General features: G+C 73.0%; 194 protein-coding genes, 3 tRNA genes, 1 pseudogene and 1 riboswitch (1 of these 199 running past the window's edge). Of the genes and pseudogenes, 119 read left to right on the top strand and 79 right to left on the bottom strand.

The window, feature by feature from the left end; translation table 11 throughout:
* Both ACFVS6_RS10395 and ACFVS6_RS10390 read right to left on the bottom strand, forming a co-directional pair.
* Positions 1–1,466, bottom strand: partial view of an ABC-F family ATP-binding cassette domain-containing protein gene (locus ACFVS6_RS10395; RefSeq protein ID WP_389702453.1) — the 5' portion only. The gene continues 175 nt to the left of window position 1, outside the view; 1,466 of the gene's 1,641 nt are visible here — the first part of the coding sequence; its start codon is at positions 1,464–1,466; its stop codon lies off the left edge, out of view.
* Between the two features lie 185 nt (positions 1,467–1,651).
* Entirely contained in the window at positions 1,652–2,068 is a 417-nt protein-coding gene (locus ACFVS6_RS10390) for an SsgA family sporulation/cell division regulator (protein ID WP_389702451.1), read from the bottom strand.
* A 343-nt stretch (positions 2,069–2,411) separates the two neighbouring features.
* Here ACFVS6_RS10390 and ACFVS6_RS10385 point away from each other — a divergent pair, with 343 nt between their 5' ends.
* Positions 2,412–3,482 carry a WD40/YVTN/BNR-like repeat-containing protein gene (locus ACFVS6_RS10385; RefSeq protein ID WP_389702450.1) on the top strand — a complete coding sequence of 357 codons (1,071 nt, stop codon included), beginning with the start codon at positions 2,412–2,414 and terminating at the stop codon, positions 3,480–3,482.
* Positions 3,483–3,509: 27 nt separating this feature from the next.
* Here the strand turns inward: ACFVS6_RS10385 and ACFVS6_RS10380 are convergent, their stop codons facing one another.
* Together ACFVS6_RS10380 and ACFVS6_RS10375 are read right to left on the bottom strand one after the other, a co-directional pair.
* Positions 3,510–3,998, bottom strand: a complete 489-nt coding sequence (locus tag ACFVS6_RS10380; protein ID WP_389702449.1) for a GNAT family N-acetyltransferase — start codon at positions 3,996–3,998, stop codon at positions 3,510–3,512.
* A gap of 240 nt (positions 3,999–4,238) precedes the next feature.
* Positions 4,239–4,538, bottom strand: coding sequence for a YciI family protein (locus ACFVS6_RS10375; protein ID WP_389702448.1), 300 nt, complete (start codon positions 4,536–4,538; stop codon positions 4,239–4,241).
* 26 nt (positions 4,539–4,564) lie between these two features.
* Here ACFVS6_RS10375 and ACFVS6_RS10370 point away from each other — a divergent pair, with 26 nt between their 5' ends.
* Complete coding sequence (locus tag ACFVS6_RS10370; protein WP_389702446.1) at positions 4,565–5,245, top strand: endonuclease V; 681 nt, start codon at positions 4,565–4,567, stop codon at positions 5,243–5,245.
* A gap of 142 nt (positions 5,246–5,387) precedes the next feature.
* On the opposite strand, the gene ACFVS6_RS10365 is transcribed toward ACFVS6_RS10370, so the two are convergent.
* Entirely contained in the window at positions 5,388–6,587 is a 1,200-nt protein-coding gene (locus ACFVS6_RS10365) for a saccharopine dehydrogenase family protein (protein WP_389702445.1), read from the bottom strand.
* 96 nt (positions 6,588–6,683) lie between these two features.
* On the opposite strand from ACFVS6_RS10365, the gene ACFVS6_RS10360 reads away from it, so the two are divergent.
* From ACFVS6_RS10360 to ACFVS6_RS10335, 6 genes are all read left to right on the top strand, one after another.
* Positions 6,684–7,091, top strand: a complete 408-nt coding sequence (locus ACFVS6_RS10360; RefSeq protein WP_389702443.1) for an MmcQ/YjbR family DNA-binding protein — start codon at positions 6,684–6,686, stop codon at positions 7,089–7,091.
* A 211-nt stretch (positions 7,092–7,302) separates the two neighbouring features.
* Entirely contained in the window at positions 7,303–8,400 is a 1,098-nt protein-coding gene (locus ACFVS6_RS10355) for a CaiB/BaiF CoA transferase family protein (RefSeq protein WP_389702441.1), read from the top strand.
* A complete protein-coding gene (locus tag ACFVS6_RS10350) occupies positions 8,400–9,425 on the top strand; it encodes an LLM class F420-dependent oxidoreductase (protein ID WP_389702439.1) in 1,026 nt (341 codons plus the stop codon). The genes ACFVS6_RS10355 and ACFVS6_RS10350 overlap by 1 nt, the downstream gene beginning before the upstream one ends.
* An 11-nt stretch (positions 9,426–9,436) precedes the next feature.
* Positions 9,437–10,579 carry an acyl-CoA dehydrogenase family protein gene (locus tag ACFVS6_RS10345; RefSeq protein ID WP_389702438.1) on the top strand — a complete coding sequence of 381 codons (1,143 nt, stop codon included), beginning with the start codon at positions 9,437–9,439 and terminating at the stop codon, positions 10,577–10,579.
* A gap of 73 nt (positions 10,580–10,652) precedes the next feature.
* Entirely contained in the window at positions 10,653–11,867 is a 1,215-nt protein-coding gene (locus ACFVS6_RS10340) for an acetyl-CoA C-acetyltransferase (RefSeq protein WP_389702436.1), read from the top strand.
* 50 nt (positions 11,868–11,917) lie between these two features.
* Positions 11,918–14,089: a 3-hydroxyacyl-CoA dehydrogenase NAD-binding domain-containing protein gene (locus ACFVS6_RS10335; RefSeq protein ID WP_389702435.1), complete on the top strand. Its 2,172-nt coding sequence runs from the start codon at positions 11,918–11,920 to the stop codon at positions 14,087–14,089.
* A 68-nt stretch (positions 14,090–14,157) separates the two neighbouring features.
* Here the strand turns inward: ACFVS6_RS10335 and ACFVS6_RS10330 are convergent, their stop codons facing one another.
* Together ACFVS6_RS10330 and ACFVS6_RS10325 are read right to left on the bottom strand one after the other, a co-directional pair.
* A complete protein-coding gene (locus tag ACFVS6_RS10330) occupies positions 14,158–14,802 on the bottom strand; it encodes a 1,4-alpha-glucan branching protein (protein ID WP_389702434.1) in 645 nt (214 codons plus the stop codon).
* A gap of 47 nt (positions 14,803–14,849) precedes the next feature.
* Positions 14,850–15,578 carry a MerR family transcriptional regulator gene (locus ACFVS6_RS10325; RefSeq protein WP_389702432.1) on the bottom strand — a complete coding sequence of 243 codons (729 nt, stop codon included), beginning with the start codon at positions 15,576–15,578 and terminating at the stop codon, positions 14,850–14,852.
* Positions 15,579–15,663: 85 nt separating this feature from the next.
* Between ACFVS6_RS10325 and ACFVS6_RS10320 the strand changes: the two genes are divergently transcribed.
* The 4 genes from ACFVS6_RS10320 to ACFVS6_RS10305 all read left to right on the top strand — a co-directional run bounded on the left by ACFVS6_RS10320 (position 15,664) and on the right by ACFVS6_RS10305 (position 22,719).
* A complete protein-coding gene (locus tag ACFVS6_RS10320) occupies positions 15,664–17,484 on the top strand; it encodes an AMP-dependent synthetase/ligase (protein ID WP_389702431.1) in 1,821 nt (606 codons plus the stop codon).
* 111 nt (positions 17,485–17,595) lie between these two features.
* Positions 17,596–19,275: an aspartate-alanine antiporter gene (aspT, locus tag ACFVS6_RS10315; protein ID WP_389702429.1), complete on the top strand. Its 1,680-nt coding sequence runs from the start codon at positions 17,596–17,598 to the stop codon at positions 19,273–19,275.
* A gap of 28 nt (positions 19,276–19,303) precedes the next feature.
* Positions 19,304–21,007: an aspartate-alanine antiporter gene (aspT, locus tag ACFVS6_RS10310; protein WP_389702428.1), complete on the top strand. Its 1,704-nt coding sequence runs from the start codon at positions 19,304–19,306 to the stop codon at positions 21,005–21,007.
* Positions 21,008–21,063: 56 nt separating this feature from the next.
* Entirely contained in the window at positions 21,064–22,719 is a 1,656-nt protein-coding gene (locus ACFVS6_RS10305) for a bifunctional aspartate transaminase/aspartate 4-decarboxylase (RefSeq protein WP_389702426.1), read from the top strand.
* Positions 22,720–22,946: 227 nt separating this feature from the next.
* On the opposite strand, the gene sph is transcribed toward ACFVS6_RS10305, so the two are convergent.
* A complete protein-coding gene (sph, locus tag ACFVS6_RS10300) occupies positions 22,947–23,936 on the bottom strand; it encodes a sphingomyelin phosphodiesterase (protein WP_389702425.1) in 990 nt (329 codons plus the stop codon).
* Positions 23,937–24,076: 140 nt separating this feature from the next.
* On the opposite strand from sph, the gene ACFVS6_RS10295 reads away from it, so the two are divergent.
* Positions 24,077–24,973, top strand: a complete 897-nt coding sequence (locus ACFVS6_RS10295) for an oxygenase MpaB family protein (RefSeq protein ID WP_389702423.1) — start codon at positions 24,077–24,079, stop codon at positions 24,971–24,973.
* Positions 24,974–25,009: 36 nt separating this feature from the next.
* Here the strand turns inward: ACFVS6_RS10295 and ACFVS6_RS10290 are convergent, their stop codons facing one another.
* Positions 25,010–26,548: a M1 family metallopeptidase gene (locus tag ACFVS6_RS10290; protein ID WP_389702422.1), complete on the bottom strand. Its 1,539-nt coding sequence runs from the start codon at positions 26,546–26,548 to the stop codon at positions 25,010–25,012.
* A 404-nt stretch (positions 26,549–26,952) separates the two neighbouring features.
* Here ACFVS6_RS10290 and ACFVS6_RS10285 point away from each other — a divergent pair, with 404 nt between their 5' ends.
* The 6 genes from ACFVS6_RS10285 (at position 26,953) to ACFVS6_RS10260 (ending at position 33,742) form a co-directional block, all read left to right on the top strand.
* Positions 26,953–27,816 (top strand): hypothetical protein, encoded by an 864-nt coding sequence (locus ACFVS6_RS10285; RefSeq protein WP_389702420.1) that lies wholly within the window; start codon positions 26,953–26,955, stop codon positions 27,814–27,816.
* A gap of 78 nt (positions 27,817–27,894) precedes the next feature.
* The gene (locus ACFVS6_RS10280) at positions 27,895–30,387 is read left to right on the top strand and encodes a Tex family protein (RefSeq protein ID WP_389702418.1); all 2,493 of its coding nucleotides are present in this window, start codon (positions 27,895–27,897) and stop codon (positions 30,385–30,387) included.
* Between the two features lie 284 nt (positions 30,388–30,671).
* On the top strand, positions 30,672–31,178 hold the full coding sequence (locus ACFVS6_RS10275) for a hypothetical protein (protein ID WP_389702416.1): 507 nt from the start codon (positions 30,672–30,674) through the stop codon (positions 31,176–31,178).
* Positions 31,168–32,382, top strand: coding sequence for an MAB_1171c family putative transporter (locus ACFVS6_RS10270; RefSeq protein ID WP_389702414.1), 1,215 nt, complete (start codon positions 31,168–31,170; stop codon positions 32,380–32,382). Before ACFVS6_RS10275 ends, ACFVS6_RS10270 begins: the two co-directional genes overlap by 11 nt.
* A 14-nt stretch (positions 32,383–32,396) precedes the next feature.
* The gene (locus ACFVS6_RS10265; RefSeq protein ID WP_389702412.1) at positions 32,397–33,176 is read left to right on the top strand and encodes an SDR family NAD(P)-dependent oxidoreductase; all 780 of its coding nucleotides are present in this window, start codon (positions 32,397–32,399) and stop codon (positions 33,174–33,176) included.
* Positions 33,173–33,742 carry a hypothetical protein gene (locus tag ACFVS6_RS10260; protein WP_389702410.1) on the top strand — a complete coding sequence of 190 codons (570 nt, stop codon included), beginning with the start codon at positions 33,173–33,175 and terminating at the stop codon, positions 33,740–33,742. The genes ACFVS6_RS10265 and ACFVS6_RS10260 overlap by 4 nt, the downstream gene beginning before the upstream one ends.
* Here ACFVS6_RS10260 and ACFVS6_RS10255 read toward each other — a convergent pair.
* Both ACFVS6_RS10255 and ACFVS6_RS10250 read right to left on the bottom strand, forming a co-directional pair.
* Positions 33,729–35,366: an ABC-F family ATP-binding cassette domain-containing protein gene (locus tag ACFVS6_RS10255; protein ID WP_389702408.1), complete on the bottom strand. Its 1,638-nt coding sequence runs from the start codon at positions 35,364–35,366 to the stop codon at positions 33,729–33,731. The genes ACFVS6_RS10260 and ACFVS6_RS10255 overlap by 14 nt on opposite strands.
* A 33-nt stretch (positions 35,367–35,399) precedes the next feature.
* On the bottom strand, positions 35,400–36,662 hold the full coding sequence (locus tag ACFVS6_RS10250; RefSeq protein WP_389702524.1) for an SLC13 family permease: 1,263 nt from the start codon (positions 36,660–36,662) through the stop codon (positions 35,400–35,402).
* 551 nt (positions 36,663–37,213) lie between these two features.
* Here ACFVS6_RS10250 and ACFVS6_RS10245 point away from each other — a divergent pair.
* A complete protein-coding gene (locus tag ACFVS6_RS10245) occupies positions 37,214–37,849 on the top strand; it encodes a DJ-1/PfpI family protein (protein WP_389702406.1) in 636 nt (211 codons plus the stop codon).
* Here ACFVS6_RS10245 and ACFVS6_RS10240 read toward each other — a convergent pair.
* On the bottom strand, positions 37,827–38,585 hold the full coding sequence (locus tag ACFVS6_RS10240; RefSeq protein WP_389702405.1) for an enoyl-CoA hydratase/isomerase family protein: 759 nt from the start codon (positions 38,583–38,585) through the stop codon (positions 37,827–37,829). The genes ACFVS6_RS10245 and ACFVS6_RS10240 overlap by 23 nt on opposite strands.
* Positions 38,586–38,696: 111 nt before the next feature.
* Between ACFVS6_RS10240 and ACFVS6_RS10235 the strand changes: the two genes are divergently transcribed.
* Both ACFVS6_RS10235 and ACFVS6_RS10230 read left to right on the top strand, forming a co-directional pair.
* Positions 38,697–39,365, top strand: coding sequence for an HdeD family acid-resistance protein (locus tag ACFVS6_RS10235; protein ID WP_389702403.1), 669 nt, complete (start codon positions 38,697–38,699; stop codon positions 39,363–39,365).
* A 130-nt stretch (positions 39,366–39,495) separates the two neighbouring features.
* Positions 39,496–39,993 (top strand): ATP-binding protein, encoded by a 498-nt coding sequence (locus ACFVS6_RS10230; protein ID WP_389702402.1) that lies wholly within the window; start codon positions 39,496–39,498, stop codon positions 39,991–39,993.
* Positions 39,994–40,102: 109 nt separating this feature from the next.
* Here ACFVS6_RS10230 and idi read toward each other — a convergent pair whose 3' ends face one another.
* Positions 40,103–40,702: an isopentenyl-diphosphate Delta-isomerase gene (gene idi / locus ACFVS6_RS10225; protein ID WP_389702401.1), complete on the bottom strand. Its 600-nt coding sequence runs from the start codon at positions 40,700–40,702 to the stop codon at positions 40,103–40,105.
* 142 nt (positions 40,703–40,844) lie between these two features.
* Positions 40,845–42,083 carry a GNAT family N-acetyltransferase gene (locus tag ACFVS6_RS10220; RefSeq protein ID WP_389702522.1) on the bottom strand — a complete coding sequence of 413 codons (1,239 nt, stop codon included), beginning with the start codon at positions 42,081–42,083 and terminating at the stop codon, positions 40,845–40,847.
* Positions 42,084–42,518: 435 nt separating this feature from the next.
* Here ACFVS6_RS10220 and ACFVS6_RS10215 point away from each other — a divergent pair, with 435 nt between their 5' ends.
* From ACFVS6_RS10215 to ACFVS6_RS10145, 15 genes are all read left to right on the top strand, one after another.
* Positions 42,519–44,297, top strand: a complete 1,779-nt coding sequence (locus ACFVS6_RS10215) for a DUF5941 domain-containing protein (RefSeq protein ID WP_389702520.1) — start codon at positions 42,519–42,521, stop codon at positions 44,295–44,297.
* A complete protein-coding gene (locus tag ACFVS6_RS10210; protein WP_389702399.1) occupies positions 44,294–45,046 on the top strand; it encodes a sugar phosphate nucleotidyltransferase in 753 nt (250 codons plus the stop codon). The genes ACFVS6_RS10215 and ACFVS6_RS10210 overlap by 4 nt, the downstream gene beginning before the upstream one ends.
* Positions 45,034–46,095 (top strand): iron-containing alcohol dehydrogenase family protein, encoded by a 1,062-nt coding sequence (locus tag ACFVS6_RS10205; protein WP_281207692.1) that lies wholly within the window; start codon positions 45,034–45,036, stop codon positions 46,093–46,095. Before ACFVS6_RS10210 ends, ACFVS6_RS10205 begins: the two co-directional genes overlap by 13 nt.
* Positions 46,073–46,852, top strand: a complete 780-nt coding sequence (locus ACFVS6_RS10200) for a CDP-alcohol phosphatidyltransferase family protein (RefSeq protein WP_389702398.1) — start codon at positions 46,073–46,075, stop codon at positions 46,850–46,852. Before ACFVS6_RS10205 ends, ACFVS6_RS10200 begins: the two co-directional genes overlap by 23 nt.
* Positions 46,853–46,887: 35 nt before the next feature.
* On the top strand, positions 46,888–47,742 hold the full coding sequence (locus ACFVS6_RS10195; RefSeq protein ID WP_389702518.1) for a glycosyltransferase family 2 protein: 855 nt from the start codon (positions 46,888–46,890) through the stop codon (positions 47,740–47,742).
* 96 nt (positions 47,743–47,838) lie between these two features.
* Entirely contained in the window at positions 47,839–48,768 is a 930-nt protein-coding gene (locus ACFVS6_RS10190; protein ID WP_389702396.1) for an ABC transporter permease, read from the top strand.
* Positions 48,761–49,546, top strand: a complete 786-nt coding sequence (locus ACFVS6_RS10185; protein ID WP_389702395.1) for an ABC transporter ATP-binding protein — start codon at positions 48,761–48,763, stop codon at positions 49,544–49,546. Before ACFVS6_RS10190 ends, ACFVS6_RS10185 begins: the two co-directional genes overlap by 8 nt.
* 409 nt (positions 49,547–49,955) lie before the next feature.
* Positions 49,956–50,885, top strand: a complete 930-nt coding sequence (gene hpnC, locus ACFVS6_RS10180; protein ID WP_389702516.1) for a squalene synthase HpnC — start codon at positions 49,956–49,958, stop codon at positions 50,883–50,885.
* On the top strand, positions 50,882–51,844 hold the full coding sequence (hpnD, locus tag ACFVS6_RS10175; RefSeq protein ID WP_389702393.1) for a presqualene diphosphate synthase HpnD: 963 nt from the start codon (positions 50,882–50,884) through the stop codon (positions 51,842–51,844). The genes hpnC and hpnD overlap by 4 nt, the downstream gene beginning before the upstream one ends.
* Positions 51,845–51,983: 139 nt before the next feature.
* Complete coding sequence (gene hpnE, locus ACFVS6_RS10170) at positions 51,984–53,375, top strand: hydroxysqualene dehydroxylase HpnE (protein WP_389702391.1); 1,392 nt, start codon at positions 51,984–51,986, stop codon at positions 53,373–53,375.
* A 68-nt stretch (positions 53,376–53,443) separates the two neighbouring features.
* Positions 53,444–54,544 (top strand): polyprenyl synthetase family protein, encoded by a 1,101-nt coding sequence (locus ACFVS6_RS10165; RefSeq protein ID WP_385577832.1) that lies wholly within the window; start codon positions 53,444–53,446, stop codon positions 54,542–54,544.
* Positions 54,545–54,666: 122 nt separating this feature from the next.
* Positions 54,667–56,739: a squalene--hopene cyclase gene (gene shc / locus ACFVS6_RS10160; RefSeq protein ID WP_389702389.1), complete on the top strand. Its 2,073-nt coding sequence runs from the start codon at positions 54,667–54,669 to the stop codon at positions 56,737–56,739.
* Positions 56,739–57,404, top strand: coding sequence for a 1-hydroxy-2-methyl-2-butenyl 4-diphosphate reductase (locus ACFVS6_RS10155; RefSeq protein WP_389702387.1), 666 nt, complete (start codon positions 56,739–56,741; stop codon positions 57,402–57,404). Before shc ends, ACFVS6_RS10155 begins: the two co-directional genes overlap by 1 nt.
* A gap of 5 nt (positions 57,405–57,409) precedes the next feature.
* Positions 57,410–58,441, top strand: a complete 1,032-nt coding sequence (gene hpnH / locus ACFVS6_RS10150; protein ID WP_389702385.1) for an adenosyl-hopene transferase HpnH — start codon at positions 57,410–57,412, stop codon at positions 58,439–58,441.
* Entirely contained in the window at positions 58,438–59,841 is a 1,404-nt protein-coding gene (locus tag ACFVS6_RS10145) for an aspartate aminotransferase family protein (protein WP_389702383.1), read from the top strand. The genes hpnH and ACFVS6_RS10145 overlap by 4 nt, the downstream gene beginning before the upstream one ends.
* A gap of 27 nt (positions 59,842–59,868) precedes the next feature.
* Here ACFVS6_RS10145 and ACFVS6_RS10140 read toward each other — a convergent pair whose 3' ends face one another.
* Positions 59,869–60,690: a tyrosine-protein phosphatase gene (locus tag ACFVS6_RS10140; protein WP_389702382.1), complete on the bottom strand. Its 822-nt coding sequence runs from the start codon at positions 60,688–60,690 to the stop codon at positions 59,869–59,871.
* A gap of 318 nt (positions 60,691–61,008) precedes the next feature.
* A riboswitch (cyclic di-AMP (ydaO/yuaA leader) is annotated at positions 61,009–61,175 on the top strand.
* A 4-nt stretch (positions 61,176–61,179) separates the two neighbouring features.
* Here ACFVS6_RS10140 and ACFVS6_RS10135 point away from each other — a divergent pair.
* From ACFVS6_RS10135 to ACFVS6_RS10100, 8 genes are all read left to right on the top strand, one after another.
* The gene (locus tag ACFVS6_RS10135) at positions 61,180–62,220 is read left to right on the top strand and encodes a peptidoglycan DD-metalloendopeptidase family protein (RefSeq protein ID WP_389702380.1); all 1,041 of its coding nucleotides are present in this window, start codon (positions 61,180–61,182) and stop codon (positions 62,218–62,220) included.
* A 162-nt stretch (positions 62,221–62,382) separates the two neighbouring features.
* The gene (locus ACFVS6_RS10130) at positions 62,383–63,168 is read left to right on the top strand and encodes an SGNH/GDSL hydrolase family protein (protein ID WP_389702378.1); all 786 of its coding nucleotides are present in this window, start codon (positions 62,383–62,385) and stop codon (positions 63,166–63,168) included.
* Positions 63,169–63,306: 138 nt separating this feature from the next.
* Entirely contained in the window at positions 63,307–64,560 is a 1,254-nt protein-coding gene (locus ACFVS6_RS10125; RefSeq protein WP_389702377.1) for an MBL fold metallo-hydrolase, read from the top strand.
* A gap of 861 nt (positions 64,561–65,421) precedes the next feature.
* On the top strand, positions 65,422–67,155 hold the full coding sequence (locus ACFVS6_RS10120; protein WP_389702375.1) for a sensor histidine kinase: 1,734 nt from the start codon (positions 65,422–65,424) through the stop codon (positions 67,153–67,155).
* 47 nt (positions 67,156–67,202) lie between these two features.
* Complete coding sequence (locus ACFVS6_RS10115; RefSeq protein WP_389702514.1) at positions 67,203–67,634, top strand: roadblock/LC7 domain-containing protein; 432 nt, start codon at positions 67,203–67,205, stop codon at positions 67,632–67,634.
* Positions 67,631–68,056, top strand: coding sequence for a DUF742 domain-containing protein (locus ACFVS6_RS10110; protein WP_389702373.1), 426 nt, complete (start codon positions 67,631–67,633; stop codon positions 68,054–68,056). Before ACFVS6_RS10115 ends, ACFVS6_RS10110 begins: the two co-directional genes overlap by 4 nt.
* Before the next feature lie 124 nt (positions 68,057–68,180).
* Positions 68,181–68,726, top strand: a complete 546-nt coding sequence (locus ACFVS6_RS10105) for a GAF domain-containing protein (RefSeq protein ID WP_389702512.1) — start codon at positions 68,181–68,183, stop codon at positions 68,724–68,726.
* A gap of 126 nt (positions 68,727–68,852) precedes the next feature.
* Complete coding sequence (locus ACFVS6_RS10100; protein WP_389702371.1) at positions 68,853–69,209, top strand: MmcQ/YjbR family DNA-binding protein; 357 nt, start codon at positions 68,853–68,855, stop codon at positions 69,207–69,209.
* A gap of 20 nt (positions 69,210–69,229) precedes the next feature.
* Here ACFVS6_RS10100 and ACFVS6_RS10095 read toward each other — a convergent pair whose 3' ends face one another.
* Both ACFVS6_RS10095 and ACFVS6_RS10090 read right to left on the bottom strand, forming a co-directional pair.
* Entirely contained in the window at positions 69,230–70,126 is an 897-nt protein-coding gene (locus ACFVS6_RS10095; RefSeq protein ID WP_389702370.1) for a transketolase family protein, read from the bottom strand.
* Between the two features lie 13 nt (positions 70,127–70,139).
* Positions 70,140–70,841 carry a transketolase gene (locus ACFVS6_RS10090; protein ID WP_389702368.1) on the bottom strand — a complete coding sequence of 234 codons (702 nt, stop codon included), beginning with the start codon at positions 70,839–70,841 and terminating at the stop codon, positions 70,140–70,142.
* A 161-nt stretch (positions 70,842–71,002) separates the two neighbouring features.
* Between ACFVS6_RS10090 and ACFVS6_RS10085 the strand changes: the two genes are divergently transcribed.
* Positions 71,003–71,076, top strand: a tRNA-Pro gene (locus ACFVS6_RS10085).
* Positions 71,077–71,258: 182 nt separating this feature from the next.
* Complete coding sequence (locus tag ACFVS6_RS10080; protein ID WP_389702366.1) at positions 71,259–72,614, top strand: DNA cytosine methyltransferase; 1,356 nt, start codon at positions 71,259–71,261, stop codon at positions 72,612–72,614.
* On the opposite strand, the gene ACFVS6_RS10075 is transcribed toward ACFVS6_RS10080, so the two are convergent.
* The 3 genes from ACFVS6_RS10075 to ACFVS6_RS10065 are packed head-to-tail and all read right to left on the bottom strand — an operon-like array spanning position 72,557 to position 76,583.
* Positions 72,557–73,441: a DUF6339 family protein gene (locus ACFVS6_RS10075; RefSeq protein ID WP_389702364.1), complete on the bottom strand. Its 885-nt coding sequence runs from the start codon at positions 73,439–73,441 to the stop codon at positions 72,557–72,559. The two genes, ACFVS6_RS10080 and ACFVS6_RS10075, sit on opposite strands and share 58 nt — an antisense overlap.
* Positions 73,438–74,442 (bottom strand): hypothetical protein, encoded by a 1,005-nt coding sequence (locus tag ACFVS6_RS10070; protein ID WP_389702362.1) that lies wholly within the window; start codon positions 74,440–74,442, stop codon positions 73,438–73,440. Before ACFVS6_RS10070 ends, ACFVS6_RS10075 begins: the two co-directional genes overlap by 4 nt.
* Positions 74,439–76,583 (bottom strand): helix-turn-helix domain-containing protein, encoded by a 2,145-nt coding sequence (locus ACFVS6_RS10065; RefSeq protein WP_389702360.1) that lies wholly within the window; start codon positions 76,581–76,583, stop codon positions 74,439–74,441. Before ACFVS6_RS10065 ends, ACFVS6_RS10070 begins: the two co-directional genes overlap by 4 nt.
* A gap of 461 nt (positions 76,584–77,044) precedes the next feature.
* On the opposite strand from ACFVS6_RS10065, the gene ACFVS6_RS10060 reads away from it, so the two are divergent.
* The 4 genes from ACFVS6_RS10060 to drmB are packed head-to-tail and all read left to right on the top strand — an operon-like array spanning position 77,045 to position 88,846.
* Entirely contained in the window at positions 77,045–81,811 is a 4,767-nt protein-coding gene (locus ACFVS6_RS10060; protein ID WP_389702358.1) for a DEAD/DEAH box helicase, read from the top strand.
* Positions 81,808–83,718 carry a UvrD-helicase domain-containing protein gene (locus ACFVS6_RS10055; RefSeq protein WP_389702356.1) on the top strand — a complete coding sequence of 637 codons (1,911 nt, stop codon included), beginning with the start codon at positions 81,808–81,810 and terminating at the stop codon, positions 83,716–83,718. The genes ACFVS6_RS10060 and ACFVS6_RS10055 overlap by 4 nt, the downstream gene beginning before the upstream one ends.
* 2 nt (positions 83,719–83,720) lie before the next feature.
* Positions 83,721–86,984 (top strand): helicase-related protein, encoded by a 3,264-nt coding sequence (locus ACFVS6_RS10050; RefSeq protein WP_389702355.1) that lies wholly within the window; start codon positions 83,721–83,723, stop codon positions 86,982–86,984.
* The gene (gene drmB / locus ACFVS6_RS10045) at positions 86,981–88,846 is read left to right on the top strand and encodes a DrmB family protein (RefSeq protein WP_389702353.1); all 1,866 of its coding nucleotides are present in this window, start codon (positions 86,981–86,983) and stop codon (positions 88,844–88,846) included. The genes ACFVS6_RS10050 and drmB overlap by 4 nt, the downstream gene beginning before the upstream one ends.
* Before the next feature lie 53 nt (positions 88,847–88,899).
* On the opposite strand, the gene ACFVS6_RS10040 is transcribed toward drmB, so the two are convergent.
* From ACFVS6_RS10040 to ACFVS6_RS10020, 5 genes are all read right to left on the bottom strand, one after another.
* The gene (locus ACFVS6_RS10040; RefSeq protein WP_389702352.1) at positions 88,900–90,147 is read right to left on the bottom strand and encodes a methyltransferase domain-containing protein; all 1,248 of its coding nucleotides are present in this window, start codon (positions 90,145–90,147) and stop codon (positions 88,900–88,902) included.
* Positions 90,148–90,438: 291 nt separating this feature from the next.
* Positions 90,439–91,086, bottom strand: a complete 648-nt coding sequence (locus tag ACFVS6_RS10035; protein WP_389702351.1) for a DUF305 domain-containing protein — start codon at positions 91,084–91,086, stop codon at positions 90,439–90,441.
* A gap of 154 nt (positions 91,087–91,240) precedes the next feature.
* Entirely contained in the window at positions 91,241–91,681 is a 441-nt protein-coding gene (locus ACFVS6_RS10030; RefSeq protein WP_389702349.1) for a DUF6153 family protein, read from the bottom strand.
* Positions 91,682–91,742: 61 nt separating this feature from the next.
* Positions 91,743–92,825: an NUDIX domain-containing protein gene (locus tag ACFVS6_RS10025; RefSeq protein WP_389702347.1), complete on the bottom strand. Its 1,083-nt coding sequence runs from the start codon at positions 92,823–92,825 to the stop codon at positions 91,743–91,745.
* A 242-nt stretch (positions 92,826–93,067) separates the two neighbouring features.
* A complete protein-coding gene (locus ACFVS6_RS10020; RefSeq protein ID WP_389702345.1) occupies positions 93,068–93,694 on the bottom strand; it encodes a LysE/ArgO family amino acid transporter in 627 nt (208 codons plus the stop codon).
* Positions 93,695–93,763: 69 nt separating this feature from the next.
* Between ACFVS6_RS10020 and ACFVS6_RS10015 the strand changes: the two genes are divergently transcribed.
* The 3 genes from ACFVS6_RS10015 to corA all read left to right on the top strand — a co-directional run bounded on the left by ACFVS6_RS10015 (position 93,764) and on the right by corA (position 96,316).
* Positions 93,764–94,693: a LysR family transcriptional regulator ArgP gene (locus ACFVS6_RS10015; protein ID WP_389702511.1), complete on the top strand. Its 930-nt coding sequence runs from the start codon at positions 93,764–93,766 to the stop codon at positions 94,691–94,693.
* 22 nt (positions 94,694–94,715) lie between these two features.
* Complete coding sequence (locus ACFVS6_RS10010) at positions 94,716–95,108, top strand: molybdopterin-binding protein (protein WP_389702344.1); 393 nt, start codon at positions 94,716–94,718, stop codon at positions 95,106–95,108.
* 125 nt (positions 95,109–95,233) lie between these two features.
* The gene (gene corA / locus ACFVS6_RS10005; protein ID WP_389702342.1) at positions 95,234–96,316 is read left to right on the top strand and encodes a magnesium/cobalt transporter CorA; all 1,083 of its coding nucleotides are present in this window, start codon (positions 95,234–95,236) and stop codon (positions 96,314–96,316) included.
* 75 nt (positions 96,317–96,391) lie between these two features.
* Here corA and ACFVS6_RS10000 read toward each other — a convergent pair whose 3' ends face one another.
* Complete coding sequence (locus tag ACFVS6_RS10000; protein ID WP_389702340.1) at positions 96,392–97,111, bottom strand: anti-sigma factor domain-containing protein; 720 nt, start codon at positions 97,109–97,111, stop codon at positions 96,392–96,394.
* Positions 97,108–97,695 carry a sigma-70 family RNA polymerase sigma factor gene (locus tag ACFVS6_RS09995; protein WP_389702338.1) on the bottom strand — a complete coding sequence of 196 codons (588 nt, stop codon included), beginning with the start codon at positions 97,693–97,695 and terminating at the stop codon, positions 97,108–97,110. The genes ACFVS6_RS10000 and ACFVS6_RS09995 overlap by 4 nt, the downstream gene beginning before the upstream one ends.
* A 246-nt stretch (positions 97,696–97,941) precedes the next feature.
* Between ACFVS6_RS09995 and ACFVS6_RS09990 the strand changes: the two genes are divergently transcribed.
* The 4 genes from ACFVS6_RS09990 to ACFVS6_RS09975 all read left to right on the top strand — a co-directional run bounded on the left by ACFVS6_RS09990 (position 97,942) and on the right by ACFVS6_RS09975 (position 102,480).
* On the top strand, positions 97,942–98,763 hold the full coding sequence (locus ACFVS6_RS09990; RefSeq protein WP_389702509.1) for a chitosanase: 822 nt from the start codon (positions 97,942–97,944) through the stop codon (positions 98,761–98,763).
* Between the two features lie 190 nt (positions 98,764–98,953).
* On the top strand, positions 98,954–99,307 hold the full coding sequence (locus ACFVS6_RS09985) for a DUF805 domain-containing protein (RefSeq protein ID WP_389702336.1): 354 nt from the start codon (positions 98,954–98,956) through the stop codon (positions 99,305–99,307).
* Positions 99,308–99,574: 267 nt separating this feature from the next.
* Positions 99,575–101,794, top strand: coding sequence for an NADP-dependent isocitrate dehydrogenase (locus ACFVS6_RS09980; RefSeq protein WP_389702334.1), 2,220 nt, complete (start codon positions 99,575–99,577; stop codon positions 101,792–101,794).
* Between the two features lie 140 nt (positions 101,795–101,934).
* Entirely contained in the window at positions 101,935–102,480 is a 546-nt protein-coding gene (locus ACFVS6_RS09975) for a GNAT family N-acetyltransferase (RefSeq protein WP_389702332.1), read from the top strand.
* A 127-nt stretch (positions 102,481–102,607) separates the two neighbouring features.
* On the opposite strand, the gene ACFVS6_RS09970 is transcribed toward ACFVS6_RS09975, so the two are convergent.
* The 4 genes from ACFVS6_RS09970 to ACFVS6_RS09955 form a co-directional block, all read right to left on the bottom strand.
* A complete protein-coding gene (locus tag ACFVS6_RS09970) occupies positions 102,608–103,252 on the bottom strand; it encodes a DUF4937 domain-containing protein (RefSeq protein WP_389702507.1) in 645 nt (214 codons plus the stop codon).
* 105 nt (positions 103,253–103,357) lie between these two features.
* Complete coding sequence (locus ACFVS6_RS09965; RefSeq protein WP_389702330.1) at positions 103,358–104,284, bottom strand: formylglycine-generating enzyme family protein; 927 nt, start codon at positions 104,282–104,284, stop codon at positions 103,358–103,360.
* 194 nt (positions 104,285–104,478) lie between these two features.
* Complete coding sequence (locus tag ACFVS6_RS09960; protein WP_389702328.1) at positions 104,479–105,897, bottom strand: sulfatase; 1,419 nt, start codon at positions 105,895–105,897, stop codon at positions 104,479–104,481.
* Between the two features lie 236 nt (positions 105,898–106,133).
* The gene (locus tag ACFVS6_RS09955) at positions 106,134–106,670 is read right to left on the bottom strand and encodes a hypothetical protein (RefSeq protein ID WP_389702326.1); all 537 of its coding nucleotides are present in this window, start codon (positions 106,668–106,670) and stop codon (positions 106,134–106,136) included.
* A gap of 544 nt (positions 106,671–107,214) precedes the next feature.
* On the opposite strand from ACFVS6_RS09955, the gene ACFVS6_RS09950 reads away from it, so the two are divergent.
* Together ACFVS6_RS09950 and ACFVS6_RS09945 are read left to right on the top strand one after the other, a co-directional pair.
* Positions 107,215–108,942, top strand: coding sequence for an endo-1,3-alpha-glucanase family glycosylhydrolase (locus tag ACFVS6_RS09950; RefSeq protein ID WP_389702325.1), 1,728 nt, complete (start codon positions 107,215–107,217; stop codon positions 108,940–108,942).
* A 147-nt stretch (positions 108,943–109,089) separates the two neighbouring features.
* Positions 109,090–110,238, top strand: a complete 1,149-nt coding sequence (locus tag ACFVS6_RS09945) for an aminotransferase class V-fold PLP-dependent enzyme (protein ID WP_389702323.1) — start codon at positions 109,090–109,092, stop codon at positions 110,236–110,238.
* Here ACFVS6_RS09945 and cobF read toward each other — a convergent pair.
* On the bottom strand, positions 110,225–110,977 hold the full coding sequence (gene cobF / locus ACFVS6_RS09940; protein WP_389702321.1) for a precorrin-6A synthase (deacetylating): 753 nt from the start codon (positions 110,975–110,977) through the stop codon (positions 110,225–110,227). The genes ACFVS6_RS09945 and cobF overlap by 14 nt on opposite strands.
* An 18-nt stretch (positions 110,978–110,995) precedes the next feature.
* On the opposite strand from cobF, the gene ACFVS6_RS09935 reads away from it, so the two are divergent.
* From ACFVS6_RS09935 to ACFVS6_RS09920, 4 genes are read left to right on the top strand one after another with little or no spacing between them, the layout of a single operon-like run.
* Positions 110,996–111,751: a (Fe-S)-binding protein gene (locus ACFVS6_RS09935; RefSeq protein ID WP_389702320.1), complete on the top strand. Its 756-nt coding sequence runs from the start codon at positions 110,996–110,998 to the stop codon at positions 111,749–111,751.
* The gene (locus ACFVS6_RS09930) at positions 111,748–113,262 is read left to right on the top strand and encodes a lactate utilization protein B (protein WP_389702318.1); all 1,515 of its coding nucleotides are present in this window, start codon (positions 111,748–111,750) and stop codon (positions 113,260–113,262) included. Before ACFVS6_RS09935 ends, ACFVS6_RS09930 begins: the two co-directional genes overlap by 4 nt.
* Positions 113,259–113,879: a lactate utilization protein C gene (locus ACFVS6_RS09925; RefSeq protein WP_389702316.1), complete on the top strand. Its 621-nt coding sequence runs from the start codon at positions 113,259–113,261 to the stop codon at positions 113,877–113,879. Before ACFVS6_RS09930 ends, ACFVS6_RS09925 begins: the two co-directional genes overlap by 4 nt.
* A 5-nt stretch (positions 113,880–113,884) precedes the next feature.
* Entirely contained in the window at positions 113,885–114,280 is a 396-nt protein-coding gene (locus ACFVS6_RS09920) for a VOC family protein (protein WP_389702314.1), read from the top strand.
* Here ACFVS6_RS09920 and ACFVS6_RS09915 read toward each other — a convergent pair.
* On the bottom strand, positions 114,257–114,736 hold the full coding sequence (locus ACFVS6_RS09915) for a DUF309 domain-containing protein (protein ID WP_389702313.1): 480 nt from the start codon (positions 114,734–114,736) through the stop codon (positions 114,257–114,259). The two genes, ACFVS6_RS09920 and ACFVS6_RS09915, sit on opposite strands and share 24 nt — an antisense overlap.
* A 109-nt stretch (positions 114,737–114,845) precedes the next feature.
* Here ACFVS6_RS09915 and ACFVS6_RS09910 point away from each other — a divergent pair.
* Both ACFVS6_RS09910 and ACFVS6_RS09905 read left to right on the top strand, forming a co-directional pair.
* Positions 114,846–114,919: transfer RNA gene (locus tag ACFVS6_RS09910), tRNA-Pro, on the top strand.
* Between the two features lie 327 nt (positions 114,920–115,246).
* Positions 115,247–116,545 carry a phosphatase PAP2 family protein gene (locus ACFVS6_RS09905; protein ID WP_389702506.1) on the top strand — a complete coding sequence of 433 codons (1,299 nt, stop codon included), beginning with the start codon at positions 115,247–115,249 and terminating at the stop codon, positions 116,543–116,545.
* 1 nt (position 116,546) lies between these two features.
* On the opposite strand, the gene ACFVS6_RS09900 is transcribed toward ACFVS6_RS09905, so the two are convergent.
* The 3 genes from ACFVS6_RS09900 to ACFVS6_RS09890 all read right to left on the bottom strand — a co-directional run bounded on the left by ACFVS6_RS09900 (position 116,547) and on the right by ACFVS6_RS09890 (position 119,492).
* Complete coding sequence (locus ACFVS6_RS09900; RefSeq protein WP_389702311.1) at positions 116,547–117,461, bottom strand: DUF4436 domain-containing protein; 915 nt, start codon at positions 117,459–117,461, stop codon at positions 116,547–116,549.
* A 66-nt stretch (positions 117,462–117,527) separates the two neighbouring features.
* Complete coding sequence (locus ACFVS6_RS09895; protein ID WP_389702309.1) at positions 117,528–118,697, bottom strand: agmatine deiminase family protein; 1,170 nt, start codon at positions 118,695–118,697, stop codon at positions 117,528–117,530.
* Between the two features lie 180 nt (positions 118,698–118,877).
* A complete protein-coding gene (locus ACFVS6_RS09890) occupies positions 118,878–119,492 on the bottom strand; it encodes a TetR/AcrR family transcriptional regulator (RefSeq protein ID WP_389702308.1) in 615 nt (204 codons plus the stop codon).
* Positions 119,493–119,606: 114 nt separating this feature from the next.
* Here ACFVS6_RS09890 and ACFVS6_RS09885 point away from each other — a divergent pair, with 114 nt between their 5' ends.
* The 10 genes from ACFVS6_RS09885 (at position 119,607) to ACFVS6_RS09840 (ending at position 130,487) form a co-directional block, all read left to right on the top strand.
* Positions 119,607–121,295 (top strand): serine/threonine-protein kinase, encoded by a 1,689-nt coding sequence (locus ACFVS6_RS09885; RefSeq protein WP_389702306.1) that lies wholly within the window; start codon positions 119,607–119,609, stop codon positions 121,293–121,295.
* A gap of 115 nt (positions 121,296–121,410) precedes the next feature.
* Entirely contained in the window at positions 121,411–122,580 is a 1,170-nt protein-coding gene (locus tag ACFVS6_RS09880; RefSeq protein WP_389702304.1) for an agmatine deiminase family protein, read from the top strand.
* 206 nt (positions 122,581–122,786) lie between these two features.
* Positions 122,787–123,368 (top strand): TetR/AcrR family transcriptional regulator, encoded by a 582-nt coding sequence (locus tag ACFVS6_RS09875; RefSeq protein ID WP_389702302.1) that lies wholly within the window; start codon positions 122,787–122,789, stop codon positions 123,366–123,368.
* 379 nt (positions 123,369–123,747) lie between these two features.
* A complete protein-coding gene (locus ACFVS6_RS09870) occupies positions 123,748–123,993 on the top strand; it encodes a hypothetical protein (protein ID WP_389702300.1) in 246 nt (81 codons plus the stop codon).
* A gap of 98 nt (positions 123,994–124,091) precedes the next feature.
* Positions 124,092–125,126 (top strand): agmatine/peptidylarginine deiminase, encoded by a 1,035-nt coding sequence (locus ACFVS6_RS09865; protein WP_389702299.1) that lies wholly within the window; start codon positions 124,092–124,094, stop codon positions 125,124–125,126.
* An 86-nt stretch (positions 125,127–125,212) separates the two neighbouring features.
* Positions 125,213–126,883 carry an ABC transporter substrate-binding protein gene (locus tag ACFVS6_RS09860; RefSeq protein ID WP_389702297.1) on the top strand — a complete coding sequence of 557 codons (1,671 nt, stop codon included), beginning with the start codon at positions 125,213–125,215 and terminating at the stop codon, positions 126,881–126,883.
* Positions 126,880–127,839, top strand: a complete 960-nt coding sequence (locus tag ACFVS6_RS09855) for an ABC transporter permease (RefSeq protein ID WP_389702295.1) — start codon at positions 126,880–126,882, stop codon at positions 127,837–127,839. The genes ACFVS6_RS09860 and ACFVS6_RS09855 overlap by 4 nt, the downstream gene beginning before the upstream one ends.
* Complete coding sequence (locus ACFVS6_RS09850; protein WP_389702293.1) at positions 127,836–128,690, top strand: ABC transporter permease; 855 nt, start codon at positions 127,836–127,838, stop codon at positions 128,688–128,690. The genes ACFVS6_RS09855 and ACFVS6_RS09850 overlap by 4 nt, the downstream gene beginning before the upstream one ends.
* Positions 128,687–129,694: an ABC transporter ATP-binding protein gene (locus ACFVS6_RS09845; RefSeq protein ID WP_389702292.1), complete on the top strand. Its 1,008-nt coding sequence runs from the start codon at positions 128,687–128,689 to the stop codon at positions 129,692–129,694. Before ACFVS6_RS09850 ends, ACFVS6_RS09845 begins: the two co-directional genes overlap by 4 nt.
* Complete coding sequence (locus ACFVS6_RS09840; RefSeq protein ID WP_389702291.1) at positions 129,684–130,487, top strand: ABC transporter ATP-binding protein; 804 nt, start codon at positions 129,684–129,686, stop codon at positions 130,485–130,487. Before ACFVS6_RS09845 ends, ACFVS6_RS09840 begins: the two co-directional genes overlap by 11 nt.
* 45 nt (positions 130,488–130,532) lie before the next feature.
* Here the strand turns inward: ACFVS6_RS09840 and ACFVS6_RS09835 are convergent, their stop codons facing one another.
* Positions 130,533–131,168, bottom strand: coding sequence for a TetR/AcrR family transcriptional regulator (locus ACFVS6_RS09835; RefSeq protein ID WP_389702289.1), 636 nt, complete (start codon positions 131,166–131,168; stop codon positions 130,533–130,535).
* Between the two features lie 155 nt (positions 131,169–131,323).
* On the opposite strand from ACFVS6_RS09835, the gene ACFVS6_RS09830 reads away from it, so the two are divergent.
* The 6 genes from ACFVS6_RS09830 (at position 131,324) to ACFVS6_RS09805 (ending at position 137,186) form a co-directional block, all read left to right on the top strand.
* Positions 131,324–132,481, top strand: coding sequence for an agmatine/peptidylarginine deiminase (locus ACFVS6_RS09830; protein WP_389702287.1), 1,158 nt, complete (start codon positions 131,324–131,326; stop codon positions 132,479–132,481).
* Between the two features lie 218 nt (positions 132,482–132,699).
* Positions 132,700–133,887, top strand: coding sequence for an MAB_1171c family putative transporter (locus ACFVS6_RS09825; RefSeq protein WP_389702285.1), 1,188 nt, complete (start codon positions 132,700–132,702; stop codon positions 133,885–133,887).
* Between the two features lie 302 nt (positions 133,888–134,189).
* Positions 134,190–134,642, top strand: coding sequence for an XRE family transcriptional regulator (locus tag ACFVS6_RS09820; protein WP_389702284.1), 453 nt, complete (start codon positions 134,190–134,192; stop codon positions 134,640–134,642).
* Between the two features lie 203 nt (positions 134,643–134,845).
* Positions 134,846–135,208: an STAS domain-containing protein gene (locus ACFVS6_RS09815; RefSeq protein ID WP_389702282.1), complete on the top strand. Its 363-nt coding sequence runs from the start codon at positions 134,846–134,848 to the stop codon at positions 135,206–135,208.
* A gap of 54 nt (positions 135,209–135,262) precedes the next feature.
* Entirely contained in the window at positions 135,263–135,733 is a 471-nt protein-coding gene (locus tag ACFVS6_RS09810; protein WP_389702280.1) for an ATP-binding protein, read from the top strand.
* 403 nt (positions 135,734–136,136) lie between these two features.
* Positions 136,137–137,186, top strand: coding sequence for an enoyl-CoA hydratase/isomerase family protein (locus ACFVS6_RS09805; RefSeq protein WP_389702279.1), 1,050 nt, complete (start codon positions 136,137–136,139; stop codon positions 137,184–137,186).
* 7 nt (positions 137,187–137,193) lie between these two features.
* Here ACFVS6_RS09805 and ACFVS6_RS09800 read toward each other — a convergent pair whose 3' ends face one another.
* Positions 137,194–137,934 carry a TetR/AcrR family transcriptional regulator gene (locus tag ACFVS6_RS09800; RefSeq protein WP_389702277.1) on the bottom strand — a complete coding sequence of 247 codons (741 nt, stop codon included), beginning with the start codon at positions 137,932–137,934 and terminating at the stop codon, positions 137,194–137,196.
* Positions 137,935–138,073: 139 nt separating this feature from the next.
* The gene (locus tag ACFVS6_RS09795) at positions 138,074–140,341 is read right to left on the bottom strand and encodes an ATP-binding cassette domain-containing protein (RefSeq protein ID WP_389702275.1); all 2,268 of its coding nucleotides are present in this window, start codon (positions 140,339–140,341) and stop codon (positions 138,074–138,076) included.
* A gap of 116 nt (positions 140,342–140,457) precedes the next feature.
* Here ACFVS6_RS09795 and ACFVS6_RS09790 point away from each other — a divergent pair, with 116 nt between their 5' ends.
* Positions 140,458–141,216 carry a TetR/AcrR family transcriptional regulator gene (locus ACFVS6_RS09790; protein ID WP_389702273.1) on the top strand — a complete coding sequence of 253 codons (759 nt, stop codon included), beginning with the start codon at positions 140,458–140,460 and terminating at the stop codon, positions 141,214–141,216.
* Positions 141,217–141,256: 40 nt separating this feature from the next.
* Here the strand turns inward: ACFVS6_RS09790 and ACFVS6_RS09785 are convergent, their stop codons facing one another.
* A complete protein-coding gene (locus ACFVS6_RS09785) occupies positions 141,257–142,180 on the bottom strand; it encodes an SDR family oxidoreductase (RefSeq protein WP_389702272.1) in 924 nt (307 codons plus the stop codon).
* A gap of 132 nt (positions 142,181–142,312) precedes the next feature.
* Here ACFVS6_RS09785 and ACFVS6_RS09780 point away from each other — a divergent pair, with 132 nt between their 5' ends.
* Positions 142,313–143,581 carry a cytochrome P450 gene (locus tag ACFVS6_RS09780; RefSeq protein ID WP_389702505.1) on the top strand — a complete coding sequence of 423 codons (1,269 nt, stop codon included), beginning with the start codon at positions 142,313–142,315 and terminating at the stop codon, positions 143,579–143,581.
* A gap of 158 nt (positions 143,582–143,739) precedes the next feature.
* Here the strand turns inward: ACFVS6_RS09780 and ACFVS6_RS09775 are convergent, their stop codons facing one another.
* From ACFVS6_RS09775 to ACFVS6_RS09760, 4 genes are all read right to left on the bottom strand, one after another.
* Positions 143,740–144,519 carry an anti-sigma factor domain-containing protein gene (locus ACFVS6_RS09775; protein WP_389702271.1) on the bottom strand — a complete coding sequence of 260 codons (780 nt, stop codon included), beginning with the start codon at positions 144,517–144,519 and terminating at the stop codon, positions 143,740–143,742.
* A complete protein-coding gene (gene sigK / locus ACFVS6_RS09770) occupies positions 144,519–145,088 on the bottom strand; it encodes an ECF RNA polymerase sigma factor SigK (protein ID WP_389702269.1) in 570 nt (189 codons plus the stop codon). Before sigK ends, ACFVS6_RS09775 begins: the two co-directional genes overlap by 1 nt.
* A complete protein-coding gene (locus tag ACFVS6_RS09765; RefSeq protein ID WP_389702268.1) occupies positions 145,081–145,311 on the bottom strand; it encodes a hypothetical protein in 231 nt (76 codons plus the stop codon). Before ACFVS6_RS09765 ends, sigK begins: the two co-directional genes overlap by 8 nt.
* Before the next feature lie 298 nt (positions 145,312–145,609).
* The gene (locus tag ACFVS6_RS09760) at positions 145,610–147,316 is read right to left on the bottom strand and encodes a ricin-type beta-trefoil lectin domain protein (RefSeq protein ID WP_389702267.1); all 1,707 of its coding nucleotides are present in this window, start codon (positions 147,314–147,316) and stop codon (positions 145,610–145,612) included.
* Between the two features lie 181 nt (positions 147,317–147,497).
* Between ACFVS6_RS09760 and ACFVS6_RS09755 the strand changes: the two genes are divergently transcribed.
* Together ACFVS6_RS09755 and ACFVS6_RS09750 are read left to right on the top strand one after the other, a co-directional pair.
* A complete protein-coding gene (locus ACFVS6_RS09755) occupies positions 147,498–148,148 on the top strand; it encodes a TetR/AcrR family transcriptional regulator (protein WP_389702265.1) in 651 nt (216 codons plus the stop codon).
* A gap of 74 nt (positions 148,149–148,222) precedes the next feature.
* On the top strand, positions 148,223–149,167 hold the full coding sequence (locus ACFVS6_RS09750) for a serine/threonine dehydratase (protein ID WP_389702263.1): 945 nt from the start codon (positions 148,223–148,225) through the stop codon (positions 149,165–149,167).
* An 18-nt stretch (positions 149,168–149,185) separates the two neighbouring features.
* On the opposite strand, the gene ACFVS6_RS09745 is transcribed toward ACFVS6_RS09750, so the two are convergent.
* Entirely contained in the window at positions 149,186–149,629 is a 444-nt protein-coding gene (locus ACFVS6_RS09745) for a universal stress protein (RefSeq protein WP_389702262.1), read from the bottom strand.
* A gap of 202 nt (positions 149,630–149,831) precedes the next feature.
* On the opposite strand from ACFVS6_RS09745, the gene ACFVS6_RS09740 reads away from it, so the two are divergent.
* On the top strand, positions 149,832–150,191 hold the full coding sequence (locus ACFVS6_RS09740; protein WP_389702260.1) for a hypothetical protein: 360 nt from the start codon (positions 149,832–149,834) through the stop codon (positions 150,189–150,191).
* 100 nt (positions 150,192–150,291) lie between these two features.
* On the opposite strand, the gene ACFVS6_RS09735 is transcribed toward ACFVS6_RS09740, so the two are convergent.
* Positions 150,292–152,613 (bottom strand): hypothetical protein, encoded by a 2,322-nt coding sequence (locus ACFVS6_RS09735; RefSeq protein ID WP_389702258.1) that lies wholly within the window; start codon positions 152,611–152,613, stop codon positions 150,292–150,294.
* A tRNA-Ala gene (locus ACFVS6_RS09730) sits at positions 152,613–152,687 on the bottom strand. Before ACFVS6_RS09730 ends, ACFVS6_RS09735 begins: the two co-directional genes overlap by 1 nt.
* A gap of 427 nt (positions 152,688–153,114) precedes the next feature.
* Between ACFVS6_RS09730 and ACFVS6_RS09725 the strand changes: the two genes are divergently transcribed.
* The 4 genes from ACFVS6_RS09725 to ACFVS6_RS09710 all read left to right on the top strand — a co-directional run bounded on the left by ACFVS6_RS09725 (position 153,115) and on the right by ACFVS6_RS09710 (position 159,380).
* Complete coding sequence (locus ACFVS6_RS09725; protein WP_389702256.1) at positions 153,115–154,455, top strand: ABC transporter substrate-binding protein; 1,341 nt, start codon at positions 153,115–153,117, stop codon at positions 154,453–154,455.
* Between the two features lie 59 nt (positions 154,456–154,514).
* Positions 154,515–155,390 carry a carbohydrate ABC transporter permease gene (locus tag ACFVS6_RS09720; protein ID WP_389702504.1) on the top strand — a complete coding sequence of 292 codons (876 nt, stop codon included), beginning with the start codon at positions 154,515–154,517 and terminating at the stop codon, positions 155,388–155,390.
* A complete protein-coding gene (locus ACFVS6_RS09715; RefSeq protein WP_389702255.1) occupies positions 155,387–156,235 on the top strand; it encodes a carbohydrate ABC transporter permease in 849 nt (282 codons plus the stop codon). The genes ACFVS6_RS09720 and ACFVS6_RS09715 overlap by 4 nt, the downstream gene beginning before the upstream one ends.
* A gap of 121 nt (positions 156,236–156,356) precedes the next feature.
* Positions 156,357–159,380, top strand: coding sequence for an alpha-mannosidase (locus tag ACFVS6_RS09710; protein ID WP_389702253.1), 3,024 nt, complete (start codon positions 156,357–156,359; stop codon positions 159,378–159,380).
* A gap of 19 nt (positions 159,381–159,399) precedes the next feature.
* On the opposite strand, the gene ACFVS6_RS09705 is transcribed toward ACFVS6_RS09710, so the two are convergent.
* Positions 159,400–160,851 (bottom strand): alpha/beta fold hydrolase, encoded by a 1,452-nt coding sequence (locus ACFVS6_RS09705; RefSeq protein WP_389702251.1) that lies wholly within the window; start codon positions 160,849–160,851, stop codon positions 159,400–159,402.
* A 170-nt stretch (positions 160,852–161,021) separates the two neighbouring features.
* On the opposite strand from ACFVS6_RS09705, the gene ACFVS6_RS09700 reads away from it, so the two are divergent.
* Entirely contained in the window at positions 161,022–163,046 is a 2,025-nt protein-coding gene (locus tag ACFVS6_RS09700; RefSeq protein ID WP_389702250.1) for an FAD-dependent oxidoreductase, read from the top strand.
* 62 nt (positions 163,047–163,108) lie between these two features.
* Positions 163,109–163,522 (top strand): PaaI family thioesterase, encoded by a 414-nt coding sequence (locus tag ACFVS6_RS09695; RefSeq protein WP_389702248.1) that lies wholly within the window; start codon positions 163,109–163,111, stop codon positions 163,520–163,522.
* Positions 163,523–163,550: 28 nt separating this feature from the next.
* On the opposite strand, the gene ACFVS6_RS09690 is transcribed toward ACFVS6_RS09695, so the two are convergent.
* The gene (locus ACFVS6_RS09690) at positions 163,551–164,483 is read right to left on the bottom strand and encodes an SDR family oxidoreductase (RefSeq protein WP_389702247.1); all 933 of its coding nucleotides are present in this window, start codon (positions 164,481–164,483) and stop codon (positions 163,551–163,553) included.
* 108 nt (positions 164,484–164,591) lie between these two features.
* Between ACFVS6_RS09690 and ACFVS6_RS09685 the strand changes: the two genes are divergently transcribed.
* Complete coding sequence (locus tag ACFVS6_RS09685; RefSeq protein WP_389702502.1) at positions 164,592–165,284, top strand: TetR/AcrR family transcriptional regulator; 693 nt, start codon at positions 164,592–164,594, stop codon at positions 165,282–165,284.
* A gap of 90 nt (positions 165,285–165,374) precedes the next feature.
* Positions 165,375–165,830 (top strand): SRPBCC family protein, encoded by a 456-nt coding sequence (locus tag ACFVS6_RS09680; protein ID WP_389702246.1) that lies wholly within the window; start codon positions 165,375–165,377, stop codon positions 165,828–165,830.
* A gap of 121 nt (positions 165,831–165,951) precedes the next feature.
* On the opposite strand, the gene ACFVS6_RS09675 is transcribed toward ACFVS6_RS09680, so the two are convergent.
* The 19 genes from ACFVS6_RS09675 to ACFVS6_RS09585 all read right to left on the bottom strand — a co-directional run bounded on the left by ACFVS6_RS09675 (position 165,952) and on the right by ACFVS6_RS09585 (position 186,369).
* Positions 165,952–167,592 carry an alpha/beta fold hydrolase gene (locus ACFVS6_RS09675; RefSeq protein WP_389702245.1) on the bottom strand — a complete coding sequence of 547 codons (1,641 nt, stop codon included), beginning with the start codon at positions 167,590–167,592 and terminating at the stop codon, positions 165,952–165,954.
* 347 nt (positions 167,593–167,939) lie between these two features.
* On the bottom strand, positions 167,940–168,623 hold the full coding sequence (locus ACFVS6_RS09670; RefSeq protein ID WP_389702243.1) for a GAP family protein: 684 nt from the start codon (positions 168,621–168,623) through the stop codon (positions 167,940–167,942).
* Between the two features lie 43 nt (positions 168,624–168,666).
* Complete coding sequence (locus ACFVS6_RS09665; protein ID WP_389702241.1) at positions 168,667–169,731, bottom strand: Gfo/Idh/MocA family protein; 1,065 nt, start codon at positions 169,729–169,731, stop codon at positions 168,667–168,669.
* A 33-nt stretch (positions 169,732–169,764) separates the two neighbouring features.
* Positions 169,765–170,877 (bottom strand): Gfo/Idh/MocA family oxidoreductase, encoded by a 1,113-nt coding sequence (locus ACFVS6_RS09660; RefSeq protein WP_389702240.1) that lies wholly within the window; start codon positions 170,875–170,877, stop codon positions 169,765–169,767.
* Between the two features lie 215 nt (positions 170,878–171,092).
* Entirely contained in the window at positions 171,093–172,214 is a 1,122-nt protein-coding gene (gene hypE / locus ACFVS6_RS09655; RefSeq protein WP_389702238.1) for a hydrogenase expression/formation protein HypE, read from the bottom strand.
* Positions 172,207–173,367 carry a hydrogenase formation protein HypD gene (gene hypD / locus ACFVS6_RS09650; RefSeq protein WP_389702236.1) on the bottom strand — a complete coding sequence of 387 codons (1,161 nt, stop codon included), beginning with the start codon at positions 173,365–173,367 and terminating at the stop codon, positions 172,207–172,209. Before hypD ends, hypE begins: the two co-directional genes overlap by 8 nt.
* The gene (locus ACFVS6_RS09645) at positions 173,364–173,720 is read right to left on the bottom strand and encodes a HypC/HybG/HupF family hydrogenase formation chaperone (RefSeq protein WP_389702234.1); all 357 of its coding nucleotides are present in this window, start codon (positions 173,718–173,720) and stop codon (positions 173,364–173,366) included. The genes hypD and ACFVS6_RS09645 overlap by 4 nt, the downstream gene beginning before the upstream one ends.
* On the bottom strand, positions 173,689–176,091 hold the full coding sequence (gene hypF, locus ACFVS6_RS09640) for a carbamoyltransferase HypF (protein ID WP_389702233.1): 2,403 nt from the start codon (positions 176,089–176,091) through the stop codon (positions 173,689–173,691). The genes ACFVS6_RS09645 and hypF overlap by 32 nt, the downstream gene beginning before the upstream one ends.
* Complete coding sequence (gene hypB, locus ACFVS6_RS09635; RefSeq protein ID WP_389702232.1) at positions 176,091–176,924, bottom strand: hydrogenase nickel incorporation protein HypB; 834 nt, start codon at positions 176,922–176,924, stop codon at positions 176,091–176,093. Before hypB ends, hypF begins: the two co-directional genes overlap by 1 nt.
* A 3-nt stretch (positions 176,925–176,927) precedes the next feature.
* Positions 176,928–177,329 (bottom strand): hydrogenase maturation nickel metallochaperone HypA, encoded by a 402-nt coding sequence (locus ACFVS6_RS09630; protein WP_389702230.1) that lies wholly within the window; start codon positions 177,327–177,329, stop codon positions 176,928–176,930.
* Between the two features lie 129 nt (positions 177,330–177,458).
* Positions 177,459–177,563, bottom strand: a complete 105-nt coding sequence (locus ACFVS6_RS09625; protein WP_385579298.1) for a DUF6893 family small protein — start codon at positions 177,561–177,563, stop codon at positions 177,459–177,461.
* A complete protein-coding gene (locus ACFVS6_RS09620) occupies positions 177,560–178,111 on the bottom strand; it encodes a hydrogenase maturation protease (RefSeq protein ID WP_389702228.1) in 552 nt (183 codons plus the stop codon). Before ACFVS6_RS09620 ends, ACFVS6_RS09625 begins: the two co-directional genes overlap by 4 nt.
* Entirely contained in the window at positions 178,108–179,544 is a 1,437-nt protein-coding gene (locus tag ACFVS6_RS09615; RefSeq protein ID WP_389702500.1) for a hypothetical protein, read from the bottom strand. Before ACFVS6_RS09615 ends, ACFVS6_RS09620 begins: the two co-directional genes overlap by 4 nt.
* Positions 179,545–179,579: 35 nt before the next feature.
* Entirely contained in the window at positions 179,580–180,320 is a 741-nt protein-coding gene (locus tag ACFVS6_RS09610; protein WP_389702226.1) for a DUF6084 family protein, read from the bottom strand.
* Positions 180,317–180,988 carry a DUF5947 family protein gene (locus tag ACFVS6_RS09605; protein ID WP_389702224.1) on the bottom strand — a complete coding sequence of 224 codons (672 nt, stop codon included), beginning with the start codon at positions 180,986–180,988 and terminating at the stop codon, positions 180,317–180,319. The genes ACFVS6_RS09610 and ACFVS6_RS09605 overlap by 4 nt, the downstream gene beginning before the upstream one ends.
* A complete protein-coding gene (locus ACFVS6_RS09600) occupies positions 180,985–181,557 on the bottom strand; it encodes a hypothetical protein (protein WP_389702223.1) in 573 nt (190 codons plus the stop codon). Before ACFVS6_RS09600 ends, ACFVS6_RS09605 begins: the two co-directional genes overlap by 4 nt.
* Positions 181,554–183,338: a nickel-dependent hydrogenase large subunit gene (locus ACFVS6_RS09595; protein WP_389702221.1), complete on the bottom strand. Its 1,785-nt coding sequence runs from the start codon at positions 183,336–183,338 to the stop codon at positions 181,554–181,556. The genes ACFVS6_RS09600 and ACFVS6_RS09595 overlap by 4 nt, the downstream gene beginning before the upstream one ends.
* 63 nt (positions 183,339–183,401) lie before the next feature.
* Positions 183,402–184,457: a hydrogenase expression protein HypE gene (locus ACFVS6_RS09590; RefSeq protein ID WP_389702219.1), complete on the bottom strand. Its 1,056-nt coding sequence runs from the start codon at positions 184,455–184,457 to the stop codon at positions 183,402–183,404.
* A gap of 88 nt (positions 184,458–184,545) precedes the next feature.
* Positions 184,546–186,369: a hydrogenase maturation protein gene (locus ACFVS6_RS09585; protein WP_389702217.1), complete on the bottom strand. Its 1,824-nt coding sequence runs from the start codon at positions 186,367–186,369 to the stop codon at positions 184,546–184,548.
* A gap of 260 nt (positions 186,370–186,629) precedes the next feature.
* On the opposite strand from ACFVS6_RS09585, the gene ACFVS6_RS09580 reads away from it, so the two are divergent.
* The 4 genes from ACFVS6_RS09580 (at position 186,630) to ACFVS6_RS09565 (ending at position 193,636) form a co-directional block, all read left to right on the top strand.
* Positions 186,630–187,139 (top strand): hypothetical protein, encoded by a 510-nt coding sequence (locus ACFVS6_RS09580; RefSeq protein WP_389702215.1) that lies wholly within the window; start codon positions 186,630–186,632, stop codon positions 187,137–187,139.
* A 117-nt stretch (positions 187,140–187,256) separates the two neighbouring features.
* On the top strand, positions 187,257–187,718 hold the full coding sequence (locus ACFVS6_RS09575; RefSeq protein ID WP_389702214.1) for a hypothetical protein: 462 nt from the start codon (positions 187,257–187,259) through the stop codon (positions 187,716–187,718).
* Between the two features lie 125 nt (positions 187,719–187,843).
* Positions 187,844–190,321, top strand: a complete 2,478-nt coding sequence (locus ACFVS6_RS09570) for a tetratricopeptide repeat protein (RefSeq protein ID WP_389702212.1) — start codon at positions 187,844–187,846, stop codon at positions 190,319–190,321.
* An 84-nt stretch (positions 190,322–190,405) separates the two neighbouring features.
* Positions 190,406–193,636 carry a CHAT domain-containing protein gene (locus tag ACFVS6_RS09565; protein ID WP_389702210.1) on the top strand — a complete coding sequence of 1,077 codons (3,231 nt, stop codon included), beginning with the start codon at positions 190,406–190,408 and terminating at the stop codon, positions 193,634–193,636.
* Positions 193,637–193,659: 23 nt separating this feature from the next.
* Here the strand turns inward: ACFVS6_RS09565 and ACFVS6_RS09560 are convergent, their stop codons facing one another.
* Positions 193,660–195,411: a CATRA conflict system CASPASE/TPR repeat-associated protein gene (locus ACFVS6_RS09560; RefSeq protein WP_389702208.1), complete on the bottom strand. Its 1,752-nt coding sequence runs from the start codon at positions 195,409–195,411 to the stop codon at positions 193,660–193,662.
* The gene (locus ACFVS6_RS09555) at positions 195,404–197,149 is read right to left on the bottom strand and encodes a CATRA system-associated protein (protein WP_389702206.1); all 1,746 of its coding nucleotides are present in this window, start codon (positions 197,147–197,149) and stop codon (positions 195,404–195,406) included. Before ACFVS6_RS09555 ends, ACFVS6_RS09560 begins: the two co-directional genes overlap by 8 nt.
* Before the next feature lie 448 nt (positions 197,150–197,597).
* Between ACFVS6_RS09555 and ACFVS6_RS09550 the strand changes: the two genes are divergently transcribed.
* The 8 genes from ACFVS6_RS09550 to ACFVS6_RS09515 all read left to right on the top strand — a co-directional run bounded on the left by ACFVS6_RS09550 (position 197,598) and on the right by ACFVS6_RS09515 (position 206,348).
* Positions 197,598–198,449, top strand: a complete 852-nt coding sequence (locus ACFVS6_RS09550; RefSeq protein ID WP_389702205.1) for a hypothetical protein — start codon at positions 197,598–197,600, stop codon at positions 198,447–198,449.
* Complete coding sequence (gene grrM, locus ACFVS6_RS09545; protein ID WP_389702203.1) at positions 198,446–199,585, top strand: cyclophane-forming radical SAM/SPASM peptide maturase GrrM/OscB; 1,140 nt, start codon at positions 198,446–198,448, stop codon at positions 199,583–199,585. Before ACFVS6_RS09550 ends, grrM begins: the two co-directional genes overlap by 4 nt.
* On the top strand, positions 199,582–201,186 hold the full coding sequence (locus ACFVS6_RS09540) for an asparagine synthase-related protein (RefSeq protein WP_389702201.1): 1,605 nt from the start codon (positions 199,582–199,584) through the stop codon (positions 201,184–201,186). The genes grrM and ACFVS6_RS09540 overlap by 4 nt, the downstream gene beginning before the upstream one ends.
* Before the next feature lie 122 nt (positions 201,187–201,308).
* On the top strand, positions 201,309–202,907 hold the full coding sequence (locus tag ACFVS6_RS09535; RefSeq protein ID WP_389702200.1) for an oleate hydratase: 1,599 nt from the start codon (positions 201,309–201,311) through the stop codon (positions 202,905–202,907).
* Between the two features lie 145 nt (positions 202,908–203,052).
* Entirely contained in the window at positions 203,053–203,472 is a 420-nt protein-coding gene (gene panD / locus ACFVS6_RS09530; RefSeq protein ID WP_389702198.1) for an aspartate 1-decarboxylase, read from the top strand.
* A gap of 14 nt (positions 203,473–203,486) precedes the next feature.
* Positions 203,487–203,828: a GNAT family N-acetyltransferase gene (locus ACFVS6_RS09525; RefSeq protein ID WP_389702196.1), complete on the top strand. Its 342-nt coding sequence runs from the start codon at positions 203,487–203,489 to the stop codon at positions 203,826–203,828.
* Positions 203,822–204,439 (top strand): arylsulfatase, encoded by a 618-nt coding sequence (locus ACFVS6_RS09520; protein WP_389702195.1) that lies wholly within the window; start codon positions 203,822–203,824, stop codon positions 204,437–204,439. Before ACFVS6_RS09525 ends, ACFVS6_RS09520 begins: the two co-directional genes overlap by 7 nt.
* 547 nt (positions 204,440–204,986) lie before the next feature.
* Complete coding sequence (locus ACFVS6_RS09515) at positions 204,987–206,348, top strand: transglycosylase family protein (RefSeq protein WP_389702193.1); 1,362 nt, start codon at positions 204,987–204,989, stop codon at positions 206,346–206,348.
* Positions 206,349–206,459: 111 nt separating this feature from the next.
* On the opposite strand, the pseudogene ACFVS6_RS09510 reads toward ACFVS6_RS09515, so the two are convergent.
* Positions 206,460–207,185, bottom strand: a pseudogene (locus ACFVS6_RS09510) (DMT family transporter); the annotation flags it as partial.
* Between the two features lie 390 nt (positions 207,186–207,575).
* Here ACFVS6_RS09510 and ACFVS6_RS09505 point away from each other — a divergent pair.
* Entirely contained in the window at positions 207,576–209,039 is a 1,464-nt protein-coding gene (locus ACFVS6_RS09505) for an SDR family NAD(P)-dependent oxidoreductase (protein WP_389702191.1), read from the top strand.
* A gap of 67 nt (positions 209,040–209,106) precedes the next feature.
* Here the strand turns inward: ACFVS6_RS09505 and ACFVS6_RS09500 are convergent, their stop codons facing one another.
* On the bottom strand, positions 209,107–209,433 hold the full coding sequence (locus tag ACFVS6_RS09500) for a hypothetical protein (RefSeq protein ID WP_389702499.1): 327 nt from the start codon (positions 209,431–209,433) through the stop codon (positions 209,107–209,109).
* A gap of 339 nt (positions 209,434–209,772) precedes the next feature.
* Here ACFVS6_RS09500 and ACFVS6_RS09495 point away from each other — a divergent pair, with 339 nt between their 5' ends.
* Both ACFVS6_RS09495 and ACFVS6_RS09490 read left to right on the top strand, forming a co-directional pair.
* The gene (locus ACFVS6_RS09495) at positions 209,773–209,943 is read left to right on the top strand and encodes a hypothetical protein (RefSeq protein ID WP_389702189.1); all 171 of its coding nucleotides are present in this window, start codon (positions 209,773–209,775) and stop codon (positions 209,941–209,943) included.
* Positions 209,944–210,098: 155 nt separating this feature from the next.
* Positions 210,099–211,091, top strand: coding sequence for an NAD-dependent epimerase/dehydratase family protein (locus ACFVS6_RS09490; protein WP_389702188.1), 993 nt, complete (start codon positions 210,099–210,101; stop codon positions 211,089–211,091).
* Here the strand turns inward: ACFVS6_RS09490 and ACFVS6_RS09485 are convergent.
* The 3 genes from ACFVS6_RS09485 to ACFVS6_RS09475 are packed head-to-tail and all read right to left on the bottom strand — an operon-like array spanning position 211,077 to position 213,992.
* Positions 211,077–212,516 (bottom strand): lipase maturation factor family protein, encoded by a 1,440-nt coding sequence (locus tag ACFVS6_RS09485; RefSeq protein WP_389702186.1) that lies wholly within the window; start codon positions 212,514–212,516, stop codon positions 211,077–211,079. The two genes, ACFVS6_RS09490 and ACFVS6_RS09485, sit on opposite strands and share 15 nt — an antisense overlap.
* 11 nt (positions 212,517–212,527) lie before the next feature.
* On the bottom strand, positions 212,528–213,058 hold the full coding sequence (locus ACFVS6_RS09480) for a DUF1990 family protein (protein ID WP_389702184.1): 531 nt from the start codon (positions 213,056–213,058) through the stop codon (positions 212,528–212,530).
* Positions 213,059–213,086: 28 nt separating this feature from the next.
* On the bottom strand, positions 213,087–213,992 hold the full coding sequence (locus ACFVS6_RS09475; RefSeq protein ID WP_389702182.1) for a YndJ family protein: 906 nt from the start codon (positions 213,990–213,992) through the stop codon (positions 213,087–213,089).
* Between the two features lie 175 nt (positions 213,993–214,167).
* Here ACFVS6_RS09475 and ACFVS6_RS09470 point away from each other — a divergent pair, with 175 nt between their 5' ends.
* Genes ACFVS6_RS09470 through ACFVS6_RS09450 form a run of 5 tightly spaced genes read left to right on the top strand, consistent with a single transcriptional unit; the run spans position 214,168 to position 219,890 of the window.
* The gene (locus tag ACFVS6_RS09470) at positions 214,168–216,063 is read left to right on the top strand and encodes a DUF6777 domain-containing protein (RefSeq protein ID WP_389702180.1); all 1,896 of its coding nucleotides are present in this window, start codon (positions 214,168–214,170) and stop codon (positions 216,061–216,063) included.
* A 7-nt stretch (positions 216,064–216,070) separates the two neighbouring features.
* Complete coding sequence (locus ACFVS6_RS09465) at positions 216,071–218,134, top strand: SpoIIE family protein phosphatase (RefSeq protein WP_389702497.1); 2,064 nt, start codon at positions 216,071–216,073, stop codon at positions 218,132–218,134.
* Positions 218,135–218,194: 60 nt separating this feature from the next.
* On the top strand, positions 218,195–218,563 hold the full coding sequence (locus tag ACFVS6_RS09460; RefSeq protein WP_389702178.1) for a hypothetical protein: 369 nt from the start codon (positions 218,195–218,197) through the stop codon (positions 218,561–218,563).
* Between the two features lie 59 nt (positions 218,564–218,622).
* Positions 218,623–219,483 carry an Fpg/Nei family DNA glycosylase gene (locus ACFVS6_RS09455; protein ID WP_389702176.1) on the top strand — a complete coding sequence of 287 codons (861 nt, stop codon included), beginning with the start codon at positions 218,623–218,625 and terminating at the stop codon, positions 219,481–219,483.
* Positions 219,484–219,509: 26 nt separating this feature from the next.
* Positions 219,510–219,890, top strand: a complete 381-nt coding sequence (locus tag ACFVS6_RS09450; protein WP_389702174.1) for a hypothetical protein — start codon at positions 219,510–219,512, stop codon at positions 219,888–219,890.
* Positions 219,891–219,994: 104 nt separating this feature from the next.
* On the opposite strand, the gene ACFVS6_RS09445 is transcribed toward ACFVS6_RS09450, so the two are convergent.
* Positions 219,995–220,459, bottom strand: a complete 465-nt coding sequence (locus ACFVS6_RS09445; RefSeq protein WP_389702495.1) for a hypothetical protein — start codon at positions 220,457–220,459, stop codon at positions 219,995–219,997.
* A gap of 263 nt (positions 220,460–220,722) precedes the next feature.
* On the bottom strand, positions 220,723–221,256 hold the full coding sequence (locus ACFVS6_RS09440; RefSeq protein WP_389702172.1) for a sigma-70 family RNA polymerase sigma factor: 534 nt from the start codon (positions 221,254–221,256) through the stop codon (positions 220,723–220,725).
* Positions 221,257–221,557: 301 nt separating this feature from the next.
* Between ACFVS6_RS09440 and ACFVS6_RS09435 the strand changes: the two genes are divergently transcribed.
* Positions 221,558–222,772, top strand: a complete 1,215-nt coding sequence (locus tag ACFVS6_RS09435) for a CapA family protein (RefSeq protein ID WP_389702170.1) — start codon at positions 221,558–221,560, stop codon at positions 222,770–222,772.
* A 122-nt stretch (positions 222,773–222,894) separates the two neighbouring features.
* Here the strand turns inward: ACFVS6_RS09435 and ACFVS6_RS09430 are convergent, their stop codons facing one another.
* Entirely contained in the window at positions 222,895–223,356 is a 462-nt protein-coding gene (locus ACFVS6_RS09430; protein ID WP_389702168.1) for a universal stress protein, read from the bottom strand.
* 123 nt (positions 223,357–223,479) lie between these two features.
* Here ACFVS6_RS09430 and lysX point away from each other — a divergent pair, with 123 nt between their 5' ends.
* Positions 223,480–226,791, top strand: a complete 3,312-nt coding sequence (gene lysX, locus ACFVS6_RS09425; RefSeq protein ID WP_389702166.1) for a bifunctional lysylphosphatidylglycerol synthetase/lysine--tRNA ligase LysX — start codon at positions 223,480–223,482, stop codon at positions 226,789–226,791.
* A gap of 70 nt (positions 226,792–226,861) precedes the next feature.
* Positions 226,862–227,743: a polysaccharide deacetylase family protein gene (locus ACFVS6_RS09420; RefSeq protein ID WP_389702164.1), complete on the top strand. Its 882-nt coding sequence runs from the start codon at positions 226,862–226,864 to the stop codon at positions 227,741–227,743.
* Between the two features lie 116 nt (positions 227,744–227,859).
* On the opposite strand, the gene ACFVS6_RS09415 is transcribed toward ACFVS6_RS09420, so the two are convergent.
* On the bottom strand, positions 227,860–228,525 hold the full coding sequence (locus ACFVS6_RS09415) for a class F sortase (RefSeq protein WP_389702162.1): 666 nt from the start codon (positions 228,523–228,525) through the stop codon (positions 227,860–227,862).
* Between the two features lie 353 nt (positions 228,526–228,878).
* Between ACFVS6_RS09415 and ACFVS6_RS09410 the strand changes: the two genes are divergently transcribed.
* Complete coding sequence (locus tag ACFVS6_RS09410) at positions 228,879–229,379, top strand: hypothetical protein (protein WP_389702160.1); 501 nt, start codon at positions 228,879–228,881, stop codon at positions 229,377–229,379.
* Positions 229,380–229,555: the final 176 nt, after the last annotated feature.

The following is a 229,555-nucleotide window of genomic DNA, read 5'->3' as shown; positions in this document are numbered from 1 at the left end:
AGGTCCAGGTTGTTCGTCGGTTCGTCCAGCATCAGCAGCTGGGGAGCCGGCTCCGCCAGCAGCAGGGCGGCGAGGGCCGCCCGGAAGCGTTCGCCGCCCGACAGGGTGCCCGCTTCCCTGTCCGCGCGGCCTCCTCGGAAGAGGAAGTGCGCGAGCCGTGCCCGGATCACGTTGTTCGTGGCGTGCGGGGCGAACCGCGCCACGTTCTCCGCGACCGTCCTGCCGTCGTCCAGCACGTCGAGGCGCTGCGGCAGGTACCGCGTCGGGACGTGCGTGACCGCCTCCCCGGAGGAGGGCGGGGCGAGCCCCGCGATCGTCCGCAGCAACGTGGTCTTGCCGGACCCGTTGCCGCCGACCAGGGCGATCCGCTCCGGCCCGCGCAGCTCCCACGTGCCGCTCACGCGAGCCCCGTGCGGTAGGTGCAGATCCGTCATGGTCAGCACCCGGCGCCCGGGCGGGACCTGGGTGGCGGGCAGCTCGATCCGGATCTCGGCGTCGTCGCGCACCGCCTCCACGGCCTGGTCCAACCGCTCCTTGGCCTCGGTCAGTTTCTCCGTGTGCATGATGCGGTGCTTGCCGGCCGATTCCTGGGCGGCCCGCTTGCGGGCACCCATGACGATCTTCGGCTCGCGCTTGTTGTCGTACATCTTCTGGCCGTACCGCTTGCGTCGGGCCAACTTCATCTGGGCTTCGGAGAGTTCGCGCTTCTGGCGCTGTACGTCGCCCTCCGCGACCCGGACCATCCGCTCGGCGGCCTCCTGCTCGGCGGCCAGCAACGCCTCGTAGTCCGTGAAGTTGCCTCCGTACCAACGGACTTCGCCCTCCCGCAGGTCGGCGATCTGGTCGACCCGGTCCAGCAGCTCACGGTCGTGGCTGACCAGCACCATCACCCCGGTCCACGATTCGACGGCCGCGTAGAGGCGACGTCGGGCCCGCAGGTCCAGGTTGTTGGTCGGTTCGTCGAGGAGCAGGACGTCGGGGCGGGCGAGCAGCAGGGCGGCCAGCCGCAGCAGGACGCCTTCGCCGCCGGACAGTTCACCGACGGTTCGGTCCAGGCCGATCCGTGCGAGACCGAGCTGGTCGAGGGTCGCCAGAGCGCGTTCCTCGACGTCCCAGTCGTCGCCGACCGCGGCGAAGTTCGCCTCGGTGGCCTCACCCGCCTCGATGGCGTGGAGTGCGGTGCGGGTGTCGCGGATGCCGAGGACCTCGTCCACCCGGGCCCCGGTGTCGAGGGTGACGTCCTGCGGGAGGTATCCGACCGACCCGGCGACGGAGATCTGGCCGGCGGCGACTCGCAGTTCACCCGCGATCAGCTTCAACAGGGTTGATTTGCCGCATCCGTTGAGGCCGATCAGGCCGGTGCGGCCGGGGCCGACGGTCCAGTGGAATCCGTCGAGGACGGGGGTTCCGTCGGGCCATTCGAAGGAGAGGTCGGAACAGGTGACATGGGTAGGGGCATGACTCATGGAGGCCTCCAGGTTGCGTGGATGGTGCGTGCAACGCGGGGAGACAGCCGACTGTCACGTGGTCGTGTCGGTGGTCGGTGTCTCGGACCTCAGATGAGCAACGTCCTACTCCGTTTCGGCGGCAATGGGGCGCTCACGACGCTACGGACGGCCGCCGCCGCCCGCAACCGAATAAGGAGCGGGGGTCAGCGGGAACCGCGCATCAGCTCGGCCAGGCCGTGGTCCATGTCCAGGTAGTGGTGCTCCAGACCCAACGGGACGAGTGCGGCGGCGCGGTCCAGGAACCGCTGGAGTTCGGCCGTCACCATCAGGACGATCGCCACCCCCTCGGCCGCGTGGAACTCGATGGTCGTCCGGTCCCCGTCGTACGGACGCACCCGGACGTCGCCGCTGCCCGACGGCTGCCGGACACCGGCCGCCAGCAACTCGCGGGCGAAGGTCCACGAGACCTCGACGCCCTCCAGGGTGGCGAGCGCGGGGAAGGCCATGCGGACGGCGAAGGGATCGGCCCGGTCGTAGCAGAGGGTGACGGGCACGGTCTCGACCTTCGGCGCGGTGGCGATCAGTCGGGCCTGCACGGCCTGCTCGATGACAGTGATCAAGGCTCGCTCCCTTGCGGCGGATCTGCTGCCGGACTGTGGGGTGGAGTCCGGCAACCGGATAGACGCCGGAATCGGCACATCCGTGCATGCGGGATGACGTGAGCTGTGTCACCGATTGGCCGGAACTCGCCCGTGTGATCGCACAGAGTGACGGCGGGTGGACGATGCGCCAAGGACCGGTGGTCGGACCGCCGGACCCCGGGGCCCCGGATTAAGTCCTGTTCCCGCTCACTCCACAGGACCAAGGTCGCCCGGAAGTGCCACGGACGGCCCAGTGAGGCGCCCTGGACGGAGATCGCGGGGTGCGTTAGCTTCCGGCGCCATGAGACTTCTGGGAGTTGGCATGTGCGCGGCAGCCCTGTTGGTGGGGTCGGTGGCCGCCCCGGTACAGGCGGACACCGGCGCCCCGGCGTCCGCCGGAACGGGCTTACGGGGCCTCGGCTGGTCCGTGAAGGCCACCGACAAGGACTCCCGCTTCCGGGGCCTGGCCGCTGTCGACCGGAGCACCGCCTGGGTCGCCGGCTCGAAGGGCGTGGTGCTGCGCACGGTCGACGGCGGCCGCACCTGGCGAGACGTGTCGCCGCCCGGGGCCGTCGCCGAGGGCTTGGAGCTGCGCGACATCGAGGCCTTCGACGCCCGCCGGGCGGTCGCCCTGTCCATCGGGGAGGGCGAGGCGTCCAGGGTGCTGCGGACCGAGGACGGCGGAGCCACCTGGACCGAGGCCTTCCGCAACCCCGATCCGCGGGCCTTCTACGACTGCCTGACCTTCTTCGACTCCCGCCACGGCCTGGCCATGAGCGACCCGGTGGACGGCAAGTTCCGGATCCTGGCCACCGATGACGGCGGCCGCAACTGGCGGGTCCTGCCGGACACCGGAATGCCGGCCGCGCTCCCCGGCGAGGCCGGGTTCGCGGCGAGCGGCCAGTGCCTGGTCTCCTCCGGCCCGCGCGACGTCTGGCTGGCCACCGGCGGCGGTGCGACGGCCCGCGTACTGCACTCCGCCGACCGCGGCCGGACCTGGCGGGCCGCCGACGCCACGGTTCCCGCGGGGGACCCCGCGCGCGGGGTCTTCGCCCTCGCCTTCCGCGACCGTACGACGGGCCTCGCCGTCGGCGGCGACTACCGCACCGGCCAGGCCTCCCCGCAGGCCGCCGCCCGCTCCGCCGACGGGGGCCGCGGCTGGCGCCAGGCCGCGACGCCGCCGCCCGGCTACCGGTCGGGCGTCACCTGGTACCCGTACGGGCGGTCCACCGCCCTCGCGGTCGGCCCCACCGGAACGGACGTCACCACCGACGCGGGCCGCACCTGGCGGGCGCTCGACACCGGCTCCTTCGACACCGTCGACTGCGCGTCCGACGGCGGCTGCTGGGCGGCGGGGGAGAAGGGACGGGCGGCCCGGCTGGAGCGGCACTGAGGTTCCCGCACCCCGCCCGCGGGCCGATCAGGACGTCGGGGCCGGGGGACCGTTGAACAGGTCCATGCCGGGATAACGGGCGGCGGTGAAGCCGGCGGCCTGGTAGACGGGTTCCCCGTCGGAGCTGGCGTGCAACTGGACGTGGTCGATGCCCAGCCCGTCCAACCAGGTGACCAGGGCGTCGACGATCCGCCGACCGTGGCCGCGCCCGCGGGCGGCCGCGTCCGTGACGATGCCGTCGAGGTAACCCCGCCGGCCGTCGGGCCGCCGGGGGCCGGGCAGGTGGTACGTGACCCAGGCCATGCCGGTGGCGAGCAACGGTTCTCCGGGCGCACCGCCGACGACCAGGCAGTGCACGTCGGGGCGGCCGGTGAGCCGCTCGCGGAACCAGTCCGCGGCCACCTCACGCCACGGCGCGTCGTCGGGGCCCGGATCCACTCCGAGCGAGTCGAGCGCGACGGCGCGCAGGCGTATCAGCTCGGGGATGTCGGCCGGGTCGGCGGCGCGGGGTCGCATGAGGGTGCTCCAGGGTTCTCGTGCCGGGCCGGGCGCGGCCGGGACGTGCGGCGCCCGGTCGGTCCGGGCGGGGCGGCGGCCGGCCGTGCGCCGCACGGCCGGGGGAGGCGGTGCGGGGGAGTGGCGGACGGTGTCACGCGGGATCCGGTGGCGGCCCGTGGCCCGGCCGGGGCCCCGGACCGCCCATCCGCGCCGGCCGGCGCGGGTCGGAGTCCGCCCGCGGGTTCCTCGCGGCAGCGGTCAGGGCGCCGGGTTCTCGCGGACCGTGGAGAGGTCCGCCGAGGTCCTCGTGGCGAGGAACTCGGTGATCCGGTAGGCGCAGACGCCGGAGACCGCGAAGGGGTCCCCGGACGCGATCTCCTCGATCTCGGCGCGCGAGACGCCGCCGGCCAGGATGACGCCGCCGTCGCGCGGCACCTTGCGGCCGGAGGCGAGGAAGACGCCGGCCGCGTAGTGGCCGTCCAACCAGGCGACGTGCGCGTCCATCTGCTCCTCGACGGCTTCGACGGGGGCGGTGTAGGTGAGCTCCATGACGAACATGATCGCCAGGCTACTCTCGGACCATCATGACGACTGTGAAGACCCCCGCCGACGAGGCCGAGGCCCGGGCGATACAGGACGAACTGCGCCACCAGGTCGTGCTCACCGAGACCGGCCCGCCACCCGGCGCGGGCCTGGTCGCCGGAGTCGACGTCGCCTACGACGACGCGCGCGACCTCGTCGCGGCCGCGGCCGTCGTCCTGGACGCCGCCACCCTCGCGGTCGTGGCCGAGTCCACCGCCGTCGGGCACGTCAGCTTCCCCTACGTACCCGGACTCCTCGCGTTCCGTGAACTGCCCACCGTGCTCGCCGCGCTGGAGTCCCTTCCCGTCACGCCCGACCTCGTGGTCTGCGACGGCTACGGGCTCGCCCACCCGCGGGGCTTCGGCCTCGCCTGCCACCTCGGCGTGGTCACCGGGCTGCCCAGCATGGGCGTCGCCAAGAACCCCTTCACCTTCACCTACGAGGAGCCGGGCGCCCGGCGCTCCGACGCCGCCCCGCTGCTGGCGGCCGACGGGGCCGTGGTCGGCCGGGCCCTGCGCACCCAGGACGGGATCAAGCCGGTCTACGTGTCCGTCGGGCACCGGATCACGCTGGACAACGCCTGCGCCCACGCCCTGGCGCTGAGCCCCCGCTTCCGGATCCCCGAGACCACCCGGCACGCCGACTCGCTGTGCCGCCGCGCCCTGCGCGACGCGACCGGCTGACGGGTCGACCGGCCGGCCCGATCGCTGCGACCGCCCGACCGCCCGACCGCCGCACCCGGCGGGGCCCGACGCCGCGCCGGGCCGCCGCGGCGCTGACGGTCGGCCGGGGGCCGGTCCACGCCCGGCCCCCGCCCCGACCGGCTCAGTCCTCCGCCGCCACCCGGAAGCGGATGCCCGCCTTCTGCAGCCGGTCCAGCAGGGCGTCGCCCATCGCCACCGTCGTGGTCAGCTGACCGGCGGCGTCCGGCAGGGCGTCGTGGGCCAGGCACAGCGCGGACTCGGCCAGCATCTTCGCCGTCTCCCCGTAGCCCGGGTCGCCGCCGGAGACCTCGGTGAACACCCGCCGTCCCCCGCCCTCCCCGACGAAGCGGACGGTGAACCAACTGCGCGCCCGCCGCTCCGCGTCCGGGCCGCTGCCCGGCTCCCAGCGGCCCATCAGCCACCTGCGGGCCGCCGGGACCTGCGCCAGCGCCGCCACCGCGCCCACTGCGGCCGTACCGCCGACCGCGACCGGCAGGTGCCGCACCGCTGCGAAGTGCCGGTAGCGGAAGTCCGGCCCGTAGCGCGCCAGCGCGGCCGCCGACCGGGCCACGACCGCCGGGTCGAGGGTGGGCAGCGGCAACGCCCAGGAACCGGTCTCCCGACTGAACCGGGGGGCGCCCACGGGCCCCCGTACGCGGCGCCCCGGCAGCCGGGGCTCGTGCAGCCGGCGGGCCCGGGCCGCGGCCAGGGTCTGCGGGCCCCGGCCCAACGCGGTCAGCGCGGAGGCCAGGGTGCCGCCGGAGAACAGGGCGTTGGAGCGGACGAAGCCGTCCACCCGCAGCGGCACGCCCTCGGGCAGCCGGTTCACGGTGAACCAGGCCCCGAGGTCGGCGGGAATCGAGTCGAAGCCGCAGGCGTGCACCAGCCGCGCCCCCGTTTCCCGGGCCCGCGCGTCGTGGGCCACGTACATCCGGTCGACGAACTCCGGCTCACCGGTGAGGTCGACGTAGTCGGTGCCCGCCTCGGCGCACGCCTCGACCAGCTCCGCCCCGTACCAGACGTACGGGCCCACGGTTGTGGCCAGCACCCTGGTGGAGGCGGCCAGTTCGTGCAGGGCCGCGCCGTCCGAGGCGTCCGCCCGCAGCAGCGGCAGGTCCGCGCAGGCCGGGTTCAGGGCGGCGAGCCGCTCGCGCAGCCGCTCCAGCTTGCCGAGGTCGCGCCCGGCGAGGGCCCACCGGCAGCCGGTCGGGGCGTGCACGGCGAGGTACTCGGCGGTCAGGGCCCCCACGAAGCCGGTCGCGCCGAAGAGTACGACGTCGTGGGCCCGTTGTGGACGGTCGTTCGGGACGTGCTCGTTCATGAACCGCTCCTCCCAGCTGGTATCGGTGGCTGAGGCTAGCGTGGGAACCGACTGTCCGTACGAGCAGGTGTGACCTGCGGTAAGTGGGAGGCGTCGATGAGGGCTGCGGTGCGCAGGTGGGAGGCGGTGCGGGAGTTCGCGCTGGGGCTGCCGGAGGCCGTGGAGGAGCACCCGTGGGGCCCCGAGGACGCGGTGGTGAAGGTCAACAGGAAGATCTTCGTCTTCCTGGGGAACGCGGACGGACCCCAGGCTCCCGGCGTGTCCGTGAAGCTCAAGGACGAGGCGCTGCACGGCCATGCGATGACGGCCCCGGGGGCGGAGCCCACGGGGTACGGGCTCGGCCGGGCCGGCTGGGTCTCCGTGCCGCTCGGGGAGAAGGGGGCGCCGACGGCCGAGGTGCTGTGCGAGTGGGTGGAGGAGAGCTACCGGACGGTCGCGCTCAAGCGACACGTGAAGGAGCTGGACGCGCGGATCGCGGAACGGGCCGGAGGCCAAAACGACTAAGCGCTTGCTCTTGTGCTGAGTGGAACACGTTCCTAGCATCGCTGGTGTTACATCGGTTGTGTCACACACTCGCACCAGGGACGCTGGGGGCTCGATGGCAGTGACGGGGTCAGGAACGGAACCGGGCGCGGTACCGGGCGCGGGCCCGGCCGCGGAGCCCGCGGCAGGGCCAGGGGTCGGTCCGGCCGCCGTCGGCGGCCCGCTCGCGGGCGTGCGCGTCGTCGAACTGGCGGGCATCGGCCCGGGCCCGTTCGCCGCCATGCTCCTCGCCGACCTGGGCGCGGACGTGGTCCGGGTGGACCGGCCCGGAGGCGGCGGCCTCGCGGTCGACCCGGCGTACGACGTCACCAACCGCAACAAGCGGTCCGTGCTGATCGACCTGAAGTCCGAGGACGGCCCCGCCCGGGTGCTCGACCTGGTCGAGCGCGCCGACGTGCTGATCGAGGGGTTCCGCCCCGGGGTCGCCGAGCGGCTCGGGGTCGGCCCCGCCGACTGCCACGCCCGCAACCCGGCGCTGGTCTACGGTCGGATGACCGGCTGGGGGCAGGAGGGGCCGCTCGCCCACACCGCCGGGCACGACATCGCCTACATCGCGGTCACCGGTGCCCTGGGCATGATCGGCGGCCCCGACGAGCCGCCTGCCGTACCCGCCAACCTGGTCGGGGACTACGCGGGCGGCTCGCTCTACCTCGTCATCGGCGTCCTCGCGGCGCTCCGACACGCCCGCACCCCCGACGGCGCCGGCCAGGTGGTGGACGCCGCGATCGTCGACGGCACCGCCCACCTCACCACGATGATCCACGGCATGGTCGCCGCGGGCGGCTGGCAGGACCGGCGCGGGGTCAACCTCCTCGACGGCGGCTGCCCCTTCTACGGCACCTACGAGACCTCCGACGGCGGCCACATGGCGGTCGGCGCGCTGGAGCAGCAGTTCTACGACACCTTCGTCGGCCTCCTCGGGATCGGCGACCGGGCGCCCGCCCGCAAGGACCTCGCCCGCTGGGGCGAGTTGCGCGAAGCGGTCGCCGCCCGCTTCAAGTCCCGTACGCGCGAGGAGTGGACCGCGGTCTTCGAGGGCACCGACGCCTGTGTGGCCCCCGTGCTGTCCCTGCGCGAGGCGCCGCACCACCCGCACCTCGCCGCCCGCGGCACCTTCACCGACTTCGGCGGAATCACCCAACCCGCCCCCGCGCCCCGGTTCTCCGCCACCCCCACCGCCGTCACCTCGGGCCCGGCGCGGCCGGGCGCCGACACCGGGTCGGTGGCCGCCGACTGGGACGTACCGGGCTTGCTCGGGAAGGAGTCCTGATGGAACTCTCGATGATGCTCGACTACGCGGGCGATCCGCGGCGGGCCGCCGACGGCGCGGCGGCCCTGGAGGCGGCCGGCCTCGACGCGCTGTGGGTCGCCGAGGCCTGGGGCTTCGACTCCCCGACGATCATGGGCTACCTGGCGGCGCGGACCGAGCGCATGAAGATCGGCTCGGCCATCGTCAACGTCTACTCCCGCACCCCGGCCCTCATCGCCCAGACGGCCGCCGGCCTCGACGCCCTCTCCGACGGCCGGGCCCTGCTCGGCCTCGGGGCGTCGGGCCCGCAGGTGGTGGAGGGCTGGCACGGCAGGACGTACGACCGGCCGATCGGCCGGACCCGGGAGACAGTCGAGCTGTGCCGGCGGATCTGGCGCCGCGAGACCATCGACCACCACGGCATCACCGACATGCCGCTGCCGCCCGAGAAGGGCGGCCGGCACGGCAAGCCGCTGAAGATCCTGACCCGGCCCGTCCGCGACCGGATCCCGGTGTACGTCGCCTCGCTCGGCCCGGCCAACGTGGCGATGACCGCCGAGATCGCCGACGGCTGGCTGCCGACCCTCTTCGTCCCCGAGAAGGCCGCCGCGGTGTGGGGCGGCGCGCTCGCCGAGGGCACGGCCCGGCGGGCGCCGGAACTCGGCCCGCTGGAAACCGTCGCGGGCGGCCTGCTGGCCATCGGCGAGGACGCCGCCGCCGCGCGGGACCTCGCCCGCCCGCAGATCGCCCTGTACGTCGGGGGCATGGGCGCGCCCGGCAAGAACTTCTACAACGACCTCGCCGTCGCCTACGGGTACGGCGAGGAGGCGCGCAGGATCCAGGAGCTGTACCTGTCCGGCCGCAAGCGCGACGCGGCCGCGGCCGTCCCGGACGAGTTCTGCGAGCTCATGACCCTGTGCGGACCCGAGGGCTACGTGCGCGACCGGATCGAGGCCTTCCGTGAGGCGGGCGTCACCATGCTCAACGTCACCCCCGTCGGCCCGGATCCGGCCCGTCTGATCGAAACCGTCAAGAACTGGCTCTAGGAGGCCCCCTGATGAAGCGCCGGATCTTCGACGCCGACCACGACGCGTTCCGCGAGACCGTCCGCACCTTCCTGACCAAGGAGGTGCTGCCGCACTACGAGCAGTGGGAGAAGGACGGCATCGTCAGCCGTGAGGCCTGGCTGGCCGCGGGCCGTCAGGGGCTGCTGGGACTGGCCGTCCCGGAGGAGTACGGCGGCGGCGGCAACACCGACTTCCGCTACGCCGCCGTGATGGCCGAGGAGTTCACCCGGGCCGGGACCCCGGGGCTCGCCATCGGCCTGCACAACGACATCATCGGCCCGTACCTGACCTCGCTGGCCACCGAGGAGCAGAAGCGTCGCTGGCTCCCCGGCTTCTGCTCCGGCGAGACCGTCACGGCCATCGCCATGACCGAGCCGGGCGCGGGCTCCGACCTCCAGGGCATCCGCACCACCGCCGAGGACCGGGGCGACCACTGGCTGCTGAACGGCTCCAAGACCTTCATCTCCAACGGCATCCTCGCCGACCTGGTCATCGTGGTCGCGAAGACGACCCCCGAGGGCGGCGCCCACGGCCTGTCCCTGCTCGTCGTCGAGCGCGGCGCCGAGGGCTTCGAGCGCGGCCGCAACCTCGACAAGATCGGTCAGAAGGCCCAGGACACCGCCGAGTTGTTCTTCAACGACGTCCGCGTGCCCAAGGAGAACCTGCTCGGCGAACCGAACGGCGCCTTCCTCCACCTGATGACCAACCTCGCACAGGAGCGGATGGGCATCGCCATGGCCGGCATCGCCGCCGCCGAACACCTGCTGGAGATCACCAGCACGTACGTGAAGGAACGGGAGGCCTTCGGCCGCCCCCTGTCCAAGCTCCAGCACATCCGCTTCGAGATCGCGGAGATGGCCACCGAGTGCGCCGTCACCCGTGCCTTCCTCGACCGCTGCATCACCGACCACTCCAACGGCGAACTGGACCACGTCCACGCCTCCATGGCCAAGTGGTGGGCCACCGAACTCCAGAAGCGGGTGGCCGACCGCTGTCTCCAACTGCACGGCGGTTACGGCTACATGACCGAATATCGGGTTGCCCGAGCCTTCACCGACGGCCGCATCCAGACCATCTACGGAGGCACGACCGAGATCATGAAGGAGATCATCGGCCGCTCCCTGCTGGACTGAACCCCCTGGAACCCCCTCCTTGGAACCCTCTCCTCGGAAACCCCTCCTTGGAAACCTCCGAAAGGCTTGACCAGTGAGCACCGAAGCTTACGTATACGACGCGATCCGCACCCCGCGCGGCCGCGGCAAGGCCAACGGCGCCCTGCACGGGACCAAGCCGATCGACCTGGTCGTCGGCCTCATCCACGCCCTGCGTGAGCGCAACCCCGGCCTGGACCCGGCCACCATCGACGACATCGTCCTCGGTGTCGTCGGCCCGGTCGGCGACCAGGGCTCGGACATCGCCCGGATCGCCGCCATCGCCGCCGGACTGCCCGACACCGTGGCGGGCGTACAGGAGAACCGCTTCTGTGCCTCCGGCCTGGAGGCCGTGAACATGGCCGCCGCCAAGGTCCGTTCCGGCTGGGAGGACCTGGTCCTCGCGGGCGGCGTCGAGTCGATGTCCCGCGTCCCGATGGCCTCCGACGGCGGCGCCTGGTTCGCCGACCCGATGACCAACTGGGACACCGGCTTCGTCCCGCAGGGCATCGGCGCCGACCTGATCGCCACCATCGGCGGATTCTCCCGCCGCGACGTGGACGAGTACGCCGCGCTCTCCCAGGAACGCGCCGCCGCGGCCGTCAAGGCGGGCCGCTTCGCGAAGTCCGTCGTCCCGGTCACCGACCGCAACGGCCTGGTCGTCCTGGACCACGACGAGTTCATCCGCCCCGGCACCACCGCCGACACCCTGGCCAAGCTCAAGCCCTCCTTCGCCGACATCGGTGACCTCGGTGGCTTCGACGCCGTCGCGCTGCAGAAGTACCACTGGGTCGAGAAGATCGACCACGTCCACCACGCGGGCAACTCCTCCGGCATCGTCGACGGCGCCTCGCTCGTCGCCATCGGCTCCCGCGAGGCGGGGGAGCGGGGCGGGTTGACCCCCCGCGCCCGGATCGTCTCGGCGGCCGTCTCCGGCTCCGAGCCCACCATCATGCTCACCGGCCCCGCCCCCGCCACCCGCAAGGCCCTCGCCAAGGCCGGGCTCACCATCGACGACATCGACCTCATCGAGATCAACGAGGCCTTCGCCGGCGTCGTGCTGCGCTTCGTCGCGGACATGGGCGTCTCCCTCGACAAGGTCAACGTCAACGGCGGCGCCATCGCGCTCGGCCACCCGCTCGGCGCGACCGGCGCGATGATCCTCGGCACGGTCATCGACGAACTGGAGCGCCAGGACAAGCGCTACGGGCTCGTCACCCTGTGCGTCGGTGGCGGCATGGGCGTCGCCACCATCGTCGAACGCCTCTGATCAGTCCTGTACCCACGCCCCCCGGACCTCCCGAAACGAAAGCAGTGACCATGAGCGAGTCCACCACGATCCGCTGGGAACAGGACGAGACCGGCGTCGTCACCCTGATCCTCGACGACCCCGACCAGTCCGCCAACACCATGAACCAGGCCTTCAAGGACTCCATCGCCGCGATCGCCGACCGCGCCGAGGCCGAGAAGGACTCCATCCGCGGCATCATCTACACCTCCGCGAAGAAGACCTTCTTCGCCGGCGGCGACCTCAAGGACATGATCCGGCTGCGGCCCGAGGACGCACGGCTCGCCTTCGACACCGGCACCGAGATCAAGCGCTCGCTGCGCCGCATCGAAACCCTCGGCAAGCCCGTCGTCGCCGCCATCAACGGAGCGGCCCTCGGCGGCGGTTACGAGATCTGCCTCGCCTCCCACCACCGCGTCGCGCTCGACGCGCCCGGCTCGAAGATCGGCCTGCCCGAGGTCACCCTCGGCCTGCTGCCCGCCGGCGGCGGCGTCACCCGTACCGTCCGCCTCATGGGCATCGCCGACGCGCTGCTCAAGGTCCTGCTCCAGGGCACCCAGTACAACCCGGCCCGAGCCCTGGAGAACGGGCTGGTCCACGAACTGGCCGCCGACCGCGAGGAGATGCTGGCCAAGGCCCGCGCCTTCATCGACGCCAACCCGCAGTCGCAGCAGCCGTGGGACGTACCCGGCTACAGGATCCCCGGCGGCACCCCGTCCAACCCGCGGTTCGCGGCCAACCTCCCGGCCTTCCCCGCCAACCTGAAGAAGCAGCTGAACGGCGCCCCGTACCCGGCGCCGCGCAACATCCTGGCCTGCGCCGTAGAGGGCTCCCAGGTGGACTTCGAGACCGCGCTGACCATCGAGGCCCGGTACTTCACCGAGCTGGTCACGGGCCGGACCGCCAAGAACATGATCCAGGCGTTCTTCTTCGACCTCCAGGCCGTCAACGCCGGTCGCAGCCGCCCCGACGGCGTCGAGCCCCGCAAGGTCCGCAAGGTCGCCGTGCTCGGCGCGGGCATGATGGGCGCCGGCATCGCCTACTCCTGCGCCCGCGCGGGCATCGAGGTGGTGCTCAAGGACGTCACCCCCGAGGCCGCCGCCAAGGGCAAGGCGTACTCCGAGAAGCTCCTCGACAAGGCGCTCTCCCGGGGCCGCACCACCGAGGCGAAGCGCACCGAACTCCTCGCCCGGATCACCCCCACCGCGGACCCCGCCGACCTGGCCGGCTGCGACGCCGTGATCGAGGCCGTCTTCGAGGACACCTCCCTCAAGCACAAGGTGTTCCAGGAGATCCAGGACGTCATCGCGCCCGACGCGCTGCTCTGCTCCAACACCTCGACCCTGCCGATCTCCGGCCTCGCCGAGGGCGTGAAGCGCCCCGCCGACTTCATCGGCCTGCACTTCTTCTCGCCCGTCGACAAGATGCCCCTCGTCGAGATCATCAAGGGCGAGCGGACCGGGGACGAGGCCATCGCCCGTGCCTTCGACCTGGTCCGCCAGATCAACAAGACGCCGATCGTCGTCAACGACTCGCGCGGCTTCTTCACCTCGCGGGTCATCGGCCAGTTCATCAACGAGGGCGTCGCGATGGTCGGCGAGGGCATCGAGCCCGCCTCGATCGAGCAGGCCGCCGCCCAGGCCGGTTACCCGGCCAAGGTGCTCTCCCTCATGGACGAGCTCACCCTCACCCTTCCGCGCAAGATCCGCAACGAGACCCGCAAGGCCTTCGAGGCCGAGGGCCGCGCCTGGGCCGAGCACCCGGCCGACACCGTCATCGACCGGATGGTCGACGAGTTCTCCCGCCCCGGCCGCAGCGGCGGCGCGGGCTTCTACGAGTACGACGAGGCCGGCAAGCGCGCCCGCATCTGGCCGGGCCTGCGCGAGCACTTCACCAAGGACGGATACGAGATCCCCTTCGAGGACATGAAGGAGCGGATGCTGTTCTCCGAGGCCCTGGACACCGTCCGCTGCCTCGACGAGGGCGTCCTCACCTCGATCGCCGACGCCAACATCGGCTCCATCATGGGCATCGGCTTCCCCGCCTGGACCGGCGGCGTGATCCAGTACGTCAACGGCTACGAGGGCGGCCTGCCCGGCTTCGTGGCACGCGCCCGCGAACTCGCCGAGAAGTACGGCGAGCGGTTCACCCCGCCCGCCTCCCTCGTGGCGAAGGCCGAACGCGGCGAGACGTACGCCGACTGAGCGCCGACGGCGCGTACGGCCGTCCCGGCCCCGACCCCGGGACCGGGACGGCCGTACGCGGGTAGGGCCTACCGGGCGTCGCGCAGCACCGCGAAGGCGCCGCGCCGCTCGGCGCCGTCGGGGGCGGACCAGCGGGCCAGTACCTGCCCGCGCACGTCCTCCCCGGCGGCGGCCCCCGGCCGCAGGACCCGGGCCAGGGTCAGGGTCACCGGCGCCCCCTGCGCCGAAGCCAGGACGGTGGAGTCGGCGCCGTCCGTCACCTTCGCCGCCGCGGCCGGGACGTCGGCGACGGTACGCACCTCCACCGTCGGGTCGGGGGCGTCGCTCTCGCTCTGCGCCTGCGCCTCGGCGCGGCCCGCCAACAGCGCGAGCAACTGGCCGACCAGAACGGGGTCGTGAGCCCCGTCGTAGACCCAGCGCTTGCCGAGCACCCCGTGCTCCATGGTCCCGATCAGGCCGGCCTCAGCGCCGTCGAGCGGGGCTCCGCGGTAGGTGAGCGGCGTCAGGTAGGCCGGTGCGGCCCCGTCGGCGCCGTCGGTGACGACCAGGAACTCGATGCCGACCTCGCCCTCGGGGTCGTCGAGCCGGAACCCGCCCGCCCTGGCGAGCTCCGGGGTGGCCGTGGCGCCCCGGTACCAGGGCCGCGACGGGAGCCAGGCGGCGAGGAGTTCGACCTTGGTCGGGGTCAGTGTGGTGTGGTGGATGACTGCCATGATCGCGAAACTACTCGTGCCGCCGGTCCCGCGCGAGGACTTCGACCTCAGCCCGGCCCGGGGGCGAACGCCGCGCGCAGTTCCTCCTTCAGGGACCGTTGGAAGGCCGTCACCAGTGCCTGCACCACCATCGGCTGCATGTGCGCGGACAGCGCCTTCATCGACTCCACCCGCTCGGGATCGCTCTCGCCCTCGGTGAACGGCCCCCACACCTCGTCGCGGAACAGGGTCGTCAGCTGGTGCGCCGCCGTCCGCGCGTGCTCCAGCAGCAACTTCCGGGCCACCAGGATCGTCTCGTGCGCGATCGGCACGTCGAGGAGCGCCACCCCCAGCCGCAGCAGGCCCGGATCGACGCGGAACCCGTCGCCCGAGGCGGCCACCACGTTCATCGCGGCCAGCCGGCGCAGGTCCCCGTCCGTCAGGTCCCGTCCGGCCCGCCGCTCCAGCTCGGTGCGCGACACCTCCTCGGCCGCGTCCGGGGCCCAGGTGGCCACCAGGGCCCGGTGGATGGCCAGGTCGTGCGCGCTCAGGTCGTCGGGCAGCGCGTCCAGGTAGCGCTGGATCGCGGACAGGGTCATGCCCTGGTGCTGCAGCTCCTCGATCAGGGCCAGCCGGGACAGGTGCTCCGGGCCGTAGTGCCCCACCCGACGGGGTCCGATCACGGGAGGGGGCAAAAGCCCGCGCGTGCTGTAGAACCGTACGGTGCGGACGGTGACGCCGGCCTTCGACGCCAGCTCGTCGACGGTGAGCATCGGCTCGGTTGCCCGGTCGGCCATCGTCTGCGCCTCGCTCTCTGCTCCACAGCTTGGGTTCAACAGTATTGCTGTCGCACCAACGATGTGAAACGGCCAGGAGCTGCCCATGACCACGAACCTGCGACTGCCCGGACAACCCGGAGAGATCACCCTCCCCGCCCTGCTCGCACGCAACGCCGCCGAACACGGCTCCCTCGCCGCGCTGTCCTGGCGCGAGGGGACGGACTGGCGGACCCTCACCTGGAGCGAGGTCCGCCGCAAGGTCGCCGTCCTCGCCTCCGGGTACGCCGCCCTCGGCGTCGAGCGCGGCGAACACGTCCTGCTGATGATGGGCAACCGGCCCGAGCACTGGCTCACCGACCTCGCCCTCGTCCACCTCGGCGCCGTCCCCGTCACCGTGTACGGAACCTCCGCACCCGAACAGATAGCCCACATCGCCCGCCACAGCCGGGCCCGGCTGGCCGTCGTCGAGGGCGCCCGCGAACTCGCCCGGTGGGAACCGCTGCTGGCCGACGCCTCCGTCCCCCTGGAGCGCCTCGTCGTCGCCGAGGCTGCCCAGGCGGGCCCGCACCGCACCTACGGGTCGCTGCACGCGAGCGGTGCCCGCCTGCACCGCGCCGACGCCTTCGAGAAGGCCTGGCAGGAGACCCGCCCCGAGGACCCGCTGACCGTCGTCTACACCTCCGGGACCACCGGGGACCCCAAGGGCGTCCGCCTGACCCACCGCAACATCCTGCTCCAGGCCGTCCGCCTCGACCGGAACACGGACCTGCCCGAACACGCCGAGCACATCTGCTACCTGCCCTTCGCCCACATCGCGGAGCGGATCCTCGGCATCTACCTGCCGCTGCTGCGCGCCGCCCACGTCCGGCTCGTCGGCGACCCCACCGCCGTGGCCGCGGCGGTCCGGGAACTGCACCCCGTGCAGTTCTTCGGGGTGCCCCGGGTGTGGGAGAAGCTCGCCGCCGGCGTCCGGGCGGTCCTCGCCCAGCTGCCGGTGGAACAACAGCGGGCCATCGACGGGGCGGGGGACCTGGCCCGCGCCCGGGCCGGCCACCGCGAACGCGGGGAGGACGTGCCGGCCGAGCTCGAAGCCTCGTACGCCGAGGCGCGCGAGCGCGTGCTGGAGCCGCTGCTGCGCCTGGCCGGGCTGGACCGGCTCGTGTGGACGGCCAGCGCCACCGCGCCGATGCCGATCGACGTGGTGCGCTTCTGGGCGGGCTGGGGGATCACCATCATGGACGCCTGGGGGCTGACCGAGACCTCCGGCGTGTGCACCGTCAACAGCCCCGACGACTTCCGGCTGGGCTCGGTGGGCCGTCCCATCGACGGGCTGGAACTGCGCGTGGCCGAGGACGGGGAGATCCTCACCCGGGGCGAGACCGTCTTCGCCGGTTACCTGCGGCCCGACGGATCGGTGGAGGACGCGTCCGACGCCGACGGCTGGTTCCCGACCGGGGACATCGGCCGGATCGACGCGGACGGCTTCCTGTGGCTGACCGACCGCAAGAAGGAACTGATCATCACCTCGAACGGGAAGAACGTGTCCCCGGCCCTGGTGGAGAACACCGTCAAGGAGCATCCGCTGATCGGCCAGGCCCTGGTGCACGGCGACGGCCGCTCCTACCTCGTCGCCCTGCTGGTCCTCGACCCCGAACTGGCACCGGGCTGGGCCGCCGCCCGCGGCATCGAGGCCGCTTCCCTCGACGAGCTCGCCGGGCACCCGGCGGTCCTGGACGAGGTCGCCCGCGCCGTCGAGTCCGCCAACGCCCGCCTCAACCGCACCGAGCAGATCAAGCGGTTCCGGCTGCTCGCCGCGGAGTGGGGGCCGGAGTCCGGTGAGCTCACGCCGTCGCTGAAGCTGCGCCGCCGCGTCGTCCGGGAGAAGTACGGAGCCCTGATCGAGGGGCTGTACGAAGCTCCGTAACCCGGACGGCCCACCCGGTGGGCGGGGCCGCGCCCACCGGGTGAGGGTGGGGAAATGTCGACACGTTCCCCCGGGCCTCCGGGCCCGCCCGCCGGGACGGGGTGACGGTCCGTGGGAGTGCTGCGTGACCATCCCGAACTGGCCCTGTTCCTCTGCCTGGCCGCCGGCTACCTCGTGGGCAAGCTGCGGGTCGGCCCGATCACGCTCGGCGGCATCTGCGGCACGCTGATCGTCTCGCTGCTGCTGGGCGCCTGGGCCCACATCGAGATCTCCGCCGACGTCAAGACGATCTTCTTCGCGTTGTTCATCTTCGCCCTCGGCTACCTGGCGGGCCCGCAGTTCTTCGCGAACCTCAACCGCAAGAGCATGCGCTTCTTCGCGCTCTGCCTCATCGAGCTGGTCTGCGTGCTCGGCCTCGCCTACCTGCTGGCGAAGGCCTTCGACCTGGACGTCGGCACCGCCTCCGGCATCCTGGCCGGCGCCGCCACCGAATCGGCCGTCGTCGGCACCGCCACCGAGGCCATCGCCAAACTGCCCGACCTGACCGCGGAGCAGATCACCACCTACCAGGGCCACGTGGCCACCGCCTACACGGTCTGCTACCTCTTCGGCCTGGTCACCATCGTGATCTACACCAGTCAGATCATGCCGATGCTGCTGCGCGTCAACCTGCGCGACGCCTCCCGCGAGCTGTGGGAGCGGATGCGCGGGGGCGGGGCGGCCCTGGAGAGCGACGAACGGGAGGCGCTGCCCGGCCTGGTCGGACGGACCTACCTGGTCACGACCGCCGACGGGCGTACGGTCGGCGACCTGGAGGCCGGCTTCGGCGGCCGGGTCACGGTGGAGGCCGTCAAACGCGGCTCCAGGGCGCTGACCCCCGCACCGGACCTCGCGCTCACCCTCTCCGACCTGGTCCTGATCGTCGGCCGCCGCTCGAACACCATCGAGGCGGGCCGCGCCATCGGCCCGGAGACCCCCGGCATCCCGGGCGTGGACACCCCGCTCGTCACCAGTCAGATCGCGGTGACCGACCGATCCGTCTCCGGCAAGACCATCGACCGGATCGTCCACGAGCACCCGGAGTTCACCCGCAGCGGCGTGTACGTCACCGACGTGCTCCGCGGCGACCAGAACCTGCCGGCCACCCCCGAGACCGTCATCGAACGCGGCGACGTCGTCACCCTCGTCGGCGCCCGCTCCGGCCTGAACAAGATCGTCGCGAAGATCGGCACCGTCGCGAAGAACGACTCCACCGACTTCGTCTACCTCGGGCTCGGCATCGCCGCCGGCTCCCTCCTCGGCCAGGTCGTCGTCCGCTTCGGAGGCGTCCCGCTCTCGCTGGGCACCGGCGGCGGCTGCCTGGTCTCCGGACTGCTCTTCGGCTGGTTCCGCTCCCGCCGCCAGACCTTCGGCGCGTTCCCTCCCCAGGCCGCGACCACCATCAAGGACATGGGCCTCGCGGTGTTCATCGCCTGCACCGGCCTCACCTCCGGCCCGCAGGCCTGGCCGCTGCTCAAGGAGTACGGGGCGCTGCTGCCCTTCGCCGGGATCGCCATGGTCCTCGTACCGGCCACGCTCTCGCTCGTCATCGGCCGCAAGCTCCTGAAGATCGAACCACCCCTGCTGATCGGAGCGATCGCCGGCCAGCAGTGCTCCACCCCGGCCATCACCTCCGTCACCCAGGTGGCGCAGAGCTCCGTACCGATGCTCGGCTACACGATCACCTACGCCCTGTCCAACTTCCTGCTGCCCCTGACCGGTCCGATCCTCGTCGGGATCCTCGGCGCCTGAGCCCCGTACACCACCGGATGGCACCCACATGATCGACTTCCTGAACCGGAACATCTTCCAGCCCCACCCCGAGCTGCTGGTCTTCCTCACGGTGGCCGTCGGGTTCCTCGCCGGCAAGCTCCGCTACAAGGCGATCGCCCTCGGCGCCGTGACGGGCTGCCTGATCGTGGGCCTGGTCTTCGGAGCGCAATTCAAGATCACCATCGACGGGACCGTGAAGAACCTCTTCTTCACGATGTTCCTCTTCGCCCTCGGCTACAAGGTCGGACCCCAGTTCTTCCGGGGGCTGAAGAAGGACGGCCTGCCACAGGTCATCAACGCCGTCATCGTCTGCGTGACCGGCCTGCTGGTCTGCTGGGGGTTCGCCTCCTTCCTCGGCTACGGGCCGGGCCTCAGCGCGGGCCTGCTGGGCGGGGCGCTGACCCAGTCGGCCGTCATCGGTGTCGCCCAGGACGCAATCGGCAACCTGCCGGGCCTGTCCGCCGACCAGATCAAGGAGCAGGAGAACCTCGTCGCCGTGGGCTACGCGGTCACCTATCCGCTCGGCACCATCCTCTGCGCGATCCTGCTGGCCTCGATCCTGCCCCGGATCTACCGTCGGGACCTGGCCGCCGAAAGCGCCAGGCTCGCGGTCGAGATGGACGCGCCCGCCGACGACCCGGACCTGCACGAGGGGTACTACGAGGTCGTCCTGCGCGCCTACACCATGGTCATGCCGGACCTGGTGGGCCGCACCATCGAGGACTTCGAACAGCAGCAGAAGGCGCTCGGCCGCCGCATCTACATCACCCGGATCCGCCGCGACGGCGCGATCATCGACCACACCCAGCAGACCGCCCTGCGCGAGGGCGACGTGGTGGCGGTCTCCGCCCTGCGCGACTCCCTGGTGGCGTTCGACGCGCGCAGCCACGTCGGCCCCGAGACCGACGACGTCGAGCTGCTGGGCTACCAGACCGAGACCCTGCACGTGGTGGTCTCCGAGAAGGCCCAGTTGGGCCGGACCATCGCCGAACTCCGCGCCGAACCGTTCATGGTCGGCGTGTACATCGACAAGCTGTACCGGGCGGGCGCCGAGTTCCCCTACCGGCTCAGCACCCCCGTCGAGCGCGGTGACACGGTGATCCTGTCGGGGCCGAAGCGGCTCGTGGACCCGGCCGGCGCGGCACTCGGCAAGCCGGTGCCGACGAGCTTCGCCACCGACATGATCTGGGTGGGCCTCGGCATCTTCCTCGGCGGCTGCCTGGGCATCCCCGCCCTCACCGCCGGCGGCGTGCCGATCTCCCTGTCCACCTCGGGCGGCGCACTGATCATGGGCCTGGTGTTCGGCTGGATCCGGGGCAAGTACCCGACCTACGGGAACGTCCCGCCCGGCGCCCAGTGGTTCATGGACACCTTCGGGCTCTGCCTCTTCGTCGCGGTCGTCGGCATCAACGCCGGGCCGAGCTTCACCAGCGGACTGGCCCTGGCCGGCTGGGGCCTGCTGCTCTTCGGGGCCGTCGCCACCCTGATCCCGCTGATCGTCGGGTTCCTCGTGGGCCACCACATCCAGAAGATCCGCTTCCCGATCCTGATGGGCGTCCTCGCGGGCGGCCAGACCACCACCGCGGCGATCGGCGCCGTCGTCGAACAGTCCAAGTCCCAGGTGCCGGTGCTCGGCTACACGATCCCCTACGCCATCAGCAACGTGCTGCTGACCATCTGGGGTGCCGTCATCGTCCTCCTCCACCACTGACCCCGCACCGATCGCCGCGCACCGTCCGACCCGCACCGTCTACGTAAGGAACCACCGTGCCGGAGACCAGCTTCAGCCGCGAGGAGATCCAGTCCTTCGCCCAGCTCAGCCCCTTCGAGCTCAAGGACAAGTTCATCCAGCTCGCCACGGCGGCCCAGGAGGGCAAGCCGGGCCAGAAGGAGACCACCGCCCGCGCCATGCTCAACGCGGGCCGCGGCAACCCCAACTGGATCGCCACCGGACCGCGCGAGGCGTTCTACGCGCTCGGCTACTTCGCCCTCGACGAGTCCCGTCGCGTCTGGACCGCCGACAACCTCGGCGGGATGCCGGAGAAGAAGGGCATCGGCGGTCGCTTCGAGTCCTGGGTGCGCCGCCACCCCGAACTCCCGGGCGTCGAGATGCTGTCCGCCTGCGTCCAGTACGCCCTGACGCGCTGGCCGTTCGACAAGGACGCCTTCATCCACGAGCTGACCGACGCGATCACCGGCGACAACTACCCCGTCCCGGACCGGATGCTGACCCACGCCGAGCACGTCGTCCGCGGCTACGTCTCCGACGAGATGTTCGACGAGCGGCCCCCGCACGACACCCTCTCGCTCTTCGCCACCGAGGGCGGCACGGCCGCCATGTGCTACATCTTCGACTCCCTGATGAAGAACGGGATCCTCCACAAGGGCGACAAGATCGCCCTGCTGACCCCGGTGTTCACCCCGTACATCGAGATCCCCGAACTCGACACCTTCGAGTTCGAGGTGGTCAACGTCTCCGCGAGCCTGTTCGCCGAGACCGGGGTGCGCCAGTGGCGCTACCCGGAGGAGGAGGTCGCCAAGCTCGCCGACCCGGCCGTCAAGCTCGTCTGCCTCGTGAACCCGAGCAACCCGCCGTCCCTGGCGCTCAGCGACCGGGTCGCCGACCAGATCAAGGAGATCGTGGCCGGCCCCAACCCCAACCTGCTGATCGTCACCGACGACGTCTACGGCACCTTCGTGCCCGGCTTCCGCTCCCTCGCCGCCGAACTCCCGCGCAACACCCTGCTCGTGTACTCGTACTCCAAGCACTACGGCTGCACGGGCTGGCGGCTCGGAGTCATCGGCCTGCACGACGACAACGTCATCGACGAGATGATCGCGGCGTTCCCCCAGGAGCAGAAGGACCGCCTCGCCAAGCGGTACGGGACGCTGACCCTGGACCCCGGCTCCATCCGCTTCATCGACCGGTTGGTCGCCGACTCCCGGTCCGTCGCGCTCAACCACACCGCCGGCCTGTCGTTGCCGCAGCAGACGATGATGGTGCTCTTCTCCCTCTTCGACATGCTCGACGAGGGCCAGGCCTACAAGGCCCGCATCCGGCAGATCGTCCACCGGCGCCTGGACCTCCTCCTGGAGGGCGCCCAGATGAAGATCAGCGAGGACGACAAGCGGGCCGGCTACTACATCGAGCTGGACCTGCTCGCCGAGGCCGAACGGGTCCACGGCAAGGACTTCGCCGACTTCCTGGAGAGGAACTACGAACCGGTCGACCCGCTGTTCCGGCTCGCCGAACAGACCTCCGTCGTCCTCCTCAACGGTGGCGGCTTCGACGGCCCCCAATGGTCGGTCCGGGTGTCCCTGGCCAACCTCGACGACCTCGACTACCTGAAGATCGGCCACCACCTGAGGGCGATCTTCAACGACTACGCCGAGGAATGGCAGCGTTCCAAGGCCGCCGGCTGACCACCGCGGGTGCCCGCCCCGGGGCGGGCACCCGTACGCCGGAGGTGACGGACGGGAGGACGGTCGGCCGTCGGCGCGGGAAGCTCGGGGTCCGTACCCGGCGGCCCGCGATCCGTCCGGGACGGGAGCGTGCGTGACACCGCCTCCCCCGACTTCTGCTGCGCGGCGTGCGAAGACGCCGACGAGGCTGCCGGTCCGAGGGGGTTCCGGCCCTGCCCGATCAGGCCTTAGCGGCCGATCACCGGGTAGTGGTCCGACAGGTTGTCGTAGGTGTAGGACGTGCCCCAGCTGGAGACCGTCCACGGCGTCGACTGTTCCTTGACGACGTTGTTCTCCCAGCCCGCCGGGCGGGCGTTGCCCTTGCGGTACAGGACGTAGTCCAGGTCCTCGCGCGGGTCCGTCGGGTAGCGGTACTTCGCGATCGAGTTGAGCGCCGTGTCGAAGGAGTACGTGTGCCCGGTGCGGGTGTCCGCGCCCGCCAGGTCGGCGTCCGCCAACATGGAGGCGTACTCCGGGGTGCGCGAGTCGACGTTCATGTCGCCCGCGACGATGACCTGTTCGGCCGCCGGGATGTTCTTCGCGTCGAGGAAGGCGTCGATCGCCTTGAACTGGCGGCTGCGCATCTGCGCCGCCTCGCCCGCGCCGCAACCCGGGTCGGTGGACTGGGCGTGCGTGCCGACCACGTGCACCTTCGCGCCGTTCACGTTCAGCACGACGTAGGCGAAGCCCTTGTTGGACCACCAGTCGGCGCCGCAGGCGTCCTTGTAGACCACCTGCTCCTTGCGGACGATCGGCCACTTGCTCAGCACCGTGACGCCGCCGTCCTCGGGCGTCGTCGCCGAGTACGCGCCGCCGGTGGCGTCCCAGCCGCTCTTGCTGCGGCCGACGACGGGGGTCTGGTAGGGGTACTTGGAGGCCGAGTTGGCCTTCAGCGCGTCCGACGCGGAGTTGTCGAAGGCCTCCTGGAGGACGACCACGTCGTGACCCTGGTAGAAGGACGCCTTGGGGATCTCCGCGGCCCGGTGGTCCTGACCCCAGTTCGGGTACAGGTTCTTGCTCATCAGGAACACGTTGTACGACAGGACGCTGAGCCGCGGGGCCGCGGCGCCCTCCGCGGCGGTGGCGGCCGGCGCGGTGGTGACGGTCAGGGCGCCGACGGCGACCGCCGCGACGGCCGTGGCGGCGGCGCGACGCGAGCGGGGCGAGGTGTGCAGCATGAAGGTCTCCATCATTCCTGCGGGGGAGGTGCGGGGAAGATCGACGCCGTCATACAAGCAGCACCAGTTACCTCTGGGTAACACCCGTGCATCGACTTTCTGTCCGGAGCGCGACCGTTCGGGGCTCGCATACTTGTGTCATGGAGACGCCGCACCACGCACCCCCCGCCGCACCCCCGGCCGGCCGCCGCCCCGACCCCGAGCCCCCCGCCCCCGGCGGGGTGCTGTGGACCATCGCCGGGGACGTCCGCGCCCTGCTGATGCTGCCCGCCGCCTTCACCATGCAGGTCGCCCACCCCGCCATCGGGGCCGGGGTCGACGCGTACTCCGTCTTCCGCACCGACCCCTGGGGGCGCGGGGAGCGCTCGCTGCGCTCCGTCCAGCTGTGGGTGTACGGGGGCGCCGGAGCCGCCGAGGAGGGCCGCCGGGTACGGCGTCTCCACAAGGAGATCCAGGGGACCGACACCCGGGGCCGCCGCTACCACTCGCTCGACCCGGCCTGCTACTCCTGGGTGCACGCCACCGGCTTCCCGGTCTACCTCCACGCGGGGCGCTACCTGCTGCGCCGCTTCACCCCCGCTCAGGAGCGGCAGCTGTACCGGGAGTGGCTCCAGGTCGGGCGGATCCTCGGCATCCACGACCGGGACATGCCGCAGAGCATCGAGGAGTACTGGGTCTACTACCGGCGGATGCTGGCGGAGGAGATCGAGCCGACCGCGGTGGCGCGGGAGCTGGTCGCCACCGACGTGGCCCTGCCCAGGCCCGAGGTCGGGTCGGCGACGGTCGGGCTGCTGCTGCGGCTCACGTGGCCGCTGCTGCGCAAGGCGTTCCTGCACCTGCGGGCCTTCGTCAGCGTCGGCTACATGCCGCCCGAGGCGCGGGAGGCCATCGGCCTGCGGTGGACCCCCGCCCAGGAGCGCAGGCTCCGGCGGTTCAGCACGGCCGTGCGGATCCTCGTACCACTGCTGCCCGAGCGCCTGCGCTACCTGCCGATCGCCCGCGCCGCACGGGCCCGGTGGCGCGCCGGCACCCCCTGAGGGGCACCGGCGCGCACGGGCGGGGGGTGGTCGTGATCAGTGACCGCGGCCGTTCTCGTGACCGTGGTCCTGGCCGTGGTCGTGGACCGTGTTCGTCGCCGCGATCTTCTTCCAGGACTTCGGCTCCACGGTCGGCTTGGCCGGGGCCTGGAGGGAGCGCGCCCCGGCCTTGGCGGCCGGCGGGGCGAAGGCCGGCTTGCCCGGGGTGTACAGCCAGGTCTCGAACAGCTGAGCCAGGGGCTTGTTGGAGACCTTCTCCGCGTAGCGGACGAAGTCGCCGACCTTGGCGTTGCCGTGGGCCCGCTCGGTCGGCCAGCCCTTGAGGATCCGGAAGAACTTCTCGTCGCCGATCTCGTTCCGCAGCGCCTGGAGCGCGATGGCGCCCCGGTCGTACACGGCGCCGTGGAACTGGTTCTCCGGACCCGGGTCACCCGGCTTGACCTGCCAGAACGGGTCCTCGGCGGAACGGGAGGCGTACGTCCAGTCGGCGAGCTCCTGCGCGGTGCCCTCGCCCTCCTTCTCCGACCACAGCCACTGGCTGTAACGGGCGAAGCCCTCGTTGACCCAGATGTCCTTCCAGTTGTCGACGGAGACGCTGTCGCCGTACCACTGGTGGGCGATCTCGTGAACGACCACGGAGACGTTCGCCCCGTTCTGGAACTGGCGGGGTCCGTAGAACGGCCGGGTCTGGGTCTCCAGCGCGTAACCCGCGTTCACGTTGGGGACGTAGCCGCCCAGCGCGTTGAACGGATACGGGCCGAAGATCCCCTCCAGCCACTCCGCGACCTCACCGGTCCGCTCCACGCTGGCGCGCGCCGCGCCCGCGTTGTCGCCGAGGTCCTTGCTGTAGGCGTTGAGGATCGGCAGGCCGCTCGCCGTCTTGTCCGTGGTGATGTCGAACTTGCCGATGGCCAGGGTGGCCAGGTACGTGGCCTGCGGCTTGTTGGAGCGCCAGTTGAATCGGGTCCAGCCGAGCTTCGAGCTCTGCGACTGGAGCACGCCGTTGCTGATCGCCTGGGTGCCGTCCGGGACGTTGACGGAGACGTCGAAGGTGGCCTTGTCCAGCGGGTGGTCGTTGCTCGGGAACCACCAGATCGCCGAGTCCGGCTCCTGCGCCGCCACGCCGCCGTCCGGGGTGCGCTGCCAGGCCGTCCAGCCGTCGACCTTGAACTCCGACGGCTTGCCCGCGTACTTGACGACGACCGAGGACTGCTTGCCCTTCAGGAGCGGCTGGGCGGGGGTCACCTCCAGCTCCTGGGTGCCGGTCGCGGCGAACTTCGCCTTCACCCCGTTGACCCGGACCTCGCTCACCTTGAGGCCGAAGTCGAGGTTGAACCGGGACAGGTCCTGCTTGGCGGTCGTCAGCAGGGTGGCGGTGCCCTCCAGCAGGTCCGTCTTCGGCTGGTACTGCAGGCGCAGGTCGTAGTGGGAGACGTCGTATCCGCCGTTCCCGCTGGCCGGGTAGTAGGGATCGCCGATACCCGGGGCGCCCGGACCGGCACTGGCCGCCGACGCCGGGATCACCAGCAGGAGGGAGGCGGCCAGGACGCTCGGGGCGATGACTTTGCGGTGCACGAAGAGCTCCAAGTGGTAGGGGAGACAGATCGGTTCAAGGTCTCGTCGGTCGACCGTATTCACCCGTGCCGCGCCACGTCATGTCCATGGCCCCTGCTGTCACACGATCGCCATTCGGCCGTCACACCCCGCTGAGCGGACGCCCCGGTCGGTGAGCGCGGCCCGGTGGTCGCCGGCGCGGACGCCCTCACGGGCCGGGCGGGCCGCGGCGCAGCGGGCGCGGAGCCCCGTACGCGGCCGGCAGGCGCCCCGCGCGCACCGCTCGGCCCGCCCCGCGCCACCCGTACGAGAAAGGCCGGAAAGGGGCGGGCGCGGCGCCGGCCGGGCCGGGCTTCGAGCGGCTCCGCCCGGACCGCGGCACCTCGGGGTACCCGACATACTGAGCAGTCGGTAACCTGCGGCGCATGACGCTTCCTCCGCGCGCCGCCCGACGCTGCTGGCACACCGCCATCAACCCCCTGCACTCCACGATCTACTTCTCGCCGGACCTCACCACCGAGCTCGCCTCCCTCGGCGTGACCCACCGCGTCGCCGTCAACCTGGCCACCCGATCGGCCGCCATGGGCGCCGTCGGCCCCGGCGCGGTGACCGCCACCTTCTACAACTACCGACACGACACGGTCGCCGCGCACCTCCCCGCCGTGTGGGACGTCGCCGCGCCCGAGCAGGTCCTGGCCGCCCGGCTGCGCGCCGCCGACACCACCATGCGCCGCCTCCTGGGACCCGCCGTCATCGACTCGCCCGAACTGGCCGAGGCGGCCGACCTGGCCATGCGCGCCACCGAGGGCTGCACCCGGCACGCCCGCGCCCTCTACGCCGCCCACGCCGACCTTCCCGTGCCGGCGACGCCCCACCTGCGCCTGTGGCACGCCACCACCCTGCTGCGCGAGCACCGCGGCGACGGCCACCTCGCCGCCCTCCTCCTCACCGGCCTCGACCCGCTGGAAGCCCTGGTCAGCCACACCGCCACCGGCCGCGGCATGACCCCGAAGTGGGTCAAGAGCATCCGCGGCTGGCAGCAGGAGGACCTCGACGCGGCCGCGGCCCGGCTGCGCGCCCGCGGCATCCTGGAGCCCGACGGCGAGCTCACCGACGAGGGCCGGGCCGTCCGCGAACGCCTGGAGACCGAGACCGACCGGCTCGACGCGGCCCCGTACGAACACCTCGGTGCGCAGGGCCTCGCCCGACTCGCCGAACTGGGCGGCGGATTCGTCCAGCAGGCCGTCGTGGCCGGGGCATTCCCCCGCGACCTCTTCGGCAAGGCCTGAGGGGTTCCCGCCGTCCGCCGCGGTCACCTGCCACAATTGGCAGCCTTCCACGCAAACGAAGGCAGGCGGGACCGCACAGTGACGATGTCCATCGAAGGCAGGATCGCCGAGGAGCTCGGCGTACGGGAACGGCAGGTCAAGGCCGCCGTCGAGCTGCTCGACGGCGGTTCCACCGTCCCGTTCATCGCGCGCTACCGCAAGGAGGCGACCGAGGAGCTCGACGACGCCCAGCTGCGCACCCTGGAGGAGCGGCTGCGGTACCTGCGCGAGCTGGAGGACCGGCGCGCGGCCATCCTCGAATCCGTACGGGAACAGGGCAAGCTCGACGAAGCCCTGGAGGCCCGGATCAACGCGGCCGACACCAAGGCCCGACTGGAGGACATCTACCTCCCGTTCAAGCCCAAGCGCCGCACCAAGGCCCAGATCGCCCGCGAGGCCGGCCTGGAGCCGCTCGCCGAGAGCCTGCTGGCCGACCCCTCGGCCGAACCCGCCGCCGCCGCGGCCGCGTTCGTCGACGCGGACAAGGGCGTCGCCGATCCGGCCGCCGCGCTGGAGGGCGCCCGCGCCATCCTCACCGAGAAGTTCGCCGAGGACGCCGACCTGATCGGCGAACTCCGCGAACGCATGTGGGGCCGCGGCCGGCTCGCCTCGAAGGTCCGCGAGGGCAAGGAGGAGGCCGGTGCCAAGTTCGCCGACTACTTCGACTTCGCCGAGCCGTTCACCGCCCTCCCCTCGCACCGCGTGCTCGCCATGCTCCGCGGCGAGAAGGAGGACGTCCTCGCCCTGGACCTGGAGCCGGAGGAGCCGTCCGAGGCGCCCGGGCCCTCCACGTACGAGGGGATGATCTCCCGCCGCTTCGGCGTCGCGGATCGCGGTCGCCCCGGCGACAAGTGGCTGGCCGACACCGTCCGCTGGGCCTGGCGCACCAAGGTGCAGGTGCACCTCGGCATCGACCTGCGGTCCCGGCTGCGCGCCGCCGCCGAGGACGAGGCCGTACGCGTCTTCGCGGCGAACCTGCGCGACCTGCTGCTCGCCGCCCCCGCCGGCACCCGTTCCACGCTCGGCCTCGACCCGGGCTTCCGCACGGGCGTCAAGGTGGCCGTCGTCGACGCGACCGGCAAGGTCGTCGCGACGGACGTGATCCACCCGCACGTGCCCGCCAACCGGTGGGACGAGTCCCTGGCCAAGCTGGCCCGCCTGGCGAAGGAGCACGCGGTCGAGCTCGTCGCCATCGGCAACGGCACGGCCTCCCGCGAGACCGACAAGCTCGCCGGGGACCTCATCACCCGCCACCCCGAGCTGGGCCTGACCAAGGTGATGGTTTCGGAGGCGGGCGCCTCCGTGTACTCGGCCTCGGCCTTCGCCTCGCAGGAACTCCCCGGCATGGACGTGTCGTTGCGCGGCGCCGTCTCCATCGCCCGTCGGCTCCAGGACCCGCTGGCCGAGCTCGTCAAGATCGACCCGAAGTCGATCGGCGTCGGCCAGTACCAGCACGACCTGTCCGAGGTGAAGCTCTCCCGCTCCCTCGACGCGGTCGTCGAGGACTGCGTGAACGGCGTCGGCGTGGACGTCAACACCGCCTCCACGCCGCTGCTCTCCAGGGTGTCGGGCATCAGCGGCACCCTCGCCGAGAACATCGTCGCCCACCGTGACGCCAACGGCCCCTTCCGCAGCCGCAAGGGCCTCAAGGACGTGGCCCGCCTCGGCCCGAAGGCGTACGAGCAGTGCGCCGGCTTCCTGCGGATCCGCGACGGGGACGACCCGCTCGACGCCTCGGCCGTGCACCCCGAGACGTACCCGGTGGTCCGGGCGATGGGCAAAACCGCCGGCGGTGACGTGGCCGCGCTGATCGGCAACACCGCCGTCCTGCGCTCCCTGCGGCCCGAGGAGTTCGTGACCGAGGCCTTCGGCCTGCCGACGGTCGGCGACATCCTGCGCGAGCTGGAGAAGCCGGGCCGGGACCCGCGCCCGGCCTTCAAGACGGCCACCTTCAAGGAAGGCGTCGAGAAGATCGGCGACCTGGCCCCCGGCATGATCCTGGAGGGCGTCGTCACGAACGTGGCCGCCTTCGGCGCCTTCATCGACATCGGCGTCCACCAGGACGGCCTGGCACACGTCTCGGCCCTCTCGAAGACCTTCGTGAAGGACCCGCGGGACGTGGTCAAGCCGGGCGACATCGTCCGCGTCAAGGTCATGGACGTGGACATCCCGCGCAAGCGGATCTCCCTGACCCTGCGCCTGGAGGACGAGGCCGGTGCCGAGCGCGGCGCCGGTGCGCCGAGGCAGCGCGAGGAACGTCGGGGCGGCGGCCGACCCCCGCAACAGCGCGGCGCGGCCGACCAGGGCAACGCCGGCCGGGGCGGCGCCGGGCAGGACCGTCGGGGCGGCCAGGGCCAGGGCGGCCAGGGGCAGCGCGGCGGACCGGGAGCGGGACAGCGGCAGGGAGGCGGGTCCGGCGGGGGGCAGGGGAACCGGCGCGGCAACGCCCCGGCACCCGCCAACAGCGCCATGGCCGACGCCCTGCGCAAGGCCGGTCTCACCGGCCCCGACGGGCGCGGCAACCGGAGCTGACGGGCGTCGCTCGCGGCCCCGACCGGTGCCGCGAGCGGCCCCGACGCCGCCGCGGCCCGGCTGCCGGCAATGGCCGGATAGGCACCCCGGCCGGGGGCACGCCTTGCCAAGCCCCGAGCGGAATCGGTAGGGATGGTGGAACGCCCGTTCGTCCCGTGCGGACGGGTGTTCCGTCTTCCCCCTCCGGGACCGCCCCCCGAGGCCGCCTCAAGGCACAGGACCCTATGCCGATGCCCCCGCACGCCTACCGACGCTGCCCGAGAAAGGGTTCGAAGAGGGACCACATGCCCCATGGGGATCTCAGCCTCCGCAAACGGTGCGAGTTCATTCTCGGCCATCTGGACCTGCCCCATCCGTTTTCGCTCGACGGACTGTGCGCACGCGTCGCCGAACAGCGCGGCCGGCCCATCCGCCTGCACCCGCTGCCCCCCGAGGCGGCCGAATCGGGCGTGTGCGGCCTGTGGGTGGGAACCGCGACCGTCGACCACGTCTTCTACGAGGCCCGCACCACCCCGCTGCACCGGGAGCACATCGTGCTCCACGAGCTCGGGCACATCCTCTTCGGCCACCACTCCCTCGACGGCGAGGAGGCCGACGGCCGGGCGCCCGTGGTCCTGGGCCGCACCAACTACACCAGCCTCCAGGAGCGGGAGGCGGAACTGCTCGCGAGCATGATCCGCACCCGCGTCCCCGGCCCCCGCCGACCGCGCCCGGCCGGCGCGCCCCGGGGCGCCCTCGCCCGACTGGAGTCCGCCATGGGGTACGAGCGGGGTCCGCGCGATGCCGGCTGACCTCGCCGCCCTCGGGGACTGGCTCGCCGTGCCGAGCGTGGTGTGCCTGTGGGTCGCCGTCCTGCTGCGTGCCCCCGGAGCCCTGCGCTCGCCGCAGCAACGCGGACTGTGGCTCGCGGTGGCCACCGCCGCCGCCGCTATGACCCTCAACCTGCCCGAGGTCGTCGCCCACGCCATGAGCCGCGACCCCGGCTACGCGCACACCGTCGGCCTCGTCCGCAACCTCATCGGAGTCCTGTCAGCCGGCGCCGTGCTCTACTTCGTGGCCGCCGCCACCGGCGGGCGCACCCTCCAACGCGCCGCCTGGACCGGAACGCTGCTGTGGTCGGCCGCGCTGCTCGTCCTGGACGCCGCCGCGCCCGAGCACGCGAGCCACACCATCCCGCCCACCGGCGACCCGGTGCCGTCCCTCGCCTACTGGCTCGTCCTGATCTCCGCCCACCTGATCGCCAACACCGTCTGCGTGTCCGTCTGCCGGCGCTACGCCCGCCGGACGGAGAGCCGCGCACTCGCCGCCGGACTGCGACTCTTCGGCCTCGGCACCGCCCTCGCCGGGCTGTTCTGGTTCGCGTACCTGCTGAAGGCCCTGTTCGCGAGCACCTGGGCCGTGCCCGCGCTGCCGCTGCTGATGAACCTGCACGGCCTGCTGCGGGCCGCCGCGATCCTCGTGCCGACCCTGTTCACCCTGCGCCGCACCACCGCCGACGTCACCACCGCCTGGCGGCTGTGGCCGCTGTGGCGTGACCTCGTCGAGGCCGTCCCGCACGTGGTGCTCTCCCCGCCCCGCGCCGGCCGTGTACTGGAGCTGCTGTGGCCGCCGCTCCCGCGCGGCCTGCTCGTCTACCGGAAGGTCATCGAGACCCGCGACGCGATCCTGGTGCTCGGCGAGTACGTGGACCGGGGCGTGCCCGAGCTCGCGCGCAGCCACGTCGCCGGGAGCGGGATCCCCGAACAGCGGCGGACGGCCGCCGCGCTGGCCTGCGTGCTGAAACAGGCCCGGCAGACGAAGCTCGCCGGACTTCCCGGCCGGCCGGGCGCCGGGTCCCTGGAACTACCGGCCGAGATCAGGACATCGGCCGAGGGCGGGGACCTGGAGAGCGAGGCCGGGTTCCTGGTGGACGTCGCCCACGCCTGGCACGCGCCCGGTACCGCCGCCTTCACCGCGTCCCGGGCCGCCGGTGCCCACGACAGCCCGAACCCGTAGGAAGTGGAACAGCCTTGACCACCGTATTGATCACCGGAGCCAGCGCCGGACTCGGCGCGGCCTTCGCGCGCGGCTTCGCCGCCAAGGGGTGCGACCTGATCCTCGTCGCCCGCGACAAGGCCCGCCTGGAGTCCCTCGCCGCCGAACTCGCCCGCGAGTTCGCCGCCGGCTGCGAGGTGCTGCCCGCCGACCTGCTGGACGTGCGGCAGTGCGCGGCCGTCGCCGAACGGCTCGCCGACCCGGCCCGGCCCGTCGACGTCCTCGTCAACAACGCCGGATTCGGGCTGCCGGCGCCCTTCCCGTACAACCCGATCGAGGACGAGGAGCGGATGCTCGACCTCCTCGTCAAGGTCCCGCTGCGGCTCACGCACGCCCTGCTGCCCGGCCTGCGCGCCCGCCGCCGCGGCGCCGTGCTCAACGTGGCCTCGGTCGCCGCGCTGCTGCCGACGGGGACGTACGGGGCCGCCAAGGCCTGGGTGACCGCCTTCAGCGAATCGCTGCGGGTCGACATGGAACCGTACGGGGTGCGCGTGCTCGCGGTGGTGCCGGGCTTCACCCGCACCGAGTTCCAGGAGCGCGCCGGCATGGACGTCAGCGCGCTGCGCGACGCCGTCTGGCTGGAGCCCGAGGCCGTCGTGGCCAAGGCCCTGCGCGATCTCGCCCGGCGCCGACCGGTGAGCATCACGGGCCGCCGCTACCAGGCGTACGCCCTCGCCGCCCGCCACCTGCCGCGCGGCTTCGTGGCCCGCAGGATGGCCCGCACCCGCAGGCCTCCCCTCGGATCCGACACGTGAACGGTCCCGTGGAGCGGGCCCGCGAGGCCCTGCGGTCGGGGGCGACGCCGGTCGAGGCGTACACCGAACTCGCGGCCGGGACGCGGGACCTGCGGGGCGCGGCCCTCGCGGTGTGCGAGGCGCTCGGGATCCCGCGGGCGGACGCGGGGACGAGGCTGGGTGACGGCGACGGCCGGTGGGGCGGGTTCGGCCCCGGGGAGGAGTCCCTCCTCGGCGAACTCCTCGAAACCATCGGGGTGTTCGACACCCCCGTCGCCCTGGACGAGCCCGGCGAGCGCATCCGGGCACTGATGCGCCGGGCCCCCGGAGCGCTCGGCGGCATCGCGAGCGGCGCGGCCCTCGGCGTTCACCGGAAGCTGTACGCCGGCCGGCTGCCCGAGGCGTACGCGACGCTGGTGCGCCTACCGGTCCGCGAGTGCGGGGACCCGGTCCGGTACTGGGCGACGCTGGGCACGGTGGGGGAGCTGCTCGCCGCCTGGCTGCCGCCCGGCGACCCGGAGGCCGCCGGGCGGGTGCGGGAAGCCCGCGAACACTGTGCCCGGCAGGCCGCCGCTACAGCTCGGTGACCTTGCCGTCGACGACCTCCAGGCGGCGCGTCACGTGGACGGCGTCCAGCATCCGGCGGTCGTGCGTCACCAACAGCAGGGTGCCCTCGTAGGCGTCCAGCGCCGCCTCCAGCTGCTCGATCGCCGGCAGGTCGAGGTGGTTCGTCGGCTCGTCGAGCACGAGGAGGTTCACGCCGCGCCCCTGGAGCAGCGCCAGCGCCGCCCGGGTGCGTTCGCCGGGGGAGAGGGTCGCAGCGGTGCGCAGGACGTGCGCCGCCTTCAGACCGAACTTGGCCAGCAGGGTCCGCACCTCCGCCGGCTCGGTGTCCGGGACCGCCGCGCAGAACGCCTCCAACAGCGGCTCGTCGCCGAGGAACAGCCCGCGGGCCTGGTCCACCTCACCGACCAGGACGCCGGAGCCGAGGGTCGCGGCGCCGGAGTCCGGCGCGAGCCGGCCCAGCAGGACGGCGAGGAGGGTGGACTTGCCGGCGCCGTTGGCCCCGGTGATCGCGACCCGGTCCGCCCAGTCGATCTGCAGGCTCGCGGGCCCGAACGCGAAGTCCCCGCGCCGCACGGCCGCCTCGCGCAGGGTGGCCACCACCGAACCGGAGCGCGGGGCCGCCGCGATCTCCATCCGCAGCTCCCACTCCTTGCGGGGCTCCTCGACGACGTCCAGCCGCTCGATCGCGCGCTGCGTCTGGCGGGCCTTCGCGGCCTGCTTCTCGCTGGACTCGCCGCGCAGGTTCTTGCCGATCTTGTCGTTGTCGGAGGACTTGCGGCGGGCGTTGCGCACGCCCTTGTCCATCCAGTTGCGCTGCATCTGCGCCCGGCCTTCGAGGGCGGCCTTCTTGCCCGCGTACTCGTCGAACTCCTCGCGGGCGTGGCTCCGGGCCCGCTCGCGCTCCTCCAGGTACGAGTCGTAGCCGCCGCCGTAGAGGTTGATCTGCTGCTGCGCCAGGTCGAGTTCGAGGACCTTGGTGACGGTCCGCGTGAGGAACTCGCGGTCGTGGCTGATCACGACGGTGCCCGCGCGCAGCCCCTTGACGAACTGCTCCAACCGCTCCAGACCGGCCAGGTCCAGGTCGTTGGTCGGCTCGTCCAGCAGGAACACGTCGTACCGGGACAGCAGCAGCGAGGCCAGACCGGCGCGGGCCGCCTGGCCACCGGACAGCGCGGTCATCGGCAGGTCCAGGCCCACGCCGAGGCCGAGCTCGCCGGCGACCTCCTCGGCCCGCTCGTCGAGGTCGGCGCCACCGAGGTTCAGCCACCGGTCGAGGGCGTCCGCGTACGCGTCGTCCGCGCCCGGGGTGCCGTCCACGAGTCCCTGGGTGGCGGCGTCCAGCTCGGCCTGCGCGGCGGCGACACCGGTACGGCGGGCCAGGAAGTCCCGGACCGATTCACCGGGACGCCGATCGGGCTCCTGGGGCAGGTGCCCGACGGCGGCGCCGGGCGGGGAGAGCCGCAGCTCACCGGTCTCCGGAGCGTCCAGCCCGGCGAGGAGCCGCAGCAGGGTCGACTTCCCGGCGCCGTTGACGCCGACGAGTCCGATGACGTCGCCGGGCGCGACGACGAGGTCGAGATCGGCGAAGAGCGTGCGCTCACCGTGCGCGGCGGTGAGGTTCTTGGCGACGAGGGTTGCAGTCATGATGCCCCGATCCTATCCGCGCCCGCGGGGGCCTCACGTGCCGATCAGCCGGAGCCCCGCCCACAGGGCCGCGACCGCCGCCACCAGGCCCGCAGGGGTGGTGAGCAGCCCGAGCCGGGTGAACTCCCCGAGCCCGACGCGTTCGCCGTGCGCGTGCAGGATCCGCCGCCACAGCAGCGTGGCCAGCGAACCCGCGTACGTGAGGTTCGGGCCGATGTTGACCCCGATCAGCACGGCCAGCACCGGTCCGGCCCCGCCCGGGGCGGCCAGCGGCAGCAGCGCGAGCACCGCGGGCAGGTTGTTGATCAGGTTGGCGAGGAGGGCGGCCACACCGGCCACGGCGAGCAGCGCGGGCAGCGAATCACCGGCCGGCAGCACCCGCTCCAGCCCGTCGCCGAGGCCGTGGTCCACGACGGCCCGGACGACGACGCCCAGCGCGAGCACGAACACGCAGAAGGCGGGCGCGGCCGCCGCCACCAGCCGGACCGGCGTGGTCTCGCGCCGCCGCAGCGCCCGTACGGCCAGGGCCACCGCCCCGGCCAGCGCCGCCCAGGCGGGGCTCGCCCCCGCGAAGGAGGTCACGACGAAGCCGGCCAGCGTCAGGACCAGCACCGCGAGCGCGAAGCGCGGCATCGCCACCCGCTCCACGGCGTCCGGGGCGTGCTCGGGCGGGGCCTTCAGATCGGCGCGGAAGAAGCGACGGAACACCACGTACTCCACCCCGATCGCCACCGCCCACGGCAGGGCCATCAGCGCGGCGAACCGGGTGAAGGACAGCCCGCTCGCCGCGAAGGCGAGCAGGTTGGTCAGGTTCGACACGGGAAGCAGCAGCGACGCCGAGTTCGCCAGGTGCGCGGTGGCGAAGACGTACGGTCGCGGTCGCGCTCCGAGGTGGGCGGCCGTCGCCAGGACCACCGGCGTCAGCAGCACGACGGTGGCGTCCAGGCTCAGCGCGGCCGTGACCAGCGAGGCCACCAGGAACACCGGGCCCAGCAGCGTCCCCGGCTCACGCCCCGCCGAGCGCCGGGCCACGGTCGCACCGACGGCCCGGAACAACCCCTCGTCGGCGCACAGCTGGGCGAGGACGAGGATCACGGCGAGGAACCCGACCACGGGCAACAGCTCCCGCAGCTGCCCCCAGGCATCGGCGGGGGAGACCACGCCGAGGGCGACGAGCAGCGCGGCAGCGGGTACCGCGGCCGCCGCCTCGGGCAGCCCGCGCGGGCGCAGCACGGCGAAGGCCAGCACTCCGAGGAGGGCGGCGACCGACAGGGACTCGGCGAGGACGGTGTTCAGGGCAGGACTCCGGGACGGGGGCGGCCGGGATCCCTGAGGGACCTGCGGCGGGGTGTCCCGGAAGGATCGCACGGTCGGCGGCACGCCCGGACGAGTGGGATGCCCGTCATTGCGGCCACCTGCCCGAGGTCACACCATGGAGGCATGTCGCCGCGAAACGTGCTCGTGGTCCTCCGCGCCGGGGCCCGGAGCCCGGACGTGACCGGTCCCGTCGAGGTGTTCGGCGGCGTCGCCCGGTGCCCCGGGAGGGCCGGTACGCGACCCCCACGGTGTCCCCGGGAGGCGCGGCCGGTGTCGGTGTGCTCGGGCGGCCTGCTGCTCGCCGGGGCCCGGCTGCTCGACGGCAGGCGGGCCGGCTCGCACCGGGACGGGTGCGAGCCGGATGGTCCGGGACCACCCGGCGGTGACGCCGGCCCCGGCCCCTATCCTCGTCCGCGACGGCTCCGCGCCCGACCCCCGAGCCCGCCTCGGCGCCCGATCACCGAGCACCACCCCGTCACCCACGGCGCGGACCCGGAACGGGTCGGCCCGATCGAAGCTCCGGAGGAGCCATGCAGATCGCCGTACTGCTCTACGACCGCTTCACCGCGCTCGACGCCATCGGACCCTTCGAGACCCTGGGACGGCTCGACGGCGCGGAGACAGTCTTCGTGTCCGAACGGCCCGGGCCGGTGCGGACCGACAACGCTGCGCTCGCCCTCGTCGCCGACCGGTCCCTGGGCGAGGTGACCCGGCCCGACATCGTCGTCGTGCCCGGCGGCCCGCACCCCGAGGTGGAGATGAAGAACCCGGTGGTCCTCGACTGGCTGCGCGGGGTGGACGCCACCACCACGTGGACCACCTCCGTCTGCACCGGCTCCCTGCTGTTGGGCGCCGCCGGGCTGCTCGACGGACGCCGGGCCACCAGCCACTGGCTCTACCTGGACCGGCTGGCCCCCCTCGGCGCCGAGCCCACCGGGGAGCGGGTGGTCTACGACGGCAAGTACGTCACCGCCGCCGGGGTGTCGTCCGGCATCGACATGGGGCTCGGCCTGCTGGGCCGGATCGCCGGGGACACGTACGCGCAGACCGTCCAGCTGATGTGCGAGTACGACCCCCAGCCGCCGTACGACGCCGGTTCCCCGGACAAGGCGCCGGCCGGGATCGTCGCCCGGCTGCGCGGCTCTAATCCGGTGACGGCCGACTGAAGAGCGGCGCGCGGCGCTCCAGGAACGCGGCGACGCCCTCCGCGGCGTCGCCGCTCGCGGCGGCCCGCTCGGCCCAGTGGGCGTCCCGGTCGGTGCGGCCGTCCACGAACTCCTTGGCCGCCGCCTGGGTCAGCCAGGAGCGGGCGGTCAGGACGCGGGTGAACTCGGCGACCCGCTTGCCGAGTTCACCGGCGGGCAGCAGCTCGTTCAGGAAGCCGGCCCGCAGGGCCTGCTCGGCGTCGATCAACTCGGCGGAGAACAGGAGGTACTTGGCCCAGGCAGGGCCGACCACCGAGGCGAGCCGTCGGGTGGAGGAGGCCGGATAGACGATGCCCAGCTTCGCCGGAGTCACCCCGAAGGACGCCCCCTGCTCGGCGAAGCGCAGGTCGCAGGCGGCCGCGAGCTGGCTCCCGCCGCCCACGCAGTACCCCCGGATCGCCGCGACGGTCGGCTTCGGGAAGGCGGCGAGTGCCTCCTCCGCCGCCACCGACAGGGCCTGGGGGTCGTCGTCGCCGGTGAGCGAGGAGATGTCGGCGCCCGCGCAGAACGTGGCACCGGCCCCGGTCATGACCAGTACCCGTACGGCCGGATCGGCGGCGAGCCCCGGCAACAGCGCGGGCAGGGCCCGCCACATCGACGCGGTCATGGCGTTGCGTTTGGCGGGGTGCGAGATGACGACGGTGGCCACCCCGTCGGCCACGGTGTGGGAGAGGGCTGCGTCGCGGGCTGCGTCCATGCGCCGGATGCTATCCGGGCCCGCCGATCCTATGATCGATGGGGAGTCCGACCCGGGGGCGCGGAAGGCCGGGGGTACGGAAGGTCGGGGGTGCGGAAAGGCGGCACGTCCATGCGCGCGGAGCGAACCGACCCGGAGCGGAAGCAGGAGAAGGCGAAACTCAGCCGCGGTTTCGGGCTGCTGGCCCTGCTCGGGGTGATCCTCGTGATCGCCGGGCTGGTCGGCCTCGTCTACACCGGCCTTGCCACCTTGACCTCGATGTTCCTCTTCGGCTGGTTGCTGCTGATCGGTGGCGTGGTGGGCCTCGCGCAGGCCGTCCAGTCCCGCGGGACCAACTACTTCTGGCTCGCTGTCATCGTCGCCGCGATCAACATTGCCGCCGGATTCGTGATCCTGCGCCGCCCCGAGGCCAGTGCCGAGGCGCTCACCATGTTCGCCGCCCTGCTGTTCCTGACCGGTGGGTTGTTCCGCCTCGTCGGCGCGCTCGTCGTGCGGGGCACCAACTTCGGGCTCACCCTCGTCCAGGGCGCGTTCGGCGTCCTGCTGGGCGTGCTGGTGCTGTGGAGCTGGCCGAGCAGCAGCCAGTACGTGATCGGCGCCTTCTTCTCCCTCGCCCTGCTGTTCGACGGGCTGAGCCTGGTGGCCCTGGGATTCGGCGCCCGGCGGATCCTCGGCCTGGTCAGGGAGGACGAGGTGGCGGGCGGGCCGGACGCGGCGGACGGGACGCGGGAGACCGTCGGTAAAGCGCCCGAACCGGATCAGGAACAGTCCAACAACTGACTCTGTCATACGCCAGTGGTCAGAAAGTGTCCGATTGACGCTGACTTCTGGTCAGGGGTCCGGTCCGGACCAGGCTGTTCCCCACTCTTGACGCGTGGAGACGATCGAGCGCGAAGACGGGGGCCGGAAAATGACAGACAGCGGGAACGTCCCGCCAGCCGGGGGAGGTGAGGCGCCTGCTCCGGCGGACCCCCTCGCGTACGAGGGAGTGTGGCGCTTCACCGCGCCGGCGGTAGAAGAATCCGTTCCGCAGGCCCGCCGCGCGGTCCGTGACCTGCTCGGCCGGCAGGGGGTGCCGGCCCATCAGGACCTGGTGTACTCCCTGCTGCTGATCGTCTCCGAACTGGTGACGAACTCCGTGCGCCACGCGGCCCTGCTCTCCCCGGAGGTGGCCGTCGAGGTCGCGGTGGGGCGCGAATGGGTACGGGTGGCGGTCGAGGACAACCACCCGTACCGCCCCAAGGCGCTGGAGGCCGACTTCGGCCAGACCGGCGGCCGGGGCCTGCTCCTCGTCCGCGAGGTGACGCTGGAGGCCGGCGGGGTCTGCGACGTCGAGCACACCTCCACGGGCGGCAAGGTGATCTGGGCCGCGCTACCCCTGACGGCCCCGCGGAACCCCACGCCCTGACCGGCCCGTGCGGAACGACGGGCCGGCCACGATCCGCGACGTCCACCCACCGACGTCCCACCGTCCGCGGCCGACCCGCGGGACGCGCCCGCCGGCTCGCGGGGACGTCCTACCAGCCCGCGTTGTCGCCGGTCAGCTCGCGGATCGCGGGACGCGCCGCGTCCAGCACGGTCATGAACCAGGCCGAGAACGGCGCCTCGGCGTGCCGCTTCGCCAGTTCCTCGGCGGTGACGAACGCGGTGTCGCCGACCTCCTCCGGATCCGGCTCCGGTCCGGCCTGCGCGAGTCCCACGAACAGGTGGTTGTACTCCTGCTCGACCAGCCCGGAAGCGGGGTCCGGATGGTTGTAGCGCACGGTCCCGGCCTCCGCGAGCAGCGACGGGGACAGCCCCAACTCCTCGTGGGTCCGCCGGGCCGCTGCCGCGAACGGGGACTCGCCCGGGTAGGGGTGACCGCAACACGTGTTCGACCAGACGCCGGGGGAGTGGTACTTCCCGAGGGCGCGCTGCTGGAGAAGCAGCCGGCCCTGCTCGTCGAAGAGGAACACGGAGAACGCCCGGTGCAGCAGACCGGGGGCCTGGTGGGCGGACAACTTCTCCGCCGTACCGATGGTGTTGCCGGCTTCGTCGACCAGTTCGAGCATGATCGCTTCCTGAGTGCCGGCGCCGGGGGACCCGCTCTGCGCGGCGGTGGCTGGTGTGGTCGGCATACCCATCCTTCGCTTCGGACTTCGACCTTCAGTCTGCCGTACAAAACGGGCTCATCCCCACTTCGCGTGATCCACGCATGTCCGCCCCCCATCGCGTGATAGGTGATGGGGGGCGGAGCGTCGGCCCGTCACGCGCGGTGCATCAGACTCCGAACGGCGCGGGATAGCGGATGGTGCCGGCCGGGACCGGGACGCGGTCGTCCAGCACGAGCGCCATCATGGCCTCGTCCGGGACCTCGAAGGGTGCCCGGATCCCGAACCGCGACGCCGGCGCGAAGCCGAAGCGCGCGTAGTACTCGGGATGCCCGAGGACCAGGACCAGCGCCTCACCCCGCTCCCGGGCCGCCGCGAGCAGCGCCCGTACGACGGAGCTCCCGGCGCCCGAACGCTGCAACGCGGGATCGGTCGCGACCGGGGCGAGCGCCAGCGCCGGTACGCCGTCCACCTCGCAGCGGGTCAGCAGGGCGTGCGCCGCCACCGACCCGTCGGGTGACTCGGCGACGTACGAGAGCCCCGGCAGCCAGGACCCGTCGGCGCGCAGCGCGTCCACGAGGTCCGCCTCCGAGGGGCCCTCGAAGGCGGCCAGGTTGACGGCGCGTACGGCGGCCACGTCGGCCGGGGTCTCCGGCCGGGCCGGCCACCGCCCGTCGCCGCCGGCGGTCACCGGACTCAGGACGTAACCCGTGTACCCGTACTCGTGGCCGTGCCGCACCCGTACGTCGAGTTCCTCGCGCACGGCGGCCAGCGCCACCCCCGCCGCGGCGGTCGTGGCGTCGGCGGTCCGGACGCGTTCGCCGAGCGGGCCGTAGTACTCGGCCCAGTCGGAGTCCGGTTGGGGGTGGACGCCCAGCACGCGGTACCCGGCCACCTGGGCGGCGGCGAGGTTCCGGGCGGGGAGGCGCAGCGGGTACTGCGGGTCCCAGAAGGCCCGCGCCCCGGCGGAGGGCCGCTCCGCGGTCCACTCGCACTCGCTCAGCACGAGCGTGCCGCCGGGAGCGAGCAGTCGCTTCCACAGTGCGAGTGCCCGGTCGAAGCCGATGACGTAGGCGGAACCCTCCGCCCACACGAGGTCGAACGAGCCGTCCTCGTAGGGGAGTGCGCCCATGTCCGCCTTGACGGCCCGGACGCGGTCGCCGAGTCCGCGGGCCGCGGCGGCGGTGCGGAGTTCGTCGAGGAACGGTTCGTGCAGATCGACGGCGGTCACCTCGGCGAGACCCGCGCCGCCCGCCTCGGCGGCGAGCAGCAGGGCGCTGCGGCCGGGGCCGCAGCCGATGTCGAGGACGCGCGGCCGCTCGGGCAGCGGTCCGCACAGGGACAGCAACCGTCGGGTGGACGCGTCGGATCCCGGGGACTGCCGGGGCAGACCGCGGTGGAGCTCCATGAAGGCCGCGAAGACGGCCTCGTCGGAGGTGCCCGAAGGGCCCGCGGGGTCGGAGGCCGAGGAGGCCTCGGAGGAGGAACGGGTGTTACTGGTGTGGTCGGTCAACGTGAACCCTAGAGAAGGGGGCTCCGGCCGACGGGGTCGATCGGTCCGATCAGACCCGGCCGGACGCCCGGAAGGAGGTGGGGATGTCCCGGAGTTCGCCGCGCATGGCTGCGACCACTACGACGGTCATCAACCCCACCTCTTTCCCGCTCGTGTGCCGACCAGATGTCCATGGACGCGTTTACACAAGTCGAACGCGTCTTCGTCCACCGTAACATCCGGCCGTAAACAGCTGATGAATGCCGGCTTCCATTCATCCGATAGCCTCTGCCGACGTGCCGCCGCCCCTCGCGGCGGCCGTCCCGTACGCGCTGCAAGGAGTGAGTTCGTCTGCCGACCGTCATCCTCACCGGCCCGCCGGTACCCGGATCGCCGCTTGCGGACGAGCTGCTGTCGCTCGGCTTCGACGTCCGCCCGGTCACCGGTCCCGAAGACGCCGCCGCGGCCCTGGCCGACGTACCGGCCGACCAGCGCGTGGCCGTCGTCGACAGTGCCTTCGTCGGGCACGTCCACGCACTGCGCCTGGCACTGACCGACCCGCGCTTCGACGCCTGCGCGGTGACCGGCGCGCTCGCCGTGCGCGGCGCCGCCCGCGCCGCCCTCGACGAGGCCGCGGCCCTGGCGCCCGAGGCGCTGGGCGCCGGGTCCTACCCCGACCGGCTCGCGGCCGCCGTCGAGGGCTCCGGCACGGCGGTCCAGCGACCCGAACTCGGCACGCTCGTCGCCGCCGTGCCCGCCGGGGAGGCGGAGCGCGCGAGCGCCGCCGCCGCGGTCGCGGCCGTGGACGACGAGGCCGTCCGCCTGCGGACCGCGGTCAAGTCCCGCGACGGGTTCTTCACCACCTTCTTCATCAGCCCCTACTCGCGCTACATCGCCCGCTGGTGCGCGCGCCGCGGCCTCACCCCGAACCAGGTCACCACGGCCTCGCTGATCACCGCGCTGATCGCGGCCGGCTGCGCCGCGACCGGCGACCGCTGGGGCTACGTCGCGGCCGGTGTGCTGCTGCTCGTCTCCTTCGTCCTGGACTGCACCGACGGGCAGCTCGCCCGCTACTCGCTCCAGTACTCGACGATGGGCGCCTGGCTCGACGCGACCTTCGACCGCGCGAAGGAATACGCCTTCTACGCGGGCCTCGCGCTCGGAGCGGCCAGGAACGGCGACGACGTCTGGGGCCTGGCCCTCGGCGCGATGATCCTCATGACCTGCCGGCACGTCGTCGACTTCTCCTTCAACGAGGCGAACCACGACGCGACCGCCAACACGAGCCCCACGGCGGCCCTCTCCGGCCGGCTCGACAGCGTCGGCTGGACCGTCTGGGTCCGGCGGATGATCATCCTGCCGATCGGCGAGCGCTGGGCGATGATCGCGGTCCTGACCGCCGTCACCACGCCCCGGATCGTCTTCTACGCGCTGCTCGTCGGCTGCGCCTTCGGAGCCCTCTACACGACCGCCGGCCGCGTCCTGCGCTCCCTGACCCGCAAGGCGACCCGCACCGACCGGGCGGCGCGGGCCCTCGCGGACCTCGCCGACTCCGCGGTGCTCGCCTGGACCCGCGGGCCCCGCGGCAAGCGGCCCGACCGCACCGCGGTATGGCTGGCCGGGCTCGTGTCCTTCCTGATGGCGGGGGCCGCCGTCACCCGCGACTTCGGCGACCCGTGGTTGATCGGGACCGCGGCCTTCTACGTCCTCTTCGCCGGCGCGGCGGTGGAGCGGCCCCTCAAGGGCCCCCTCGACTGGCTGATCCCGCCGTTCTTCCGGTTCGCCGAGTACGTGACGGTGCTCGCACTCGCCTGGAAGGCGGACGTCCCCGGGGCCCTTCCCGCCGCATTCGGACTGGTCGCGGCGGTCGCCTACCATCACTACGACACGGTCTACCGCATCCGCGGCGGCTCGGGCGCGCCCCCGTACTGGCTGGTGCGGACGACCGGCGGCCACGAGGGCCGGGTCCTGCTGACCGTGGTCCTGGCCACCGTCCTTGCCCGTGACGCGTTCCCCGTCGCGCTCACGGCCATGGCCGTGTTCGTGGCACTGGTGGTGCTCGTGGAGAGCATCCGCTTCTGGGTCTCCTCCGGAGCACCCGCCGTACATGACGAAGGAGAACCAGCATGATCGGCCTTGTACTCGCTGCCGGTGCCGGACGCCGTCTGCGTCCCTACACCGACACCCTGCCCAAGGCCCTCGTGCCCGTCGGCCCCGAGGGCCAGGAGGAGAGCCTGACGGTCCTCGACCTGACGCTCGGCAACTTCGCGGAGGTCGGTCTCACCGAGGTCGCGATCGTCGTCGGCTACCGCAAGGAGGCCGTGTACGAGCGCCGCGAGGCGCTGGAGGCCAAGTACGGCGTCAAGATCACGCTGATCGACAACGACAAGGCCGAGGAGTGGAACAACGCCTACTCCCTGTGGTGCGCGCGTGACGTCATCAAGCAGGGCGTGATCCTCGCCAACGGCGACACCGTCCACCCCGTGTCGGTCGAGAAGACCCTGCTCGCCGCCCGCGGCGAGGGCCGGAAGATCATCCTCGCCCTCGACGCGGTCAAGAGCCTGGCCGACGAGGAGATGAAGGTCGTCACCGCCGAGGGCCGGGGCGTGCGGAAGATCACGAAGCTGATGGACCCCGCCGACGCGACGGGCGAGTACATCGGCGTCACCCTCATCGAGCCCGAGGCCGCCGAGCAGCTGGCCGAGGCGCTGAGGACCACCTTCGAGCGCGACCCCGACCTCTACTACGAGGACGGCTACCAGCAGCTCGTGAACGACGGCTTCACCATCGACGTCGCTCCCATCGGTGACGTCAAGTGGGTCGAGATCGACAACCACGACGACCTCGCCAAGGGCCGGACGATCGCATGCCAGTACTGACGCGGCTGATCCCCTCGCCCGTCGTCGTCGACATCAGCCGAGGGGCGATGGACGACCTGGCCGGCCTGCTCGCCGACCAGCGCATCTCCGCGTCCGGCAAACTCGCCATCGCGATCAGCGGGGGCTCCGGTCAGGCGCTGCGGGCCAAGCTGGAGCCCGTCCTGCCGCACGCCGACTGGTACCCGGTCGTCGACGGCACCATCGACTCCGCGGTCAAACTGGCCGACGACATAAAGGGCCGCCGCTACGACGCCGTCGTGGGCCTGGGCGGCGGCAAGATCATCGACGTGGCGAAGTACGCCGCGGCGCGGGTCGGCCTGCCCATGGTGGCCGTCGCCACCAACCTGTCGCACGACGGGATCTGCTCCCCGGTGTCCATCCTGGACAACGACAACGGGCGCGGCTCCTACGGGGTGCCCACCCCGATCGCGATGGTCATCGACCTCGATGTGATCAAGGACGCCCCGGTGCGGTTCATCCGCGCGGGCATCGGCGACGCGATCTCCAACATCTCGGCCATCGCCGACTGGGAGCTCTCGCACGCGATCACCGGCGAGGCCGTCGACGGCCTCGCGGCCGCGATGGCCCGCACCGCCGGCGAGTCCGTGCTCCGCCACCCCGGTGGTTGCGGCGACGACGAGTTCCTCACCGTGCTCTCCGAGGCCCTCGTGCTGTCCGGCATCGCCATGTCGATCAGCGGCGACAGCAGGCCCTCCTCCGGTGCCTGCCACGAGATCAGCCACGCCTTCGACCTGCTCTACCCGGGCCGCTCCGCGCTGCACGGCGAGCAGGTCGGCATCGGCGCCGCCTTCGCCATGCACCTGCGGGGGGCCGCCGAGAAGGCCGGGCTCTTCGTCGAGGTCCTGCGCGGCCACGGACTGCCCGTGCTGCCCGAGGAGATCGGGTTCAGCGTCGAGGAGTTCGTCGCGGCCGTCGAGTACGCCCCCCAGACCCGTCCGGGACGCTTCACCATCCTGGAACACCTCAACCTGTCCGCCGCCGAGATCAGGGACGCTTACTCCGACTATGCCAAGACCATCCGTAGCTGAACTCCGGCCCGTCGTTCACCCGGCGGGCGTGAAGGACCGGCGCAGCGGGGAGCACTGGGGCGGCCGCCTGTACATGCGCGAGGTCTCCCTGCGCATCACCCGCCTGCTCGTCACCACCAAGGTCACGCCGAACCAGCTGACCTACGTGATGACCCTGGCCGGCGTACTCGCCGCCCCGGCCCTGCTGGTGCCCGGCGTGTGGGGCGCCGTGCTCGGCGTGGTCATGGTCCAGCTGTACCTGCTGCTCGACTGCGTCGACGGCGAGGTCGCCCGCTGGAAGAAGCAGTTCTCGCTGTCCGGGGTGTACCTCGACCGGGTCGGCGCCTACCTGTGCGACGCGGCGGTCCTGGTCGGTTTCGGCCTGCGCGCCTCCGACCTGTGGGGCACCGGCCGCATCGACTGGCTGTGGGCCTTCCTGGGCACCCTCGCGGCGCTCGGCGCGATCCTGATCAAGGCCGAGACCGACCTGGTCGGCGTCGCCCGCCACCAGGTGGGCAAGCCGCCCGTCCAGGAGGCCGCCTCCGAGCCGCGTTCCTCCGGCATGGCGCTGGCCCGCCGGGCCGCGGCCGCGCTGAAGTTCCACCGCCTCGTCCTGGGCATCGAGGCCTCCCTGCTCATCCTGCTGCTGGCCGTGCTCGACCAGGTCCGGGGCGACCTGTTCTTCACCCGGCTCGGTGTCGCCGTCCTCGCCGGCATCGCCCTGCTGCAGACCGTGCTGCACCTGGTCTCCGTCCTCGCGTCGAGCAGGCTCCGGTGAGCGCCCCGCTGCGCGTCGGCGCGGTCGTCATCACCATGGGCAACCGCCCCGACGACCTCAAGGCCCTGATCGAGTCCGTCGCCCGGCAGGACGGCGACCCGGTCGAGGTCGTCGTCGTCGGGCAGGGCGTGGCCCTCACCGCGGAGACGGGCGTCCCCGAGGGCGTCCGCACCGTCGAGCTGCCCGAGAACCTGGGCATCCCCGGCGGCCGCAACGCGGGCATCGAGGCCTTCGGCCCCGGTGGCCGCGACGTGGACGTCCTGCTCTTCCTGGACGACGACGGGCTGCTGGAGCGCACCGACACCGCCGAACTGTGCCGTCAGGCCTTCACCGAGGACCCGCGGCTCGGGATCGTCAGCTTCCGCATCGCCGACCCCGACACCGGCGCGACCCAGCGCCGGCACGTGCCCCGGCTGCGCGCATCGGACCCGATGCGCTCCTCCCGCGTCACCACCTTCCTGGGCGGCGCGAACGCCGTCCGCACAAAGGTGTTCGAGCAGGTCGGAACCCTGCCGGGCGAGTTCTTCTACGCCCACGAGGAAACCGACCTGGCCTGGCGGGCCCTCGACGCCGGGTGGTCGATCGACTACCGGGCGGACATGGTGCTGCTGCACCCGACGACCGCCCCCTCCCGGCACGCGGTCTATCACCGTATGGTGGCCCGTAACCGGGTGTGGCTCGCCCGCCGGAACCTGCCCGCCCCGCTGGTCCCGGTGTACCTGGGCGTATGGCTCGCCCTGACGCTGGTGCGCAAGCCTTCGGGGCCTGCCCTCAAGGCCTGGTTCGGCGGCTTCAAGGAGGGCTGGACCACCCCCTGCGGTCCCAGACGTCCGATGAAGTGGCGTACCGTGTGGCGGCTGACCCGGCTCGGCCGACCGCCTGTCATCTGACAAGCCCGTGTCTGCGACGATGGGCCCGGTTCACGGGTCCTTCGTTCCAGCCCGATGCCCCTTCTGCCGCATCTTGAAGACGGAAAGTTTCGACTTGTGAGTGACACAACCCACGACGGCGCCATCGCCACGAGCAGGCCGGTGTCCGAAGACGCGGGACTGAGCCCCGAGGAGCTCGCCAGGAAGTACGGCCTGTCCGTGAGCGGGGCCCGTCCCCCTCTGGGCGCGTACGTCCGCGAGCTCTGGGGTCGGCGCCACTTCATCATGGCGTTCTCCCGGGCCAGGCTGGTCGCCCAGTACAGCCAGGCGAAGCTCGGCCAGGTCTGGCAGGTGGCGACCCCGCTGCTGAACGCGGCCGTCTACTGGCTGATCTTCGGCCTGATCCTCGGCGCGGGCAAGGAGATGCCCAAGGGCGTCTACGTCCCGTTCCTGATGATGGGCATCTTCGTCTTCACCTTCACGCAGAGCTCGGTGATGGCGGGCGTGCGGGCGATCTCCGGCAACCTCGGCCTGGTGCGCGCCCTGCACTTCCCCCGGGCCGCGCTGCCGGTGTCCTTCTCGTTGCAGCAGCTCCAGCAGCTGCTGTACTCGATGGTGGTCGTCTTCGTGATCGCCGTGAGCTTCGGCAACTACCCGCGCCTGTCCTGGCTGCTGGTGATCCCGACGCTGGCGCTGCAGTTCGTCTTCAACACCGGCCTCGCCATGATCTTCGCGCGGATGGGTTCCAAGACCCCCGACCTCGCGCAGCTGATGCCGTTCGTGATGCGCACCTGGATGTACGCCTCCGGCGTGATGTTCCCGATCGGCATCTACCTCAAGGACCAGCCGCAGTGGATCAGCGACGTGCTGCTGTGGAACCCGGTCGCGATCTACATGGACCTCATCCGGTTCGCGCTGATCGACGACTACGGCGCGAGCAACCTGCCCCCGCACGTCTGGCTCTTCGCCGTGGGCTGGGCCGTGGTGATCGGCCTCGGCGGCTTCGTGTACTTCTGGAAGGCTGAGGAGCGTTACGGCCGTGGCTGAAAAGACCGACGGGCACATCCCGACAGTGATCGCGGACGACGTCCACATCGTCTACCGGGTCAACACCGGCGGCGCCGGCAAGGGCGCGGCCACCGCCGCGCTCAGCAAGATCGTCCGACGGCGCAAGGGCGAGGCCCCCGGCGTGCGCCGGGTGCACGCGGTGCGCGGCGTCTCCTTCACCGCCTACCGCGGCGAGGCCATCGGCCTGATCGGCTCGAACGGCTCCGGCAAGTCCACCCTGCTCCGTGCCATCGCCGGGCTGCTGCCCTGCGAGTCCGGCAAGGTATACACGGACGGCCAGCCGTCCCTGCTCGGCGTCAACGCCGCGCTGATGAACGACCTGACGGGTGAGCGGAACGTCGTCCTCGGCGGACTCGCGATGGGCATGACCCGCGAGCAGATCAAGGAACGCTACGAGGACATCGTCGACTTCTCGGGGATCAACGAGAAGGGGGACTTCATCTCCCTTCCGATGCGCACCTACTCCTCGGGAATGGCGGCGCGCCTGCGCTTCTCGATCGCGGCCGCCAAGGACCACGACGTCCTGATGATCGACGAGGCGCTCGCCACCGGTGACCGGAAGTTCCAGGTCCGCTCCGAGGCGCGCATCCGTGAACTGCGGGAGAAGGCCGGCACGGTCTTCCTCGTGAGCCACAACAACAAGTCCATCCGCGACACCTGTAGCCGGGTGCTGTGGCTGGAGAAGGGCGAACTCCTGATGGACGGGCCCACCGAGGAAGTCGTCTCGGCGTACGAAAAGGCCACCGGCGGCCACTGACCGGCCGGATCCCCGCAGGTTTCGGGCCCCTGCCGCTTCGCGCGGCGGGGGCCTCGCCGTGCGGGGCGCCGGGGCGCTGCCGTGAGCGGGGGCGGTATGCGGGACGCGAGCCGCGACGCAATTCGGGGCGGGACGACATTCCCCGGTCCGGTGAATACCCGATAGGCCCCCGCGACGTTGTACAGCGTAAGCTGGACCAGTTCTCAATCGCGCCAAGAGGGGACGATTCCCCGCAGCCGAAACTCCCCGGGTACCCCGGGTAAACTCCGGCGGCGTGTCCGAAATAGGATGACTTGGGTCGGCAGTGTAGAACGGGAGATGTGACGGCAATGGCTACGGGAATTCTCCGGCCCCCAGGCACAGTGGCCGTCCCCGCCCCGGGCGGCGGGCGGTGACCCCCGGGCACGGCATCCGGTCCGGTGGCCCCGGAGCCCCCGACGGGACCCTCGACCCCGCGCGGGCCACCCTCGGCAAGGCGGCGGCGGAGAACTTCCCCGTCGCCCCCGCGTTCCTCCCGCGCGCCTGGCGCGACGGCCTGACGGCGGTCTACGGGTACGCCCGCCTCGTCGACGACATCGGTGACGGGGACCTCGTCCCGGGCGGCCGCGACGCCGTGCTCCTGGGCCTCGACCCGGCGGCCGCGGACGACCGCACCGCCATGCTCGACGCCCTCGAAGTCGACCTCCTGCGCGTCTTCGGCGGCACCGACGGCCCCCCGCGCCACCCCCTGCTCGCGGCCCTCCCGCCCGTCGTGCGCGCCCACGGCCTCACCCCCGAGCCGTTCCTCGGTCTCATCGAGGCCAACCGCCAGGACCAGCGGGTCACGCGCTACGAGACGTACGCGGACCTCCTGGCCTACTGCGAGCTCTCCGCGAACCCCGTCGGTCGCCTCGTCCTCTCCCTCACCGGCACGAGCACCCCCGAGCGCGTCCGCCTCTCCGACGCCGTGTGCACCGGCCTGCAGATCGTCGAGCACCTCCAGGACGTCGCCGAGGACCTCGGCCGCGACCGCGTGTACCTCCCCGCGCAGGACATGCGCCGCTTCCACGTCACCGAGGTCGACCTCAAGGCGCCGTCCGCCGGCGCGTCCGTCCGGGCCCTGATCGCCTTCGAGGCCGAACGCGCACGCGGGCTCCTGGACGAGGGCCTCCCGCTCGTGGGCAGCGTCCACGGCCGGCTCCGGCTGTTGCTCGCGGGCTTCGTCGGAGGAGGGCGCGCCGCCCTGAGAGCGGTCTCGGACGCCGGGTTCGACGTACTTCCCGGACCGCCCAAGCCCACCCGGAGCGGCCTGCTCCGCGAGGTGGCCGCCGTCCTGCGCACAGCGCCGAGAAAGGGGTGAGCCCCAACGTGGAGGGCCCCACACACGCGTCCGTACCGTCCGCTCCCGTCATCGCGGCCTACAGCTACTGCGAGGCCGTGACCGGAACGCAGGCACGCAACTTCGCGTACGGCATCCGGCTGCTGCCCACCGACAAGCGGCAGGCGATGTCCGCGCTGTACGCCTTCTCCCGGCGCGTCGACGACATCGGCGACGGCACCCTGCCGCCCGAGGCGAAGCTCGCCCGGCTGGAGGAGACCCGCGCGCTCCTCGGACGGGTCCGGGCCGGAGGGATCGACGAGGACGACACCGACCCGGTCGCCGTCGCCCTCGCGCACGCCGCACGCCGCTTCCCGATCCCGCTCGGCGGACTCGACGAACTCATCGACGGGGTCCTGATGGACGTCCGCGGTCAGGAGTACGAGACCTGGGACGACCTGAAGGTCTACTGCCGCTGCGTCGCCGGCGCCATCGGGCGGCTCTCCCTGGGAGTGTTCGGCACCGTGCGCGCCACGGGCCCCGACGCGGCCCGCGCCGACGAGTACGCCGACGTCCTCGGCCTCGCCCTGCAACTCACCAACATCCTGCGCGACGTCCGCGAGGACGCCGCCAACGGACGCACCTACCTGCCCGCCGAGGACCTCGCCAAGTTCGGCTGCTCCGAAGGCTTCAGCAGCGACCGGGCACCCGCCGGCTCCGACTTCGCCGGACTCGTCCACCACGAAGTCCGGCGCGCCCGCGCCCTGTTCGTCGAGGGCTACCGGCTGCTGCCCCTGCTCGACCGGCGCAGCGGCGCCTGCGTGGCCGCCATGGCCGGGATCTACCGTCGCCTCCTCGACCGCATCGAGCGCGAGCCCGAGGCAGTCCTGCGCGGCCGCGTCTCGCTGCCGACGCACGAGAAGGCGTACGTCGCCGTGCGCGGCCTGTCGGGCCTCGACGCGCGCACCATCTCGCGCCAGAGCACGCGGAGGCGGATCTGATGCACCGCACCACGGACCCCGGCGCCGCCGGCGACCGGGCAACCGCCCGGGCCGCCGCCGCGTCCTACCCGTCGGGCTCCGCCGGACGGGCCCCCGCGCCGGCGCGCCCGGCAGGGCACCGCACCGCGGGGGAGGGGTCATGAGCGGCAGCGACCGGCGCGGCGACGACCGCGCCGTCGTCGTGGGCGGCGGCCTCGCCGGGGTCACCGCCGCCCTCGAACTCGCCGACGCCGGACTGCGGGTCACCCTGCTCGAAGGGCGCCCGCGACTCGGCGGCCTCGCCTTCTCCTTCAAGCGCGGCGACCTGACCGTCGACAACGGCCAACACGTCTACCTGCGCTGCTGCACCGCCTACCGGTGGTTCCTCGACCGCGTCGACGGCGCCGGCCTGGCACCGCTCCAGGACCGGCTCGACGTCCCCGTCCTCGACGTCGCCCACCCGCGCGGCCCCCGCCTCGGCCGGTTGCGCCGCAGCGCCCTGCCCGTACCCCTCCACCTGGCCGGGGCACTGGCCCGCTACCCGCACCTCTCCCTCGCCGAGCGGGCCTCCGTCGGGCGCGCCGCCCTCGCGCTGCGCCGGCTCGACCCCACCGACCCGGCCCTCGACGGCCTCGACTTCGCCACCTGGCTCCGCCGCTACGGCCAGTCCCCGCGCACCATCGAGGCGCTGTGGGACCTCGTCGGCATCGCCACGCTCAACGCCACCGCCGAACAGTCCTCGCTGGGCCTGGCCGCCATGGTCTTCAAGACCGGACTGCTCTCCGAGAACGGCGCCGCCGACATCGGCTGGGCCAAGGTCCCGCTCGGCGACCTCCACGACACGCTCGCCCGCAAGGCGCTCGACAAGGCCGGCGTGACGACCGGACTGCGCACCCGCGTCACGGCCGTCTCCCGTACCGGGGAAGGGGCCTGGCGGGTCGACACCGAGGACGGGTCCTTCGACGCGGGCACCGTCGTCCTCGCCGTCCCCCAGCGCGAGGCGCACGGCCTGCTGCCCGCGGGGGCCCTGCCCGACCCGGACAAGCTCCTCGACATCGGCACCGCGCCCATCCTCAACGTCCACGTCGTCTACGACCGCAAGGTGCTCAAGCAGCCCTTCTTCGCGGCCCTCGGCTCGCCCGTCCAGTGGGTCTTCGACCGCACCGACGCCTCCGGCCTGACCGACGGCGGCCAGTACCTGGCTCTGTCCCAGTCGGTGGCCCAGGACGACATCGAGGAGCCCGTCTCGGTCCTGCGCGCCAAGTACCTGCCCGAACTGGAGCGGCTGCTGCCCGCCGCGCGCGGATCGAAGGTACGGGACTTCTTCATCACCCGGGAACGGACCGCGACCTTCGCCCCCACACCCGGGGTCGGCCGACTGCGCCCCGGCCCGCGGACCGACACGCCGGGGCTCTACCTCGCCGGAGCGTGGACCGCGACCGGCTGGCCCGCGACCATGGAGGGCGCGGTACGCAGCGGCCTCGGCGCGGCACACACCGCACTCGCCGCGCTCGGGCGTCCCGGCGAACACCCGCTGCAGGAGGCGGTATGACGACCGGCACCAGCACCACCGCCACAGGCACAGCACGAACAGCACGTACAGGAACCAGAGGAGAGCCAGTGAACCCGGGGAACCCGGCTGTCGAGAACACGGCTGCCAGTGTGGGCACGGCCGGAGGGGGCCTGGAGAAGGCGGACACGCTCGCGCTCCTGGAACGCGGCCGCACGCTGTCGACCCCCGTGCTCCGTGCCGCAGTGGACCGGCTCGCGGCGCCCATGGACACCGTCGCCGCCTACCACTTCGGCTGGATCGACGCCGACGGCAACGCGGCCGACGGCGACGGCGGCAAGGCCGTCCGTCCCGCGCTCGCCCTGCTCTCCGCCGAAGCCGCGGGCGCCGCGGCCGAGGTCGGCATCCCCGGCGCCGTCGCCGTGGAACTCGTCCACAACTTCTCGCTGCTGCACGACGACCTGATGGACGGCGACGAGCAGCGCCGCCACCGCGACACGGTGTGGAAGGTCCACGGCCCGGCCCTGGCCATCCTCGTCGGCGACGCCCTCTTCGCACTGGCCAACGAGGTCCTGCTGGAACTGGGCACCGTGGAGGCCGGCCGAGCGGCCCGCCGCCTGACGACCGCCAGCCGCAAGCTCATCGACGGCCAGGCCCAGGACATCTCCTACGAGCACCGCGAGCGCGTCAGCGTCGAGGAGTGCCTGGAGATGGAGGGCAACAAGACCGGCGCGCTCCTCGCCTGCGCGGTCTCCATCGGCGCCGTCCTCGGTGGCGCCGACGACCGCACCGCCGACAAGCTGGAGGAGTACGGCTACCACCTCGGCCTCGCCTTCCAGGCCGTCGACGACCTCCTCGGCATCTGGGGCGACCCGGAGGCCACCGGCAAGCAGACCTGGAGCGACCTGCGCCAGCGCAAGAAGTCCCTGCCCGTCGTCGCCGCGCTCGCGGCCGGCGGACCCGCCTGCGAGGAGCTCGGCCGGCTGCTCACCGCCGACGCCAAGAGCAACGACTTCGAGAACTTCTCCGAGGAGGAGTTCGCGGCCCGCGCCGCCCTCATCGAAGCCGCGGGCGGCCGTCAGTGGACCGCGGACGAGGCCCGCCGCCAGCACGCGATCGCCATCCGCGCGCTGGACGACGTCGACATGCCGCAGCGGGTCCGTGACCAGCTCGTCGCCCTCGCCGACTTCGTCGTCGTACGCAAGAGGTGATCGCCACCCGACAGCGGATATCGCGCTAGTCGCCGGCCGGCGCCGCACCTGGTGGGCGCGCACCGGTCGACGGCATACCCCAGCACAGCAGAGGACACTGCAGACTGCACGGAGGGGAAGCCATGACAGCGACGACCGACGGCGGCGGGGCGATGGCCGGCGGCGCCGAACCGCGACACGACGGCGGCCAGGCACCGGCCGGCGCCGCCCGGACGGCGGCCGGGCCGACCGCGCCCGGCGCACCGCCCGACCACCGCACGCCCGCACTCTTGCGCGGAGTCCGGGAGGCCACCGACCGGGCCACCCGCAACCTGCTGGAACGCCAGGACCCGGCGGGCTGGTGGAAGGGCGACCTGGAGACCAACGTCACCATGGACGCCGAGGACCTGCTGCTGCGGCAGTTCCTCGGCATCCGCGACGAGGCCACCACCCGGGCGGCCGCCCTCTTCATCCGAGGCGAACAGCGCGACGACGGCACCTGGGCCACCTTCCACGGCGGCCCCCCCGATCTCTCCGCTACCATCGAGGCGTACGTCGCCCTGCGCCTCGCCGGGGACGCGCCCGACGCCCCGCACATGTCGCGCGCCTCGGCCTGGATCCGCGCCCACGGGGGCATCGCCGCCGCCCGGGTGTTCACCCGGATCTGGCTGGCGCTCTTCGGCTGGTGGAAATGGGAGAACCTGCCCGAACTCCCGCCCGAACTGCTGTTCCTGCCCTCCTGGGTGCCGCTCAACATCTACGACTTCGGCTGCTGGGCCCGCCAGACCATCGTTCCCCTCACCGTGGTCTCGGCGCTGCGTCCCGTCCGGCCCGCCCCCTTCGTCCTGGACGAACTCCACGCCGACGCCCGCAACCCCTGCCCCGCCGTCCCCACGGCCCCGCTGACCAGCTGGGACGGGGCCTTCCAGCGCATGGACAGGGCCCTGCACGTCTACCGCCGGTTCGCCCCGAAGGCCGTGCGCAGGGCCGCGATGGCCAGCGCCGGCCGGTGGATCGTCGAACGACAGGAGAACGACGGCTGCTGGGGCGGGATCCAACCGCCCGCCGTGTACTCCGTCATCGCCCTGCACCTGCTGGGCTACGACCTCGGGCACCCGGTGATGCGGGCCGGACTGGAGTCGCTCGACCGGTTCGCCGTGTGGCGCGAGGACGGCGCCCGCATGATCGAGGCCTGCCAGTCCCCGGTCTGGGACACCTGCCTGGCCGCCATCGCCCTCGCCGACGCGGGCGTCCGATCCGACCACCCGGCACTCGTCAAGGCCGCGGACTGGATGGTCGGGGAGGAGATCCGGCGCACCGGCGACTGGGCCGTCCGCAGACCCGGGCTGGCCCCCGGCGGCTGGGCGTTCGAGTTCCACAACGACAACTACCCCGACATCGACGACACCGCCGAGGTGGTCCTGGCCCTGCGCCGGATCGACCATCCCGACCCGGTGAAGGTGGAGGCGGCCATCGCCCGCGGAGTGTCCTGGAACCTCGGCATGCAGTCGAGGAACGGTGCCTGGGGCGCCTTCGACGCCGACAACACCCGCACCCTCCCCAACCGGCTGCCCTTCTGCGACTTCGGCGAGGTCATCGACCCCCCGTCCGCCGACGTGACCGCCCACGTGGTGGAGATGCTGGCCGTCGAGGGCCGGTCCGCCGACCCCCGGACCCGGCGCGGCATCGCCTGGCTGCTCGCCGAACAGGAGTCGGACGGCGGCTGGTTCGGCCGCTGGGGCACCAACTACGTGTACGGCACCGGTTCGGTCCTGCCGGCCCTCGCCGCCGCGGGCGTCCCCCCGTCCCACCCCGCCGTCCGGCGGGCCGTGCGCTGGCTGGAGTCCGTACAGAACGAGGACGGCGGCTGGGGCGAGGACCAGCGCTCCTACCAGGACCGCTCCTGGGCGGGGAAGGGGGAGTCCACCCCCTCGCAGACCGCCTGGGCCCTGATGGCGCTGCTGTCGGCCGGGGAACGCGACGGCGAGGCCGTCGAACGGGGCCTCACCCACCTGGTGAACACCCAGCGCGCCGACGGCAGCTGGGACGAGCCGTACTTCACCGGCACCGGCTTCCCCTGGGACTTCTCCATCAACTACCACCTGTACCGACAGGTGTTCCCGCTGACCGCCCTCGGCCGCTACCTCCACGGCGAGCCCTTCGGCCCCGACGGGCGCCGGCCCACCGCGGCCCCGGCCCTCACCGAGGACTCCTGATGGCCGGCCCCGGAGCGCAGCCCCCGCCCGCACCGCTCCTGATCGCCTGCGCGCTGCGCATCGAGAGGGCGGCCCTGCGCAGCGCCGCCCGTCCGGCGGGCGCCACCGCCACGGTGCTCCGTACGGGCATGGGACCGCGCGCCGCCGAACGCGCCGTCGCCCGCACGCTGGAGCGGCCCGGGATGGCGGGGGCCGCCGTCCTCGCCACCGGGTTCTGCGCCGGACTGGTCCCCGGCATGCACCCCGGCGACCTGGTCGTCGCCGACGAGACCCGGGACCCGCACGGGACCGTCCGGTGCACCGGAACCCGGCTGCTCGCCGAGGCACTGGCACTGGCCCTTCCAGGCCGGACCGTGCACACCGGCGCGCTGACCGGGTCCGACCACGTCGTCCGCGGCCAGGAGCGCGCCCGGTTGCGCGCCACCGGCGCCGTCGCGGTCGACATGGAGTCGGCGGCCACCTTGTGGACCGCCACCCGGGGCGCCCGCACCCCGGCGGGGGAGGGACGCCCCGTTGCGGCCGTCCGGGTGATCGTGGACGCTCCTGAGCACGAGCTCGTCCGCATCGGCACCGTCCGCGGTGGAATATCGGCGTTCCGTGTACTGCGTGCCCTACTGCCCGCGTTCCATGAATGGCACCGTTCTTCGCTGCTCCCCAGGAGGTGAGCCAGATGGCCATGCCACTGCGCCAGTCCATCAGGGTCGGGACCTATCTTCTCGAACAGAAGCTCCGCAAGCGGGAGAAGTTCCCGCTGATCGTGGAACTGGAGCCGCTCTACGCCTGCAACCTGGCCTGCGAGGGGTGCGGGAAGATCCAGCACCCGGCCGGGGTCCTCAAGCAGCGCATGCCGGTGGCCCAAGCCGTCGGCGCCGTGCTGGAGTCCGGCGCCCCCATGGTGTCCATCGCGGGCGGCGAGCCCCTGATGCACCCGCAGATCCACGAGATCGTCCGGCAGCTGGTGGCCAAGCGGAAGTACGTCTTCCTCTGCACCAACGCGATGCTGCTCCGCAAGAAGATCGAGAAGTTCACCCCGTCCCCCTATTTCGCCTTCGCCGTCCACATCGACGGGCTGCGCGAACGGCACGACGAATCGGTGGCCAAGGAAGGCGTCTTCGACGAGGCGGTCGCGGCCATCAAGGAGGCGAAGCGGCGCGGTTTCCGGGTGACGACCAACTCCACCTTCTTCAACACCGACACCCCCCAGACCATCATCGAGGTCCTGAACTACCTCAATGACGACCTCCGGGTCGACGAGATGATGATCTCGCCCGCCTACGCCTACGAAAAGGCCCCTGACCAGGAACACTTCCTGGGCGTCGAACAGACCCGCGAACTCTTCAAGAAGGCCTTCGCGGGCGGGAACCGGCGGCGCTGGCGGCTCAACCACTCGCCGCTCTTCCTCGATTTCCTGGAGGGCAAGGCGGATTTCTCCTGCACCGCCTGGGCCATTCCGAATTACTCCCTCTTCGGCTGGCAGCGCCCCTGCTACCTGATGAGCGACGGCTACGTGCCCACGTACCGCGAGCTGATCGAGGACACCGACTGGAACAAGTACGGCCGCGGCAAGGACCCGCGCTGCGCGAACTGCATGGCGCACTGCGGCTACGAGCCCACCGCCGTCCTCGCCACCATGGGCTCCCTCAAGGAATCCCTGCGAGCGGCCAGGGAGACCATCGGCGGCAACCGGGCCACCTCGTCATGACCGCCGGCCAGGGGGGCGGCCGGGGCTTCGACCTGGCCGCCCTGCTCGCCGAGCGCGGGGACGAACGCTACGAGCTCCACTCCCGCCACCTGAACCACCAACTGCCCCGGATGCTGCACACCATCGGCTTCGACAAGGTCTACGTACGGGCCGAGGGCGCCCACTTCTGGGACGCCGAGGGCAACGACCACCTCGACATGCTGGCCGGCTTCGGGGTCATGGGCCTGGGCCGGCACCACCCCGTCGTCCGCAAGGCCCTGCACGACGTCCTGGACGCCCAGCTCGCCGACCTGACCCGCTTCGACTGCCAGCCGCTACCGGGCCTGCTCGCCGAGAAACTGCTCTCCCACAGCCCCCACCTGGACCGGGTCTTCTTCGGCAACAGCGGCACCGAGGCGGTGGAGACGGCCCTGAAGTTCGCCCGGTACGCCACCGGCCGGCCCAGGATCCTCTACTGCGACCACGCCTTCCACGGGCTCACCACCGGCTCGCTGTCGGTCAACGGCGAAGCCGGCTTCCGGGACGGCTTCGCACCGCTGCTCCCCGACACGCGGATCGCGCTCGGCGACCTGGACGCCCTGGAACGCGAACTACGGCGGGGCGACGTCGCCGCCTTCGTCGTGGAGCCGATCCAGGGCAAGGGCGTGCTCGCCGCGCCCCCCGGATTCCTGCGCGCGGCGCAGGAACTCCTCCACCGGCACAAGGCCCTGCTCATCGCCGACGAGGTGCAGACCGGCCTCGGACGCACCGGCGATTTCTACGCGTACCAGCACGAACCCGGCGTGGAACCGGATCTGGTGTGCGTGGCGAAGGCCCTGTCGGGCGGCTACGTCCCCGTCGGCGCGACCCTGGGCAAGGACTGGATCTTCCAGCGCGTCTACTCGTCCATGGACCGCGTCCTCGTCCACTCGGCGAGCTTCGGCTCCAACGCGCAGGCGATGGCCGCCGGCCTGGCGGTGCTGAGCGTCATGGAGGACGAGGAGGTGACCGCCAACGCCCGCGCCATGGGCGACCTGCTGCGCGGCCGGCTCGCCGCGCTCGTGGACGAGTACGAGCTGCTGCACGAGGTGCGGGGGCGCGGGCTGATGATCGGGATCGAGTTCGGCCGGCCGTCCTCGTTGGGCCTGCGCAGCCGCTGGGCGATGCTCCAGGCCGCCCGCAAGGGCCTGTTCGCCCAGATGGTCGTGGTGCCGCTGCTGCTCAAGCACCGGATCCTCACCCAGGTCTCCGGGGACCACCTGGAGGTCATCAAGCTCATCCCGCCGCTGATCGTCGACGAACGGGACGTGGACCGCTTCGTCGGGGCCTTCCGCGAGGTCATGGACGAGGCGCACGGCGGGGGATCGCTCATGTGGGACTTCGGTCGGACGCTGGTGAAGCAGGCCGTCGGCAACCGCTGACGGCCTGCCGGCCGGGGACCCCGGCCGCTACGGTTCCAGCAGCCGGTCCCGCAGCCGGACCAGGGTCTCGGGCGCGAGTCCGAGACCCTCGGCGAGGTACCGGTCCACCTCGCCCCACTCCTCCTCGATGGTCGCGTACGCCGCTTCCAGGTAGGCGGCGCGGGCCTCGAAGAGCGGCGCCAGCAGCTCCGCCGCCTCGGCCGGACGGGGCTCGACCGCCTCCGTGCCGCGACGCATCCGGTAGCGGCGGTGCGGGGCGTTCGACTCCAGGTAGTCCGCCACGATGGCGTCCCGTTCGACGCCGAGCGCGAGCAGCGTGACGGCGATCGACAGACCGGCCCGGTCCTTGCCCGCGGCGCAGTGCATCAGCGCGGGGACGCTGTCCTCGGCCAGCGCGTGCACGACCCGGCTGTGTTCGGTGGTCCGGGTGCGGATCATCGTGCGGTACGAGGTGGTCATGCGCTCGGCCGCCCGGCCCTCCCCGAGGGCGGTGCGCAGCTGGGCCAGGTCGCCCTCGCGGACCATCTTCCAGAACTCCTTCCCGGCGGCCGGGTCGGACAACGGGATGTTCACGTAGCGCACGCCGGGCAGTTCCACGTCCGGCCCCTCCAGGGCGTGGTCGGCGCGGTTGCGGAAGTCGAAGACCGTGTGCAGGCCGAGCGAGACGAGGAACTCTGTTCCGGTTTCGGTCGCATGCGCCAGATGTCCGCTTCGGAACAGTCGTCCGGACCTGACCCTCCGTCCGTCGACGGTCGGCAGGCCGCCCACGTCACGGAAATTGCGCACTCCCGTCAGCTCCGGTTCCGGTTCGGGCAGCGCCGGAAGGGGTGGGGGTATCCGCTGGGTCACGTGTGGTCCTCCGCATCGTCCTGAGGTGTCCGAATTACGCCGGTTGGGAGCAACTTGCCACGGGGAGAAGCGAGATCGCGCCAGGCTCCGTGAGCCAGATCATACGGTGACCGTCCGTGCCCGCTCGCGAAATCAGAATTCCCACGCCAGGGCGGTTGTTGATGGTCCGGAATGGACACAGGGTGACCGGAATTCCATCGCTCCCCCATACCTGTGATTGCGTCAGGGAATGTGTGGCTTGTTGCCCGTGTACCGACTCGATTACCTTCACGACCGATCCGGGTGGACAGCCTAATCCTGCCGCCGCCCGGGAACCGCACCCGACTATCGACGCGCGCGGCAGGAGCGGGGGAACCAGGTAGGCCGCCGGACCGGAGCTTTCTCCGGGACGGCTAGGGGTGAAGCCGCACGCGTCCTCGACGCGGTCGGCCGGACATCTCCAGTCCGAACCCGACAGCTCACCTCGCAGGCGACGGAGAGGAATTCGCCATGCCCGGTAAGGGTAAGCACCGCCGCCCGAAGTCCAGTTCCATATCCCGCGGTCTCACCGTGGCCGGCACCGGCGGCGCCGCCCTCGCGCTGCCGCTGATCGGAGCCACCGGAGCCCAGGCCGCCACCCCCGCGGCGACCCCCGCCACCGCACCCGCGCAGGCACCGCAGGCCCCGGCGGCTCCCCGGGCCGCCGCCGTCACGCCCACCGCGACGCCCACGGCGCCCGCCGCGGTCTACACGGTGGTGTCCGGCGACTACCTCTCGAAGATCGCCGCCGAGCGGAACCTCACCGGCGGCTGGGAGCAGCTCTACGCCGACAACCGGGACGCCGTCGGCAACGACCCCTCCCTGATCCACCCCGGCCTCAAGCTGACCCTCGGCGCCCCCGGCGCGGCGGCCGAGCCGGCCCCCGCCAAGAAGCAGTCGGCGGCCGGCGCGTCCACCCCGGACTCCGCCCCCAAGTCGGACTCCGGCGCCCGCTCCGACCGCTCCGAGCGGTCCTCCAGCCGCCCTGAGGCGTCCGGCGAGCGTTCCTCCGCCCCGACCGCCGCGCCCAGGAAGGCCGCGCCCGCGCAGAAGCCCGCCGGCTCCGGCCAGGCCGCGCCCTCCACCCCGTCGAGCCCCTCCAAGGCCGGCGGATTCGTGGCCCCGGTCGCCGGCGGAGTCTCCACCGCGTACCGCATGGGCGGCAGCATGTGGTCTTCCGGTTACCACACCGGCGTCGACTTCATGGCGAGCACCGGAACCACCGTCAAGGCCGTCGGCGCGGGCACCGTGGTCTCCGCCGGATGGGGCGGCTCGTACGGCAACGAGGTCGTCATCAAGCACGCGGACGGCAAGTACTCCCAGTACGCGCACCTCTCCTCGCTGTCCGTCTCGGCCGGCCAGAGCGTCACCGGCGGCCAGCGCGTGGGCCTCTCCGGCGCGACCGGGAACGTGACCGGCCCGCACCTCCACTTCGAGATCCGCACGGGTCCGTCCTACGGCTCGGACATCGACCCGCTGGCCTACCTCCGCTCCAAGGGCGCCAGCCTCTGACGGCACCCGCCGTCGGACACGGACACGCGTGAGGCCGGGACCCGAGGGGGGTCCCGGCCTCACGTGTACTTATTCCTTATCCCCCGCGTGGTACAGATCACGGTCCGTCAACCCCTCATTACGTTGGCGTAGGTTGGTTGCGACGGTGAAGGATGTGTTCCCGTGGCAGCGACGACGACGACACTCAAGACCATCGGCTCGTACGCGGCGATCGGGGACAGCTTCACCGAAGGCGTGGGAGACCCGGGACCCGGGGATTCCTATCTCGGCTGGGCGGACCGCCTCGCCGTGCTCCTCGCCGATCAGCGCGACGAACATGACTTCCGGTACGCGAATCTGGCCGTGCGGGGGAAGCTCCTCGACCAGATCGTGGCCGAACAGGTCCCGAGGGCCCGGGCCCTCGCACCGGACCTGGTGACCTTCTGCGCGGGCGGGAACGACATCATCCGCCCCGGCAGCGACCCGGACGACGTGGCGGAACGTTTCGAGGCGGCCGTGGCCGACCTCACGGGCGCCGTGGGCCTCGTGATGATCACCACCGGCTTCGACACCCGGGGCGTACCGGTCCTGAAGCACCTCCGGGGCAAGGTCGCCACGTACAGCGCGCACGTGCGCTCCATCGCCGACCGGTACGACTGCCCGGTGCTCGACCTCTGGTCGCTGCGCTCGGTGCAGGACCGGCGGGCCTGGGACGGCGACCGGCTGCACCTCTCGCCCGAGGGCCACACCCGCGTCGCGCTCCGTGCCGCGCAGGTGCTGGGCTACGGGATCCCGGCCGATCCCGACCAGCCGTGGCCGCCCACGCCGCCGCGCGGATCGGTGGACGTGACCCGCGACAACATCCAGTGGGCCCGGGAGCACCTCGTGCCGTGGATCGGACGCCGGCTGCGGGGCGAGTCCTCCGGCGACCACGTCGCGGCGAAGCGCCCCGACCTGCTGCCCCTGTAGGGCACGCGGGAGCCGGACGAGCACCCGTTCCGCCCGGCGGGTTCCCGCCGGGCGGAATCCTCACGGGCCGGTACGCGTTGGGAAGGGCGTGCATGTACTAGCGTGCCACCTCGAACCGCACCCTCTTGAGGAGGCGCCTTGACCGGCTCCCTTCCCCTGCGTCCCAGGCTGCGCGCCCTGCGCTCCGAAGCCTTCGGGGCGGACCCCTCCGGCGCGCGGCTGGAGCGGATCCAGCGCTCGCCGAACTTCGCGGACGGCGTGTTCCAGAACCCGGTGAAGGGCAGGACCAGGCCCTCCGGGTCGATGACCGAGTTCGCCCGGGTCTACTTCCACAAGGAACAGCGGGTCCGCCGCAGCCCCGCCGCACCGATCCCGGTCCATCCGACCACCCTGGCCGACCTGGCGAAGCCGCCGGTCAGCGGCCTGCGGGTGACCTGGATGGGCCATTCCAGCGTGCTCGTGGAGATCGACGGACGCCGGGTCCTCTTCGACCCCGTCTGGGGAGAGCGGTGCTCTCCCTACCCCTTCGCCGGGCCCAAGCGGCTGCACCCGGTGCCGGTGCCGCTCGCCTCCCTGGGCGAGGTCGACGTCGTGGTGATCTCCCACGACCACTACGACCACCTCGACCTGCCCACGATCAAGGCGCGGGCCGGTACGGACACGGTCTTCGCCGTCCCCCTCGGCGTCGGCGCGCACCTGGAACGCTGGGGCGTACCGGCCTCACGGCTGCGCGAGCTGGACTGGAACGAGTCCACCGAGGTCGCCGGCCTCACCCTCACGGCCACCCCGGCACAGCACTTCTGCGGCCGCGGCCTGCGCAACCAGCAGTTCACCCTGTGGGCCTCCTGGGTCGTCGCGGGCGAGGAGCACCGGGTGTTCCACAGCGGGGACACCGGCTACTTCCCGGGCTTCAAGGACATCGGCGCCGCCCACGGCCCCTTCGACGCGACGATGATCCAGATCGGCGCCTACTCGGAGTACTGGCCGAAGAACCACGAGGACCGCACCCCGGACCCGGGCCCGTGGCCCGACATCCACATGACACCCGACGAGGGCATCCGGGCCCAGCTCGACCTCCAGGGCGGCAAGGCGCACGGCGTGCTCCTGCCGATCCACTGGGGCACCTTCAACCTCGCCCCGCACCCGTGGTCCGACCCGGCGGAACGCACCATGATCGCGGCCCGCAACGTGGGCCAGGCCGTGGCCATGCCCAAGCCCGGCGAGCCCTTCGAGCCCGCCGGCAGGATCCCCGGCGACCCGTGGTGGCGGCCCATCGCGGCCCCCGGGTTCGAATGGGAGCGGTGGGCGAACTACCGCGACGACCCCGGCCCGCCCGCCGGGCCCGAGGCGGTCGAACCCGACGCCGGACTCGACCTGGTGGGGGAGGCGTGACCGCCCCGCGCGCGTGACGCCCCCGGCGCGGGCAGCTGCCGGACCGCTTCCGGGCGCCCGGGGCCGCCCCGGGCCGAGCGGGCCCGGATGCCACGGCCCGGGCGCGGGCGGCCGGCGCCGCCCGCCCGTGGCCCCCGTACGACGGTGCCCGCCGGATCCCCCGAGGAGGTACGGAGGGGCGGGGGAGCCCGGGCAGCGCGGAACCGCCGCGCGAGTTCGACCGGCGGGGATGGCGGGTCGTGCCCGTGACCTCGACGAAGGACGGCGAACCGGACGCGCCCGGGCGTGCCGTGGCCGCGGACGACGCCATCACCGCGACGCCGCGTTCCGAAGACGTCAGCCGGGGCGAACCCGCTCCCGGGCCGGTGCGGCAGGCCCGCACCCTCGCCGGGGCACCCGCCCGCGGTCGCGTGTCCGTCGGGGACACCGTCCGGGACACCCCGGCCGGTCCCCGGGCCGGCGTCGCCCGCGTGGGCCCGCCGTGCGGCGGCATCCCGCGCGCCGACCCGGAGGAAGTCGGGCGCCCGCGCCGTGTACCGCAACCCCGCGGACCTGTTGGCACGTCTCGACACGAGCCCGTTCGCCGACAGCTCCCGGCGGGGACCCGGGCCGAGCCGCCGACAGGGAGCGTACGCGGCCGAAGGGACGGGCGGCGCGCGCCCCCCCGGGGCCACGGGCGCACGCGCTCCCGGCGCATTCGGGCTGTCGTGCGAGCGCTCCATCGGGAGCGGGAAGCACCCCGGGCAAGTTCCCCAACTGGGCGTCCGGGGTGGGAGCGTGCGGTCTAGCGTGGGTATTCGGTGATCAACACCGGGCCCCGGGAACCGACCGGGGGCCGGGCCCCACGTACCGAGGACGCCGATGTCCGGACTCCGCGCCGCCCGCCACTCCCCGTCGAGACACGCCGTCGGCCCCCGCCGGCAGACACGCCCCCAGCTGATCCGCGCCGCCGTGCTGCCCACCCTCGCCGCCGCGCTCAGCGGCGCCGCGGCGGTGCTCTTCACGCTCCAGCTCGGCGGTGGCGCCGGCGACCGGGACGCCCGGCTGTGGCCGGTGCTCGCGGGCTGCGCCCTGCTCGTCGTCGGGGCCCTGGCCGCCGCGCTGCTCGGGGCCCAGCGCGCCGCGAAGGGCGTACGGGACCGCTGCGAGGCACTGCGGCGCTCCAGCGTCCGAGGCCGCCAGGAGCTGCGCACCGACGCGGAACGCCTGGAACGCGGCGAGACGCCGCCCCGTCCCGTACGGGGCGGCCCGAGCGGGCCGCCCGCGGCGCCGGATCCGGCCGGCGTCGACGAGTTCTGGCTGCTGGCCCAGGAGCTGCGCGGCGCCCGCGAACAGGCCCGGACCACCCTCGTACGGCTCGCCACGCCGGCCGCGCCGACCGACAGCGACCGCAAGGTCGAGGTCTTCGTCAACCTCGCGCGCCGGCTCCAGTCGCTGGTGCACCGCGAGATCGCCCTGCTCGACGGCCTGGAGGACACCGTCGAGGACCCGGACCTGCTGAGGGAGCTCTTCCACGTCGACCACCTCGCCACCCGGATCCGCCGGCACGCCGAGAACCTCGCCGTACTCGGCGGGGCCGCCTCCCGGCGGCAGTGGACCCGGCCGATCGACCTCGGCGAGGTGCTGCGTTCCTCGGTCGCGGAGGTCGAGCAGTACACCCGGGTCAAGGTCGTCCCCCCGGCGGGCGGCACCGTCCGCGGCCACGCCGTCGCCGACGTGGTCCACCTGCTGGCCGAACTCGTCGAGAACGCCACGGTGTTCTCCGCCCCCGACACGGATGTCGTCGTCCGGGCCGAGCGGGTCACCTCCGGGATCGCGGTCGAGGTCGAGGACCGCGGGCTGGGCATGCCCCCCGAGGAGCAGCACCGGATGAACGCCCTGCTGGGCGACCCCGACCAGGTCGGCGTCCGGCACCTGCTGGCCGACGGGCGGATCGGCCTGTTCGTGGTCTCGGCGCTGGCCCGGCGGTACGGGATCGCCGTGGAGCTCAAGTCCAACATCTACGGCGGTGTGCTCGCCGTGCTCGTCCTGCCCCAGGGACTGCTGGGCGCGGAGGCGCCGAACGCCGCCGACCTCGCGGCCGGCTCCCGGGCCACCTCGTGGGGCTCCGGCGCGGGGGGAGTTCCGCCACTGGAGCCCGTACGGGTCACCGTGCCGGGCCCCTGGCAGGGGGAACGCGGGTCGGACGACACCGAGCGGCCCGGAACGCCGGGCCGGCGGGTGCCGGGGGCGGGTGACGGACCGGGACGCGGGCCGGGTCACGTGCCGGGGCCGGGTCACGGGCAGGGCCTCCCGGACCGTGCCGACCAGTTCCTCGGGACCTCGACACCGCCGCCCTTCCCCGCAGCGGCACCCGAGGACCCGCCGCCCGGACCCGCCGCACCCGCGCCCGTACCCGGAGCCCGCGCGGACACGGAGCGGCCGTCCCTGCCCCGACGCAGCGCCCCGCAGCACCTGGTACCCGAACCGCGCGAGGCCCCCGCACCCCGGCCGTCGGCGTGGACGGAGCAGCCCGTGCACGACCCGGGACTGATGGCCGCCTTCCAACGGGGCTTCGGCCTCGCGCAGTCGGAGCCCGCGGAGCGGCAGGCATGAGCCCCGGAACGTCCCCCACCCCCCACCCCGGCAAGGAGCGCATCCCGATGGTCGGCGAAGCGGCGACGAGGACGAGCGGCCTCCCGGACCTCGGCCGGCTGCTCGGCGGCCTGGTGCGACGGGTCCCGTACGCGCGCAGCGCGGTGCTGCTCACCGCGGAAGGGTTGGCCGCCTGCGCGCACGGCCTGGACGCCGACGGCGCCGACCACATGGCCGCCCTGGCCTCCGGCCTGTACTCGCTGGGCCGCAGCGCCGGGTCCCATTTCGCGCAGGGCGCGGAGGTCCGGCAGGTGGTGGTCGAACTCGACACGGCGCTGATCTTCGTCTCGGCCGCCGGGTCCGGTACCTGCCTCGCCGTCCTCGCGGACCACGAGGCCGACGCCGGGGTCCTCGGCTACGAGATGGCGATGCTGGTCAAGAGCGTACGGCCGTACCTGGACGTCCCGCCGCGCCGGCCCGTCGCCGAGACGCCACGATGAGTGCCCGCGCGGCGGGATCGCCCGGCCCCGGGACGCAGCAGGACGCACCCTGGCTGGACGACTCCGCGGGCCGGGTGACGCGCCCGTACACGGCGACCGGAGGCCGCACCAGGCCGGCCGTGGCGCTCGACCCGCTGTCGCCGGTCACCGCGACCGGCGTACGACCGAGGGTCCCGCTCGGCCCCGAACACGCCCTCGCGCTGCGGATCTGCGCGGGCACGGCGGCGGTGACGGTCGCCGAGGTCGCCGGCCAACTGCGGCTCCCGGCCATGGTGGTGAAGGTACTGCTGTCCGACCTGATGGAACACGGGGCCGTCAGCACGCGCGCGCCCCGCTTCCCGGGCCCGGACCCGGCGTGCGCGGCGGCCGACGACCTGACCCTGCTGGAGGCGGTGCTCGACGGCCTGCGCAGACGACCGTGACACCCGGCCCGCCCCGGTGGGCGCGGTCGACCGGACCGGCCCGCCCCCGGCCGCCGACCGGACACCCGCGCACCCGGACGCCGTCACCACCCACCCACACGCAACCGGACTCGGGGGAACCGCCATCACGCACTACGAATCGACCGGCCACCTGCTGCTCACCCCGGTGGACCGGGAGGCGCCGGCGCGGGCCGCCCGGCTGTTGGAGATGGGCCTCGGGCAACGGGCCGACGCGGAGCTCGACGCCTTCGCCCGGCACGTCGCGCGGACCCTGGAGGCCCCGCACGCCGGGGTCAACTTCGTCGGCGAGGAACGGCAGTTCTTCGCCGGACTGCACCACGACCCGGACGTCGCCGCCGGCGGCTACCCGGCCCGGGTGCTCACCCGGCACCACGGTTGGTGCCCGCACGTGGTGGTGCGGCGCAGGGCGCTGGTCCTGGAGGACGTACGGGACTTCGCGCGGTTCGCGGGCAACCCCGTCGTCGACGGGAGCGGGGTGCGGTCCTACCTGGGCGCACCCCTCACCGACCGGCGGGGCATCGTGCTCGGAACGGTCTGCGCCGTGGACCTGGTGCCGCGCCGATGGGGCAACCAGGGCCTGGCCACGGCGAAGGCCCTGGCCGCGGAGCTGCTGGAACTCCTGCACGCCCGGGAGGACCGTCCGACCTGACGCGCGCCGACGGCGACGGCCGGAGCCGGCGTCCACCATCGGGTAAGAGGAGCACCGCGGGCCGGAGGTCACCGGGGCGAACCGGGGAACGAGGGACCGGGACAACGAACGAAAGGGGTCGTCGGCATGGCCACGACGGCGCAGGACGTCAGGACGATCGCGTTGTCGCTGCCGGAGAGCAGCGAGAAGCTCGCCTGGGGCATGCCGACCTTCCGGGTGGGCGGCAAGATCTTCGCCTCCCTCGCGGACGACGACACCTCGATCGGGGTGAAGTGCCCCAAGGAGGACCGGGCCGAGCTCATCGCGGCGGAACCGGAGAAGTTCTTCCTCCGCGAAGGCCACGACGACAACTACGCGTGGCTGCGGGTCCGGCTCGCCGCCGTGGCGGACACCGGGGAGCTGCGCGGGATCCTGGTCGACTCCTGGCGGCAGGCGGCCCCGAAGCGGCTGGCCGCCGCCCACCCGGAGCTGGGAGGCGGCTGACGGAGCCCCACCCCCGGCGCTCAGCGGAGGAAGTCGGTGATCCGCCGTCGCAGCGAACCGGCGTCCAGGCCGTGCGCGGCGACGTGCTCGTCCATCGTCCCGTACCGGCGGAGCTCGGCGCGCCCGACCCCGAGCGGCAGGATCCGGTGCGGGACGTCCAGCAGGGCGGCCCCGGCCGCCGACGCGGAGGTGCCCGCCAGGTACGGCTCGACCAGCACCACGTCCGCCCCGGCGCGCCCCACGGCGGTGCGCAGGGCCGCGTCGTCGAAGGGCCGGATCGTGGCGGCGTACAGGACGGTGACGTCCATCCCCTCGGTGGCGGCGAGGACGGCGTCGAGGAGCGGTCCGACGGCGACGACCACGCCGGCACGCCCCTCCCGAACGGTCCGCCAGCGCAGGCCGTCCAGCGGGCGCGGGGCACGGTTCGACTGCTGCGACAGCCGGACGTACACCTTGTCGTCCCCGGCGGCGCCCGCGTGCCTCAGCAGCGCCTCGGCCTCGTCCGGATGCCCCGGCACGTGCACGGTCCAGCCGTCGAGGGTGTCCAGCAGGGCCACGTCCCCCGGTGCCATGTGGGTGAACCCGCCGGCGGGCCAGTCGTAACTGCCCGCGGAGCTGACCAGTACGCCGCCCGTGCCCTGGTGCCCGAAGTCCAGCTTGATCTGCTCGAAGGGCCGTTCCACGAGGAAACTGGCGAAGGTGTGCACGATCGGCCGCAGCCCCGTCAGGGCCAACCCGCCACCCACCCCGATCAACAGCTGCTCCCTGATCCCCACGTTGATCACCCGGTCGGGATGCCGCAGTTGGGCCGGGCGGAACCCGTCCATGGTGATCTCGGCGAGCACCAGCGCGAGCCGGGGGTCCTCCTCCAGCAACTGCGACGTGACCGAGATGAACCGTTCCCGCATGGTGTCCATGACGTCCCCTCCCTCAGAACTTCTTCTCGACGCGGGCGACGACGGCGTGCGGTCGCCCCGGATGCGGTGCGGTGAAGGCGGCGTGCAGCGCCGCGTGGTCCCGTCCGTCGACGGTCACCGCCGACCAGCCCGCCGCCTCGAAGCGGGAGGCGATCCCGCCGGGCCAGCCGTGGGTCGCCGAATCGTTGTCGATCACCACCGTGTGCAGCCGCTCCAGCCCCGCCGGGCCGGCGTACGCGATGGCCTCGTGGTTGCTGCCCTCGTCGAGCTCCGCGTCCCCGATCAGCACCCACACGGCCGGGTCGTCCAGCCCTTGCGCCCGCAGCCCGAGCGCGCTCCCGACGGCCAGGGGCAGCCCGTGCCCCAGTGAACCGCTGCCGATCTCCACACCGGGGATCAGGGTCCGGTCCGGATGGTGTCCCAGCGGCGAGTCGTAGGACCCGAATCCGCTCAGCCAATCGACGGGGAAGAACCCCTTGGCGGCGAGCACGGCGTAGTACGCCATCGGCCCGTGTCCCTTGGAGAGGAGGAACCGGTCGCGCCCCGGATCCTCGACGCGGTCGGGTCCGACGCGCAGCACCCGGTCGTGGAGCACCCACAACACGTCGAGCGTGGAGGTGGCGGCGGGCCCGTGCTTCTCGGCCCCTGTCATGAGCGCGATGAGCGCACCCAGATCCTCATGGCGGAACCCCTGGTCCGCGGCTGCCTGTGTCATACGGGAACCGTGCAACCTCAAGCAAGCTTGAGGTCAACCCCATGTGCCGGTCGAACGCGCCGGATCCGGCCGCGTCGCAAAAGGTACGCGCGAGCACCCCGCGAAGTGCGGTATTGTTCTCCTGCCAGTTCAACCAGGGGAAACCCCAGGTCAACGGGCATCGGGACGTGGCGCAGCTTGGTAGCGCACTTGACTGGGGGTCAAGGGGTCGCAGGTTCAAATCCTGTCGTCCCGACAGCGATGTCGGACATTTCCGAAGTTCAGGGCCATCCTTCGATGGCCCTGACGCATTTCCGGGCCCGGCGGGTCGGGTGGTGCGCGGGGGAGCGTTCGATCCCAAGTCGCCTTCGTGGGCGGTTCAGTGGTCATCGTGACCACGGCGGTCGCACGGGCGGCCGCACGCTAAACTTTCGCCACATGACCAGCACGGACGCCGCCGCCAGATTCCTTGAGAATCCGTACATTCTGGACCTTTTCGCCGGTCCGGGTGGCCTCGACATAGCCGCGCACATGCTGGACGTGCCCTCGCTCGGGATCGAGTGGGACAAGGACGCCTGCGAGACGCGGTACAGGGCCGGGCTCCGGACCTGGCACGCGGACGTCAGCGCGGTGCGTCGGGAGAGGTTCGAGGACCTTCCCCAGGAGCTGAACGTGTTGGCCGGCGGTCCGCCGTGCCAGACCTACTCGGTGGCCGGCGGCGGCGCGGGGCGCAAGGCGCTGGACGAGGTCAAGCAGGTCATTCACGCGCTGGTGAGCGGAGTCCCCGAGGAGGAGATCGACGCCCAGCTGAAGGAACTGGGCGGCGACCCCAGGACGGCGCTGGTCCTGGAGCCCCTCCGGTACGCGATCGCTGCCCTCGGCTCCCGGAACCGGGAGGGGCGGCCGTTCGACGTGATCGTCCTGGAGCAGGTGCCGGCGGTCAAGGCCCTGTGGGAGGTCTACCGGGAAGCCCTGGAAGCGGGCCTGCCCCACCCGGACGGATCGAAGGTCCTGTACAAGGTCGCCAAGGTCGAGACCCTGCCCACCGAGGCGTACGGCGTCCCGCAGACCCGCCGCCGCACGATCCTGATCGCGCGGCTCGAAGGCCACGGGACCCCTCCGCTTCCCCGTGCCACCCACCACACGTACAACCCGCAGAGGCCGCAGCGCGGTGGCCCCGACGACGGGACGGCGGTGGTCCCGGACGTCCAGGACCGGTTGCCGACGGCGGCGAGCGGGTGCGAGCGGCCGCTGCGGCCCTGGGTCTCGATGGGCGAGGTCCTCGCGACGGGTGACGGGTACCACGAGGGTCGGACGCCGCCCTTCGAGATCGTGTCGAACTACGGCAGCGGCGGCGACCCGAAGAAGCGCGGCATCCGCACGGACAGGCAGCCGTCGTTCACGGTGACGGGGAAGGTCTCCCGCAACGCCGTCCGACACCCGAACGGCACCCCGCACGCCCCGGACCGGCTGCGCATCTCCGAGGCCGGCATCCTCCAGACCTTCCCGCCCAACTACCCCTGGTCGGGCGGCGACAAGTCGCAGCAGGTCGGCAACGCGGTACCGCCGCTCTTCGGCATGCACGTGCTCGCGGCCGCCCTGGCCCTGCCGCTCCCGCCGGAGGAGAGGCTGCGGGAGAACTGGCCGGAGGCGGCCGACGAGGACCGGGCGACCCTCCGCAAGGAGGGCTGCGGGTCCCCGGACGGCTGTGGCCCCACCTGCCCGAAGCCCGAAGGTCAGTCCTCCGCCGCGGCCTCCTCCGCCGGGGCGTCCGCGAAGAGGTCGGAGAAGTAGTCCACCAGGGTGCTCACGGACGTGTCCGGTGCCGGTTCCTCGGCCGGGCCGGCCGGGAGTTCGTTGCGTGACACCTGACGGGCGTCCTCCGCCTCGTCGATCCAGTCGAGCAACGGACGGGACTCCCGCTCGGCATCGGGGGCGATCACGTCGTACATCAGGGTCGCGGCGGAGGCGTTGACGGCGCCGACCAGGGCGTTGACCTCACGGCCGGTGGTGACCACGCCCTTCGCCACGAGTCGCACGATGGCCTGGGCCGTGGGCCGGTGGTTGACCACGGCCATCCGCAGGGCGGTGTTGAAGATGTCCTGGTTGCCGCAGGCCGTCACCACGGGGGCGTAGTCCCCGCCGTCGCGGAAGAGCTCGGCCGCCCACCAGAGGCGGGCGAAGGCCTGCTTGTGGTACTGGCCGCGGAAGCGTTCCGTCGCCACCTTGGCGACCTTGCCGTCCTTGGGTTCGGGCAGGTGCCGCCAGACCACGTAGTCGGGAGCGACACCGAGGGCCAGGTAGTTCCAGAAGCCGGGGTCGGAGGCCTCCCGGCGGGTGATCCGCAGGGCGGCGTGCAGGCGGGGCGCGAACCAGGCGTCGGCCTGGGTCGCCTTGAGCCCCCGACCCCGGCAGTAGGCCATGGCGTCCTCGGCGAGATCCCGTACGGGGAGCAGCTCGCCGCGCCGGTCGGAGTGCGGCAACGGCTCCGTGACCTGGTTGAGCTTGATGCTCGGTACGTCCTCGTGGCCGGTGAGCAGGCCTTCGGTGAGGAATTCGGCGGCCTCGGCGTTGGGCAGCAGCGCGAGTCGTTCCGGCAGGAAGCCGGGCCGGTCGATCATGCGTCGTCCCCCTGAGTGAGTCGTTCCAGGTCGCGGATGGTGGTGGAGAGCGTCCGGGGGAGGCCCGCGCGGCGCGAGGCGGCGAAGTGGATCCGTGCCTGGAGTTCCCCCCAACCGGTCGAGGAGACGCCCGTGCGGGCCGCGTGCACCTCGCGCAGGGCGTGCTCCGGGCTGCGGTCGGAGTACACGTCGGGCAGCATCTCCCGGAGCACCTCGCCCTGCCAGCTGTGCGGGAAGAGCGGGGTGTCGTCCTCCTCGACCTCCAACTCGCCGACCGCGGAATGGAAGACGGCCGTCCAGACGTCGGAGCACATCTGGGCGAGGAGGAGTTCCCGAACGGTCTTCTCCGCCCCGTTCCCGCCGTCCGCGCCGATCAGGTCGCCGAGCCCGTCGAAGTCGGTGTTGACGCGCACGACGGGGATCCGCCCCGTGGTGTCGACGACCCAGGGGGAGTCCTTGTAGCGCTGGAGTCGGCTGGCGCCCGAGGCGAACCCGACCATCCTGACGTCCAGTTCGCGGGCGAGGGACGGCGCGGCCTCGATGACGTCGACGAACCACGGCGCGTCGGAGGTGGCGATCACCCGGCCGCGGACGCCGTCGACGGTGGCGACGACGTGGACGTCGAGCGAGGCCCGGTCCAGCAGGTCGCAGCGGTGCAGGTAGAGCTCCGCGGTCCGCTCGCGGCCGTCGTCCGGGCCCGCGGAGAACTCCACGGCCGTGCGGGTGTTGGTGGCGCGCTCGGTGAGCACGGCGACGACCGCGACGTCCTGCCACGGCCCGTCGGGTTGAACGGCCTTGGCCGGGAGGCCGACGGAGAGGCGCAGTCGGGCCTGGGCCCAGTCGGGGCGGTCCTCGTCGGGCCCCAGGGCCACGACGCGCTCGACCGCGGAGACGTACTTGCTCTCGACCTCCTCCCAGGGCTCGCCCTCGGACTTGATCGCGGCGCTGTCGACGCGCCAGGACACGTTGCCGGTGAGGCGCCGGTAGGGGTAGACCTTCACGCCTGCTCCCCCTTTCCGGTGCGGAGTTCGACGATGAGCCCGGTGAGTTGGGCCCGGACCGGGTGGCGGGCCTCGTCGGTCACGCCCCGGAAGACGGCCTTGCGGATGCCGGGGGTCAGGTGCAGGGCCCCGTCGACGACCTCGCAACCGCTGACGGCGACGAGTTCCTTCCAGTGCGCGCCGGGACGGGGGCCGGAGCGCACGTCGAACTTGGCGACCGGGGTGACGGGGCGGTCCGTGTCGACGCCCGAGGACACCCGGAGGTCGACGGTGACCGACCAGGCCCCGGTCTCGTCGATCAGCGCGTCCACGTTGTCGAGCTCGGGCAGGACGGCGGTCCCGGTCGGGCGCGGCTTCTTCGCGGCGCCGCCGACCTTGAGCCGCCCGGCGATCTTGGCCTCGCCGCCGCTGCGGCGCTTGGCCCGGGGCACGGCGACCAGCTCGCGCACCGTGTTGTTGGCGGCCGTGGTCAGGGCGGTGATGCGGCGGTGGGCGGAGGACGAGTAGGCGAGGCGGAGCTCCTCGGTCTGGCCCCACTTGTTGTGCTCGGGCGGCTCGGAGGCGCGGAGGAACTCCTCGGCGCACTCGGCGCCCGGGGCGTCCGGTCCCGCCGCGCGGCCGGTGAGGAGCACGGCCTGGAAGGCGTTGGTGCCGATCGGAACGTTGGTGACGGCGCTGTCCTTGACGGTCATGCGGTTGCCCCGCATGGAGACCAGCCGGTTGGGGCGGCCGTCGGCGTCCTCGGCATGAGTGACCAGCAGCACGGCCTCGTGGGGCACCCCGCCGCGGACCTGGCCGCCGTGCAGGGGCACGTTCAGTTGGACGGTGGCGCGGGCCACCTGACCGGGCGCGGTGAGGCGCTCGACGGTGTCGCCCTCCAGGAAGGCGCGCAGGGCGCGGGTGCGGGAGGGCTGGGTGACGACCGGATCCACCCGTTCCTCCGCGATGACGACCTCGCCGTTGCGGCAGCTGCGCACGGATGCCTCCAGGTGCGGCTTGTGGGCGCCGCTCCCGGTCATCGCGGCCCAGAAGTTGCGGCCGAGGGCCTCGACGAGACGGGCGTGCATGCGGTGCAGGGAGTCGTCGTCCTCGGTGCTCTCCTCGTCGTCGGCGCTGCCGGTGACGGGTGCCAGGCTGGCGACGTCGTGGGCGCCGACGACGAGGAAGGACGTGCCGGGGGCGGCGCTCTCCCGGGTGAGGTGGAGCTGCTCGACGGTCTCCTCGTCGGCCCACCACGAGCGCGCCACGTCGGCGGCCCTGGCGTCCGGGTCCGGGCGTCCGAACCAGGCCGGGCCCGCGAACTCCTCGCCGCCGACCTCGCGCCAGGGGAGGTCGAGCCGGCCGATCACGCGGCGTTCGGTGCGCCCCTCGTGCGGTGTGGAGAGGGTGGAGTTGATCAGTACGAGGCCGAGCCGGCTGCCGGCCCAGAGGGTGGCCTTGCCCAGGCCGTAGGAGCCGCCCGCTCCGGCGTCCTTCTTGTGGCTGTCGAGCTGTCGGCGGACGACGGCGGCGAAGAGCCCGTTGTCGTAGTCGCCGCCGGTCAGGCCGGTGGCGTTGTAGTCGTCGACGCGGAGCAGCAGCAGCCGGTCGTGCTGGTACATGTCACGCAGTCCGGCCGAGACCGTCCGGGAGACCTTGCCCTGTTTGACGCTGCCGTCGGTGAGCGCCTCGTAGTGGGGGAGCAGCGATTCCCAGTCGATGGCCTCGCGGAAGCGGGCGAGGGCCTCGCCGGTCAGTTCGTGCAGGGTGTAGCGGACGCGGACGGGTTCGGCCGGGTCGAGGCGGGCGTCGAGGCTGTTCTGGGTGGCTTCGCGGGCCAGGACCGAGACGTCGGCCTCGAAGGCGAACGCCGCCGCGTTGCCGTACTCGCGGCCACCGTCGCGGTGACCGGGCCGGTGGTACCAGGAGACGGGCAACCCGGCCTGGGCGTCGGTGCTGCGGGTGTGGATGGTTTCCAGGTCGGTCCGCAGGATCTCGGCGATGCGCCGGATGGCGTCGTCGCGCGGGACGGAACGGCCGACGATCCATGCCGAGACGGCGGCCCGGCTCATGCCGAGTTCGTCCGCCAGTTCGGTCTGGCTCTTCCTGGCGTTCTTGAGCTGGCGTGCCAGCCAGGGGCCGAACTCCTCAGCCGCCCTCACGTGCCACCTGCTTCCGCTTGATCCACTGGGTGGAAGTCACCGTACCGCACGGCTGTTGACGGCGGGCCGGCTTGTCAATTTCTCTTTGACAGGTGGGGTGGTCGGTCGGCTCGGGTTCTGTCGGCCTGTGTGAAAAGGGAGTTGGGGCTGTCCTGTTTCTTGGGGAAATGCCGTGAAAGTTCGTGGCGTCGCGGAGCGTGCCGCTGGAAGAACGCCCCTTGCCCAACGGCGTTGCGACATGCTTGAGTTGATCTCGGTCATCCCGGCAACGGCGGGTGCAACCACCTTCTCCCTGAGCACAGTTGTGCCCTCGTCGCTCCCCGCCCGCGGCCCGGACCGAACCGGAACCGGATCAGCCGCCAGCGCGTCGCCATCGTTGTGTTTCCCATGCGCTTTGCCTGCTGAAAGCACCGACCACTCTCCTCACCCGCCCACCCCTTCGTCCTGAAGTGGAACCACTCGTGGCCGATTCGCAGTCCCCCGTGATCCGCACCGTCACCGAACAGTCCCTTCGCGTCCTGGAGACCTACCGCGTCGACCCGGGCCTGATCCCCGAGCACGCCAACGGCGAGCGCCGCATCACCCAGGGCGGATACGGCGACCGCCAGTTGTTCGAGCTGGTCCAGAACGCCGCCGACGAGATCCGTGACGAGCCCGGCGGCCGGATCCAGGTCGTCCTCACCGACCGGCACCTCTACTGCGCCAACCAGGGGAACCCGGTGACCGCCGAGGGCGCGGAGACCATCCTGCGCATGAGCATGTCCCGCAAGCGCGGCGGTCAGATCGGCCGGTTCGGCGTGGGCGTCAAGTCGGTCCTGGTGGTCACCGACACCCCCGAGTTCTTCAGCCGCACCGGCAGCTTCGGCTTCGACAGGACCTGGTCGTACGCGCAGATCCACAACGTGCCCGGAGTGCGCGAGCGGTTGGGCGAGGGGTTCGAGGCCCCCGTACTGCGCATGGCCCGCGAGCTGGACGTGGACGCCGAACGCCTCCAGGACCAGGTGCTGGACGAACTCCTGGGATGGGCCACCACGGTGGTCCGGCTGCCGCTGCTGGACGGCGCGGCCGACCACCTCGGCAAGGACATGCACGGCCACCGGGCGAAGGTGAGCCACGAGAGCCGGGAGGAGTTCCCGGCCGGCTTCCACCTGTTCTCCCCGCACGTCGGCCAGGTCACCCTGGAGGACCGCCGCCCCCGCCCGATCGCCCGCCGGACCCTGCGCGGCGAGCGGGACGGGAGCAGGCGCGCGATCCACGAGGAGCGCACCGGCAGGCCGCCCGTCGACTCCAAGTGGCGGGTCTTCGCCCGGACCCACGAGCCGACCGCCGCCGCCCGCCGCGACGCGGGCGAACTGCACGACCGCCTCTCCATCGACGTGGCCTGGGCGGTGCCCGAGTACCGTCGCGACGAGCGCTCCGGTCTGCTGAGCGCCGCCGACGCCCGCGGCCGCGGCAGGTTCTGGTCCTTCTTCCCGACCAAGTACGAGATGACCCTCAGCGGCATCCTCAACGGCGCCTGGAAGACCAACGAGGACCGGCAGAACCTGCTGGACTCCTCGCCCTTCAACACCGAGATGATCCAGGTCGCCGCCCGGCTCGTGGTCGCCTCCCTGCCCGAGCTGGCCCCCGCCGAGGACCCCGGCGCGTACCTCCCGCTGCTGCCGGGCCGCGCCAAGGGGGCCGAGGTGATCAGCTGGGCCGACCGGTTGCTCACCGAGCAGATCTGGGCCGCCGCCGCGGTCAACCCGTCCCTGCCGGACCAGGACGGAGTGCTGCGCACCCCGGGGGAGTTGCACATCCACCCCGACCTGGGGCCGGACAGCACCGCGCAGAACCGTTGGCTGCGCGACTGGCACTCCTACGCCGGCCGCCCCCGGAACTGGGTGCACCCCTCGGTCGAGGCGACCGACCTGCGATCGGGCAAGATCCAGCACGTTCTCGCCGCCGCGGGACGGCCGCGGGCCACGGTCCGCGAATGGCTGGAGGCCCTGGTGTCCGACGGCTCGGCGGCGGCGTCGGAGACCGCCATCCGGATCGTCGCCGACATGGTCGAATCCAAGGCCGCCTGCGCCCCGTCGGCGTGCACGGCCCGGATCGTCCTCACCGAGGAGGAGGGCCTCGTCGCCCCCGTCCGCGGCAAGGTGTTCCGCCGCACCGAGGAGGACGGGCTGCCGGAATCGCTGGTCTACGTGGACCGCGCGCTGTCCGAGGACCCTTCGCTGTCGTCCGCGCTGACCGTCCTCGGCATCCAGGAGGCCGACGTCCGCGGCCGCTTCCTGAGCGTCCTGGACCAGGGCCTGGGCTCCTACGGCCCGCAGGAATGGCAGCGGTTCTGGGACCTGTTCCACCAGGCGGGCACCCTCGCCGTGGGACACGAGGTGATCGGCCGGGTGCCCGACGCGCGGCGGACCCTCAGGGTGCGCACCGCCGACGGCCGGTTCCACACGATGCGCGACTGCATGCTGCCCGGCGCCGTCGTCACCGCGCAGAGCGACCCCTCGATCGCGGTGGACATGTCCTTCCACTCCGACGACACGGGCTTCTTCCGCGAGGTGGGCCTGCGCGAACGCCCGAGCGCCGGCCACCGCCCGGAGGGCGAGGACTGGTTCGAGGAGTACCGGGAGGCCATGCACGCGGCGTACTGCCGCAAGCTCGACAACCGGGCGAACCGTCCGACGCTGACCCGCACCAAGGTCGAGGGGACGGCCGTCGGCGGCCCCCTGCACCTCCTTCCCCGACTCTCCGAGGAGGCCCGCGCCGCGTTCCTGCGGGTGCTGCCCGACGACGGCGTGATCGAGAACTGGACGCTGCAGATCGGCGCGCAGGTCGCCACCCGGCAGCAGGCCCCGTCCCCGATCCGCTGGATGCTGTCCCGGCACGGCAGGGTCGAGACCTCACAGGGCGTCAAGTCGCTCAAGGAGGCCGTGGGTCCGCAGCTCTCGGCCTACCGCGACGTGCTCCCGGTGACCACGCTCAGCGTCGAGAAGGCCCGGAAGCTGCGCCTCGCGGACAGTGTGGAGAAGGTCCGTTCCGAACAGTGGGAGCAGCTCCTGGACAAGCTCCAGGCCAGCGAGGACGACGCCTTCGTCGGATCCACCTACGCCCTGTTGACCCGTCTGGAGATCGACTTCCCCGAGGGATCCCTGACCCGCTGCCGGGTCGGTGCCGCCTGGGACACCCGGGAGGACGGCGAGATCGCCGTCGCCGCGAACCCGGAGGAGTACCGCTCGCTGCGGGCCGAGCGGGTCCCCGCGCTGCTGATGCCGGACGAGGGCTCCGCCGACCTCATGGTCGAACAGTGGGGCATGCTCCGCCACGACGACGTCGTCAGCCGCGAGACCCGCCACGAGTCGAGCGTGGCGGCGGTCCCGCTGTCCGAGGAGTACCCGACGCTGCGCCAGCGGATGGGAGCCTCCGTCGGCACCTACTCCCTGCTGCGCTGCTCCACCCTGGAGGAGGTCGTCCGCACCCCGAACGGAGCCCGCCCGAGGTCCCTGGAGAGCGCCCGCCAGGGCAACGTGATCAAGGTCCTGGACTCGCTGGACCGGCTCGGGGCGCTCCGGGCCGTCGACCGTGAGATCGGCCTGAGGCTGGGCGAGGCCGGGTGCCGCGCGGTGCTGGAGGCGCAGGTCCGCCAGGAACAGGACGAGAAGGTGCGGTCCGCGTTCAAGGCGATCCGCGAGGCCTCGGACGTGACGGCCAAGCTGGAGCTGCTGATCGGCGCGGAGGCCCTGCGCGACAGGCTGCCCGCCGGGCTGATGGAGGCCGAGACCCAGGAACTGGGCGGACGGGAACCCACGGGACGCCGGACGGCGCAACTGGCGTTCAACGCGCACGGCGACACCGTGCTGAAGACCCACGCCCGCGACATCCAGGAGCGCTTCCCGACCGCCCCGTCGTCCTACACCGGAGGCTCGGCGGCCGTCTCCTTCGTCGCCGACCTCGGCCTGCCGGCGCCCTTCGCCGGACACCGGGCCCCGACCCTCGACCAGAGCCTCGCGGTGGAGGGCCCCCGCGACTTCCCGCGCCTGCACGACTACCAGGAACGACTCGCCCTCAACATCTTCGAGATGCTCGACCGGTTGGCACCACAGCGCGCCATGCTGTCGCTGCCCACCGGCGCCGGCAAGACGCGCGTCACCGCCGAGGCCGTCATCCGCTGGGTGAAGCAGACGGGCGAACTGAAGGGCCCGATCCTGTGGATCGCGCAGACCGAGGAACTGTGCGAACAGGCCGTGCAGAGCTGGCAGTTCGTCTGGAGCAAGGCCGGCGCCCGCACCCGACTGACGATCAACCGGCTCTGGACCTCCAACGAGGCGGCCCCGGTCACCGACGGCCCGCAGCTCGTGGTGGCCACCGACGCCAAACTCCAGTCGTGCCTGGACAACGACCGGTACGCCTGGCTGCGCGCCGCGGCGCTGGTCGTCGTCGACGAGGCGCACGTGGCGACCGGCCCGCGCTACACCGAGATCCTGACCCTGCTCGGCCTGACCCAGCACCGGACCGAGCGGCACCTGCTCGGCCTCACCGCCACCCCGTTCCGCGGCCACAACGAGGAGGAGACCGCCCGCCTCGTCAACCGGTTCGGGGCGCGCCGGTTGGACGAGGGCGTCTTCCCCTCCGGCGACCCCTACCGGCACCTCCAGGAACTGGGCGTGCTGGCCCAGGTCGAACACCGGGAACTGACCGGCGGCACGATCGAGTTGAGTCGGGAGGAGCGACAGAGCACCGAACAGTTCAGCCTGCTGTCCAAGGCCGCCGAACAGCGCCTGGCCGACGACCACGACCGCAGTCGCCGCATCGTCGCCGAGATCGCGGCCATGCCCGCGGACTGGCCGGTGCTGGTGTTCGCCACCTCGGTGGAACACGCCAAGTACCTGGCGGCCCGCCTGAAGGACCAGGACATCTCCGCCTCCTCCGTCGACTCCACCACCTCCGACAACGACCGACGGGCCCGCGTCCGCGAGTTCCGCGACGGCAGCGTGCGGGTGCTCACCAACTACGGGGTCCTCACCCAGGGATTCGACGCCCCCGCCACCCGCGCGGTGGTCGTCGCCCGGCCCGTCTACAGCCCGAACGTCTACCAGCAGATGATCGGACGGGGCCTGCGCGGCCCGCGCAACGGCGGCAAGGACACCTGCCTCATCCTCAACGTCCGCGACAACATCAGGAACTTCGACACCAACCTCGCCTTCACCAAGTTCGAGCACCTGTGGAGCAAGAAGTGACCCTCTCTTCCGAGGACGGTCCGGTCCTCACCCCGGAGCAGCGGGCCGTCGTGGAGCAGCCCTGGGACACCCGGCTCCTCGTCACCGCCGGGGCGGGCGCCGGCAAGACCCACACACTGGTGCGCCGCATGGACGCGCTCGTGGGGCACACCGACCCGGACGAGGCCCTCGAAGCCCGCGACCTGCTGGTCCTCAGCTTCTCCCGGGCGGCCGTCCGCGAACTGCGGGACCGGATCGCCCGCCACGGCGAGCACGCCCGACGGGTGCGGGTGCAGACCTTCGACTCCTGGGCGTACTCCCTGCTGGTGCAGGCCCATCCGGACGGCGAGTGGTCGGCGCTCTCCTTCGACGAGCGGATACGGGCGGCCACCGACGCGATCGAGAAGGGCGCCCTGGAGGCCGTGGAATCCGGCCCGCCCGCCCACGTGATCGTCGACGAGGTGCAGGACCTCGTCGGAGCGCGCCGGGAGATGGTGGAGTCGCTCCTGGACCGCCTCCAGGAATCCTGCGGGTTCACCCTGGTCGGCGACAGCGCCCAGGCGATCTACGACTTCCAGATCGAGGACCCCGACGAGTACGCCGACCGCGCCGACCTCTTCCTGCGCTGGGTGCGCGCCTCGTACGCCGATGACCTGGTGGAACTGCGGCTGACGCGCAACTTCAGGGCCGTCACCCCCGAGGCGCGCACCGCGCTCCCGCTCGGCCACGCGCTGCAGGGCATCGGCAGTGCCCCCGAGGGCCCCGACGCGGCCGCCGAACGGCTCCACGGCGAGCTCCGCGCGCTGCTGCTCGACGTCCCCGACCTGGGCCCGCTCGACGATTCGTTCACCCTGGACTCGCTGCGGTCCTACCCCGGCACCTGCGCGATCCTGACCCGCGACAACCGGCAGGCGCTGGTCGTCTCGGAATCCCTGCACACCCGGGGCGTACCGCACGCCCTGCGCCGCTCCCTCCAGGACCGGCCGGTGCCGTACTGGGCCGCCGAACTGCTGCGCCGCACGGCGGCCGCCACCCTCACCGAGACGCAGCTGCGCGAGCTGCTGGCCGGAATGCCGCTGCCCGCGGGCACCGACCCGGACCGGGCCTGGCGGGCCCTGCGGGCCGCGGCGCGCGGCACCGGCCGGGGCACGCTCGACGTGGCACGGCTGCGCAGGCTGGTGGTGGAGCGCCGCTTCCCCGACGAGCTCGCCGACCCGGAACCGGCCCGACTGGTCGTCTCCACGGTGCACCGCTCCAAGGGCCTGGAGTTCGACCGGGTGGTGCTGCTCACCCCGCCCACCGTGGCCGAGCTGCGCCGCCGCACCGCCGATCTCGACGTGCCCGCCGAGGCGCGCGCCCTCCACGTGGCGATGACCAGGGCCCGGGAGGACCTGTACCGGGTCGCCCCGCCCGATACCGCGACGGTCCTCAAGCACAAGCCGACCGGCCGCTGGTACCGGGGCGTCCCGAACCAGCACCACAAGTGGCGGCGCGACGGCGTCGAGGTGCGGGCCGCGGACGTGTCCGCCGTGGAACCGGCCGACGCCCCCAACGACGCCGTCGGCGCCCAGAGGTACCTGCTGGAGCGGGTACGGCCGGGGGACGCCGTCACGCTGCGGCTGCGCGACGACCTTCCGATGGGCCCCTGGCAGAGCCCCCGGTACGCGCTGCTCCACGAGGGACGGGAGATCGGGGACGCCTCCGAGGCCTTCAGGAGCGACCTCTACTCGACCCTGAAGGTCGGCACGAACTGGGAGATCCGCTGGCCCGCGGAGATCTGCGGCCTGCGGGTCGACTGCCTGGAGTCGGTCGCGGGCAGCACCGCCGCCGGAGCCAACGCGGGTCTGGGCGCCCACGGGGTGTGGATCGCCCCGCGCATCAGTGGAATCGGACGGTTCCGGCGTCCCGCCGGAGCCCAGGAGGAGTAGCGATGACCATCCACGCAGGGCGGCACGCCGCGCACTACGAGGTCCGCGAGGACCTCGTGGCCCGGCTCCGCAGGGAACTGCTGGGCCCCGACGGGCACGACCGCGCCGAGGACCGCGCCGAGGTGCTGGAGCAGGACGCCCCGATCACCCGCTACCCCATGGGCGTGCTCTTCCCCCGACCCGCGGACGCCGCCGCCGGCCTCCGCCTCCAGGAGGACGCCGCCGAGGAGGAGGGCCTGGACGAGGAACCCGTCACCGGGGCGGACCGCCTCGACGAGTCCGCGCCGACCGTCGAGCGGCCCAACGCGGGTGACCGGCGACCGTCCACCGTCGGGTTGACCTTCGCGGTCGACCTCGCCGTGTGCCGGGAGATCGTGGTCTCCGCCCGCGCCGCCGCCTACGAGCCGCACGACGCCGAGGGCCGTACCGTATCGGCCCGCCGCAGCGAGGCCCGCACCACCTCCGACCAGCGGGAACGCTGGCGCCGGGTGGAGCTGGACCTGCCCGACACCCCCGTCGACGTGACGCACCCGGGGCGCGGGGCCTCACGCGACCTGATGGACGGCACGGCCCGGCTCGAAGTGCACGTGCGCCGCCCGGCGCAGCACACCGGCACCGTCACCGTCACCGTCACCCTGGTCAACGTCCAGAAGGTCGGCGAGCGGGAACTCCAGGACGCCTTCGCCCTGTTCCAGACCGGGCTGACGGTCCGTGCCGCCAACGGGTCGAGCGCGTTCGTGGAGCGTCCCGTCACCCTGTCCGCCGTCGACCCGGAACTGGAGACCAGCCGGTTGCTGCACCGGCACGCACCGACCTTCGCCACCGGTCACGGCTGCGCGGCGGTGTGGGACTGGACCCCGCCCCCGGTCGGCGTCACCGACGTGGAGCGCGCGGGCGTGGCCGAGGTCCGCACCGAGTTCGTCCCCACGCACGAGGTGCTGCTCACCGACTCCAACCCGGAGATCGACGACCGGGCCCTGACCATGCTGGGCCTCGCCGAAGCACCCGACAGCGAGGTGATCGCCGCCCTGGAAGGGCTGGCCGGGGGATACGAGCGGTGGATCGCGCGCAAGCGCGCCGAAGCCGCCGCGCTGACCGCGACCTCGTACGAGGAGGCGGCGTCCGCCCAGGTCACGGCCTGCGAGCAGGCCCTGGAACGGCTCCGCGAGGGCATCGCGCTCCTGCGCGACAAGCCCGACCTGATGCGGGCGTTCCGGCTGGCGAACCGGGCGATGGCGACCCAGCGTGCCCGTAGCGCATGGGTCAAGGAGGGCCGCGGCGGCGAACCGGACCTGGCCTCGGCGCGCTGGCGCCCGTTCCAGATCGCCTTCGTCCTGCTGTGCCTGGCCGGGGTGGACGACCCGAGCCACCCCGACCGGGGCGTGTCGGACCTGCTGTGGTTCCCCACCGGTGGTGGCAAGACCGAGGCGTACCTGGGCCTGATCGCCCTCACCACGTTCCTGCGGCGGATGCGCCTCGGCGCCGCCGGAGCGGGCGTCACCGTACTCATGCGGTACACGCTGCGGCTGCTCACCCTCCAGCAGTTCGAGCGCGCCGCGATCCTGATCTGCGCCATGGAACGGATGCGCCGCGAGAACCCCGAGGAACTGGGCCACGAGGAGATCTCCGTCGGCATGTGGGTGGGCCGCTCCGCCACCCCGAACACCCTCGAAGTGACCGCCGCGCAACTCGGGGCCGCCCGCTCCGGCAAGGTCCTCCAGAAGGAGAACCCGGTCCAACTGCACGCCTGCCCCTGGTGCGGGACCGCCCTCGACGCCCACCACTACGCCGTCGACCGGGAGGCCGTCCGGATGGACGTGCGCTGCCCCGGCCCGGGCTGCGCGTTCTCCGACGGACTGCCCGTCCACCTCGTCGACGAGACCGTCTACCACGCCCGTCCCACCCTGGTGATCGCCACCGTCGACAAGTTCGCCTCGATGCCGTGGCGCGCGCGGACCGCATCCCTCTTCAACCGCGACCGCGAGGACGCCACCCCGCCCCCGGAGCTGATCGTCCAGGACGAACTCCACCTGATCTCAGGTCCGTTGGGCACCCTGACCGGGCTGTACGAGACGGCCGTCGACCTGCTCGCCGACCGACCCAAGGTGATCGCCTCCACCGCGACCATCCGCCGCGCCGCCGAACAGGGCATGGCCCTGTTCTCCCGGGACGTACGACAGTTCCCGCCCGCCGGCCTGGACTCCCGCGACTCCTGGTTCGCCGTGGAGACCCCCGCCCGCGACAAGGCGTCCCGCCGCTACGTGGGCCTGCTCGCCCCCGGCACCAGCCAGTCCACCCTGTTGATCCGCACCTACGCCACCCTGCTCCACCAGGCGATGCGCACCGACACCACCGAGGAGGTGCGCGACGCGTACTGGACGCTGGTCGGCTACTTCAACAGCCTGCGCCTGCTGTCCGCCGCCGAACTCCAGGTCCACGACGACGTCGTGGACCACCTGGAGCACCTCGCCGATCGCGACGGCTGCGGAGCCCGCGCCGTCGCCAACCACTCCGAGCTGACCAGCCGGGTCGACGCCAGCGACATCCCGACCCGCCTCAAGCAGATCGAACGCCGGCTCCCCGGCGCCGACGTGGTGGACGTGCTCCTGGCCACCAACATGATCGCCGTCGGCGTCGACGTGGACCGGCTCGGACTGATGGCCGTCATGGGCCAGCCGCAGACCACCGCCGAGTACATCCAGGCCACCAGCCGCGTGGGCCGTGCGCACCCCGGCCTGGTGGCCGTGATGCTCAACGCGGGCCGCTCCCGCGACCGTTCCCACTACGAGAACTTCCAGCACTTCCACTCCGCCCTCTACCGCGAGGTCGAGTCCACCTCGGTGACGCCCTTCTCGGCCCGCGCCCGTGACCGCGGCCTGCACGCGGTGATCGTCGCCCTGGCCCGCATCCTCATCCCCGCCGCCCGGGCCGACGACGCCGCGGGGAACATCGACCTCTTCGTCGACGAACTGCGGGAGAAGATCCGCCCCAGGATCCTCGAACGGGTCGCGCGGGTCTCCCCGGAAAGGACCGCGGCCAAGGAGGTCGCCCACGTGGCCGCCGCCTTCGACGAGTTCGTCGACTGGTGGTACGCGGAGGCCGAGGCCCACGGCGGCCTCCACTACGAACCGAAGCGCGGCCGCAACGCCCCCTCCCTGCTCAAGCCCTACAACGACGCCATGGAGGACGTCGAGGCGTGGGAGACCCTGTGGTCCCTGCGCGACGTCGACGCCGAGTCCGCCCTGTTCATGGAGGCATCCCGATGACCCCGCCCCCCTCCCGCAGTCGGCGCCGTGCCGACGGCTCCGCCACGGCGGCCCGAAGCCTGCCCCGCCGGGGCGCCGTCCGCCGCGCCCAGGCCATCACCACCTACGGTGTCGGATCGCTGATCGCGGTGGAACAGGAGTCGTTCATCGTCTCCGGCATCGACTCCGCGGAGGAGTACTGGCCCCGCGACGAGGCCCCCGTGATCCACGAGCCGCGCCTCGCCCGGGTGCTGGGCGTGCGCAGGTTCCGCCTCCCGCCCGCCTCCGGCGACGACAGCCGTGACGGCGTCCGCGTGCGCAGGTTCCCGCTGTGGCACCACTGCCCCGAGTGCCACGCCCTGGACCACGTACGGAAGTTCAACTCGCCGCCCGGACGCAACGAATGCGCCGAGTGCTCCGAGCCCCTGGTGCCGTCCCGGTTCGTGGTCGCCTGCGAGGACGGGCACCTCGCCGACTTCCCGTACTGGAAGTGGCTGCACCGGGGCCGGCGCGGCGAAGGCCAGGCCGGATTCTGCGGGGGCCGGATGACCCTCGCGTCCTCGGGGCGCACCTCCTCCCTCCGATCGGTCGTCCTCTCCTGCTCCTGCGGCGTACCGGAAGTGTCCATGGAGGGCTCCTTCCGGCGCGGCGCCCTCAAGGACCTGAACATCCGCTGCGAAGGCAAGCGCCCCTGGCTGGGGAACGCCCCGGACCTCCCCTGCTCGCGGACGCCCCGGACCCTCCAGCGGGGTTCCTCCTCGGTGTGGCAACCGGTCCTCCGCTCGGCCCTGTCGATTCCGCCGTGGAGCGACACCCGGGCCCACGCCCTTGACAAGCACTGGGACAAGCTCCGGACCTGCACCTCCCTCGCCGAGGTCGAGATCCACCTGAAGTACATCTTCGACGGGTCCCCGCCGCCGGTGACCCCGGAAGAGGTCATGACGCTGCTCGCGGCGATGGAGGCCGAGGACACCACCGGGGACGACCACCCCGACGTCGACCGGGAGGAGCGCTACCGCGCCCTGCGCGACCTTGAGTACGCGCGGCTGTGCGAGGGCCACCCGGAGGAATCCGGCCACCGCACCGAGCAGTTCGTCTGCGAGCGCCCGACCGGCGACGCGAAGCCGCTGACCGGACTGGGCCTGGCCACCCCGATGCTGGTGAAGAAGCTCCGCGAGGTCCGCGCGCTCAAGGCCTTCACCCGCGTCATCGACCCCGAGACCTCCTCGGAGGGCCACGAGGCCGCGCTGTCCCTCACCCCCACCGACTGGCTGCCCGCCATGGAGGTCCACGGGGAAGGGGTCTTCCTCCGGCTCGACGAGGACCGGATCGACGCCTGGGCCGCACTGCCCGCCGTCGCCGAACGCGTGGAACGGATCCGGCACCGGCACCAACGGGTCCTCACCGAACGGGCCTCGGACCCCACCCGGGTCCCGATCTCACCGGCCACCCCGCGCATGGCCCTGCTGCACACCTTCGCGCACGTCATGATCGACGAATGGAGCCTGGACTCCGGCTACCCGTCCGCCTCGCTCCGCGAGCGCGTCTACTCGGGCGACGACATGGCCGGCGTCCTGATCTACACGGCCACCAGCGACTCCGCCGGCAGCCTCGGCGGGCTCGTCGCCCAGGGCGAGACCGACCGCCTCGCCCAGGCGGTGCGCTCGGCCGTCCACCGCGCCGAATGGTGCTCGGCCGACCCGCTGTGCGTCGAGACCGAGACCTCCGGCGCGGGCGGCACCAACCTGGCCGCCTGCCACGCCTGCGTGATGCTCCCCGAGACCAGCTGCGAGTACAACAACGGCCTCCTCGACCGGGCGCTCCTCGTCGGCACCCCGGAGGACCCGACGATCGGCTTCTTCGCCCACCTGCTCAACCGGTGACCACTACGCCGTGACCCCGGACGGGCGACTCGGGTGGCGACGGACCACCCGGGTCAGTCGCGGGTGGCGCGCGCGAGGAAGTGGTCCGGGGCGTCGTCGTACGTGGCGGGCCGCCAGCCCGCCGCACGCAGGGCGGGCCACAGGTTGGCCTCGGCCAGCAGGTCGTCCGGGCCGGGCAGGCGCCCGTGCCGGGCCGCCCGCTCCGCCCGGCCCGAGGGATGGAACAGCAGCAGCGCGCCGTCGCGGGCGCTGACGCGCGCCCACTCCCGCAGCGCGGCGGCGGGATCCGGCAGGTGGTCGAGGAGTCCGGCGGTGAAGATGCCGTGCACCGAGGCCGTGGGCAGCGGGAGCCGGGTGCAGTCGGCGGCCAGGAGGTGCCCGTGCGAGGTCCGGCCGCGGCGGGCGGCGGCCGCCAACATCGCGGGGGTGACGTCGATGCCGAGGACGGTGCCGGCCGGGCCGACCCGGGCGCGCAGGGCGGGCATGGCCCGCCCCGTCCCGCAGCCGAGGTCCACGGCGCACTGGCCGGGCCGCAGCCCCAGCCGGGCGACGGCGGATTCGTACGCGGGCGTCTGGTGGGCGAAGCGGCCCTCCCAGGCGGCGGCCCGCCCGGTGAAGAAGGCCCGGGTGGCGGTGTGTTCGGCGCGCGAGGCGACCAGGGCGGCGAAGCGGCCCAGCAGCCGGTCCCGCCAGGGTGTGGCGGTGGGCGACGGGGCCCTGGCGCCGGTCGGGGCCCCGGGGAGGGGCCGGGTTCCGGTCACGGTTTCCGGCGTGAGGGAGAAGCGGATGCCCCAGGCGCTGCCCCCGAGGCGGAAGGCCTGCACCGGGTACCGGTCGGAGGAGGCCAGGACCACGGCCGCGTCCGGGAGGTCGACGGTCCGGCCGTGCCGGTGCAGCACCCGCTGCCGCCCGGGCGCGCCGCTGAACAGCGGGTCGGTGGCCGCCGCGACCCGCCGGTCCACCTCCGCCCAGCCGCTCGGGCCGCCCGGAACCGGGGTGGCCGTTCCGCCGGCCGCCACCGCGAGCAGCTCGGCGCCGCCGCAGATCCCGAGTACGGGCACCTCGGCGGCCAACGCCTCGCGCAGGAGGGCGAGCCCGGCGTCCGGTCCGGTGCCGTGGATCGGCGGGTCGGGTGGTGCGCCGCCGATGACCACGAGGGCGTCGATGCCGGTGAGTTCCCGCGGTACGGACTCCCCGTCGAGGGGGCGGACCGTCCGGGTGTCCAGTCCGGCCGACGCGAAGGCCGCGATGACCGGGGAGAGCTCCTCCTCCGGGACCTGCCGCACGATCACGACCGTCACCCAGCTCCTCCTCATATCCGAATGGAGACGGCCGATCGGAGCCGCATCCGCGCAAGGATGCACCGAAGTGCATCGCATATGCCAGACCCGGATCATGGGCTGAGATGCCGCGGCCGGTCGACCGACGACCCCTGCGGCGGAGCGGCCGGTTCCGGACGCGGAGCGAGCCGGTCCGCCGCGTCGGACCCAGGGCGATCGTGTGGAGACCGCTGCGGGCGCCCGACGGCCGAAATCCGGCGGGGACGCGGCCGGTCCGGGGACCGGCCGCGTCCGTCCGTTCACGGGGGAGGGTCAGCCGGTGCCGAGGAGCGACTTCATCCGGGCGATCTCGGCGCTCTGGGAGCCGATGATGGACCCGGCCATCTCCTTGGCCGGTCCGTACGCGCCGCCGGCCTGCTCGGTCCGGGCCATGGCCACGGCGCCCTCGTGGTGCTTGACCATCAGCTCCAGGAACGCCTTGTCGAAGGCGGCGCCGGAGCTCTTCGCCAGGCCGTCCATCTCCCCGGTCGTCATCATCCTGGCCATGTCGTGCCCGCCGTGCCCGGATCCCTCGGCGGGAACCTGCTCGCCCCAGGAGGTCAGCCAACCCGACAGGGTCCTGATCTCAGGGTCCTGGGCCTTCTCGATCTCCTCGGCGAGCTTCTTCACCTCGGCCGCACCCGCGCGGGTCGGCGCGAGCCGGGCCATCTCCAGGGCCTGCCGGTGGTGGGGGATCATCCCGAGGGCGAAAGCAGTGTCGGCGGCGTTGTGCTCGCCCTTGCGGGCGGTGGAACCGGCTCCGGCGGACGCGGAGGGCGTCACGGAGGCCGTGGCGGCGGAGCCGTGGCCGGCGTGGGCCGGGTCGCCGTCCCCGCCGCCGCAGGCGGTGAGGGCGAGGGCCGCGGCCGTGGCGGCGACGACGACGGACGTACGGTGCGACAGTGAACGTCGAGCGGTCATGGTGGTGGTGCTCCTGTGCTGCGGCACGCGCGCGAGGGCGTGCTCGGTGGATGGGGGCTCACGGGGCGGGGACACCGGCCACGGGGGCGGTCGTCGAGGACGACCGGGTCGTCGCGGGACGACGCGGCCCGGGGCCGGGCATGCCGGGGCAGCCCTATACGCGCAGGAGTTGGAGTTCGCTCAGTGAGGGAGGGGCGCGCCCGCAGGCCGTCGCCCCGATGAGGACGCCGAACGGGTCGGCCGTGGTGGCGCTGGTCCCGCCCGGCGCGGCGGCGGGCTCGGGCAGGACCGGCGCGCCGCTGGTGCCGGGGGCGGCGCAGGTGGCGTCCGCGTGCTCGGCGTGACCGCCCGGGCCGTCCTGCGGATCACCGGCGTGGACGCACGCGCACGGGTCGGCCGCCGCGTCCACCCTCGGGGTGCCGTGCCCGGAACCCCCGGGGCCCGGCGCGTGGGCCGGCGCGTGATGGGCGGCCACCGCGAGGGGGGCCGGGCCCAGGCCGTGCATGGCGACGAGGCCGGTCAGCACCGCCAGGACGAGCAGCAGGGAGGCGCGCAGACCGAAGGCGCCCTCCGCTCGCCCCGCCCACGTACGCATGTCGGCATCGTAGGCGGCGCCCCCGCGCGGCGCGACGCCGGGTCGGGACGCCGGCTGCCCGTCAGCCCGGCTGCACGCGCCGCCCGTCGTGGAGTTCCAGCGGCCCGGTGCCGTCCGCGAGGGCGTCGAGGCAGGCCTTGATCTGGCGGCGCAGCGAACCCTTGACGAGGCCGCGCAACTCCTTGCGGCGTACGGTCCGCCAGCGCACGAGCTCGTCGGGCGGCAGCCGGATCCCGGCGAGTTCGTCGGCGTCGAGGACGCCGCCGTCGTAGAGGAACCGGACCCGGGCCGGGTAGCCGGGGCGGTGCGACCAGTTGACGCCGAGGAGACGGCCGGGGGCGCGGTCCAGGCCGATCTCCTCGCGGACCTCCCGCGCGGCGGCCTCCCGGGGGGTTTCGCCGAGATCGCTGTCGACACCGCCGCCGGGGAGCAGCCAACGGTCCGGGGCCCCGTAGCCGGGCTGGACGAGGAGGATGCGGCCGTCCCCGTCGGTGAACAGGACGTTCGCCGCGGTGAGGGCCTTGGGGCGGGACGCGCGGTGCCCGGCCGCGTCGAACCGGCCCGCGTGCTCCAGGGCGGCGCGGTCGACCGGGTCGAGGCCGGCGGGGGAGCCCGGCTGGGGGACCCCGTCGGCCAGGTGCGCGAGGGATCCGGAGTACAGGGCGGCCAGCGCGGCGCGCAGCCGGGGTACGAGCCGCGCGGGGAGCTCGGCGGCGGCCTCCTCGGGCGTGAGCCAGTCGGCCCGGGTGACCTCGCCGTCCGGGAAGCCGAGGGCATCGGCCTCGGCGTCCGTGAGCGGGCCGACGAGGTGCACGTGCGCCACGAGGGAGCGGCCCTGGGCGCCCGGCGGACAGGAGTCGACGGCCAGCAACCGGCCCACCGGGACGGTGAGGCCGAGCTCCTCCTTCAGCTCCCGGGCCAGCCCCTGTTCCGGGGTCTCGGTGTCCTCGACGGAGCCGCCGGGCAGTTCGAGGTCCTCCTTGTACGAGGTGGTCAGCACGAGGACCCTCCCGCGGGAGTCCAGGACGATGCCGGTGGCGGCCAGGAGGGGCGAGGGCAGGTGCGCGTAGTGGGCGCGCACGGACTCGGACGAACGCCGGGGCGCCGGGGAGGGGGCCGGATTCGAGGACGGGCGGTCGTGCACGGCTGCTGCTCCTGGGATCGCGCGGGGCGCGGCGGGTCCGCGCATCGGTACATCACCAGTACCTACCGCATCGGTGCCGCGGCGCCGCCGGCGGCCGGCCGGGAGTCCCGGAACGGCCCCGGCGGACGGGAGCGGTGACGGCGGACGGGATCGGCCCCGGCGGACCGGAACGGCCCCGGCGAACCGGAACGGTGATGGCGGACCGGAGCGGTGACGACCGCGGAGGGCGGCGCGGTACGGCCTCAGGCCCGCGCGAGCAGCATTCCGCCCATCGTGACCATCGTCGCGGCGACCAGTCCGTCCAGCGCCCGCCAGGCGCTTGGCCTCGACAGCGGACGGCTGAGGAGCCGGGAGCCGTAGCCGAGCGCCCCGAACCAGGTCAGGCTGGCAACCATCGCGCCGGTACCGAAGGCCCAGCGCAGGTCGCCGCGCTCCGCCGCCAGGGAGCCGACCAGGAGGACGGTGTCCAGGTAGACGTGCGGGTTGAGCCAGGTCATGGCCAGGCAGGTCAGCACCGCCGCGCGGGCCGATCCGGTGGAGGCGCCGCCGCCCGTTCCGAGGGCCGCGCCCGGGTCGGGGCGCAGCACCCGGCGGGCGGCGAGCAGTCCGTAGCAGATCAGGAACGTGCCGCCGGCGATCCCGACCGCCGTCAGGGCGGCCGGCCAGGCGGTGACGAAAGCCCCGACCCCGGCCACGCCCAGGGCTATCAGGAGGGCGTCCGACACGGCGCAGATGGCGACGACGGGGAACACGGCGTGCCGGCGCGCGCCTTGGCGCAGGACGAAGGCGTTCTGCGCGCCGATGGCCACGATGAGGGAGAGGCCGGTGCCGAAGCCGGCCAGGGCTGCTGTGGTGATGCCGTGGTTCATGTGAGCGACGGTAGGCAGCGGCGCGGCGTCAGTACAGCTAAAGATTTTTACGTACCCTTAGCGTTCGTGATGGATGAACTTCCCCTCGAACAGGTACGGACCCTCCTCGCGGTGGTCGACGAGGGCACTTTCGACGCGGCGGCCACGGCCCTGCACGTGACGCCGTCCGCCGTCAGCCAGCGCGTGAAGGCCCTGGAACAGCGCACCGGCCGGGTCCTGCTCATGCGGACGAAGCCCGTGCGACCCACCGAGTCCGGGGAAGTGGTCATCCGGTTCGCCCGGCAGCTGGCCCGGCTGGAACGCGACGCCCGCGCCGAACTGGGGATGGGGATGGCCGACGGGCAGGGCCCGATCCGCCTGCCGATCGCGGTCAACGCGGACTCGCTGGCCACCTGGTTCCTGCCCGCGCTGACGCGGGTGCCGCAGGACCCGCCGGTCTGCTTCGAGCTGTACCGGGAGGACGAGGCACACACGACGGCGCTGCTGCGGGAGGGACAGGTGATGGCCGCCGTCACCTCCTCGCCCGACCCGGTCGCGGGGTGCACCGTACGGACCCTGGGCCTGGCCCGCTACCTCCCCGTGGCGAGCCCCGCCTTCGTCGCCCGACACCTGACGGGCGCGCGGGCACGGGACCTCGGCGGGGCGCCGGTGATCGTCTTCGACCGGCGCGACGAGCTCCAGGACGGCTACGTGCGCACGTTGACGGGGGGCTTCGCCGGGGCCTCGGCCGCACGCCATCAGATCCCGACCTCGGAGGGGTTCCGCGACGCGGTGGTCGCCGGACTCGGGTGGGGCCTGGTCCCCGAGCCGCAGGCCCTGCCCCTGCTGGGGACGGGTGCGCTGGTGCCGCTGGAACCCGCGCCGCCGTTGGACGTCCCGCTGTACTGGCAACAGTGGAAGTTGGACTCGCCGGCGCTGGCCGCGGTCGCGTCGATCGTCGCGCAGGCCGCCCTGGAATCCCTGCTCCCGCCGGACGGCGCGAGGCGGAGGGGAGTTTGACGACAGGCCCTAGGCTTCCGGCATGGAGTCCTACACGATCGGCCAGGCCGCCCGGCTGCTGGGCGTCAGCGTCGACACCGCCCGCCGGTGGGCCGACGCCGACCGGTTCCCCACCCGGCGCGAGGGAACCCGGCGCATGGTGGACGGGCCGGACCTGGCCGCGTTCTGCGTGGAAGCCGCGCAGGACGGCACGGAGGGCGAGGAGGCCGCGTCCACCTCGGTGCGCAACTCCTTCCCGGGCATCGTCACCGGCGTACTGCTCGGCACCGTCGACGCCCAGGTCGAGATCCAGGCCGGACCGCACCGGATCGTGTCCCTCCTCACCCGGGAGGCGGTCGAGGAACTGGGCCTGGAGGTGGGCGCCCGGGCCACCGCCCGGGTCAAGTCCACCAGCGTCTTCGTGGACCGCGGCTGACCGACGGGCCGCCGGCCGGCGCGGGGCCCCGGTTCGTGGGGCGCCGGACGCGGGGCTGCGCCGAGGTCGGCCGTGACGGTGGCAGACTGGCCGCTGATCCGCCGAAGGGGAGTACGCCGTTGTCCATGTTCAGCAGCCTGCGCCGGGCCGTGCGCCGCGGCTACCGGCGGGCCGTCGACCTCAGCCACCCCGCCCGCTCCCCGCTCGGCAGCGCCGTCGTCAACTGCGTGGTCTACCTCGACGGCATCCGTCAGGACGGCTGCGCGGAGGCCGACGAGGCCCTGCGCCGGGTCCGCAAGGCGGGCGACGGATTCGTGTGGATCGGCCTCCACGAACCCTCCCAGGAGGAGCTCGCCGGGCTGGCCGGTCTCTTCGGCCTGCACCCGCTCGCCGTCGAGGACGCCGTCAACGCGCACCAGCGGCCCAAGGTGGAGCGCTACGACGACACCCTCTTCGCCGTGTTCAAGACCGTCCGCTACGTCGAGCACGAGGAACTGACCGCGACCAGCGAGGTCGTCGAGACCGGCGAGATGATGGCCTTCGTCGGTACGGACTTCGTCATCACCATCCGGCACGGCGGGCGCGGCACCCTCGGCCCCGTCCGCGAAGCGCTCGAAGCGGAGCCGGAGCAGTTGGCGAAGGGCCCGGCGGCGGTGCTCCACGCCATGGCGGACCACGTCGTCGACGACTACGTGGCCGTCACGGACGCGGTGCAGAGCGACATGGACGCCGTGGAGACGGCGGTGTTCAGCGAGCACGGCGGCCGGGGCGACGCGGGCCGCATCTACCAGCTCAAGCGGGAACTCCTCGAACTGCGGCGGGCGGTGGCCCCGCTGGGCCGGCCGCTCGAACAGCTGGCCACGCAGCCGATACCGGTCATCCCGCCGGAGATCCGCGCCTACTTCCGTGACGTGGCCGACCACCTGACGCGCGCCACCGAGCAGATCGGCGCCTACGACGGCCTCCTGGACTCCATCCTCCAGGCGCACCTCGCGCAGGTGACGGTCGCCCAGAACGAGGACATGCGCAAGATCACCGCCTGGGCGGCGATCGTCGCCGTCCCCACGATGGTCTGCGGGGTCTACGGCATGAACTTCGACCACATGCCCGAGCTGCGCTGGACCTACGGCTACCCGCTGGTCCTCGGCGTCATGGCCGTCGCCTGCTTCGTCATCCACCGCGGCTTCCGGCGCAACGGCTGGCTCTGACGGAGCCGCCGGCCCCGCGGGGCGGCAGGGGAGCCCGCCGGAGCGGGGCCCCGGAGGCCCCGCCCCGCGGCCGGCTCAGCGGCCCAGGGCCAGCAGCATCAGCGGCGGGGTGGTCGGCTGCGCCGATCCGCCCGACGGCTCCAGGGTCAGGCCGACCGCCGTCGCGCCCCCCACGGGGCCCGTCAACACGGCCGCGCCGTCCGCGCGGACCAGCCCGGCGGGCCGCATCACCGACCCGTCGGCGAACCACAGCTGGTACGTCCGTCCCGCCGGAGCGGCGGGCAGCCCGGAACTGACGAAGGCCGCCCGGTCGCGCGACGCGGACACCACCACCTTCCCCGTCATGCCGGACCCGGGGCGGGTGCTCACCGTACGGGCGTCCGGGGCGGAGAGCACCGCGGTCAGGTCCTGGAGGGCGATCGCCGTCCGCTGCGCCTGCTCGTGTTCGCGCAGCGCCGCCCCGCCGAGGGCCAGCGCCCCCGCCAGGCAGGCCGCGAGGGCCAGCGGCAGGGCCCGGCGGCGCAGCGCCACGATGCTCCGCCGCGCCGGGGGTTGCTGGCGCACCCCGTCGATGCGGGCGAGGACCGTTCGCCGCATCCCGGGCGGGGCGGGCAGGGCGACCGCGGAACCGAGCCGGGCCGCCGTCGCCGAGAACTCCCGTACGTCCTGGGTGCACAGCGCGCAACGTTCCAGGTGCCGTTCGAAGGCGTCCCGTTCGCCGGGGTCGAGCGCGTTCAGGGCGTAGGCCCCGGAGAGCGCGTGGAGCTGTTCCGAGTCGGTGCCGGTGCGGCTCATGCCGTGACCCCCATGCAGTCGCGCAGCCGGATCAGTCCGTCGCGCAGCCGAGTCTTGACCGTGGGTAGCGGGGTGTTCAGCGTCTCGGCCACCTCGCGGTAGGTCAGGCCGCCGTAGTAGGCCAGGTTCACGGCCTGCCGTTGCAGGTCGGTCAGGCCGCGCACGCAGCGCCGTACCTGCTCGCTTTCGAGCCGGGTCTCCACCTGTTCGCTCACCTCGTCGTACGGGCGGGCGTGCTCGCGCGACGCGGTGTCCTGTTCGCGGGCCGTCGCGGCCTGCGCGGAACGCACCCGGTCCACGGCGCGGCGGTGCGCGATCGTCAGCACCCAGGTCATGACGCCGCCCTTGTCCGGTCGATAGCGCGGGGCCTGCCGCCAGACCTCGATCAACACCTCCTGGGCGACCTCCTCGGACTGCGCCCGGTCCCGCAGCACCTTGACGACGATGCCGTGCACGGGGCCCGCGATCACGTCGTACAGCGCGGCGAAGGCGTCCTGGTCACCGCGCGCGACCAGCTCCATCAGGGCCGGGAGGTCGGGGGCGGACCGTTCCTGCGGGGCGCCGAAGGGGATGGACTGCCTCACGCCCCTCCCCTCCGCCCGTGCCGTGCGGGGCGCGGTCGCGTTCGGGTCATGGCGGGTCCTCCGGGTGGCTGACGGCGGCGGTCATGAAGGACTTCGGAGCCGGGGCGCGTGCGGATTGGTTTCTTCCGCAGATGGTCCGCAGGGGGTGTCGGCGCCCTCGGATATCTGGTAGGAAAGTTTCCTAACGGAATCGGGAAGCCTCAACCACCGTACGGAGGCCTTGTGTTCACCCCTCACCGCAAGACGATGACGATCGGCGCCCTGCTCGGCGCGGCCCTGCTCACGGCCCCGGTCGCGGCGCACGCCACCGCGACCCCGGCGTCCGCACCCGCCCCCGCGACGGCCGTGGCGACCGCCGCCACGGGGCTCGACGACCCGGCGAAGAAGGACATCGCCATGCGGATCGTCTCCAGCGCCGAGAACTCCTCGCTGGACTGGCAGGCGCAGTACAAGTACATCGAGGACATAGGCGACGGTCGCGGCTACACCGCCGGGATCATCGGCTTCTGCTCCGGCACCGGCGACATGCTCGACCTCGTCGAGCACTACACCCAGGTCAAGCCGGGCAACGTGCTCGCCAAGTACCTGCCGGCCCTGCGCGCCGTCGACGGCAGCGACTCGCACGCGGGCCTCGACCCCAACTTCACCAAGGACTGGGCCAGGGCGGCGCAGGACGCCGAGTTCAAGAAGGCCCAGGACCACGAGCGCGACCGGGTCTACTTCAACCCGTCGGTCAAGCAGGGCAAGACGGACGGCGTCGGAACCCTCGGCCAGTTCATCTACTACGACGCCATCGTCATGCACGGGGACGGCACCGACTCCACCAGCTTCCGCAACATCCGCAAGCGCGCCCTCACCAAGGCCAAGCCCCCGGCCCAGGGGGGCAACGAGACGACCTGGCTCAACGCCTTCCTCGACGCCCGCGTCCGGGCGATGAAGCAGGAGGAGGCGCACAGCGACACCAGCCGCGTCGACACCGCCCAACGCGTCTTCCTGAAGAAGGGCAACCTGAACCTCAACACCCCGCTCGACTGGAAGGTCTACGGAGACCCCTTCCACATCGGCTGAGCCGCCACCCGAGCCACCTCCGCACCACCCGCCCCGGCCGCCGAAGGTTGTCCCAACTCCCTTCGAAACCAAGGGTGGTGGCCAAATTTTGCTCCCCGGAAGTGGCTTGGGTGCATCGCCCCGAGGGCATAAATCCGGCCCGGCCCCTTCCGGTGGGCGGGGCCGTCGATGCCGTCCTTAGGGGGGACTCGTGAACTACTACGTCGACGTCATCAAGCGCTACGCGGACTTCAACGGCCGATCGCGCCGCCAGGAATACTGGATGTTCGTCCTGTGCACCATCCCGGTCGTCATCGTCCTGACGGTCATCGACTTCGCCCTGGGCAGCTACCCGGTCATCACCTGGATCTACACCCTGGCCGTGTTCCTTCCCACGCTGGGCCTCAGCGTCCGGCGGCTGCACGACACCGGCAGGTCCGGATGGTGGTACCTGGTCGGCCTGATCCCGTTCGTCGGCTGGATCTGGATGATCGTCCTCATGGCCACCGAGGGCGACGCCGGACCCAACGTGTACGGCGCGAGCCCCAAGCAGATCCACGCCTGAACGACCCGCTCTCCCGGCGCCGCCGCCGACCGGTCACGGTCGACGGCGGCGCCTTCGTCGCTCCGCGGCCCGTCCGCAGCCGTTCCGGAGCCGTTCGGCGGCGCTCAGCGGCGGTTCCGCCCCCGTTCCGTCCCCGTTCCTTCCGAAGGTGATACGCGTCTCGTCCGACTTGGGGCAGGGGGCTGTCCAGGCCGGCCCGATCACGAGATATCTTGATGTCGAGCAATGTTGCAGACGAGAGACGCAGACTGTGGAGCGGAGCATCCGGTGACTGACTCGACCATCATCTACACGCACACTGACGAGGCCCCGGCCCTCGCGACGTATTCGTTCCTGCCTGTGATCCAGGCGTACGCGTCGACGGCCGGTGTGAATGTCGAGACCCGTGACATCTCCCTGGCCGGTCGGATCATCGCCAGCTTCCCCGAGCACCTTGAGGAGAGCCAGCGGATCGCCGACGCCCTCGCCGAGCTCGGCGAACTGGCGAAGACCCCCGAAGCCAACATCATCAAGCTTCCCAACATCTCGGCCTCGATCCCGCAGCTGAAGGCCGCGGTCGTCGAGCTCCAGGCCCAGGGCTACGCCCTTCCGGACTACCCGGACGACCCGAAGACCGACGAGGAGCGCGAGATCCGCGCCCGCTACGACAAGGTCAAGGGCAGCGCCGTCAACCCGGTCCTGCGCGAGGGCAACTCCGACCGCCGCGCCCCCGCCTCGGTGAAGAACTACGCCAAGGCCCACCCGCACCGCATGGGCGCCTGGACCTCCGAGTCGAAGACGAACGTCGCCACCATGGGCGCGAACGACTTCCGCTCCACCGAGAAGTCCACCGTGATCTCCGAGGCCGGCACCCTGCGCATCGAGCACGTCGCCGCCGACGGCACCACCACCGTGCTGCGCGAGTCCGTACCGGTCCTCGCCGGTGAGGTCGTGGACGCGTCCGTCCTGCACGTCGACGCCCTGCGCACCTTCCTCAACGACCAGATCGAGCGTGCCAAGGCCGAGGACGTCCTGTTCTCCGTGCACCTCAAGGCCACGATGATGAAGGTCTCCGACCCGATCATCTTCGGTCACGTGGTCCGCGCCTTCCTCCCGAAGACCTTCGCGCGCTACGGCGAGACCCTCGCGGCCGCCGGCCTGTCCCCGAACGACGGCCTCGGCGCCGTCCTGAACGGCCTGGCCGCCCTGCCCGACGGCGACGCGATCAAGGCCTCGATCGACGCCGAGATCGCCGAGGGCCCGGCCCTCGCCATGGTCGACTCCGACAAGGGCATCACGAACCTGCACGTCCCGTCCGACGTCATCGTCGACGCCTCGATGCCGGCCATGATCCGCACCTCCGGCCACATGTGGGGCCCGGACGGCGCCGAGGCCGACACCCTCGCCGTCCTCCCGGACAGCAGCTACGCCGGTGTCTACCAGGCAGTCGTCGACGACTGCCGCGCCAACGGCGCCTACGACCCGTCCACGATGGGCTCGGTGCCGAACGTCGGCCTCATGGCCCAGAAGGCCGAGGAGTACGGCAGCCACGACAAGACCTTCGAGATCGCCGCAGCGGGCACCGTCCGCCTCGTCGACGCCGCGGGCAACACGGTCCTGGAGCAGGACGTCGCCAAGGGCGACATCTTCCGCGCCTGCCAGACCAAGGACGCGCCGATCCAGGACTGGGTCAAGCTCGCCGTCACCCGCGCCCGCGCCACCGGCGTCCCGGCCGTCTTCTGGCTGGACGAGGGCCGCGCCCACGACGCGCAGCTGATCGCCAAGGTCAAGACGTACCTCGCCGACCACGACACCGACGGTCTCACCATCGAGATCCTGTCCCCGGTCGAGGCCACCGCGTACTCCCTGGAGCGCATCCGCCGCGGCGAGGACACCATCTCCGTCACCGGCAACGTGCTGCGCGACTACCTGACCGACCTCTTCCCGATCCTGGAGCTGGGCACCAGCGCCAAGATGCTGTCGGTCGTCCCGCTGATGAACGGCGGCGGACTCTTCGAGACCGGCGCCGGCGGCTCCGCCCCGAAGCACGTCCAGCAGCTCGTCAAGGAGAACTACCTGCGCTGGGACTCCCTCGGTGAGTTCCTCGCGCTGGCCGTCTCCTTCGAGCACCTCGCGACCACCACCGGCAACGCCCGCGCCCAGGTGCTGGCCGACACCCTGGACCGCGCCACCGGCACCTTCCTCAACGAGGACAAGTCGCCGAGCCGCAAGCTGGGCGGCATCGACAACCGCGGCAGCCACTTCTACCTCGCCCTGTACTGGGCGCAGGAGCTGGCCAAGCAGACCGACGACGCCGAGCTGGCCGCCGCGTTCGGCGCCCTCGCCAAGACGCTGGCCGAGCAGGAGCAGACCATCGTCGACGAGCTCATCGCCGTCCAGGGCTCCCCGGCCGACATCGGCGGGTACTTCCAGCCCGATGCCGCCAAGGCCGCGGCGATCATGCGGCCGTCCGCGACCCTGAACCAGGCGCTCTCGATCCTGGGCTGAGTCCGGATCCCGGCTCACCCCGGGACCCCCGCACACGGAACCGCCCCGGCCGGCACCACGCCCGGCCGGGGCGGACCCGTACCCGCCGCGCCCCGCAAACCCGGTTGTGGACCGGAGGGTCCTGCGGCTAGTAAGACCGGATGATCCGAGGAAAGCTGACCGGGCTGCGCGCCCGGCTCCCCGAAGACGTACCCGTGCTCCACGCGGAGCTCCACGAGGACGTCGCGACCCGCTCGCGCGCCGACTCCCGGCCCTGGCGCCCGCTGAGCGCCTCCGGCGGACACTCCCCGTACGAACCGGCCGCGCCCACCGACGACGCGGTGGTCTTCTCCGTCGTCGACCTGGCCTCGGGCGAACTGGCGGGCGACGCCCTCCTGTGGGGCATCGACACCCACAACCGCGGCGCGCACCTCGGGATCTCGCTGCGCCCGGGCTGTCGCGGCCGGGGATTCGGCGCCGAGGTCGTACAACTGCTGTGCCGGTACGGGTTCACCGTGCGCGGACTGCACCGGCTCCAGGTCGACACCCTCGCCGACAACGCGGCGATGATCGGCGCCGCCCTGCGGTCCGGCTTCGTCCTGGAGGGGACGCTACGACGCTCCGCGTGGGTGAGCGGTGCCTTCGTCGACGAGGTGATCCTCGGGCTGCCGGCCGAGGAGTGGCGGCCCGAGCCCCGGCAACCGTGACACCCGGCAGGGAATCGGCGCCCCCGGGCCCCGGATCCCGCGCCGGCGCGCCCTCCCGCGCCTCCGGGTCCGCGGGCCGTCCCCCCCTCGCCCCGCCGCTGCGGTCCCGGGACGCCCGCCCGACGGATCAGCGGTGGGCGGCGGCCACCACGCACCAGTCCCGTTCCAGGGGTATGAGGTGCCCGGTCATCGAGCGGAGCTGGTCGGATGGCCTGGCGCGAGCGCGCAGCGCCGGGAAGTGCGCCGTGCGGTAGCGGTCGTGAGCGGTGAGGTCGGACCAGAGGGTGGTGACCAGGTACCGGTCCGGGGCGAGTCGGGTGACCACTCCCGCCCGCATACCGCCCGCCGCGGCCATGCCCGGTCCCCATACGCGGCGCTGCGCGTCCAGGAAGCGTTCCGCCCGGCCCGGCAGCACCCGGCAGTCGGCGACCCGCAGCAGTCCCGCGCCCTCGAAGGCGCGGCGCAGGTCCGCCGCCTCGCCGGCCATTTCGAGGACGGTCCCACCCGTGGCGGTCTCGATCGCGCTGTAGGAGGCGCCGCCCCGGCCGCTCAGGGCGGCCACCTCGTCGTGCCGCTCACGCATGAAGCGTGCGTAGGACTCGGAGTCGCTCCACAGCCCCAGGATCCGGGCTTCACCGGTTTCCCGGTCCCAACCGCCCACCTGCCCGATCAGACCTTCTTCGTCACCGATCGCCGCCCAGGCCCGCTGAGCGGACCCGAACCTGCCCCGCGCCGCCACCGGCACCGTGCAACCGATCCACTTTCCCCACATGCGCAACCGCCCCCCTCGATGGTCGAGCCGACCCCACGATCATCGCGCTCGGCCCCCGGTGGGCGTCAATCGGTCCGAGGTATCAAGGCACCCCCTACCTGCGACTTAAGCCGTTCGGGAGCCCGCCACCCGGAAGCCGATGTTGCCGGAGGAACTGTCGGGGGTGTTGCGGGTGCGGGCGGCGACCCGGTACCGGTTGCAGTACGAGTCGTGGCACATGTGGGAGCCGCCCCGCATCGACCGCTCCGGGCCCGCCGGAGCGAACCGGTCGGCGCACCACTCCCACACGTTGCCGACCGTGTTGTAGAGCCCGTACCCGTTGGGCCGGAAGGACTTGGCCGGCGCGGTGCCCGCGTAGCCGTCCGCCCGGGTGTTGTGCCGGGGGAAGTCGCCGTTCCAGATGTTGCACATGTACCGGCCGTCCGGGCGGAGTTCGTCACCCCAGGGGTAGCGGCGCCGCTCCAGACCACCGCGCGCCGCGTACTCCCACTCGGTCTCCGTGGGCAGCCGGGTCCCCGACCAGGCGCAGTACGCCTGCGCGTCGTTCCAGGACACGTGCACGACGGGGTGCTCCTGGCGGGCGGCGAAGGAGGTGCCGGGCCCTTCCGGGCGGCGCCAGTCGGCTCCGGACACCGCCCGCCACCAGGGCGTTCCCGCCACCGCCGGGGAGAGCGCCGCGAGTTCGGCGTCGAGGAAACCGGCGAAGACGAAGCTGAAGCCGAAGGACTCGGCTTCCGTGACGTGCCCGGTGGCCTTCACGAACGAGGCGAACTGCGCGTTGGTGACGGTGGTCGGGGCGATGCGGAACGCCCCGACCACCGCCTCCCGGACGGGTCCCTCGCCGTCTGCGGCGAAGCCGTCCGGGTCCTCGGCACCCATCAGGAAGCGCCCTCCGGGGAGGTCGACGAGACCGCGCGCGGCCCGCCCGGCCGCCGGGTCCGCGAGCGGCCGCGGCCGCGACGGGGCGGTGACGGCGGCGGTGACGGCGGCGGTGGCTTCCCGGACGGGGGTGCAGCAGGGTTTCGGCGTCATGCGGAGGTCTCTCCTGAAGGATTCATGCGGGTGCACGCGTGTTCACGCGGTCGGGTTCGGGTGCGGCGGATCCGGGCGCCCCACCCGGTCCGAGCCGGAGCCGGGCGTCGCGCGGTGGCCGGACACCGGTGACTCCCGACACCGACGCCCGACACCGACGCCCGACACCGACTCCCGACAACCGGCGCCAGGCGTCAGGCGGCGCGGTCCGCGGCCAGCCGGGCCGCCAGGGCCGGTATTCCGAGGGCCTGTTCCTGCTGCGGAGTGGCCTGGTGCAGCAGGTTCCGCAGCTGGTGGGGGTCGGCGGCCAGGTCGTAGTACTCGCGGAAGGTGACCTGCCCCGTGCCGGACACGGCGCCGGTGGCGTCGGTGTGCAGGTCGTAGTACTCGGTGTACTGCTTGTCCTTGGCCACGTACGAGGCCCAGGTCTTCGGCCCGGTCCCGCCCGTGCCCTGCTTCCACCACTGGACCAGCAGGTGGTCGCGGGAGGCGTTGCCGAGCAGGGACTGGCCGTCCTGCCCGGCGGGCCGCGGGACACCTGCGGCGTCGAGGAGGGTCGGCGCGATGTCGATGTTGGCGACGATCCGGCCGTCGGTGGTTCCGGAGCCGAGCCCGCCGGCCGGCCAGGACAGGTAGAACGGCACCTCGTGGGCGGGGGAGTAGGGCACGGACTTCTTCAGCCAGCCGTGGTCGGCCCACGTGTAGCCGTTGTCACCGGTGAAGACGACGAGCGTGTTCTCCAACTGACCCGTCGAGGCCAGCCGGGCACGGATCGCCTCGACGGCGTCGTCCACGGACAGCAGGCTGCGCAGCTGGCGCGTGCGCAGCTCCCGCGCGTCGTCGAGGGTGCCCGTGGCGTCGCGGATGTACGCCGGCTTGTCGGAGCGGTCCGCCTCCGGGACGGAGGGGCGGCCGTTCCAGGCGGGCACGGGCGTCTCGGCGTACTTGGGCGCCGGGACGTTCGGCGCGTGGGAGGCGTACGGGGTCACGTACGCGAACCAGGGCCGGTTGTCGGTGGCCGCCTTGTCGATGAAGTCCAGGGTCCGGTTCTTGATGATGTTGGTGGTGTAGCCGTCGATCCGCCGCACGGTTCCGTCGACGTTCCAGCGGGCGTCGTTGTAACCGGGCTGGAGCAGCGCCCACTCCTCGAAGTGCGGCGGATTGTCCTCCAGCGCCCAGGAGTTGAGGTACTTGCCGAACAGCCCGGTGCGGTAACCGGCCTGCTTCAGGTGGCGCTGCACGGTCGTGGACTGGTCGAGGCTGTGCGAGGCCGCGTTGTTGCGGACGCCGTGGTGGTGCGCGTGCTTGCCGGAGAACACGGACGAGCGCGAGGGCGCGCACAGCGGGGTCGCCGAGTGGCCGTGGGTGAAGGTGACGCCCTGGCCGCCGAGCCAGGCGATGGTCTTCGGGAGCGCCCACTCGGTGTGCTTGGGATGGTCGTCGGTGACGATCAGCAGGATGTTCGGCCGGGCGGCCGACGTCCCGGAACCGGTCGGCGCGGCCTGCGCGAGGCCGGCCGGAGCCGCCGCGGAGGCGGCGACGGCGGCGGCTCCGGCGAGGAAGCCGCGCCGGCCGACCGCGCCGGCGCGGGGCGTGCTGGGGTGCTCGCTCACGAGGGTCTCCTGTACGTGCGGGGCGGGATGACGTACGTACCGGGGCTCGGGGCAGGCCGAAGCCGCGCCGAAACCCGCAGGTCAGACCCTAGGAGTCGAGGTCGCCGCACTCAATGGACCCCGCATGTCGGTGCCGTGGCAGTGCTGTGGCGGCAGTGTGGCGCGGGTGTACCGCGCGGGTGAACGCCGTCGCCGGCAGGGTGAACGCCTTGGCCGGCGGGTGGACGCGGTTCCCGTCAGAGCCGGTGCACCCGGCCCTGGCCGACGGCGAGCGGCTGACGACCGGCGGCCAGCACCCGCAGTCCCGGTGCGACGTCGAGCAGTGCGCGGAGCCACACCAGGGTCCGCGGGGCCAGCCGGTCGCAGTCGTCCAGCACGAGGAGCATGTCCCGTTCCGCGAGCCACGAGGTGGCGTTCGCCGTGCCGCACGGCAGGAAGGGCATCCCGGGCAGGCAACCCAGCGCGTCCACGAGTTCGCGGACGCTGCCGTCGTGCCGGACGGCGATGACGGCGGTTCCGTCGCAGAAGTTCGAGGCGAGCCTCAGGGCGATGTCCCGGACCAGCAGGCTCCGCGGTTCGCGGAACCGTCCCGTGACGGTGAGGACCCGGCCCCGGCGCACGGCGGTGAGCAGGACGGACAGCTCGGTGGACGTGGCAGGCAGCAGTGTTCCGGCGGATCCGGCCATGCCGGACGCCCTGGATTCCCCCATCGGCACGATGCCCCCCATTGCATGCGTGACCAGGTGCGGCCACAGGGATGCTTCGAGCCGCATGTCGACGATTATGCGCCAATTCCATTGCATCACCAGGGGAATGTCGCATTCCGTCGAAGGTGTGTGCGGAAGCCCGTGCGCGGGCGGTGCCCGGCTCGCTGCACGGGTCGGTGGACGGTTCCGCGTTCCCGACCGCCACGACGCGCTCCGGATTCCGTACGTGCCTCCGGTCGGCCTGATGGTGGAGCACCCGTAGACGGCCCCTCGACGGGTCCGGGGACACCGTCCGGCCGGCTCCCTCCGTAGGTCCGGACCACCGGCCGGACCACCCGTGGGAGCGCCGCCCCCACCGGCCGGCCGGCAGCGGTGCAAAGCGTTGCGGACGCGTGCGCGCGACCCCGCCCGGGCGCCACCGCTCGGGCGCGCCAAGGCCGCCGGAGCCGGGCGTGCATGAGCCCCGGCAAAGCGGTCGGCGTAGTTCCCGTGGTCCCGGTGACGTACGTACGGAGCCCGGGCTTCCGGGGAACGGTTGTCCGGACGACGGGAATCGGCTCTACTGCTGTGCAGCCCCGTCGGCGGGGCATATTCCAGGGAGGGGCCCACCATGAGAGCGGACCGGCGAGCGGACCGGCGCACGGACGGGCGGGCACGACCCTTAGGGCACCGGCGGCGCCGCGGCCGGCGGGGCCTCAAGGCCCTCCTCGCCCTGCTGCTGTCCGCCTTCTTCCTGGTCGGCGTCTGCGCCGCCACCGGCATCGCCTGGGACCCCTTCGCGGCGGGCGCCACCGAGCGGAACGCGGCGCCCGACATCAACGTGCCCTGGTCCACCGGGCCCGACGGTCCGGCCGGCCCCGATGCCTCCGCCACGCCCGAGCCCGAGCGCACCGAACCCCGCGACGACGCCGCCGCGGGCGCCACACCGTCCGCCGGTACCGGGGGACGGGCCGACGGGACGGGCGCGCGTCCCCCCGGCGCCCTCCCCTTCGACCTGCCGCGGCCCGCCGCACTGCGCACGGGCGCCGCGGGCCGCAAGCTGGTGTTCGCCCACTACTTCACCCCGTACCCGCTCTCCCTGGACAACGCGAGCGCCGACGGCGACTACTACACGCGCAACTACCTGAACCCGGACGGCGAGAGCGGCAAGCACGAGCGCTACGGTGGCCTGCTCCGCGACCGCCCGCTGCCCGTCCAACCCAAGGAGGGCGACTGGGAACTGGCCAACCTCCGGCAGGAAGTGCGCACCGCCCGGGACGCCGGCATCGACGGGTTCACCCTCGACATGCTCTCCCTGAGCGGAAAGAACTGGGAGCGGTCCAACCTCCTGATGGAGGCGGCCCGTTCGGTGGACCCCGGCTTCAAGATCATGCTGATGCCGGACATGACCTCGCTGAAGACGGACGACCCCGCCGTGCTCGCCGACGCCGTCGCGGCCCTCGGCAAGTCACCCGCCGCGCACCGCCTCGGGGACGGCCGGCTGGTCGTGTCCCCGTTCAAGGCCGAGGCCAAGGACGTGGGCTGGTGGACCAGGTTCATCGAAACCCTCCGCGCCAAGCACGGCGTCCGTACCGCCTTCGTCCCGCTCTTCCTCGACTTCGGCGCGCACAACGGTGAGTTCGCCCCCATCAGCTACGGCTTCTCCGAGTGGGGCAGCCGCTCGTACGTCGGCCAGGAGAGCTCCAGCCGGGACGTGGACCGCGCCCACGACCTGGGCAAGATCTGGATGCAGCCCGTGTCGGTGCAGGACGCCCGCCCCAACCAGGGCATCTACGACGAGGCCGGCAACACGGCGACCCTGCGATCCACCTGGACCCACGCCATCGACGACGGCGCCGACTGGGTCCAGCTGACCACCTGGAACGACTACTCCGAAGGCAGCCAGTTCGCCCCGTCCCTGCACAACGGCCACACCTACCTGGACCTGACCTCGTACTACCTGACCCGGTTCAAGACGGGCAGTTGGCCCCAGGTCGTCAGGGACACCCTGTACCTCACCTCCCGCACCCAGTTCGCCTCCGCCGACCCGAGCGGCGACCAGTCGCTGGTGATGAACCTGCGCAAGGGCAGCGCCGCCCCTCGGGACACGGTGGAGGTGCTCAGCTTCCTGAAGGACGCGGCGACGGTCCGGACCTCCGTCGGCTCCGCCCGCGACGAGCACCAAGCACCGGCCGGCGTCCACTCCGAGCTGCTCCCGCTGAAGCCGGGCACCAGTTCGGCGGAGGTCGTCCGCGGTGGCCGGGCCGTGACGGAGGTCGATCTGCCCTACCCGGTCGAGCACAAGGTGGAGGTCCAGGACCTCCAGTACTACGCGGCGACCAGCGGCCGGGGATCGTAGCCCGGCCGTCCGGTGGGGGCGCCGCGGCCGTCCGGCCGGGGCGCCCCGGGCCACTTTGCCGGTATTGGCCTTTCGCGGGCGGGCGGATCCCCTGCATGATCCGGATGCCGCGCACGCCGTGCGCGCCGCACCCGACCGGAGGTACCCGTGACCGAGCCGTCCGCCCCGCCCGCCTTCCCCGACGGCCCGGCCCTCTTCCGACTGGACCCGGCCGTCGCCCACCTCAACCACGGCTCGTACGGCGCGGTCCCGATCCCCGTGCTGGACGCCCAGGAGGCCCTGCGCGCCGAGGCCCACGCCGACCCCGACACGTTCTTCGCCTCCGTCCCCGACCGGTTGGACGCGGCCCGGGCCCGGATCGCGGCGCACCTCGGGGCGGACCCCGCGGGCATCGCCTTCATCTCCAACGCCACCGAGGGCGCGAACCTCGCCCTCGACGCGATCCCGCTCGCCGACGGCGACGAGGTCCTGGTCACGGACCACGGCTACGGCACCGTCGTCGCGGCCGCCGCGCGACGGGCCCGCGTCACCACCGTGGCCCTGGATCCGTTCCTGCCCGACGAGGACGCCGTGCGCGAGGCGGTACTCGCCGCTCTGACGCCCCGCACCAAGGTGGCTCTGCTCGACCACGTCAGCTCGCCCACCGCCCGGCTGATCGCCGGCCCCCGGCTCCTCGCCGACCTCGCCGCCCGCGGCGTCACCACCGTCGTCGACGGCGCCCACACGCCCGGCATGCTGGCCCGGCCGATCGCCTCCGGCGCCGACTTCTGGTTCGGGAACCTCCACAAGTGGGGGTACGCCCCCTCGGGCAGCGCCGTCCTCGCCGTCGCGCCCGCCCACCGCTCCCGGGTCCGGTCCCTCACCCCGTCCTGGGAGGACCACCGGGGCTTCCCGCTGTCCGTCGAGTACCGAGCCACCGTCGACTACACGGGTTGGCTCGCCGCCCCCGAGGGCCTCGACCTCCTGGAGCGGCTCGGCGCGGCCGGCGTACGAGCCCACAACCACGCCCTGGCCGCCTACGGGGCCGGGCTCCTCGCCGAGGTTCCCGGGCTCACCCCGCTGCCGTGGACCGAGGGCCTCCCGCTGCGTTCGCTTCTGCTGCCGCCCGGCACCGCCGAGACCCAGGACGACGCCCGCGCGATGCGGGAGGAACTCGCCGCCAAGCTCCGTACGCGCGTCCTGATCTGGGCCCGGCCGGGCGGCGGCGGCATGCGCGTCTGCGGCCAGATCTACAACCGCGCCGAGGAGTACGAACGCCTCGCGGCGGCGCTGCCCGCCTACCTCAGGGGCGCCTGAGCAGGTAGGTGTCCATGATCCAACCCTTGCGGGCGCGGGCCTCGGTCCGCAGTTCCTCGATCCGCCCGGCCACCTCGGCCAGCTTCCCCGAGACCAGGATCTCGTCCGGGGTTCCGACGTAGGCACCCCAATAGATGAACAGGTCCTGGTCGAGGTGGGCCGTGAAGGCGTGCCGGGCGTCCAGCATCACCACCACGTCGTCGACGTCCTGCGGCCAGCCCTCCGCCAGCCGGCGGCCCGTGGTGATCTGCACCGGCCGCCCGACCCGGTTCAGGTTCGTCCGGTGCCGGGCCAGCAGCGCCGACACGCTGCTGATGCCGGGCACCACCTCGTGGTCGAACGTCACCCGCCCGTGCTCCAGCACCTCGTCGAGGATCGCGAGGGTGGAGTCGTAGAGCGAGGGGTCGCCCCACACGAGGAACGCCCCCGTCTCACCCTCCGCGAGGTCCTCGGCGACGAACCGCTCGAAGATCTCGGCCCGCGCGCTGCGCCAGCCGTCCACGGTCGGGGTGTAGTCGGAGGGGGTCCGGTCGCGGTCCGGATCGCGACCCTCGACGAGCCGGTGCCCCGGACGGGCGTGCGCGTCGAGCATGGCCCGCCGCAGCCCCGTCAGGTCCGACTTCTCCTCCCCCTTCTCCAGGATGAGGAACGCGTCCGCCGCGCCGATCGCCCTGACCGCCTGGAGGGTCAGGTGGTCCGGGTCGCCCGCGCCGATGCCGATCACTGAGAACTTCTTCACGCGGCTATTCTGCCCGTCATGCGTGTCGCCCTGTTCGTCACCTGCGTCAACGACGCGTTGTACCCCCGGACCGGCATCGCCGTCGTCCGTCTCCTGGAGCGCCTCGGCGTCGAGGTGGACTTCCCCGCGGCCCAGAGCTGCTGCGGCCAACCGCAGTACAACACCGGCCATCGACGGGAGAGCGAACCGCTCCTGCGCCGTACGGCCGAGGCCTTCGCAGGCCACCGGTACGTGGTCACCCCCTCCGGTTCCTGCGCCGCGATGATCCGCGAGCACTACCCGCGCATCGGCCGCGAGGCGGCCCGGGAGGGCCGGGGAAGCGCCCTGGCGGAACTCGCCGCCGGTCTCGTACCGCACGTGTACGAGCTCACCGAGTTCCTCGTGGACGTCCTCGGCGTCACCGACGTCGGCGCCCACTTCCCGCACACCGTCACCTACCACCCCTCCTGCCACGGCCTGCGGACCCTCGGCCTGGGCGAGCGCCCCCGCCGGCTGCTGGCCGCCGTCAAGGGCCTGGAACTCGTCGAACTGCCCGGCGCCGAGGAATGCTGCGGCTTCGGCGGCACCTTCGCCGTCAAGAACGCGGACGTCTCCGCCGCCATGGGCGCCGACAAGATCCGCAACGCCCGCTCCACCGGCGCCGAGGTGCTCTGCGGCGCCGACAATTCCTGCCTCGCCCACCTCGAAGGCACCCTCCGCCGCGCCGGAGCCCCCCTGCGCGCCCTGCACCTGGCCGAGATCCTGGCCTCGACCGAGGAGGAACCGCTGCGATGACCCGCCCCCCGGCCACCCACCTCGGCATGCCCGCCTTCCCCGCCTTCCCCGCCTTCCCCGCGGCCGCCCGCGAAGCCGTACGGGACGAGGTGCTGCGCGGCAACCTCCGGCACGCCACCCACACCATCCGCGACAAACGCGCCCGCGCCGTCGCCGAACTGTCCGACTGGGACCGGCTGCGTGCCGCGGGGAAGGCCGTCAAGGACCACACCCTGCGCCGGCTCGACCAGTACCTGCTGCAACTGGAGGCCGCCGTCACCGCCGCGGGCGGCACCGTCCACTGGGCCGTCGACGCCGACGAGGCGAACCGGATCGTGACCGACCTCGTCCTGGCCACCGGCGAACGGGAGGTCGTCAAGGTCAAGTCGATGGCCACCCAGGAGATCGGCCTCAACGAGGCCCTGGAGGCCGCCGGGATCGCCGCCTACGAGACGGACCTCGCCGAACTCATCGTCCAGCTCGGCCACGACCGGCCCTCCCACATCCTGGTCCCCGCCATCCACCGGAACCGGGGCGAGATCCGTGACGTCTTCCGCACCGAGATGGGCCGTTGGGGCCGTCCGGCACCGCCGGACCTCGGTGACGACCCGCGCGAACTCGCCGAGGCCGCCCGCCTGCACCTGCGCGAGAAGTTCCTGCGCGCCAAGGTGGCCGTCTCCGGGGCCAACTTCATGGTCGCCGAGACGGGGACGATGGTCGTCCTCGAATCCGAGGGGAACGGCCGCATGTGCCTCACCCTCCCCGAGACCCTGATCTCGGTCGTCGGCATCGAGAAGGTGGTCCCCACCTTCCGCGACCTGGAGATCTTCCTCCAGACCCTGCCGCGCTCCTCGACCGCCGAACGCATGAACCCGTACACGACCATGTGGACCGGAACGGGGCCGTCCAACGGCGCCGACGGCGACGGCCCCTCCGCCTTCCACCTCGTCCTCCTCGACAACGGACGCACCGACACCCTCGCCGACGAAACCGGCCGCCAGGCCCTGCGCTGCATCCGCTGCTCCGCCTGCCTCAACGTCTGTCCGGTCTACGAACGCGCCGGCGGCCACGCCTACGGATCCGTCTACCCCGGCCCGATCGGCGCCATCCTCAGCCCCCAGCTCCGCGGCACCGGCAGCGACATCGACGCGAGCCTGCCCTACGCCTCCACCCTGTGCGGCGCCTGCTACGAGGTCTGCCCGGTCGCCATCGACATCCCCGAGGTCCTCGTCCACCTCCGTGAACGCGTCGCCCAGGGCGGCCCCGTCACCCGCGACGGCGTCCGCGTACGGATCCGCCCCGTCCGCGGCCACACCGCCGAACGCGCCGCCCTGCGCGCGGCCCGCCTCCTGCTCGACCGCCCGGGCGCCCTGCGCGCGGCGGAGCGGCTGCTGTCCCGGGCCCGCCGGCTGCGCCCGCGCCGACTCCCCGGACCGGGCCGCGCCTGGACCGACACCCGTGACCTGCCCGACATCCCCGCGGAGTCCTTCCGCGACTGGTGGACCCGAGAACGGGAGACCCCGCGACCGTGAGCAGCAAGGACCGCATCCTCGCCCGCATCCGTCGGGCCGCCTCCGGCCCCGACCCGGACGTCCCCCGGGACTACCTCCGCGTCCACGGCGCCCGCACCCCCGCCGAGACCGCCGACCTGCTCGCCGCGAACCTCACCGAGTACCGGGCGACGGTCCACCGCACCGACGAGGACGGCCTGCCGCCGCTCCTGGCGCGCCTGCTGTCCCGGCACGACAGCGTCCTCGTACCGCCCGCCCTGCCCCCGCACTGGCTGTCCGTCGCAGGTCCCACCCGCATTCACGACCGGGCGGCGTCCACCGCGCACGAACTGGACCGGGTCGCGGGCGTGGTCACCGGCTGCGCCCTCGCCATAGCCGAGACGGGCACGATCGTCCTCGACGGGGGCCCCGACCAGGGCCGGCGCCGCATCAGCCTGATCCCCGACCACCACGTCTGCGTCGTCCGTGTCCCGGACCAGGTCGTCGACTCCGTCCCGCAGGCCCTCGAACGGCTCGACCCCACCCGTCCGCTGACCTGGATCTCCGGGCCCTCCGCCACCAGCGACATCGAACTCGACCGGGTGGAGGGCGTGCACGGCCCCCGCACCCTGGACGTCGTCCTCCTCGGCGCACAATAGGGCCCATGCCCTCGCACATCGCCCTCACCGCCCTCGTGGTCCACGACTACGACGAGGCCATCGACTTCTACACCCGCGCCCTCGGCTTCGACCTGGCCGAGGACACCGCACGTCCCGACGGCTCCCGCTGGGTCGTCGTCCGCCCGCCGGGCGCCGAGGAGAGCGCCCTCCTGCTGGCCCGCGCCAAGGACGACGCCCAGCGCTCCCGCGTCGGGGACCAGACCGGCGGCCGCGTCGGCTTCTTCCTGTACACCGACGACTTCGCGCGCGACCACGCCCGGATGACAGGCGAGGGCGTCCGCTTCCTGGAGGAACCGCGACACGAGGCGTACGGTTCCGTCGCGGTCTTCGAGGACCTCTACGGCAACCGCTGGGACCTACTGCAGCCCGCCACCGCGTAGCCGCGGGGCCTCCCGCGCGGCGTCCACGACGGCCCCGCCGTCGACCCGGTGGGCCAACTCCCCGGCCCACCGGACCAGCCCCGGCAGGTCCAGTCCGTGCGTCGGCGTCACCCCGTCGAGCGAGGCCGCGCCCCGTCGCAGCAGTCGGGCCCCGCCGAGCGCGTTCCCCCGGGCCGCGTGCGTCAGCCCCACCGCCAGCTGCGCCAGCCCCCGCCACAAGGGCGCCGCGTCGGGGGGACCCGACTTCCAGGCGTCCTCGAACACCTCGTGCGCGTGGAACGGCATCCCGGCGTCCAACAGCCGCTGGGCCTCCGCGACCGTCCCCGCGGGGGAGCGCACCACCCCCTCCGGCTGGCGTTGGACGCCGGCAGCCCCGTAGGGCAGCGGCCGCCCCAGTCCGTCCCTCGGCCGCGCGCTGCGCGCCCGTCCCTCACCGTCCCGGTCCCTTGCGTTCACCCGGCCATCCTCCACCTCGCCGATTACCCGTGCACGCACACCCCTCAGCGTGGGGTAATGTTCTGCATGTGCCCGCCGCACGGGGGAAAACCCCAGGTGGAAGGCACAACGGGACGTGGCGCAGCTTGGTAGCGCACTTGACTGGGGGTCAAGGGGTCGCAGGTTCAAATCCTGTCGTCCCGACAGTGCATGAAGCACGTCGGAGGTCGTTCTCCCGCTTACGGGAGGGCGGCCTTTCGTGCGTTACGGCGACGTTGCAGGCGGCCCGTCCGGGCAACGCCGACCGGCCGGTGACCCGTCGGGTTCGCGCCAACCACCTCAGCCGCAGGCCGTTCCTCGCACCCACGAGCGAGGCGACACGGTCGCTCCGTTAACATGTTCGAGCCAACGGTAGGTGGCAGGCATGTTGACATGAGACAAAGCGGCTGGAAATTGATATCTAAGGTGTCGCGACTTCTCTCGCGAACAGAAAGCGGCACCGACCCCGCTGCATGGCGTCGGCCGCAGGTCCTGCTGTGGGCCACCGTGGGCGTGGTGGGCCTCGGGTTCCTCGTGGCCCTGGAGATCGCCGCCCGCGGGTACGGCAAGCCCGGACCGATCACCGTCCAGTGGCGCGAGCTGATCGTCGCACCCCAGTCGGGAACGGTGCTGTACGCCAGCATGACGCTGATGCTGGTGGTGCTGACCTGGCGGCAGCGGTTCATCGCCGTCGGGGCCGCGATCGGCATCGACCTCGTGTTCTGGCTCGTGCGGTGGATCGTCGGCGCCCAGATGATGTTCGGCAGCGGTGCGCTGTGGGTGACCCTCGGCTGCGCCGTCATCGCCGTCACGCGCCGCACCGGCCGTGAACGCCGGCTGCTGCTCATGGGCGTCGGACTGGCCCTGCTGCTCGTGACCGGCCGCAAGACCGGCTACACCTGGCTGCTGATCACCTCGAAGACCCGTCCGATGGTGCTCGACCAGTACGTGGCGACCGCCGACCAGGCGCTGGGCAACCCCTCGTGGGTCGTGGGCCGGATCGTCGAGGCCACCGGCACGGTCGGCGCTCACGTCCTCGAATGGGTCTACATCCAGCTCGCGGTGGGCGCGGTCATCGTCGCGCTGTACCAGCTGCGCAACGTGGCGACCGAGCGCCGCTTCCCCAGCCACCACTTGGTGCGCACGTTCCTGGTCATCGGCCTGCTCGGACCCGGCATCTACATGATCTTCCCGGTCGTCGGGCCGATCTTCGCGTACGGCGCCGACGGCGAGCAGTGGGCCCTCGCCAACCTGTGGCCCCACACGGCGCCGCCCATCGGCGTGCCCGTCCCGATGCCGTTCGACGAGTTCACCCCGCGCAACTGCATGCCCAGTCTGCACACGGCGTGGGCCACCGCGATCTTCATCCACTCCCGCAAGGGCCCGCGGGCCCTGCGCTACCTGGGCACCTTCTGGCTCGTCGCCACCCTCGGCGCGACGCTCGGGTTCGGCTACCACTACGGCGCCGACATCATCTCCGGGATCGTGTTCACGCTCACGATCGAGGCGGGCCTGCGGGCGCAGGCCCGTGGCTGGGACCGGTCGGCCACCCGGGTCGTCGTCCACGGCACGGTCGTGTTCGTCGCGATGCTGGCGTCGTACCGCTACCTGCCGGTCCGGATGGCCGAGCTCCCGTGGCTGTTCGGCCCGCTGCTCGTCCTCGCGACCGCGTCGGTGATCCTCGTCTACGTGCGGACCACCCGGCGTTGGGACCGTGAGGCGGCCTCGGCCGTCGCCACCGTACGCGTGCCGGAACAGCGCCGCGAGCAGCAGCCCGAGCTCGTCGTCTGACTCAGGGCGCGACGGACTCCCCGTCGGCCGCCGGTACGGGTACCGGCGGCTCGGCGCGGATGCCCGCGATGACCACCGTGATCAGGCAGAAGGCGATGACCGTCTCCGCCCACAGGAACGCGATGTAGTCCAGCAGGCACCCGATGGGCGGGGCGCCCGGGGCCGTGTTGCGGAACGCCGCCAGGGCGAACAGGGTGGCGGCCATCCAACCCAGCGCGGGCCAGGTCAGGCCCTTGCGGCGGGTCACCAGGTACCAGCCGCCGATCAGCACCGACACGGCCAGCGCCCACATGGCGAGCATCATGAACACCGCGAACACGAGCACGCTGTTGGACCGTGCCAACCCGACGTCCAGGACGGCCACGTCCTGCGACGTCGAGGCGTCGACCGCCGCCGAGAACAGCACGTCGTTGTTGGAGAGCGTGACGCGGACCGGCACCCTCTCCCCGCCCACCGTCGCCCCGAACTCGACGGCCGCCTCGTATGCGTCGAACGGATAGTCCGTGATCGAGCCGCCCGTCAGGGCGACCGGCACGTCCGTCGTCGCGATCCGCTGGTGCGCCTTGAACGCCAGGTCGCCCCGGGTGGCCGCCGACGTCTGGACGACGAGGTCCTCCGCGGGGGAGATGCCGCCCGCCTCGGCCAGGGCACCCCGGGGCGTGACCAGCACCCGCAGGACCATTTCCCGGCCGGCGGCGTCGACGCGCTGGATGGTGGCGCCGATGTCGACGCGGTCCGGGTCGTCGCGCCCGGCCGTGTACACCGTGTCCAGCGCCTGCCGCTCCCCGAACTGGAGCCACGCGCCCACGGCCACCGCCGCCAGGATGGCGGCCACGAGCAGGGCGGGCAACGGCCTGAGGCGGCGCGCCGGCGGTGACGGGCGCGGGGGCGCGGGCGGCTGCGGGGACTCGGTCACGGTGGCTCCGGGGTACGGGGACGGGGGATCCGGCCGACGGCCACGGGCCGTACGGGAACGGGCCGGTCAGGCGGCGGGCTTGCCCGGCTGGTCGTGGGTCGAGCAGTGGATCCCGCCGCCGCCCGAGGCGATGGTGTCGATCTTCACCGGAACCACCTCCCGCTTGGGGAAGTGCTCCCGCAGGATGCCCCGGGCCCGGTCGTCCGCCTTGCGGTCCCCGAACTGCGGCATGAAGACCGAATCGTTGGCGACGTAGAAGTTGGCGTAGGTGGAGACGAAGTCGTCGCCCTCGCCCGTGATCCGGTTCAGGTCGGGCTGCGGCAGGTCGACGACCTCGAAGCGGCGACCCCGGGCGTCCGTCGCCTTCGACAGGACGGACTTCGCCTGGTCGGCGGAGCGGGACCAGGAGTCCGCCGGAGTGCTCGGGTGGGCGCGGTCCAGCAGCACCACCCCGGGCGCGGTGAAACGCACGAGGCTGTCGACGTGCGCGTCGGTGATGTCCTCGCCGCGCACTCCCGCCAGCCAGATGACCTTCTCCACACCGAGGGTCTGCTTGAGCTCGGCCTCGATGACGTCCCGGGACTTGCCCCGGTTGCGGTTGTCGTTGACGATCGAGCTCTCGGTGATCAGCAGGGTGCCCTCGCCGTCGGGTTCGAAGGAGCCGCCCTCGGCGACGAGCGGGGCCTGCACCCGGGGGACGCCGTACTTCTGGAGCAGCAGACGCCCGACCTGGCCGTCGTTCTTGTGCTCCTGCTTGTTGCCCCAACCGTTGAAGTTGAAGTCGACGCCGACGACCTTGCTGCCCTCCTCGACGAACACGGGGACGGTGTCGCGGGCCCACAGGTCGTCGACGGCCAGCGGGATGACCTCGACCTGCGAGCCGCACGCCCGCTGTGCCGCGCCGACCTGGTCCGGACGGGCCATCATGACCACGGCCTCGAACTCGCCGACGGCCCGCGCGATCCGAGCGATGTCCTCCCGTACGTAGGGCAGGTCCCGATCCCAGACCGACGTCAGGGCGGGCCAGGACATGAAGGTGCGGGTGTGGCTCTCCCACTCGGCGCCGAGCCGCCGCTTCGCGGCGTGGCCGGGGGAACCGGAGGGCCGGGCGGAGCCGGTGGCGCCCGGCTGCGCCCCGGACGCGGCGGGACCGCAGGCCGCCGCGCCGAAGACGGCGGCGCCGAGACCGGCGAGGGTCTGCAGGACGCTCCGGCGGTTGGGGGGAGTGAACGACACGGGGGACTCCGATCGTGTGCTGGCGGAGCGAAGGCGTCCGGCCAGGACGGGCACGGGAGGCGCGGCACGGGGCCGGCGCGCCGGGCCCTACGACTAGGGTGCACGCTTTGCACCGAGAACGGCCTCTACGCACGGAATGTGGTGCGGCCATGTTCGTCCACTCTGACACTGACTGGAAATTCAGTCAATTTGCCGGATCCGGGAACCGAGGAGGCCGATTTCGACTCCGATCGCGCCGCGCATGAGGTCACGGGCGTGCCCGACGGGCAGCAATCCGCTCAACCATCGGCCGCTGAGGCCCTCCAGGAGAGCGGTCAGACGTTCCGCCGCGGCGGTGACGGCGGCGGCGGGAGCCGTCGGATGCAGGGCGCCGAGCAGTCCGGCGACCTCCTCGACCCAGGCGGCGCCCGCCGCGGTGAGTTCCTCGCGCAGTTCGGGGTCGAAGATCGTGTGGGCCCTCAGTTCCCCCCAGGCGGTGCTGTTCTCGCGCACCTCGGGCAGGTCCTGGAATTCGAGCAGCAGGGTGCGCTCCAGGAGCTGTCGCGGGTCCTCGGCGGCCGGTTCCGCCGCGGCCGCGGGCGTGGCGGAACCGGTTCCGGTGTAGCGGTCGGCCCGGTCCCCGATGAAGGCCAGGGCGTGCCGCAGGATGCCGGTCCGGTCCTTGAAGTGGTAATAGATCAAGGCGGTCGACACGCCGGCCTCGGCCGCGAGCTCGCCCACCCGGAGCCCGCGGACCCCCCGTCGGGCGATGACCCGGGCGGCGCCCTCCAGGATGGCCCGTCTGCGATCCGACATGGGGTGATCCTCCTCCTGGCGGTGTGCGTCTCGCATTGTCACACATTGACTGAAACTTTAGTTAGCGGCACGATGCGCCCCAGGTCATTGCCGCATCGTTGAAAGAGCCACCGCATGTTCGCTCAGCCCCCCGGCGTACAGCCGGCCCACACGGCCCTGTCCGCCGACGATCCCCACGAAATAGGCGGCTACCGCCTCCACGCCCGGCTCGGAGCGGGCGGGATGGGGGTGGTGTACCTGGCGTACACGCCCGGTGGCCGGCCCATCGCGCTGAAGGCCGTCCGACGGGAGTTCGCGGCGGACCCGGAGTTCCGCGAGCGCTTCGCCCAGGAGGTGGCGGGCGCCCGCCGGATCCACGGCCTCTTCACGGCGCAGGTGGTCGACTCCGGCGAGGACGACCGGACCCCGTGGCTCGCCACGGCCTACGTGCCGGGCCCCAGCCTGCATCAGGTCGTACAGCGCCACGGCCCGCTGCCGGTCCGCTCGGTCCTGCTGCTCGTCGCGGGGATCGCCGAGGCGCTCCAGGCGATCCACCGGGCGGGCGTCGTGCACCGGGACCTCAAGCCGGCCAACGTGCTGATCGCCGGGGACGGGCCGCGCGTGATCGACTTCGGCATCGCGCGGGCCGCCGACGCCGCCGCCCTGACCGGCACGGGCGTGCGGATCGGCACCGCCGCCTTCATGGCCCCGGAACAGGCGCTGGGCCGGGCGGTGACCTCCGCGACCGACGTCTTCGGGCTCGGGGCGCTCGTCGGGTTCGTGTCGTGCGGGGTCCCGCCCTTCGGGAACGGGCCGGAATCCGGAGCCCTGTACCGGGTCGTCCACGAGCAGCCGGACCTCGCCCCGGTCCCGCCCGAGCTCCACGACCTGGTGTCCTGGTGCCTCGCCAAGCGCCCCGAGGACCGCCCGACGACGGGCGAGCTGATCGCGGCCGTCCACGCCCACCCCCTCGTGGGCCCCCGGCCGGAATTCACGGACGGGTGGCTGCCCCGATCGGTCCTGGCGGAGGTCGGCGGCCCCGCCGACGCCGGGCCGCCGTCCCCGCCGGGCCCGCCCTCCCCGGACTTCCGGCCGACCGTGACGGCGACGGCGTACTCCGCCCCCGCGACCGCCGGCAACGCCCCCGGCGGTCCGTACCCGGCGGCCCCCGCGGAGCCGGAGCCGGCCCGCGCCGTCGGCCCCGCCCCGGACCGCCGCACCCGGCGGCGCGGGCGGAGGTCGGCCGTGCCCGCGCTGGCCGTCGCCGCCCTGCTGGCCTGTGGGGGAGCCGCGTATTGGTTCGGCGACCCCGAGCAGGATCGGGAGGACCCGATCGCGGGGCCCGGTCCCGCCGCGACGGGCTCCGCCACGAACCCCGGCGCGCCCGCCACGAGCCCCGCCCCCGCGACCACCGGCCCCGGCGGCAGCGCCCCGCCCCGGCCGACGGGAGCCGCGTACGTCCCCGGCTATGCGCGGGCCCGGCTCACCGCACCGGATTCCGGTTACGAGTTCGACCTGCGGGGCGGGAAGGTGGTTCCCGCCGAGACGGCTCCCTGGTACCTGGCGCGCGGCGCCGACGGCCTCCTGCTGTCCGAGGAGTCGGACGCCTTCGTCCCGGACGGAAACGGATCGCCCACCCCGGAGGACTGTGCGCGGGGCATCGAGACCCGGCCGGTGACGGCCCTGCCGTTCAAGGCGCTCGCGAACGAGCGTCCGTTCTGCGTGCGAAGCCCTGACCAGCGCGAAATCGTGATCGTGCGGCTCGTGGAGGCGGTGGCCGGCGGGCCCGTCACGATCGTGGTCGACCACTTCGGGCGTAGCTGATCCATCGAAGTGGAACCGGCCCGACGGGTAACGGCAATATGACGAAGAGGTTGACTGAATTTTCAGTTAGGGGAAGGATGCCGTGCATCCCGCCCCTCCTCATCAGGGAGTCACCATGGATACCAACCCCCGCACCTCCCGCCGCCAAGTGCTCCGGATCGGCGCGGCGGCCGTGCCGCTGGCGGCCCTCGGCGCCGCCCTCCCGCCCCTGACGCAGGCCGCCTCGGCCGCGCAGTACGGCGCGGGGACGCTCCGGATGCCCGCCGAGACGGACCGGCACGTCCGTACGTACATGGCCTGGCCGGCCCTCGCCTCGGTGTGGGACGACAAGCTCGGAGCGGTCCGCCGGGACATCGCCGAAGTGGCGCACGCGATATCCCGCTACGAGCCGGTCGTGGTGCTGGCCCGCCCCGGCCAGGTCGCCGAGGCCCGTCACCAGTGCGGACTGGGCGCCTATTACGGCATCCAGGTCATCGACATCCCCAACGACGACCTCTGGATCCGCGACTTCGGCCCCACCTTCGTCGTCGCCCCCGGCGCGGTCGCCGGCGTGGACACCAACTTCAACGGCTGGGGCAAGACCGGCACCACCTACGCCCAGCCCTTCGCCAACGACGCGGCGGCCGCCCGCACGCTGCTCGCCGAGTACGAGGTGAACCGGATCCGGGCCGGCTTCGTCGGCGAGGGCGGCTCGCTGGAGACCGACGGCGAGGGCACCCTGATGGTCACGGTCAGCTCGATGGTCAACGCCAACCGCAACCCGGGCTTGAGCCAGGGCCAGGTCGAACAGGCCATGAAGTCGGCGCTCGGCATCGACAAGGTCATCTGGGTGCCGGGCCTCGCCGGCCAGGACATCACCGACTGCCACATCGACTGCCTGGCCCGGTTCGTCTCCCCGGGCCGCGTCATCCTCGACAAGCCCGGCCCCGGCGCGGACAAGAAGTGGGTGGCCGTGTACGAGGAGACCAAGCGGGTCCTGCGGAGCGCCACCGACGCCCACGGCCGCCCACTGGCCATCACCGAACTGCCCGGTCCGGACCGGCGGGAGATCCGCGGTCGAGGGGAGGAGTTCCTCTCCAGCTACACCAACTACTACACGGCGAACGGCGCGGTGATCGCACCCCAGTTCGGGGACGCCCACGCGGACGGAGTCGCCCACGCCATCCTCCAGGCCGCCTACCCGGGCCACCGCGTCGAGCAGCTCGCCATCGACGGCATCGCCTCGGGCGGCGGCGGCATCCACTGCGCCACCCAGTCGCACCCGGCCGTTCCCCCCGCCGCCTGATGGCCGGGCCGCCCCGGCCGGCGAGGCCGCCCCGGTCCGGCCCACCGGTCGGGGCGGCCCCCGCGCCCGGTGGGCCGATCACGCCCGTCGTGCCCCGCGCGCCCACCGGGTCTTCCGGGACCGCCGCGTCCCGCGGACCCGCCTCCGGTACTCCTGGTGACGGGCCGCGTACCGGCGTACGGGATCACCCGGGTAGGGTGCGGACCATGGCGTCTCGTAGTACTCAGATCCTCGAAGCCGCCGCCCGGGTGATCGCCCGGCGCGGCGTGCGCGGGCTGCGCGTGGAGGAACTCGCGGCCGAGGCCGGCGTGTCCACCGCCCTGATCTACTACCACTTCAAGGACCGTACGGGTGTCCTGCGGCACACCCTGGAGTTCATCAACGACCGCGCCGAGCGCTACACCACCGACCGGGACCCGGACGACCCGCCGCTCACCGCGCGCGAGGAGCTGGAGGAGACCCTCCTGCTGGAACTCCAGGACACCGTGGAGGTCCGGGAGAACAGTTCGGCCTGGGGAGAACTGCGCGCGAGCGCCGTCTTCGACGAGGTCCTGCGCGAGGACCTCGCGAGGGCGACCCTGGTGTGGGTCCAGGAGGTGGCCGCGCTGCTCGGCCAGGTCCGGCCGATGGCGCCCGCCTCCGCGCTGGCCGCCGCCGCGGAGCGGCTCACGGCCCTCCTGGAGGGCCTGAGCATGCGCTGGCTGAGCGGCGGCATCCGGATCGGCCATGCCCGCGACCTGATGCGGGGCGCCGTCGAGGCCGAGCTCGCGGGGCTCGGGCGGGGCTGACGCCCACCGCACCCGGGGCCCGCCGCGGCCCCGGGCCGGCGCCGGACCCCGCCGCTTCCCCGCGCATCCGCCCCGGCGCGCAGGCACCTCCATGAACTCGCCCGTTCCCCTCGGCGACCATCTCCGTTCAGCCTCTTGACTGAATTTTCAGTCAATGCCAGAGTGAAGCTCTCGGCAGGGCGGGGCCGGCCTCCCGCATCGTCGGACCGCCGGCCGGATGCGTGTCACCCCACGCCCCGCCCGGCCCCGGCACCCGGTCGACGCGCATCTCGAAGCGTCGCCGCCGCGCCACCGGCCCCGGCCGCCGCCTCGCGCACCACGCATCCGGACGGCGAGGCCCCGGCGCCCCCCGCCCGCCCTTCCGGAGGAAGGAATGACCATGACGCTCTCGACCGGCCCCTCCGCCGGAGCCGTGCTCGCGGACATGGTGGTCGCGCCCGGGTGGGTCGTCACCGGCCGGGGCTCCCGCGACATCGGGTCCGCCGGCAAGCTCCGCACTTTCCGACGGGGAGTCGTCGACGTCGGCACCCGGGCCGGGGTCGCGACGTTCGCCGGGGTTTTCCCGCGGTCCGAACCGGCCGAGCGGGTCTCCCCGGACCGCCCGCACCACCCGTACTTCCTCTGAGGCTCCACCTCCCGCCCGGCCCCGCATAACGACTTCGCTCTTGACTGAATTTTCAGTCGAATGGAAGACTCCACCCCACGCAAGAAATGAGACACCTGATGACCGAATTCCGTATGCCCGCCGAGTGGTCCGCCCACGAGGGATGTCTGATGGCCTGGCCCACCCGCCTGGAGCTGTGGGGCAGCGTGCTCGCCGACGTGAAGGAGGAGTACGCCCAGGTCGCGAGGGCCATCGCCGCCTTCGAACCCGTGACCATGGTCGCCCCGCCCGGCTTCGGCGACGACGCCCGCGCGCTCTGCGGCGAGGCCGTCACCGTCATCGAGCTGCCGCTCGACGACTCCTGGTTCCGGGACTCCGCCCCCCTCTTCGTGCTGGACGGGGACGGCAACCGGGCCGGCGTCGACTTCCGCTTCAACGCCTGGGGCGGCAAGCACCACCCGTACGACTCCGACGACCGGGTCAGCGCCCTGCTGCTGGAGCACCTCGGGGTCGACCGCATCGCCTCCGACATGATCCTCGAAGGCGGGGCGATCACCGTCGACGGCGAGGGCACCCTGATCACCACCGAGCAGTGTCTCCTGCACCCCAACCGCAACCCGGGCATGACCCGCGACGAGATCGAGGGCGAGCTCAAGGCCCGCCTCGGCGTCACGAAGGTGGTGTGGCTCCCGTACGGCGGCCTGCTCGACACCGAGACCGACGGGCACGTCGATGGCGTCTGTGCCTTCGCCGCCCCGGGCACGGTCGTCATCTCCCTGCCCGACGACCCGGCCCACCCCGACCACGCCCGGATGCGCGCCAACCGGGCCGTCCTGGAGGCCACCACGGACGCCCGGGGCCGGCGCCTGGAAATCATCGAGGTCCCGCAGACGGCCTTCGCCGACCTGGCCGACGGCGAGATCGAGGTGTCCTACCTCAACTACTACGTCGCCAACGGCGGCGTCGTCGTCCCGGTGGCCGGTGTGCCCCAGGACGAGGACGCCCTCGCCGTGATCGCGACGGCCTACCCCGGCCGCAAGGTCGTCGGGGTCCGGGCGCTGGCCATCGCCTTCGGCGGCGGCGGGGTCCACTGCATCACCCAGCAGGTGCCCGCCGCCGACCGGCAGGAACCCGCCCCGCACCCCACCGTCTGAACCGGGAAACCGGCCGCTCCCGGCGGTCCGCCCCGGCGGACCGCCCGCTCCTCCACCGCAACCCTCACGGAACAGAGAGCGCGACGATGACCACCTCCCCACCCCTCACCCGCAGACGCCTCCGCCCCGGCCGACCCGCCTCCCGGGCCGGGATCGCGACGGCCGTCCTGACCTCCTTCGCCCTCCTCGCGGCCTGCTCCGGTCCGCCGAAGGACGGGGCCGGTGGCGCCGTCACCGACGTCAAGCTGTCGACCACCACGCCCGAGGCCCGGGGCGAGATCGACTCCTTCACCTGGGCCGTCTACGCCGAGCCGCCCACCCTCGACTACACGGTGGCCTTCGACTACCCGCAGAACACCGTGCTGTCCAACGTGTGCGAGAGCCTCATGCGCTGGACCCCGGGCCTCACCACAGAGCCCGGCCTCGCCCGACAGGCCACCAACCCGGACCCCACCACCTGGGTCTACGACCTGCGGCCCGGCGTGCGCTTCCACGACGGCAAGGAGATGACCGCCGACGACGTGGTCTTCAGCCTCGGCCGGCAGACGGACCCCGACAACGCGGCCGCCTGGGCGCAGGTGTTCCAGAACGTCGCCTCGATCACCAAGAGCGGCCCGCTCCAGGTCACCGTCAAACTCAAGAAGCCGGACTCGCAGTTCCCCCAGTACATGGCCACCGCCGCCGGGGTCGTGGCCTCCAAGGCGGCCGTCGAGGCGGCGGGCAAGGACTACGGCACCACCGGCGGGCTCGGTTGCAGCGGTCCCTTCAAGCTCGGCACCTGGAACAAGGGCCAGTCGATCGAGCTGGAACGGTTCGACGGCTACTGGGGCACCAAGGCCAAGTCGAAGAAGGCCGTCTTCCGCATCCTGACCGACCCCTCGGCACGGACGAACGCCCTGCTCAGCGGCGAGGCCGACGGCGGATACCTGATCCCCACCGAGAGCTACGCCCGGCTGCGGGCCGCCGACGCCGGCACGCTCTACTTCGGTGAGGGCCTCAGTACCGTCAACGTCAACATCACCAACATGCAGGGCCCCCTCGGCGACCTCCGGGTCCGCCAGGCCCTGTCCCTGGCGCTGGACCGCTCCGGGTTCGTCAAGGCGGGACTGGGCGGGTCCGGCACCGTCACCAACTCCCTCACCACCCGGGCCGCCTGGGCCGCGGCCCCCGAGCGGACCCTGAAGACGGCCTTCGACAGCCTGCCGCCCACCGGGCAGGACATCGAGAAGGCCAAGGCCCTGATCAAGGAGGCCGGCGCCACGGGCAAGTCCCTGACCGTGGCCACCAGTTCCATCGGTCAGGACGTCTCCCTCCTCGCCACCGCCGTCCAGGCCGCGGGGACGAGCATCGGCCTGGACATCCGACTGAAGACGATCGCCCCGAACGCCTTCACCGCGCTGTTCACCGACCCGCAGGCACGCGAGGGCATCGACATGTTCCCGCTCACCTACTACGACTCCATCACCGACCCGCTCGACCTGCTGACGAACTTCAAGACCGGCGCCTACATGAACTTCGCCGGCTACAGCGACCCCGAGTACGACCGGCTCGTCGACGAGGCCTCCGCCGTCTACCCGACGGAACAGCGCATGGACATCGAGGCGAAGCTCCAGCAGCACGCCTCCGGGAAGCTCCTGTGGATCCCCGTCGCGGAGTGGCCCACCGCCCTGTTCATGAACAAGCGGATCACCGGCGCCCCCACCACGATCTCGTACATGTACTACCCGTGGGCCGCCGACGTGGGGGCAGCTCAGTGAGTTTCGTCAGATTCGCCGTACGACGGGTGGCGGAGATGGCCGCCACCCTCCTGGCCGCGTCCTTCGTGGTCTTCGGCGCCATGTACCTGGCGCCCGGCAGCCCGGCGAGCTTCCTGCTCGCCGGCCGCTCGGCCTCCCCCGAGGCCCTCGCCTCGATCAACGCCCAGTACCACCTGAACGACCCCTTCCTCGTCCGTTACCTCCGGTGGCTGGGCGACGTGCTCCACGGCGACTTCGGCCGGTCCATCACCTACCGCACCGACGTCTCCGGGCTGCTGGCCGACCGCCTGCCCACCACTCTGATGCTCATCGCGATGTCGCTCGCCGTGGTCGTCGCCGTCGGACTCCTCCTAGGCCGGATCGCCGCCGTCCGCGGCGGGGCCACCGACTCCGCCATCCTCGTCGCCACCACGTTCGCCGTCGGCACGCCCTCGTTCGTCGCCGCCGTCCTGCTGCAGGGCCTCTTCGCCGTCAACCTGGGCTGGTTCCCCAGCAGCGGCGCGGGCGACGGGGGCCTCGTGGACTTGGTCCGGCACCTCATCCTCCCCTCCGTCGCCCTCGCGCTCTACCTGATCGGCATGCTCGCCCGAGTCACCCGCTCCGCCATGCTCGAAGCCCTCGACGGCGACCACGTCACCGTCGCCCGCAGCCGCGGCGTCCCCGAACGCCAGGTCATCCGGCGCCACGTCTTCCGCAACTCGCTCGGCACCGTCCTGACCACCGGCGGCCTCATCGTCTCCACCCTCCTGGTCTGCACGATCCTCGTCGAGACCGCCTTCAGCATCGGCGGCATCGGCCAGCTCCTCGAACTGTCCACCACCACCAAGGACTTCCCGACCGTCCAGGCGATCTCCCTGATCATCGTCGCCCTCTTCATGATCGTGAACCTGATCGTGGACCTGCTGCTGCCCCTGGTCGACCCCCGGGTGACCCTCGGAACGAGGAGCGCCGCATGACCACCGTCCTGACCCGCAGGCCCGGCCTCTCCCGGATCCGGGCCACCGGCTCCCCGCTCCACCTGGCATGTCTGGCGCTCGTCGCCCTCGTCGTGCTCGCCGCCCTGTTCGCGCCCTGGCTCGTGCCGCACGACCCCAACGCCGTCGACCTGGGCAACGCCCTCGCCGCACCGTCGGCCGCACACCCCCTCGGCGTGGACGCGGCCGGCCGGGACACCCTCTCCCGGCTGCTGCTCGGCGCCCGCACCTCCCTGCTCGGACCGCTCGGCGTCGTCGCCTTCTCCACCGTCGCCGGCATCGCCGTCGGGACGGCGGCGGCCTGGCGCGGCGGCTGGCTCGACTCCGTGCTGTCCCGCAGCACCGAGCTCGTCTTCGCCTTCCCGGGCATGCTGCTCGCCATCCTGATCATCTCGGTGTACGGCGAGGGGCTGATCGCGCCGGTCATCGCCCTCTCCGTGGCCTACCTGCCCTACGTCAGCCGCCTCACCCGCTCCCTGGTCCTCGCCGAACGGGCCCGCCCGTACGTCAGCGCCTACCAGGTCCAGGGGCACTCGGCGCTCCAGATCTGCCTGCGCCACATCCTGCCCAACATCGCACCCGTCGTCCTCGCCCAATCCACCATCAACTTCGGATACGCCCTGATGGACCTCGCGGGCCTGTCCTTCCTCGGACTCGGCGTGCCCGCCCTCACCCCCGACTGGGGCCGCATGGTCTTCGACGGCCAGACCGCCGTCCAGCACGGCTACCCGCTGTCCGCGATCCTGCCCTGCGTGTTCATCGTGCTGACCGTGGTCGCCTTCAACGTGGTCGGGGAACGCTGGGCCGACCGAATAGCCAGGAGGGCGCGATGAGACCGCCACGACCCACGAATCCGGCGCCCACCCTGGACATCCAGGGGCTACGGATCACCCTGCCCGGCACCGCCCGGCCCGTCCTCGACGGCATCGACCTCACCGTCGCCGCCGGCGAGACCGTCGCCCTCGTCGGGGAGTCCGGCTCCGGCAAGAGCATCACCAGCCGCAGCGCGCTGCGGCTGCTGCCGCCCGGCGCCGTCACCGAAGGCAGCGTCAACGTGGCCGGCGAGGACGTCCTGACCATGGACGCGGACCGACTGCGCGCCGTCCGCGCGGGCGCCGTGGCGATGGTCTTCCAGGACCCCCGCGCCTCCGTGAACCCGCTGCGCCGCATCGGGGACTTCCTCACCGAGGGCGTCACGCTCACCGGAACCATGGGCCCCACGGAGGCGACCGCACGGGCCATCGAACTCCTGCGGGCCGTGGGCCTGGACGGATCCGTGCTGCGCAAGTATCCGGGGCAGGTGTCCGGCGGCATGCTCCAGCGCGTCGTCATCGCGGCGGCCCTCATGGGGGACCCCGCGCTCCTGCTGGCCGACGAGCCCACCACGGCGCTCGACGTCACCTCCCAGGCCGAGGTCATCGCCCTGCTGGCCGGACTCCGCGCCCGCTTCGGCACCGGCCTGCTGTTCGTCACCCACGACCTCGACCTGGCGGCGGCCATCAGTGACCGCGTGTACGTCATGTACGCCGGGCGGATCGCCGAGAGCGGGCCCGCCGAGGCCCTGTTCGCGCACCCCCGGCACCCCTACACGGCCGCCCTGCTTGCCTCCACCCCGCGCATGGACGGCCCCCGGGGCCGGCTCGCCGCCATCGAGGGCCAGCCGCCGGACCTGCGCCAGGAACTGCACGGCTGCGCCTTCGCGGCCCGCTGCCCGCTGGCCACCGAGGTCTGCGACCAGCAGGTCCCGCTGCCGGTGGCCGCCCCGGACCGGCCCGGCCACCTTGCCGCCTGCCACCACAGCGACCGGCTCGAAGGGAGCGCCGTCGATGCCCGATAACGCACTGGAGGTCAGGGGGCTGCACCGCTCCTACGGAGCCGTCCGCGCCGTGGACGACGTGTCCTTCGTCCTCCCCAAGGGCGGCTCGCTGGGGATCGTGGGGGAGTCCGGCTCCGGCAAGACCACCACCGCGCGGATCATCGTCGGCCTGGAACGCGCCGACGCGGGCGAGGTCCTGGTCGGCGGCCGCGACCGTACCGCGCGCGCCGCGGGCCGCGGCCGAGCCCGCAGGTTGGCCCGCGCCCGCGAGGTCCAGATGGTCTTCCAGGACCCGTACCTCTCCCTCGACCCGCGCACCAGCGTCGAAGCGGCCCTGCGCGAAACCCTGCGCCTGCACTTCCCCGGCCGGGACCACACCACCCGGGTACGGGAACTCCTCGACCAGGTGGGCCTCGGCACCCGGGCCGCCGACGCCCTGCCGCGCCTGCTCTCCGGGGGCCAGCGCCAACGCGTCGCCATCGCCCGGGCCCTGGCCGTCGAACCGTCCGTCCTCGTCCTGGACGAGGCGGTCGCGGCGCTCGACGTCTCCGTGCAGGCGCAGATCCTCAACCTCCTCGCCGACATCAGGGAGGAGACCGGCGTCGCGTACCTCTTCATCACCCACGACCTCGGCGTCGTCCGGTGCGTCACCGACGAGATCGTCGTGATGCGCCACGGCCGGATCGTCGAGGCGGGCGCCACGGCCGGGGTGCTCGCGGCGCCGCAGCACGCCTACACGCGGCTGCTGCTGGAGTCCGTGCCGCGCCCGGGTTGGGACCCGGAGGCCATCTCCGCCGCCCGCCGGGAGCTGTGAGGGGACCCGGCGGGCGGTCCCGCCGCTCCCGGGCCGGGCCCCGGCTCAGGCTCCGGCGGCGAGCGCGCGGACGAGGGTCCGCAGTACCTGCTCCGTACCGGATCCGGCGCCGAGGGAGTCCATGGCCGCCAGGCCGTCGACGGCCGCGGCCACCGCAAGTCCGAGCGGGCGCGGGTCGAGCCGGCCGCCGCGCTCGTCGGCCAGGACCTGGAAGAGGGCGATGAAGCAGGCGTGCCAGCGGCGGTACTCCGCCTCCAGGCTCTCCCGCACCCGGAGGTCGTTCAACGCCTGCCAGTGCAGGGCGGCGTGGAGGTGGGAGAGCTCGGCGCCCTCGGGCCGTCCGAGCAGGTCGACCACCCGCTCGGCGCGCTCGGCGAAGGAGCCGGGGGCGGCCACCGCCGCCTCCAGCGGGGCGATCCACTCGGGGCGGATGTCCGCGATGACCGCCAGGACCAGATCGGTCCGGTCCTGGAAGTGGTAGTGGCACATCCCGTGCGAAACACCGCACAGCGCCGCGACGTTGCGGGTGGTGAAGCGTTCCGCCTGCTCGCCGGCGAGGAGGGTCCGCGCGGCGGCGATCAGCCGTGCCCGGGTCTGCTCGCCCTTCGCCGAGGCCCGTGGCCGGCCGGCCCGGGCAGGGGGGACGGGGGCGTCCCCGGAGTCCTTCGCGGAAGCTGCCATGGCGTCACTCTAATCAGACTCCGGTGCGTCACCTGCGGTTTCTCCCGATCCGCCGGAACGACCTCGTCCAAACTATTGACCGAGCGCTTGGTCAGTTTTAGCTTTCCGGCCAACCCCGTTGTTCTGGCGGGGAGTTGACCATCGAAGGGAACCCCATGAACGATCACGTGGTGAACCGGCCCGCAAGCGGGGGCATGGGCAGAAGAAGGTTCCTCGCGGCGGCGGGACTCACCGCCGCCGCGGCCGCGATCACGGCGACGGAAGGACGGGCCCGGGCCGCATCCCTGCCCGCCCCGAAGGCGGCGGGCGCCTTCCGCGTGCCGATCGAGGACGTCCGTCACACCCGCACCTGGATGGCCTGGCCGGACAGCACCTCCATCTGGGGCAACCAGCTCGGCGGCGTCCAGTCGGACATCTCGCTCATCGCCCGCACCATCGCCAAGTACGAGCCGGTGTACCTCTGTGCCAACTCGGGCAGCGCCGCCAAGGCCCGCTCGATGTGCGGACCCTCCGTCACCGTCGTCAGCACCATCCCCGTCGACGACTGCTGGATGCGCGACACCGGCCCGGTCTTCCGCACCGACGGATCCGGCGGTCTGGACGCCGTCGGCCTGAACTTCAACGGGTGGGGCAAGAAGCAGGCCCACGCCCGGGACAACCTGGTCGCCGGTCGGATCGCCTCCCACGTCGGCGTGCCCTTCACCTCCGCCGCGCTGGTCGGCGAGGGCGGCGCGATCGAGCAGGACGGCGCGGGCACCCTGATGGCCACCCGCAGCAGCCTCATCAACAAGAACCGCAACCCGAACAAGTCGCAGGCGCAGATCGAGGCCGCCATGCTGGCCGCGTACGGCGCCTCCAAGGTCATCTGGTTCGACGGCGTCGTCGGCCAGGACATCACCGACGACCACGTGGACGCGACCTCGCGCTTCCTCGCCCCCGGCCGGGCCCTCGTCCAGATGCCCCTGGCATCCGACAACGACGTCTACGCCAAGGACGCGCGCAAGCAGTACCAGGTCCTTTCCGCGGCCACCACCGCGGGCGGCGCGCGCATGGCCGTCGACCAGCTCCAGGGCCCCGACTACTACAAGATCCGCTCCACCAACCCGGACTTCCTCGCCTCCTACGCCAACTACTACGTCTGCAACGGCGCCGTCATCAGCGCCCACTTCGGCGACACCCGCCCCGACGCCGCGGCGAAGACCGCGTTGGCCCGCCTCTACCCGGGCCGCACCGTCGAGCAGCTCAACATCGACCGGCTCGGCGCCGGCGGCGGCGGGATCCACTGCGTCACCCAGCAGCAGCCCGTCGCGTAACGCGAAGCCATCCCCAGGGGGGCGGGCCGGTGTGGAAGGGGAGGTCCGCGCCGGCCGGGGCGGCCCGTGCGGACCGCGACGTCCGCACGGGCCGCCCGGTGCGGGGGCCCGAAAAGCCGGCGGGTACGGTTCCGCTTGAACTCGGCGCGCCGGCCACCGGCCGGGCAACCCGGCCGAACCGTTCGTGGCACCCGCGGCACCGGTAGGAAAGCATCACCGTGAACACCATCAGGACCCTGTGCTTCGTCATCGCGGCGCTCTCGTCGTACGCCGCGCTCGCCTACCGGCTCTGCCAGGGGCGGCGCAGTTGGCGCGACGGCGCCTACCGCACGTTGATCACCACGCTGTTCTTCCAGTGCCTCACCTTCACCATGGGCGCCGTCGCCATGCGGAGCGAAAGCTTCCTGGGGGTGGGCAACCTCGCGATCCTCGTCATGCACCTGGCGGCGGTCGCCTTCTGCGTCAGCGCGCAGGTCATCTTCCTGCGCTGGGCGGCCGTCGGCGAGGAGGTGGTGCGCAAGACGCGCTTCTGGGTGGCCACCGGGCTCACCCTCGACCTGCTGCTGACAGCCCTCTTCTTCCTCGCCGACGGACCGGCCCGCTGCCCCACGGAATTCGACGGCAGCGGCGAACCGCTGCTCCTCGCGTACCTGTTGGCCTTCATCGCCTCGCAGGCCGTCCCGTGCGTCACCATCGTCCGCCAATGCGGTCCCTACGCCCGGATGACCGACAACGTCTCGCTGCGCCAAGGGCTGCGGATGCTGTTCCTCGGGGCGGTGATCCTCCTCGTGTACGGCCTGGTCCGGACCGTCAACGTCCTCAGCATCGCGGCAGGGGTCGAGATCGGTCCCTGGCGGGAGGCCCTCGCCTCCGTCCTCGACGCGTTCGGCATCGTCGCGCTCTCGCTCAGCCTGACGATGTCCTTCTGGACGCCGGTGGCGAGCGGCTTCCTCGACTGGACCCGTTCCTACCGCGCCTACCGCGCTCTCCACCCGCTCTGGCGGGACCTGTACGAGTCCTTCCCCGACATCGCGCTGGAGCCGCCGGGCACCTCGGTCCGCGACCTCGACTACCGGCTCCACCGGCGGGTGGTGGAGATACGGGACGGGTGGCGCGACCTGCGTCCGTACATCGAGCGCGCCGCGGGCGGCGTCGGTGCCCCGGCCGGCGGCGGTGCCCCGGCCGGCGGCGGGATCGACGGGGACGTCGCCGCGGAATCACGGCAGGCGTTCACCGAAGCGGCCCAGATAAGGCAGGCCCTGCACGCCAGGCGGGCGGGCACCATCCCGCGCGACAACAAGGACGCGGGCGATTTCGAGGACCGCGACACGGACAACTTCAGCGCGGAAGTCGCCTGGCTCACGAAAGTCGCGGCCGCCTACAGTAGGCTCCGCAAGGCGAGTTGAGAACTCCCGCCCGGTTTGCATCCCCCGTCAAACCGGGCGGGTATCTCCCGTCCCCCCGCTTCCCCCGTACCCCGATGTCCGTCGGGCCGGACGGGTGGCTCCCGTCCCGACCTTCCGGCCGCGCGCCCCCGAAGGTCGGTCGACCCCCGACGCGGCCGGCAACCCACCAGATGACCCCCGTACATCCAGTTAGCTGACAGCTATCGGCGGGTTCCACGGTGGCTGAATCCAGGCCGATTGTCAACTGACCGCTAATCTGTGAAACTCCCGAATAGCCAGCGGCTATCTCGGGGGGCTTCACGATGAGCGCGACCGACGACGCGACCGACGAGCGGCCCCTGCTCGCGTCACGACTCGACGACCTGTTCCGGACCGTCCGCCCCGGAGGCGGGCGCTGGACGAACACCGAGGTGGCGGACGAGCTGAAGCGGGCCGATCCCGGACTGAGGGTCGGCGGCGTGTACTTGTCCCAGCTGCGGACCGGGAGGCGGTCCAACCCGTCGCCCGACCTCCTGGCGGCCCTCGCCCGCTTCTTCGGCGTCTCGGTGGCCCACTTCTTCGACGAGGAGGCCCGCGGGGAGGTCCGCGGCGGGTCCGCCGAGGCCGACGCGCTCCGGCAGGCCGGGATCCGGGCCCTGGTGATGCGGGCGGACGGGATGCGCACGGACAACCTCCGCGTCGTCACCGACCTCATGGACCGGTACCGGCGGATGGAGGGCCTGCCACCGGTCACGGAGCAACCCGACCCCGAATGAGCTGCCGCGACGGCGCCCGGGCGGGGCCGCGTGGCGTGGATGCGCCGGCCACCGGGGGCGGCGGGGTACCGTCGCGGGCGTGACCGGGCCGCCCGACGCCACGTGACCTGCGGGCCGGGACGCCGGACACGGTCGGAAGGCGCGCATATCCCGCGGTGACGCGGGCATGCGCAGCACGAGCGGGACGAAAAGGGTGATGCCGGATGGTGCTGGGAACGGACAACGGACGCTTCACCGTCGCGGTACGGGCGGTGGACGGTGCGGTCCTCCTCACACTCGCCGGGGAGCTGGACCACGACACGGCTGCGCCCCTGCGGGACGCGCTGGAAACGGCGGCCGCCCGGGGCGGGAGGCTGCTCGTCGACATGGCGGGCCTGGAATTCTGCGACTCCACCGGGCTGAACGCGCTCCTGCACAGCCGCATCACGGTCCAGGAGGCGGGAGGCACCCTCGAACTGGCCGGTCTGACCGGACCCGTCGCCCGGATGTTCCGGATCACCGGTGCCGACGGCGTCTTCCCGGTCCATGCCGACGTGGCGCAGGCGCTGCGGCCACCGACCGGGTAGCCGGCGCGGCGGACCCGTGAGCGCGGAGGGAACAGCGGAAGGGAACACAGGGCCATGGAGCAGCGAACGCCGAGGGACCGGAACTGGCTCCTGGTCCTCGACGGTCTGCCCGACCCGGTGTCCCGCAGCCGAGACTTCACCCGCAGGGCACTGACCGCCTGGCACTGGCTGCCGGCCGAACGGCCGACCGTGCGCGACGCCGCCGAGGACGTCCTGCTGCTGGTGTCGGAGGTGGTGGCCAACGCCTGTCTGCACGGCGGGGGCCCCGGGGCCCTCGTACTGGACTGCACGGACGAGCGGCTGCGGATAGAGGTGACCGACGCGAATCCGCACCCCCCGGTGGCCGAGGCCACCGGCTCGGCCGACCCGGGCAGGCCCGGCGGGCACGGGCTGCTGATCGTGGAACGGCTGGCCCGCTCGTGGGGCTCACGACCCGGCGCCACCGGGAAGTGCGTCTGGCTGGAGGTGCCCTGTCCCGTGGCGGGCCCCGGCGCCCCCGCCGAGGCCTCCGGACGGCGGTCCTAGGGCCCGTCGTCGAACTCCCGTCCGCCTCGCGGTGTCCGGCCCCGGAGGGTCTTCTCGGGCGACGGTGGAGTTCCGGTCGGACCGCGCCGGGGCGCCGGAGCGGGCCCGTCGGGGCGTGCGCGGCCGGATCCGGGCGAACCGGACGACCCTCGTGAGCGGGGTGCGGAGGGGGCCGCGGCCGGCGTCCGAGGCCGGCCGGACGTCCGTCATCAGCGGGTGCGTGCCGGGGCGGGTGAGGAATCGACCCATGAGCCGCAGTTCGCCGCTCCGGCGTCGGCGCGGTTCCCCGCCGGCGGGCCGCCGGCCGATTTGCGGGCCGTACCCCGTCGAAGAAGCCTTCGGGGGACACCGGGGACAAAAGAACGATCTTGCGCGTGTGTGCGGAAGCTACATACTGACCGGTGTGAATGCCGAAAAAGACACCGTTCTGACCGAGGTCCGAGGCTGTACGGGGGTGATCACCCTCAACCGCCCCGCCGCCCTGAACGCCCTCACCCACTCCATGGTGCTGGCGGTCACCGAGGCGCTCGACGTCTGGGAGCACGATCCCCTCGTGAGCCAGGTCCTGGTCCGCGGTGCCGGCGAACGGGGCCTGTGCGCGGGTGGTGACATCCGGGCCATCCACGCCGACGCGTCCACCGGGGGCACGGCCTCGCTCGACTTCTGGCGGGACGAGTACCGGCTGAACGCGCGCATCGCCCGCTACCCGAAGCCGTACGTCGCGTTCATGGACGGCATCGTCATGGGTGGCGGCGTCGGCATCTCGGCGCACGGCAGCGTGCGGATCGTCACCGAACGCTCCCGCGTCGCGATGCCCGAGACCGGCATCGGCTTCGTCCCCGACGTCGGCGGCACCCACCTCCTGTCGAGGGCTCCGGGCGAACTCGGCACCCACCTCGCGCTCACCGGCGTCGCGGTGGGCGCCGCGGACGCCCTGTTGTGCGGGCTCGCCGACCACTACGTGCCCTCCGCCCACCTCGACGAACTCACCCACGGCCTCACCGGCGCCCCCGCCCGGGAGATCCTGGCCCCGTACGCGGGAGGCACCGTCCCCGGGGGCGAACTCGCCGCCGAGCGGGAGTGGATCGACCGTTGCTACGCCGCCGACACCGTCGAGGAGATCCATTCGCGGCTGCTGGGCAGCGGCGTGGCCGCCGCCCGCGAGGCCTCGGAGGTGCTGCGGACCAAGTCGCCCACCGCCCTCAAGGTGACCCTGGCCGCGTTGCGCCGCGCCCGTGAACTCGGCTCGCTGGAAGAGGTGTTGGAGCAGGAGTACCGGGTCTCCGGCGCCGCGCTGTCCACCCCCGACCTGGTGGAGGGCATCCGCGCCCAGGTCATCGACAAGGACCGGACGCCGCGCTGGTCGCCGCCCGCCCTGGTCCAGGTCCGTCAGGCGCAGGTGGAGCGGTTCTTCGCCCCCGCCGTCGGCATCGGCGGGCCGGTCTTCCCGTAGGGCGGCGTCAGTCCCGCGCGATCCGGGTCGCCAGGCCGTCCAGCACCCGCTGGAGGCCGTAGTCGAAGTTCTCCTCGCGCACGCGCGCCGGGTCGTCGTGGCGGATCGAGGTGTGGCCCTGCGTCAGCGGGTGCTCGGCGAGCGCGCTCCGGTCCGCCGGCGCCAGCGATCGGAGCCACTCCGCCTCGCTGCGTCCGCTGCGGGCGAGCAGGGACAGGTAGGAGGCCTCGCTGGTCGTGGCGCCACTGACGTACGAGATGACCGCCTTGATCGCGAGGTCCGCTTCGCCCGGCGGGAAGCCGGCGCCCAGGGTCAGCTCCAGCATCCGCTCCGACATGCGCATCAGGTTCGGGCCGAGGTGGGCCAGGCCGACCTGGCCGAGGACCGAGGCCACCCACGGGTGGCGCAGGATCATGGCGCGCAGGCCGTGACCGCTGCCGGACAGGGCGGTGCGCCAGCCCTCCGGGCCGCCGACCTCCGGCAGTTCCAGCTCGCCGTACACCTCGTCGACGACGAGTTCGATCAGCTCGTCCTTGTTCGCGACGTGCCGGTAGAGCGAGGTGGCCGCGGTGCCCATCTCGGTCCCGAGCTTGCGCATGCTCAGCGCTTCGATGCCCTCGGCGTCGAGCAGGCGCACGGCCGCCGCGACGATCTGCTCCCGGCTGAGCGCGGGCTGTTCCTTGCGGCGACGGGGCCTGGTCCAGACGGACGGAACGGCGGCTGGGGTCTGCTGCTCGGGTGAGGACATGCCCCCACCCTAACGTCCTGCGCACGGTGTACGCAGCCTGCGTACGGGCAGCCCGCCGTACGGGCGCGCGACCCGCACCCGCGGTGCGCGCGGGCGGGCCGCCGGCCGGCACCGGCCCGCGCGCCCGCCCGCGCGCCGCTCACGCCCCGACGTACTCCCGCAGGTGCCGGGCCGTCAGGGTGTCCCCTTCGGCGACCAGTTGGGCGGGCGTGCCCTCGAAGACCACCCGGCCCCCGTCGTGACCGCCGCCGGGACCGATGTCGATCAACCAGTCGGCGTGGGCCATCACCGCCTGGTGGTGCTCGATCACGATCACCGAGTTCCCGTCGTCCACGAGTCGGTCCATCAGGGCGAGCATCTTGTCCACGTCGGCGAGGTGCAGGCCCGTCGTCGGCTCGTCCAGGATGTACGTCGAGGACTTCTCCGCCATGCTGATGGCCAGCTTCAGCCGCTGCCGCTCACCGCCCGACAGCGTGTTCAGGGGCTGCCCGAGCCGGACGTAGCCGAGCCCGACGTCCGCCAACCGGCCCAGGATCGTCCGCGCCTGCCCGGTGGTGAAGAACTCGTACGCCTCCGCGACCGGCATGCTGAGGACCTCGCTGATGTTCTTCCCGTTCAGCCGGTACGTGAGCACCTCGGGCGTGAAACGGCGTCCCTCGCACTGCTCGCAGACCGAGGACACCGAGGCCATCATCGCCAGGTCCGTCCAGACCAGCCCCAGGCCGTTGCACTTCGGGCAGGCGCCCTCCGAATTGGCGCTGAACAGGGCCGCCTTGACCCCGTTGGCCTTGGCGAAGGCGGTCCGGACCGGATTGAGCAGACCGGTGTACGTGGCCGGGTTGGAGCGCCGTGAGCCGCGGATCGGCGACTGGTCGGCCACCACCACCCCCTCGCGTCCCGCCAGGTAGCCGTGGATCAGCGAGCTCTTCCCGGAGCCCGCCACGCCGGTCACCACGGCCAGCACCCCGAGGGGCACGTCGACGTTGACGTCCTTCAGGTTGTGCAGGTCCGCGTCCTTCACCGACAGGTGCCCGCGCGGCGTGCGCACCGTCTCCCGCAGCCGTGCCCGGTGGCCCAGGTGGCGGCCGGTGAGCGTGTCGGAGGTGCGCAGCCCCGCCACGTCCCCGGTGTAGCAGAGCCGTCCGCCCGCGGTGCCGGCGCCCGGACCGAGGTCCACGACGTGGTCGGCGATCGCGATGACCTCCGGCTTGTGCTCGACGACCAGCACCGTGTTGCCCTTGTCGCGCAGCCGCACCAGCAGGTCGTTCATCCGCTGGATGTCGTGCGGGTGCAGGCCGGTGCTCGGCTCGTCGAAGACGTACGTGATGTCGGTCAGGGAGGAGCCGAGGTGGCGGACCATCTTCACGCGCTGCGCCTCACCGCCCGACAGGGTGCCGGACGGCCGGTCCAGGCTCAGGTAGCCCAGGCCGATCTCGATGAGGGAGTGCAGCAGCTCGCGCAGGCCGGTGAGCAGCGGCGCCACGGCCGGGTCCTCGATCCGTGCGATGACCGCGGCGAGGTCGCTGATCTGCATCGCCGAGCACTCCGCGATGTTCAGCCCGTCGATGCGCGAGGACAGTGCGGCCGCCGCGAGCCGGGTGCCGCCGCAGTCCGGACAGTCGGCGAAGACCACGGCCCGGTCCACGAACGCCCGGATGTGGGACTGCATCGACTCGCGGTCCTTGCCCAGGACGGTCCGGGCGATCTTCGTGATCAGCCCCTCGTAGGTGAAGTTGTTCGATCCGACCTTCACCTTCACCGCGGGCTTGTGCAGGAAGTCGGCCCACTCCTGTTCGGTGAAGTCCTTGAGCCTGGTGTCGGGGGAGTAGAAGCCGGAGTTGGCCATGATCTGCCAGTACCAGGAGTCGACCGCGAAGCCGGGGACCGTGATCGCGCCCTCGTTGAGCGACAGTTCGCGGTCGACGAGCTGGTCGACGTCGACGTCGGACACCTGACCCATCCCCTCGCAGCGCGGGCACATGCCGTCCGGGGTGTTGAAGCTGAACGCGGAGGAGGTGCCGACGTGCGGCACGCCCAGGCGGGAGAAGATGATCCGCAGCATCGTCGATGCGTCGGTGGCGGTGCCCACCGTCGAGCGCGATCCGGTTCCCATGCGTTCCTGGTCGACGACGATGGCCGCGCTCAGGTTGTGCAGGGCGTCCACGTCGGGGCGGCTCGGGCTCGCCATGAACGACTGGAGGAAGGCGGTGTACGTCTCGTTGATCATGCGCTGCGACTCGGCGGCGATGGTGCCGAACACGAGCGAGGACTTGCCCGAGCCGGACACGCCGGTGAAGACGGTCAGTCGGCGCTTGGGGATGTCGAGGGAGATGTCGGCGAGGTTGTTCTCGCGGGCTCCGCGGACCTGGATGTCCTGGTGGCCGTCTGCGGGGCGGGCCGGATTCACGCGTGTTCCCCCTGGTCGTCGGTGGCATCGCTGCCGTACCGGTCATCTTCGACTTACTCTATACGTTGTATTCTATACGGCGTAGTGAATTGATGGGCGGGGCGGAAGGACCGGACATGGCGAAGGAACGCAGCGGCGCGGGCGACCCCGTCCGCACGCTGGAACTGCTGTGGCGCGAGCCCGGACAGGGGCCCGCGGGCGGCCGCCGCGGCCCGCGACAGGGACTCACCGTGGACGCCGTCGTCTCGGCCGCCATCGCCCTGGCCGACGAGGAGGGGGCGGCCGCGCTGACCATGCGCGCCCTCGCCCAGCGCCTCGGCGTCACCCCGATGACCGTGTACACCTACGTACCGGGCAAGGCCGAGCTGCTCGACCTGATGCTGGACGAGGCCTACCTGCACATGGACCGGCGCGAGCCCGCCGACCAGGAGCCCTGGCGGCTGAAGGTCACCCGCATCGCCGACGACAACAGGGACCTGCTCGGACGCCACCCCTGGATCGCCGACCTGGCCGCCACCCGCCCGCCCCTCGGCCCCGGGGTGATCGGCAAGTACGAGCACGAGCTCGCGGCCTTCGACGGCATCGGCCTCACGGACGCCGAGATGGACGCCGCCCTCACCCACCTCCTGGGCTTCGTGCACGCCAACGCCCTCGCCGCCGCCGACGTGGCCGAGCACCAGCGGCAACAGAGCGACGACGAGTGGTGGGCGCTCGTCGCGCCCCTCCTGGAGCGGGCCATGGGCCCGCGGCGCTACCCGCTCGCCGACCGGGTCGGCAGCACCGTCGGCGCCTTCGACCCCGAGGCCGTCTGGGCCTTCGGCCTGCGCTGCGTGCTCGACGGCCTCGCCCACCGGATCGGGACCGACACCCCGTGAGCCGCGCCGCCGCCCCTCGACGCGGGGCCCCGCCGCCCGGTCAGCGGTAGCCGGTCGCGTCCGCCGGCAGGCCCGGGTCCTGGACCTCGACCATGTACCGCCACGCGTCCGGGCGGCTGCCGTCCAGGTCCGTGAAGCCGTAGACCCCGGCGAGCCCGCCGCTGGACAACGACCGACCGTTCCAGCGGGACACCCGCGGGTCGGCGGCCAGCGCCGCGACCGCCCGGCCGACGTACGAGGGGGTCTCGGAGATCGCGAAGTGCGGAACCCTCTCCAACGCGTCGCGCCAGTTGGCCTCGGTCACGCCGAAGGCCTCCAGCATCATCTCCGAACGCAGCCACCCGGGCGTGAGCGCCACCGCCGTCGCGCCGCGCGTACCCAGCTCGTGCCCCAGCGCGAACGCCATCCGCAGGACCGCCGACTTGGCGATGTCGTAGAAGAACGACACCCGGTAGCGGTCCGTGTTGTAGTCGACGGTGCCGTCGGTCATCTCCACGACCAGCCCGCCCGGAGCGCGCAGCAGCAGCGGCAGCGCGTAATGGCTGGTGATGGCATGGGTGTCCACCGCGAGCCGCAGCAGCCGCAACCCGTTGTCCAGATCGTGCTCCCAGACGGTGCTGTCCCACTCGAAGAGCCGCTCACCGCCCCAGATGTCGTTCACCAGCACGTCCAGGCGGCCCTGCTCGCCGTCGATCCGCGCCACCAGGGCCTCCACCTGCGCGGGCACCAGGTGGTCGGCGACCACCGCGATGCCCCGCCCGCCCGCCGCGGTGACCAGCTCGGCCGTCTCCTCGACGGTCTCCGGCCGGTCGTACTCCGACCGGCCCGCCGCACTGCTGCGCCCCGACACGTACACCGTCGCCCCGCAGGCGCCCAACTGGACGGCGATGCCCCGGCCCGCACCCCGCGTCGCACCCGCCACGAGGGCGACCTTGCCTTCCAGGTTCCGCTCGGATTCGGACATGGCCCGACCCTACGTCGCGCCCGCCGCGGCAGGTCCTGTACAACACGCCCCGGAGGCAGCACTGTTGACGCGACTTCGTCCACCAGGTCAGGAGAAGCCGGCGTGTCGTCCACCCAACCGTCCGTCCCGCCCGTGTCGCCGCCCGGTTCATCGGCCGTGCCTTCCACCGGCGACGCCCCGTACGTCATCGATCCGGCCGGTGGCTGCCCGCACGCGCTCGACGCCCGGCTGCGCGCGCGGGGCGCCGTCGCCGACGTCGTCCTGCCCGGTGGGGTGCCCGGCGCGGTCGTCCTCGGCCACGAGGCGCTCAAGGAGTTCCTCGCCCACCCCGACACGGCCAAGGACCCCCGGCACTTCCCCGGCCTGCACGACGGCACCGTCCCCGCCGACTGGCCGCTGCGCGTGTTCTCCAACGCCCGGGGCATGCACACCGCCGACGGCGCCGAGCACCGCCGCCTGCGCTCCCTCGTCGGCAACGCCTTCACCGCCCGCCAGGTGGAACGCCTGCGCCCGCGCGTGGAGGAGCTGACCGACACCCTCCTCGACGACCTCGGCCGGGCAGCCGCCGCCTCGCCCGACGGCGTCGCCGATCTGCGCACCCACTTCGCCCTGCCGCTCCCGATGGGCGTCATCTGCGAGCTGCTCGGCGTGGACCCCGAGCACCGCGACCGCCTGCACCGACTGTCCAACACGGTGATCGTGTCGACGGACACCACCCCGGCACAGGTGACGGCCGCCGTGCACGAACTCGTCGAGCTGATGGGCACCATCGCCGCCACCCGGCGCCGGGACCCCGGCGAGGACCTCACCAGTGCCCTGATCGCCGCGCGCGACGGGGACGGGGACCGGCTCACCGAGGCCGAACTCATCGGCACCCTGCGGCTGGTCCTCGTCGCCGGACACGAGACCACGCTCAACCTGATCAGCAACGCCGTCCGGGCCCTGTGCACCCACCGCGACCAGCTCGCCCTCGTCCTGTCGGGCAAGGCCGGCTGGTCGGACGTCGTGGACGAGACCCTGCGCTGGGACTCCCCGATCAGCTGGTTCCCGTTCCGCTACCCCGCCCGAGACCTGACCGTCGGGGGAACGGTGATCGCGCGGGGGACCCCCGTCCTCGCCGGGTACACCGCCGCCGGACGGGACGCCTCCTTCCACGGCCCGGACGCCGACCGCTTCGACGTGACACGCCCCGGCGCCGCCCGCCACCTCGCGTTCGGGCACGGCGCCCACTACTGCGTGGGAGCCCCGCTCGCCCGGCTGGAGGCCACCATCGCCCTGGAACGGCTCTTCGCCCGCTTCCCCGACCTCGACCTGGCCGTTCCCGAGGCCGACCTCCCCCGCCAACGGAGCTTCATCGGCAACAGCGTCGAGGCCCTGCCGGTCCGCCCCGCCCGGGCGTAGGACCGGGCGCCGGTGCCCGGCGCGGCGCCATCACGCGGGCCCGGGCCTGTCGTCGAAGTCCCGTCCGCCTCGCGGTGTCCGGCACGCCGGGAGCACGAGCACGCACCTGGGCACCGCGAGCCGCCCTCCGGGCCACGACGGGACCTCGACGACCGGCGCTACGCCGTCGGGAAGGCCAGTACGACCAGGGGGTTCGACGTCGGCGCGGGCGAGCCGCCCGCCGGCTCCTCCGTGACGCCGATCCCGGTGGCTCCGCCCACCGGGCCGGCCAGCAGCGCCGGGGCGTCGGGCCGGGCCGGGTCCATGAGCCCCGCCGGACGCATGCCCCTGCCGGGGTCGTCGAACCACAGCTGGTACACCCGCCCCGGCGGCGGGGCAGCCATCCCGGAGGGCACGAACACGGCCCGGTTCCGGTCCCGGGAGACCACCACCGTGCCCGTCCCGCCGTCCGCCACCCGGCCGCTCGTCAGCCGGGCGTCGGGGGCGGACAGCACCTGCGCGAGCGCCGCCGCCCGCGCCTCGACCCGGCGCGCCTCCTGCCGGGCACCCTCGGCCTCCTGGAACTGCCACACGGCGACCCCGCCGAGACCGGCGGCAGCCGCCAGGCATGCCGCCAGGGCCCACCGCGCCCACGGCCGCCCGGCCCGGGCCGCGTGCCGGGCCGGTGACCTCGGAGCCGTCGCCCCGACCGGATCGTCGTCCGGGACGGGCCCGGCCGGTGCCTCCCGGATCCGGCGCAGTACCTCGTCGCGCAGTCCCGGCGGCGGCTCAACCGACACGGCCGCGCCGAGCAGCGCCGCCGTCGCCGCGAACTCCCGCACCTCCCGGGCGCAGTCCGGGCAGGTCGCCAGGTGCGCCTCGAACGCGGCGCGCTCCGCCGGCGGCAGCGCGTCCAGTACGTAGGCACCCGTCGCCTCGTGCACGTTCTCCGTACTCATCAGCCGCTCACCCCGAGACAGTCACGCAGTCGCAGCAGGCCGTCCCGCAGTCGGGTCTTGACGGTGCCCAGCGGCACGGACAGTGCCTCGGACACCTCACGGCAGGTCAGGCCCCGGTAGTACGCCAAGGTCACCGACTGGCGCTGGATCCCGGTCAGCGAGCCCAGGCACCGCCGCACCCGTGCAGCCTCGTCGCGCTCCAGCGCCGCCTCGCTGACCTCGTCGAACTCGGGCAGCGCGGACTCCAGCCGGGCGGCACGCCGTTCCCGGTCGGTCGACGCCTGGGCCGACCGGACCCGGTCCACCGCCCGGCGGTGGGCCATCGTCAGCACCCAGGTCCGTACGCTGCCCCGGTCGCTCCGGTAGCGCCCCGCGGTGCGCCACACCTCGACGAACACCTCCTGGGTCACCTCCTCGGCCTGGGAACGGTCGCGCAGGACCGCGAGCGTCACGCCCAGTACGCGCCCGCACACCGCCTCGTACACCGCGCCGAAGGCCGACTCGTCGCCCTCGGCGACCCGGCCGAGCAGGACGGCGAGGCCTTCGTCGGCCCGTGTCGCGTCATTCACGGACCGATCCTCCGGGATCCGCACCCATTCCCTCGCATCCACAGGTCTCTACGGCGATTCGGAGCCGCCGGTCCGCCGGATTGGTTCCGTCCGCCGGTCCGTCGGCCCGGCCCGAAGGCCGCCGCTTGCGCAATTCCACCACGCCGTCGGCGAGCCGGTCCCACAGATCGCCGGCCCCGGGCTGCTCGGGGCCGGTCTCGGACGCGTCGGACACGTCGGTCACGTCGGGTGCACTCCTGTCGGCCGGTCGGCCTCGCGGCCCGTTGACGTCGGAAAGGGGCGGGCACCGGATCGCTCCGGTGCCCGCCCCTGACCATGGCCGGGCCAGTGAACCCAGCGCCTCCGCCGCACGGTGCCCGTTCGGTCGCGGCTCCCCCTCACGGGGAGCGGGATTCCCCCGGGAGGGTGATCGCGACACGTGGTGCGTGCGGACGGGGGACGGGTCGTGTAGCGCGACGGGTCGCGGCCGGTCGGGACCGGCCGCGACCCGGCACCGCCGGATCGCGCGTCGGCCCGGACCGTCAGACGGGCAACGCCCAGGCCTGGTCGGGCCGGTGGTCACCGCACTCCTCCAGCCGCAGCCGCTCGGCCGGGGCGTCGGGCGTCGCGGCGGCCGCCGGCGCCGTCAGGCACAGTCCGCTCGCGCCGTGGACCAGGGCGCCGTCGCGCCGGTGGCTCCAACGCTGGTCCGCACGCGCTCCGTTCGCGCAACCGGCCAGCTCGACGAGGTCGTCCCCACCCGCCGTCAGGCATTCGCCGGCCAGCAGCAGTCGCCCCTGCTCCCCGAGCGTCCAGCGCTGGTCCGCGCCGGCGGTGCAACCGGCCAGGACGACCGCGCCGACGCCGGTGGTGTTGGCCCCGTCGGCGCACTTGGAACCGTTGCCGACGATCTGGCCGGTCGGTACGGCGTCGCCGCAGCCGCGCGGGGTGAGCCGCCACACGACCGTGTCGTGCGCGTCGAGCCGCCCGGTCAGCGAGGTCGACACCTCGGTGCTCCCCCCGTCCCACAGGTTCTTCGCGTCCACCGTGCAGGAGTGCAGACCGATGTCGGCCAGCGGCACGGAGACGTTCCGTGCGGTGCCGGAGCGGTTGAGGACCGCCACGGCGCGGTCACCGTTCGCCAGCGGCCGGGCCAGCACCTCGAAGGTGGCGTTGGAGGAGACCACCGCGCCCTGCCGGCCGAGTCGGTCCTGGTCCAGGGCGATCAGATCGGTGTTGCCGAGCGCGGCCAGCCCCTCCGGGGTCAACTCCGAGACCTCGGAGGACAGGATGAACGGGGCGGCCATCATCGCCCACAGTCCGACCTGGCTGCGGCTCTCCGCCGGCGTCAGTCCGGGGGCTCCCGCGATCAGGAAGTCGGGGTCGTTCCAGTTGCCGGGGCCCGCGTACCGGCCGAGCCAGCGGTTGTACCCGTAGTTGCCGAGGACCGAACTCCACCGCGAGGTGGCGGGAGCGGCGGGGTTGTAGACCTTGATGTCCCGGCCCTCGCGCCACAACTGGCCCGTCTCGCCGACCCAGTCGAGGACCTTGTGCCAGTCGGAGCCGCCCCATTCGCCCTGCTGGAAGTAGGCGGGCGCGGAGGCCGAGAGCACCATGGGCCGGCCGCTGTCGCGCAGGGCCTTGGCGACGGCGTTGTACGCGTCCCGGTAGGCCTCCTCCTTGGTCTTGCCCGGCGGCACCCACAGGTTGCAACCGTCCATCTTCACGTAGTCCACGTTCCAGGACGCGAACAGCCGGGCGTCACGGGCGTAGTTGTCCGGGCCGCCGCCGTCCGGGGACCCGCTTCCCGGGTACTTCTCGCACGTCAGGTAGCCGGCGTCCTCGTAGATACCGAACTTCAGCCCCTTGCCGTGCAGGTACTCGCCCAGCCAGGTCATGCCGTGCGGGAACTTCTCGCTGTCGACGACCAGATTTCCGTCCGCGTCACGGCTCTTGAGCATCCAGCAGTCGTCGATGGTGACGGTGTCGTAGCCCTTGGCGGCGAGGCCGGTGGACACGAGCGCGTCGGCGTTCGCGACGACCGTGGCCTCGTCGATGTCGCACATGTGGTGCGCCCAGTTGTTCCATCCCATGGGCGGGGTGAGCGCCAGCGGGGTGTCCGAGGTCGCGGTGGGATCGGCCGGGGCGGCGCCGGCCGCCGCGGCGGAGGCCGGGACGGGGCACAGGCACAGGGCGAGCAGGGCGGCCGCGGTCAGACAGGGGAGCGACGCACGCAGGCGAGGCGGCACGGGGTCTCCTTGACGTGGGGGGCGTACCGACGGGCAGTCGTGCGCCCAGTGCAGCGATGTGACTACCCGCTGTCAACACAAGTCGTCGGATATGGCTCGATGACCAGCAATATGGCCGTAGTCGGCATCACGCCAAAGTGGTGATACGCCGTATGTGCCGATGGCTGATACGGTGTATCTCATGCCGAGAAGATCAGCCTCCCTGGACCGCGCGACCCCCGGGGCCATCGCCGAGGCCGCCCTGCGGATCCTCGACGAGGAAGGGCCCGGACAGCTGAGCTTCCGCGCCCTCGCCGGTCGGCTCGACGTCTCCCACGCCACCGTCCAGCGCCGCTGCGTCGACCTCGCCGGACTGCTGGACCTCTGCACCGAGCATCTCGCCGCGCAGCTCCCCGACGTCCCCACCGGCACCGGTTGGGCCGAGGCCGCCGAGCTGCGCTTCGGCGCCCTGTACCGGCTGCTCACCGCCCACCCGGGGCTGCTCGTGCTGCGCGGCGGCCGCCCCTGGCTCGGCCGCCAGCTGCTGGCCCGGTTGGTCGAGCCCGCCCTCGCCGACAGCGTCGCCGCCGGAATGAGCCCCGCCGAGGCGATGACGGTGTACCGCCGCATGTACCTCCTCACCCTGGGCAGCGCCGCCTTCGTGGACCACCGGGATCCGGCGGCCGCCATCGCCGCGTCCCGGACCGCGCTCGCCGCGCTGGACCCGGCCGAGTTCCCGGTGCTGGCGGGCGCGACGGCCGACGTACTGCCCCCGCTGACCGACCACGAGGTGTACTACGGCGCCCTGCGCCAGCTCATCGCGGCGGCCGCGCCCGCCGAGCGGGCCCGCTGAGCCGGTCCGCCGAGTCGCCCCGCGGACCTCGCAGCCCCACCCCCCAAGTCCCTTCACCGGAAAGGCAGTCAGCCATGGAACAGCAGCTCGACCTCGCCGCCGTCCGCGCCGCCGCCGACCGACTGGCCGGCGCCGTCCGGCCCGTGACCGTCGTGCCCGCCGCCGAAGGCGTCTGGTACGCGCTGGAGTACCTCCAGCACACCGGCTCCTTCAAGGCCCGCGGCGCCCACAACTTCCTCGCCGCGCACCGTGCCGCCGGCTCCCTGCCCGCCGCCGGCGTGACGATCGCCTCGGGCGGGAACGCCGGCATCGCCTGCGCCTGGGCGGCCCGCGCCCACGGCGTGCCCGCGACCGTGTTCCTGCCGGTCAACGCCCGCCCCGTCAAGGTGGAACGGCTGCGCGGCTACGGCGCCGACGTACGCCTCGTCGGCGACCGGTACTCCGAAGCGCTCGCCGCGAGCCGGCAGTTCGCGGCCGCCCACGGAGCCCTGGCCAGTCACGCCTACGACCATCCGCTGATCGCCGCGGGCGCCGGAACGCTGCTGGACGAGATCCGCGACGCCCTGCCCGGCCTGGACGCGGTCGTCGTCGCGGTCGGCGGCGGCGGACTCTTCGCGGGAATCGCCACGGCGGCGCGCGAGCACGGCGTCCACGTCACCGCGGCCGAACCCGAGAACTGCCGGGCCCTCAACGCCGCCCTGGAGGCGGGCCGACCGGTGGACGTCCCGGTCGAGTCCGTCGCCGCCGACTCCCTCGGCGCCACCAGGGTTTCGGCCGACGCGCTGGCCGCCGCCCAACGGGGCGGCGTCGACTCGGTGCTCGTCACCGACGCGCAGATCACCGCGGCCCGCCGGGAACTGTGGGAGGAGCACCGGATCGTGGTCGAGGCGGGCGCCGCCACCGCCCTCGCCGCGCTGCGCACCGCACCCCGGCCGCCGGGCAAGCGGATCGCCGTCGTCCTGTGCGGGGCCAACACCGACCCCTCGGACCTGACGGCTCCCGCGTCCGGGGAGGCGTAGCCGGGAGCCGACTGTCCGTCAGGCGTCGTGACGGACCACGACGACGCTGCTGGCCGCGTACTGGACCACCTGCTGACTCACCGACCCCAGCAGTGCGCCCTTGATCCCGCCGTAGCCGCGGGTGCCGACCACCGTCAGCTCCGCCTCCCGCGACGCCTCCACCAGCACCTGGCCCGGCGAGCCCCGCTCGACACGGCGGAACACCGGCACGCCGGGCGAGGTGCCGACCGCCTCGGCGACGGTGTCCGACAGCTTCTGCCGCGCCGCGTCCTCGGCGTGCACCAGGTCGGCCTGCTCGGCGGTGCCCACCGCGAACGGATTCGTGTTCCAGTCCCAGCTCATGACGGCGTGTACGCGGCCGCCGGTGGCCTTGGCCTGGGCGACGCCCCAGCGCAGCGCCTCCTTCGAATGGTTCGAACCGTCCACACCGACGACGATCAGAGGCTCGACGGGCTCACTCACAGGGGGTTCCTCTCGTTTCGTCCGGATCGTCCTTCTCCTCTTGTATACACGGCCCCGGGGGCCCGACCGCGAACGGCGACCCCGAACGACGATCGTTGCGGCGGCCCGAGACTTTCGGGGACAGCCCGCCGACACCACCCGCTGCGAAGGTCGGTACGTCACGGTGAAGGGCACCGGACACGGTGGACTCGGAGGAACGGGCGTGGCTCAGCGCAAGGGTTGTCTGATCGGTTGCGGCGTGGCGTTGGTGGTGGGCATCGGCCTGGCCGTGGCGCTCGTCCTCGGCGCGGGGAAGCTCCTCGACATCGCCGACAAGACCCTGCTCGACCCGAAGGTCTACGAAGCCGTCCGGATCGGCGACCCCGAGACGGAGGTCCGCGCCAAACTTCCGTCGGGCGACAGCTTCGTCAAGGAGGCCCTGAAGGAAGGCGGCCCGGCCGAGCCCGCCGGCAGCACCTGCGCCTGGTACCTCTCCAGCACCGACAACAGCAGCTCCGACGTGCTGCGCCTGTGCTTCAAGGACGGGAAGCTCGCGGACAAGGCCGCCTACCGCATGAAGTAGACCACCGCCGGGGTGAACCCGAAGTCCGCCGGGCGCGGGTCGGCGAGGCCGCCGACCCGCGTGTCGATCCGCTCCGGCGCTCGCGCAGGGCCTCGGCGTGTCAACGCCGCGGTACCTCCCGGCGCCCCGGCACCTCGACGCGGCACATCCAATGCCCGTCGGTGCTCCAGCCCAACAGCCGCCGGGCCGCGCCGCCGTCGGCGGTGCCGTCCGGACCGAACGCGCCGCCGCCGGCCACCAGCCGGAGCCCGGCCAGGGCCGGGGCCAGGCGGGCCCGGACGTGCGCCGGGCGCAGGGCTGCCTCCGCGTCGATCCCGGCCAGCGCGGAACGCCGGTCCGCCTCCTCGCACAGCGAGAGGTGGAACAGCATCTGGCGCCAGGCGTACGCCGCGTCCTTGACGGCGGACAGCGGACGGGGGTTGCCCTCCACCCGGGCCACCGACCGGCACACGGCGTCGAAGCAGTCGCCCGCCAGACCCGCCCAGCCGGGCATCGGCGCGATGCCGGCCCGGGCGACCAGGGTGGCGAGGTTGTGGGTCGTGAGGATCTGAGCCTGCTCGATCACCGTGCCGTTCACGGCCGTCCCCCAGGAGCCGCCGCTCCCCGCCCGCTCCACGCACATCCGTGCGAAGTCCGGCGCGGTGCGGGCCCGGTTGACGCCCGCCGCCCGATCGGCCGCGCGGGCGACCGCCATGCGGCGCACCGCCGCGCAGTCGATGCCGTAGTAGCGCGCGTACAGACTGCCGTCGAGGAGTTCCGCGGCGATCCGCGCGGCCACCAGGAACTTGGGCGTGAACGAGCCCGTGAAGATGTCGGCGGCCAGTTCCTCCACGAACGGGGCGCCCAGCTCCGCCTGTTCCGCGAGCTGCGACAGCTCACGGACCAGCGGGTTGGGCAACAGCGTCGCGGGGAAGGCCCGGACGGCCAGTTCGCCGAGCCGGCGCACCGCCTCGTGGGCGGGCTCCCGGACGTCCTCGCCGTCGCCGCGGTGCCCGGAGACCGCCCGGATCCAGGGGAGTTCCTCGATCCGTACCTGGTGCTCCAGGTCGAGCAGGAGCAGGGACCTGCGGTTGCGGAAGGCGCGGTACGCCGCCGCCATCAGGGTCCGCAGTGAGGCGTCGGCGTACCGTTCGGCGGTCACCGCGGCGACGAGTTGCGGAACGAGGCCGGCCAGCACCTCGGCCGAGGGCACCACCCCTTGCTCCACGAGCACCTCCAGCGGCGCGCTGAGCGCGCCCGCGACGGCGGCCCCGATCGCGGGCGGGATCGCCGCGCCCACGGGCAGGCCCGTCTCCCGAGCCTCCCGCGCGGTCACGGGAACCAGCGGGGACTCCACGTCGGGCGTGCCGCCGTCCTGGTCGAGCCGGGAAATCCGGCGCAGCACCAGGGCGGCCAGCGCGTGGTGCGCCGGCAGCCCCGCCTGGCGGGCCTGGACCTGCCGCAGCCGGACGTGCCCGGGGGAACCCGGCAGGCCGCGCTTGGCGACCATCGAGGTGACGGCGACCTCCAGGAGACCGCCGAGTCGGGGCGTCAGGGCGCGGCCCGCCACCTGCTCCTCCAACGCGCGTCGTAGGACGGCGGCGTTCGACTTCGGGTCCAGGTGCTTCGTGCAGCGGGTGTGCTCGGCCGCGAGTGCCCCGTAGCGCGCCAGCAGGGCCGCTCCGGCCGCGTGCCAGTGCGGGCCGGGCGCGCCGCCGTGTGCCTCCAGGCGGTGGGTGAGCAGTTCGTCCTCGAAGGGACGCCAGACGGCCAGCGCCTCGCGCTGGGTTTCCACGGCGGCCTTCGGCCTGCGGCGCCCGAGCGCGGCCGAGGCCTCGCCGACGGTCCACCGGTGCACCGAGTCCGCTCCCGGCGCGGGACGCTCCGCGGGCCGCGGGGTGAAGCGCAGCCGGTCGGCGAAGGGCTCCAGCACGCCGACGAGTTCGGCGGCGGCCTCGAAGTCCCCGGCCCGCACCAGCCACGCGACGGTCGCCAGCGCGGCTTCCTCCGGCAGGCGCACCTCGTAGCAACCGCTGTCCAGCAGGGCCCACAGGTCGCGCAGACCGTCCTCGGTGAGGCAGTGCGCGAAGAGGGCCGCACGGGTGGCGGGGAGGCCCGCGCGACGGGCGGCCTCCTGTTCGTGGGGCAGCAGCGGCCCGCCCGCGGAGGGGGCGCCGGTGGCGAAACCGCCGGTGACCACAACGGGGGTGACCCAGGCCGGGAGTCCGGCCACGGGGGTGCGCGACCCGACGGAGAGGGTGCCCCGGGCCATGCCCGACAGGACGTCCTGCCACTGCCGGATCCGGGTCGCCGCCCGCTCGCGCGTGGCCGTGTCCGGGTGGGTCGCGGCGGTGCGCCGGGCCCTCGCGAGTCGGTCCGCCGCGTACGACGGGGAGACGGACGGGAACGGGACGGGCGGCTGCTGATCAGCGTTGGCGTTCATGGCCGGCGTGGCAGGTTCCGCCCCTGCGCCCCCCGGGAAGCAAGCCCGGTGCTCTGCTGCTGAGCTACACGCCGTGGTGTGTCGGTCCCGAACCTAGCCGGACGACCCTCCGCGTTCAACGGATATTCCGGCGCGCGGCGGTGGACGAACGGCCGTCCGCGGGTTCCCGCGCGGACTCGGCGGGTATCCCGGCCCGCTTCGATAAACCGCATTGGTGCGGAGCGTTCCGACCATCGACAAGAAGTCAAAGACCGCCCGGCAATCGGTCTCCCGAGCAAAGCGCGGCAGTGCCGGGAAAGATCGGAACTAAAGCGCATCAGTCCAGATGGGGGCAGGTGGGGGACAGTGTTCCGGAGGGTGCTTCGCGTTCCCTTCGGGGCGGGGGACGTACGCGTCGTCGGCCAAAGGGATTTCGGGCACGTTGACGGGCTCCGGGATAGCGGACAGCGTGGGCACCGCCCTCCGGCGACGAGGCCGGAACTTCCCCTGAAAGTGGCGGAGATGACTCGTTCCCAGGCGGCACGAACAATCCTCACCACCCTGCTGGCGGGTGGCCTCCTCTCCTTGTCCGCGTGCGGCCTGAGCGGCGACGGGGGCGCGGCGGAGCGCAAGGAGGCGGAGCGGACGGGGACCGTGTCCGGCGGCATCACCTTCCGCACCCTCCAGCTGAAGCCGAAGTTCACCGGCTACGTCCAGGGCGTCATCGACTCCTTCGAGCAGCGGTACCCCGACGTCACGGTGAAGTGGGAGGACGTCCCGGGCGACGGGTACAACGAGAAGCTCGTCGCCGACGCGCGGGCCGGGGCCCTTCCCGACGTGGTGAACCTCTCCACCGACTCCTTCCAACTGCTGGGCGACCGCGGCCTGCTCGCCGACGTCTCCGCGCTGGACGGCGAGGTCGCCGAGGACTACGTGCCCGGTGCCTGGGAGCAGTTCAAACTCCCCGGCCGGGGCGACGGCGTGTACGCCTACCCCTGGTACGTGACCCCCGAGATCCTCACCTTCAACACGGAACTCTTCGAGAAGGCAGGTCTCGACCCGAGCCGACCACCCACCAGCGTCGAGCAGTTCTTCGACCAGGCCGAGCGGATCGCCGCCCGCTCCGGCGGCCGGTACGCCGCCTTCATGGCCGACCCCAAGGGGCGCCTGCCCGGGGACTGGCAGAAGATGGGCGTCCCGATCCTCAACGAGCGGCGGGACCGCTTCACCTTCGACACGGACAAGGCCGTCGAATGGGTCGAGCGGATGAAGGACCTGTACGCCAAGGGCGCCATGCCGAAGGAGTCCCTGCTCAAGTCCGACGACATCAACCAGCTCTACGGGGGCGGCAAGCTCGTCTTCGGCCCCGGCTCCCCGGGCTTCGTCAAGGACATCCGGCAGAACGCCCCGCAGGTCTACGAGCGCACCCGGGTCGCCGGCGCCGTCACCGGCAAGCTCGGTCACATCGGCATCTACGCCCAGGCCCTCGGCATCCGGAAGGACACCGAACACCCCGACGCGGCGGCCGAGTTCGCGAAGTGGGTCACCAACGGGCCCAACCAGGTGGAGTTCTCCCGGAAGGCCACCATCTATCCGTCCAACGCCCGGGGTCTGGCCGACCCGTACTTCTCCGACCGGGGCGACGGCAAGGACGCCGAGACGGTGGCCCGCGCCGTCGGGGCCGAACAGCTGAGGACCGCCGCGCTCGACGCCAACACCCCCGTCCAGTGGACCAGTCAGGTCGGCGACGCGGTGGTGCGCGAGATGCAGAAGGCCATCCAGGGGGAGCTGGACCCGAGGACGGCGGTGCGCAGGGCCCAGGAGGAGGCGAACGAGCTACTGTCCGCCGCGGCCCGCCCGTGACCGTGAAGGAGGGGGCGGCGGGGGCCGCCGCCGCCCGGGGCACCGCGTCCGATGAGGGCCTGCCCCACCGGACGTGGTGGGCGCCCTACCTCTTCCTCGCCCCCGGGCTGGCCATGGTGGCCCTGTTCAGCGTCTGGCCGTTCGTCAACACGGTGATCCTGTCCTTCACCGACGCCCGGATCCTGCGCGGCGGCGGTTTCGTCGGCCTCGACAACTACACCCGCGCCCTCCGCGACCCGGACTTCTGGGTGGCCACCGGCAACAGCGTCCTCTACCTGGCCGTCGTCGTCCCCTGCCTGGTCCTGTTGCCGCTCGCCCTCGCGGTCCTCGTCCGCACGAGGCTCCCCGGCATCGGGCTCTTCCGCTCGGCCTTCTACACGCCCGTGATCGCCTCCGCCGTCGTCGTCGGCCTGATCTGGCAGTGGGTGCTGCGCAGCGACGGACTCGTCAACACGGTGTTCCGCAAGCTCGGCGTGGTCTCGGAGCCGGTTCCGTTCCTGACGGACAGCACCATGCTGCTGGTCTCGGCGATGATCGTGACCGTGTGGAAGGGCCTCGGCTACTACATGGTCTTCTACCTGGCGGCCCTCGGGAACGTCCCCGCCTCCCTCCACGAGGCCGCCGCGCTCGACGGCGCCGGGCCCGTACGCCGCTTCTTCAGCATCACCGTCCCCCAGGTCAAACCGATGATGCTGCTGGTCGGCACGCTCTCCGCGATCTCGGCGCTGCGCGTCTTCACCGAGATCTACATCCTCGGCGGCGAGAGCGGCGGTCCCGGGGGCGGCGCCCGCACCCTGCCGTTCCTGATCCGGCAGGTGGGCCTCGGCTTCTCCGGCGAGACCGGCTACGCCTCGGCCATCTCCCTGCTGCTGTTCCTGCTGACCCTGGTCTTCAGCCTGCTGGGCCACCGCCTGTCGAAGGGGGACGAGAGTTGACGGACCCGCGCGTCCGGGCGGACCTGCGCCGCCGCCTCCTCGGCCGCACCGGCCGCTACGCGACCCTGCTGCTGATGCTCGTGGTCATGCTCGGTCCGATCGTCTGGCAGTTCCTGACCTCGATCCGAGGCCGTACCGAGAACGTGTACGACGGCGTGCTGCCGTCCCGGCCCACGCTCGACAACTACGTCCTGGTCGCCGAGTCCTTCCCGCTGCTCCATTACGTCGGCAACACGTTGACCGTGGCGGCCCTGTCCGTCACCTCCAACCTGTTGTTCGCGGCGATGGGCGGATACGCGCTCTCCCGGGCCGGTTGGAAGGGCCGCAGGAGCGTCTTCACCGTCCTCGTGGCGACCCTGATGTTCCCCTTCGAGTCCGTGATGATCTCGATGTTCCTGACGGTGCGGGGGATGGGCCTCGTCGACACCCTCATCGGGGTCTGGCTGCCCGGAGCCGTCTCCGTCCTCAACATCATGATCATGCGGGCGGCCTTCCTGTCCGTGCCCCGGGAGATCGAGGAGGCCGCGGTCCTCGACGGCGCGGGCGAGTGGACCCGCTTCACCCGCGTCTTCCTGCCCTCCGCCAAGGGTGCCCTCGCCGTCGTCTGCATCACCAGCTTCATGGGCGCCTGGGACGACTTCCTGTGGCCGCTCCTCGTCCTCACCGACAGCGAGCACTACACCCTCCAGCTCGGCCTCAAGACCCTCGCCGGCGCCACGACCACCAGCGACCAGCGGACCATCGCCGCCGGGGCCATGGCCGCGCTGATCCCGATGATGCTCCTCTTCTTCGCCCTCCAGCGTTACTTCTTCAAGGGTGTGGCCGAGGGAGCCGTCAAGACCTGATCCGCCGGCTCCCCCTCCGTCGTCCGCTCCCTGTCCGTCGTCCGCTCCCCGCCCGCCCGTCCGTCGCCCGTCCGTTGCCCGAGTCGCCCACGCGACCTGCCAGCCCCCTGGAGCCGCCGTCATGCACGACGACCGCAGCATCGCCGAACACCGTCTGCGCCGCGTCCTCGCGGAGCGCGTCAAACCCGCCGTCCGTTCCCGCTCGGTACCGCTCACCGTCGAGCGCTGGGACGCGCCCGGCGAGCCGGTGCCCGTGGCCGAGGGCCTGTCCGCCCCGTACGGGCCCTGCGCGCCCGGCGACGCCTGGGGCCCGGCCTGGGGCACCACCTGGTTCAAGGTCACCGGCTCCGTACCCGCCGACTGGGCGGGCCGGGCCGTCGAGGCCGTGCTCGACCTCGGCTTCGACCGGATGATGCCCGGCTTCCAGTGCGAGGGCCTGGTCCACCGGGCCGACGGGAGCGAGGTCAAGGGGCTCAACCCGTACAACGACTGGGTCCGGGTCGCCGACCGGGCGACGGGCGGCGAGCGCGTCGAGTGGTACGTCGAGGCCGCGTCCAATCCGGTCCTGGTCAGCCACTCGCCCACTTACGAGGGCGACCGGCCGACCAGCGGTGACCAGCCCCTCTACCGGCTCGCCCGGATGGACCTCACCGTCTTCGAGACCGAGGTCTGGGAACTCGTGCAGGACCTCGAAGTCCTCCACGAGCTGATGACGCAGCTCGACGGGGCGGACGCCCGCCGGTACGCGATCCTGCGCGCCGTCGACTCCGCGCTGGACGAGGTGGACCTCACCGACGTCCCCGGTACGGCCGCCGCCGCCCGCGCCCTCCTCGCACCGGTCCTCGCCGTACCGGCCAACGCGTCGGCACACCGGATCAGCGCGGTCGGCCACGCCCACATCGACTCGGCCTGGTTGTGGCCGTTGCGCGAAACCGTCCGCAAGGTGTCCCGGACCACCTCCAACGTGGTCTCCCTGATGGACGAGCACCCCGAGTTCGTCTTCGCCATGTCCCAGGCCCAGCAACTCGACTGGATCAAGACCCATCGGCCCGAACTCTTCGAACGGATCAAGAAGAAGGTCGCGGACGGCCGGTTCGTGCCGGTGGGCGGCATGTGGGTGGAGTCCGACACCAACATGGTGGGCGGCGAGGCCATGGCCCGCCAGTTCCTCTACGGCAAGAAGTTCTTCCTCGACGAGTTCGGGATCGAGACGAGGAACGTGTGGCTCCCGGACTCCTTCGGCTACACCGCCGCCATGCCGCAGATCGTGAAGCTCTCCGGCTCGCAATGGTTCCTGACCCAGAAGATCTCCTGGTCCCAGCTCAACAGGTTCCCCCACCACACCTTCTGGTGGGAGGGCATCGACGGCACCCGCGTCTTCACGCACTTCCCGCCCGTCGACACGTACAACAGTGATCTGGGCGGCGCCCAACTGGCCCACGCCGCACGCAACTACCAGGAGAAGGGCCGGGGTTCACGCTCGCTCGTCCCCTTCGGCTGGGGTGACGGCGGCGGCGGCCCCACCCGCGAACACCTCGCCCGGGCCCGGCGCCTGCGCGACCTCGAAGGCTCCCCGCGCGTGGAGGTCGAACGGCCCGACGCCTTCTTCGAGAAGGCGCACGCCGAGTACGAGGACGCGCCCGTCTGGGCCGGGGAGCTCTACCTGGAGCTGCACCGCGGCACCTACACCTCCCAGGCCAGGACCAAGCAGGGCAACCGGCGCAGCGAATCCCTGCTCCGGGAGGCCGAGTTGTGGGCCGCGACCGCCGCCGTGCGCGTCCCCGGCTCCGACTACCCGTACGAGGACCTGGAGCGGCTCTGGAAGACCGTGCTGCTCCACCAGTTCCACGACATCCTGCCGGGTTCCTCCATCGCCTGGGTGCACCGGGAGGCCCGTGCGACGTACGCGGCCGTGCGCGAGGAGCTCCTCGCGATCACCGGGGCGGCGCAGTCGGCCCTGGCGGGCGAGGGCGCCGAGGAACTCGTCTTCAACTGCGCCCCGCACGCCCGGCGCGGCATCCCCGCGGGCGGCGCGGGGCGCCCCGAGGAGGCGGCGCAGCCCGTCACGGTCGAGGAGCGGCACGGCGGCGGGCACGTCCTCGCCAACGGTCGGTTGCTGGTGGAGGTCGACGGGCGCGGGCTGATCGTCTCGGCCTACGACCTGCAACGGGGCCGCGAGTCGCTCGCCCCGGGGAGCGCCGCGAACCTGCTCCAGATCCACCCCGACTTCCCGAACATGTGGGACGCGTGGGACATCGACGCGTTCTACCGCAACAAGGTCACCGACCTCGTCGCCCTCGACTCGATGGAGGTGACGGACGACGGGCCGGACGCGGCGACCGTCACCGTCACCCGTTCCTTCGGCTCGTCCACGGCGGTGCAGACGATCACCCTGCGGGCCGGGGCCCGGACCGTCGACCTCGTGACGGACGTGGAGTGGCACGAGAGCGAGAGGTTCCTCAAGGCGGCCTTCCCCCTCGACGTCGCGGCCGACCGGTCGGCCGCCGAGACCCAGTTCGGCCACGTGTACCGCGCCACCCATACCAACACCTCATGGGAGGCGGCCAAGTTCGAGATCTGCGCGCACCGCTGGATCCAGGTGGAGGAGCCCGGCTGGGGCGTGGCCCTGCTCAACGACTCCACCTACGGCCACGACGTCACCCGCGACGTGCGCCCCGACGGCGGCCGGACCACCACGGTTCGGCTTTCCCTGCTGCGCGCCCCCCGCTACCCCGACCCGGAGACCGACCAGGGCCGGCACACCCTGCGCTTCTCCCTCGCACCCGGCGCGACGACGGAGGACGCGGTCCGTGAGGGGCACGCCCTGAACCTGCCCGAGCGTTCGGTGAGGGGCGCGGGTCCGGTCGAGCCGCTGCTGGTGGTGGACGAGGACGCGGTGGTCGTCGAGGCGGTCAAACTCGCCGAGGACCGCGGCGGTGACGTGATCGTGCGCCTCTACGAGTCCCGGGGCGGTCGGGCCACGGCCACCCTGACGCCCGGTTTCGCGATCACCGGGGCCGTCGAGAGCGATCTGCTGGAGCGGCCCTTGGCGGGTTCGGCCGTCGCGTCCCCGACGGCGGACGGCCGGGTCGCCCTGACCCTGCGCCCGTTCCAGATCGTCACCGTGCGGTTGCGCCGCGCCTGACGGGTCGCGCGGCCCCGGTTCACTCCGGGGCCGCCTCCCCGGCGGCGAGCACCGCCGCGTCCCACGCCTCCGGCCGCTCGCGGCGGTTGCGGATCCCGGCTGCCATCACGGTGCGCAGCGCGGCGGTGTGCTCGGTGTCCGGCGGGAGCTCCAGCCCGTCGAGGAGGACGAGCCCCTCGGCGGGTTCGAGGGCCCCGTACACGTCGTGGTAGCAGAGCAGCAGGGCCCGGAAGAGGGAGCGGTGCAGGGAGGGCACGCGGGCTGCGGCCCGGTAGGTGTCGACCTTCGCCGACCAGGGGACGGGCCCGGAGAACTCCAGGACGCGGCGGGCCCGGCGCAGCAGGGGCTCCGGCGCGTCGGGCAGCAGCCGGTCGTGGTCGTTGCCGAGGACCTCGGCGAAGACGGCTTCCGAGGTGGTGTGGTCCTCGAACCAGTCGACCCAGAGCGAGTAGGTGATCGCCTTCGCGGTCACGGGGGCTTCCAGCCGGCTCCGGTAGCCCTCCCACAGGATTTCGGCCGCCGCCTGCGGATCGTCGGTCTTGGGCAGGGCGAAGCCGAGTTCCACGGTCACCCAGTAGTCGTCGAGGAGGTCCACCAGGCCGAACCCGAGCCGGGTCCTCCCGGCGTCGTCCAGGTCGTCGGAGAGGATCATGGCCTCCGCCCACGTGTGCGCTACGTCGTTCGAGGTGAGCCGCCCGTCCCCGGAGCCGCCGTCCGTCCACTCGTTCGCGCCGGTCCGGCGCACGCCCTCGCGGGCCAGCCACCGCCGGGCCGCCTCGGAGTCGGGCAGGTCGTCGAGGAAGGTGGTGACGGCGGCGGTGAAGGCGTCCGGCGCGGCGGCGTGCACGAGGTGGCCGACCGCGATCGTCACCGACCGGGCGTCGGGGACGCGCAGCGCCAACTCGGCCGGGCCCTGCTGCGGGACGTGGCTGTTGGGCCCGCCCGCCACGACGAGGGTCCGGGCGGTGATCCGCTCCAGGCCCTCGAACCAGGCGGGGTCGGGTCGGTCCAACCGGGCCCGGACCGCCTGCACCATCGTCCGGTCGAAGGCGGGTTCGCCCGGGGGGCGCACGGGGGCGACGGGCTCGCGGGGCCGCAGGTCGGGTACCTCCTCCAGGACCAGCCGGATCACCCGCCAGGGCTGCTCCTGTGCGACGAGGACGGCGACGGCCCCGCCCATCGAATGCCCGACGAGGTCCACCGCCTCCAGTGCGAGCGCGTCCAGGAACCCGAGCACGTCGTCACGCATCAGCTCCAGGGAGTACTCCGGGGTCCACCCGCTGCGGCCGTGCCCGCGCAGGTCCAGGGCGTACACCCGGCGCTCCCGGGCCAGGGCGTCGCGTACGGGGCCCCAGTCGGCCGCGCTCCCGCCGAGGGCGTGCAGCAGGAGCAGCGGATCGCCGTCCTCGGGTCCGGACACCTCGTACCCGAGCGGCACCCCGTCCACCGTCACCGTGCGCTGTTCCGTCATGGCGCCGAGGCTATCCGGGCCGTGAACTGCGCCACAGGGCGGGGCATAGCGGGCCGGTGGGAGGCGGGACGGGTGTCCGAACCACCCCCATCTGGTTATGCACCTAGTTGCAAAAGCGGCCGGCCCTCGCTAGAACAGGTTCATCACCCCCGCGCGAGGAGGCGCCCCCCATGAGTTCCCAGAGCCGCTACCCGCACCTGATGAGCCCCCTGGACCTCGGCTTCACCACCCTGCCGAACCGAGTGATCATGGGCTCGATGCACACCGGCCTGGAGGAGCACGAGGGCGGCTTCGAGCGCCTCGCCGCCTTCTACGCCGAGCGCGCCCGCGGCGGCGTCGGCCTCATCGTCACCGGCGGCATCGCCCCCAACGACGCCGGACGCCCCTTCGAGGGCGGCTCCCGCCTCACCACCGAGGAGGAGGCAGCCGAGCACCGGGTGATCACCGACGCGGTGCACGCCGAGGGCGGGAAGATCGCCATGCAGATCCTCCACTTCGGCCGCTACGCCTACCACGAGGACCTGGTCGCCCCGAGCGCCCTCCAGGCCCCGATCAGCCCCTTCGTGCCGAACGAGCTCTCCGACATAGAGGTCGAGCGCACCGTCGAGGACTTCGTCCGGGCGGCCCGCCTCGCCAAGCTGGCCGGCTACGACGGCGTCGAGATCATGGGGTCCGAGGGCTACCTCATCAACGAGTTCATCGCGGCCGCGACGAACAGGCGCACCGACCGTTGGGGCGGCGCGTACGAGAACCGCACCCGCTTCCCGCTGGAGATCGTCCGCCGCACCCGACAGGCCGTCGGCGAGGAATTCATCCTCGTCTACCGCCTGTCCATGCTCGACCTGATCCCCGGCGGCTCCACCCTCGACGAGGTCGTCCGCCTCGCGAAGGAGGTGGAGGCCGCGGGCGCCACCATCATCAACACCGGCATCGGCTGGCACGAGGCCCGCATCCCCACCATCGCCACCTCCGTGCCGCGCGGCGCCTACACCTGGGTCACGAAGCGGCTGATGGGCGCGGTGAGCGTGCCGCTCGTCACCAGCAACCGGATCAACACCCCCGAGATCGCGGAGGAGTTGCTCGCCGACGGCCGCGCCGACCTGGTCTCCCTCGCGCGCCCCTTCCTCGCGGACCCCGACTTCGTCGCCAAGGCCGCGGCGGACCGCTCCGAGACCATCAACACCTGCATCGGCTGCAACCAGGCCTGCCTCGACCACACCTTCAGCGGCAAGATCACCAGCTGCCTCGTCAACCCCCGCGCCTGCCACGAGACCGAGCTCGTCCTCGCGCCCACCCGGCGCAGGAAGAGCGTCGCCGTCGTCGGCGCCGGCCCCGCCGGTCTGGCCTGCGCCGTCTCCGCCGCCGGCCGCGGCCACGCCGTCACCCTCTTCGAGGCCTCCGGCCACATCGGCGGCCAGCTCGACGTGGCCCGCCGCATCCCGGGCAAGGAGGAGTTCGAGGAGACCATCCGTTACTTCGGCACCCAGCTCGTCGACAGCGGCGTCGAGGTCCGCCTGAACACCAGGGCCGACGTGGAGGCCCTGCGCGACTACGACGAGGTCGTCGTCGCCACCGGCGTCACCCCCCGCACCCCCGAGATCGAGGGCGTGGACCGGGACAACGTCGTCAGCTACCTCGACGTGCTGCGCGACGGGGTCGCCGTCGGCGAGCGCGTCGCCGTCGTCGGCGCGGGTGGCATCGGCTTCGACGTCGCCGAGTTCCTCACGGACAGCGGCGAGGGCGCGGCCCAGGACCCCGAGGTCTGGTTCCGCCACTGGGGCGTCGACACCGCCTACGCCGGCCCCGGCGGCCTGACCGCTCCCGAGCGCCCCGCCCCGCCGCGCCGGGTGCACCTGCTCCAGCGCAAGGCCACCAAGGTCGGCAGCGGCCTCGGCACCACCACCGGCTGGATCCACCGCGCGGAGCTCAAGCACCGCGGCGTGGTCTCCGTCGCCGGGGCGACGTACGAGCGGATCGACGACGAGGGCCTGCACATCACCGTCGACGGCGAGGCGCGCCTGGTGCCGGCCGACACGGTCGTCCTGTGCACCGGCCAGGAGCCCCGCCGTGACCTGTACGAGGCGCTGCGCGCGGCCGGCGTCGAGGCCCACCTCATCGGCGGCGCCGACGTGGCGGCCGAACTCGACGCCAAGCGGGCCATCCGGCAGGGCACCGAGCTCGCAGCCGGGCTCTGAGCGAAGGCCCCTTCACCGCAGCGGTGTTGTGGCGGCCCGCCCCGGGCCGCCACAATCCTCGGGTGACGCTGACACCGGCAGAAGCCGACACGATCCTGGCCGACAACTTCGCCCCGTGGGTGCTGGCCCTCGGCCTCACCGTCGAGGAGACGGGCACCCGGCACGCCGTACTGCGGCTGCCCTGGTCCGACGACCTGGCCCGGGACGGCGGCGGCCTGAGCGGTCAGGCCCTGATGGCCGCCGCGGACACCGCGACCGTCATCGCGATCTCCGCCGCCCGCGGCGGGTACGGGCCGATGGCCACGGTCCAGCAGTCGACGAGCTTCCAGCGGCCGGTGATCGACGCGGACGTGCTGATCGCGGTCAGCGTCACCAAGCTCGGCAAACGGATGGCCTTCGCCGACGTCACCATGACCCCCGAAGGCGCCGACGAACCGGCGGCCAAGGCCTCCACGGTCTACGCCCTCCTCGGCTGACCCGACCGCCGGGGCCGCCCCCGGTCGGTCAGTGGCCCGCGGTGACGGCCCGCACGCCCGTCAGGCGCTCGGCGGCGTCCCAGAGCCGGGCGTTGGCGGTGCGGTCCAGGGCGCGGCGCGTGACGCGGGCCTCGGTGACCGGGCCGACCAGGCCGAAGGCCCCGCCCGGGCCGTAGTAGCCGCCCGCGGTCGCCTCGGGGCTGGTGGCGGCGTACAGGAGGGGCTCGGTGCCAGGGCCGACCTCCTGCTTCGGGAGGAAGTCGACGGCGCCGACCAGACGGTGCAGCCGCGACGGCTTCCCCCGACCGAGGCTCGCGCCGGCCGTCTGCAGGTTCGTCCTCGTGTAACCGGGGTGGGCGGCGGTGCTCCGCAGCGGCCACCCCTGGGCGGCGGCGAGCTCGTCCAGGTGCCGGGCCATCATCAGGTCGGCCAGCTTGGACTGGGCGTACGACAGCATCGGGTGGTAGCGCCGCCGCTCGTACTGGAGGTCGGCGAGGTCGACCCTGCCGAAGTTGGCGGTGCCGCTGCTCATGGTCGTCACCCGCGGGGACGGGGCGGCCAGCAGCGCGGGCAGCAGCCGTACGGTCAGGGCCAGCGGGCCGAGGAAGTTGCTGCCGAACTGGAGCTCGAAGCCGTCGGCCGTGGTCATCCGGGTGGGCGGCGCCATCACCCCCGCGTTGTTCACCAGCAGGTCGAGCGGGGCGCCGTCGGCCAGGATCCCGTCGGCGAAGGCGGCGACCGAGGCGAGGTCGGCCAGGTCGACCCTCCGCACCTCCAGCCGCGCGTGCGGGTGGCGGGCCAGGATCTCGGCGCGCGCCTGCTCGCCCTTGGCCGGCGTGCGGACGGCCAGTACGACGCGGGCGCCCGCCTCCGCCAGTCGTCGCGCGGCCTCCTTGCCGGTGCCGCTGTTGGCGCCGGTGACGACGACGGTCTTGCCGGACTGGTCGGGGACGGCGTACATGACGGCTCCTTGGGGACGGCGACAAGAGACCGATGGTCTGCTGCCGAAGCTAGCAGACCGCCGGTCTGATAACAACAGACCGCAGGTCTGTACGCTGGCCGGGTGTCCATTCCCAGTAAGTTCCAGCGGGCCCGCAGCGAGGAGCAGCGCGCCGCCCGCCGCCAGGCGATCCTCGACACCGCGGCCGGGATGCTCACCGAGATGCCCGTCTCCCGGGTCACCCTGAACGAGCTCAGCCGCCGGGTGGGCCTCGCCAAGTCGAACGTGCTGCGCTACTTCGAATCCCGCGAGGACGTCCTGCTGGAGCTCCTGGCTGCCGCCTCGGCCGAACTCCTCGACCATCTGGAGCAGACCCTCACCGGGGCCCTCGACGCCGTCCCGCCCGCCGAACGCCCCGACCGGCTCGCCGGCTGCCTGGCGCGCGCCCTGGCCGACCGCCCCGTCCTGTGCGACCTGATCAGTGCCCAGGCCGCCGTGCTGGAACGCAACGTCTCCCCGCAGGTCGCCGCCCAGTACAAGCGGGCGGCCATCGCCCACGCGAAGGCCCTCGCGGCCCTGGTCGCCGCCCGGCTGCCCGTACTGGGGGAACCGGGCGCCTTCCGGTTCGTCGCCGGGACCCTCATGGTCACCGGTGCGGTGTGGACCCACGCCCACCCCTCGGCCGCCATGATCGCCGCGTACGAGGAGGACCCGGCGCTGGCCGTGCTGCGCCTCGACTTCGCCGACACCCTGCGCGAGACGCTGGAGGTCCTGCTGTCGGGGCTGCTGGCGCGCGCCGGCGGTTCCGGTCTGGGATCGTGACCGCGTAGGGCGCGACCGCGTGGGAAGTGGCCCGCGCAGGAGCGCGACCACGCGCGGGAACGCGGCGGACGCACGGCGAGGGAGTCTCACATGGGTGGACTGTTCGAGGCGACGGTCGAGATCGACCGGCCGGTCGAGGCGGTGTTCGCCTATCTGGCCGACGGCCGCAACGACCCCGAGTTCAGCCCGCGCGTCCAGCGCATCACCAAGGTCCCGGAGGGTCCCACCGCCGTCGGCACGGTCTTCCGCAGCACGGTCAAGGACGCCGGGATGAAGACGGGCCGGGAGTTCCGGATCACGGCGATCGAGCCGCCGGGCCTGATCCGTTGGACCGAACAGAGCAAGAACCTCGTGACGGCCGAGGGCGGCTACGACCTGGAACCCCTGGCCGGCGGCCGCACCCGGGTCCGCGTCTTCAACACCCTGGAAGGGCACGGCGTGGGCAAGCTCCTCGTCGGCCTGGCCCTGGGCGCGGCCCGCAAGGACGCCCCCGCGTTCGGCGCCCGCATCAAGGCGGCGGTCGAGGCGTCGTCCCGCACGGGCTGACCCGGGATCCGGCACGCGGCGGGCCGCGGGAACGGGCCGGGGCACCGTCCGCGGGCGACGCGGACGGTGCCCGGGGGCAGCCCGGTCCGTGGTCGGTACGACCCGGACCGGGCGCGCCGACTCAGAAGCGCTGCGGACCGTTCGGGAACGGGGACGGCGCCGGCACCGGGAGCGCCTCACGACGTTCCGCGGGGGTCGGCTCCGTCCGGCAGGTGATGTCCTTGCCGGGCAGCCGGCCCGTGGCCAGGTAGGCGCTGACCGGTGCGTTCACGCAGGAGTTGGGCTCGACGAGGTACACGGCGTGCCCCTCCCCGCCCAGCGCGAGGACCATCCGCGAGCCCTTCAGCGCACGGTGCAGGCCCTGTCCGCTGACGAGCGGGGTCTGTGAGTCCCACTCGTTCTGCACGGTCAGGACGTGCGCCCGCTTCGTCATGGGGGTGGCCGCCTCCAAGGGTCGCTGCCAGAAGGCGCACGGCTTGATGTTGGAGGCCATGTCCCCGTACAGCGGGTACTTCACCTTGTCCCGGGCCGCGTCGCGGGCGTACTGCGCCGGATCGCGCGGCCAGGCGTCGGTGTCCGCGCAGACCACGGCCCAGAAGGCGGCGGTGCCGTTGTCCGACGCCGGTTGGGGCGCGGTCGTACGACCGCTCGGCGCGGGCGCGGCGGCCGGCGACGCGGTGGGCGGGGCGGCGGCCTTGAGCCGGTCCGGGCCGAACACGGTCTTCGCGTCGGGCACGGCCAGGCCCTGGGGCCGCGGACGGCCTTCGGCGGCGGCCTTCACCGCGGCGATCAAGGGAGCGGCCGCCGCAGGGGTGAAGAACAGGGGCCGCGCGGAACGGATGTTGTCGCCCGTCAGCTTCAACCCCTCGAACTCGACGGGTTCGCGGTCGGCCCGCGCCACCAGGTCCCAGAAGGACTTGGAGACGGCGCCCGGAGTACCGCCGAGCCCGAACTCGGCGTCGCGCTCGGCCGTCCACCTGGTCCAGCGCGCGAAGGCCGGCTCGGCCTCCGTGGCCCACACCTGGAACATGCCGCGCCAGATCCGCCCGGGGTCGACCCCGCTGTCGAGCACGAAGCGGTCGGCACGGTCCGGGTACATCTGCGTGTACACCGCGCCGAGGTGGGTCCCGTACGAGTAGCCCAGGTAGGAGATCTTCCGCTCGCCCAGGGCGGCCCGGATGACGTCCATGTCCCGGGCCGTGTTGCGGGTGTTGAGGTGGGGGAGGAGGGCGCCGGCCTTCTCCCGGCACTTGTCCGCGATCGTCCGCGCCCACGCGACGTCCGAGGGGAACGTCTCCGGCCGGTACGGCCGGTCGAGGTTCTGCTCGGCGTCGGTCATGCCGCAGGTGATCGGGGTGCTGCCGCCGACGCCCCGCGGGTCGAAGCCGATCAGGTCGTACTTCTCCCGGACCTCCGCGGGGAGCGCCGCACTCATCTCCAGGGGCAGGGCGAGCCCCGGCCCGCCCGGACCGCCGGGGTTCAGCAGCAGGACCCCGTGCCGCTTGGCCGGGTTCTCGCTCTTGACCCTGGATATCGCCAGGTCGATCGTGCGCCCCTGAGGACGCCGGTGGTCGAGCGGCACCTTGATGGTCGCGCACTCGTACGAAACCGGCTGGTCGGGGCTGCACCGGTGCCAAGCGGGCTTGGGCGCGCCGTAGTCGGGCGCCGGCTCGGCGGCCGCCCCGGTGGCGGTGAGGAGGGGAACGGCGGTGGCGAGGAGTCCGGCGGTGGCGAGCAGGGGTGCGAAGCGTTTCGTGCGCACGAAGAGCCGATCCTTTCGGTGAGGAACGCGGTTCCCTGCACACCTTGGGGCAATCGGAGGGCGGGCGAATCATCCCTCAGGGCGCCTTCCCTGCTCCTCGCGAATGAGCGGAATTCCGGACAACTGGCCGACACGCCATGCGGATTGACGGCCGCAGCGAGCATCGCGACGCGCGTGCGCGATGCGTCGCGCGGCGGGGCGAGGGGGCGGGGACGAGGGGGCCGGGCCACGTCGAAGGGCGCGGAGGAGGCGCGCAGGGCGACCCCGTGGTCCGCCGCGACGCACGGGCACGGCTCACCCGGGCGTGGGACGACGAAGACCCCCGCGGCGATCCGCGGGGGTGCGAACTACAGGGCTCCGACCAGGCCCTCCGCCAGCAGCAGTACGCCGATGGCCACGATCACCCAGGCCATGACCGCGGCCGCGTGCGTCTCCAGCCACAGCTTGACCCGGGCCAGGGGCCCCAGGACGCGCGGACCGCCCACGGTGTGCAGCAGGACCGGCAGGGCGACCGTACTGGCCGCGACGGCCGTGAAGACGGCCAGCCCGACGCCCGCGCCCGCTGTCGACGAAGCGGCGGAGCCGACGGCCAGCCCGGCGGCCGCCGACAGCAGGAAGATCTTCGGGTTGGCCACCGCGAGGAGCACGCCGAGCCGGAATGCCCGGCCCGGCCCCGCCTCGCTGAGCAGCCGCATCCAGCGCGGAGCGGGTTTGCCGTGTCTGACCAGCCACTGCCGGATGCCCAGCGCGACGAGGCAGACGCCCAGCACGATCCGCGCCCAGTCCGTCCACGGCCGGTCGCGCTCGCCCAGCGGGACCAGGGAGGTCAGCACGGCGCACAGGACGGCGGGCACCGCCACCCCGATGATCCACCCTGCCAGGAAGGAACCGCTGGTGGCCTTGGCCCGCGGCGTGAACTGCATGAACACGGCCGGGATCACCGTGAACGGCGACACGGCGATCACGACTGCCATCGGCAGGACCTCGCCGATCACCGCTGCCCCCGGCGCCGTGCCGGTTCCGGTGCGCACATCGCCACGTACCCTCTCCTCGTCCTGGCCCCTCCCTCCATGTCTACCGGCCCCCGGGCGTCGCCGCCCCCCGTGTCCGCCCGCCGTCGGACGCGAGCAGGGCCGCCTCGTAGACCTCCATCACCTCGCGGGCGAACTCCAGCGTGCCGAGGCTCGCGGGCCGCCCGTCCAGGACGCACCGGCAGAAGTGGCTCAGCTCGGCGTGGATGCCCTGCACGAAGGGGGACTGGTTCTCCAGCGAGGACCTGCTGTGCTGGGGCTCCCAGGTGAGCATCCCGCCGTCCGTGCCCTCCGGCGCGAAGCCGGTCGTCACGCCGTACTCGTAGGGAATGCCCCGCTGGAAGGTGACGCGGCTGCCGTTGAGGATCTCGGCCGTGCCGTGCTCGGCGACGAAGGTGTACTGCTCGAACGGCTGCGACATGGAGAGGTTCTCGCTCATCTGGAGCACCCCGAGGGCCCCGCTCTCGAAGTGCAACACGCACAGGCAGTCGCCCAGACCCCCGCGGTGCACGTCGACCTCCGCCACCCGACCGCCCGCGGCGAGCAGCAGCGACAGCGGATGGCAGCCCTCCGCGAGCCAGTGGCTGTCCGCCCGCCGCTCCAGCAGCTCGCCGCCGTCCTCGGGGACGGAGAGGGCGTACCGGGCGTACAGGCCCGTCAGACGGCCCGTCCCGGGCCGCGCGAGGAGTTCGAGCGCCTTGCGCGCCGCGGGCATGAAGACCTTCTTCAGGCCGACGACGACCACCCGGTCACCGCGTGCGTCGATGACGGGGTCCAGATCGGCGGCGCGCGCGGCGGGCGGCTTCTCCATCCACACGTGCACCCCCCGGTCCAGGGCCTCGATCGCCAGCCGGGGGTGTTCCTGCGGGGGCACGGCCAGCAGGACGGCGTCCAGGGCGTGCTCCGCGAGCATGTCGGCCTGCGCGGTGTGGGGGGCGGCGCCGTACTGGCGGGCCGTCCGCTCCGCCCGGTCGGCGTCCTGGTCGCACACGGCCACCAGCCGCACCGGCAGGGTGGTGAGCACCGGCAGCAGCGTCCGGTAGCCGTGCCCGCCCAGACCGACCACGCCCACGCGCAGCCGCCGTTCGTAATCGCGCTGACAGGCCATCTCCTCGTTCCCTTCGTCAGGTTCGGCGTACTCTCACGCGGCGGTCCGCACCGCTGCGTCCGGCTGCGGGCGGGCCGCGCGCACCCACGCGTCCAGCAGTGCCACGTGGTCGATGCAGCGGCCGGGCGGCGCCGGGTTCGGTGCCCGCCCACCGAAGTACCGCAGGATCCGGCGCAGGTGCCGGTCGAGCGGATCGTCGGGCACCGTGAGCGGCGGCCCGAGCGGGCGTCCGTCGCACAGGACGGTCACCGTGCCCTCGTTGCGGAGCCGGCCCGCGACCGGTTCGAACGCGCCGGTGACGAGCCAGCACCGCCCCCGTCGGTCCGTGGCCCGCACCTCGATCACCCGGTGGCGCAGGTCGGATCCGTACGCGATCGGGCGGAGCCCGGGCGCCGACAGGCGCGGGCGGCCCACCAGCGAGGTGTACAGGACGACTTCGCACCCGGCGGCGGAGCGGTAGCCGATCTCGGCCCCCTCCTGGGGCGGGGCTCCGTCCGCGTCCCACGTCCCGCGGAACGAGGCCGCGACCGGGCCGTCCGGACCCATGGGGGTGCCGAGCCGCTGTCCGAGCGAGTCGAGGACACCGAGCAGGTGCGGCCCCTCGTACCCGAGGGCGCCCAGGGCCCGGTCCTCGAACCTTCCGCGGGCCCGGTCCCGCCCGCGGTGCTTGGTCATCTCCACGGCGACGCGGGTCACGGTGAGCGCCCGGGTCGACAGCACCCGAGCCACCTCCGCGAGTACGGCGGACGAACCGTAGTGCTCGTCGACGGCGACGCGCCCCCGGTGGCCCGCCAGCAGGCGGACCATGTCGTGCACCGCGGACGGGGCGCACACCGGCTTCTCCACGATGACGTCCGCCTCCGGTGCCACCCGGCCGATCTGCCGGAACAACGGGGCGTGGGCGATCGTGGGCACGCAGATGCTCCAGAGGTCCAAATCCCCGGGCCGGGGAACCTCGTCGACGGTCGCCACGACGCGCGCGCCGCACGGCAGCACCCGGCCCGCCGCGCGGGGGTCCACCACGACGACGGTCCGTACGCCCAGCGCGGCGAGCTTCGCCCGGTGCATCCGCCCCATGACGCCGTAGCCGGCGATGGCGCAGGTCGCCGGGGCAGGGCGGCGGACCGCCGGAGTCCAGTCGTCCACGACCGCCACCCCTTCCGTTCGCGTGACGCTCTTCCCCGCCAACGTAGGGGCGGGACCGGCGGCGCCCTGTCGTCCGATCGGCCCGGGCGGGGGAGGAGGACGGCGGCCGTGCGGCCGGGGAGCCGCCGCCGAGCGGGGCGGTACGGCCGGTCCCCCCCGGCTCCCTCCGACGGCCGTCCCCGGCGGCGCGGAGCCCCGTACCGGTTCCGCGGCGCTCAGCAGATGCGCGGCAACTGCTCCCCGATCGGCAGGTCGACCACTCGCGTCCCACCGAGGCCGGTCCGCGCGACGACGAGACCGGGATGGGCCTCGACGACCTCCCCGATCACCGCGGCGTGCCGCCCCAGCGGGTGGGCGCGCATGGCGTCGAGCACGGCCTCCGCGTGCTCCCGGGGCACGAAGGCGACCAGCTTGCCCTCGTTGGCCACGTACAGGGGATCGAGGCCGAGGATCGCGCAGGCGTTGGCGACGGCCGGCGGCACCGGGACCCGCGATTCGTGCAGCACGACACCGGTGCCGGAGGCGGCCGCGATCTCGTTCAGGGAGGCCGCCAGACCGCCCCGCGTCGGATCGCGCAGGACGTGCAGGTCCGGAGTGACCGCGAGCATGCTCCGGACGAGACCGCCCAGGGCGGCGCAGTCGCTCAGGACGTCCACCCCGAACTCCAGGCCCTCGCGGACGCTCATGATCGCGACCCCGTGCAGCCCGATCTCACCGCTGACGATCACCACGTCGCCGGGGACGACGCGCTGCGGACGCAGGTCCACGCCCGCCGGCACGAGCCCGATGCCGGAGGTGTTGATGTAGATGCCGTCGCCGTGCCCGGCCTCCACCACCTTGGTGTCGCCGGTGGCCACCTCCACCCCGGCCGCGCGCGCGGCCGTGCCCATGGCCTCGGCCACCCGGGCGACCGCGGAGATCTCCACGCCCTCCTCCAGGATGAACCCGCAGGACAGGTAGGCCGCGTCGGCCCCGCTCATGGCCAGGTCGTTGACCGTGCCGTTGACGGCCAGGTCCCCGATGCTCCCCCCGGGGAAGAACAGCGGGCGCACCACGTACGAGTCGGTGGAGAAGGCGAGCCGGACCCCACCGAGCCGGACGGCCGCGGAGTCCCCGAGCTGCGCGAGCACCTCACCGCCGAACGCCGGCGCGAAGAGGTGCTCGACGAGCTCGGCGGAGAGCGCACCGCCGCCGCCGTGGCCCATCACCACCCGGGGGCGGTCGCGCAGCGGCGCCGGGCAGGTCCAACCGGCGACGTCGAGGGCCACCTCGGGTACGACGGTGCCGGGCCCCGCGGTCTCGGGGCGCGCGGTCTCGGGTCGTGCTGTCTCAGGCAACGGGGCTCGCCTCCAGCGGGGCGGTCGGGGCGGTCGGGGCGACGCGGTCGTTCGGCGCGGCCGGGAGGTCCAGCCGCCGGTACAGGTAGTACGCCGCGCACGCGCCCTCGCTCGACACCATCGTGGCGCCCAGCGGGTTACGCGGGGTGCACAGGGTGCCGAACGCCTCGCACTCGTGCGGCTTCAGCAGCCCCTGGAGCACCTCGCCGCTGCGGCACTCGGCCGGCTCCCGGGTGGTGATGCCGGTCACCGAGAACCGGTGCTCGGCGTCGAACTCCCGGTACCGCGAGGACAACCGCCAGCCACTGTCCGGGATCACCCCGATGCCGCGCCACGCCCGGTCGGTGACCTCGAAGACGTCGGCGAGCATCGCGAGGGCCGCCGGGTTGCCCTCGGGACGGACGGCGCGCGCGTAGGCGTTGTCCACGGTGTGCTCGCCGCGCTCCAACTGCCGCACGGCACGCCGTACGCCTTCCAGGATGTCCAGCGGTTCGAAGCCCGTCACCACGATCGGCACCCGGTGGCGCGCGGCCAACTCGGGGTACTCGCCCGTCCCCATCACGCTGCACACGTGCCCGGCGGCGAGGAAGCCCTGCACCCGACAGCTCGGCGACCGCATGATCGCCTCGATCGCCGGAGGGACCCGGACGTGCGACACCAGCAGGCTGAAGTTGCGGATGCCGAGCTTCTTCGCCTGGTACACCGTCATGGCGTTCGGCGGCGCCGTGGTCTCGAAGCCGATGCCGAAGAAGACCACCTCGCGCTCCGGGTTCTGCTGCGCGACCTTCAGCGCGTCGAGCGGGGAGTACACCACCCGTACGTCGCCGCCCTCGCTGCGCACCTGGAAGAGGTCGCGGCCCGTCCCGGGGACACGGAGCATGTCGCCGAAGGAACAGAAGATGACGCCGGGGCGGGACGCGATCTCCAGGGCCTTGTCGATGACCTCCAGGGGTGTCACGCAGACCGGGCAACCCGGCCCGTGAATCAACTCCACCTGATCCGGCAGTAGTTGATCGATGCCGTGCCGGATGATGGTGTGGGTCTGGCCGCCGCACACCTCCATCAGCGCCCAGGGGCGGGTGACGGTCGCGTGGATGTCGTCGAGCAGTTTGCGGGCGAGTTCCGGATCCTGGAACTCCTCGATGTACTTCACTGCGGGATCTCCTCCTGCCGGGCAGCCCCGGTGGTCGCCGCGTCGGCGGCGGGCTCGTCGTCCGTGAAGGGCCACGGGGCACCGCCCGCCTCCGCCGCCATCTCCCACGGGTCGCCGAACTCCTCCTGAAGCATGCCGAGTTGCTCGAACAGCTCCAGGGTCTGCCGGGCCGATTCCTCGTCCAGGCGCTGGAGCGCGAAACCCACGTGGACGATGGCGTACTCGCCGACCTGGAGGTCCGGCAGGTACTCCAGGCACACCTCCTTCTGCACCCCGCCGAAGTCGACGGTGGCCATCCGGGTGCCGTCCTTCTCCTCGATCTCAAGCACTCTGCCGGGTACCGCGAGGCACATGGGCTTCTCCTTGCTGTGGGTGGTCCGTGGCCCGGGCGGCCCCCGCGGCACCCGCCACCACGAGCTGCCCGAGGGCCAGGCCGCCGTCGTTCGGTGGGACGCGGTGGTGCCGCAGGACGGTGAAGCCGCGCCCGCGCAGGTCATGGGCGCAGGCCGCGGAGAGCAGGGTGTTGGCGAAGACCCCGCCGGTCAGGGCGACCGTGTCCAGGTCGTGCCGATCGCGGGCGAGCCCGCACAGCGCGCCGACGAGGGCGGCGACCCCGGCGTGGAACCGGGCGGCGATCACCGGGCGGGCCGTGCCCGCCCGCAGGTCGGCCACCACCGCGGCCAGCACGGGCGCCGGGTCGGCCACGACCGGCCCGCCGTCGTCCGCCGCGGGCGGGCGCAGCCCGAAGGCGTAGCCGTCGCCGTACTCCGCACCCGCCTCCAGGGCGGCGGCCTCCAGCTCGATCGCGGCCTGCGCCTCGTACCCGGCGAGGTGGCGGATGCCGGCCAGGGAGGAGACGGCGTCGAAGAGTCGGCCCATGCTGGAGGTCGGTACGCAGTTCAGGCCGCGCTCCAACTGACGTTCCAGTACGCGAAGTTCGTCGGGCGGGCAGGCGGTCGTGCAGGGCAGGTCCGACGCCCGGTCGAGCCCCGCGGCCCGCAGGTGGGACAGTGCCATCCGGTACGGCCGCTCCACGGCGGCGTCACCGCCCGGCAGCGGGACGTACGCGAGGTGCGCGAACCGGTCGAACCCCGCGTAGTCGGCGAGCAGGACCTCCCCGCCCCAGACCGCGCCGTCGTCCCCGTACCCGGTCCCGTCGAAGGCGACGCCGATCACCCGCCGGTGGCCGTCGAGTCCGTGCTCGGCCATCGCGGAGGCGACGTGGGCGTGGTGGTGCTGGACGAGGACCAGCGGACGCCCGTCCGCGTGCTCCCGCGCCCACCGCCCCGAGCGGTAGCCGGGGTGCCGGTCGGCGGCGATCAGGGCGGGTCGGACCCCGGTGACGGACTCCAACTGCCGTTGCGCGGACTCGAAGGCGTACCGGGTGGCCAGGTCGTCCATGTCGCCGATGTGCGCGGACAGCCACGCCCGGCGGCCCTCGCCCAGGCAGAACGCGTTCTTCAGGTCGCCGCCCACGGCGAGGCTCGCCGATACCTCGACCGGCAGCGTCACGGGCAGCGGGGCGTACCCGCGCGAACGGCGTACGGTCAGCCGCTCGCCCCCGCAGACGCGCACCACGGAGTCGTCGCACGGCACGTGGATGGGCCGGTCGTGCGTGAGCCAGGCGTCGGCGAGACCCGCGAGCCGCTCCAGGGCCTCGGTGTCGTCGGTGACGATGGGCTCGCCCGAGAGGTTGCCGCTGGTCATCACCAGCAGGCGGGGGCCCTCCGGGTCGCCGGGCAGGCCGAGCAGCAGGTGGTGGACGGGGGTGTAGGGGAGCATCACCCCGAGGTCGGGACTGCCCGGCGCGACCGCGTCCGCCACTTCGGCCGCTCCCGTCGTCCCCGCCCCGCCACGGCGGCGCAGCAGGACGACGGGCCGGACCGCGCCGGTGAGCAGGCCCCGCTCCTCGGGCCCGACGAACGCGAGCCGTTCGACGTCGGCGAGCTCGCGCGCCATCAGGGCGAACGGCTTGCCGCCGCGGTCCTTGCGGCGGCGCAGCTCGGCGACGGCGTCCTCGCGGGAGGCGTCGCAGGCCAGGTGGTAACCGCCGAGCCCCTTCACCGCGAGGACCGCACCCTCGGCCAGCAGCCGACGGGCCCCGGCCACGGGATCGACGCCGGTCACCTCCCGGGGCGGCCGCCCGGACAGCAGCCGCAGGCGGGGCCCGCAGGCCGGACAGGCCACCGGCTGGGCGTGGAAGCGCCGGTCGGCCGGGTCGGCGTACTCGCGGGCACAGTCGGGGCACATGGGGAAGCCGGCCATGGTGGTGTGCGCCCGGTCGTACGGGAGCCCGGTGACGATGGTGAAGCGGGGCCCGCAGTGCGTGCAGGTGATGAAGGGGTGACGGTGACGCCGATCGGCGGGGTCGGCGAGCTCGGCGAGGCAGTCGGCGCAGGTGGCCACGTCGGGGGAGACCAGCGTGCGGGCGGGCCCCCCGGTGCGGGAGGCGACGATGGTGAATCCGGAGCCGCCCGCGAGCGGCACGGCGCAGTGCTCGACGGCGTCCACGACGGCCAGCGGCGGGGCGTCCGCCGCGAGCCGCTCGCAGAACCGCAGCACCGCCTCCGCCGCGCCCTCGACCTCGGCGACGACGCCCTCGGGCGTGTTGGTGACGTGCCCGGCGAGGCCGAGCCCGGTGGCGCGGGTGTACACGTACGGGCGGAAGCCGACGCCCTGGACCACGCCCCGGACGGTGATCCGGCGGCGCTGCACGGCCTCCATCAGCGGGTCTGCGCCACGGAGCCGTGGGCGTGCGGGTGGACGTGCCCGTCGGGGCCGTGGTGGTGGTCGTCGTCCCCGTCGTGCTCGTGGTCGTGGTCGTGCGCGTGTCCGGCGTCGTGTCCGTGCCCGTGTACCGGCCCGTGCTGCGTGCGGGCCATGACCGGTGCGTGCGGCGCCGTCCCCGCGCCGACGGCCAGGGCCCGGTCCAGCACCAGGCCCGCACCGGTACCCGCGCGGGCCGAGGTGAGCACCACCTCCACCCCCGGGTTGACCTGCTGGACGTTGCGGCGGAAGGCCGCCTCGTCGAACTCGACGGCCTCCGCGATGTCCGTCTTGGTGACGACCACCAGCTGGGCCAACCCGAAGGCCGTCGGGTACTTCAGCGGTTTGTCCTCGCCCTCGGTCACCGAGGCGAGCACCACCCGCAGGTTCTCCCCGAGGTCGTACGAGGCCGGACAGACCAGGTTGCCGACGTTCTCCACGAACAGCAGGCGCGTCTCCTCGGGCAGCCACCCGTCCAGGTGACGGCCCATCATCCCCGCCTCCAGGTGGCACAACCCGTCGGTGAGCACCTGCTTGACGGGTACGCCGGAACGGGCCAGCCGGACGGCGTCGTTCTCGGTGGCCAGGTCGGCGGTCAGCGCGGCCACGGCCACGCCCCGTTCCCGGGCGAGCAGCAGCTCCCGCTCCAGCAGGGCGGTCTTCCCGCTGCCCGGACTGGACAGCAGGTTGACCACGGTCGTTCCGCGGGCGGTGAGTGCGGCGCGCAGCGCCTGCGCCGCGAGGTCGTTCTTGGCGAGCACCGCCTGTTGCAGGTCCACCACTCGGCACATGGTTCAGGCCTCCTCGGAGATCGGTTCGCGGGTACGGGCCGGTTCGCCGCCCGGGCCGTCCTCCCAGGTCACGCTGAGGATCCGCAGTTCGCGGCCCGACAGCAGCTCCACGCCGGTGGCCCGTCCGCACCCCGGGCAGCACAGCCGCGGCGGCATGCCGACCGCCCATTCGTCCGCGCATTCCGCGCAGCGGGCGCGGGCCGCCTCGGACACGGTGACCAGCTCGGCGCCTTCGAGGACGGTGCCGGCGCAGGCCAGCTCGAAGCAGAAGGCGAGGGCGTCCGGCACCACACCGGCCAGCTCCCCGACCTGGAGCCTGACGAGGGTGACGGCGCTCGCCCCACCCGTCTCGGCGGCCTCTTCCACCTGGCCCACGACGGCCATGGCGATCGACATCTCGTGCATCGGGACTCCGTCCTGCCGGGGCTCATTACAGCGGCAGGACCCGGGAGCCGGGGTCGGGCACGCCGACGCCCCGCACGCCCCGTACGCCGTTCGGGTGCGCCGGGGCGGCCGGTCGGAAGGTACCGGGTGTCACATCCTGCGCAGCCGCAGGTAGCGCCTGATGTCGGGCAGCAGCTGCGTGAGCACGGCGACGATCGCGGCGGCGGCCGCTCCGCCGACGAAGGCCTTCTTCATGGGATCCTCCTCGGTTCGCGCGCGGGGTGCGCGGTGGTCTGCGCGTCCGGGCCGGGCCCCGGACGCTGGGCGTCCCGGACGAGCTCCAGGACCGTACGTACGGCCTCCGGTACGGCGGCGGCCACCGGGGCGCTCAGCCCGATGCCCTCCTCGACCGAGGCGGGTTCGCAGCCGACGACCAGGGTGCGCCGCGGCGGGGTGGAGCCGGTGCCCGCGCACAGCGTGCCCAGCAGGGCCAGCACCGAGTCCGGCGACATGTGGTGACCGTCGAGGACGGCGCCGCCTGGCGGGCCGTCGCCCGCCTCCCCGGCGTCGATCAGGTACACGGTGCCCGGGGCCCCGCCGCGCGCGGTGGCGTCGATCAGGACGAGCGTGTCGTAGCCGTCCAGGAGCTGGTAGGCGAGGTGGACCCCGCGCACCCCGAAGTCCACCACCTCGACGTGGTCGGGCAGCGGGTGCGCCGACAGCGCGCGTACGGCCTCGACGCCGAAGCCGTCGTCGCCGAGGAAGACGTTGCCGATGCCCGCGACCAGGACGGCGCCGCTCACGCGTCCTCCAGGGGGGCGACCTCGTCGGGCTGGAAGTAGAGGAACCGGCCCTGCTCGCGGCGGATGTCCGCACCAGGGTCGCCCTCCACCGTGACGGCGAGGTGCACTCCGCCGTCGACGTCGTGCAGGACGGCCTCGACCAGGGCGGGGCGGTCCCGCAGGAACAGGTCCTGCGCGTCCGTCGGTCGCAACCCCGGGCGCAGCAGCACCCGGCTGCCGACGCCCACGGCGACGCCGTCGATCGTGATCCGGTCCGGCACCGGGTCGAGCGCGTCCGGCCGGGCCGGATCCCACCACGGGGCGTCCGGGCGGAACACCGCCTCCTCGGAGGGGACCTCGCGGATCTCCGGCGGGAGGTCACGGATCTCCGGCGGCCCCTCGCCGGTGACCTCCCGCAGCGCGCGGACCGCGCCGTGCAGCCGTTCCAGGACCTCGGGCGGCATGGACTCCGCGAGGTCGATCACGGCGGCCGCCCGGGGATCCGTACCGCGGGCCTCGCGCTTCTCCCGGTCGGTGAGGACCGCCGTGCGCAGGGTGAGGATCTCGTCGATCTCCAGGGCGTCGTACATGGCCCCGGCGCTCTCCGGCGCGATGGCCGGATGGTCCTCCAGGATGATCGGGGAGGAGAGGACCACGTCGGCGCGGCCGCCGTCGCCCGCGAGGACGGGCCAGGTCCGCAGGTTGACGCAGCCGGCGACGGCGGCCCGGGCCCATTCGGGCGGGTCGGTCATCGACAGGAACGATCCGGCGTCGAGCCCCAGCAGGAGGTGGGCGGCGACCAGCGACCGGGGCAGGGCGGACTCGCGCGCGTCGCCTTCGCCCTCCGGGGTCCACGGGCTGGTGTTCTCCACGACCGCGGTGAGCCTCAGTACCCGGTAGGGGCCGTCGAGTTCGGTGGCGCGGAGCCTCACGAGACCACTGACCCGCTCGGTGCGCCGCACCAGTCGCCCCACCGTCCGGCCGTCGGCGTCCACGACCTCCTCGGTGTCCTCTCGGGCGGGCCGGGAGAAGGGCAACACGATCCCCGCCCCGCAGAGTTCGGCGACCGGGACCTCGTGGACGACCCGCTCCTCCGTCCCCTCGTCCCACGGCACCAGCACCCGGTCCTCCAGATGCAGTTCGTCGGTCGCGGTGAACGAGCCGTCGGACCGCAGCCGTTGGACGGTGCGCCGCTGGGCGTGCAGGAAGCGCAGCTCCAGGGCGAGGGCGGCGGCGCCCCGCGGCTCCATCAGCAACTCGGTCTGCTGGAAGGAGTGCTCCTCGTGCCTCGGGGCCCAGGCCGGTGGCACGAGCACGCCGAACTGCCAGCGCAGCCGGTTCTTCGCGGCCGACGCCCGGTACGGATACAGGACGTACCCCTCGAACAGGACGGCGTCGGCCACCTGCCGGGCGGTCGCGAAGCGCGTGTCCCCGGCGGTCGTCGCGGGCGGCACGGGAGCCGCGCCGGCCGCGGTCGAGGTGGTGGCGGTCACGGGGTGGTCCTCTCCGCGGCGCGCGGCAGGACCGCGCCGGCCCAGGCGGGCCGGTCGGGCGTCCGCCCGTCCGGCGGGGGAGCGGCCGTGGTCGCCGCGCTGTCGGCGGCCGCGCCGAGCAGCGACCGTACGGTCGCCTCCCAGGAGGAGAGCGCGTGCCGCGAACGGTAGGCGAGCAGCTCCTCCATGGCGTCCCGCGGCAGCCGCAGCCAGCCGCAGCCCGGGAAGTGCTGCTCGACCATCTCCCGCCACACCGCGACGGGCATCCGGTACGAGGCCTCGCGGTCCCAGGGCACCGGCTCGACGCGGAAGCCGCCGTCACCCGTGAACGCGGTGCCGGAGAACAGCATCAGCAGCGGGGCCTCGCCGTCCTCCAGGGCGTTGAAGTACCGGGTCGCCGCGATGTCCATGTCGTACGTGCAGGGCACCACCAGGTCGATCCCGGTCTCCCCGGTGAAGCTGGGCACCATGACCGACACCTGCGCGAACTGCACGGGCTGCAGGGTGCTGCCCCAGCGGGAGCGGGCGCCGAACAGGTCCGCCAACCCCTCGGCCTCGGCGGTCGCGTACCCGCGCCGGGCCGGCTCGATCCGCAGCTGGCACCGCAGGGCCAGCGCGTGCACCCGCACCCCGGGACCCGCCGTGATGCCGAGCCGGAAGACGAGCGTGGGCCCGGCGGCGTAGGCGTCGGCCCGCACGCCCTTGCACGTGAAGGTGAAGTCCGTCGTAGTCGTCATGACCGCGTCACCCCTTCCCCGGCTCCGGCCGGGACCCTCACCCGTCGCGCGACCTGCGCGAAGAAGGCGTCCAAGGCGGCCCGGGCCTCGGCCCCGCCGTCGAAGCCCTGCCACAACAGACGCATCCGCCCCACCAGCTCGTAGCAGATGTCGATCGGCACCAGATGGCACTCGGTGCGCCCCTCGGAGCGGCGCAACAGCAGTGCCTCCACGTCCGGTTCGAGCAGTGCGGCCAGTCGGCTGGAGCCGAGCACGGTCTGCCAGGTCCGCGGGTCGAGTTCGCTCTCGGTGGCTCCGGCCGGGCTCGGGTAGAGGGCGACCAGCCGGTCGAGCGCGGCGTTGCGGAAGAAGAACGCGACGCCGACCGGGATCTGCAACAGCTCCCAGGCGTTGTCGTCGAGCCGGTGCCCGGGATCGGTGAGGTAGCGGTCCGGGACGGCCCGGTACCGCCCGGTCACGGCGCCCGGCCGGTCGAACAGCAGGGCGCAGGCGGTGCAGGCGCAGACCAGCGCCCGCCGCTCGGTCTCCACCAGGTGACGGTGGCCGTCCTCGGGCACCACCACCCCGCACAGTTCGCAGGTCTCGGGGCGGGGCGGGCGGGGCCCCGTGAACCGGCGCAGGCCGCGCGGGGCGGCCTGCGCCGGGCCGGCCGCGGCGGGCCCGCTCACGGGACCCGCGCCGGTGCCGGCGGGCGGGCGGAGATCTGGAGCAGGGCCGGTTGCGGCGCGGCGGCCGCGTCGAGCTCCACCCGGGTCACCTCGGGGGCGAAGCAGGCGAGGGTGTCCTCGACCGTCCGCGGCGCACCGGAGCCGGCGGCGGACCCGGCTCCGGAGGAGCAGCCGCAGCCGGAACCCGAGGCCGCGGGCCGCAGCCGCAGGACCCCGGTGCCCTCGTCGAAGCCGACCAGCTCCACCGGTTCGCCCGCGTGGTCCAGGGCCCGCGCGATGCGGGTGTGCACGTCCTCCGGGTGCAGGTCGTGCAGGGCCAGCAGGCTCGCCACGAGCTCGTCGTCGAGCAGCTCCGCGGGCAAGGCGCCCGCCGGACCGTCCGCCGGTACGCCGCCGGCGGCGCCGAGCCGCTCCACGATCCGGGCGAGCCCGGCCCCGTAGAAGTCCATGAGGACGCGCACCAGTTCCTCGGCCGCCGCGCACGCCTCCCGGTCGCCGGACCCGGCGAGCCGGTCGAGGACCTCGTCCACCCGCCGGCCCGCCTGCCGGGCGTCGGTCGGGGCGCTCATCCGCCCAGTCCGCTCAGTCCGGTGGGCACGTGCATCGTCTTCACGGTCTTGCCGCCGCCCACGTACATGTGGACCCCGCAGGGCAGACAGGGGTCGAAGCTGCGCACGGCCCGCATGATGTCGATGCCCTTGAAGTTCTCCGGGGTGTTCTCCTCGAAGATCGGCGTGTTCTGCACCGCGTCCTCGTACGGCCCCGGTGTGCCGAACGTGTCGCGGGTGCTCGCGTTCCACGGGGTCGGCGGGTACGGGTGGTAGTTGGCGATCTTGCCGTCGCGGATCACCATGTGGTGCGAGAGGACCCCGCGCACGGCCTCGGTGAAGCCGACGCCCAGACCCTCGTCCGGCACCTCGAACTTCTCCCACGTCTGCGTGCGCCCGGCGCGGACCTCGGCCAGGCCCTTCTCGGCGCAGTGCAGCGCGATCGCGGCGGCGTACGCCTGGAAGTACGTGCGGGCGCGGTTGCGTTCCAGCGCGTTGCTCCACTTCGGGATCTTCCACTCGAAGCGGGTCTCGGGCTTGGTCATCGTCCGGGGGAGGGTGATGACGACGCTGTGCCCGGTGGCCTGGACGTAGTCGGTGTGGACGAGGCCGGACAGGGCCGTCGACCACAGGCGGGCGATGGGGCCGCCGCCGGTGTCCAGCGCGAGGTGGTCCTTGCCGTCGAACCAGCGGGGCGACATCACCCAGCTGTACTTGTCGTCGAAGTCGCGCTTCTGCGGGGCCGGGATGGTGTGCTGGTTCCACGGGTGGCGCGGGTCGACCGGGTTGCCGAGCGGGTCGTGCGTGACGAACTGCTCGCGGCCCTCCCAGTCGTCGTAGTACGAGCTGCCGAGCAGGATGCGGATGCCGAGGTTGATCTCGGTGAGGTCGTTGGTGACCAGCTTGCCGTCCACCACCACGCCCGGGGTGACGAACATCTTGCGTCCCCAGTCGGTCATGTTGGCGTACGTGAAGTCGCAGTGCTCGGGGTCGTTGAGCGCGCCCCAACAGCCCAGCAGCACCCGCCGCCGGCCGACCTCCTCGTAGCCCGGCAGGGCCTCGTAGAAGAAGTCGAACAGGTCGTCGTGCAGCGGCACCACGCGCTTCATGAACTCGCAGTACCGCATGAGGCGGCTCATGTAGTCCGTGAACAGCTGGACCGAGGCGATCGTGCCGACGCCGCCCGGGTAGAGCGTGGAGGGGTGCACGTGGCGCCCCTCCATCAGGCAGAACATCTCCCGCGTGTAGCGACTGACCTGGAGCGCCTCGCGGTAGAACTCGCCCTCGATGGGGTTGAGGGAGCGCATGATGTCGGCGATGGTCCTGAAGCCGTGTTCCCCGGCGTGCGGAGCGGGCGTGCGCTCGGCCAGCTCCAGGACGCCGGGGTTGGTCTCGCGGACCATCTTCTCGCAGTAGTCGACCCCGACCAGGTTCTCCTGGAAGATGTTGTGGTCGAACATGTACTCCGCGGACTCGCCCAGGTTGATGATCCACTCGGCGAGGTGCGGCGGCTTCACGCCGTACGCCATGTTCTGCGCGTACACGGAGCAGGTCGCGTGGTTGTCACCGCAGATCCCGCAGATGCGGCTGGTGATGAAGTGCGCGTCCCGGGGGTCCTTGCCGCGCATGAAGACGCTGTACCCGCGGAAGACCGAGGAGGTGCTGTAGCACTCCGCGACCCGCTTCTGCTTGAAGTCGATCTTCGTGTGGATGCCGAGACTGCCCACGATCCGGGTGATCGGATCCCAGGCCATCTCCACCAGACCGCTGCCGTCCGCGGCCGCCTTCGTCTTCGGTGCCATCGTCTGTGCCGTGACCCTTCTTGGGTGCGGAGTTCCTGAACGGGATGGGGACGTGCACGGGCGTCACCAGGGTGGGCGGTAGCCCGTGGTCAGCTTCCCGCCGGTGTGACGCCACTTCGGTTCCTGGTCCACGGTGTGCGCCGTGATCGCCCGCAGCCTGCGGACGACCGCCCCGTACGCGCCGCTGGCCCTGCTGGAGACCTTCGCGCCGGGAGGCTCGTCCATGAACGGCATGAACTTGTCGGGGAAGCCGGGCATCGTGCAGGCGATGCAGATGCCACCGACGTTCGGACAGCCGCCGATCCCGTTCATCCAGCCGCGCTTGGGCACGTTGCACTTGACGACCGGACCCCAACAGCCGAGCTTGACCAGACACTTGGGGGAGTCGTAGGTGTGCGCGAACTGGCCCTGCTCGTAGTACCCGGCCCGGTCGCAACCCTCGTGGACGGTCGCCCCGAACAGCCAGGTCGGACGCAGCTTGTCGTCCAACGGGATCATCGGGGCGGAGCCCGCGGCCTGGTACAGCAGGTAGGTCAGCGTCTCCGAGAAGTTGTCCGGCTGGATCGGGCAGCCCGGCACGCACACGATCGGGATGCCGGCCTTCGACTTCCAGTCCCAGCCCAGGTAGTCGGGCACGCCCATGGCACCGGTGGGATTGCCCTCCATCGCGTGGATGCCGCCGTACGTGGCGCAGGTGCCGATGGCCACGACCGCGAGGGCCTTGGGCGCCAGCCGGTCGATCCACTCGCTGGTGGTGATGGGCTGGCCGGTCGCCGGGTCGTCACCGAAACCGCACCAGTAGCCCTCGGGCTTGATGCTCTCGTTCGGGATCGAACCCTCGACGACGAGCACGAACGGGTCGATCTCGCCCCGCTCGCCCTTGAAGAACCACTCGATGAACGTGTCGGCGCCGCCGACGGGACCGCACTCGAAGTCGATCAGGGGCCAGTGCACGGCGATCTTGGGCAGACCGGGCAGCACCCCCATCACGATCTCCTCGATGCTCGGCTGCATCGCGGCCGTCAGCGACACGGAGTCGCCGTCACAGCTCAACCCCGCGTTGATCCAGAGGATGTGGATCGGGGGGTCCTCGACCGGGTCCTGCGTTGCTGCATCCACGGGGACGCCTCCTTGGGGCTCCTTGGGGAGAAGATCGGGAGGGGAGGGCGGAGGGGGTTGCCGGCCTCTCCGGATCCCACCTTTCTTGCTAACAGCCCGCCGGCCGGGGTGCTCCGTCATGTGCGGCCAGTCCAGTGACGCCGGCGGAACCGGAGCCGCGCTCACCCCCGGCCTCACGGGGGCCGGCGCCCGGCCGTACGGGGGCCGTCCGCGCGCCGTGCCGGCCCGGTACGGCGCGCGCCAGGTGCTCCGGCGTGGCCGCCGGCGTCTCCTTGCGCACGAAGGCCCGCCGCAGCGCGTGGTACGGAGCCCCGGGATCGAAGAAGGTCCGGCGCATCACGGCCAGCTCCGCCTCCCGATACGCGGCCAGCGGCCGGGCCGCCTCGTCCCGCTCGCGCCGCGCCTTCTTCGCCGCGATCCTGGACTGGGTGGCGGGCAGCGCCGCGAGCTGCGCCGCCAGCCGGGCCGTCTCGCCCGCGAACCCCGCCGGGGAGCACGGGAGCGTACGGTCGACCAGCCCGAGCCGGACGGCGGCGTCCGCGCTCAGCGGCAGCGCCTCCGAGACGAGCCGCCCCGCGACGCCGGCGCCGACACGGCGCGGCAGGGTGTACGTCCAGTACTCCGAACCGTGCAGGCCCATCAGGCGGTAGTGCGGGTTCAGCACGACCCCCGAACGGCACCACACCTCGTCGGCGGCGAGCGCCAGGAACGCCCCGCCGGCCGCCGCGTTGCCGCCGAGCGCGGCGACGACCAGCCGGTCGGTGGTGGTCAGTACTGCCTCCACCAGGTCGTCCATGGCGTTGATGTTGGCCCAGGACTCCTCGGCCGGGTCCTGCGCCGCCTCGATCACGCCCAGGTGGATGCCGTTGGAGAAGAAGTCCCGCCCACCGCCCAGGACCAGCACCGAGGTGGGCCGGGTACAGGCCGTCCGGTACGCCTCCAGCAGCCGCCGGCACCGGTCCGTGCTCATGGCCCCGCCGGGGAACGCGAACGACAGGAACCCCGTCTGTCCCTCCTCCCGGTAGCCGATGTCGGACCACGTGCTCCGGCCCGGGTTGGAGTGCAGCGGAGCCGGCCGCTCCCGCAGCGCGGGCAACCGGTCGCCGAGCGCGACGGTCGCGGGCAGCTTGAGCGGAACCGGGCCGCCGGGCGTGCGGCGGGCCCGCAGCTCCGGGATCCACACCGCGCCGTCGGTCGTGGCCCGGCACACCGCCCCCGCCCGGGTCGCGAGCAGTTCCCCGGGCCGGCCGCGCAGACGGTCCTCCGGGTGGCCGCCGTGCAGGTACCACTCGCCGCCGAGGAGCTCGTCCCGTACGCCCGGCTGGGAATCGGCGGCCCGCAGCATGCGCAGGACGCGCTCGGTGGAGTCCACCTCCCAGTCGACGCGTCGACACTCCTGACGCAGGTGGGGACGGCTCCGGGCGGTCGCCGGGTCCTGCGGTTGAGGGGTGTGCGCACCGGAGGCGAAGCGGTCGACGGCGAGCAGGACGGCCTTCAGGGCGGCGTCCGCGATCTCGCCCCGGTACAGGTCGCTCTTGCCGACCGGCGGCACGGCGCACTCCACGGAGGCCCACACGTCACCGGCGTCCATCTCCGCCACCGCCTGCAGGACGGTGACGCCCCAGCGGACCACACGCTCCTGCACGGCCCGGTCGAGTGACGAGGGACCCCGGTCGCCGACCGGCCCGGGATGGACGACCAGGCAGGTGTGCGACGCCCACACCTCCTCGGGCAGCGCCGTCCTGAGCATCGGCGCGATCACCAGGTCGGGTGCGTGGCGGCGCACCGCGTCCGTCAGGCAGACGTGGGGCAGGGCCAGTTCGACCGCCACCCGGTGGCCGTGGTCCCGCAGCTCGGCGTGGACCCGCTGCGTGAGACTGTTGAACGCACTCGCGACGAGCAGGACGTACACGTGGACTCCCAGCGGCGGCCCGACGCCGGAACGGCATGGCGCCCGGCCTGATTCGCGGTTCGTGACCGGAACATGACCGGCCGCCTGAGATGGTCGGGTACGGCCACGGCGCGCCGCCCGCAACCGTGCGGGGCTGTCACTCGAAAGCGCGCCCCCGAGGGGCCGCTCGGCCGCAGCCCGCGGCCGGGCCCGATCGCCCGCCCCGGAGCCGGGCTGTGTTGCTCCCGGGGTCCGCCACGAGCGCGCCGTACGGTGGGCCCGTGGCGCAACGCACGGCAGACGAGGTGGACCCGCAGACGGCCGCGGCCCACCTCAAGGAACGGCTCTACGCGACGATCACCATGATCTCCGTCGTCATCGGACTCGCGGGCAGCGACCACGTGGACGCCCTCGGCGCCGCCCTGACGGTGCTCACGGCCTCGGCAGGCCTGTGGCTGGCCGCCTTCGTCGCCGACCAGCAGGCCCACCGGGTGACGCACGGAGCCCTCGCCCGGGGCCGTGAGCTGCGCACCATGCTCTTCGTCAGCAGCCCGCTCCTGCTGTCCGCGGTCGGCCCGTTGATCCTGATCGGGCTCTCCGCCCTCGGCGTGATGCACGTCGATACGGCCCTCCTCACGGCGGCCGCGGTCAACGTCGCCACCCTGTTCGCCTGGGGTTGCTACGGAGGCATCCGAATGGGCGGCGGCACCGCCTTCGCCCTCCTGGCGGGCGGCATCGACGCGGCGATCGGCACGGCGGTCGCCGCGGTCAAGGTGGCCGCCGGCCACTGACCGGCGCGCGGGCGCCGGACCCCGTCGTCCGCGGATCGGGTCAAGCGGCTGTCACCCCGTCAACCGGACCGCTACCTTTGCCGGTACGGACGACGGGGAACGACCGGGGGGCACCGAATGCTGGACCAAGCTCTGACGGCACTGGCGGCGGCTGCGGGGACGGCCGTGGCCGCGGCGGCGGGCACCGACGTGTGGTCCGGCCTGCGCGGGTCGTTGGCCCGCTGGTTCGGGGCGGGGGACACCGAACGGGAACAGGACGCCCTGGACCGGCTGGACCGGACCGCGGCCACCCTCGGATCGACGCCGCCCGCGGAGGTCGACCAGGCCCGAATCCGTCAGGAAGCCTCCTGGCAGGCCCGGATCGAGGACGCACTGGAGGACCTCCCCGCCGAGGAACGCGAGCGGGCGGCCGACCTGCTCCGCACCCTGCTCGCCGGGGCGGCGCCGCCCGCCGCCGGGCCCGGAGCCGTATCCGTCACCGGGGACGTCCGCGCCGACCGGGGTTCCATCGCCGCCGCCGTGATCCACGGAGGTGCCACCGTCGGAACCCCTCACCAGCCGGCTCCGGAAGAGGGCTGATCGGACCGGCCGGCGCAAGCCCCCAAGCCCCCTCACGGCCGAAGCCCGTCGGCGTCCGACCGGCTCCCGGCACGCAGGCGACGGAACGCAGCCTCGCCGTCGGGTACGCCGCCCCCGGCAGCCGGGTGACCTACGTCGCCGCACCGCCGCGCGGGGTGAACCTGCCCCACCAGGTCGGGGTACTGCCCCGACAGGCGGACTGCTTCCAACAACGCGCCGCCCTGCGGCACCTGAACCGGGCGTTCGGGCCCGACGAGGCGGACAATGAGCGCGCCGCCTGCCTGGTGCTGACCGGACTGGGCGGGGTGGGCAAGACCCAGATCGCGGCCCACCACGCGCGGGAGGTCTGGCGGGCGGGACACGTGGACCTGCTCGTCTGGATCACCGCGGGTTCACGGGAAGCCGTGGTGTCCGCCTACGCCCAGGCCGCGACCGAGGTGCTCGGCACCGACGCGTCCGACCCCACCCGCGCCGCCCAGGCGTTCCTGGCCTGGCTGGAGCCCAACGCCGCGAGCCCCGCAGTACCGTGGCTGGTCATCCTGGACGACCTTCGTGACCCCGCCGACCTGCGCGGCCTGTGGCCGCCGGTCAGCCCGTGCGGCAGGACGCTGGTCACGACGCGACGCCGTGACGCGGCCCTCACCGGCACCGGCCGACGGCTCGTCCCCGTCGGGCTGTTCACACCGGCCGAAGCCGTCGCCCACCTGAGCGACGTACTCGCCTCGCACGACCGCACGGAGCCGCTCGCGCAACTGACCGCGCTGGCCGAGGATCTCGGCCGGCTCCCCCTCGCGCTCTCCCAGGCGGCCGCCTACCTGGTGGACACGGACCTGGACTGCGCCGCCTACCGGGCCCTGCTCTCGGATCGAGGACCCGCCATGGGCTGTCTGCTCCCCGACCCCGCCGGCCTGCCCGACGACCAGTCCACCTCGGCGGCGGCCGCCTGGTCGCTGTCCATCGACCGCGCGGACCAACTGCCCCCGGCCGGTCTGGCCCGCCCCATGCTGCAACTCCTCTCGGTGCTCGACCCCAACGGCATTCCGGCGGTGGCCCTCACCTGCGGGCCCGCCCTCGACCACCTGACCCGTGCGGCCCCCGGCGGCGGGTACGGGGCGCAGGACGCCGTGCAGGCGTTGCGCGCCCTGCACCGGCTGAGTCTCATCGACCACACACCGGCCCAGCCGCACCGGGTCGTCCGGGTCCACCAACTCGTCCAGCGCACCACCCGGGAGTCCCTCGACGACGAGGGCCGGCTCCGCCTCGGCCGGGACGCCGCGGACGCACTCCTGGCCGCCTGGCCCGGCATCGAACGGGACCCCCAGCTCGCCGAGGCGCTGCGGGCCAACGCGGCCGCCCTGCTCCGCTGCGCCGAGGACGCCCTCTTCCACGGCGGAACGCATCCCCTCCTGCTGCGCATGGGACAGAGCCTCGGCGAATCGGGTCGGCTCGGGGAGGCCATCGCCCACCACCGGCAACTGGAGGAGACGAGCCGGGGCCGACTGGGACCCCTGCACCCCGACACCCTCACGGCCCGTCACGAGCTGGCGCAATGGATCGCCCGGGCCGGGGACCCCGTCGAATCCGCCGAGCTCTTCGCCACCCTGGTGGCCGACCGGGAGCGCGTCCTGGGCCCCGACCACCCCGACACCCTGCTGACCCGGGGCAGCCTCACGCAACGGATCGGCGAGGCGGGCGACCCGGCGGCGGCCGTCGCGGGGTTCGCCGTACTGCTCGTCGACATGAGCCGGGTACTGGGTCCCGACCACCCTTACACGGTCAACGCCATGCACATCCAAGCGTGTTGGCGGGGAGAGGCGGGGGACGAGCAAGGGGCGGTCACCGGTCTGCTCGACGCACTGGAGCGGATGGGACGCGTCCTCGGCCCCGACCATCCGCGCACCCTGACGGCCCGCCACGACACCGCCCGCTGGCGGATGAAGGCGGGTCTCGCCGACCGGGCCGTACTCGACCTGGAGGAACTCCTCGCCGACCGGGAACGCGTGCTGGGCCGCGACCACCCGGACACCCTGCTCACCCGGCACCACCTGGCCCGTTTCAGGGGATTCGCCGGGGACGCCGCGGGTGCGGTGTCGGGCCTGGAAGAGCTGATCCCGGACCTCAGGCGCGTCCTGGGCGAGGACCACCTCCGCACCCTCAGCGCCCGGCACAGCCTCGCCGAATGGATGGGCCGCGGCGGCGACGCGCAGGGGGCGGTCGCCGGGCTCCGGTCCCTGCTTGCCGATATCACCCGCCTCCTCGGGTCCGACCACCGGAGGACCCTCAACACCCGTCTCTTCGTCGCCGATTGGCAGGGGTGGAGCGGTGACGTGGAGGGAGCCGTGGCAGCTCTGGAGGAGCTGCGCGACCACACGGCGCGCAGTCGGGGCGTCGAGCACCGCCGTACGCTCCTCACCAGGGCCTTCCTCGTCGAGTGGCGGGGCCGCCTCGCGGGCCCGGAACTGGCGCTGACGGGTCTGGAGGAGCTCCTCGCGGACATGACCCGGATCCGCGGGGCCGACGACCCCCACACGCTCCGGATCCGCGACCGTCTCGCGGAATGGCGGGCCGGTACGCCGCCCTGGGGGCCGCCCCCGACGCCCTGAAGCCTGCCCCGGCCTCCATCCGCCGGGGCCCTACCCGGCCTGGACCCGGAAAATTCCGCCGTACGCCCCGAGGAGTCAAGCCGCATGCCCGCTCCCGACCTCCGGACGCGTCTGACCGAACGGATCGTCGCCTACCAGCAGACGCAGGACCGGCGGTTCCTGTTCGGCCCCGAAGTCGACGCCGAACTCGCCGAGATGGCCCGGACCGTCGCGACCTCCCGTCCGCCCCGGACCGCGCGGGGTCGGCAACGGATGTCGCAGCTCTACCATGCCGCGGCATGGGTCCACTTCCACCGATACGACCGCAGCCCCGGCGAGGACGGCTTCGCGGACCTCGCACTGGCCGTCTTCCACCTCACCCCGCTCATGGGCATCGACGCCGTGATCCCCGCCCCGTTGTTGCCGGTGCTGGGCAAGGACCCCGATCCCCGGGCCCAGCTGGAGTTCGTCGTGATGCTCCTCGAACGGGGGCCGGCCTTCGTCGACGACAGTTTCACCGCAACCGCCATGGCGCTGCTGCACGGCGCTGCCGAGCGGGCCACGGACCCGGCGCACCGGGCCGAACTGACGAGCCGGCTGGGCGACGCGCACCGGGCACGCGCCCACGCGCGCCTGGGGGCCGACCGCTCCGACCTGGACCGCGCGGTGACCTTGTGCCGGACCGCCGTCGACATCGCCCCGCCGGACCCCGTGATCCGGGTCCGGTTGCGGCAGCGCCTCGGTCTGGCCCTGCAGTCCCGTCACCAGTTCGGTGGGGCACCGTCCGACCTCGCGGAGGCGGTGACCCTCCTGGAGGACGTGGTGCGGGAGACGCCACCCGGTGACGCGGACCTGCCGCTGAGGCTCGTCGACCTCGCCACCGCTCTGCACCACCGGCACGGCCTCGACGAGAACCCGTCCGACGCGTACCGTGCCGTCGACGTCATGACCGAGGCGATGCGCCTGGGGCCGTCCCGACCCTCCGATGCCGAGTGGTGCCACCGACACTTCCAGTCGATCCTGAACCGGAAGTACCTGCTGTCCGGACGGCCCGAGGACGGCGACCGCGCGGTGGAGCACGGTGAGAGGGCACTGGCGCTGCTACCCGCCGGCACCACGGACGGCAGAACCCGCGCCTCACGTCTCATGACCCTCGGCGCACTCTCGGAGAGCCATCTGATCCGCTACGACCACGAGGGCCGCTCCGTCGATCTCAACCGTGCGATCGACCTGGCCGAGCGCGGTCTCGCCGCGGCGGTTCTCCCGGCGGACCGCCCTTTCGCCGCTGCGCAGTTGGCGATCTGTCTCGTCGCCCGCGGCGCCCGCGACGAGCAGCTCGACGACATGGGCCGCGCGATCACCCTGCTGAGCGAAGCCATCGCCGGTACACCCGAACGTCACCCGTCCCTGGCGGAGATGTACACCGGCCTGGGCACCGCCTACTTCAGCCGCTACGCGATCCGGAAGGACCTGCGGGACCTCGATCTCGTCGTCGACACGGCGGCCCGGGCCCTGCGCGGTACGCCGGCGGGCACCAGGAGCGCCACCGCGCGGCGCTCCAACCTCGGACATGCCCACCTCGCCCGATACCGGCGGTCGCGGCAGCCGCACGACCTGGACCGGGCGGTCGAACATTGCGTCGGCGCCCTGCGGGAGCTGACCCCCGACGCGTCCCGCGGGCCCGGTGGGCTCAAGACGTCCGGTCTCGCCGCGTCGGCGCTCCTGGAGCGGTTCCTGAAGGAACCGAGCGCCGCGGACCGGGCACACGCCGCCTTCCTGCTCGACCGTACGTGGGGCCCGCCCGCGGCTTCCCACGCCCGCGTCCAGTACCTCCAGGCGGTGGGGGGCCTCGCCCTCGCCGCCGGCCGGCACGACCGTGCGGCGCAGCTCCTGGACGAGGCCGCGCTGATGCTCCCGGCGGCCGTACCCGATTCGACGGCCCCGATCGACCTGATCCTGCCCCTCACCCTCCACCTCTTGATGGCCGAGTACGCCATCGAGGCCCACTGCGCCCTCGGCAGCCCCGCCGACGCACTCGCCTCGGCCGAACTCGCCCGCGGCGTCCTCACGAAGGGCGGGACGCGCCCGCCGGAGCGGGCCGACGGGAGCCCGCTCCTCGAAGGCGCCGCCCATGCCGCAGCCGCCCGGCGCCTCGGCGAAGTCCGCCGGGGACTGGCGTCGACGACGTCCCGGAACCCGCCGGGACGAGCCGCGGCCGACCCGGAAGCCGACCGCCGGACGTACGACGAGGCGTGTGCGTCGCTCCGGCAACGGCCCGGCCTGGCCCGGTTCCTGTTGCCCGAGGCCGTCTCCGGGCCGCGGCCCCCCGGGCCCCCCGGGGCGGTCGTCGTGGTCAGTCCCGGCCTGCGGACCGGCCACGCCCTGATCATCGGACCGGACGCGGAGCCGATCGCGCTGCCCCTGCCGGCCCTGACCCGGGAGGTCGTGAGCGGGTACACCGGGATTTTCGTCCAGGCGACCGGGCAGATCCCGGTGGTGTTGGAGGCCCGTCTGGCCGAGTTGCTGCCCGAGATCCTCGACTGGCTGTGGACAGCGGTGGGTGAGCCCGTCACCGCCCGGGTGCGGCAGCTGCTGCCCGGACCGCCTCCCAGGGTGTGGTGGATCCCCGTCGGGATTTTGTCCGTACTGCCTCTCCACACGGCCGGCCCGGCTGACGGCGGCCCCGGGTGCCTGGACGCCGTCGTCTCCTCGTACGCGCCGACCGTGCGCGGGCTGGTGCGCCCCCGCCCGGGTGCGGGTCGGTCCGGTCCGCGGCACCGACTCGTGGTCGCCGTACCGAACAGCCCGGGCATGCCGGAGCTGCCCGGAGCCCTGCGCGAGGCCCGGGAACTGGCGGCCCGCGGTGGTGAGGCCCTGCTGGACGCCGACCGGGCCGGTGTGCTGGCCGCCCTGCCGTCGGCGGACCTGGTGCACTTCGCCTGCCACGCCGGCACCAGACCCCTGTCGCCCTCGGAGGGCGCCCTGCACCTGAGCGACGGCACGCTGAGCATCGCCGAGATCAGCGCGCTGAACCTGGCGCACGCGGACCTGGCCTACCTGTCGGCCTGCTCCACGGGCCAGGGCGGCTGGCGATACGCGGGAGAGGCCCTGCACCTGGCGTCCGCGTTCCAGCAGGCGGGGTTCCCGCACGTCGTCTCCAGCCTGTGGCCGGTGTCCGACCCCGTGGCCGTGCGGTTCGCCCGCCGCTTCTACGAGGAACTCCCGGACACCACGGGCGCCGCCGCCGAGGCGTTGAACCGCACCGCGCGGTGGATGCGGGACCGCAACCCGGACCGCCCCGACCAGTGGTCGACCTTCGTGCACAGTGGACCCTGACCGGCCCGGGGGACCCGCCCGCCTCAGGGCGACGGGTCTCGGACGGGCAACGGATCGGGGGCGGACAGCACGCCCTCGGTCAGCCAGTCCTGACCCCGGTCGTCGACGAGGGCCCCGGCCACCCGGAGCCGTTGGGCGATCTTCCGGCGGCAGGCGGCGGTGTCCGACAACTGGATGAAGTTGCGGCCCGCCAGATCGGCGATGGGGCGGTGCGCGCCGACCCGGACGATCACCGTGCGCTCGGGGGCGTGGGCGAGGGCCATGCCCAGTTCGAGCAGGACGTTGGGGCGTGCCTGCATGCCGATCGAGGTCTCCTCGGGCGGATCTCCGGGGTCGCACAGCCCGGGGTGGAGTTGGACCACGTCCTCCGGCGTCAGCAGCACCACGACCGCGGCGGCCCGGCGGATGCCCTGCGCCACCACCTCCCCGAGGAAGGGACTGCCCTCACCGGTGGACTCCACGACGCTTTCCCATTCGAGGGGGTTCAGACCGAGCGAGCGCAGGAAGGCGAACATTCCGGCGCGCACGACGGACTCCCGTCCGTGGACGACGAACACGTTGCGGCGCGTTGTACGGGCGTCGGGGGAGCCGGGGCCCCGCGGGTCGGGGACCTCGGCAGGAGGCGTCGGGCCGGGCGCGGGCGCCGCCTCCCGGAGCCGGGGCGCTGCCACCGCGCCCGCTCCGCGCGTGGCCTCCCAGCGGTCCATGGCGTCCGTCAGGTAGCCCGTCTCGTCGTCGAGCGCCGCGAGCAGCCGGCTCGCGAGCGCGTGGTCGTCGGCGAGGAACCCCGCGTACGGGGGTGGAGCGCCCAGGGCCCGAGCCATGTTGTCGGACGCGATGTCCACGGTGCGACGCAACGAGCGCAACCTCGGGAGGAGTTGGCGGGCCTCGGCGATCAGCAGGGCGGGATCGCCCATCTCGCCGTGTTCCGACGGCCGCCCCGCGACGGCGCGTTCGGTGGCCTCCTCGATGAGCTCGCGCAGCAGCCCCGCCCGGCCGTCCCGGCGCCAGACGCGCAACTGGTAGCGCAGTTTGGCCGCGTGCAGGAGGTACCGGGCGAGCGGGGGCGTCGCGGTCCCGCCCGACGACCAGGCCCAGGCGCTGGCCGGGGCCTCGTCGTCCGCCCCGGCCACCAGCAGGATGTCCCGTCGGGGCCGTTCGTGGACGCCCGGATCGGGCTCCCACATGAACAACCGTTCGTGGACGACGGCCCCGCGCCGCTGCCACGCCGGATCGCGCGGGGGATCGGGCAGCCGGGCGGCCGGCCCGGCGACGATCTCGACGGGATCGGCCACGCCGGCGCCGTCACCGGTGACGGGCCGCGCGAGTCGGGCGAAACGGATCCGGGACTCCCCGATCAGCGGCGCGGTCCTGCCGTGGGAGACCGCGTTCCACTGGCGTTCGAGCAGCCGCCACCCGGGCCGTTCCGTACGCGGAGCCAGCGCCACCGAGAGGGACAGGACGTCATGATGGCGGCGCAGCACGGCCTGGTAGTGGTCGTCGGCCCGCTCCTGGGCGGCCACCGTACGGGTGCCCGCCGAGCCGTCCTCGGCCCGGGGCAGCTCGGCGGCCGACGCCGGCAGGTCACGGGGCAGTCCCGTGCCCGGGAGGGGCGACTCCATCGCGAACAGGTGCCGGCAGGCCGTCCAGATGTCGGCCACCGCGCGGTAGGCCGCGGCGGCGTGCGGTCCGCCGAGCGGCGCGAAGAGGTGCAGGACGAGGTGTTCGTCGAGGAGCTCCCCGGTCCCCGCCTCGGGGCGGCCCCCTTCAGTCACCGGCGGATCCGCCGCGACCGGGATCCGCCGGCCCGTCCGCCTGCTGCTGCGCGGCGCGGTGGACGAGGTCGTGCAGGAGGACGGCGACGCGATCCTGCAACCCCGGATCGGCGCCCTCCTCCTCGGGCGCCGGTCCGGACTTGATCATCCGGGACGGTGCCGCGTCCTCCAGGGCGGACGTGGCGTCCCTCAGGTCCTCGTGGGACCCGTCACGAAGAGCGCTCGCCAAGGCCTCCACGGCCCGCCGCACCCCCACCCAATCCGCCTCGGGAAGCTGCCACTTGAGACAGCCGGCCAGCACCTCGATGGCATCGGCGTAGTCCGTCGATCCGCCCTGCGCCGTGGTGGGTTCGTCATGTGAGGACATCGTGCGGGGTCCCTCCCGTCCGTCCGGCCGAAGGTCTTCGATTCTCGCACCATCGGACTGCGCGCGGAGGAAATCCGCGATGGCGGCGGGCCCGATCCGTCCGATGTCGCCGGGCCGCACCACCAGCCGAAGTTCCGGACAGATCAGACCCTTCCGCGCACGCGCCAAGAAGGAGCGCACCACCATCGTCAGCAGTTCCGGGGGAGTGGTGCCGTCCATGCGGGCCAGCCCGGAACCCACCAGGCCCATCGCCAGGGGGCGGCGGCGGCCGTGGCGGGCCACGTGGTCCCACAGGCGGTCGAGGCTCGACGTCAGGTGCTCGAAGGACGAGGCGGCCACCAGGTCGTTGCCCATCCTGCTGTAGGCGACGCCGAAGACCTGCCGGTCACCGGCCCACATCGGGACGACCGTTCCGATCGGGTACCTGATGAGCTTGCCCAGCCTCTTGCGCGACCTCGATTCGACCGAAGCCCGGGGTACGTGGCGCAGCGCGCGGCGCAGCTCGGCGTCGAGCCGGGTCCGGTCGTCATCGAACAGGGCGTGCAGCAACTGGCCCTGGAGACTGCCCCGGTTGATCACCCGGTCGTCGGTGGCCGTGTCGAAGGTGTCGCTGAACCCGATCACGAGGTCGGCGTCCGTCTGGTCGAACAGGTCGCCCGAGACGAGCACCACCGCGGTTCCGAGCAGCGGGAACTCCCCCCGCAGTACGGCCTCGCCCGCCCCGCCCACCTCGCGCACCCGGTCGCGGAGGGCGGACAGCGCACGGTCGAGTTCGGCGTCCTCGGCGGCGTGCTCGGCCAGTTCCTCGCCGACGGACAGGGCGGCCGAACTGTCCCCCACCTTCATGTAGGCCCGGAACAGATCCCGCTGGGCGGACTCCCGCAGGGCCCACAGCTGTCCCACGGGCCTCCGGGCGAAGTCGTACCCCTCGACGTCCTGGAGGGGTCGGACCCGCCACAGGGCGAGCGCTCTCGACAGGACGGTGACCGCCGAGGCGGCCGGTAGTCGTCGGCCCTCCGCGATCAGGGCCTGGAACTCCCACAGGTCGATCTGCTCCGTCCGCAGCGCCAGCCGGTACGCGCTGGGCCGTCCCGGCTCGGTGACGATCACCTCGTCGCCGCGACCGCCACGACCGGGAGAGAAGAGCCGGCGCAGGGCCAGGACGTGCTTCTGCACGGCCACCCGGTCACCGCGCCGCACCGGCAGGTCGACGCCCCACACGTCGTGGGCGATCTCGTCCACCGACACCGACTCGCCCCGCCCGAGCGCGAGCCGGGCCAGGACGGCGGTGGTCAACGGGGGTGGCGCGATCCGGTCCTCCCCGAGGCGCACCCGGGCCCGTCCGAACAGTGTCAGTCGGAGATTCTCCACGTGGCCCTCGCCGCCATTAGTCCCAACACCGGTGAACGCGGGGCCAGTTTAACGAGCAGCCGCCGGCGGGGCGGGCGGAAGCGAAGAGGAAGCACCCCGGCAGCGGGACGGCCCTTGTGGGGGAAGCGCGCCGGCGGGTCGAATCGGCGGGTCGACACACCACCTCACCAAGGAGTCGAAGATGCCGGCGACTGAACGGCGAACCGAACTGGCCTCACAGATGAAGGCCTTGACCGAATCCGCGGGCGGCCCCGTCTCGGTTTCGGTCGCCACCGGGGAAGTCAGGTCCGTCGCGGACCGTGTGGAACGCATCCGTGCCGCACACCCGTCCGCGAGCCGCGGTTCCTGCCTCTCGGGTTACTCGACCTGGGGCGACTGACAACCACCCGACCAGCGTCCCGGGGCCGCGCACCGCGCGGCCCCGGGACCCCCCCGAACCGGAGACCGCATGCTGACGACCGGGATCACCCTGTCCAACCGTTCCGAGGCGTTCCGCCCGTCGGACGTCATGATCAGTTCGGGTACGAGGCGACTGGCCGGCGTCCCCGGAGTCGCGGCGGACCCGACGGCCGTCGTCCCCAGGGACGACTGGCGCCCCCTCGACGGTCGCGAGCGGGAACTGCTCCGCGCCCGCCCCGGCACCCCGTTGAACCTCATGCTGACCGTGGTGGGCCTCGACGCGGACTCCCTGGCGCGATGCCAGGACCAGTTGCTGCCGCTGCTCGCGGCGGCCGGTCGGAACGGACCGGACGAGGAGGGCGGGCACCGCAGCGCCGTCCTGGTAGAGGTCCGGGAGCGGATCCTCGACGCCGTGCTGCGGGGCGTGGGCGCCGTCAGCACCCGGCAGGGGGCCGCCGACAGCGTCGTGCACGGGCCCGGCCTCGTTTCCACGGCGTACAACTACGAGCAGCGGACCTTCATGGGCCTGCACCTCGACAACCACGAGGACCACGCGTTGGCCGAGCGGCACCGCTCCCTCCTGCTGACGGTGACCAACCTCGGCACCGCCGACCGCTGGGTCCACTTCGTCAACCTCCGCGCGGTCGACCTGATGAGGATGCTCGCCGACACGGGCCGGGAGGTCCCGAACACCGGCCACGCCCTGAAGAACGCGTTCGTCGCCGCCTTCCCCTCCCAGCCCGTACTGCGCGTGCGGCTCCGGCCCGGACAGGCGTACCTCGTCAACACCCAGGACGTGCTGCACGACGGCGCCACGAACACCGACGGGGACGCGGACGTCTCGTTCCTGACGGCCAATCGGCTGTCCCCCGCACTCGTGGGCGCGCGGAGGACGCCGTGACGACACCGACGCCCGCCACCGCCCCGCCGGTCGGCCCCATCCGCCAAGTGGTCCTCCAGGCCACGGGCTTCTGCAACATCGACTGCTCGTACTGCTACCTCCCCGACCGCCTCACGCGGACCGTGATGCCGTTGGCCACCGTGCGGGCCGCGGCACGGGCCCTCGCCGGTAGCGGGCTGCTCGCGGAGGAGGTCGAGGTCCGCTGGCACGCCGGCGAGCCGCTGACCGCGCCGCGCCCGTTCTACGCCGAGGCGCACGCCGTGCTGCGCCGCGAACTGGAGGAACGGACCCGGCTGAGCTTCTCCCTCCAGACCAACGGCCTCCTCCTCGACGGCGCCTGGGTCGAGTTCCTTCGTACGGAACGGGTACGGGTCGGCGTCAGCCTGGACGGCCCCGAGGAGGTGCACGACGCCTACCGGCGCACCCGAGCCGGACGGGGCACGCTGGCCCGGGCCCTCAAGGGGGTGGCCCGCCTCACCGAGGCGGGGCTGCCCTACGACGTGATCTCCGTGATCACCCCGGTCACCCTCTCCCGGACGCGCGAGTACCTGGACTTCATGGCGGAACTGGCCCCCCGCTCGCTCGGGCTGAACCCCGAGGAGACCGAAGGGGGCAACGCGTCCACCCTGCACCGGTCCGCCGGTTTCGAGGAGGACTACCGGACGTTCCTGCGCGAGGTCGCCGCATGGTCCGCACGGACCGGGATCGACGTCCGCGAGCTCGTCCACATGCGGCGTCACGTCCTGGAGAACGACCTGCCCGTCCGCAACACCCAGAACGAACCCCTGTCCATCGTCACGGTGGGCGTCGACGGCAGGGTGTCCTCGTTCTCCCCGGAACTCTTCGGATGGACCAGCGAGACCTACGGGGACTTCGTGGCCGGCCGGGTGACCGACCCGGGCTTCCGCTTCGACCGCTGGCCCGAGCCCTTCCGACGGATGGCCTCGGACATCGAGCGCGGCCGCGCCGCCTGTGAACGCACCTGCCCCTACTACTCCTTGTGCGGGGGCGGCGCCCCCGCGAACAAGTGGGCCGAGACCGGGGACCTGGCCGCCACCCGGACCCGGTTCTGCTCCCTCGGGGTGATGGCCGTCGCCGACGTCGTCCTGGAGTCGCTGGAACCGGCCCCGCGGTGAACGACCGAGCGGCCGGCGGACCCCGGATCAGGGTCCGCGGCCATTGCCCCCCGGGTTCCGAGGCGACCGTCCGCGCCGCGCCGGCCACCGCACCGGCCGACACCGCGTTCTTCGCGGCCCTGGCGGACCTGCCCGGACACTTCTCGGTGACCGTCGAGTACCCCGACCGGGACATCGTCCTCGTGTCCCGGTCGGGAGCCGTCGCCCATTTCTACGACACCCGCGCACCCCGGGCCCACGGGGCCTGCCTGGCGGACGTACTCGCCGCCGCGGGGCGCGAACCGCGCTGGCACGCCGAAGCCGTCGCCGACCACCTGGTGCACGGGCACCCGCTCGGCGACGCCACCCTCGACGCCGACGTCCGCCGGGTCCCGGCCGGAGCCGTCGTGACCCTCACCCACGACGCCCCCGCCCTGGTCACGCCCCCGGCCGCGACCCGCCCGGCCGACTCCCCGGCCTCACCCACCGACACCGCCCACCTCGCGCTGACCGCGCTGCGCACCGCCGTCCGCGCCGCGGCCGACGTCCCGTGCGCGCTGTCGATGTCGGGCGGCCTCGACGCCCGCCTGCTGCTGGCCGCACTGCTCGCGGACGGGGTCCGTCCGCGCCTGCTGATCTCGGGCGTGCCGGGCTCGTTCGACCGTACCGTCGCCGTCGCCATCGCCCGGGACCTCGGCCTGCCCCACCAGGTGCACACCGTCGCCCCGACCGCGCTCCTGGCCGGAGCCGCGCGTACGGCGAGGGCCACGGACGGACTCCTGCCCCTGAGCAACTGGGCAGGCATGGCCCACGTGGCCGAGAGCATCGGCGCCGAGCCGATCCTCTTCGGCTACCACGGGGAGCTGGCCCGGGCCCATCACCTCCCCGCCGTCGGCCGACGGGCATGGCCCCTGTCCGCGCGCCCGGCCTCGGAGGCACCCGGCCACCTGGTCGCGCGCAGCGGGGGCGATCCGTTCCTGCCGCCCGAACACCACCGTCTCGCGGACGACCTCCGCGAAGCGCTCCGTCCGCGGGCCCTGGAGGAGCGGATCCGCGCGGCGATTGCTGGGGACGCGGGCCCCGACCCGGATTCCGACGCCGGTCGCGGAACCCTGCTCGCCGCCACCGAGACGTTCTTCCGCACGCAGTACGGCCGGCGCAAGATCGCCGTCAACCTGGCGGCCATCGGCACCTGCGCGCGCTGGCGGGTCCCGCTGCTCGACCCCGCCTGGAGCGACGCCGTCCAGCGACTGCCCCGCCACTGGAAACTCGGCGACCGGTGGCACCGCTGGGCCATCGACCGCCTCCACCCGGAGCTCCTGCGCTACCCCGAGGAACGCTGGGGTGCCACCACCACCCGCCGGCCGCCGCCGCGCTACTGGCTGCGCGGACCCGGCCTGCCGGACACCCCGTTCTACGCCGACCAGGTGCCCCTGCGCACCGAAAGCCCGCTCATGGCGGAACTGGCCCGCGTCGATGCCGGGGGACTGGCCCCCTTCATCGACCCCTCACTGGTCGGGCAGCTGATCCGCGAGCAGGCCCGCTCCTCGGCACGCCCCCACCTGTCCTTCGCCCTGGCCGCCCTGGCCGGCTGGTCCCGGAACCTGACCCGTACGGGTTGAGGGCCCGAAACACGGCCCCGCCCCGGCCGCCCCCCGCCTCGACGGGCGGGCCCCCGGGCGCGCCCCTATCGTGCACAGGGAGCGGCGGCGAACGGCCGGTGTCCGGCGGAGGGAGTTGCGGCATGGCGAAGGCGTACCTGGTGGGCAGCGGGATCGCGGCCCTGTCGGCCGCGGCGTTCCTGATCCGGGACGGCGGGCTCGCGGGGTCCGACATCGTGCTCCTGGAGGAACAGGACCGCGAGGGCGGCAGCCTGGACGCGGCCGGCTCGCCGACGACGGGCTACACCATGCGCGGCGGACGCATGTTCGAACTGCACTTCGAGTGCACCTACGACCTGCTCCGCTCCGTCCCCTCCCTGGACGACCCGTCGAAGTCGGTGACGGCGGACACCTTCGCCTTCCACGAGGACTTCGCCTGGGACGACCACGCCCGGCTGGTCGACGCCGCCGGCAGGATCGTCGACGCGCACGGCATGGGCTTCTCCGAGCGGGACCGGCTGGAGCTGATCAAGTGCGCCGCGACGCCGGAGCGACAGCTGGACGGCAAGCGGATCACCGACTGCTTCAGCGAGGGCTTCTTCCGCACGAACTTCTGGTGGATGTGGTGCACCACCTTCGCCTTCGAGCCCTGGCACAGTGCCGTCGAGTTCCACCGCTACCTGAACCGGTTCGTCCACCTCTTCAAGACGTTCGACACCATGTCGGGCATCTACCGGACCCGCTTCAACCAGTTCGACTCGATCGTGCGGCCCCTGCTCAAGTGGCTCACCGACCAGGGCGTGACCGTACGCCTCGGCACCCGGGTCACGGACCTGACGTTCGCCGGGGAAGGGGAAGCGGGCGGCCACGGCGACGCGCTCACCGTCACCGCCCTCGCCGTGACCCGCGCGGGACTCGACGAGGAGATCGCGGTCGGCCCCGACGACCTGGTCATGGTCACCAACGGCTCGATGACGGCCGGCTCCGCCCTGGGCACGACCGACGCGCCGCCCGTCCTCGACGCGACCGACCCCGGCGGCTCCTGGGCGTTGTGGGAAACCCTCGCCGCGAAACGGCCCGGCCTGGGCAACCCGGCGGTCTTCAACTCCTCGCCCGCCGACTCCTGCTGGGGCTCCTTCACCGTCACCACCCAGGACCCCACCTTCTTCAAGCTGATGGAGGACTTCAGCGGCAGCGAGGCCGGCAAGGGCGGATTGATCACCTTCAAGGACTCGGCCTGGTTGCTGACCATCGTCCTCAACCACCAGCCCCACTTCCGCGACCAGCCCGACGACACCTTCGTGTGGTGGGGGTACGGGCTCTTCCCCGACCGGGAGGGCGACTTCGTCAAGAAGCCGATGCGGGACTGCTCCGGCCGCGAGATCCTCGACGAGGTCCTGCACCACCTGCGCTTCGAACAGGCCCCGCGGATCCTCGACACCTCGATCGTCATCCCCGCCCTCATGCCCTACATCACCAGCCAGTTCCTGGTCCGCGGCCAGGGCGACCGGCCGCAGGTGGTGCCCGAGAAGTCGACGAACCTCGCCTTCATCGGCCAGTACGCGGAAGTGCCCGACGACGTCGTCTTCACCGTCGAGTACTCCGTGCGCACCGCCTGGACGGCGGTGGCCGGCCTGCTCCACCTCGACACCGGCCCCCCGCCCGTCTTCGCCGGCCGCCGCGACCCCCGCGTCCTCGTCGAGGCCCTCGAAACCCTCCACCGCCGCGGACCCCGCCCCTGACCGCCCGGGGGCCGGCCCGGGAACGACCGGGGCCGGCCCTGACCGCCCGGGGGAGCTGACCGGGAGAGCGACTCGTTGTAGGCTGCGGAGACCGCCCTTGACCTGCGGAAAGCGGGCAGGGAGCAGACAATCCGGGAGTTTCCGCATGCTTCGTACCATGTTCAAGTCCAAGATCCACCGGGCCACCGTGACCCAGGCCGACCTGCACTACGTCGGATCCGTCACCATCGACGCCGATCTGCTCGATGCGGCCGATCTGCTGCCCGGGGAACTCGTGCACATCGTGGACATCACCAACGGGGCGCGTCTGGAGACCTACGTCATCGAGGGTGAGCGCGGCTCGGGCGTCATCGGGATCAACGGGGCCGCCGCGCATCTCGTGCACCCCGGGGACCTGGTCATCCTCATCAGCTACGCGCAGGTGGACGACGCCGAGGCGCGGACCCTCGTGCCGAGCGTGGTGCACGTCGACGCCGACAACAGGATCATCGAACTGGGGGCGGACCCGTCCGCCCCGGTACCGGGTACGGACCAGAGGCGCAGCCCGCACGCAGTGGCCGGCTGAGGGAGCGGGGAACGATGACGATCGAACTGCGGGACGAGCGCGCGGCGGGCCGGCTGCTGGCCGTCGAGGACGGCGGGACGGTCGGGCACATCGCCTACTTCGTCCTCGCCGCCGAGCCCCACGCCCTGGTGGCGGTCCACACCGTGGTGGAGGCGGGCCACGAGGGCAAGGGCATCGCCGGGCGGTTGGTGCGGCACTTCTACGAAACGGCCGCCGCCGAGGGCGTTCCGGTCGTCCCGCTCTGCCCCTACGCCGCGAGCTGGGCCGCCAAGCACCCCGACGAGGCGCCCGAGGCGCCGGTCGAGGTGGTCGAGGCCGCCAAGGCGCAGCTGAAGGGCGACCCCGAGCTGTGGTGAGGGGGCTGACGCTGCTGCACACCTCTCCCGTCCACGTCCCGGTCTTCGAAGCGCTGCGCGACCGGCACCATCCTGACGCCGCCCTGCGGCACCTGGTGGCCCCGGAGCTCCTCGACCGGGCCCGGGTGCACGGGCCCGGCGCGGTGGTCGGGGACATCAGGGCGCGACTCGACGGCGTCGACGGCCCCGTGCTGGTGACCTGTTCGACGATCGGGGCGGTCGCGGAGTCCCTCGCCCCCGCCCTCGGGGTTCCGGTGTCGCGGGTGGACCGTCCGATGGCCGTCGAAGCCGTCCGTCGCGGCCCGCGGATCGCCGTGCTCGCCGCCGTGGGGTCGACGCTCGCCCCGACGGCGGAGTTGCTGGCCGAAGTCGCCGACGGCCGTCCGGTGTCCGTTCGTACGCACCTCGTCGACGCGGCGTGGCCGCTGTTCGAGGCCGGGGACGATGCCGGTTTCCACGCCGCCGTGGCCGCGGCGGCGGACTCCGTCACCGACGCGGACGTCATCGTCCTGGCCCAGGTCTCGATGGCCGGGGCGGCGGCCCTCGCGCGCACCCGACTGCCCGTGCTCACGAGCCCGCGCAGCGGTCTCGCCGCCTGCCTGGGTCCGTAGCGCCCGACGCCGGCGCCCGACGTCGAACTCCCGTCCGCTCCCGCGAGCACGAGCGAGGAATCGCCCGTTCGGGTGAAGTCGGACCCCGGATCCGACCGGGTCGCGTCACCCGCCCCGGACCGCCGCGGATTCGGGGGGCGTGCCCGGCCGGATCGGGGGAAGGTGGGACACATGGTGCGCAACGCAGAGCAGACCCAGCCCCCGGTGCCCGGCCCCGACCCGGTCCCCGCGCCGGTCCCGCCGGTGCCGGGCCCCCCGCCGGTCCCGAGCCCCCCACCCGTACCGAGTCCGGTGCCGCCCGTGCCCGGACCGGTCCCCGAGCCCGACCCCGTGCCCCCGCCGCCCGGCCCCGCGCCGATCCCGCAGCCCGGCCCGCTGAGCCGCGGGTAGACGACCGGGACAGGGCCCGGGAGCGGAGCGGGACGAAAGCCGGACGGAGCCGGATGTAGCGGTCAACTTCCCCTTGGAGGCGGCCGGTTGTGGCCCTTGTCAGGAATGTGGCACGCCGTTAGGTTGTGCGGTTCCTGATGTCTTCAAGGGGGCTCCCATGGGTGTACGGGGCCGGCACCGCCGGTACCAGCCGAGCAGCATCAACCGGGCCTCGCTCGCCGTCACCGCCGGTGGCGCCGGGATCGCCCTACCGTTGATCGCCGCCGGGGTCGCGAACGCCGCCTCCGTGGACACGTGGAACAAGGTCGCCCACTGCGAGTCGACCAACAACTGGAAGATCAACACCGGGAACGGCTACTACGGCGGGCTCCAGTTCAGCCAGAGCACGTGGCGGGAGTTCGGCGGTACGGCCTTCGCGCCGCGCGCCGACCTCGCCACCCGGGAACAGCAGATCGCCGTCGCCGAGAAGGTCCTCAAGGGTCAGGGGCCCAAGGCGTGGCCGGCGTGCGGCCCGCAGGCCGGCCTCAGCCGCAGCGGCCCCGCACCCGTCCTCGGCCCGACGGCCGCACCGCAGCCGCCGAAGGTTCCGCAGCCGAAGGTGTCGGAGTCCAAGGCGCAGCAGCCGCAGGCGCAGGCGCCCAAGGACCGTATCCAGGCGACCAAGGCGACCACGGGCGCGCCGGTCGCACTGCCCCGCCCGACCGGGACGTCCGTCCTGCCGAACCCGTACGTCGTCGCGCCCGGCGACTCGCTCTCGGCCATCGCCACCGACCAGCACGTCGAGGGCGGCTGGCAGGCCCTGTACGAGACGAACCGCACCACCATCGGCGGCAACCCGAACCTGATCTTCCCCGGGCAGCGGCTTACCCTGCGGATCACCGCCGCCCCGCCCGTCCAGAACCCGGAGAAGCCGCCGCGCACCGCGGAGCCCGTCAAGCCCGTGGAGCCGGCCGCGCCGGACGCCGGCAAGCCCGCTCAGAAGCCGACCCCGAAGCCGACGCCGGAACAGAGCAAGCCGGCGGAGAAGCAGAAGCCCACCGAGCAGGCCAAGCCCGCCGAGAAGCCCAAGCCGAAGCCGGAACCCGCCGCCAAGCCCGTCCAGCAGCCGGCCGCCGGAGGGTTCTCCGCGCCGGTCGACGGGGGCCTCGGCACCGCCTACAAGGTCGCCGGATCGTCCTGGTCCAGCGGCTACCACACGGGCGTCGACTTCCCGGTGCCGACCGGCACCAGCGTCAAGTCAGTGGGCCCCGGCACCGTCCTGTCGGCCGGCTGGGCCGGCGCCTACGGCTACCAGGTCGTCATCAAGCACTCCGACGGCCGGTACTCCCAGTACGCCCACCTCTCCGCGCTCGGCGTGAAGGCCGGTCAGCAGGTCTCCGGCGGCCAGCGCATCGGCCGGTCCGGTTCGACGGGCAACAGCAGCGGTCCGCACCTGCACTTCGAGATGCGCACGGCTCCCGGGTACGGCTCCGACATCGACCCGTTGAAGTACCTGCGCGGGCACGGAGTCCGCATCTGACCCCCGCACGTGCGGCGGCACGGCCGTGAGCAGGATCAGGCCGGCCGCCGCCACCAGGCCGCTCGTCGCCGCGGCCAGCGCGCCGACGGTGCCGTAGCGGAAGCCCTCGTCGAACAAGGAGATCCCGACCGCCGCCGCGACCACCGGATTGACGACCGTCACGGTGGCCAGCGGCGCGGTCAGCCCGGCTCCCCGGTACGCCGCCTGCGACAGCAGCAGTCCGCCGGCCGCCAGCAGGGCGATCGCCGCAAGGTCCGGCCACAGTGCGGCCAGGGCGCCCGGCGTGAAGCTCTCCGCCACCGCCTTGGTGAACACCGACCCCATCCCGAAGGCCGTGCCGGCCGCCGCCGCGAGCAGGACGCTGCGCAGTACGGGACGGACCACCCGGTGCGCGGCGACGAACAGCGTCGCCACCACGGCTCCCGTCACCGCCATCAGCAGGATCCGCTCCCCTCCCACGAGGGACTGCCGTCCCGCCCCGTCCCCACCCGTCAGGGCGAGCAGCCCGGCCAGGCCCGCCGTCGCCATGACCGCGCCGCGCCACGCCGCCGCACCCGCGCGGCGTCCTACGAACACGGCCGCCATCGGCAGCGCGAAGACGATCGTCAGCGCACCGAGGGGCTGGACCAGGCTCAGCGGCCCGTACGCCAGGGCCACCACGTGCAGCAGCGCGCCGAGGCCGTTGAGCCCGACCGCGACCCACCACCCGGCCCGGCGCAAGGGCGCGTAACCGCGGCCGGGGGAGGTCGCCGCGACGCGTTCCTGGACGATCGCGCCGCCCGCGTACGCGACGGCCGACACCAGGCAGAGCAGAACCGACAGGGCCAAGGCACTCATAAGATCCACCATGCCTCAGCGCGGCCGGCTGTTCATCCGCCCGGAGGAGGCATGATCGCCGTCCGAGTCATCCTCCGGGTATACACCAGGAGGAGTACGTCGAGTCATCGCTCGTACGCGAGCGGTACGCGGGGCCGCCGGGAGTCCTCCGCGTCGCCGCCGGAACACGACGTCCCCGGTGTTCGGATCGAACCGGGAGAGGGGCGCGGTCGCGGTCCGGGACGCGGGGGATGCGGAGCGTCACGAAACCATCCATACCGTGACAGTCCGTTCGCGGTGCGTGAGGCGCTCGGGGGCGGGTTTGGTAGCCGGCGCGCCGGCTCCGTACAGTGGCGGTTTTGAGGACTTCCGCAGCACGCGGACGCGGACGAACGAGGAACGGCAGCGGCCATGACGGTGACCGAAGACAACCACGCATACGGGCCGGGCATCGACCCCGAGCGGCTTGCCCTCTGCCTCGGCGTGATCGACGAGCTGGACAAGCTCGACGTCGACCACCCGGACGCCATCACCGTACGCCGCGCCACCGCCGGCCTCTACCGGACGGTCAAGCAGCGCCGCCGCCAGGAGCGCCGCGCCGCCAAGACCGCCAACGACAAGGCCGTCACCGAGTCGACCGCGACCGGTTCCGCCGAACGGATCGACGACGAGACCCAGGGCAACGCCCTGACGACCGCCACCAAGGGCCCGATCGCCGGAATACTCCAGCGTCCGCGGTCCTGCTACATCTGCAAGACCCGCTACGTCGAGGTCGACGCCTTCTACCACCAGCTCTGCCGGGACTGCGCCGCCTTCAACCACGCGCGCCGCGACGCCCGCACCGACCTGACCGGCCGACGCGCCCTCCTCACCGGCGGCCGCGCCAAGATCGGCATGTACATCGCGCTGCGGCTGCTGCGCGACGGCGCGCACACCACCATCACCACGCGCTTCCCCAACGACGCGATCCGCCGCTTCAAGGCGATGCCCGACAGCTCCGAATGGCTGCACCGCCTGAAGATCGTCGGCATCGACCTGCGCGACCCCGCCCAGGTCGTCGCGCTCGCCGACTCCGTCGCCGCCGAGGGACCGCTCGACATCCTGATCAACAACGCGGCCCAGACCGTACGCCGTTCCCCCGGCGCCTACAGCGAGCTGGTCGCGGCGGAGAACGCCCCGCTCCCGGCGGGCGAGCTGCCCTCCGCCGAGGTCATCGGCACCTTCGGCAGCGGCACCGTCGACCGCGGGGCCGCCCTGTCGTCCGGCAGCGGCGAGAAGCTCAGCGCCCAGGACGTCACCGACCTCGCGCTGGTCTCCGGCTCGGCCTCCCTGGAGCGGATCGCCGCGGGCACCGCCATCGACGCCGGCGGCCTCGTGCCCGACCTGCACGACACGAACAGCTGGATCCAGACGGTGTCCGAGGTGGACCCAGTGGAACTCCTCGAAGTGCAGCTCTGCAACTCCACCGCGCCGTTCATCCTCATCAGCCGGCTCCGGCCGGCGATGGCCGCGGCCGAGGCGGGACGCCGCTACGTCGTCAACGTCTCCGCCATGGAAGGGGTGTTCAGCCGCGGCTACAAGGGCGCGGGCCACCCGCACACCAACATGGCGAAGGCCGCGCTGAACATGCTGACGCGCACCAGCGCCCAGGAGATGTTCCAGAAGGACCAGATCCTGATGACCGCCGTCGACACGGGCTGGATCACGGACGAGCGTCCGCACCCGGACAAGATCCGCCTGGCGGAGGAGGGCTTCCACGCCCCCCTGGACCTGGTCGACGGCGCCGCCCGCGTCTACGACCCGATCGTCCGGGGCGAGCTCGGCGAGGACCTGTTCGGCGTCTTCCTCAAGGACTACGCCCCCGCCAACTGGTAGGCCGCCGCACGGTCGTTCGTCGACCGGTGGAACCGCCGTCGAGGACCCCGGACCCCGGGGTCCTCGTTCAGTTCACGCCGCGCACGCGCGCGGCGAGCAGTTCGAGGACCGGACGCCAGTCCTCCGTCACCCCCGCGTTCAGGCCCGCGGTCGACGCCGACTCGGAGGCCTCGCGCAGGGTTTCCACGTCCGGGGCCGGATGGGGCGGCGCCGGAGCGTGGTGCTCCCGGGCGAGGCCCGCGACGCGGGCGCCCAGGAGCGGCCGCAGCTCCCGGGGCAGGCCGTGCAGCAGTCCGGCCACCTGGAGTTCCTTGTCGGACGGGTGCGAGCGCCGCAGCAGCGCCGCCGTCCGCAGTCCGTGATCGCGGCCCCGGTGAGCGTCCAGCAGCTCCATCAGCTCGTCGACACTGCCGATCTCCGGTACGTCCGCCACCGCCGTTCCTTCCCTCGTTCGGGCCATCGTCCGCGCGCACGCCGCATCGCCGTCGAGCAGATCGGTACGGGGCGACACACCGGCGTACGACGCGCTGAACTTCGGGCGAAAACATGCGGTCCAGCGTGGATTTTACCCTTCCATCGAGCGGGGTCCCGCTCATATGTGTACCCTGAGCCGCAAGGAGCCCCACCCGGGCACCGCTCCACCAAGGCGCCACCGCGTCCGGAAACTCTTATATTTCCCTATCTCCGGCGCGCGTCAGTGCCCGCCGGGTTACGCGACACGAGGGAGTGCGCGGTGACTGAAACGACGAAGCCCGAAAAGACCCTGGAGCGACCGGGTCGGGGAACGCACACGAAGTCCGACGAGCTCGGCAGCCTGGAAGTGTGGGCGCGCTCCGCGCCGATCCGGCTGGCGGGTTACGAGGACGACCTGGCCGAACCCCACATCCTGCCCGGCATCGACTAGACCGCGCCCCGACCGGTAACCGGTCCGTGCCCCCGCGCCGATGGGCGACGGGGGCACGGCGTGCGCGGAGTTCCCGTTCCGCGTCCGCCCTCGGCGTGATCGCTGAAGGCGATCACCCCTTACCCGGCCGTGCTCCGGTCGTGCAGTCTCGGTCCATGAGACTGCTGATGCTGGGTGGTACCGAATTCGTCGGGCGTGCGATCGTCGAGGACGCCCTGGACCGGGGCTGGGACGTGACCGTCTTCCACCGCGGTCACCATGCCGCCCCGCCGCGCACGACCGCGCTCCACGGGGACCGTACGGCCCCCGACGGGCTCGCCGCCCTCGCCGCGGGGGAGTGGGACCTGGTCGTCGACACCTGGAGCGGCGCCCCCACGGCGGTGCGCGACAGCGCCCGCCTGCTGGCCGGCCGGGTGGGGCAGTACACGTACGTCTCCAGCCGCTCGGTGTACGTCCACCCCTCTCCCGCCGGGGCCGCCGGTGCGGGCGAGGACGGCCCGCTCGTCGAGGGTTCCCCCGACGCGGACGGCACCGCCTACGCCGAGGACAAGCGCGGCGGCGAACTGGCCGTCGAGGCCGCCTTCGGGGACCGTGCGCTCCTGGTGCGGGCGGGCCTGATCGTCGGCCCGTACGAGAACGTCGGCCGGCTGCCCTGGTGGCTGAACCGGGTGGCCCGCGGCGGCCCCCTCCTGGCCCCCGGCCGCCCCGACCTGCCGCTCCAGTACATCGACGTGCGCGACCTCGCGCGCTGGACCCTGGACGCCGCCGCGGCCGGCCGCTCCGGCGCGTACGACCTGGTCTCGCCCAAGGGCCACGCCACCATGGGCAGCCTCATCGCCGCCTGTGCCGCCGCCACCGGCGGCACGGTCGAGCCGCGCTGGACCCCGGACGCCGTGATCGAGGAGGCCGGCATCGAGCCCTGGACGGAACTGCCGATCTGGCTTCCCGAGGGCGAGCTGTACGACTTCATGTTCGGCGCCGACGTGACCAAGGCCCTCGACGCCGGCCTGACGTGCAGGCCCGTCGAGGAGACGGCCGCGGACACCTGGGCCTGGCTGCAGAGCCTCGGCGGCATCGCCCCGCACCGGCCCGACCGCCCCCAGAAGGGCATTTCGGCCGAGCGTGAGGCGGCCCTACTCGGGCTCTGAGCCGGCCGGATCCGTGAGCCGGGTCGGCGGCAGGTACTCGCGCACCAGCGTGCGGTGCCACCACGCGCCCGTCTCACGGAGCTCCCGCCGGGTGGTGAACCGGTAGCGGTACAACCGGGCCCGCACGAAACGTGGCGGGGCGTCCGGGAAGGGGTTGTGGCGCAACAGCCGCAGCGTGTCCCGGTCGCCCGCCAGCAGCCGCTCGACGAACGGCCCGAACCAGTCCCGCGCGTAGCCGGGGGACAGCGCCGCGAACCACATGAGCCAGTCGAGGCGCAGGTGATGGGGGGCGAACTGGCGAGGCAGCCGCCGGAGTTCACCCGGCTTGCCCTTGAAGCCGTACTCCCGCCACGCGCCGTCCTCGCGCGGGGTGCGCTCGTCGGTGCCCTCGACGACCACCTCCTCGCGGATCCGGCCGACCGAGCCGAAGGCGCCGTAGGTGTTGACCAGGTGGAGGCCGTCGTAGGAGCGGTTCATCACCTGGTGGCGCGAGATCATGTTGGCGACCGGGTGCCGGCTCAGCACGAGGACCAGGACGGTCACCGCGCACACGAGGACCACGTACCACGGGGGAGCCGCGCGCGAGGCGGCGGCGGGCGGCGGCCCGGTGAACCGGGTGAAGTCGACGGCGGACAGCGCGAGCGCGATCGTCAGCCAGTTCAGCCAGGCGAAGTTGCCGGAGAGGACCAGCCACAGTTGGGTGGCGACCATCACGGCGGCGGCGAACGAGGCCACCGGCTGGGGGACGAACAGCAGGAACGGCACGGCGAGTTGTGTCACGTGGTTCGCGGCGCACTCCACCCGGTGCAGCGGCTTCGGCAGGTGGTGGAAGAACCAGCTGAGCGGTCCGGGCATGGGCTGCGTCTCGTGGTGGTGGTAGAGGCAGGTGAGCTTCCGCCAGCAGGCGTCGCCCCGCATCTTGATCAGCCCGGCGCCGAACTCCACCCGGAACAACACCCACCACAGCAGCCACAGAACCAGCACCGGCGGCCCGGCCCGGGCGTTGCCCAGGAACACGGCGAGGAAACCCACCTCCAGCAGCAGCGACTCCCAGCCGAAGGAGTACCAGGTCTGCCCCACGTTGACGATGGACAGGTACAGCGACCACAGGACCGCCCACATCGCCATGGCCGCGCCCAGCGGGACCGCGTCGCCGACCCCCGCCGCCAGTGCGGCGGCGAGCGTCGCGCCGGCCCAGGCGCAGCCGGCGAAGAGACGGTCGGAGTAGTGGAGTTGGAACAGGCTCGGCGCGTGCCGGAAGGGCACGTACCGCACGTGGCGCGGGACGGGCAGCATGCCGTGGGCCCCGATCAGGGCCCTGAACTGCAGGGCGGCCCCGACGAAGGCGAGGACGTAGACGCCGGCGAGGGTCCGTTGGAACACGATCCGGGCCGGCCAGTACGCGGGAGCGGTGAACCAGTCCATCCCCTCCAGTATCAGCCGCGCGCGGCCAGCTTGCGCAGGTGGCGGGTCAGCCACCGGGCGTAGCCGAGCTGGAGGACGGGGACGATCGGGCCCGCGAGGCGGGTGTACCAGGTGGCCGGGCGGCTGAAGGCGGTCACCTCGAACCACACCGTGCCGTCCTCGGCGAGTTCCACCAGGAACGCTTCCTCGCCGCACTCGGGGTGCCCGGTCCGGGTGCCGTAGGCGAATCCCGCCCGGTCCGCGGCGTCCGGTACCCAGATCACCTCGCACGGCACGCTGATGCGCAGTGGGCCGATGCCGAGGCTGATCTCGACCCGCACGCCGGGCGCGGTGGGCCCGTCCGTCCGGACGCCGGCCCCGGCCGCCCGGTGCACGGCGAACTCCGAGACCGCCCTGCCGGCCGTCTCGAACACCTCGCGGCCGTGCCCGATGCGGGCCCGGTGGTGCAGGTGGTTGTAGCCGGTGGGCAGGGGGCGATGCCGGGTGGCGCCGCGGTCGGGGTAGTTGAGGGTGTCCCGGCCGGTGGCGGTGAGGCGGGTCATGGGGTGCTCTCCGTTCGAGGGTTCGCGTTCAGCGGGTCGTTGCCCGGGGCGTGGCGGTCGTCGTGGGGCGGATCGGGACGGGCGGGGCGGCCGGGGTGGCCGGCGCACCGGGGGTGGTCGGGGTGGTGGTGAGGCGCCGCCAGGCCAGTAGCGAGCACAGGGCGAAGCCGAGCGCGTTGCCGAGGCCATGCGTCGCGGCCATCCACGTCAAGGTGGGGTGCGCGATCCCGGTGGCCTCGCCGACCGCCCACCACAGGGCGAGCAGCATGGTGGCGACCAGTACGGCCGCGGACACCGCCAGCAGGGTCCCGGTGGTCCGGTCGCGCGCGGTGGGCCGCAGGTCGCGCCAGGTCACGAGTGCCACGGCCCACATCCCGGCCGTCAGCACGACCGCTCCCAGCAGTTCGGCCCAGTCGTCCACGAAGTATCCGACGAGCACCAGCAAGGTGCCGGCGGGGACGCTGTACGCCGCCCAGCGCGCCCACCGCAGTGCGCCCGCCGATCGGCAGACCAGTCCGGCGACCAGTGCCGCCGTGAACCCGGCGAAGTGGAAGTGGGGGACGGTCAGGGCCAGGATGTCGAGGTCGAAGCCGAAGAGCCGGTACCCGGCCCGTTCGGCGACCAGCGCGGTCCCGGCGACCGAGGGCGAGACCAACGCCGTCAGCGCGGCCACCTCGGCGGGGGCGAGCGAGCGGGTCCGCAGCAGTCGGGCCGGGGCGTGCGCGGCCAGGGCCAGCGCCGCGAGGGCGTAGAGAGCGGCGAGGGCGGTGGCCGTCGCGCCGCGCGGCAGCCACAGGCACAGCGCTCCGGGGAGGGCTGCGAGCGGCCACAGTCGGGCGGTGGTGCGCAATCCGGCGGGGTCGATCAGGAGGAGGCCCACGGGCACGACGTAGAACATGCCCAGGGTGACGATCAGGTTGACGAGTACCGTCACGGCTCACTCCTTTGAACGTGTTCAAGTTACGGTCGTGACCCTACGGGGTTCCTTGAACATGTTCAAGACGGTGTGGTGCGGAGTGTTGGCGCCCCGCTCGCGGCCCTCCACTTGCGGCGCTCCGGAACTTGCGGCAGACAGGAGCATACAAACCGGGGCGAAAAGGGAGATCAGCGTGAAAGACGTGAATGACGTGCCCGCACCGATGACATCCCGTCAGGCGTCGCGCCGTCACCTACCGACCTGCACAACCCTCTTCGCCCTCGTCGGCCTGCTCGCCGCAGGTTGCACGGGCTCGCCGCCCGAGCTGACGAAGGGTCCGGCCGCGGAGAGCAAGGAGGTCCAGCTGCAGCCCGTCGGCGCCGCCGGCTCCGCGCCCTTCACCGCCTCCTTCGCCACCCGGGAGTCGGCCCCCGTGCAGCCGCCGCTGCCGAACCGCAGCGGTCGGGGCATCCGTACGATCGGCGCGGGCACCCCCGGCCTCTACGGCGGCACCCAGCGCTTCGGCAGCTGCGACGTGGAACGGCAGGTCGGCTTCCTCGCCGCCGACGAGGCGAGGGGACGCGCCTTCGCCTCCGTCTCCGGAGTGGAACAGGCCAAGCTCCCCGACTTCCTGCGCGGGCTCACCCCGGTGGTGCTCCGCGCCGACACCCGGGTCACCAGCCACGGGTACAAGGACGGCCACCCCGAGGACTTCCAGGCCGTCCTCCAGGCGGGCACGGCCGTCCTCGTCGACGAACACGGCATGCCGCGGGTCCGCTGCGGCTGCGGCAACCCGCTCGTCGCGCCGCGCTCCGCGAACGGCAGCCCGGTGATCAAGGGCGACCCCTGGCAGGGCTACCAGGCCAACCAGGTCGTGGTCGTCGAACCGAGCGCCCGCCGCCTGGACAACCTGCTCATCGTCAACATGGCCGACAACACCTGGATCGAGCGCAGGACCGGGGACGACGGCGCCCAGGACAGGACACCGCGGGTGCTGCCGCCCTACGACCCGGCCGACGGCATCCCCGACGGGCCCGCCGACGCGCCCGGGACGGCCTCCGACCCCTGCACCGCGGCCGATACCCACAGCCTGGAGCGGACCAAGCCGCCGGTGTCCCCGTCGGCGCCTCCCGCCGGACCCCCCTCCGACCTCACCGGGGACCTGCCGTGGGACGCGCAGTCCGACGTGACCGGGGGCGCCGGGGGGAGCCTGCCGTCCGACGTGACCGGTGGTGCCGCGGGGAGCCTGCCGTCCGATCCGGCCGCCGGGGCGCCGCTCGCACCGTCCGCCGGCACGCCGCAGGTCGGGCCCGACTCCTTCGCGGACGACCTCACGGGCGGCCCGACCTCCGGCCCCGTCGACGATTTCACCGCGGACCTCGGCGGCGACCTCGATCCGTACCTCGACGCCGACCTCTACGCGGAGCTCGGCACCGGAGCCACCGGCGACGGCCTCGGAACCGGCACCACCGGCACCACCGGCACCACCGGAACCGCTCCCGGCGATGACCTGACCGGCGGTCCGGCCGGTGACGTGGCCGGCGGAGCGCCCCTCGACCTGCTGCCGGACACCTCGACGGGGGCGTCCTCCGGTGTCCCCGGCGCCCCCGGCCCGCACGCCGACGGGTCTTCCGGCGTCCCGGGCGGTGCCCCCGGCGTCCCCGGAAGCATCCCCGGTGAGGGGGCGGCCGGCGTGCCCACCGACCCGTCCGCCGACCTGCCCCTCGCGGGCCCGCAGGCGCAGCTGCCGGGCGCCGCCGCCCCGTGCCCGCCGGCCGCGGACACCCCGCCCGGCAAGCCCTCGCAGCCGCCCGTGAACCCGCAGCAGCCGGTGACCCCGCAGGCGCCCGGGACGCCGTCCCCGGCCCGGCCCGCGGATCCCGCACCGAACGCACCCGGGGACGCGGCCGGCGACGTACCGTCCGAGCAGTTCCCGCAGAGCCCGGACAGCGACCCCGCCCTGCCCGGATACCCGGACGAGGACGCCTTGCAGGACATGCTCGACCCGTTCCTGCCCGACCTCCCGTACGACGTCCCGGACCCGCTGACCGGGGAGTCCGAGGACACCCAGTACCTGGAGAGCGCCTGACCCCCGGCTGTGTCATGGTGGATCGGTGCCGAGCACCACATCGCTGCCGGACGACTGGCCCGCACACGCGGACCGGTCGCTGTCACTGAACCGGATGGGCAGTTTCGACTGGGACCTGGTCACCGGCCTCATGCACCTGGACTCAGCCGCCCTCGAAGTCTTCGACACCACCCCCGACGCCTACGACGGACGGCCCGAATCCCTCTCCCCGCGCGTCCCGCCGGCCGAGTCCACCCGGCTGGACGCGCTGGTCTCCAGCGCCCTCAAGAGCGGCGTCGACAGCTACGGCGCCTACTTCCGGATCCGCTGCCGTGACGGCGAGCTCCGCTGGACCCACACCCAGGGTCGCGTCATGCGGGACCCCGACGGACGCCCGTACCGGATCATCGGGATCGTCCGCGACGCCACCGAGGAACTCAGCCATTCCGCCGAACGCCTCGGACTGGACGACGAGCGGCGCCGCCAGACCTCCGTGGTCGAGAGCACCACGGCGGCGCTCGCGCACGCCCGGACCGTCAAGGACGTCATCGACGCCCTCGGCGACGCCCACGGCCTGGAACGCCTCGGCTCGATGGGCATGGTCATGGGCCTCGTCGAGGCCGGCCGCATCCACCTGGTGGCCGAAGGCCCCCAGGGCAGTTTCGTGCCCGGTACCCGCTACACCCGCATCGACGAGCCGTACCCGATGAGCGAGGTCGTCCGCTCGCTCCAGCCGCGCTTCCTCGACTCGGCGGAGGAGTTCGCCCACGGCTACCCGGGGCTCTGGGCGAAGATCTCCCCCATGCGGATCTCCGCCGCCGCCTACCTCCCGCTGATCGCGCAGGCCCGCCCGATCGGCGCCATCGGACTCCTCTACCAGGACAAGGACGGATTCACCCAGGACGAACGGAACCTGCTGGTGGCCCTGGGCAGCAGCATCGCGCAGAGCCTCCAACGGGCCATGCTGCTGGAACAGGAGCACGACCTCGCCGAGGGACTCCAGCAGGCCATGCTGCCCCGACGCATCCCGGCCGTCCCGGGAGCCCGGATCGCGGTCCGCTACCGTTCCGCGCGGATGGGCCAGGACATCGGCGGGGACTGGTACGACGTCATCCCGCTGCCGGGCGGCCGGGTGGGCGCCGTCATCGGCGACGTCCAGGGCCACGACACGCACGCGGCCGCCGTGATGGGCCAGCTCAGGATCGTCCTGCGCGCGTACGCCGCCGAGGGCCACTCGCCGGCGACCGTGATGGCGAGGGCCTCCGTCTTCCTGCACGAGCTGGACACCGACCGCTTCGCGACCTGCACGTACGTGGAGGCCGACCTCTCCACCGGGGTCCTCCAGCTGGTACGCGCGGGCCACCTCGACCCGCTGCTGCGCACCAGCGACGGGGACTGCCGACGGCTGCCGGTGGAGGGCGGGATGCCGCTGGGCCTGTCGGCGGAGTTCGGCCGCCTGGAGTACGCGGTCACCACGGTGGAACTGGATCCGGGAGAAACGCTTCTGCTGTGCACCGACGGGCTGGTGGAACAGCCCGGCGCCGACCTCGACGACGGCATCCAGTTCCTCACCTCCCTGATCCGCAACGGTCCGGACGACCTGCAACTCCTCGCGGACCGGCTGTGCGAGGTCGTCGACGACCGGGGCGGCGACGACGACATGGCCCTGCTCCTGCTGCGCCGGCAGGGCGAGGAGGCCCCGAAGGGCGGCGGCCGGCTCCAGCAGCACGTGGCCCCCGGGGATCCCGAAGCCCTCGTGGCCGCCCGGCACATGATCGGCGCGGCGGTCCGGGCGTGGGGTGCGCGCAACAGGGCCGACGAGATCGAACTCGTCGCGGACGAACTCATCGTGAACGCCCTCATGCACACCGACGGGCCGGCCATCGTCACCCTGCGCGTGCTGAGCGGCCCCGAGCGGCGGCTGCGCGTGGAGGTCGAGGACCGCTCCAGCGCCCTCCCCAGGCGCCGCGAGGCGGGCGAGTCCGGAGTGTCGGGCCGCGGCCTGATGCTCGTCGACCGGCTCGCGGACGTCTGGGGCGTGGAGCCCCGGGGCAGCGGCAAATGCGTGTGGTGCGAATTCGTGATGTCCTGACCTGCCTGACCTGCCTGACCCGCCCGACCCGCGGACCGGGGTGGCCGGTTGAATGGCCCCGTGAACGGCGAACCGGCGTGGCCCGTGGACAAACTGAACGCCCTGCGCCTCGGCAGGAGGCTCGTCACGGAGGTCCCGTCGTCGCGGCCCGACCGGCGGGCGTTCGTGGACGTCACCCCAGGGTGGACGGGGCCGGACGCCGACGCGGAAACGCAGGGGTGGGTGCGCTGCGACGCCGGGCGTGCGTTCCGGCTGCACCACCGGGAGTACGACCGGGACCGGCTGGACGGCTTCGACCACGACGTCGGAGAGGTGCTCGTCCGCTCGGCGCAGGCCGGGGACGAGGCCGGGCTCCTCGCGGTGCTGGACGCGTGGGGCATCGACCCGGGAGCCTTCGTCCACCCCTGGGAGAGCGACGACCCCCGCTGAGCGCCTCCCGGTAAGCGTTCCGGGTCGCGGTTCGGGAAGGGTGGCGGCAGGCTGGGGGGATGCCGGAGTTGCCCGAGGTCGAGGCCCTGCGGGGGTTCCTCGACGAGCACCTCGCCGGGCGGGTGGTGGAGCGCGTCCTCCCGCTCGCGGTCAGCGTGCTCAAGACGTACGACCCGCCGCCGACCGCCCTGGAAGGGTTGACGGCCGGGCCCACCGCCCGCCACGGCAAGTTCCTCGCCCTGCGGATCGGCGACCTCCACCTCGTCACCCACCTGGCCCGCGCCGGCTGGCTGCACTGGCGGGACGCGTTCCCCGCGCAGCCGCCGCGGCCGGGCAAGGGGCCGCTCGCCCTGCGCGTCGTACTGGAGGGCGGCGGCGGCTTCGACCTCACCGAGGCCGGTACCCAAAAGCGCCTCGCGGTGTACGTCGTGCGCGACCCCCAGGAGGTCCCGGGCATCGCCCGGCTCGGCCCCGACCCGCTCGGGGAGGGTTTCGACCGGGACGCCTTCGCAGCGCTGCTGGCGGGGGAGCGCAGGCAGATCAAGGGCGTGCTGCGCGATCAGTCCGTCATCGCCGGGATCGGCAACGCCTACAGCGACGAAATCCTGCACGAGGCCCGCGTCTCGCCGTTCAAACTGGCGGCCTCCTTCGACGAGGGCCAGGTCACGCACCTCTACGAGGCCGTGCGGGACACCCTGGGCACGGCGGTCGAGCGTGCCCACGGGGTCGCGGCGGGGAAGCTGAAGGCGGAGAAGAAGAGCGGGCTGAAGGTCCACGGCCGGGCGGGCGAACCCTGCCCGGTGTGCGGGGACACGGTCCGTTCCGTATCGTTCGCGGACTCCTCGCTCCAGTACTGCCCCACCTGCCAGACCGGCGGGAAGCCCCTCGCGGACCGCAGGCTCTCCCGCCTCCTCAAGTAGCGGGGCCCTGCGTAGACTCCGGCACCATGGCCGACCCGCAGCACCCGCCCCGGCGGGAGACCGTCACCGGCGTGCCCCGGGGCACCCGGCGCCGGCCGCCCGCGTACGCCCCGGCCTGCTCGGAGATCTCCGAGCACACCACTCTCGGCACGACCTACGTTCGGGCCCTGATGCGCAGCCAACTGCGGTCCGGGCTGGGCGCGCTGGCGGTGCTCGCGCTGCTGCTGGTCCTGCTGCCGCTGGCGTTCCTGCTCCCGCGGTCGACGGCCGGCCCGCTGGTCTGGATCGCGCTGGGCCTGGTCGCGTACCCGGCGATGTGGCTGATCGCCCGCTGGTACGTCACCCGGGCCGAGCGCAACGAGGCGGACTTCACGGGCCTGGTGACCGACCCGGCCGACACGGCCTGAGGGGCGACCGGGCGCTCGCGCCCGCCGGGAGCGCCCTTCCGGGAGCGCGCACGGTACACCGCGAGGCCGCCCTCCTGGCGGCAACGGGACCTCGACGACAGGCCCTAGAACAGGTGCATCGCCAAGTGCCCCAGGGGGAGGCCCAGTTGCCAGGCCGGTGTCCAGACGCGGACGTTCTCGTCAAGGCCCGGCGGGGTGTCCGTGTGGCCGTGGCGGGCCGGGTCGATGTTGGTGGCGAACAACTCGGTGTGGTCGAGCCAGCGCCAGGCCGCGCGTGCCAGTTCGAGGTCGGGGTCCTCCGCGCCGCCGCGCTCGCGGGCCTCCTCGCCCAGCGCGAGGAAACGGGTGTGGACCCAGTCGCGCCAGGGGTGCCCGTAGGCCGTCAGGGACAACCACTCGTCGAGCTGTGAGACCACCCGGATGCCGGAGAGCTCACCGGCCGCGTCCGAGAGGTAGATCGTCAGCGCGAGAGTGTCGCGTCCGGCGCGGAACTCCAGGGTGCTGACCGGGATCAGCCGGCCCGTGCGCAGCAGCTCGTCGGCGATGTACTCCGCGTAGAGCCATGCCATGGGCACTGCCAGTCCGCCGTCACTGGTGCCGTTCGAACCCTCGGGCTGCACCGTTCCACCTCTCCGCGCGTCGAGCTTCCGCCGTCACCCCTGAGCCTTCACCGCACGACTCGTGGAGCGGGGGATGTTTACTCAACTTGAACGCTCTGATGCCGCAATCGATGCGTTACCTGTCCGGTTCGTGCGCATGACGGACGATCCTTGAGAGTTTCTCCGGTGCGCTTCGAGGGACGGCGGGCCGGGCGACCCGTGCGGCCCGGCCGTCAGGCGCCGAGGCCGTACCCCTGGAGTCCCTTCCGGAGGGCGCGAAGGGCGTAATAAGTACGGGATTTGACCGTTCCGGCCGGAATGCCGAGCTCTGCGGCGGCCTCGGCCACCGAGCGGTCCTGGAAGTAGACCTGCACCAGTACGTCCCGGTGCTCGGGTCCCAGACTGCGCACGGCGCGCCGGATGTCGATCGCGGTGACCGAGCCGGCCACCGCGTCCTGGGGTTCCGGCGCGTGTTCCAGGCCGTGCGGGTCGACCTCCTGCGGGCGTGACAGGCGGGCCCGGCGGGCGTCGATCGCCAGCCGCCGCGCGACCGTGAACAACCAGGGCCGCATGGACTCGTGGCCGCTGGCCAGCACCTCCGGGTGCTGCCAGGCCCGTACGAGGGTCTCCTGGACGAGGTCCTCGGCGCGCTGGGCGTCCCCCGCCGTCAGGCCGAGCAGGAAACCGAACACGGCCCGCCCGTGGTCGCGCTGGAGTTCGGCCAGAGCCTCGGGTTCGGTGTGCTGGAGGGTGGGGGAGGGCGACACGATTGGCTCCTTCCGGGGGCCGTCGGGGTCTCGGCTCCCGCTGGGGGGAGCCGACCCACTCACCCTGACCTGCACGGAGCCCGCCCGGAACCGTCCGGCGCCGCCGTTGCGCCCAAGCACCCGGGTCGTCCGGTGGGCGGGCGCGCCGGACGACGAACGGTCGAACGGCGCGGCGAACGGGCGGGGGGCCGTCGGAGTGGGCGGGCTCGGGCGGACGGCACCGTTCCTTGACTTCGCGCGTCTTCTCCTATGGATTGCGGATCAGATGATCCGATAGTCATACAAAAGGGAGTCGGCGAAGATGAGCACACGCACCCGACGGGCACTCGCACTCCTCTCCGCCCTCCTGCTGCCGGCGGCGGCCGCCGGCTGCTCCACCGGGGGACCCGCCCCGACCCGTCCCGGTGCCAGTGCGGCCGGCCCGTCCTCCGGAACGCCCGCCCCCACCGGAACCGCGGCCCCCGGCGCCACGGAGAAGGGCTTCACCCTGGTGGCCAGCGGCGACGTACTGCCGCACACCTCGGTCATCAAGCGGGCGGCGACGGACGCCGGGGGCGACGGATGGGACTTCCGCCCCATGTTCTCCGGGGTGAAGCCGGTGGTCTCGGCCGCGGACCTCGCGCTGTGCCACATGGAGACGATCTACGGCGAGGACGGCGGACCGTTCAGCGGCTACCCGGCCTTCGTCTCCCCGCCCGAGGTCGCCGACGGGCTGAAGGACGCCGGGTACGACGGCTGCTCCACGGCCTCCAACCACACCCTCGACGACGGGGCGGACGGCATCCGGCGCACCCTCGACAGGTTCGACAAGGTCGGGCTCGGCCACGCGGGCTCCGCCCGCACGGCCGCCGAGGCGGCCAGGACGACGATGTACCGGGCGGGCCCAGCGAAGGTCGCGCACCTCGCCTACACCTACGACACCAACGGCTACCCGATGCCGGACGGCCAACCGTGGGCGGTCAACGAGATGAAGCAGGACCGGATCGTCGCGGACGCCAGGGCCGCCCGCAAGGCCGGCGCGGACGTGGTCCTGGTCAGCCTCCACTGGGGCACCGAGTGGGAGACCGATCCCGACGAGACGCAGCTCTCGCTGGGCAAGGCGCTGACCGCCTCGCAGACCGGCGGCCGGCCCGACATCGACATGATCCTGGGGACGCACGCACACGTGCCGCAGGCCTACGAGAAGGTCAACGGCACCTGGATCGTCTACGGGATGGGGGACCAGGTCGCCGGCGAGATGTTCAACCCTTCGGGCGCGCGCGACCTGCGCGGCAACTACGGCTCGATCGGCCGCTTCACCTTCGCCCCGCCGGCCGCGCCCGGGCAGCGCTGGCAGGTGACGAAGGCCGAGTTCATCCCGCAGATGATGGACCTCGGCCCGGGCCGGGTGGTCAACCTCCCCGCGGCCCTCGCCGAGGATCCCGACCGGGGCGACTACGAGGAGGCCCAGGAGACCGTCACCGAGGCCGTTCTCGGCCGCGGCGCCGCCAAGGACGGCCTGAAACCGGCACGCTGACGTCACCGGGCACGACACGACACGGCGCTGTCGACGGCGGCCCGTACCCGGCACGCTGACGTCACCGGGCACGGCACCGAGCCGTCGACGGGGGTCCGGAACCCGTACGCGGGCGACCCCGGCTACGGCACCACCGTCACCGGCCAGCGGCCCGCCTTGACCAGGCGGACGGCCACCGAGCCGACGATGCGGTGGCCCGCCCGCTCGGAGGCGCCGACGACGACGGCGTCCGCCGTCAGCTCGTCGGCGGCGCTCACGAGCCCGGCGTACGGGTCCCCGCGGAACGTGTGGAACTGCCAGCGGACGTCGAAGACGCCCTTCAGGCGTTCCGCGGCGTCGCGGATCTCGGCGACGATGCCCTCCGCGATCTCCCCGGTGGTGTCGGCGACGGGCGCGCCCATCGAGGCCCCGGCCGGGAGGACGGGCTGGACGTACACGAGGGCGAGGAGGGCGTTCTGGCGGCGGGCGAGGCCGGCGGCGTAGGCGGCGGCCCGCAGGGAGGAGTCGGAACCGTCAACTCCGGCGAGGATGACCTTCGGGCCGTCGGTGCCGCGTTCGAATCCCGTGTTCACGTGCTCTGTCACCCTCCCGAGGTTAGGGCCTGGCGTCGAACTCCCGTCGTCGCCCCCGGGGCGGACGGGATTTCGGCGACGGGTCCCGGCCGGCTCGCCGCGCGGACCGCCGCCGCCCTCCCTACAGTGCGAACCATGAGTGCCACAGTGGAGGAGACCCGTGGGACCGGCAGGACCCGCGGCCGGTTCCTGAGCCGGGTACCGGACGCCTTCGGCGCGTTCTTCGGAACGCTCGGGCTGCTGTGCGCCCTGCTGGCCCTCTCCCCGACGCTGAGACGGCTGCTGAGGCCCGTGGTCCGCTTCCTGGACCAGTTCGTGGTGCCCGTCAGCGAGAACCTCGCGTACGCCGTGTTCCTCTTCCTGCTGGCCGCCGCCCTCGGCACCCGCAAGAAGATCGCGTGGTGGATCGTCGTCACCTATCTGGCCCTGCTGATCCTGGTCGACGTACTGATCATCGCCGACGGGGACTACTGGGTCGGCGGCCCCTCCATGGCCGTCGCCGTCGCCGCCATGATCATCCTCATCGCGGCGCGCGGCGAGTTCTACGCCGCGTCCCGACACGGCGCCGTCTGGCGCGCCATGCTCGTGCTCGGCCTCGGACTGCTCGCCGCGGTCCTCGTCGGGTGGGGGCTCGTCGCACTGTTCCCCGGGACCCTGCCCAGGGGACAGTGGCTGGACTGGGCCGCGAAGCAGGTGTTCGGCGGGCTCTTCTCCGCCCGGCAGTTCGACGGGCGGCCGCCCCGCCCGCTGTACTTCCTCCTCGGCCTCTTCGGCGCCCTCGCCCTGCTGAACGCGGCCACGACCCTGTTCCGTTCCCAGCGACTGACCGCCGCCCTGCACGGTGACGAGGAGCCCCGCATCAGGGCGCTCCTCGGCGCGTACGGCCGCAACGACTCCCTCGGCTACTTCGCGACCCGGCGCGACAAGGCCGTCGTCTTCGCCCCGAACGGCAAGGCGGCGGTGACGTACCGGGTGGAGGCAGGGGTGTGCCTGGCGAGCGGCGACCCGGTGGGCGACCCCGCCGCCTGGACCCCCGCCGTCGACGCCTGGCTGGCCGTGGCCCGCCGCTACGGATGGCAGCCGGCCGTGATGGGCGCCTCCGAGGAAGGCGCGACCGCCTACGCCCGGTCCGGGCTCAGCGCCCTCCAGCTCGGCGACGAGGCGATCCTGCAGGTCGCCCACTTCGACCTCGACGGCCGGGACATGCGGGTCACCCGGCAGGCCGTGAACCGGGTCCGACGGGCGGGGGCCACCACCCTCATCCGCCGCCACTCGGCGCTGTCCGAGGACGAGATGCAGATGATCGTCGACCGGGCCGACCGCTGGCGCGACACCGAGACGGAACGCGGCTTCTCCATGGCCCTCGACCGGCTGGGGGACCGCGCCGACGGCGACTGCCTGCTGGTCGAGGCCTTCGACGCGCAGGGCGAGCTGATCGCCCTGCTGTCCTTCGTCCCCTGGGGGAAGGACGGCATCTCCCTCGACCTGATGCGCCGGGACCGGTCCGCCCCGAACGGCGTCATGGAGTTCATGGTCGCCCAGCTGTGCGCCGCCGCCCCCGGCCTGGGCGTGCGCCGGATCTCCCTGAACTTCGCGGTGTTCCGCTCCGCCTTCGAGGAAGGCGGCCGGATCGGCGCCGGCCCGATCCTGAAACTGTGGCGCAAACTGCTGCTGTTCTTCTCCCGCTGGTGGCAGCTGGAGGCGCTGTACCGCTCGAACGTCAAGTACGGCCCCGAGTGGTACCCCCGGTTCCTCTGCTATCAGGACGCCGGATCGCTCGCCCGGGTCAGCCTCGCCTCCGGCATCGCGGAGGGCTTCGTCTCCGTACCGAGCCTGCGCACCCTCTGGGGCAACGGCCACCCCAAGGGCCTCACCAATCCCGCCACCACCGAGGGGTTGCCGTCCATCGACTCCATGGGCCTGGACCTCGTGGGCGAGGACGGGGAACGCCCCCCGATCGAGCGGCTGCCCGACCAGGTCCGCGTCCGGCACGCCAAGATGGAACGGATCCGGGCGAGCGGCACCGACCCCTACCCGGTCGGGATCCGGCAGCGCACCCACACCGTCGCCCAGCTGAAGGCCGCCCACCCCGGCTACCCGCCGGGCGCCCGCACCGGCGAACAGGTCACCCTCGCCGGACGGGTGATGGTCGTGCGCGACCTCGGCGGCGTGGTCTTCGCCGTACTGCGCGACTGGACCGGCGACACCCAGCTGATGTTCACCCGGGACGAGGCCGGGCCCGGGGCGCTGGAGTCCTTCACCGCACAGGTCGACTTCGGTGACCACGTGGTGGCGACGGGGGAGGTCGGCACCAGCCGGTCCGGCGAATTGTCCGTGGTCGTCTCCGACTGGCAGCTCACCGGCAAGTGCCTGCGCCCCCTCCCGGACAAGCGCAAGGGTCTCGCCGACCCGGAGGCGCGGGTCCGGCGCCGCTACCTCGACCTCGTCGCGAGCCCCGACGCCCGCGACGTCGTACGGGCCCGGTCCAGCGCGGTGCAGGCCCTGCGCCAGGGGCTGCTGGACCGGGGCTACCTGGAGGTCGAGACCCCGATGCTCCAGCAGATCCACGGCGGCGCGAACGCCAGGCCGTTCCGTACGCACATCAACGCCTACGACCTCGACCTGTACCTGCGCATCGCACCCGAGCTCTACCTCAAGCGACTGTGCGTCGGCGGCATGGAGAAGGTCTTCGAGATGGGTCGCACCTTCCGCAACGAGGGCGTCTCCTACAAGCACAACCCCGAGTTCACGATGCTGGAGGCCTACCAGGCCTTCGCCGACTACGACGTCATGCTCGACCTCACCCGCGAACTCATCCAGGGCGCCGCGACCGCGGCCTACGGTTCGCCGATCGCCCACAAGGCGGGCCCCGACGGGAAGCTCGTCGTCCACGACATCTCCGGACAGTGGCCCGTCAAGACCATGTACGGCGCGATCAGCGAGGCCCTGGGCGAGGAGGTCGACGCGGACACCGAGGAGGACGTGCTGCGCCGACTCTGCGACCGGGCCAAGGTGCCGCACGCGCCGGAGGACACCCGCGGTGACGTGGTCCTGGAGATGTACGAGCGGCTGGTCGAGGAGCGCACCCAGCTGCCGACCTTCTACAAGGACTTCCCGACCGACGTCTCTCCGCTCACCCGGCAGCACCGCAAGGACCCGCGGCTGGCCGAACGCTGGGACCTGGTCGCCTTCGGGACCGAACTGGGCACCGCTTACTCGGAGTTGACCGACCCCGTCGAGCAGCGCCGTCGCCTCACGGCGCAGTCCCTGCTCGCGGCGGGCGGCGACCCCGAGGCGATGGAACTCGACAACGACTTCCTGGACGCCCTGGAGTACGCCATGCCGCCGACCGGCGGCCTGGGCATCGGCGTGGACCGTCTGGTCATGTTCCTGACGGGCCTGACGATCCGGGAGACGCTCCCGTTCCCCCTGGTGCGGCGCGGCTGAACGGGTGAGCGAACGGGGGTGCGTCCGCGCCTCTCGACATCTGCCGGGATGTCGTTGATACGTAGTAATAATGAAAAATGACGAGCCGACAGTAGGGCGACGCGTGCTCCTGCGTACCGCCGTCTTCCTCGGAATCGCCGCCGCGTCCACCTTGGTCACGGCCGGCGAGTCACAGACCCCTCTCCCCGGCGCCGGCCCCGCCCCGGCCGGAGGCCCGCCGCCCGCCGGCGCCGCCGGAGCCCCCGGACTGCTCCCCGCCGGACCACCCGAGAAGTCGTACCGGCTCCGGCCCATGACCGCCGAGGCGCCCGCGCGGCCGCCCCTCGTGAAGCCGGCCGTCCGCGCACGGCCCATTCTCGGGCTACCCGACGACGCCGCCCACGCCAGCGCCATGGCACTCACCTTCGACGACGGCCCCGACCCCCGCTACACCCCCGCCATCCTCGACACCCTCGCCCGGTACCAGGTCCGCGCCACGTTCTTCGTCTGCGGGGAGATGGCCACCGACAACCGCGACCTGCTGCGCAGGATGGTCACCGAGGGGCACGTCATCGGCAACCACACCTGGACGCACCCGCTCATCCCCAAGCTCAGCCGACCCGCCCTGCTCTCCGAGATCGGTCGCACCAGCGAGGTCGTCCAACAGACCGTCGGGGAACCGCCGCTGTGGTTCCGCGCCCCGTACGGGGCCTGGAACCGGGCCGCCTTCGAGATCGGCGCCGACCTCGGCATGGAGCCGCTCGCCTGGACCCTGGACACCCTCGACTGGAAGGAACCCGGGACCGGCGCCATCGTGTCCCGCGTACAGGCCGGCGCCGGGCCCGGGGTGATCGTGCTGAACCACGACGCCGGCGGCAACCGCGCGCAGAGCGTCCAGGCCCTCGCCACCTACCTGCCCCAACTCCTGGCGCGCGGCTACCGGATGACGCTGCCCACGCTGCCGCCCCGCTGAGGAACTCCCTCGGCGGGGCGGCAGGACGCCATCGTGTCGGCGGATCGTGTCGGCGGGTCCTGGCGGCGGGTTCCGTCGCCAGGGTCCGCCGGAGGATCCGTAGGAAGGGGGGTCCGTCAGCGGGCGGCCACCATCCGGGCGAAGACGACCACGTTCCCGTCGTAGCCCTTGTCCTTCGAGTAACCGCCGCCACAGGTGATCACCCGCAGCTCCGGGTGCCCGGTGTCCCCGTACACGCGGGCACCGGGGAAGGACTCCTTGGAGAACACCTCCACGCCGTACACCTCGAACACGGCCGTGCGACCGTCGTACCGCTCCACCTCGATCCGGCTGCCCGGTTTCGTCGACCCGAGGCCGTAGAAGACGGCCGGGCCCTGCGCGTTGTCCACGTGCCCCACGATCACCGCCGACCCCTGCTGGCCCGGCGAGATGCCGTTGAGGTACCAGCCGGCGAGGTTGCGGTCCTGCGGCGGAGGGGCGTCGATCCACCCCTGCGCGTCCAGCCCGACCGTCATCACCGGCGCGTCCACATTGATCGACGGCACCCGGATGCGCTGCACCGACGAGTGGTCCAGCACCTCCATGTCCGCCGGCGGCGTCGGCGGATTCACCGGCAGCTGGTCCGGGCGCACGGCGACGGCCGCGGCAGCGGTGGGCTGCGGCGGCCCGTCCTCGACGTTCGCTCCGTTGCGCATCATGGCGAGGCCGCTGAGCATGACCAGCGCGAGCACGCCCCAGGGGGAACGTCTCCTCGGCCGCTGCTCACTCTCGTCCTCGGTCATGGCTCTCCCTTCCCGACGCGGGGGTCCCGACCCGCGTTCCAGTCCCACCCCTGTACGCCCTACTTCACGCACGCTAAGGGCGCTCGGTCGGGACGGCGATCGGGGAGGGGCGAACGGGTGGTGGGGCCGGAAGGGGTGCGCCCATCCAGGTAATCGTCACATAAATGCCTGACGCCCCGTGACCTGCGGATCCGTCAGATCCATTGCGCGTCCTTCGGCGTGTCGCTCAACCGGGCGGCCCAAAGGTGGACATGCGTCGGTTGCGGACCGGCCCGAGGGTTCGTGATGGGAGGCGTTCTCGTCGATCTGCCCGGAGCCACCGCTCCGGGGCGCTTTCCGCTGGAGGTTCCACCATGCGTGCTTTCCGCGCTCTCACCGTGACCGCGGCCGCCTGCGCCGCGATCGGTCTCAGTGCCACGTCCGCCCACGCGAACCCGCAGGGCGGCGGCACCGGGCCCAGCAACGTCACGGTCAACCCGTACTCCGTGCACCAGGGTGCCTCGATGCAGGTCAGCGCGGCCGGCTGCCGCAACGGCGGCACCGTCTGGTCGCACGGCAACTTTCCGCAGACGAACCTGTCGTCCGGCCCCATCGGCTTCGCCACCGTCCGGATCTTCAACCACGCCTCGCCGGGCCACCACACGCTGTCGGTCAAGTGCCACGACAACAACCTGGTCGCCACGCACCGCTTCACCATCCTCCCGGGCCGCGGTGCCCAGGGCGGCATCGGAGGGTCCTTCGGCCCGTCCGCCGCCGAGACGGCCATGGGCGCGGGTCTGATCGGTGCGGCGGCACTCGGCGCGGGCGTGCACGTGATGCGCCGTCGTCGTCCCGTCCCGGCGGGCCGGGCCTGACGGGGCCCGCCGCACGGGGCGGAAGCCCACCCTGATGATCGCCGGTCGCCCCGGGCCCGCCCGGGCCTCGGGGCGACCGGCGGTTTGCGGGTGGGACGGGTGCGGGCGGGACCGGCCACTCGGGCTGGGGCGGTGTGCTGGGTGCGTGCCGGTCGGTCGGGTGGGCCGCGACCGCA

It is taken from the genome of Streptomyces sp. NPDC057939, assembly GCF_042887545.1.
Taxonomy (GTDB): domain Bacteria; phylum Actinomycetota; class Actinomycetes; order Streptomycetales; family Streptomycetaceae; genus Streptomyces.
The sequence above is the reverse complement of the archived record's forward strand: the minus strand, read 5'-3'. Positions and strand labels throughout refer to the sequence as shown.

What these genes read in the sequence shown, in the direction of transcription:
- ACFVS6_RS10385 (WP_389702450.1), top strand. Translation starts at nt 2,412, where the DNA reads ATGTGCGCGGCAGCCCTGTTGGTGGGGTCGGTGGCCGCCCCGGTACAG.
- ACFVS6_RS10380 (WP_389702449.1), bottom strand. Translation starts at nt 3,998, where the DNA reads ATGCGACCCCGCGCCGCCGACCCGGCCGACATCCCCGAGCTGATACGC.
- ACFVS6_RS10375 (WP_389702448.1), bottom strand. Translation starts at nt 4,538, where the DNA reads ATGTTCGTCATGGAGCTCACCTACACCGCCCCCGTCGAAGCCGTCGAG.
- ACFVS6_RS10370 (WP_389702446.1), top strand. Translation starts at nt 4,565, where the DNA reads ATGACGACTGTGAAGACCCCCGCCGACGAGGCCGAGGCCCGGGCGATA.
- ACFVS6_RS10365 (WP_389702445.1), bottom strand. Translation starts at nt 6,587, where the DNA reads ATGAACGAGCACGTCCCGAACGACCGTCCACAACGGGCCCACGACGTC.
- ACFVS6_RS10360 (WP_389702443.1), top strand. Translation starts at nt 6,684, where the DNA reads ATGAGGGCTGCGGTGCGCAGGTGGGAGGCGGTGCGGGAGTTCGCGCTG.
- ACFVS6_RS10350 (WP_389702439.1), top strand. Translation starts at nt 8,400, where the DNA reads ATGGAACTCTCGATGATGCTCGACTACGCGGGCGATCCGCGGCGGGCC.
- ACFVS6_RS10345 (WP_389702438.1), top strand. Translation starts at nt 9,437, where the DNA reads ATGAAGCGCCGGATCTTCGACGCCGACCACGACGCGTTCCGCGAGACC.
- ACFVS6_RS10335 (WP_389702435.1), top strand. Translation starts at nt 11,918, where the DNA reads ATGAGCGAGTCCACCACGATCCGCTGGGAACAGGACGAGACCGGCGTC.
- ACFVS6_RS10330 (WP_389702434.1), bottom strand. Translation starts at nt 14,802, where the DNA reads ATGGCAGTCATCCACCACACCACACTGACCCCGACCAAGGTCGAACTC.
- ACFVS6_RS10325 (WP_389702432.1), bottom strand. Translation starts at nt 15,578, where the DNA reads ATGGCCGACCGGGCAACCGAGCCGATGCTCACCGTCGACGAGCTGGCG.
- ACFVS6_RS10320 (WP_389702431.1), top strand. Translation starts at nt 15,664, where the DNA reads ATGACCACGAACCTGCGACTGCCCGGACAACCCGGAGAGATCACCCTC.
- aspT (WP_389702428.1), top strand. Translation starts at nt 19,304, where the DNA reads ATGATCGACTTCCTGAACCGGAACATCTTCCAGCCCCACCCCGAGCTG.
- sph (WP_389702425.1), bottom strand. Translation starts at nt 23,936, where the DNA reads ATGCTGCACACCTCGCCCCGCTCGCGTCGCGCCGCCGCCACGGCCGTC.
- ACFVS6_RS10295 (WP_389702423.1), top strand. Translation starts at nt 24,077, where the DNA reads ATGGAGACGCCGCACCACGCACCCCCCGCCGCACCCCCGGCCGGCCGC.
- ACFVS6_RS10285 (WP_389702420.1), top strand. Translation starts at nt 26,953, where the DNA reads ATGACGCTTCCTCCGCGCGCCGCCCGACGCTGCTGGCACACCGCCATC.
- ACFVS6_RS10275 (WP_389702416.1), top strand. Translation starts at nt 30,672, where the DNA reads ATGCCCCATGGGGATCTCAGCCTCCGCAAACGGTGCGAGTTCATTCTC.
- ACFVS6_RS10270 (WP_389702414.1), top strand. Translation starts at nt 31,168, where the DNA reads ATGCCGGCTGACCTCGCCGCCCTCGGGGACTGGCTCGCCGTGCCGAGC.
- ACFVS6_RS10255 (WP_389702408.1), bottom strand. Translation starts at nt 35,366, where the DNA reads ATGACTGCAACCCTCGTCGCCAAGAACCTCACCGCCGCGCACGGTGAG.
- ACFVS6_RS10245 (WP_389702406.1), top strand. Translation starts at nt 37,214, where the DNA reads ATGCAGATCGCCGTACTGCTCTACGACCGCTTCACCGCGCTCGACGCC.
- ACFVS6_RS10240 (WP_389702405.1), bottom strand. Translation starts at nt 38,585, where the DNA reads ATGGACGCAGCCCGCGACGCAGCCCTCTCCCACACCGTGGCCGACGGG.
- ACFVS6_RS10235 (WP_389702403.1), top strand. Translation starts at nt 38,697, where the DNA reads ATGCGCGCGGAGCGAACCGACCCGGAGCGGAAGCAGGAGAAGGCGAAA.
- ACFVS6_RS10230 (WP_389702402.1), top strand. Translation starts at nt 39,496, where the DNA reads ATGACAGACAGCGGGAACGTCCCGCCAGCCGGGGGAGGTGAGGCGCCT.
- idi (WP_389702401.1), bottom strand. Translation starts at nt 40,702, where the DNA reads ATGCCGACCACACCAGCCACCGCCGCGCAGAGCGGGTCCCCCGGCGCC.
- ACFVS6_RS10220 (WP_389702522.1), bottom strand. Translation starts at nt 42,083, where the DNA reads ATGGAGCTCCACCGCGGTCTGCCCCGGCAGTCCCCGGGATCCGACGCG.
- ACFVS6_RS10210 (WP_389702399.1), top strand. Translation starts at nt 44,294, where the DNA reads ATGATCGGCCTTGTACTCGCTGCCGGTGCCGGACGCCGTCTGCGTCCC.
- ACFVS6_RS10205 (WP_281207692.1), top strand. Translation starts at nt 45,034, where the DNA reads ATGCCAGTACTGACGCGGCTGATCCCCTCGCCCGTCGTCGTCGACATC.
- ACFVS6_RS10200 (WP_389702398.1), top strand. Translation starts at nt 46,073, where the DNA reads ATGCCAAGACCATCCGTAGCTGAACTCCGGCCCGTCGTTCACCCGGCG.
- ACFVS6_RS10195 (WP_389702518.1), top strand. Translation starts at nt 46,888, where the DNA reads ATGGGCAACCGCCCCGACGACCTCAAGGCCCTGATCGAGTCCGTCGCC.
- hpnE (WP_389702391.1), top strand. Translation starts at nt 51,984, where the DNA reads ATGAGCGGCAGCGACCGGCGCGGCGACGACCGCGCCGTCGTCGTGGGC.
- shc (WP_389702389.1), top strand. Translation starts at nt 54,667, where the DNA reads ATGACAGCGACGACCGACGGCGGCGGGGCGATGGCCGGCGGCGCCGAA.
- ACFVS6_RS10155 (WP_389702387.1), top strand. Translation starts at nt 56,739, where the DNA reads ATGGCCGGCCCCGGAGCGCAGCCCCCGCCCGCACCGCTCCTGATCGCC.
- hpnH (WP_389702385.1), top strand. Translation starts at nt 57,410, where the DNA reads ATGGCCATGCCACTGCGCCAGTCCATCAGGGTCGGGACCTATCTTCTC.
- ACFVS6_RS10145 (WP_389702383.1), top strand. Translation starts at nt 58,438, where the DNA reads ATGACCGCCGGCCAGGGGGGCGGCCGGGGCTTCGACCTGGCCGCCCTG.
- ACFVS6_RS10135 (WP_389702380.1), top strand. Translation starts at nt 61,180, where the DNA reads ATGCCCGGTAAGGGTAAGCACCGCCGCCCGAAGTCCAGTTCCATATCC.
- ACFVS6_RS10120 (WP_389702375.1), top strand. Translation starts at nt 65,422, where the DNA reads ATGTCCGGACTCCGCGCCGCCCGCCACTCCCCGTCGAGACACGCCGTC.
- ACFVS6_RS10115 (WP_389702514.1), top strand. Translation starts at nt 67,203, where the DNA reads ATGGTCGGCGAAGCGGCGACGAGGACGAGCGGCCTCCCGGACCTCGGC.
- ACFVS6_RS10110 (WP_389702373.1), top strand. Translation starts at nt 67,631, where the DNA reads ATGAGTGCCCGCGCGGCGGGATCGCCCGGCCCCGGGACGCAGCAGGAC.
- ACFVS6_RS10100 (WP_389702371.1), top strand. Translation starts at nt 68,853, where the DNA reads ATGGCCACGACGGCGCAGGACGTCAGGACGATCGCGTTGTCGCTGCCG.
- ACFVS6_RS10095 (WP_389702370.1), bottom strand. Translation starts at nt 70,126, where the DNA reads ATGGACACCATGCGGGAACGGTTCATCTCGGTCACGTCGCAGTTGCTG.
- ACFVS6_RS10090 (WP_389702368.1), bottom strand. Translation starts at nt 70,841, where the DNA reads ATGACACAGGCAGCCGCGGACCAGGGGTTCCGCCATGAGGATCTGGGT.
- ACFVS6_RS10080 (WP_389702366.1), top strand. Translation starts at nt 71,259, where the DNA reads ATGACCAGCACGGACGCCGCCGCCAGATTCCTTGAGAATCCGTACATT.
- ACFVS6_RS10075 (WP_389702364.1), bottom strand. Translation starts at nt 73,441, where the DNA reads ATGATCGACCGGCCCGGCTTCCTGCCGGAACGACTCGCGCTGCTGCCC.
- ACFVS6_RS10050 (WP_389702355.1), top strand. Translation starts at nt 83,721, where the DNA reads ATGACCATCCACGCAGGGCGGCACGCCGCGCACTACGAGGTCCGCGAG.
- drmB (WP_389702353.1), top strand. Translation starts at nt 86,981, where the DNA reads ATGACCCCGCCCCCCTCCCGCAGTCGGCGCCGTGCCGACGGCTCCGCC.
- ACFVS6_RS10035 (WP_389702351.1), bottom strand. Translation starts at nt 91,086, where the DNA reads ATGACCGCTCGACGTTCACTGTCGCACCGTACGTCCGTCGTCGTCGCC.
- ACFVS6_RS10030 (WP_389702349.1), bottom strand. Translation starts at nt 91,681, where the DNA reads ATGCGTACGTGGGCGGGGCGAGCGGAGGGCGCCTTCGGTCTGCGCGCC.
- ACFVS6_RS10020 (WP_389702345.1), bottom strand. Translation starts at nt 93,694, where the DNA reads ATGAACCACGGCATCACCACAGCAGCCCTGGCCGGCTTCGGCACCGGC.
- ACFVS6_RS10015 (WP_389702511.1), top strand. Translation starts at nt 93,764, where the DNA reads ATGGATGAACTTCCCCTCGAACAGGTACGGACCCTCCTCGCGGTGGTC.
- ACFVS6_RS10010 (WP_389702344.1), top strand. Translation starts at nt 94,716, where the DNA reads ATGGAGTCCTACACGATCGGCCAGGCCGCCCGGCTGCTGGGCGTCAGC.
- corA (WP_389702342.1), top strand. Translation starts at nt 95,234, where the DNA reads ATGTTCAGCAGCCTGCGCCGGGCCGTGCGCCGCGGCTACCGGCGGGCC.
- ACFVS6_RS10000 (WP_389702340.1), bottom strand. Translation starts at nt 97,111, where the DNA reads ATGAGCCGCACCGGCACCGACTCGGAACAGCTCCACGCGCTCTCCGGG.
- ACFVS6_RS09990 (WP_389702509.1), top strand. Translation starts at nt 97,942, where the DNA reads ATGACGATCGGCGCCCTGCTCGGCGCGGCCCTGCTCACGGCCCCGGTC.
- ACFVS6_RS09975 (WP_389702332.1), top strand. Translation starts at nt 101,935, where the DNA reads ATGATCCGAGGAAAGCTGACCGGGCTGCGCGCCCGGCTCCCCGAAGAC.
- ACFVS6_RS09970 (WP_389702507.1), bottom strand. Translation starts at nt 103,252, where the DNA reads ATGTGGGGAAAGTGGATCGGTTGCACGGTGCCGGTGGCGGCGCGGGGC.
- ACFVS6_RS09965 (WP_389702330.1), bottom strand. Translation starts at nt 104,284, where the DNA reads ATGACGCCGAAACCCTGCTGCACCCCCGTCCGGGAAGCCACCGCCGCC.
- ACFVS6_RS09955 (WP_389702326.1), bottom strand. Translation starts at nt 106,670, where the DNA reads ATGCGGCTCGAAGCATCCCTGTGGCCGCACCTGGTCACGCATGCAATG.
- ACFVS6_RS09950 (WP_389702325.1), top strand. Translation starts at nt 107,215, where the DNA reads ATGAGAGCGGACCGGCGAGCGGACCGGCGCACGGACGGGCGGGCACGA.
- ACFVS6_RS09935 (WP_389702320.1), top strand. Translation starts at nt 110,996, where the DNA reads ATGCGTGTCGCCCTGTTCGTCACCTGCGTCAACGACGCGTTGTACCCC.
- ACFVS6_RS09930 (WP_389702318.1), top strand. Translation starts at nt 111,748, where the DNA reads ATGACCCGCCCCCCGGCCACCCACCTCGGCATGCCCGCCTTCCCCGCC.
- ACFVS6_RS09920 (WP_389702314.1), top strand. Translation starts at nt 113,885, where the DNA reads ATGCCCTCGCACATCGCCCTCACCGCCCTCGTGGTCCACGACTACGAC.
- ACFVS6_RS09890 (WP_389702308.1), bottom strand. Translation starts at nt 119,492, where the DNA reads ATGTCGGATCGCAGACGGGCCATCCTGGAGGGCGCCGCCCGGGTCATC.
- ACFVS6_RS09885 (WP_389702306.1), top strand. Translation starts at nt 119,607, where the DNA reads ATGTTCGCTCAGCCCCCCGGCGTACAGCCGGCCCACACGGCCCTGTCC.
- ACFVS6_RS09880 (WP_389702304.1), top strand. Translation starts at nt 121,411, where the DNA reads ATGGATACCAACCCCCGCACCTCCCGCCGCCAAGTGCTCCGGATCGGC.
- ACFVS6_RS09875 (WP_389702302.1), top strand. Translation starts at nt 122,787, where the DNA reads ATGGCGTCTCGTAGTACTCAGATCCTCGAAGCCGCCGCCCGGGTGATC.
- ACFVS6_RS09870 (WP_389702300.1), top strand. Translation starts at nt 123,748, where the DNA reads ATGACGCTCTCGACCGGCCCCTCCGCCGGAGCCGTGCTCGCGGACATG.
- ACFVS6_RS09865 (WP_389702299.1), top strand. Translation starts at nt 124,092, where the DNA reads ATGACCGAATTCCGTATGCCCGCCGAGTGGTCCGCCCACGAGGGATGT.
- ACFVS6_RS09860 (WP_389702297.1), top strand. Translation starts at nt 125,213, where the DNA reads ATGACCACCTCCCCACCCCTCACCCGCAGACGCCTCCGCCCCGGCCGA.
- ACFVS6_RS09850 (WP_389702293.1), top strand. Translation starts at nt 127,836, where the DNA reads ATGACCACCGTCCTGACCCGCAGGCCCGGCCTCTCCCGGATCCGGGCC.
- ACFVS6_RS09845 (WP_389702292.1), top strand. Translation starts at nt 128,687, where the DNA reads ATGAGACCGCCACGACCCACGAATCCGGCGCCCACCCTGGACATCCAG.
- ACFVS6_RS09840 (WP_389702291.1), top strand. Translation starts at nt 129,684, where the DNA reads ATGCCCGATAACGCACTGGAGGTCAGGGGGCTGCACCGCTCCTACGGA.
- ACFVS6_RS09835 (WP_389702289.1), bottom strand. Translation starts at nt 131,168, where the DNA reads ATGGCAGCTTCCGCGAAGGACTCCGGGGACGCCCCCGTCCCCCCTGCC.
- ACFVS6_RS09830 (WP_389702287.1), top strand. Translation starts at nt 131,324, where the DNA reads ATGAACGATCACGTGGTGAACCGGCCCGCAAGCGGGGGCATGGGCAGA.
- ACFVS6_RS09820 (WP_389702284.1), top strand. Translation starts at nt 134,190, where the DNA reads ATGAGCGCGACCGACGACGCGACCGACGAGCGGCCCCTGCTCGCGTCA.
- ACFVS6_RS09815 (WP_389702282.1), top strand. Translation starts at nt 134,846, where the DNA reads ATGGTGCTGGGAACGGACAACGGACGCTTCACCGTCGCGGTACGGGCG.
- ACFVS6_RS09810 (WP_389702280.1), top strand. Translation starts at nt 135,263, where the DNA reads ATGGAGCAGCGAACGCCGAGGGACCGGAACTGGCTCCTGGTCCTCGAC.
- ACFVS6_RS09800 (WP_389702277.1), bottom strand. Translation starts at nt 137,934, where the DNA reads ATGTCCTCACCCGAGCAGCAGACCCCAGCCGCCGTTCCGTCCGTCTGG.
- ACFVS6_RS09790 (WP_389702273.1), top strand. Translation starts at nt 140,458, where the DNA reads ATGGCGAAGGAACGCAGCGGCGCGGGCGACCCCGTCCGCACGCTGGAA.
- ACFVS6_RS09785 (WP_389702272.1), bottom strand. Translation starts at nt 142,180, where the DNA reads ATGTCCGAATCCGAGCGGAACCTGGAAGGCAAGGTCGCCCTCGTGGCG.
- ACFVS6_RS09775 (WP_389702271.1), bottom strand. Translation starts at nt 144,519, where the DNA reads ATGAGTACGGAGAACGTGCACGAGGCGACGGGTGCCTACGTACTGGAC.
- ACFVS6_RS09755 (WP_389702265.1), top strand. Translation starts at nt 147,498, where the DNA reads ATGCCGAGAAGATCAGCCTCCCTGGACCGCGCGACCCCCGGGGCCATC.
- ACFVS6_RS09750 (WP_389702263.1), top strand. Translation starts at nt 148,223, where the DNA reads ATGGAACAGCAGCTCGACCTCGCCGCCGTCCGCGCCGCCGCCGACCGA.
- ACFVS6_RS09735 (WP_389702258.1), bottom strand. Translation starts at nt 152,613, where the DNA reads ATGAACGCCAACGCTGATCAGCAGCCGCCCGTCCCGTTCCCGTCCGTC.
- ACFVS6_RS09725 (WP_389702256.1), top strand. Translation starts at nt 153,115, where the DNA reads ATGACTCGTTCCCAGGCGGCACGAACAATCCTCACCACCCTGCTGGCG.
- ACFVS6_RS09710 (WP_389702253.1), top strand. Translation starts at nt 156,357, where the DNA reads ATGCACGACGACCGCAGCATCGCCGAACACCGTCTGCGCCGCGTCCTC.
- ACFVS6_RS09705 (WP_389702251.1), bottom strand. Translation starts at nt 160,851, where the DNA reads ATGACGGAACAGCGCACGGTGACGGTGGACGGGGTGCCGCTCGGGTAC.
- ACFVS6_RS09700 (WP_389702250.1), top strand. Translation starts at nt 161,022, where the DNA reads ATGAGTTCCCAGAGCCGCTACCCGCACCTGATGAGCCCCCTGGACCTC.
- ACFVS6_RS09690 (WP_389702247.1), bottom strand. Translation starts at nt 164,483, where the DNA reads ATGTACGCCGTCCCCGACCAGTCCGGCAAGACCGTCGTCGTCACCGGC.
- ACFVS6_RS09680 (WP_389702246.1), top strand. Translation starts at nt 165,375, where the DNA reads ATGGGTGGACTGTTCGAGGCGACGGTCGAGATCGACCGGCCGGTCGAG.
- ACFVS6_RS09665 (WP_389702241.1), bottom strand. Translation starts at nt 169,731, where the DNA reads ATGGCCTGTCAGCGCGATTACGAACGGCGGCTGCGCGTGGGCGTGGTC.
- ACFVS6_RS09645 (WP_389702234.1), bottom strand. Translation starts at nt 173,720, where the DNA reads ATGTGCCTCGCGGTACCCGGCAGAGTGCTTGAGATCGAGGAGAAGGAC.
- hypF (WP_389702233.1), bottom strand. Translation starts at nt 176,091, where the DNA reads ATGGAGGCCGTGCAGCGCCGCCGGATCACCGTCCGGGGCGTGGTCCAG.
- hypB (WP_389702232.1), bottom strand. Translation starts at nt 176,924, where the DNA reads ATGTGCCGAGTGGTGGACCTGCAACAGGCGGTGCTCGCCAAGAACGAC.
- ACFVS6_RS09630 (WP_389702230.1), bottom strand. Translation starts at nt 177,329, where the DNA reads ATGCACGAGATGTCGATCGCCATGGCCGTCGTGGGCCAGGTGGAAGAG.
- ACFVS6_RS09625 (WP_385579298.1), bottom strand. Translation starts at nt 177,563, where the DNA reads ATGAAGAAGGCCTTCGTCGGCGGAGCGGCCGCCGCCGCGATCGTCGCC.
- ACFVS6_RS09610 (WP_389702226.1), bottom strand. Translation starts at nt 180,320, where the DNA reads ATGACGACTACGACGGACTTCACCTTCACGTGCAAGGGCGTGCGGGCC.
- ACFVS6_RS09600 (WP_389702223.1), bottom strand. Translation starts at nt 181,557, where the DNA reads ATGAGCGCCCCGACCGACGCCCGGCAGGCGGGCCGGCGGGTGGACGAG.
- ACFVS6_RS09595 (WP_389702221.1), bottom strand. Translation starts at nt 183,338, where the DNA reads ATGGCACCGAAGACGAAGGCGGCCGCGGACGGCAGCGGTCTGGTGGAG.
- ACFVS6_RS09575 (WP_389702214.1), top strand. Translation starts at nt 187,257, where the DNA reads ATGCTGGACCAAGCTCTGACGGCACTGGCGGCGGCTGCGGGGACGGCC.
- ACFVS6_RS09565 (WP_389702210.1), top strand. Translation starts at nt 190,406, where the DNA reads ATGCCCGCTCCCGACCTCCGGACGCGTCTGACCGAACGGATCGTCGCC.
- ACFVS6_RS09550 (WP_389702205.1), top strand. Translation starts at nt 197,598, where the DNA reads ATGCTGACGACCGGGATCACCCTGTCCAACCGTTCCGAGGCGTTCCGC.
- ACFVS6_RS09535 (WP_389702200.1), top strand. Translation starts at nt 201,309, where the DNA reads ATGGCGAAGGCGTACCTGGTGGGCAGCGGGATCGCGGCCCTGTCGGCC.
- panD (WP_389702198.1), top strand. Translation starts at nt 203,053, where the DNA reads ATGCTTCGTACCATGTTCAAGTCCAAGATCCACCGGGCCACCGTGACC.
- ACFVS6_RS09525 (WP_389702196.1), top strand. Translation starts at nt 203,487, where the DNA reads ATGACGATCGAACTGCGGGACGAGCGCGCGGCGGGCCGGCTGCTGGCC.
- ACFVS6_RS09515 (WP_389702193.1), top strand. Translation starts at nt 204,987, where the DNA reads ATGGGTGTACGGGGCCGGCACCGCCGGTACCAGCCGAGCAGCATCAAC.
- ACFVS6_RS09505 (WP_389702191.1), top strand. Translation starts at nt 207,576, where the DNA reads ATGACGGTGACCGAAGACAACCACGCATACGGGCCGGGCATCGACCCC.
- ACFVS6_RS09500 (WP_389702499.1), bottom strand. Translation starts at nt 209,433, where the DNA reads ATGGAGCTGCTGGACGCTCACCGGGGCCGCGATCACGGACTGCGGACG.
- ACFVS6_RS09490 (WP_389702188.1), top strand. Translation starts at nt 210,099, where the DNA reads ATGAGACTGCTGATGCTGGGTGGTACCGAATTCGTCGGGCGTGCGATC.
- ACFVS6_RS09485 (WP_389702186.1), bottom strand. Translation starts at nt 212,516, where the DNA reads ATGGACTGGTTCACCGCTCCCGCGTACTGGCCGGCCCGGATCGTGTTC.
- ACFVS6_RS09480 (WP_389702184.1), bottom strand. Translation starts at nt 213,058, where the DNA reads ATGACCCGCCTCACCGCCACCGGCCGGGACACCCTCAACTACCCCGAC.
- ACFVS6_RS09455 (WP_389702176.1), top strand. Translation starts at nt 218,623, where the DNA reads ATGCCGGAGTTGCCCGAGGTCGAGGCCCTGCGGGGGTTCCTCGACGAG.
- ACFVS6_RS09450 (WP_389702174.1), top strand. Translation starts at nt 219,510, where the DNA reads ATGGCCGACCCGCAGCACCCGCCCCGGCGGGAGACCGTCACCGGCGTG.
- ACFVS6_RS09445 (WP_389702495.1), bottom strand. Translation starts at nt 220,459, where the DNA reads ATGGCATGGCTCTACGCGGAGTACATCGCCGACGAGCTGCTGCGCACG.
- ACFVS6_RS09435 (WP_389702170.1), top strand. Translation starts at nt 221,558, where the DNA reads ATGAGCACACGCACCCGACGGGCACTCGCACTCCTCTCCGCCCTCCTG.
- lysX (WP_389702166.1), top strand. Translation starts at nt 223,480, where the DNA reads ATGAGTGCCACAGTGGAGGAGACCCGTGGGACCGGCAGGACCCGCGGC.
- ACFVS6_RS09420 (WP_389702164.1), top strand. Translation starts at nt 226,862, where the DNA reads ATGAAAAATGACGAGCCGACAGTAGGGCGACGCGTGCTCCTGCGTACC.
- ACFVS6_RS09415 (WP_389702162.1), bottom strand. Translation starts at nt 228,525, where the DNA reads ATGACCGAGGACGAGAGTGAGCAGCGGCCGAGGAGACGTTCCCCCTGG.
- ACFVS6_RS09410 (WP_389702160.1), top strand. Translation starts at nt 228,879, where the DNA reads ATGCGTGCTTTCCGCGCTCTCACCGTGACCGCGGCCGCCTGCGCCGCG.